Here is a 230,686-nt window from a genome sequence, read left to right on the forward strand (position 1 = left end):
CGCGAGCTGACTAAGATTCATGAAGAGTATCAGCGAGGGCTGATTTCAGACTTGTTGGCTTATACGGCTGAACATTCGCCCAAAGGAGAGTGTCTCTTGATTGTAGCTGGGGCGGCAGTAGATGCTCCTCACGACATATCTCAAGAGCAGATCCTAGCTGAGATTGATCTTTTAGTTGAAGCCGGCAGCAAAAAAAATCAAGCCATTAAGGAAGTTGCTAAGAAATACGGCAGGAACAAGAGCGAGCTCTATGCGGTTTATCATGAACTAAGAGAAAGTTGAAATCTTATTTCAACTTTTCTTTTTAGCGGCTTCTTTGTATTTTATAACAAAAAAGCAAATTCTTTGTTTGGTATGTGTTATAATAATTTCATTACACTTAAAAGGAATAGTCATGTCTTTAGACACTAATGTAAAATTAAAATATCATAATCTCCAGCCGTTTACTAAATGGACTGGGGGAAAGCGCCAACTTTTAGGAGAGTTAAGGAGCTATATGCCGGAGACTTATGGTCGCTATTTTGAGCCATTTGTTGGCGGCGGAGCTTTATTTTTTGATTTGGCTCCAGAAAAAGCGGTCATTAATGATTTTAACGAGGAACTGATAAATGCTTATCGCCAGATAAAAAATAATCCAGCTGAATTGATTAATTTACTGATAAAGCATAAAGAGAATAATAACAAAGATTATTATTTAGCATTGCGTTCGGCAGATCGCGACGGCCGAATTAGTAGGATGACTGGGGTAGAGAGAGCGGCGCGAATTCTCTACATGCTTCGGGTTGATTTCAATGGATTGTATCGAGTTAATTCTAAAAATCAGTTTAATGTTCCTTACGGTCGCTACAAAAATCCCAAAATAGTGGATGTAGATTTACTTTATCAAATCAGTGAATATCTAAATGAGAATGATGTAGAAATTTTGCAAACAGATTTTGCGGAGGCAGTTAAGGATGCTCAAACAGGCGATTTTGTATATTTTGATCCGCCCTATATTCCGTTAAACGAAACTAGCTCATTTACCTCTTATACCCACGAGGGCTTTTCTTATGAGGAACAGGTTCGGTTACGCGATACTTTTAAGGAATTGACGGAGCGAGGAGTCTATGCTATGCTGTCAAATTCCTCGAGTCCTTTGGTAGAAGAATTATACAAGGATTTTAATATTTATTTTGTGGAAGCTCAGCGAACTAATGGTGCTAAGAGCTCAAGTCGTGGAAAAATTTCAGAAATTATAGTAACAAATTATGACTAATTACGAATATAAGTATGGGGGTGTTTTAATGACAAAACCATACTATAATAAGGAAAGGGCTATTCTGGTTCATGCAGATACCTTTGAATTCTTATCAAAAATGAAGCCAGAAAGTATGGATATGATCTTTGCTGATCCACCATACTTTTTGAGTAACGGGGGTTTTTCAAATTCTGGCGGTAACATTGTCTCTGTTGATAAAGGTGATTGGGATAAGGTTTCTGGCCTTGAGGAGAAACATGACTTTAATCGACGGTGGTTACGATTAGTCAGACCTATTTTAAAGCCTAATGGTACTATCTGGATTTCAGGCAGCTTACATAATATTTACTCTGTGGGTGTGGCCTTGGAACAAGAAGGTTTTAAAATTTTAAATAATATTACTTGGCAAAAGAGCAACCCAGCTCCGAATCTATCTTGCCGCTATTTTACTCATTCCACGGAAACGATTTTGTGGGCTCGTAAAGATGATAAAAAGGCTAAGCATTACTATAATTATGATTTAATGAAAGATATTAATGGCGGTAAACAGATGAAGGATGTGTGGATAGGACCATTAACTAAAAAGGCAGAGAAGTGGGCAGGAAAACATCCAACACAAAAGCCAGAATATTTATTAGAACGGATCATTTTGGCTAGCACAAAAGAAAATGATTATATACTTGATCCCTTTGTTGGAAGTGGAACAACAGGAGTTGTAGCTAAGCGGTTAGGTCGTAAATTCATTGGTATTGATGCGGAGAAAGATTATTTAGAAATAGCCAAAAGAAGATTGGAGGAAGAGAGATGAAAAAAGGTGGCGTAGGTGGTGCAAATACGAAAACAGGGCTAGCTTTTGAATTGAAAACAGACTTGCCAAATTTTATTTCAAAACAAAGTGGATATGAAGTTGTGGAAAATGATTTTGATATTAAACTTGTGAAACGAACAGGCGAGGTAAGAAAAATAAAAAGGAGCTCCACAGCGCGGTGGATAGTAAATTTTGAAGGGGAAAAAGTAGCAGAAATTTTTCAAAAACATGGTTTATATCGTTATTTTGATGAAGTAAGCCTGAACTATAAAGCGATTATTTCCAAAAAATTGTTACCAGATGATTCCATTTTTGTAATGGATAATAATACAGTTTTTATCATTGAAAAGAAAACGCAAAAAACTCAAGGAAGTGTTGATGAAAAATTACAAACATGTGATTTTAAGTTGAAACAATATAAAAAGTTATTTTCACCTTTAAATAAAGAAGTTAAATATTATTATTTACTTGATGAATGGTTTTTAAATTCAAATTATAAAGATGTCTTAGATTATATTATAAGTGTAGGATGTTACTATCGCTTTAATTATATTCCTTTAAAGGAGTTTGGTTTACCTATACCAAAGGAGGAAATATGAACTTAGAGAATTATATTCAACTATCATCAGACGAAAGATTACAATATTTCCTCTCGACTCTTTCAGTTACCAACCGTACACCAGGGTACTATGTAAATTGGAATAAGGTTAGACGGGAGACAAAGGAGTTTGAACTTGAATTAAATACTCTCAACTATTTAATTGGTAAAGATAATATTTATGAAGAGGCCTTTAATTTATTTTCAAAACAGCCTGATTTACTGAGGGCTGTTCCTAGCTTGATTGCCAGCCGTGATAAAGTTTTAGATATTCTTTCCTTGGATGAAGATGATAATATGAGCTTTCATCAATTAGATTTTAAGAAGATTGACAAAAGTGATATAAAAGTTTATGTAGATTTTATTGAGCAAGCCGGTTTGTTGTACTTTTTACAAAAGGAAGCTAGCCGATCACTTGTTGATTATGTGTATGGTGTAGAAGCGGGATTAGATAGTAATGCTCGTAAAAATCGAAGTGGAACGACTATGGAAGGCATCCTTGAACGAAGTGTTGCTAAAGTTTGTCAGCAGCATGATTTAGAGTTTAAATCCCAAGCCACGCCATCTTTCATAAAAGAAATGTGGAATATAGAAGTACCAGTTGATAAATCACAACGCCGTTTTGATGTAGCTGTTTATTCAAAGGAAAAACATAAAATTTGGTTGATTGAAACAAACTACTATGGTGGAGGCGGCAGCAAACTGAAAGCTGTTGCTGGAGAGTTTACTGAATTGAGCCAGTTCGTCGTCAATTCACCAGATGATGTAGAGTTTGTGTGGGTGACAGATGGGGTGGGCTGGAAAACGGCTCGTTTGCCATTAGCAGAGGCATTTGCTCATATTCCGTATGTGTTTAATTTGGATATGCTTAAACATGGTTATTTGTATGATTTATTGATGCCAAAAAAATTGATTAGAAACTAAACATTTATCAGCAATAGTTTTGTATTGATATAGTTGTTCTATTAAAATTAGGTCTAAAATAATTAGAAGCTTTCACAGCTTCTTTTGTTATTTCTTCATTTTGTTCGTGTTTTCCTAAAAAAACTCCCTTCTTTTTAAGAAAAAATAGATATTTTCTAAACTTTGTGATATGATATACAAAATAAATTTTGGAGGTAGGATATGACGATTTACAATTTTTCTGCTGGACCGGCAGTATTGCCCAAGGAAGTCTTGAAAAAAGCTCAGGCTGAGTTTTTAGACTATGCCCAAAGTGGCATGAGTGTGATGGAGCTGTCCCACCGATCCAAGGAATTTGACGATATTATCAAAGAAGCTGAGAGCTTGCTGCGTGAGCTCATGGATATTCCGGACAATTACCGCGTCCTCTTTCTGCAGGGGGGAGCTTCTACCCAGTTTAGTATGATTCCCCTTAATCTAGCCCAAGGCGGCAAGGCCTACTACCTAGTGGCTGGATCTTGGGGAAAGAAAGCTTACACTGAAGCAGTCAAGCTGTCTAAGTTCATTCCATTTGAGCCTATTCTTTTGGCTTCGTCAGAGGATTTAAATTACACGGAAATTCCTTCTTTTGATGAAAAGGATATTGATCCGCAGGCGGCTTATGTGCATCTGACAACCAATAATACCATCGAAGGAACGGCTATTTATGACCTTCCTGCGACTAATGGCGTGCCGATTGTGGCGGACATGTCTTCTAATATCCTGGCTGCTCAATACCGAGTAGAGGATTTCGGTTTGATTTATGCTGGGGCTCAGAAGAATATCGGACCTGCTGGCGTGACAGTTGTCATCATCCGAGAAGACTTGCTGGATGACGAACCAGTTCTATCTAGCATGTTGGATTACCGCATTCAGGCGGACAATGGCTCTCTTTACAATACACCACCGACTTTTGCCATCTATATGGCCAAACTGGTCTTTGAGTGGGTTAAGGAGCTAGGTGGCGTAGCAGAAATGGAAAAGCGTAATCGTGAAAAATCTGGCCTTTTGTACGACTTCATTGAGCAGTCAGACTTTTACCGCAGTCCAGTCCGTTATAAGGAGCAGCGCTCAGTCGCCAATATTCCCTTTGTGTCTCCTAGCCAAGAGCTGGACGCCAAATTTAACAAAGAGGCTGCAGCAGCGGGATTCAAGAATATCAAGGGGCACCGCAGCGTAGGCGGCATGAGAGCTAGTCTCTACAATGCTTTTCCGCTCCAAGGTGTCAAGGACTTGATTGCCTTTATGCAGAAATTTGAAGAAGAAAATTCTTAAGAGAGGGAAACTATGGTCTTTAGTGTCAAAACCTTTAATAATATCAATCAAATCGGACTTAAGGAGCTGGGCAATACTTTTCAGATTGACGGAGATAAGTCTGACAATCCGGATGCTTATATCCTGCGCAGTCAAAACCTGCATGGACAGGAATTTCCAAGCAAGCTCAAAGCTATTGCGCGGGCAGGCGCAGGAACCAATAATATTCCTGTCGACCAGGCAACGGCTCAGGGAATTGTGGTCTTCAACACGCCAGGAGCTAATGCCAATGCGGTGAAAGAAGCAGTCTTGGCTTCCATTCTCCTGTCTGCGCGTGACTATATCGCAGCTAACAGTTGGGCTAACGGCCTTTCTGGAGATGATGTTCCCAAGCAAGTGGAAGCTGGTAAGAAGCAGTTTGCTGGGACAGAGATTGCAGAGAAGACTTTGGGAGTCATTGGGTTAGGAGCTATCGGCGGCCGTATTGCTAACGATGCCTATCGCCTGGGGATGAACGTCTTAGGCTATGATCCTTATGTATCCATTGAAACGGCTTGGAATATCTCTAGCCATGTCAAGCGGGTAGCAGACATTAAGGAAATCTTTGAGAAGAGTGATTATATCACTATTCATGTGCCCCTGACTGAGGATACACGAGCTACTTTTGATCAGGCTGCTTTTGGTCTCATGCAAAAAGGAACGACTCTTATCAACTTTGCCCGCGGCGAGCTGGTGGACAACGCTGCCCTCTTTGAAGCCTTGGAAGCAGGTGTTATCAAGCGCTATATCACAGACTTTGGTGTAGATGAGCTGCTCCGTCATCCGCAGATTACAGTCTTTCCGCATCTGGGCGGATCGACCGAAGAAGCTGAGTTCAACTGTGCCATTATGGCTGGGAAAACCATTCGACGCTTCATGGAAACAGGCGAGATTATCAACTCAGTGAATTTCCCTAATGTCCGTCAGGCTCTCTCAGCGCCTTATCGGATTACCCTGATTAACAAAAATGTACCGAATATTGTGGCTCGGATTTCAACAGCTGTTAGTGACTTGAATATCAATATCGACAATATCATTAATCGTTCCAAGGGTGATTATGCCTATACTTTGCTGGATCTGGATGAGTCGGATGAAAGCAAGATTCAGGAGCTGGTTGATAAATTTGAGAATAGCGATAATATTGTGCGCGTGCGTTTGATTAAGAAATAATCGAAAAATAGACGTGTTTCTTTATGGAATGCGTCTATGCCTGCCGATGAGCCTTTCGCTTGTCGGCTTTTTCTAATGAGTCTCGGCTTGACAAGAAAGAGCTATCTGGGCTATCATAGGGACGGAGGAAAAACAATGTTACAATTTATCGAATACCCAAAATGCTCTACCTGCCGCAAGGCCAAGGCTGAGCTCAATCAATTAGGAGTGGACTTTGAAGCGGTGGATATTGTCCAAAATACACCTAGCCGGGACCAACTCCTAGACTGGATCCAGAATTCTGATTTTGAGCTCAAGGCTTTTTTCAATACCAGCGGTCTCAAATACCGTGAGCTAGGTCTCAAAGAAAAAGTTCCGCATTTGACATCCCAGGAAGCTGCTGATTTATTATCGACAGACGGCATGCTGATTAAACGACCGCTCTTGGTTCGAGATAACCAAATCTTGCAGATTGGCTACCGAAAGGCGTATGAAGAGTTAGGTTTGTGAAATATTAAGACCAGCTGCTTTCTCAATCATGTTTTTTGGATGCTTCTTCCTTTCATGATATAATAAATCTATCTCAATCTTAGAAAGAAGAATCATGGTTTTATCAAAAAAACGGGCTCGTCATGTGATTGAAGAGATTATTGCTCTTTTCCCTGACGCCAAGCCCAGTCTGGATTTTCGCAATCACTTTGAGCTTTTGGTAGCGGTCATGCTGTCGGCTCAGACGACGGATGCTGCTGTCAATAAGGCAACGCCGGCTTTATTTGAAGCCTATCCAAGCCCACAGGATATGGCTAAGGCTGGTGAAGCAGACATTGCCAAATACATCTCCCGCCTAGGACTCTATCGCAACAAGGCCAAGTTTTTGAAGAAATGCGCCCAGCAACTTTTGGATGACTTTGACGGTCAAGTACCACAAACGCGGGCGGAATTGGAAAGTCTAGCTGGTGTTGGTCGTAAGACGGCCAATGTGGTCATGAGTGTGGGCTTTGGTATTCCAGCCTTTGCTGTTGATACCCATGTGGAGCGCATCTGCAAGCACCATGATATCGTAAAAAAATCGGCAACGCCACTTGAGGTAGAAAAGCGAGTTATGGATGTCCTTCCACCGGAACGTTGGCTGCCAGCCCATCAGGCAATGATTTACTTTGGACGTGCCATCTGCCATCCTAAAAATCCCGAGTGCGATCACTATCCGCAACTTTATAACTTTAAAGATAGTTAAAAAGCGAGGTCTGATGACTTCGCTTTCTTATTCACTAAATCTTAAAAAATAACCATCTGGATCCAAAATCGCAAATTCATGGGGATATATAAAGCTATCTCCTACTCGAAATTCTCTTTTTGTCAGGGGACGATGGATAGGATAGTCAGCTTCCAGCAGTTTTTGGTGGAGCTGAGGAACATCCGCAATGCCAAAGGAAATATTGATACCGCGCCCGAAAGGATAGGTCAGTTGGGCTAATTCTTCTGCGCTGCCTTCTTCTAGCATAAGTTGGCAGTCTTCAAGCGAGAGGAAGAGAAATTTCTCCTCTGGACGCTCGTATTCGACAGAGAATCCTAGCAGGTCGCAGTAGAAGTGGCGTGATTTTTCGATGTCAGATACTACAAATTCAGGAATGACAGCTTGATAGTCCATTCGTTTTCTCCTTAGAGTTCAATCTCCATGACAATGGGTGTGTGGTCTTGGCGCGCACCGGAGTCAATCATATCAGACTTGGTTACCTTGTCAGCCACGCGGTTGCTTGTCAGCCAGTAGTCGATTCTCCAGCCTGTATTGTTGATTTTAGAAGTCTTGCTGCGCTGCGCCCACCAGGTGTATTGGTTAGGAATATCGCCGTGTAGGTGGCGGAAGGTGTCGGTGAAGCCTTTAGCCAGCAAGTTGGTGAAGCCAGCACGTTCTTCGTCGGTAAAGCCTGGTGAACGGCGGTTGCTGGCTGGATTGGCCAAGTCAATTTCCTTGTGGGCCACATTGTAGTCGCCAGTAGCGAGGACTGGTTTTTGTCCATCTAGTGTTGCCAAGTATTCAGCATATTTGGTATCCCAGACTTGACGGTCATCCAAGCGTTTGAGGCCATCACCAGCATTAGGCGTATAGACCTGTGTGACAAAGAAACCGTCAAATTCCAGCGTAATGATGCGGCCTTCAACATCCATAGTTGATGGAGCGCCGATTTCTGGGAAGGTTATGGTTGGCGTCAGTTCTTTTTTGTAGAGGAACATGGTTCCTGCATAGCCCTTGCGGGCCGGCTCTTGGGAGGAGCGCCAAGTGTTTTCATAGTCTGGGAAAAGATTTGTCAAAATCTCCAAGTGCTTTTTAGTCGGGCCTGTTGCAGACAGTTTTGTTTCCTGAATGGCGATAATATCTGCGTTTTCAGCTTGCAAGGTTTGAAGGACAGCTTGAGAAAGCTGAGCGCGGGCAGAATCACTGGTCAATGCAGCGTTGAGAGAGTCAATGTTCCAAGAGATGAGTTTCATAAAATTTCCTTTTCTAGTAAAATTTACTGAGTTTATTATAACAAAATTTAGGACTGATTTATAGCAAAGTGATTGTAAGGAAGCTTGAAAAATAATGAAAATTTTTCTATAATTATCCTAGAAAAATAGAGGAGAAGCCATGAAATTCTATTCTTATGATTATGTTTTGAGTCAGATTAGCCAGCAAAACTGGGTGACAGTTGCGCTTTCTGTCTTGCTGTTACTTGTGACAGGATTTTTTGCTTTTAAGGCCTACCGAAATAAGCGTGATTCAAAATTCCGGGAATTAGCCATCATTTCTGTTTTGGCCTTGGTGGCTATGGTCTTGATTGGCATTAGCAATTTTCAGACTGACCAAGACTCTAATAACCAGTTTCAAACCTCTCTGCATTTTATTGAGGTCATTTCAGAAGACTTGGGCGTGGATAAGTCGGAGGTCTATGTCAATACTTCAGCCGCGACGGATGGAGCGATTTTGAAGGTCGGAAAGAACTTTTATCGGGCTATGAGCGGCAGTGAGCCGGATAAATATCTGCTTGAAAAAATTGACTTGCATAAGACGACAGATATCGAAATAGTGGAGGTTGAAAAATGACATTGAATTTTCTTGAAATCCTAATTAAACTAGCGCTGGGGCTTTTCTCACTAGTTTTTGTCATCAACGTGACGGGAAAAGGCAATCTGGCGCCCAATTCAGCAATCGATCAGATTCAAAACTATGTCCTTGGTGGTATTATCGGTGGGGTGATTTATAATAGCTCCATTAACATTCTTCAGTATGCAGTCATTCTCATCATGTGGACCATCTTGGTCTTGACCCTAAAGTGGCTCAATAACAATGTCCGTGCGGTTAAGCATTTGATTGATGGCAAGCCGACAACGTTGATTCAGCATGGGAAATTAATTCCCGAAGCCTGCCGTTCTGTTGGTCTTTCGGCAGCTGATGTAGCTTTGAAGCTGCGCAGCCAAGGCATTTTCCAGCTCAAGCAGGTCAAACGGGCGGTTATAGAACAAAACGGCCAGCTGATTATTGTACAGGCTGGTGAAGAGAATCCTAAATATCCCCTTATCACTGACGGTGTTGTCCAAATTGATATTCTGGAGTCTATTGATAAAACAGAAGACTGGCTGGTGGAGAGACTGGCTAAAGACGGATACACCGATATTTCGAATATCTTCATCGCTGAGTATGAAAGTGGCAATTTGAATGTTGTGACCTATTGAGAAAATCTTGCAAAGAGAAAGCCATTCCAGAAGCGGAATGGCTTTTGCTTTATTCAAATGGACTTTGCTCGTTTTCAGGTGATGCAAAGTTTTGTTGAGGATTAGGCTGATTTTGATAGGGGTTCTGATCAAATTGCTGCCCTTGATAATTTTGCTGATTTTGATAAGGATTCTGACCAAATTGATTTTCTTGATAATTCTGATTGTTATAGAAGTTATTAACTGCAGGTTCATATTTTGTAGGCTGGCAATAAAACACCAACAGAATTAAACGACCCACTAATGGGACTAAGTACAATAAGATAAGAGCCCAATGATAGCCACCATCCCGCAAGCGACGGACTTGAATAGCGAGAGAGGGAAGTATAGTCGCAATAAAATAGACCACCATTAGACCTGCTAAGGTGTTAGATAAGGCTCCTCCAGTCTCAGAGTTCAAAACTGTTTCAATCACAAGAGCAATGCAAAGTATTAGAATCATTACTAAAAAATGGCAGAGAATAGGCCACCAAAAATCTGGGCGATTTGAGCGACCGGTGAAGTCTACATAGCCCTTCCAAAACTTTTTATATGCATCAATCATATTAAAAATCCTTTTATTATTTTTTTATTTAGTGTACTATATTTGGCTTATATTTGCAAGTTTTCAGAAAATACAGGGTGTTTTAGTGAAATAGTGTAACATAAAAACCAACCTGTTTGCACTACCCCCCAAAAGTTAGACACAAAAAATCTAACTTTTGGGGGCAGTACAGTTTGGGTTGGTCTGATTATCAGAAAGTGATTAATGTTAATTTTTTAGTATTCTGAAGGTTGACAGTGGAGGAAGAGTAGAATGAAATTACCAATAACTGGAATAAAAGATACGAAGATAAAAGCCCAATGGTAACCCGCATCTCTCAGACGGCGTATGGACAGAGATAGATTTGGAATGATAGTAAAGAAACCATAAATCTGAATTAGCGATAGAAGAGGGGCTGCTTCCTCTCCAACCATAAGTAAGAAAATTAAAGATAAGACAGCTATCAACATATTGGCAAATACAGCCCACCAATAATCTGGGCGATCTGACCGCCCAGCGAAGTCAAAAGCTCTCCGCCAAAAATCAAGATATGCATAAATCATAATAATCTCCTAAATAATTTTATTTATCTTATTATATTATAAATCACTAAATATTGCAATTTAATTTTTGTTTTTAGAAGTACATCCATTTTCACCGTTGCTTAACAGATACATCCAGGTTAGCAATCCATTGTTTTATTTTTCAAATGGTGATAAAATAAAGTGTTGAAGTTTGCGGTTTATCTGCTTGATAAATGGCAATTTCCGAATAAAAAGAGGTCTCATTTGCCTCCTAAGGAGAAATCATGTCTGAAAAGAACTTTTATATTACAACCCCTATCTACTATCCGAGCGGTAAGCTCCATATCGGTTCTGCCTACACAACTATCGCATGTGATGTCTTAGCACGTTACAAACGCCTTATGGGCTACGATGTCTTTTATCTGACTGGTCTTGATGAGCATGGCCAAAAGATTCAACAAAAAGCAGAAGAAGCTGGTATTACACCACAAGCCTATGTTGATGGCATGGTAGTTGGAGTTAAAGAACTCTGGCAATTACTGGATATCTCATATGATAAATTTATCCGTACCACAGACGATTACCATGAAAAAGTAGTGGCTCAAGTCTTTGAACGTTTGCTTGCTCAAGATGACATCTACTTGGGTGAATATTCAGGCTGGTATTCGGTTTCTGACGAGGAATTCTTTACTGAAAGCCAGCTGGCAGAAGTCTTCCGTGATGAAAATGGAAAGGTAACCGGCGGAATTGCGCCATCTGGACATGAAGTGGAGTGGGTATCAGAAGAGTCTTATTTCCTCCGTCTCAGCAAGTACCAAGACCGCTTGGTAGAATTTTTTAAATCTCATCCAGACTTTATCACACCAGACGGACGTCTCAATGAAATGCTGAAAAACTTCATTGAGCCTGGCCTGGAAGACTTGGCCGTATCTCGGACGACCTTTACTTGGGGCGTGCCGGTGCCATCCAATCCTAAACACGTTGTCTACGTTTGGATTGATGCTCTGCTCAACTATGCGACAGCTCTTGGCTACGGTCAGGAAGACCATGCTAACTACGATAAATTCTGGAACGGAACAGTCTTCCACATGGTGGGCAAGGACATTCTGCGCTTCCACTCTATCTACTGGCCAATCCTGCTCATGATGCTGGATATTAAGCTGCCCGACCGCTTGATTGCTCACGGTTGGTTTGTCATGAAGGATGGTAAGATGTCCAAGTCTAAGGGTAATGTGGTCTATCCGGAAATGCTGGTAGAGCGTTATGGTTTGGATGCTCTGCGTTATTACCTCATGCGCAGTCTTCCGGTGGGATCTGATGGAACATTCACACCTGAGGACTATGTGGGTCGTATCAACTATGAGTTAGCTAATGACCTAGGCAACTTGCTCAACCGTACGGTTTCTATGATTAACAAGTACTTTGACGGTCAGGTGCCAGCCTATGAAGAAAATGTGACAGACTTTGACGGAGCTCTGGCTCAGGTGGCATCTGAATCCATCGCTGACTACTACAAACACATGGATGCAGTTGACTACCCACGTGCTCTGGAAGCAGTCTGGACTCTCATCTCCCGCACCAATAAATACATCGATGAAACAGCTCCTTGGGTTCTGGCAAAAGATGAAGCTAAGGTAAAAGAGTTGGCAGCAGTTATGAGCCACTTGACAGCGAGCCTTCGTGTTGTGGCACACATGATTGAGCCTTTCACGATGGAAACGAGTAAGGCTGTCCTCAGTCAACTAGGCTTGCCTCAAGCTGCGTCTCTGGAAAATCTAGCAATTGATCAGCTCCCATCAGGTCTGAAAGTTGTAGAAAAAGGAACACCAATCTTCCCGCGTCTCGATATGGAAGAAGAAATTGCCTATATCAAAGAACAAATGGAAGGCAACAAACCTGAGGTTGAAAAAGAATGGAATCCAGAAGAAGTCGAGCTCAAACTTAACCGCAAAGAAATCAAGTTTGACGACTTCGATAAGGTGGAAATCCGTGTCGCAGAAGTCAAAGAGGTGTCTAAAGTTGAAGGCTCGGATAAGCTTCTTCAGTTCCGCTTGGATGCAGGAGACGGTGAGGACCGCCAAATCCTCTCTGGTATTGCTAAATACTATCCAAACGAGCAAGAACTGGTCGGTAAGAAAGTCCAAATCGTAGCTAATCTCAAACCACGTAAGATGATGAAAAAATATGTTAGCCAAGGGATGATTCTATCAGCCGAGCACGGCGACCAACTGACTCTCCTTACTGTGGACGAAAATGTCCCAAATGGAAGTTTGATTGGATAACAATTTTTGATCTAATGACGATCCCCCAGCAGGAGGCTGCTGGGGGATTTTTGTATTTGGAAATTAAAAAGGTATGGTGTGTGATTGAGAAAAGAATTATTAGTCAAAAACATTTAAATAACTGTCAGTACATTGACAAAGTTGACAAGTTGTAGGATAATTGGCTTGTAGATTTACTTTTATCTATTAAATTATTTTAGGAGAATTATTTATGGCTTTTTGGGATGATGTTGTTAAAGGAGCTGGTGACTTAGCCAATGGGACTGTTAAAGCAGTAGGAAATGGTTTTAATGCTACTACTAAAGCTGTCGGAGATGTTGCAGGGAGCGCTAGTAAAGAGATTGATAAGGTGGTTAATGGAGCTAAGGGTAAATTTGATGCGAAGCCAGAAGAAGTGGCCATGCAAGTCTTAGAGCAAGTATCCAAGCTTCCAGTAGTTAAAGTTGATAGAAATCAATTTTTAATGGATAAATTTGGCAAAGGTTTAAGTCAAGATGAAGTAGGGAAATTATTAGCTGATGGTCCTGTAAATATTGTTTCCAAGGATAAATTGGACAAAGCTGCAAAGGCTTGTATTATGGATAATGTCCTATTATCAAGTGGAGCTTCTGTTCTTGCTGGTTTACCAGGAGGAATTGCTATGGCTGTGACCATACCAGCAGATGTTGCTCAATATTATGCCATGGCTTTAAAATTAGCTCAAGAACTAGGTTATATCTACGGCTTCCAATATCTGTGGTCTGAAAAGGATAAATTAACAGAAGAAGCCCAAAATACGTTGCTATTGTATCTGGGTGTTATGTTAGGTGTCTCTGGAACAGGTGCGTTACTGAGAGCTGGAGGCGTGGCGATTGGAAAACAGGCACTCAAGTCAATTCCACAAAAAGCTTTAACAAAAACCTTGTATTATCCAATTTTGAAAAAAGTATTAAAGGTTTTCGGTATCAGTCTTACAAAGGGAACATTTGCTAAAGGAGTTTCCAAAGTTCTTCCAGTTGTTTCAGGGGTTATTTCAGGAGGTATCACTTTTGCTACTATGAAACCAATGGGGGAAAACTTGCAAAAAGAACTTTCTAAAATGATTGATTATAATGAAGAACAATATGAAAAAGATGTTAAATCAATCCGTAAAGAAGCTGAAGTAATTGAAGATGAGGAATAATTCAATTGTTAAAATTTATTATGAAAGTCTTTGGTTTCCAAGTATGGGCTAAAGGTATGAACAAAATATCTAAAGATTTGAATAAACCTAAGGAAATGTCTGTTGGAAAGGCTCTGTTCTATTCATTTACCTTTCCAAAAATGATTGGAATGTTTAATTGGATATTAAAGATGAATGACAAGGATAAGTAAAATTTAATCAAGTCTTCTCACTTGCTTTCAATTTTAATTGGCTGCTTAGGCAATATAAACTTTCTTTCCAAAATCAGCCTTAGTAATCTACATAGTGATTATTCAGAATAGAAATAAGCCTCAAGATAATCATCTTGAGGTTTTTCTAATGTCTTATATTATGTCGCAAACCCTCAATTTTGTTTAAAACAAACAAAAAATATGGAAAAAAACAGAAAAATGAGTTATAATAAACAAAACTAGAGTGTAGAGAGGGAATAGTATGGGTAAAAATCAGAGACAGGATGAAGTAGTAAAACTGGTTGATCGAGCTGGGACAGTGACGGTTGCTGAGATTGTAGAGAGTATGAAGGTCTCCGACATGACGGTTCGACGGGACTTGATTGAGTTGGAAAGTAAAGGGCTGCTGACTCGTGTTCACGGTGGGGCTAAAAGTAATCAGCACCTCAAGTATAGAGAAATCCCTCATGAAGAGAAGCTTTATCAGAATATCGAGGCCAAGCGGACTGTGGCCAAGAAGGCTGTGGAGCTGATTGAAGATGGCGATACTATTTTTCTTGGGCCGGGGACTTCTGTGGAAGTGCTGGCTGAGGAAATCACCAATCAACATCTGCGCGTGATTACCAATTGTCTGCCGATTTTTCGCGATCTTTTGAAGAAGAAGTCGGATACCTTCAAAGTTTTTCTCCTGGGTGGGGAGATGCGGGAAGCGACTCAAGCCTTTGTCGGCGAGATGACCAATGCCATCATGGATAAGATGTACTTTACTAAGATGTTTTTCAGTGGCAATGGTATCAAAAACGGGCAGATTATGACCTCTTCTTTTGAAGAGGCCTATACTCAGAAGCTAGCTTTGGAGCGCTCGACAGAGACATATCTACTGATTGATTCTTCTAAGATTGGCAAGGAAGATTTTACCTCTATCTGTCCTTTGTCGGAGATTACAGCTGTTATCACAGACCAGATGTCTGAAAATGCTCAAGAAGAACTGGAGGTTTATACCAAGATTATTTCCTAGTTTATTTTAAATGGATGAAAAAATTATCAAAAAGCTCTTTTTAGGGCTTTTTTGTTTATTTTAATCATCTTTAAAAATATTTTGATTAAAATAAACAAAAATTTGTTGACAAATAACTTTTAAAGGAGTATAGTATGCTTATAGGAAACAGAAAGTGTTTTTTATAAACAATATTCTGTGCAAAAAATCAAACAAAGGAGAATGCTCATGGCAATTATTATTGGAGCAGATACTGCTGGAAGTAAGCTGAAAGATGTGGTCAAGGATTTTCTCGTCGGAGAAAACTTTGAAGTGGTCGATGTGACGAAAGAAGGTCAGGATTTTGTTGATGTGACCCTTGCAGTTGCGGCTGAGGTGAATAAACAAGAGGAAAATCTTGGTATTGTCATTGATGCTTATGGTGCTGGTCCATTTATGGTAGCGACCAAAATCAAAGGCATGGTAGCGGCGGAAGTCTCAGATGAACGCTCTGCCTACATGACTCGCGGCCATAACAACTCTCGCATGATTACGATGGGAGCTGAAATCGTTGGTGAAGGGCTGGCTAAGAACATTGCCAAAGGCTTTGTCAATGGTAAATACGACGGCGGCCGTCACCAAATCCGGGTCGACATGCTCAACAAAATGTGCTAAGAAAAGGAGAAATCAAATGAAAATTGCAATTGGATGTGACCATATCGTTACCAATGAAAAAATGGCAGTCTCAGATTTTCTAAAATCAAAAGGCTATGAAGTTCTTGATTTTGGAACTTATGACCATACACGTACTCACTACCCAATCTTTGGTAAAAAAGTAGGGGAGGCAGTCGTTAGTGGACAAGCTGATCTTGGTGTTTGTATCTGTGGTACAGGTGTCGGTATCAACAACGCTGTAAATAAAGTTCCTGGTGTTCGTTCAGCTTTGGTACGTGACATGACTTCAGCTCTCTATGCTAAGGAAGAACTCAACGCAAATGTTATTGGTTTTGGTGGAAAAATTACTGGTGAGCTCCTCATGTGTGATATCATTGAAGCTTTCATCCATGCGGAGTACAAGCCGACTGAAGAAAATAAAAAATTGATCGCAAAAATTGAGCACGTTGAGACTCACAATGCTCATCAAACAGATGCCAACTTCTTTACAGAATTTCTTGAAAAATGGGATCGTGGAGAGTACCACGACTAGTGAGGTAGCCAGATGATTCTTACAGTGACCATGAATCCTTCTATCGATATTTCCTATCCCTTAGGAGAATTGAAAATAGATACTGTTAATCGTGTTGCAGAAGTCAGTAAAACAGCAGGCGGAAAGGGTCTCAACGTAACCAGGGTCTTGGCAGAAATTGGAGACAATGTTGCTGCGACGGGCCTGATTGGTGGGACTAATGGAGAGTTCTTATTACAAAACCTTCATCCTAATGTTAGACAATGCTTTTATAACATTTCGGGAGATACGAGAAACTGTATTGCTATCTTACACGAAGGCAAGCAAACAGAAATCCTGGAAGCCGGTCCGACTATTACAGCAGATGAGGCGAGGGATTTCAAAGAGCGCTTCCGGTCTTTGATGGCTGAGGCGGATGTTGTCAGTATCTCGGGCAGTCTGCCAGCGGGCTTGCCAACAGAATACTATGTCCAGCTGATTGAAATGGCTAATCAAGCTGGCAATAAGGTGGTGCTGGATTGCTCTGGGGCAGCTCTGGAAGCTGTGCTCAAATCAGATGTCAAACCAACTGTTATCAAGCCTAATAATGAGGAACTTTCTCAGTTATTGGGGCACGAAGTTTCCAAAGATTTGGATGAGTTAAAACCTGTCCTTTCAGAACCGTTCTTTGATGGAATCGAGTGGATCATCGTATCTCTTGGTGCAGACGGAGCTTTTGCCAAACACTGGGACACTTTCTATAAAGTAGATATTCCTAAAATCCAAGTGGTCAATCCAGTTGGCTCTGGCGACTCAACTGTTGCAGGGATCTCTTCAGCCTTGAGTCATCAAGAAGATGATGTCTCTCTGCTCAAAAAAGCTAACGTTCTCGGCATGCTCAATGCCCAAGAAAAAATGACTGGACATGTCAATGTCTACAATTATGATAATTTATATAATCAAATCACAGTAAAAGAGGTATAAAGAATGGTATTAACAGAACAAAAACGCAAGTACATGGAAAAACTTTCTGACGAGAATGGCATCATTTCTGCCTTGGCATTTGACCAACGTGGTGCTTTGAAACGCCTTATGGCTCAACACCAGGAAGTAGAACCAACAGTAGCTCAAATGGAAGAACTGAAAGTTTTGGTTGCAGAAGAGCTAACTCCTTATGCTTCATCTATGCTTCTGGATCCTGAGTATGGACTGCCTGCTACTAAGGCTTTGGACAAGAATGCTGGCTTGCTATTGGCCTATGAAAAGACAGGCTATGATACTTCAAGCACCAAGCGCCTGCCAGACTGTCTGGATGTTTGGTCTGTAAAACGCATCAAAGAACAAGGTGCGGATGCGGTGAAATTCCTTCTTTACTATGATGTAGACAGCTCTGAAGAACTCAACCAGCAAAAGCAGGCTTATATCGAGCGTGTGGGGTCAGAGTGTGTGGCAGAAGATATTCCTTTCTTCCTTGAAATCTTGGCTTACGATGAAAAGATTGCGGATGCTTCCAGCGCTGAGTATGCTAAAGTCAAGCCTCACAAGGTTATCGGTGCCATGAAGGTCTTCTCTGATTCACGTTTCAACATTGATGTCTTGAAAGTGGAAGTTCCAGTCAACGTTAAATACGTTGAAGGCTTTGGCGATGGTGAAGTAGTGCATACTAAAGAACAAGCTGCTGCCTTCTTCAAGGAACAAGATGAGGCGACCAACCTGCCATACATCTACTTGAGTGCTGGTGTATCAGCGAAACTCTTCCAAGAAACACTTGTATTCGCTCATGAGTCAGGTGCTAACTTCAACGGCGTTCTTTGCGGACGTGCGACTTGGGCTGGCAGTGTCAAAGACTACATTGAGCAAGGTGAAGAAGCAGCTCGCAAGTGGCTTCGTACAACAGGATTTGAAAATATTGATGAGCTCAACAAGGTTCTTCAAAAAACAGCTACCTCTTGGAAAGAAAGAGCCTAAAATTTGTTAAAAAATAAATAAAGTAAGGGTTTACATTCTGCGACTGATATGCTATAATGAAATCAGAAATTGAATAGGGTGAGCGTTACTAAGTTGGATTAGGCGTGACCGCAAATAAATTGAGGGAAGATATAGCCTCGGTTTGTTTGTGGTCTTTTTGTTTTGCCAGAACCCTAGAAAATGAAGAGGAGGAGATATGTATCGAATCATACATCCTATGAACAACAATGTCGCTCTAGCCAAACATGCAAATGGTGAAGAGGTTGTTCTGATTGGCAGTGGCATAGCTTTTAATAAAAAGAAGGGTGATATCGTTCTGGAAAGTAAGATTGAGAAAATCTTTCGCCTAAGAACGGAAGAGTCTAAAGAAAACTTTGTGGCCTTGCTCAAAGATGTTCCACTGGACTTTATCACAGTGACTTATGATGTGATTGACACCCTTTCTAAGAAGTATGATTACCCTGTCCAGGAGTATATCTATGTCACGCTGACGGATCACATCTACTGTTCATATCAGGCTCTGCAGCAGGGGCGATACAAGGAAAGTGATCTGCCGGATGCTTCGGACAAATACCCTGTCCCTTATCAGATTGCCCAGGAAGCAGTAGCCATATACCGTGAGCGGTTGTTGGATCATTTCCCTAGCGACGAGGTCAATCGCATTGCCTATCACTTTATCAATGCTGAAGGGGAAACGGATCCTGAAAGTCAGAGTCACTTGGGCAGGCGAAAAGATATTTTGGCTGCTGTTGAGGCAGAGCTGAAGAAAAATGGTATTAAAAGAAGTGCAGAAAACAGCAACTTTTATGACCGTTTTATGATTCACCTGAACTATTTTTTAGACTATCTGGACCGAAGTCGTGATGACAATGTTTCCCTGCTGGAAATGGAAAGTCAGATCCAGATGACCTATCCTCAAGCCTATCAGGTCGGAAGTGATATTTACCACATCATTGCCCAGAAGACGGGAATTGATCTCTACCGCAGCGAACGGGTCTACCTGGTGCTGCATATTCAACGCCTTTTATAATAGCAAATAATAATAAAATTTTACATAAGAATACAAGGAGGATCTCTCATGAATAGAGAAGAAGTAACATTGCTCGGTTTTGAAATTGTGGCCTACGCTGGTGACGCTCGCTCCAAGCTCTTAGAAGCTTTGAAAGCAGCAGAAGCTGGGGATTTTGCTAAGGCAGATGCCTTGGTGGAAGAAGCCAATAGCTGCATCGCTGAAGCTCATCATGCTCAGACAAGTCTCTTGACAAAAGAAGCGGCTGGCGAGGACTTGGCTTACAGTGTGACCATGATGCACGGCCAGGATCACTTAATGACTACTATCTTGCTAAAAGACATGATGCACCATTTGATTGAACTATACAAAAGAGGAGTAAAATAATGAACAAACTCATCGGACTAATTGAGAAAGGGAAGCCTTTCTTTGAGAAGATTTCTCGGAATATTTATCTTCGTGCTATTCGGGATGGCTTTATCGCTGGTATGCCAGTTATCCTTTTCTCATCTATCTTTATCTTGATTGCCTATGTGCCAAATGCTTGGGGCTTCCACTGGTCTAAGGATATTGAAACTTTCCTTATGACTCCTTATAGCTATTCGATGGGAATTCTGGCTTTCTTTGTGGGTGGGACCACTGCAAAGGCTTTAACAGATTCTGTCAACCGCGACCTGCCTGCGACAAATCAGATTAACTTCTTGTCTACTATGCTGGCTTCTATGGTCGGCTTCCTCCTCATGGCGGCTGAGCCTGCCAAGGAAGGTGGCTTCCTGACAGCCTTCATGGGAACCAAAGGTCTTTTGACAGCTTTCATCGCAGCCTTTGTTACGGTTAATGTCTACAAGGTTTGTGTGAAAAATAATGTCACCATCCGCATGCCAGAAGAAGTTCCACCAAATATTTCCCAAGTATTTAAAGACTTGATTCCATTTACTGTCTCAGTCGTTCTGCTCTACGGTTTGGAACTGCTTGTTAAAGCAAGTCTAGGAGTAACCGTTGCGGAATCCATTGGAACGCTTCTTGCTCCACTCTTTTCAGCGGCAGATGGCTATCTAGGAATCACGCTTATCTTTGGTGCTTATGCTTTCTTCTGGTTCGTGGGAATTCACGGTCCGTCTATCGTTGAGCCTGCCATTGCTGCCATTACTTATGCTAATATCGATGCTAACTTGGCTCTGGTTCAAGCTGGTCAGCATGCGGATAAGGTTATCACTTCTGGTACGCAAATGTTCATCGTTACCATGGGTGGAACTGGTGCGACCTTGATTGTTCCATTCCTCTTCATGTGGATCTGTAAGTCCGAGCGTAACCGTGCAATTGGACGGGCATCTGTTGTCCCAACTTTCTTTGGTGTTAATGAGCCCATTCTCTTTGGTGCTCCAATCGTACTGAATCCGATTTTCTTCATTCCATTTATCTTTGCACCTATCGCAAACGTATGGATTTTCAAATTCTTTGTTGATACTTTGAACATGAACTCCTTCTCAGCCAACCTTCCTTGGGTGACACCTGGACCTCTGGGAATTGTGCTGGGTACGAACTTCCAGCTTCTGTCCTTTGTACTAGCAGCCCTCCTTGTCGTAGTAGATGTGATTATTTACTATCCATTCGTCAAGGTTTATGACGAACAAATCCTAGAAGAAGAACGTTCTGGCAAAGCTAACGATGCTCTTAAAGAAAAAGTAGCAGCTAACTTTAATACTGCTAAAGCAGACGCTATCCTTGAAAAAGCAGGAGTGGACGAAGAAGCTCCAACTCAAAACAATATTAGCGAAGAAACCAATGTTCTGGTGCTCTGTGCAGGTGGTGGTACTAGCGGATTGCTGGCCAACGCTTTGAATAAAGCAGCAGCTGAATACAATGTTCCTGTCAAAGCAGCAGCTGGCGGCTACGGTGCTCACCGTGAAATGCTGCCTGAGTTTGACCTGGTTATCCTGGCTCCTCAAGTTGCCTCCAACTTTGAAGACATGAAGGCTGAAACAGATAAATTAGGTATCAAACTGGCTAAGACTGAAGGCGGCCAATACATCAAACTCACCCGTGATGGCAAAGGAGCGCTAGCCTTCGTTCAGGAGCAATTTAACAACTAAATTGTTAGTCCATTTGAGGTGAAGCAAAGTTCAATTCCCCTGTTACCTATCTATTTACTTACTTGTTTCACCTCAAAGGCTATTGAAAGGAAAATAAGATGACAAAAAGCTTACCTAAAGATTTTATTTTCGGCGGCGCAACAGCAGCCTATCAAGCTGAGGGAGCAACCCACACAGATGGAAAAGGACCTGTTGCCTGGGATAAATACCTAGAGGATAACTACTGGTACACGGCGGAGCCTGCCAGTGACTTTTACCACAAATACCCAGTGGATCTGAAATTGGCTGAAGAATATGGTGTCAATGGGATTCGGATTTCCATCGCTTGGTCACGGATTTTTCCGACAGGCTATGGCGAGGTCAATCCAAAAGGTGTGGAATTTTACCATAATCTTTTCGCAGAATGCCACAAGCGTCATGTAGAACCTTTTGTGACCCTTCACCACTTTGATACACCAGAGGCCCTTCATTCAAATGGCGATTTCCTCAATCGGGAAAATATTGAGCACTTTGTGGACTATGCGGCTTTCTGTTTTGAAGAATTTCCAGAAGTTAGCTATTGGACAACTTTCAACGAAATTGGTCCTATTGGTGATGGTCAGTACTTAGTTGGAAAATTCCCGCCGGGGATTCAGTATGACTTGGCCAAGGTTTTTCAATCCCATCACAACATGATGGTCTCCCATGCCCGTGCCGTTAAGCTCTATAAGGACAAGGGATACAAGGGTGAAATCGGTGTCGTTCATGCACTTCCGACAAAATATCCTTACGATCCAGAAAATCCAGCAGATGTCAGAGCGGCAGAGTTGGAAGATATTATTCATAACAAGTTTATCCTAGATGCGACTTATCTGGGGCACTATTCAGATGTAACTCTGGCAGGAGTGAATCATATCCTTAAGGTCAATGGTGGTCAGCTGGATCTGCGAGATGAAGACTTTGCAGCTCTAGAAGCGGCTAAAGACCTCAATGACTTCCTTGGCATCAACTACTATATGAGTGATTGGATGCGCGACTTTGACGGTGAAACAGAAATTATCCATAACGGAAAAGGCGAAAAGGGAAGCTCCAAGTACCAGATTAAGGGAGTAGGGCGCAGAGAATCTCCAACCCATATTCCGAAAACTGATTGGGATTGGATTATCTATCCGCAAGGTCTCTATGACCAAATCATGCGGATTAAGAAAGATTATCCCAACTACAAGAAGATTTATATCACAGAAAATGGTCTGGGTTATAAGGATGAATTTGTGGACAATACGGTTTACGACGATGCTCGGATCGACTACGTCAAGCAGCATCTGGAAGTCTTATCCGATGCGATTGCGGACGGGGCTAATGTCAAGGGCTACTTTATCTGGTCTCTGATGGATGTCTTTTCTTGGTCTAACGGTTATGAAAAGCGTTACGGCTTATTCTACGTAGACTTCGAAACGCAGGAACGCTATCCGAAGAAATCCGCTCACTGGTATAAGAAACTAGCCGAAACACAAATGATTGAATAGGCAAATAAAAACTCCCCTCCTAGCTGAATGGAATCGGCTAAGACGGGAGTTGTTTTATTCTTCATCATCTGTAAATTCTAGGATGTCTCCAGGCTGGCAATCAAGGGCCTGACAGATAGCATTGAGGGTGCTAAAGCGGATAGCCTTAGCCTTGCCCGTTTTGAGAATGGAAAGATTGGCGTTGGTGATACCGATGATATCGGCCAGTTCTCCCAGTTTCATCTTTTTCTTGGCCAGCTGGACATCAAGATTAACGATAATCATGATAGCAGCCTCCTAGATGGTAAATTCATTCTCTTCAGCTATATCAATCCCCTTTTCCAGAATTTTCATCATCAGCCAAATAATCAGAGCACCCAAGAGAGGTGTAAAGCTCACACTGGCGTTAAAAGAGAAGGGGAGGGTGATGGGATTGCCTGATGCTGCAACCTTAACGGAAAGAAAGGTCAGAGCCAAAAAGACTTTCCATGCCTTATCAGCTAGTTGCGTGTTTGATGAATCAAAAATCTTTCCACCAATCAAATTTTTGATGAAATTACGAGCAAGATAGATGAGATAAATAGTCAAAGAAGCTGTGAGAAGATTTATAACAAAGGCTAGAATACTCCACAAATTTGAAAAATCAACTGAGGGCAGAAATTGAACATTGAGCTTTATTCCCAACCTGTCGGAAAGACCGGTGTAAGAAATCACACTTAGGATAGTAAGAAACACTAGAATAGCAGCATAACCCACTATGATAAGATTCAGTAGAGTAACGATATCTTTGAGCAAAGAGTTATTTTTTAATTCAATCTTTTTCATGATGCTTACCTCTATCGAAAATCAGCCGGCAGTAGATTTTCTTTTCCTTTTATTCTTATTATAATCTATTTTTTATTGTATTTCAAGAAAAATATATCGAAAAACGATAAAATATATACCCTTTTATCATAAAAGCCATTACTTGTTTCTTGTGCCATAAAGTTTTCAAATTAATTTAAGGAGGAAAAAATGGGAATTTTTGATTTCTTTAAAAAATAGTCGGATTTTTGACAGCACTTTATTTTTATTCTATAATAAATTTACTTTTTATTTAAGGAGACAAAAATGAAAAAAATTTTTTCAGCCAGCGTGGCTCTTTTAGCAGCAGTTACCTTAGCAGCATGTTCAAATAATCATTCATCCGTTACTTCTAAATCTTCATAAAGCAAGGCTACTTCTAGCTCAGTTAAAAAGTCTTCAAAATCAAGTAGTAAAGAAAGTAACTCAAGCAGCTCAAGTACTTCTTCAAGTGCCAATTTAGAAACACCTGACTTTGTCTTGGTTACAGACGAAGAAATCGCTAACGCAACAACAATTGGTGACTTGAAAACCGTCTATAATAAGCTTGCGGATAATTACATCAAATATAGTGGAGAAATTAGAGAAAAACTCCCTGAGTCTGAAAGAGCAGATTTTGACAAAGAAGCGGAAGCAGGTTTGAAAGCTTTTGAGGAATCAAAACAGACTCTTAGTGATCAATTATCTCAGTATGGTTCAGATGATTTAGAAGTTCCAGCAGAAGTACGGGATCCGTTCCTGCAAAACTTAAAAGAGAAACGTGATAAACTGGTAAATGTTTTGAAAATGTCTTATCTGTTTGTTTCAAATATGCCTAAAAATCAGTAAGATTGATGATTGAAATTAGTCCTTATTCTCTGGAGAAGATTTTTACGAATCAGGCAGACCTCCCAATCTGTATCTTGATTCAGCTCCATCCATTACTAGACAATAAAATATCAGGAGCAACCTTATTGTTGTTCCTGATATTTTATACTCTTTATTTAAATTTAAAACCTTCATAGACCAGATCTGCTTTAGGATTGGTCTTTTTAAATTCGTTGGCTAGTTTATCCATCATCTTGACAGGTCCGCACATGAAGACGGTGGTTTGGTTGTCCAGAGGATAATTCTTGAAGTCCAAATAGCCGGAGACCTTGCTATCGACCAAATGAAGGTCAAACTGCGGATTCTTGGCAGCGTAGTCTTTGAGTAGGTCTAGGTAAACAGCATTTTCAGCTCCAGTGTAAGCATAGTAGAAGCTGACTGGACGATTCAGATTAGGATTTTCTCGGATATAGGAAATGAAGGGGGTAATACCAATCCCACCAGCAATCCAGATTTGTTTTTCCTGCCCTTGGTCAAGAATCATGTGTCCATAAGCTCGGTCAATGGTGACCTTGGTTCCCTCTTGGATCTTGTCATACAGTTTCTTAGTGTGATCGCCAGAGTTCTTAATAGTAAAGTAGACGATATTGTCATGACCACCAGAGATAGAGAAGGGATGCGGCGCTTTTTCAAATCCTTCTTGGAAAATCTTGACGAAGGCAAACTGACCGTACTGGTAGTCTAGCTTTTGACTGAGCTGAATCTTCAGCTCCACGGTATCGTGGTTCAGTCGTTTGACCTGCAGGATTTTCCCCAGATGGCGAAAGGCCAAACTTTGATAGAGGAAGATGATGTAAAAGCCAGAAGCTAAACCTATGATAGCGTAGAATCCGACTACGAAGCCTAGTAAGGTCGGTGTTAGGAGTCGACCGCCCATCAGCATATAGGCGTGGAAGAGACCAAAGATATAGGCCAAATAGACAAAGCGGTGAATCCAGCGCCAAGCCTCATATTTGATGTGCTTGCCAAGATAGGCCACCAGAACAATGCTGACAAATAGATAGATGCCGACGTTCCCAAGCTGAGCTGCCAGATGAGAGCCCCAGAGACTGCCACCCATAGCAACATTGTGGAGAGCAAGCAGGACGACGGAAAAGATAGCTGTAAACTTATGATAAGCATACATCTTTTCGATGCCATGGAACCATTTTTCCAAAAGTGCGTTCCGAGTCGCAAGTAAAAAGGTCAGCGAAAGGGTTGTTAAGGCCAAACCGGGTACAATAAAGTTGGTCATTCCAGCTGAAGCCCAAGCATAGATGGTCAGGATTATGCTAACAGCAATAAGGGCGATTCCTTTGATAGATTTCATGATGGTTTCCTTTCTGATTTTTATCACTACTTAGTTGTAAATTAATTTGTTACATTCTAACAAAGAAAAAACAAGCTGTCAAGATAAGCGCTTGTTTTGTTTTTTGTATGGATAGGTCAAGTCTTCCGTTAGCCAAGCCATAGAAGAGATTTGTGATTTTACTCTTGAACCTCTGCGGCAGTGTCTTCCTTTTTGTCAGTCTCAGACTGGCCGAAAGGCAACTGCTTACTCCAGCGTGATAGGTTTTCTCGTATATCCTTGCCAATAGAAGAAGGGTTAGGCAAGCTAATGGAGTCTTTCCAGCTTTGGACACGCATATCCAGCAAGAGCTTGGACAAGCGCAGCAGCATGTCACGTTCTTGGTCTGTTAGAGACTTAGCATTTTTCAAGATATCGAGGACTTTGTTAAAGTTTTCAACATTGGAAAGTTCGTCGACAGACTGGATACCAGCATCCAAAATCAGTCCGAAAAAGAGGTCGAAAAAGTCTTTAAGTTCTTCATCTGAAACGGTGCTCACCCAATTTTTAAACGTTTTGTCTATCTGCAGGCTCTCTGCATCTAGTGTATCCAGCAATAGGAAAGAGTCTCCCTTGGTTTTCCACGAAAAGGTATCGTGCTGGGCAAAGCCGCCGATGGCACTGCTTTTGACAATCCTAGCTTCCTTAGGTGTTTCCAGCATCATGCCGACGATGGAGTTCTGAGGCAGGTAGCGTTTCATCCTTTCAACCAAAGCCTGATAGCCATCGCTTTCGATGACAGAGTGATTGAGACCGGGAGAGTCATAGCTGTAGATGGCTTTAATACGGTCTTGAAGCGATGCTTCCATCTGACTGGCTGCATAAGAAGCCAGGTTTCCTCCTTTGGAATGGCCGGTTAGGATAAAGTTACCGGGCAGATTTTCTAAGGCCTTCTGCAGGTAGCGGGCGGCCATTTTCTGAGCAGGGATCTGATCCATATAGGTCATGTGGAAGTCTTCCTTCCAGCCGACAATGGAGTCGTCCGTACCGCGAAAGACCAGAACATAGGTATCAGGCTTGATTTTGAAAATCAAGGCAGCGAATTGCTTCTGGATATCTTGGTCAACGTCATTGACATAGCCCATCAGTTTTAGATTTTTAAAGCGGGTAGAGGCTGCGGCCAAATCTAGCAGTTTCAGCCGATTCTTGCTGACCATCATGGAGAGGTCGCGCGGTACTTGATTGGCCAAATCCAGCAGCCGGCAGTCACAGTAAGGGGACATATCTTCATGTACCAACTGGTCAAAAGGCAAGTAGGTTAGCTCTGTCAGAATTAGCAGATCCAGTTCATTGAAAGGTTTATCATAAATGCTGTCATGCTGGACTTCTTCAAGGTAAGTAAAAATATTGCTCATATTATATCTCCAATTTCTACTAGTTAGTATAGCATATTTTTCTGATAGAATTTCTCTTTTCCAGAAAAATCCTACCTTAGACTGAGGATGATAAACAAGCAAGCGCATTTTTTGGTATAATGTTACTAGCAAGAAATCGGGAGGGAAAGATGCATAAGATTTTACTAGTAGAAGATGATCCAGTCATTCGTCAGATGGTTAAGAAAATGCTGGAACAATGGGGCTTTCAGGTAGTTGCAGTTGAGGACTTTATGGATGTGCTGACTGTCTTTGTCCGAGAGGAGCCGCATTTGGTACTGATGGATATCGGCCTGCCCTTGTTTAACGGCTATCATTGGTGTCAGGAAATCCGTAAGATTTCAACGGTGCCTATCATGTTTCTGTCTTCCCGTGATCAGTCCATGGACATTGTCATGGCTATCAATATGGGGGCAGATGACTATGTGACCAAGCCTTTTGACAATAATGTCTTTCTGGCTAAAGTTCAGGGCTTGCTGCGCCGTTCCTATGAGTTCGGAAACGATCAGAGTCTCTTGGAGCACCAAGGTGTCATTCTCAATCTCAAGTCGACAGATCTGGTCTTTGATGGGCAAGTTGTGACCTTGACTAAGAATGAATTTCAGATTTTACGGGTTCTCTTCGAGCACGCTGATGGTATCGTGGCGCGTGATGATCTGATGAAGGAACTCTGGAACAGTGACTTTTTCATCGACGATAATACCCTATCGGTCAATGTTGCTCGCCTGCGTAAAAAGCTTGAAGAGCACGGACTGAAGAATTTCATCGAAACCAAAAAAGGAATAGGATACGGTCTCATCAATGGACACACAGGATAAATTTTTCTTTCTTAGATTTTACCTTTATTCACGGCGATTTTTTCTAGCTCTGCTGATTTTGCTGCTAGGCTTTATTCTGCTCTTTGCCTTTGTCTTTGATGCTTACCGCAGTCTGCTGGAATACGTTGCGCTCTTGCTGGCTTTTCTGTCTTTCTTGTTTATCGGAGCAGATGCTTGGACGGCCTATAAGGGTTATCGCAGCCAGAAGCTGCAAGCCTCTGCTCAGGCGCAGACTCCTCTAGAAAAGCTTTTGCAGGAAAGAGTGGAAGAGTTGGAGTATGAACAGAAGAATCAGCTCTTGGTTGAGCAGGAAAAATACAATGATTTGCTGGACTACTATACTCTTTGGGTTCATCAAGTCAAGACACCCATTGCAGCCAGTTCACTCTTGATTGGAGACTTGAAAGATAAGGAAGCCAAGTCTCAGCTGGAGCAGGAGCTCTTCAAGATCGAATCCTACGTTCATCTGGTGCTCCAGTACCTCCGTCTGGAAAGCTTCCATGACGATCTAGTTCTGAAGCAGGAAAATCTTGCTGATTTGGTCAGAGAAGTTGTCAAGAAATACGCTCTTTTCTTTATTCAGCAAGGACTCAGTCTTAATCTTCATGATCTAGACTACACGGTTGTCACTGATAAAAAGTGGTTTCTAGTGATTTTGGAGCAGGTCCTGTCCAATAGTCTTAAATACACCAAAGAAGGCAGTATAGAGATTTATTTTCACGAGGGCAGCCTCTACATTAAGGACACGGGTCTGGGGATTCAAAATGCTGATTTGCTGCGGGTTTTTGAGCGTGGTTTCTCAGGCTACAACGGTCGTCTGACCCAGCAATCGTCAGGCTTAGGTCTTTATCTGTCCAAGAAAATTGCTGACCAGCTGGGACACAAGATTGCTATAGACTCTCAAGTGGGTCAGGGAACGACGGTTTCCATCGCCTTTCCTGAGAAGAAATTGATTTTTGAATAGGAGGAAGAAAGTTGCTAGTAGTGGTTTATGATAGCCTGACTGGTTTGGGCAAGAAGTTTGCTAATAGTCTGGAACTGCCTAGCCAGTCAGTCTGGAAAAAGCTGGAGGAACCCTGTATTTTAGTCAGCAGAAATAGCGGAGCAGGGCAGATTCCGTGGACGACCAAGCGCTTCATCAGAAAGTACAGACATCTAATCAAAGGCTTTGTCATCAATGGCAATCAGAAGCGTTATCCGCGGACCTTTTGCGGGGCAACGGATAAGATAGTGGAGCAGTATGGTCTCCGCCATATTCGTAACATAGAGGGTTCTGGAACGGAAGCAGACAGACAAGCAGTCAAAGCCTTTTTAGAACAGTTGCGGACGGAAGAAAGTTTTCATAAAAGCCACTAGGTTTTGTGCTATTTAGGTAGATGCTTTGCAAGATTTTTAAAAGTGACAAAATTGTAAGAATAAAACTAGCAAATGAAAGGTTAGGTTATGGTACCAGCCTTTCTTTTTTATTATCATATAGGTAAGAAATAAGAAGGAGACAGAAAAATGAAATCAAAAGGTTTGAATGCTTTTCAGTTGAAGCTCTTTATGGCATTTCTTATGGTTTTTGACCATATCAGCCAGATACCGGGGCTGGTGCCGGATGGCTGGGATGGCGTCTTGCATGCCCTAACCCGCTGTGTCGGAGTAGCATTTGCCTTCATGGCAGTGGAAGGCTTTCTCCACACTCGCAACCGCCTGGCTTACAATATGCGGCTCTTCTTTTGGGCAGCCCTGATGCAAACAGGAAACTGTATCCTGACGCTTCTCTTTCAGGAGAAGGGCATTTACCTCACTCACAACATCTTCCTGACCTTGGCCTGCGGGGTCCTCATGCTGAGTCTTTTCTTTGGCTTTTCTGAAAATGGCGGAGCTGCTAAGGATAGGAAGCGTGGCTTGCGGATAGCAGCAGGAGTATTAGTTTTGCTGGCTGGGCTTCTCTTTAGCGAAGGTGGCATGGCTCTGCTTCCTTTCATGCTCTTGACCTACCTTTTTAGAAACCAAGTCTTTTTCAGAAACTTGTCCTATGTAGTTTGGGCGGGAGTTCTCTTTGCCATGAGTATTCAAATTTATCCAACCTTGCAGGACACGCTATCGATGTTGCTCTATAATTCAGACTGGCTCTTTATCAGTGTTCTTCCTCTCTTGCACTTCTACAATGGTGAGCGAGGATCCAGCAGCAAGTGGAGCAAATATTTCTTCTATATTTTCTATCCAGCCCACCTTTGGCTAATTGCTTTGATTGCCTTTTGGGTAAAATAAAGCCCATCTCATCTTACAAAAGTGTAAGATTGCACTTTAAAATGTAAGCTTAGGTTATGGCAGGGCGGTTGGTATTGAGATAAAATAGACTTATCAATTAGGAGGCAGTTCATAAATACTGCTAAAAGCAGGGCTTTGATAGGTGCCTGCTAGACAGAAAGGAAACAAGATGACATTATTAGACGTACAGCACGTGAAAAAAATTTATAAAACCCGCTTTCAGGGTAGTCAAGTAGAGGCACTGAAGGACATTCACTTTACGGTAGAAAAAGGTGAATATGTCGCCATCATGGGGGAGTCAGGCTCCGGGAAATCCACCCTGCTCAACATCCTGGCCATGCTGGACAAGCCAACTGAGGGCCGCGTCTTTCTTAATGGAACTGACACAGCAACCATCAAAAACAGTCAGGCTTCCAGCTTCCGCCGGGAGAAATTAGGCTTTGTCTTTCAGGATTTCAATCTGTTGGATACCCTGTCGGTCAAGGATAATATTCTACTGCCTCTGGTCCTCTCTCGTCGTCCCATTACCGAGATGATGCAAAAGCTGGTTACGACCTGCAACGAGCTGGGGATTAACAAGCTGCAAGAGAAGTTTCCTTATGAGATTTCCGGTGGCCAGAAGCAACGGGTTGCAGTAGCTCGGGCAATTATCACAGACCCTGAGATTCTGCTGGCGGACGAGCCGACGGGAGCCTTGGATTCCAAATCTTCGGCAGCCCTGTTAGATGTCTTTGACGACATTAATGCCCGCGGTCAAACCATTCTCATGGTGACCCACTCAACTGCAGCGGCTAGCCGGGCCAAGCGGGTGCTCTTTATCAAGGATGGGATTCTCTACAACCAAATCTTCCGTGGTGACAAGACCGAGCGGCAGATGTTCCAAGAGATTTCCGATACTCTGACTGTTATGGCAAGTGAGGTGGGCAATTATGTTCAAACTAACGAGTAAACTGGCTTTGTCAAATCTAGTTAAAAATCGCAGTTTGTATTATCCATTTGCTTTGGCGACGGTACTGGCAACAGCGATTTTGTATAGTTTTGTCTCACTAGCTTATAGCCCCAATATGGAGACCTCTTATGGCGGTGCAGCTGCTCGCATGACCTTGCAGTTTGGCATCCATGTCATTCAGATTGCCGTCCTTATCCTCATTACCTATGCTAATAGCTTCGTCATGAAAAACCGCTCCCGAGAGTTGGGAGTCTATAGTCTGCTGGGCATGGAGAAAAAGCATCTGCTAGTCATGACCTTCTTTGAACTCTGTGTCTTTTATCTGGTTACAGTCGGTCTGGGTATCTTGTCTGGCCTAGCTTTAGATAAGATGCTCTACGCAGTCCTTTTGAAATTGATGGGAATGCCGGCAGTTCTTGCCTCGACCTTCCAATGGCAGAATGTTTTGATGACTCTAGCCAGTCTGGGTATTGCTTTTGCGGTGATTTTGTTGCTCAACTCTACGCGTCTTCTACGCTATAGCTCTCTTAATCTAATGAAAGAAAAGAAAGCAGGCGAGAAGAAGGGACGCTTCCTTTTTCTGCAAACCTTGCTGGGGCTCCTGCTCATGGGTGTGGCTTATTATATGGCTTTGACCGTTACCAAGCCTGTCGCTGCTATCGGCAATTTCTTTATAGCTGTGGTTATGGTTATCATCGCAACCTATCTGCTTTTTAATGCAGGTTCGATTACGCTATTGCAATTTCTCAAAAAGCGCAAAGGCTACTACTACAAAACGCAGAATTTCATTTCTGTTTCCAATCTCATCTCGCGGATGCGTAAAAATGCAGCAGGATTGGCAACTATCTCCATTCTATCTACCATGCTCTTAGTGACTCTGGTTGGTACAATAAATATCTATGTTGGGGGTCAGGATTATATTACTACCTTGCATCCAAAGGATTATAATGTCAGTATCGTCTTGCCGAAATCGACCGATCAGAAGGAGGCTCTGTTGGACAAGGTCCAGCAAGTAGCTCAGGACTCAGGTCTGAAGAAGCCAAGCTATACTACCTATCTCTACCAATCAGCCTTCATTACGAAACTGACTGGTAATGATGTGACAGTTCCAATGCAAAGAGAGCTGGAGTCGGATACAAGTATCTTGACAAAGTCTGCTGGCACGATTACAGTCATCAATCGCCAGGATTATGAAAAAATGACAGGGGAAAAGATAGACTTAGCAGATGATGAAACCTTAGTTTACGGGAAAAATATTTCCTTAAATAAGGACAAGCCTCTCCGAGTGAATGGTAAGGACTGGAAGATTAAGCAGCTTTTATCGTCGAATTTCACGCATGGGGAAATCCCTAATCCAAACGATGTGACCATGGAACAGGGACTCTATATGGTGGTCAATGATAGCAAAGATGTTAATCTCGATGTGGAACATTACTACTACATTGGAGTTGCTTCAGAGACTAAGGGCAGTAAAAAGTTTGTCGAGCAAGTCCAATTGGGGTTGAGGGACACTTTGGATCAGGAACAAGCTCAAGATGGTAGCTTTGCAATGGCTAGTGACCGTTATAGTGCAGAAAAGAGCTATCAAGAACTTACTGGAACCTTGCTCTTCATAGGTGTCTTCCTCTCCGTTATCTTCCTTCTAGGAGCCGTTCTCGTGATTTACTATAAGCAAATCTCTGAAGGCTATGAAGACCGAGATGGCTTTATCATCTTGCAAAAAGTTGGTTTAGATGAAAAGCAGACTAGAAGTACCATTCGTAAGCAGATTTTGACTGTTTTCTTCCTACCTCTCATCTTTGCTTTTCTACATGTAGCAGCGGTCTTTCATATGTTGCGCTTGATAGTTGCCCTACTAGGTGTGACTAATCTTCCTCTTTTGATTCAGACAACACTTGCAACTTGCGGAGTCTTCCTCCTGACCTATATTCTGGTCTTTCTTCTGACTTCACGCAGCTACCGCAAGATTGTCGCCCGCTAAGAGCAAATCCCTGACCAGAGGTCGGGGATTTTTTGATGTCTGGATTTTCACCTCTCATCTCCCTCATTTTACCGCTTGTCCAAAAAGCTGAGATTTTTCAAAAAAGACTTGCTATTATAGTCTCAGAAGTAAAGAAAAGGAGAAAAGATCATGTTAGTAGAAACGAAAAATCTTAGCAAGGTTTATGGCGATAAGGTGGCAGTTAATGATCTGAATATTCAGATTGAGAGAGGCAGTTTTACAGCTATTCTAGGCCCTAATGGTGCAGGAAAATCGACAACTATTCAGATGCTGATAGGTCTCTTGAAGCCAACGTCTGGGCAGATTTGCTATGCTGAAAAGCTTAGACTGGGTATGGTTTTCCAAAACAGTGTCTTGGACGCTCGGCTGACAGTTTTGGAAAATCTGACCATCAGAGCCAAGCAGTATAAGGAGATGCCGGCAGGTAGAATCGAGCGCTTGGTCTCTCAGCTAGGTTTATCAGCCTTTGCCAAGCAGCCTTATGGGACACTTTCTGGCGGCCAAAAGCGTCGGGTGGACATTGCTCGAGCCCTGCTCAACAGTCCCGACCTGCTTTTTCTAGATGAGCCTACGACAGGCCTGGACATTCAGACTCGGGAGAGTATCTGGAGCCTACTCAAACAAATTCAGAAAGAAGAGCAGATGACCATTGTCTTGACAACCCACTATCTCAATGAAGCTGATGATGCGGATAAGATCTATATCGTAGATCATGGTCAGGTCATTGCCCAAGGCTCCGCAGACCAGATTAAGGGAAACTATGCCCGTAATGTCTTACGGATTTTGAGTCAAGACTCAGTAGGTTTAGAGAAAAGTTTGCCCAGAGGCTGCGCTTGGGAGCAAGTCAAGGAAGGGGAATTTATCCTCCACCCTAAAACGACTCAAGAAGCTCTGACCTTATTGGCTCAGGCTGGTCCCTATATTGAACAATTTGAATTCCAACTCGGAACCATGGACGATGCTTTTATGGCACTGACAGGAAGAGAGGTACGCTAATATGCTCGCTTTGATTAAACGCAATTTTTTACTTTATTTTCGCAACCGCAGTGGGGTAATTTTGTCCCTCTTCGGAGCCATTATTCCCTTTGTGCTTTATATCGTTTTTTTGAAAAGTAATTCTGGAGGCTATTCCAGCCAGCTGATGGACTTGTGGTTGATTGGTGGCGTGTTGGCAGTTACAGCATTAACAACCACATTGGCAGCTTTCTCTCGGCAGGTCGAAGACCGGGAGCGGAAGGTGACAGATGACCTCTTTATCACAGACTTGGGACCATGGGGCTTGCAGCTTAGTTATCTTATCAGCTCTGTTATTATCGGATTTTTGATGCAGGTCATTATGTTTGCCTTTATGCTCAGCTATTTTATGCAGGCGGATAAAATTTCCTTTGAATGGGGAAATCTTTCTTACCTGGTTCTTCTGATGCTCTTAAATAGCCTCTTGGCCACACTGATAAATGCTCTGATTGTTCAACGCTTCAAATCAGTGGATAGTCTGGGGAAATTAGCGACAGTAGTCGGAGCGACCTCTGGTTTTCTAGTGGGAACCTATATCCCTATTGGAAACTTGCCGAACATGGCACAAAACCTGATGAAGCTTACCCCTTCTAACTACATGGCATCTCTTTTCAGACAGCTTCTCATGAAGGAAAGTCTAGCAGATACTTTTGCCAATAACAGCCAGTCACGAGCAGCTTTTGAAAAAACAATGGGAATTCGCATTGAATGGCAGGAGCTCTTGACAAGGACAGAAACTTTCTATATAGTTGGAATAGTTTTAGTTGCAATAGCGCTTATTTGGATAGTGCAAAATCTGATTGTCATCCGCCGGCTGAAACTACAATAGAATGTGAATAGGGAGCTTCCTCTTGCAAGCAAAATTTGAAACAGATCCGACCATTTCTTCCAAGGATCCGCTGGTTGTGGTCAAGGCAGACCAGTTAGCGGCAGAAGCCAAGTCCATCTTAGATTATTTAGAGCAGTACAAGGCTGGGCCAAGTGGTGTCCTGCCTATCAAGTCGGACGATAAGCTTATCTTGCTGAAGACTGAAGATATTATCCTAGCAGACATCAACCAGACAACTTTGATGATTTACAGCAGAGAAGGCATTTACCAGACGACAGAGACCTTGACTCGCTTTCAGCAGCGGATTAGCAGCTCGAACTTTATCCAGGTTTCCCGGCATGCTGTCATCAATATTGACCATCTGGAGTCTTTGTCTGACAGTTTTTCTGGCAATATGACGGCCAAGCTGACCAATCAAATCAAGACCGAAGTCAGCCGTCGTTATGTCAAACTCTTGATGGAATATCTGGGAATCTAGGAGGTAAGTGATGAGTATAAAAAAATGTCTACACGCTATATTAATGGGCATCCAGACAGGGAGTGCAGTCTATCTGATTGCCCTTGCTTTCTCTATTCAAAAACATCCGCCCACAACTAGTAATATCATCAGTGTCATGGTGATGAGCGGTTTGATTGGGATTGTCAGTTCAATTTTAAAAACTCTTGAAGACCGATTCTCTTTTTTAGTCTCGATGTTACTGCGCTTTGCTGCGGTCGCAGTCCTAGTATGCTGTTTCATGGTCTATAATAACTGGGGATTTTTAATTGCCAGCTGGCATTTTTGGCTAGATTTTATTCTGATTTATCTCTTTGTATGGCTCTTTCTTTACTTGGATACAAATCTTAAGACTAAGAAGATTAACAGTGCCTTGGCCAAGCGCAGAAGGGAAAAAGAAGGCAAGTAATCTACCGAAAAACGTTCTGACAAGCATATCATAAAAAAATGGAGCTGGGATTGTATCCTGCTCCTGTTTTTATATAAAAAACTCAAGCTGGAAAATCTAGCTTGAGTTTTATGTGCTATTACACTCCCAATCTGATATGAGGGAAGTGGTTGTAGAGATAGTCAAAGGTTGACTGGAGTTTGGTATCTGTTGTTTTACCAATGTTCTTAATAGGCATTTGGTATTTCTTTTGATTGTTTCGAACAGCAACTAAGGTTGAGTTTCTGTTTGAAGCAACGAAGCCGCGATGCATGGTGAGAATATGGTGGTAAAGATGGACGACCTGTTTGAGATCAATTGCTTTGAAACCTCGATAGTAGGTAATGAGATGGTCTTTATAAACAACAATTTTCAGCACATCATCGTGGAAAGACGCTTGCTCAAGCAGGATATTGAGATTGTCCTTGGCCTCTGGATAGGCTGCATAGATTTCTTCGTAGGCAGCAATATTTTTCTTGCGGCCGATAATTCCCATAGTGACAAAGAAAACACAGAGTCCAATCAAAAACAGAATGTAGAACATGAATGCAAGATTGTCAGATTCAAATTCAGTGATAGAGATATAGGAGCTGCTTGACATTACTGTGATGACTTCGGGATTGTCTGCTAGGAGACCGCGAACGAGGCTGCCATAATTAGAGATATATCCCTGATTTTTTTTAGGGGAGTTAGCATTAACGTAGGAGCCAACGATTCGGACAGGATTTTTTTCCAGCTCGCCCTTTTTCTCTTTTTCCAAGAGCTGGGCAATCTGCTTGTCTCCTTTTTTAGCCTGCAGACCAACATATCCGTCTTGGTAGGCAACCAGCCAAACTTGAGTATTATCTTCTACTTCAATCAGGGCCTCTGGGAAAATATATGACACTTCAGCATAGACTGCTGAATCTGATCCAGACTCGCTATTTCGGTCATAGGCAGTCTTGGTGTTGACTTTTTGGTATTGGATAAAGCCCATCACTGCAGCAACAACTAGAAAAATAAGAGAAATTACCAGTAGGGCGATGGTACCCTGGTTTCGTCTTTCCTTGAGCATAGCTCAACCTCCAAAATATAATCTAAAAAATAATTTGATTAGCAAACTATCTTTTTTGTATAGTATAACATAAATGCTTGACAAGTGGCAAGATTGTGTTAAAATATGAATGAACATAAAAATAAATTCATTCACAAAAGAGGCGTGGAAATGGATAAAAAAAATGAGCTCCTGGCTGCGGCTAGAGAAGTCTTTGCAGAAAAAGGCTATAAGGCAGCTGGAATTTCTGATATTGCTAAGAGAAGCCAGATGGCTGTCGGATCCTTTTACAAGTATTATGAGTCCAAGGAAGCCATCTTCTTGGAGGTTTATATAGCTGAAAATAGCCGTATACGTGAGGAAACCATGCGACGTGTGGACTGGCAGGACGAGCCCGAGGCAATCGTTGAACAACTTTTTGCAGTCACTTTTGAGTTGATTTCGCCCAATAAAATTCTAGCTGAGTGGAACAAGCCGGGCATTTCTCAGATTCTGCACGATTACTATAATCAGGATTCCGGCCGAGCATCCAATGCCTTTCATCAGTTTCTGATTCAGACCTTCAGCCAGCGCTTGCAGGAAGAGGGTTTTTCGAAGGAGAAAATAGCTGAAATTATGAAGGTTTATGACTTGATTTACTACATAGACATGCATGTCACAGAACAGGAATTTTCAGGCTATTTCGATAGTCTTGAGACTTTAGTGAAATATTTTGTTAAGGGAATTTTTTCCAAATAGAGGAAATTCCTTTACTTAGAAGCTGAAATGAATGAATGTTAAAAAGCATTCATTCATCAACAAAGGAGGTGATGTCTTATGTAGTGCGAATAGGAATTGGAAGGTATTCAAGAAACGTGATTGGATAAGTATAAAGTGAATTATTTTTTAGAAGGTTTTGAATGAATGTTAGAAACTGTTCATTCAAAAACGGAAAGTGAGGAAAAGAATGAATAAGCAAGGAGGATTTGCCATGAGCGGATTGGCTATTTTAGGTATCTGTCTGGTGCTGATTGGTCTTTTGACCATTGGTTACGGCGGTGCGACAGTTGGTTTTAGTTTAAGTGTAGATTTTCAGTCATTTTTAGTCGGAGGTCTCATTGTTGTCCTAATCGGAGCAGCTTTGATTCCGGGCTTGCCGGCAGTTGCTAAGCTGACGGCACTGGCTTTGACAACTTTGGCATTGCTGATGTACATTCACATGATGCCAGATTTGGAGTTCATGCTTATGCTCATCTCAGATGTCGTGGTTTTAGGCTTTGCGGCTTGGTTTGCTATCCTTTTTTTAAGAAAATAGGTGATGAAGATGATTGTAGTTTATGATTCAAATACTGGTATTGGAAAACGATTTGCAGAATCACTGGGTTATCCGACCCAGACCATCAAGGAAAAACTGGAAGAGCCCTGTATTCTCATTACTCGAAATGCTGGTGCTGGGAAAATTCCTTGGTCTACCAAACGCTTTATCAAGAAACATCCTGGGCTTATTAAAGGTTTTGTTAACAATGGTGACTCTGTTAAACACGGCCGGACCTTCTGCGGGGCGACTGCCTTGATTATTGAAAAATATGGGCTCCAGCATATCTGCGATATTGACCAAGGCGGAACTCCAGAAGATGTTAAGACTGTGCAGGCATTTTTGGCGAAGTGCTAGTCTCATCAAGTTTCGCATAAATGGAGGACTCGTATGTCTAGGTTCAAGAACATTGGGAGCTTGTTTCTGGCTCTGACTTCTGTCTTTATCCTAACGGCCTGCGGACATACGCAGAAAGAGCCTGACACCTCAGATAAGACGGAAAGAAATTCTTCCAAACAAGAAGAAACAGATCAGAATCAGGTAGACGCAACTTCCAGTGCGTCACATAAAGATTGACCTTTTTGTCAAAATAGAAGAGCTTAATTTTTTCAATGATTTTTAGGTCATCTTTTGGCCCGTTTTCGTATCAATAGGAGAGAGAAGGCTTAGCTTCTTCTTTCTCCTTTTTATGATAAAACCCTGTGAGCATTCCTATAGTTTTTTAATAGTCAATATGGTACAATGAATTAGTATTGTCTTTCCAGTGTTTGTCAAAAAGGCAGAAAAACATGAAAAGAGCGTGTTCGACTGGCTTGCCAATACGCTGTGCTTTTAAACAAATTTTACTTGTGAGAAAGGAAGATTGCATGAATAAAAAACTGAGAGTATGGTTTCAGCTCATCATTCTCTGTCTAGGCGTGTTCCTGCCTTTCCTAGCTGGAACCCTTAAGGCTCAGGCGGCGGAACTCAATGATGTCATCACTGAGATGCACCTCACCACTAACTCTGGTGAGCAGCTGACCAATGGTGTAGATATCTGGCAGACCTTCCGAGTCTATGCTAAGTTTGCCCTGCCGGACAACCAAGCCCATGCGGGTGATACAACGGTGATTCATTTACCGAATGAATTTACCTTTGGGAATTCGTCAGCTATTGAGCTTAAGGATGAAAACGGAGCTCTGGTGGCTAATGGAGTTCTGGATAGCAATGCTAAGACCATCACGTTGACATACACAGACTATGTAGAGCAGAAGTCCAGTGTCAGAGGCGAGTTTTTCTTCTATTCGCGGATTGACCACGAAGTTGTCACAGAGGAAAGGGATATTCCAGCTACTTTCACGGTAGGCAATAATAGGATTCCAGCTGGCAGCATTCACTATAATGGACCGCCGAAAAAGTATGAGTCTCTGCTAGAAAAGAGTGCTTTTCAGTGGGATGCCGATGCTAAGAATGAAATCCGCTACAATGTGGCTATTAACCGTAACATGGGGAACTACAAAAAAGTCTCTGTGACGGACAAGCTGGGTAATACAAACGCTAAGATTGTTCAAGACTCTGTACGAGTTTATAAGGTTTCTTGGCGCTGGAATAATGGTGATTGGGCGCGTGATTCGACTGAAGACGTAACAGCAGACTTCCAGTCTAAAATGACCTTTGGCGCTGAAGGTGATAGCTTGACAATCAACTTCGGAGATGTAGAAGGTTTCGGCTACCTAGTTGAGTACAAGACGCTGGCCGACTATGATTTGGCTGATGGAGAGGTTGTAGGAAATAAGGCAACTATGAACTACAACAATACCGAGACTGTGTCTGTCACCAACGAGTACTCTTATCAAATTGCTGGCGGAAAGTCCGAAGGCTATAACTTCAAGGTTAAGGTTCACAAGACAGATGAGTCTAATGCCTCTCTGAGCGGTGCAGTCTTTGAAGTGGTGCGGAAAGCGACCAATAAGGTGGTTGGCACAATCACGACAGATGCGGATGGGAATGCGGAAGTTGGTAATCTTCTGCGCGACACTTATATCCTACGTGAAACGACTGCTCCAGCTGGTTACGATCGCCTGACAGAGGATATTACCATCAGTCCGACGGATTTTGGTAAGACTTTGAACGTAGGCAGTCCTGCCTCTGGAGATTCTGGAGATAGCAGATTGGTCGCAGTAAATGTCGTTAACAAGCAAACGCAAATTCCTGGAGACAAAAAGGTAACCTTCAGCAAGGTCAATCTAGCTGGTGAGGAAATTGCTGGTGCGCAGATTCAGATTTTCAAGGGACGGGAAAGCAAGGGCAGCCCTGTCGCATCTTGGACTTCAGAAGCTGACCAATCCAAGGAAATTAACCTAGAGCCGGGTATTTACACCTTCCATGAAGAAGCGGCTCCGACAGGTTATCTGGCTGTGACAGATATTATCTTCCAAGTTAATGATGATGGCACTGTAACAGTTCTAGACTCTAATAGCAATGCAGTAGAGTATACAGACGGTAAGTTGTTCATCACTGACCAAGCGGCACCTACTGAACCAAGCACACCGGATAAGTCGGTTCAAGGTGGCACCAAGCCAAATCAATCATCTGATTCAAATCCATCATTTGATTCTGATAAAGCAGCAGATGGTCAAGGAAAATCTAAAAAGGTGCTTCCTGCGACTGGCTCTGCTGAAAGTCTTGGACTAGTTCTTGCTGGTCTGGTAGTCCTGGCTCTTTTAGGACTTTACCGTAAGACTCGACTGAGCAAATAAATAAAGAGAAGATAGGGCAGAATGCTTTATCTTCTTTTGTTTGCACATTTTTTGTCTAGTTTTTTTGCAGCTTACTTAGCAATTTCTTCCAGTTACTCATGCAGGGCAGCCACTTAGGGAAAAACTCTTGTTTTTGTCTCAGAATCCTCTATAATAAATGGCAAATAGAAAAAGGAGACAGAAGATATGACAGATACAAAAATTCAAGAGAAGCTGAAGCCAGGTTTGAAGTTAGAGGATTTTCAAAAAGATGGGGACATCTATCTGGCGCTGAATCCGGATTATGTCTCAGGGGACAATGCCAAGTATATGACCATGTACAATCGCTTTGCTCGCTGGTATGATTTGAGTGAGAAATGGCTGGGCGGTCTTCTCTATGGCAAGACAGTTGACAAGCTAAGAAGGGATCTGATGGCAGAAATAGAATGGAAGGACAATTTGTCAGTTCTTTATGTCTCTATCGGAACAGGTCACGACCTACGCTACATTCCTGAGAATATTGACCTGAAAAGCCTAGACTTTGTCGGGGCAGATATTTCCATAGGCATGCTGAAAAAATGCCAGAAATCCTGCGCCAAGAAAACAAATCTGCAGCTCTTTCATGCTTGTGCAGAAGACCTGCCCTTTGAGGATAATAGCTTTGACATCGTCTATCATATCGGCGGGATTAATTTCTTTAGCGATAAGGCCAAGGCCATGCAGGAAATGCTGCGGGTAGCTAAGCCAGGGACTAAAATTATGATTTCAGACGAGACGGCAGACTATGTGGACCAGCAATATAAGAAGAATCACTTCAGCAAGAACTATTTTAAGGACGCTACTGTTGATTTAGGAGAAATTGAGGCCGCTATACCGGCAGGGGTTAAGGAGAAGGAGTTGAAACTCCTCTGGGACGGGAAATTTTATGCCCTAATGTTTAGGAAATAAATCAGAAGAACCGGACTTTGTCTCCGGTTTTTCTGCGTTATTGAGGACATTGATTGTCAGACGCAATTGACCCTAGCAATAGTGGTCTGATTTGCAAATGAATCATGTAAATCGTCCACCTTTTCTAAATGACAAAAAGGTAAACAAATGTTAAAAAAATCTCCTTTTGTGTATAGCCATTTTCCTTATAGTATGATAAAATGTAGATGTAATGTATCTATAAATGTTCGCTTTTTAGAAAGTGGGCACTGACAAGATGGGGAAGCTCAGTTAGTATACAATTACATTGTACATTTAAAACTGAATATTGTGAGAAAGGAAAATTGCATGAACAAAAGGATTAGAGCATTGCTCCACCTTATTATTCTTTGTTTAGGAGTCATTTTGCCATCAGTTGCTCCTCTTACTCAGGTGCAAGCAGCTGAGTTTGGTGATGTTATCACGGAGATGAGCCTGAAGAATTCTTCAGGTGGTGATTTGACGCAGGGAATTGATATTTGGGAAACTTTTCGAGTTTACGCAAAGTTTGTCTTGCCGGATAACCAAGTACATCAAGGAGATACGACAAAAATCATCTTGCCTTCTGAGTATGCTTTTGGGAACTCTTCAGCTATTGAGCTTAAGGACGGCTCGGATAACGTAGTGGCAAATGGATTTTTGGATTCAACCAACAAGACCATTACTTTGACCTATACAAATTATGTTGAGCAAAAGTCTGGTGTCCAAGGAGAATTCTTCTTCTATGCACGAGTTGACCATGATGTTGTGAGACAAGAAGGTGACTTGAATGGTGGATTTACCGTAGGAGGTCGGATGTTGTATCCGGGAATCGTCCATTATAATGGACCACCCAAAAGATATGACTCAAAAATTGAGAAGAGCTCTTATCAGGCAGCAGAAGACGGTAAGAACGAAGTTCATTACAATATTGCGATTAACCGCAATATGGAGCATTATACCGATGTAACGATTACTGACAAGATTACCTCGCCTAATTTTAAAATCATGAGGGACTCAATTCGGGTCTATAAAATTGCTTGGCGCTGGAATAATGGAGATTGGGTGCGGGATTCAACAGAAGACGTGACAGCTAATTTCCAATCAAAAATCACGGAAAATGCTGCTGGTGATGGATTCACGATCGACCTTGGCGACATGGATGGTTTCGGGTATTTGCTGGACTATAAGACAAAAGCAGATTACGATCTTGTTGATGGTGAGCGTGTTTCCAATAGTGCTACCATGACCTATAATGGTGGTCAAACAACGACATCAGCTGAAAATCGCTCTTATCAGATTGCCGGCGGTGTTGGAGAAGGCTATGTTTTCACTATTAAGCTCCATAAGGTCAATGAAAATGGTGAGAACCTGCAAGGTGCTGAATTTGAAGTTGTTCGTGATCGGAGCGGTGCAGTTGTCGGAAAATTAACCACAGATTCTAACGGGAATGCCAACTTGGGTGACTTGTTGCGTGATGATTATACCATCCGTGAAGTGACTCCTCCTACAGGATATGATAAATTAACTGAGGAAATTAAGATTGGTGCCCAGGATTTTGGATCAGACAAATCTGTATCGCGCGAGATCGTCAATAAGAAGACGGTAACCGAGCAGGATGTAACTTTCAAAAAAGTAGATCCAAACGGGAAAGAAATTCCTGGTGCGCAACTGAAAATCTATAAAGGTGATCATGTTGATCAGGAAGAAGCTCCTGTTGCAGACTGGACTTCAGAAGAAAATACTTCTAAAGTGATAAAATTGTCTCCAGGAACCTATACACTGACTGAAGCGAATGCTCCTGCTGGTTATCAATATGTAGAAGACATCACATTTACAGTAGGTGCTAATGGCACTGTTGCTCTTGTGAAAAAAGGAGCAGAAGATACTGTTCAAGCAGCAGGCTCAATTCTGACGATTACCGACAAGGAGGACAATAGTCCTAAAGCCATTACCTTCAGTAAGGTCAACCTAGGTGGTACTGAGATTGCTGGTGCTCAAATTAAGATTTTCAAAGGCAACAAAGCTCAGGGTCAAGCTCTTGAAAGCTGGACATCCGAAGCTAATCAGTCTAAGGACATCAACTTAGCACCCGGTACTTACACCTTCCATGAGGAAGCCGCTCCAACGGGTTATCTCAAAGTAACTGACATCACTTTCCAAGTCAAACATGACGGTACGGTGGAAGTGACCAATGTCGGAGAAAAAGACTCCAAAGGTGAAAACAATAAAGTTGTGACTGACGGAGCAACCTTGAAGGTAACAGACAAGGATGACGACTCAGAACGTGATGTGACGATCAAGAAAGTAGATCCAAACGGGAAGGAAATCCCTGGTGCGAAATTGAAACTCTACAAAGGCAGTCAGATTCGTCCTGAAGCTAGACCTGTTGCAGAGTGGACTTCCGAAGCCAACGCATCTAAGGTGGTTAAGTTAGCTCCAGGGACCTATTCTCTGAAAGAAAGCCTTGCTCCTGCTGGATTTGTAGCTGTAGAAGATATTAAGTTCACAGTTCATTCTGATGGTACCATTACAGTTGATGCTAAAGGAGCAACAGATTCTGTTGAAGCAAATGGCTTGGTTCTTACTGTAACCGATAAAGAGGACAATAGTCTTAAAGCCATTACTTTCAGTAAGGTCAACCTCGGTGGTACAGAAATCGCTGGTGCTGAGATTAAGATCTACAAGGGCGATAAAGCCGAAGGAGATGCAGTTGAAAGCTGGACATCCGAAGCAGGTAAGTCTAAGGACATCAACTTGGCACCAGGTACTTATACCTTCCATGAGGAAGCCGCACCAACCGGCTATCTCAAAGTAACGGACATCACCTTCCAAGTCAAACATGACGGAACAGTGGAAGTGACCAATGTTGGTGAGAAGGACGCTAAGGGTGAATCTAACACCGTTGCGACCAATGGAGCAACACTGACTGTAACCGATAAGGACGATGATCTTCCACGTAAGGTAACCTTCGGTAAGGTCAACCTCGGCGGTACTGAGATTGCAGGTGCTGAAATCAAGATCTACAAGGGCGAGAAAGCCGAAGGCCAAGCAGTCGAAAGCTGGACATCTGAAGCTGGTAAGTCTAAGGACATCAACTTGGCACCTGGCACTTACACTTTCCATGAGGAAGCAGCTCCAACCGGATACCTCAAAGTAACGGACATCACCTTCCAAGTCAAACATGACGGAACAGTGGAAGTGACCAATGTCGGTGAGAAAGACTCTAAAGGTGAAGACAACAAGGTCGTAACCAACAGCTCAACTGTTACAGTGACCGATAAGGACGACGATCTTCCACGTAAGGTGACCTTCAGTAAGGTCAACCTAGGCGGTACAGAAATTGCCGGTGCAGAGATCAAGATCTACAAGGGCGACAAGGCAGAAGGCCAAGCATTTGAAAGCTGGACATCCGAAGCTGGCAAGTCTAAGGATATCAACTTGACTCCAGGCACCTACACCTTCCATGAGGAAGCAGCTCCAACAGGCTACCTCAAAGTGACAGACATCACTTTCCAAGTCAACCATGACGGTACAGTGGAAGTGACTAGCGTAGGAGAAAAAGACTCTAAGGGTGAAGAGAACAAGGTCGTAACCAACGGCTCAACTGTTACAGTAACCGATAAGGATGATGATCTTCCACGTAAGATTACCTTCAGCAAGGTCAACCTCGGCGGTACAGAAATCGCTGGTGCTGAAATCAAGATTTACAAGGGCGATAAAGCTGAAGGTACAGCAGTAGAAAGCTGGACTTCCGAAGCTGGTAAGTCTAAAGATATCAACTTAGCACCTGGTACTTACACTTTCCATGAGGAAGCAGCTCCAACCGGTTACCTCAAAGTAACGGACATCACATTCCAAGTCAAGCATGACGGTACAGTGGAAGTGACAAACGTTGGTGAGAAAGACGCTAAGGGTGAATCTAACACCGTTGCGACCAATGGTGGAACTCTGGCTATTACTGATAAGGATGACGATCTTCCACGTAAGATTACCTTCAGTAAAGTCAACCTAGGTGGAACTGAAATCGCAGGTGCAGAGATCAAGATCTACAAGGGCGATAAAGCAGAAGGTCAAGCAGTCGAAAGCTGGACATCCGAAGCTGGCAAGTCTAAGGACATCAACTTGACACCTGGTACTTACACTTTCCATGAGGAAGCGGCTCCAACGGGTTACCTTAAAGTGACCGACATCACTTTCAAAGTTAAACATGACGGCACGGTGGAAGTGACAAACGTTGGCGAGAAGGACGCTAAGGGCGAAGACAACAAGGTCGTAACTAACGGCTCAACTGTTACAGTAACGGATAAAGACGATGATCTACCACGTAAGATTACCTTCAGTAAGGTTAGCCTTGGTGGTACAGAAATCGCAGGTGCAGAGATTAAGATCTACAAGGGCGACAAGGCAGAAGGAACAGCCGTAGAAAGCTGGACATCTGAAGCTGGTAAGTCTAAAGATCTCAACTTGGCCCCAGGCACTTACACCTTCCATGAGGAAGCCGCTCCAACAGGTTATCTCAAAGTAACCGACATCACTTTCCAAGTTAACTATGATGGAACAGTTAAAGTAACCAATGTTGGCGAAAAAGACTCTAAAGGTGAAGAGAACAAGGTCGTAACCGATGGTTCTAAAGTTACTGTAACGGATAAAGACGATGACAGTCCCAAGACTATTACTTTCAGTAAAGTTAATCTCGGCGGTACAGAAATCGCTGGTGCGGAAATCAAGATCTTCAAGGGCGATAAAGCAGAAGGTCAAGCTGTCGAAAGCTGGACATCCGAAGCTAACAAGTCTAAGGATATCAACTTGACTCCAGGCACTTATACCTTCCATGAGGAAGCCGCACCAACCGGTTACCTCAAAGTAACGGACATCACATTCCAAGTCAAGCATGACGGTACAGTGGAAGTGACCAATGTCGGTGAGAAAGACGCTAAGGGTGAAACTAACACCGTTGCGACTAATGGTTCAGCTGTTACAGTAACCGATAAGGATGATGATCTGCCACGTAAGGTGACCTTCAGTAAGGTCAACCTTGGTGGCACTGAGATTGCTGGTGCAGAGATTCAAATTTTCCAAGGCAAAGAGGCAACTGGCAATCCTGTAGCGAAATGGACTTCAGAAGCAAATATATCGCATGAGCTTGAACTAGCTCCTGGAGTATATACTTTCCATGAAGCTGCAGCCCCAACTGGTTACCTAGCTGTTACTGACATTGTGTTCCAAGTGAATCTCGATGGCACAGTAACAGTTGTAAATGCCAATGGAAATACAGTTGAATACAAGGATGGGAAGTTAGTCGTAACTGACCAAACAAAACCGACTGGTCCAGAAAAAGATCCGTCTAAAGAAACAGATAATCCAGATCCGAAAAAATCAAATCAAGATAAACCAACAGATAAAGACCAAGATAAACCTAAAGATAAGGGGAACTCGAAGAAAGTTCTGCCTTTCACAGGTACAGAAATCAGCTTTACGCTACTTGCTATAGGCTTGATTATCATAGTTGGTTGTGGGGTTTATTTCGGGATCCGTTTCAAAAAATAAAACAGAAAACAAGTGTCAATGAAAATTGACGCTTGTTTTTTTATGCGCTTGACGAAAGAAGCCAATATACATCGTTGAATTTAAGGATATTGACGTAGTTTAAGGGCAATCAAAAACTATTTTTTCTAAGTGACAAAAATGTAAGTTTAAAGGCTAAAATGAAAGGTTATCTTATGGCAGCTAGTCAGGGAATTCGGTATCCTATAAGTGTAAAGAAAAAGAAGATAAGAATCTTCCAAACTAATAATCAGACTTCAAGAAGGAGGCCCGCTATGAAAATCAATCTTTTTAACCATCGCCAAAGTAAACCTAAAGCTCAAAAGATTTCCAAGGAAGAAATTGAGAAGACTCGCCTAGGCTGCGCTTCCAGTCAATATTATTTCTGGCTGCAGTACAGTCACTGAGAGATTCCAGTATTTAAGGATAAGAGAAAGGTCAGTTGACTTTTCTCTTTATCCGACTTGGAGCACAAGATGACAAAAATGTAAGATTGGCAGGCAAAATGAAAGATTAGGTTATGGAAACTTGTCTGTCTTTCCGGTATGATAGTAGTATCAATTTAAATAAAGAAGAGGTTCAGTATGACATTATTAGACGTACAACATGTGAAAAAAATTTATAAAACCCGCTTTCAGGGCAGCCAAGTAGAGGCACTGAAAGACATTCACTTTACGGTAGAAAAAGGCGAATATGTCGCCATCATGGGGGAGTCAGGCTCCGGGAAATCCACTCTGCTCAACATCCTTGCCATGTTGGACAAGCCGACTGAGGGCCGCGTCTTTCTCAATGGAACTGACACGGCAACCATCAAAAACAGCCAGGCTTCCAGCTTCCGCCGAGAGAAATTAGGCTTTGTCTTTCAGGATTTCAACCTTTTGGACACCCTATCGGTCAAGGATAATATTCTCCTGCCTCTGGTCCTCTCTCGCCGTCCCATTACCGAGATGATGCAAAAGCTGGTCACAACCTGCAATGAGCTGGGAATTAACAAGCTGCAAGAGAAGTTTCCTTATGAGATTTCTGGAGGCCAGAAACAGCGGGTTGCAGTAGCTCGGGCCATCATCACAGACCCCGAGATTCTGCTGGCGGACGAGCCGACGGGAGCCTTGGATTCCAAGTCTTCGGCAGCCCTTCTGGATGTCTTTGATGACATCAATGCCCGCGGTCAGACCATTCTCATGGTGACCCACTCGACGGCAGCAGCTAGCCGGGCCAAGCGGGTGCTCTTTATTAAGGACGGGATTCTCTACAATCAAATCTTCCGCGGTGACAAGACCGAGCGGCAGATGTTCCAAGAGATTTCTGATACTCTGACAGTTATGGCAAGTGAGGTGAAGGACTAGTGTTTCGATTAGCAGCAAAATTGGCGGTATCCAATCTGATTAAGAACCGCCGTCTCTATTATCCTTTTGCACTGGCTACTTGTGTGGCTGTAGCCATTTCTTATATTTTCAACTCCTTGGCTTTTAATCCCAATCTATCCAAAATGACAGGTGCCAGCTCAGTTATCCTCGTTTTGGTCCTAGGGGTTGTTATTGTGAACATCACAGCTGGAATTATTGTCTTTTATGCCAATCAATTTGTTATGAAGAATCGCTCCAAGGAGCTGGGGCTTTATGGTATGCTAGGTCTTAATAAGCGTCATCTCTTTGTTATGACCTTTATTGAGCTTCTGATTTTCGGGCTAGTGGCTGTAAGTTTGGGACTGACTATTGGTGTTCTCTTTGACCAGCTGATTTATGCCTTTTTGCTCAAGCTCATGGGGACCAAGGTGGTTCTGGTTTCAACCTTTCAGCTACCGGTCTTGATTCTTGTTTTGGTTATTTATGGCTTTATTTTTGCAGGCTTGGTCTTTGTTAATGGCTGGCGAATTCTGCGTTTTGATTCCCTGAAGATGTCTAAGGAAAAGGCCAGCGGAGAGAAGAAGAGCCGGTTTTTACTGCCACAGACCTTTATTGGCCTGGCAGCTCTGCTCTACGGCTACTATTTGGCTCAGACTGTGCGTAATCCTATGGAAGCAATCTTCGTCTTTTTTGGAGCAGTCCTCTTAGTCATTTTAGGAACCTACCTGCTCTTTAACGCTGGTATTACAGTCTTTCTGCAGCTTCTGCAAAAGAACAAAAAGTATTACTACCAGCCCAATAATATGATTTCCGTCTCAAATCTTATTTACCGGATGAAGAAAAATGCAGTGGGGCTGGCTACTATTTCCATCCTATCGACAATGGTTCTAGTGACCTTTTCTGCCGGTATGAACATCTATTCTGGCGCGGAATATATGCAAAAACTTATGTTTCCGCATGATTTCTCTATCAATGGCGGTGTGAATGCAAAAAAAGAACAGCTGGATCAGGTCTTGACAGAGTTTGTAGCAGAGAATCAGCTGAAGGTCAAGCAACAGGAGACCTATCAGTTTTATTCAATGGGTGTCAAGAAAAAAGAGGGTAACAGCCTAGATATTTATCCTAAGGGACAATGGGCTGTGTCACCCAATACCTATATCTTGATGTTTTCCAGCGAGGATTACGAAAAGTTGACAGGAAAGGATCTGTCTTTGCAGGAAAATGAGATTGCTGTCTTTAACAAGGGAGTGGATCTGGATTATAAGCAGCCTCTGCAGCTGGCTGGCCAAAACTTGACGATCAAGAAAGTCCTGTCTGAAGATTTTATCTTTCACAAGATTCCAGATGAGTATAATATTATCATTCCTAAAGGGCTGTATCTAGTAGCCAAGGATCCTAGTCAACTCTTAGCTCCGCAGATGGAGCAGCAGGCTATTAATCCTGTACTCTATGGTAGTCTGGATATTGAAGCTTCAGAAGATGAAAAGGCTAAGCTGGATACAATCTATCAAAAGAAAATGGCGGATTATAACCAGTCCCTGCCAGAAGGTGCCGGTGGTGTCCACGGTCAAACTGGTGTGATTGGCATAATTGAGATTAAGGGTATGCTGGGTGGTGTCTTCTTTATAGGGATTTTCCTCTCTATTGTCTTCATGATGGGAACAGTGCTGGTTATCTACTACAAGCAAATTTCCGAAGGTTACGAAGACCGTGATCGCTTCATCATCCTGCAGAAAGTCGGCTTAGATGAGCAACAGACTAGAAAGACCATTCGTAAACAGGTACAGACTGTCTTCTTCCTGCCCCTAATCTTTGCCTTCCTTCATTTGGCTTTTGCCTATCACATGCTCAGTCTCATTTTACAGATGTTGGGCGTGCTCAATGCAAGTCTTATGTTAGTGGTGACTCTCAGTGTCTGCGCTCTATTTATTGCAGTATATGTCGGTGTCTTTCTCATTACTTCTCGCAGCTATCGCAAAATTGTGGCAATGTGATAGTAGAGACAGGATTCATATAGCTTTCATTAATTTTACAGACCTAGGCTGAGATTTCTCTCAGCCTTTCTTTTCTCGGAAAATTTCTGAGAAAGATTCCTAAAAGCGTGGAAATATGATAAAATAGGACGTTAATGCAATTAGGAGAATAAAAATAGATGAATATATTTAGAAAAAAAGATGCTAGTAAGGACAGAACGGGCATGCGCCGTCATTTGAAAATTCCTGATTTGATTTTGCTTGGTATTGGAGCCATGGTAGGAACTGGGATTTTCACCATCACAGGGACCGGGGCAGCCAAATATGCTGGGCCAGCTCTGACCGTTTCGATTGTCATTTCAGCGCTTTGTGTGAGTATTTCGGCACTTTTTTACGCTGAGTTTGCCTCAAGGATTCCGGCCAATGGTGGAGCCTACAGTTATATTTATGCGGTTCTAGGAGAATTTCCTGCTTGGCTGGCTGGCTGGCTGACCATCATGGAGTTCATGACCGCTATCTCAGGTGTTGCCTCTGGCTGGGGATCTTATCTGAAGGGATTGCTGAGCGGCTTTGGTATCCAGCTACCGGCAGCCCTGAATGGCACCTTCAATCCAAAAGCAGGTACTTATGTGGACTTGCTGCCTATTCTGGTCTTGGCCTTTGTTACGGGAGTTGTCCTTTTGAACTCCAAGGCAGCCCTGCGCTTCAACTCAGCCTTGGTAGTCTTGAAATTCTCAGCCTTGGCACTCTTTATCATTGCAGGATTTTTCTTCATCAAGCCAGAAAATTGGTCTAACTTTGCACCTTTTGGTTTTGGAGAAATTTATGGCGGCAAGGTCGGCATCATGGCTGGGGCTTCACTCATGTTCTTTGCTTTTCTAGGCTTTGAGTCCATTTCCATGGCGGTAGATGAAATCAAAGAGCCCCAAAAGAACGTTCCGCGTGGGATCGTCTTATCCTTGAGCATCGTGACCATTCTCTATATTTTGGTGACCTTGGTCTTGACTGGGGTTGTCCACTATAGCAAGCTGGATGTCTCAGATGCGGTGGCCTTTGCCTTGCGCAGTGTCGGACTTGGCTGGGCGGCTAACTATATCTCTGTCGTCGCTATTTTGACTCTGATTACTGTCTGCATTTCCATGACCTACGCCCTGTCGCGGATGATTTACAGTATTGCGCGTGATGGTCTCTTGCCTCGCTCTTTCAAAAAATTGACAGAGACCAGTCGGGTGCCAAAGAATGCAACGATTTTAGTAGGGATTGCCTCAGCTGTTTGTGCTGGTATCTTCCCCTTGGCTAGCATCGCCTCTTTCCTCAATATCTGCACCTTGGCCTATCTGATTTTATTGGCACTGGCTGTTTTGAAATTACGCAAAGACAAAGGGATGCCGAAAGTTGGAGAATTCAAAACGCCTTTAGTCCCTCTGACACCGATTTTATCCATTATTATCTGCCTGTCCTTCATGACTCAGTACACCAAGGAAACCTGGCAGGCCTTTGGCATTGCCCTAGCGCTGGGAAGTCTTATCTATGCCTTCTATGGCTATCGAAACTCTGAAATCGCTGTAAAAGAGGAGTAGGGATAGAGTATTGCTATTAAAAAGAAAGTAAAAGTAGAAAAGAATGAAGAACCTTAACCTAAGCCAAAAGAAGAAAATCTGGCTCTTTGCCCTTGCTTTGCTTGCCCTGATCTTACTAGCGATTGTGATCAATATCCAACTGAACCAGCCTGAAGATATGCATGCTGAGTATGTTCGACTTTGGAAGACAACTTGGCATGAGAAAAATAAAGACTGGCTCTATCCACTGAAAAATATCTGTCTTGTTATTCTGGCAGTTCTGGCTGGGTCTGGTTTGATGATTGCATTCTCCAAGAGTGAGAGATGGAAATAAGCATTTGTAGATTAAAATAAAATAATCTTACAAGAATGTAAGATTGACGATGATAAATGTAAGGTAGAGACATGGAAAACGTGTCTCTATTTTGCTATAATTAGCTCAGAAATCCTCAAAAGAAAGGTTGTGCAATTATGAAAAAAGTCCTTTTAGGTTGCTTGGGGACAGTACTGGTTTTGCTTGCTCTTTTAATAGGTTTTCTGGCCTACTTTGGTCCAGACTATGGAATTTTTCTTTTTCCACCTAGTCCGCAGGACTACGCCCGCTCGGTTGTGAAAAAGCTTGATTTCGGTCTTTATACGGATAAAGATTGGGAAAATGAGAAGAAGAAAGCCTTAGAGAAGCTTGAATCAGCCAAGACTTATCAAGACACCTATCCTGTCTTGGAAAAATTAACCAAAGAGGCTGGCGGAAAGCATTCTTATTTTTTAAGTCCACAGGATAATCCCGAAAATAGTCCAGAAAGCAAAAACCAGCCTGAAGTGCAGAATCGGGAAGGTATTCTCTATTTAAAAGTTCCTGCTTTCACTGGTGATGCACAGGCAGCGAAGGCTTATGCTGAGAAACTTTCAGCGGCTCTTAAAAAGGATGATTACCAGGCGGTTGTAGTGGATTTGAGAGATAATACCGGCGGGAATATGTATCCAATGATTGCTGGACTGTCCTCTCTTTTGCCTGATGAAGACCTCTTCCAATTCGTTGAAAAAAATGGAAGCAAGAGCGCGGTTTCTCGATTAGATATTCTGAAGCAGATTGGTCTGGAGCAGACTGATGAGAAAGCAAAAAAAGTGCCAATAGCCGTCCTTACCAATGAACGTACAGGAAGTTCAGGAGAAATGACTGTTTTAGCTTTTAAGGGACTGGAAAACGTTAAAATATTTGGTCAGCCAACGGCAAGCTATACTACGGGAAATAATTATTATCAACTGTATGATGGAGCGGTTTTGCTCTTGACTACCTCGAGTATCCTAGATCGCACGGGCAAGCTTTATGAGAATGAGGCAATTCAGCCCGATGTCCTAACAGACCAGCCTTTAGAAGAGGCGGAGTCTTGGTTGAAGGGACAGATAGGAGAATAGTTCATTGAAAGCAGTCAAAGAGACTGCTTTTCTGCTATAATAAAGAGAAGAACGAGGTGACAAATGATTCGTAAAGTAAAACTAAGTGACGCCGCAGCTATTCAGCGACTTAATGCTGAGTGTCTGGGCTATGACTTTGATAGGGAAGCGACGGAGGCTCAACTGAAGAGGCTGCTAGAGAATGACCAGCATTTGATTTTGGTTGCTGAAGAAGGCGGACAGGTCATAGGCTACGCTCATGCGGCTAGCTACGACTGTCTCTATTTCCCGTCCATGCTCAATCTCTTGGCTTTGGCCGTCGCTCAGGATTCTCAAGGGCAGGGACATGGCAGAGCGCTGATGCAAGCTTTGCGTGAAGAGGCAAAAGCCGCAGGCTACACAGGGGTTCGGATTAATTCAGGTATTTCACGTTCATCAGCCCATGAATTTTATCGCAGTCTTGGCTGCAGCGAAAAAGCAGACCAAAAACGCTTTTATTGGGAATTTTAGAGAAAGGAGGAGTAGATGATGATTGAACCACTAAACCAGCAACATGCTTTGGAAATTGCTAATGCTTGGCATTATGAGGCGCCTTATGACTTTTATGACATGAAAAATGACTTGGAGGATTATGAAGAAATGGTTTCCCCTGAAGCGCGTGGGGACCGTTATTATCAAGTACTGAGTGAAGGGGAACTCTATGGATTTTTCTGCTTGGAGCAGAAAGGAGAGCGAAGTTTAGAGCTTGGTTTAGGGATGAAGCCGGAGCATTGCGGAAAAGGTCAGGGTGCTACATTCTTGCAGGAAATTCTGGACTTTATCATGGAAATTTTTGCACCACAAACCCTAAAGCTATCCGTTGCTGACTTCAATCACCGAGCCCAGCAGCTTTATCTCAACATGGGCTTTGAAGTGGTGAGGCGCATTCCGCAGGAAAGCAATGGCGATATTCATCTCTTTGTGGAGATGGAGAAGAAGGTCTAATTTTAGACTTTGTTGCAAAGTAGCAGATAAACCTGTTGACAGTCAAGCAAAAGTCGTCCAATATACTTATGACTGCTGAAGGCTAGTAGGGAATTTATAAATGAATATCAATAAACAAAAGGAGAAAACCATGACATTTGAAGAAATTTTACCAGGCCTTAAGGCCAAGAAAAAATATGTGCGCACAGGCTGGGGCGGAGCGGAAAACTACGTCCAGCTCTTTGATACGATTGAGCAGAATGGGGTGGCTCTTGAAGTGACACCTTATTTCCTGATCAATGTTTCAGGCGAAGGAGAGGGCTTCTCCATGTGGAGTCCGACTCCTTGTGATGTCCTCGCGACAGATTGGGTGGAAGTAGATGACTAAGACGGTACTGGTGACGGGAGCTAGCTCTGGCATCGGCCGAGCTCAGGCTCTGACCTTTTTGGAAAATGGGTACCGCGTCTACGGGGTGGACAAGGATGAAAATCCTGGCTTTCTCAATGAGCTTCGTTTTGTCAAGATGGATTTGACAGGGGATTTGACACCGCTCTTTACTAGCTTACCTGAGGTGGATATTCTCTGCAATACAGCAGGTATCTTGGACGATTATCGTCCCCTGCACGAGACCAGCGACGAGGACTGGGACCATATTTTTGCGCTCAATCTGACCGCTACCATGAAAATCACCCGCTTTTACCTACAGAAAATGTTGGAGAAAAAGTCTGGTATCATCATTAACATGTGCTCGATTGCTAGCTTTCTGGCTGGCGGCGGCGGTGCTGCCTATACAGCCTCTAAGCATGCTCTGGCTGGCCTGACCAAGCAGATAGCCTTAGACTATGCGGATAAAAATATCCAAGTGTTTGGCCTAGCGCCAGGCGCTGTCAAGACAGCTATGAATGCCACAGATTTTGAGCCAGGCGGACTGGCAGACTGGGTTGCTGAGGAAACGCCGATCAAGCGCTGGTTAGATCCTCAGGAAGTGGCAGACATCAGCCTCTTTCTAGCCAGTGGTAAGGCAGCTGCTATGCAGGGCGAGATTATCAAAATCGACGGCGGCTGGAGTTTGAAGTAAGTGAATGAAGAATGCGAACAATGAGAAAGCTAAGAACCTTTTCCAAACCTGGACCAAAAACATGATTCACTATAGCTTATCTGCTGGTCTAGAGCAGTTCTTTATGAACGCTCCCGAGATATCCCGCTTTTACCAACTAGGAAATTTTATCTTTCCTCTCTGGGATGCGCACAATGAAGCCTCCAAGAAGGTCGCAGAAAGCTTGGGCTATCAGTGCCTAGGAGCTTATCCGGCTTATGAATGGAAAGGGACTTTTGACCAATGAAGAAAAAACCAAACCTATTTCTTAAAATATATCATTGAGGCTGTGAAATCAGAAGAGCTAGATGATGATTTCTATTTGTACGCTAAGGAAAATGGAGAACTGAATTTTCAAGATAGCTACTTGCTTCCTTGTTGGTAAAGTTTTTGTCCTTTAGGGCAAAAATCATGGCTATTGTTATCATTAAAGCAAACCAAAAGGCGGGAATGAGAATAGGAGAAAGCATTTCGCGAAGGGCTGGTGCAATAGCGCTGAGTAGCCGACTAAGGAGAATTCCTGTTAAGGGAGTTGTTAGGGCAAACCAGCGCGGGTAAGCCGTTTTCTTACTCAAAACGAGGATAACAATAAATAGGAGAAGTACAGCCATAAGTACGAAATAAATAAGCAGAAAGTTATTTTTCACTATTGAAAAGCTTTCTAGTAATTTTGCAATATCGGCAGAGGGATTATGGGCATACAGCCGCGAAGTGGCGGCAAAATAGAAATAGCTGGTGTGGAGGAAAACACAGACAGTCATGAGAATCCAAGCTCCTACTATTCCTAGCCATTTTTGTCTCAGCCCGATAGAGAGGATATAGACGCCCATTCCTAAAAGCGGGAAAAGAAGTAAGGCATAGCCTGCAAAATCAACTTTCCAAGCTGCTAAATCAGGCATGTGCTGCCAAAATCCCTTTCCAAAACCGTCAGAGATAGCAATCAATATATCTGCAACATAAATCAGCCAGCTTCCTAAAATAGACCAGGGAGCCCAGCGACGGATCGTTTTTTGAGTCATAAGCGCCTCCTTTAGACTTGTGTTGCTAACATTTTACCAAAGGTTTGTTACGGAAGCAAGTCTCGAAATGCCTAGAGGCTATAAAATGGTGTCTGCTTTCTATGTAAGGGGATGAAATGATTTCAGAAAGTGTGGGAAATGTTTGATTTTTGGGCTCTTTGTCAACTGTAGTGGGTTGATGAGAAGTTATAATCTGGAGAGGAGTAAATCAGTCCTCTCCTTTTTGATGTTCAAAGCGATGAGGATTCTAGTTTTAAAATTGTCAAAGTTCCGAAATCCGAAAGCGTTTCGCTTGATGACTTTGATGAGGTTGTTAGTAGCTTCTAGTTTTGTGTTTGAGTAGGGCAGTTCCAGTGCGTTCAGGATCTTATCCTTGTTTTTCAAGAAGGTCTTAAAAACAGTTTGAAAAATAGGATTTACATAAGAAATGGTATCTTCAATGAGTCCAAAGACAAGTAAGGGAGCAGGAGCTGGAGTTGATTTATTACGGTGAAGATTTTGCGGATGTTCTCTTGTCAGTTATGGAGCAGAAAGCAGAAGCAACTGACCAAGAGTGTTTACAGGCTCTGCTTTACTATTATGATCATGATGACTTTATGGATTTTGATAAAGATACAGTTTTGTAGGAAGATGTTTATAAACAATAATTATCATTTTAGAAAGACAGGAGAAATGATGACCCCAAAAGAAATGTGGCAAGCATACAAGAAAATCAATCCGGCGATTGGTGACGAGATTGATGCCTGGGCCTTCGGTGTCCAAGCAGACCAACTGGCTGATTTGGTGCTTCGTGGTGAAAAGACAGCGACGGCTTCGGTCTATGAGCTCTATAAGTTTGAAAATGAGCCTCTACCTCAAGTAGGAACTTTCGATATCATACTAGACAGCCGGAATAGAGCCGTCTGTATCATCGAAATCACCAAAGTCTCTGTGCTGCCTTTTAATGAGGTTTCAGCCGAACACGCCTTTAAGGAAGGAGAAGGAGACAAATCCTTGGCCTACTGGCAACAAGTCCATCAGGAATTTTTCACGGAGTGTCTGGCGGAAGCCGGTTTGGAATTTTCCCAAGAAACGGGTGTCGTCCTAGAAGAATTTCGCAAGGTCTATCCGCTGGATCAAGCTTAAGTCTATTTTTGAATAGGCTTTTTGTTTGCCCTTGATAAATCGAAACAAAAGTGTTACTGTTAGGTATATAAAAATCGTGATTTGGAGGAGAAATGGATAAATTAATTTTAGGCTTACTCATGATAAAGCATTTTACAGTTTATGAAATTCGTCAGGTGATGCGGCAAAATTTCAGCTCTATGTGCAGCGATAGTCTGGGAAGTATCCAAGCAGCCTTAAAAAAACTGTCCCAGCAAGGAGCAGTGACTTATTCGGAGTACGTAGAAAAAGGAAAAATGAAAAAGGAATATGCCATTACTGCTTCTGGACGAATCTTGTTTTTGGAGTGGCTTAAAACGCCTATCGACATGAGCAAGAACAAGAACATGGACTTGGGGAAATTCCTCTTTATGGGTTATCTACCTAAGAAAGAGCAGCTTCAGATGCTGGATTTGACCATTGAGGGACTGGAAGTTGAAGTCCAAGAGTTTGAAGCTGTCAAAGACGCGATTCGTTTTACGGAGGAGCAGGAAAAAGTAAAGGCCTATCTAGAGCAGAACAGCCATCTGGCTACAGAGCTGATAGAGACCAGTCAGGCGGCTGATTTAGCTGAAAGTATTTCCCAGATTGGCTATTTTGAAATAAAGACGCTCGAATTTGGGCTGGATTCTGCCCGCTTTCAGTTAGACTGGTTTACCAAGCTTCGCCAGCAGTTGGCTGAAAATGAGAAAGAGGGCTGAGATACTAAGTATTCGAAAAGTAGTGGATACTTGCCTTGTTGATACATTTGGCAATGACTTTGAGAGTTTGAAAAACCAATTAGCATTTTTTCCGCTACAGGATATATCGACTATGTACTTGTAAATGCGGTTTATCGGGACCAAGGGATTGTCAGTCAACTTCTGACAAAGGATTTAAAGAACTAATCTGGATGGAACAATTGGCCGATAAAGAAGAAAATCTTAATGGAAAGACAGAAAGTGATTAAAGCCTGTAATCTATATAAATCCATAAGGCCAAAGAAACTAATTTTTTACGAGTCTTCAAAGACCGTTTCTGAAAAAAGATTGAAAATAGCTCGAAAAAAGCTTATAATATAAGCTATAAAACGACAGTAAGCTTCTAGGAGGATTGATTTTGAAGAAGGTCCATTTTTTTATCATTTACGGCTGTGTCTGCTTTGTACTGATTGGCGGAACCTTTCTTTATACTTACTTTAAGCCTGGAGGAATCGCAGAAGCTCTTGAATCCCGCTTTAAGCTGTCTGCTGTAGTGGATGCATCCTTGAAAAAATTCGATCATGATAGTTTCTACATGGATCGGCTGTCTGAGTCGACCTATCTAGAAGGCTACAAAAAAAGAAAAGCTGAGACCGTTAAACAGCTGACTGTTTCAGATTCACCTTATTTAGCCAAGCTTTACGAAACCTATGATGATCAAGAACTGACCCATTATTTCAGCGAAGATCGGATGTACTTGGAAGAGAAAGACGGCTTTGAGACGATTGATGACACCGACTCACGGAAACATATCAATGGTTATTCGGGCATGTCCTCCTTTAAGGCTTTGCTGCAGGTCATGGTAGATAATGAGTCAGAACTAACTAAGAAAAAAGTGGAAGGCGGCTATGAGTTTTCGGTGACAGCAGAAGGTGATTTGGCCTATGACCTTATCGATGCCTTCTACTATGCTTATAATGATGAACATTATGATACAACCATCGATATTGAGAAGTGTCAGGTTGCCTTTGTGGTTGACACTAAGACTCGGACTATCCGCTCTATTGATATGACTATGGATTTGGACGAAGATACAGCTTTAGATGGAGAATTGATTTACTTCAAGCAGCGGGCTGTCTTCAAGGACTATGGCAAGGCAAAAGTCCATCTTCCAAAGAAAATCAAAGAAAAAGAAGCAAAATCAGCTGTTTAAAGGCTGATTTTTTTGTGCAAAAGTTTTTTTGTTGCAGATTTTTATGGGGTTGGCTTGATTTTAAATTTTTAAAAATTACCTTTTAGTGATATAATAAAGGTGATATCCTACAGAAAAGAGATAATTGATGACAAATTACGCGATTATTTTGGCTGCGGGTAAAGGTACTCGCATGAAGTCAGATTTACCCAAGGTACTGCATAAGGTTGCAGGGATTTCCATGCTGGAACATGTATTCCGCAGTGTCAATGCCATTAATCCAGAAAAGACCGTGACGGTTGTTGGGCACAAGGCAGAGCTAGTCGAGAAAGTCTTAGCAGGTCAGACAGACTTTGTCCGTCAGACTGAGCAGCTAGGAACGGGTCATGCCGTTATGATGGCAGAGCCTGTTTTGGAAAATCTGACAGGTCAGACGCTGGTTATTGCTGGAGATACTCCCCTGATTACAGGAGAAAGCCTGAAAAACTTGATTGACTTCCATATCAACCACAAGAATGTTGCAACTATCCTGACAGCAGAAGCAGATAATCCTTTCGGCTACGGCCGTATCGTACGCAATCAGCACGACGAAGTCTTGAAGATTGTTGAGCAAAAGGATGCTTCAGACTTTGAGCAGCAAATCAAGGAAATCAATACAGGGACTTACGTCTTTGACAATGCCCGTCTCTTTGAAGCCCTCAAAAACATCAATACCAACAATGCTCAAGGCGAATACTATATCACAGATGTGATTGGCATTTTCCGCGAAAATGGTGAAAAAGTCGGCGCTTATACGCTGAAAGACTTTGATGAAAGTCTGGGGGTTAATGACCGTGTAGCTTTGGCTACAGCTGAGAGTGTTATGCGCCGCCGGATTAACCAGCAGCATATGGTCAACGGTGTCAGCTTTGTCAATCCTCATGCGACCTATATTGATGTCGATGTAGAAATTGCGCCAGAGGTTCAAGTTGAAGCGAATGTGACTCTGAAAGGTCACACTAAGATTGGGGCAGAGACGATTCTGACCAATGGTACCTACATCGTGGACTCTGTCATTGGAGAACGGACCGTTATCACCAACTCCATGATTGAGGAGTCAAGCGTTGCAGATGGAGTAACGGTTGGGCCTTACGCTCACATTCGTCCAGGTTCTAGTCTGGCTAAGGATGTCCATGTCGGCAACTTTGTTGAAGTTAAAGGATCGTCAATTGGAGAAAATACCAAGGCTGGTCATTTGACCTATATTGGAAACTCTGAAGTCGGCGCTAATGTCAACTTTGGTGCGGGTACGATTACGGTTAATTATGATGGTCAGAAGAAGTACAAGACTATCATTGGCGACAATGTCTTTGTTGGTTCCAACTCGACCATTATTGCCCCAGTTGAGCTGGGTGACAATTCACTGGTCGGTGCGGGTTCTACTATTACCAAGGACGTACCAGCAGATGCCATCGCTCTGGGACGTGGCCGTCAGATTAACAAGGAAGATTATGCTAAGCGACTTCCTCATCACCCTCAAAATAAGTAGGTTTAATCATGGAATTTGAAGAAAAAACCGTCCAACGGACGGAGATTTATCAGGGACCGATTTTTAAAGTGGTTCAGGACCAGGTGGAGCTGCCAGAAGGCAAAGGTCAAGCCCAACGGGATTTGATTTTTCATAATGGGGCGGTGGCTGTGATTGCTATCACTTCGGAAAATAAGATGATTTTAGTCAAGCAGTACCGCAAGGCCATTGAAGCGACTTCTTACGAGATTCCAGCTGGCAAGCTTGAGCTAGGAGAGAATGCAGATCCCCAAGCGGCTGCCCTCCGAGAATTAGAAGAAGAGACCGGCTACACAGGACAGCTGGAGTTGGTCTATGATTTCTACTCTGCCATCGGTTTTTGTAATGAAAAAATCAAGCTCTACAGCGCCAGCCATTTAACAAAGGTCGAAAACCCTCGTCCCCAAGACGAGGATGAAACATTGGAACTTTTTGAAGTCAGTCTGGAGGAGGCACATCAGTTGTTGCAAAATGGTGACATCTGTGACGCCAAAACCATTATGGCCCTTCAGTACTGGGAACAAAAAATCTGAATAAATAGGAACGTAGATCAATGGGAAAAGCTTTATTAACAGATGAAATCATTGAGCGGGCCAACCGCGGTGAGGATATTTCGGGGCCACCTCTCATGGATGACGAGGAAACCAAGATTCTTTCAACTGGCAGAAGCTCCTTTAACTCGCAGCAGTCTAGCCGACAGGATACTCAGTTTGGCTATCAAAGCCCTCAAAACCGCTTTGGTTATGAAGAAGCTCGGTCTCAGCAGAATCAGAGTCGTTTTGGCTATCAGACTGCTCAAAACCAAGAGGAGTTTACGGATGAGACTCTGCACATTGAGGTAGATCCGACCGTGACTAAGAGCCGTCGGATTGAAAATCAGAAGCGGAGCCTCTTTCAAGCCAAACTCAATAAGATTCTCCTTTGGGTAGTTATCCTACTGATTGGTTTGATTGCTGCTATTATTTGGTGGCCTTAAAAACCTGCTCTATTGCACTTAAAAGGAAGCCTAGCCTGTCTAAGCTTCTTTTTCATCAGATGATTTGAGGTATTATATGAAAATTGGAATTATCGCAGCCATGCCTGAGGAGTTGAAGATTCTGCTGGAGCATTTAGAAAATCCGCAGAAGCACTTGCGTTTGGGCCATGTCTATCATACGGGCTCCATCGGCTATCATGAAGTGGTGTTGGTCGAAAGCGGGATTGGCAAGGTCATGTCCGCTATGAGTGTAGCTGTTTTGGTCAATGACTTCAAGGTAACAGCCGTGATTAACACAGGCTCAGCTGGAGCAGTGGCAGAAGGTCTGGCTATCGGCGATGTGGTGGTCGCAGATCGTCTGGTCTACCATGATGTGGATGTAACTGCCTTTGGCTATGACTACGGTCAGATGGCACGGCAGCCGCTTTATTTTGAAGCGAGCCGCTATCTGGTTGCTGAAATGAAGAAAATTTTGGAAAAAACCCATCAAAAGGCCAGAGTAGGTTTGATTGCGACAGGTGACAGTTTTGTTGCTGGTCAAGACAAGATTGACCGCATTAAGGAGCATTTTCCAGATGTTTTGGCTGTTGAGATGGAGGGCGCAGCTATTGCTCAAGCCACACATTCGATTGGCCTGCCTTTTATGGTTATTCGCGCTATGAGCGACACAGCTAGTCATGATGCTAATGTCACTTTTGATGAATTCATTCTTGAAGCTGGTAAACGCTCGGCAGAAACCCTGATTCAATTTCTGAAAGAGTTGGTTTAAAGGGAGAGAAAGTATGTACAAAGAGTCTTATTTTGATGGTGGTCTCTTTTCTTACATCGGTCATGTGATTTTGGCTACCTTGATTACCGTTTTTACACTGGGAATTTGTGCACCTTGGGGCATGTGTGTTTTGTATAATTGGAAGATAAAACATACAGTTATTGACGGGCACCGTCTTTACTTTGATGGTACTGCCATGCAGCTGTTTGGAAATTGGATTAAGTGGTGGCTCCTGACCATTGTTACCTTTGGTATTTATGGCTTTTGGCTGAATATCAAACTGACCCAGTGGATTACCAAGCATACACATCATACGAATTGAGAACAAGCAAGCGAGACTTAAGTGGCTCGCTTTTCCTTTTCTTCTGTCTTGCCAAAAAATCCCTTTTGATGGTATAATCAAGGAACTGCAATCAATGATAGAGGAGAAAAAATGAGTATCTTAGAAGTAAAAAATCTCAGCCACGGTTTCGGAGACCGGGCTATTTTTGAGGATGTATCCTTCCGACTGCTCAAGGGTGAGCATATCGGCCTAGTCGGTGCCAATGGCGAGGGAAAGTCAACCTTTATGAGTATTGTGACGGGTAAAATGCTGCCGGATGAAGGCAAGGTCGAGTGGTCCAAGTATGTGACAGCTGGCTATCTGGACCAGCATGCTGTTTTGGAGCAAGGCCAATCTGTCCGTGATGTTTTGCGCACAGCCTTTGACGAGCTTTTCAAGACCGAGGCTCGTATCAATGAAATCTATATGAGCATGGCTGAGGATGGAGCGGACGTTAATGCCCTGATGGAAGAAGTGGGCGAGCTGCAGGACCGCTTGGAGAGCCGAGATTTCTATACTCTGGATGCCAAGATTGACGAAGTTGCACGGGCACTAGGTGTCATGGACTACGGTATGGAAAGCGATGTGACGGAGCTATCTGGTGGGCAGCGGACCAAGGTTCTCTTGGCTAAGCTGCTTCTGGAAAAACCAGATATCCTGCTCTTGGACGAGCCAACCAACTATCTGGATGCTGAGCACATTGACTGGCTCAAGCGTTACCTACAGAACTATGAAAATGCCTTTGTTCTAATCTCGCATGATATTCCTTTCTTAAATGACGTGATTAATATCGTCTACCATGTGGAAAATCAGCACTTGACTCGTTATTCTGGCGACTACTATCAGTTCCAGGAAGTCTATGAGATGAAAAAATCTCAGCTGGAAGCAGCTTATGAGCGCCAGCAGAAAGAAATTGCGGACCTTAAGGACTTTGTGGCTCGCAATAAAGCCCGTGTGGCGACTCGTAATATGGCCATGTCCCGCCAGAAAAAGCTGGATAAGATGGATATTATTGAGCTACAAAGTGAGAAGCCAAAGCCTACCTTTGACTTCAAGCCTGCCCGCACACCTGGTCGCTTTATCTTCCAAGCCAAGGATTTGCAGATTGGTTACGACCGTCCGCTAACCCAGCCCCTTAACCTGACCTTTGAGCGCAATCAGAAGGTGGCTATCATCGGGGCAAATGGGATTGGGAAAACGACCTTGCTCAAGAGTTTGCTAGGGATTATCCCGCCTATCGAAGGTCAAGTCGAGCGCGGGGACTATCTGGAGCTGGGTTATTTCGAGCAGGAAGTCGAAGGCGGCAATCGTCAGACACCGCTGGAAGCAGTCTGGAACGCCTTTCCGGCTCTTAACCAAGCAGAAGTCCGAGCAGCTCTGGCCAGATGTGGCCTGACTTCCAAGCATATCGAGAGCCAGATTCAAGTCCTTTCAGGTGGAGAGCAGGCCAAGGTCCGCCTTTGCCTCCTCATGAACCGAGAAAATAATGTTCTGGTGCTGGACGAGCCGACCAACCACCTGGATGTCGATGCCAAGGAGGAACTCAAACGGGCGCTGAAAGAATACAAGGGTAGCATTCTCATGGTCTGCCATGAGCCTGATTTCTATGAAGGCTGGATGGATCAGATTTGGGATTTTAACCAGTTGACTTAAGAGCATTGATTTTAATTAAATTGAAAGTTGACAATCAAGAGAAATTTCAAGTCTAAAAGGTGATCAATTTTATTTAGACACCTTGACAAATATGTAAAGAACTGCTAGTATATCCATAAGCAGTTTTTTTGAAGACTAAACGGAAATTATTATGAAATACCTTATGAAAAAATATGTTAAGTCATTTCTATTTGGGTTGACTTTTATTTTTGTGCTCTCTTCTTCAGCAGTATATGCTGTTACGGAGCTTACTGAAAACACGAATCTATCAACGCTTGATATTTATCAGTTTACCTTGACTCAGGATAATATGGAGGTCCTAAGTCAAGGCGCCTCGGTCGAAAGGGATTTTATCCCAGCTAATGGAAACTGGAAAGAAAGTACGGTCTTCTCGTTAAGAGTAGATAAAAACCAAACTCAGCAAACCTTTAATAGCCCCATTCAATTGCGGTTTAACAATGCAGGTATTGTTAATGGCAAGGCTGTTGATGTTTATGTGACCTTCCACAGTATAGACACTTATCTGGTTCAGAGAAATGCAGATTACCAGAATCCAAACAAGACGCTTGTTCCCTTTCTGACAGTGGATGAAAACTGGGGAAGCAAATCCATCCAGATTATGGACTATATTTGGCCACCGCATCCGACTCTTACTCATGATATGCATGGAAGCTTTGCTCTGGATACGGATGTTACTGCAGAATTGAGATATCAGGACGGAACGCCCACAGATCTAAAAATGGTCATGTTGCCCTCCGATATTGATGTGGTCTACAATGCACTCGGTCGAGAAGAAAACTTTTCAATCTATGATAAAGATACGGCACTAAATAAAATCGTAAAAAACACTTCCTATGCCCTTAATGAAACTCTAGCGGGCAATAAAACGACATGGCACCCTACAAGGAGTACGCAGGGAGGCAGTGACGAACACAATGTTTCAGGATTTGCGGTTCGTTCTGAAACCAATGCCATTCGATTTGATTTTACAACAACGGCAGTCAGCGGCGGTTTGTTTGGCTTTTATACAGAGACGCCAAAGGCACCAGAGAAGCAGGCTTCAAAGGATAAGCTTCCTGCCCTTGTCGGAGAATCTCTAAATTATACGGCCAAATTTACTATATCGACCCCTGGTAAGGACATCATTGGCTCTCTATCTTCAATGCAGATGGTTGAGACTTTGGACGATCGTTTGGATTTTCAGAGTTTGACTCTTCAATTGGACGGTCGGACATTAACCCAAGGTGCTGACTATACAATGGCCAGAGATGGACAAAAGGTATCGGTGGCAATCAATGCCAAGCACCTGATCAGTAGCAATGCTGGAAAAGAATTTACTATTATATACAAGACAAAAACAAACGATAACATTTTACAAAATAGGGCACCTATTGAAAATAAGGTCATACAAGAAATTGATAATATTCCTGTTTCATCAGAAATCGTTACAACTAATGTGCTCTACAAGAAAAGTTACCAATTTGAAAGTGGAACGCGAGATAAATCTCTTCCTCAAGAAGTTTTGAATCTGCTACCGCAAGATCAACATGACCTAGAAAATGGTTCGATGGTTACACCGGATTCTCCAAAAGGGAATAAAAGACTAGTCAGTACTTCAGAAGGAAATTGGGTTTTCAAAAACTATAATAAAGAATCTGACACTATTCAAAATCAAGATGTACTTTTCACTGGAATATGGAATTTTCAAGAATACGAAAAGCCAAGAAAAGAAGTCTTCAATAAAAATAATGAAAATATTGATAACCAAGAAGTCAAGGCCAATGACGTTCTAACCTATAAAATTATCTACAAGAATACCAGCGATAGGGAGTTGGATGTCACCATTACAGATGAACTACCTGAACATACGGACTATGTCAATGGTTCAACTGTATATGATGACTTTGCTAATAGGAGATTAACTTGGAGAAGAAGGCTGGAACCAGAGGAGACAGTAGAAGTGTCCTTTAAAGTCCGAGTGGATCAGGATGTAGATGGGCACATTCTTCAAAGCTCAGCTAGGGTATCAACTGACCTCTTCTCTTTAGAAACAAATTGGACCAGTAATCCAACGGCATTAAAAAAGTATGTCCTTCCAGAAACAGGCGGGAATGGAACTCTCTTATACCTCTCGGGGGGCTCTATCGTCACAGTGGGGTCAGCGCTTTGGCTGTTTGTCCGAAATAAACGATATAAGAAATTTCAATAAAGAAAAAGATAGGAAATCACGAAAGCTTTGAAGAGGAATGGGATACCTCGAAGACCAAGCTTGAGTGAAGATAAAATTAGGAGATTATGATGAAAAAGATAAAACAGCTGGTCATGACGGTCTTGGTCTTTGTCCTGACTTTTTCCGGCCTACCGGTCGTATCAGCAGACACGACTTATACCATTCAGCTGACTGGGACATCAACGGGCCATACTTACGAAGCTCACCCGATTTTTCTGGGAGACCTCGATCCAGCCACCAATACTCTTACCAATATCAGATGGGCTCCGGGGATTTGGGATTCTGGTAAAAGTAGATTTGGAGATGCGGCCGACAAAGCAGCCTCTTTAAGTGGCAAAGGGGATGATTCGCAAGAAGCAAGAGAGTTTGCTCAGGAAATTTCCAAGTACCTATCCGGCGGTGGACGAAAAACAGTATCGGGACAAAATGGAACAACGACTATTTCTGGCTTGGCTCCAGGCTACTATTTGATTAAGGAAATAAATAATACCCTATACAAAAAAAATGAAGCATACACTCGCTTTATGCTACAGGTGGCAAGAGATACGACAGTAGCAATTAAGTCTGATGTTCCTAGTCTTACCAAGGTTACCAAGTCAAGTACAACGGGAGAGGAAACGACTATAACGGATTACTCTATCGGTGATACAGTTCCATTCCAACTGACGGCGACACTACCAAGAAACTTGGATGATTATTCTGAGTATGAGCTATCTTTTAATGATAGTTTAATGCCAGGTTTGACTTATAATAACGATGCGCAAGTTTATCTAAAACGTGGTGATGAAGAAAGCTTGATAACCGACCATTTTAATATTTCTATAGAATCGTCCCGTAATCTAACCATAGCTGCTAGTAATTTGAGGCAGGTACCAAATATAGATGCTTCTAGTAAGATTGTGGTTCGTTACACTGCTCAACTGAATCAATATGCAACAACACATGCCAGTGCCAATACTAATATGAATGTGGCTAGTCTAAGCTTTTCTAATAACCCTAATACGGCTTTGGCAAAATCAATCGGGACAACACCCCAAAGCAAAGTTCAGATCCATACCTACCAACTTAATGTCTATAAGGTGGATGAAAGAGGAGGAGCTCTTCCAGGAGCAGAGTTTACTCTTTATAAAAAAGTAAACGATCAGTATGTAAAGGTTGGATCTACACAAGAATACAAAAGAAGTAATTTCTCGGGATTTAAAGGACTGGGATCAGGAGATTATAAACTAGTAGAAACGATCACTCCAAAAGGCTACAACGCCATGAAGGATATTGAGTTTAGGCTACGAGCAACCTACGATCCGACATTGCCAATTACCCGAACCGCTATTCAAGCAACTTCAGATAGAGCAACTTTTACTTATGAATTGACAAATGGAATTTTTACTACGAAAATTGTCAATAAAAAAGGAGCTCTTCTGCCAAACACTGGTGGAATCGGAATGACTATCCTTTACCTGAGCGGTACAGGGCTTGTGCTAGGTGCAGGAATCTTATGGATGTTAAAGAAAAGAGTGAATAAAAAATAGGATAAAATCAGAAGAACTGAACGGGAAATCAGTCTCTTCCTCAATTAGGAGATTATGATGAAAAAAATAAAACAACTAGTCATGGCGGTCTTAGCCTTTGTCTTGACTTTTTCCGGCCTACCGGTCGTATCGGCTGATACAACGACCTACACCATCCAACTGACTGGAACGACAGCTGGTCACACTTACGATATTTATCAGATTTTTTCAGGGACTTTAGATGCTAGCAAGACCTTAACCAATATCGAGTGGGGCTCGGCAGTTAATCAGGCGAATATTGAATTCTACATGGGGACAGCAAGTGCGAAAGCTGCCAGCCTCAGTGGTAAAGCTAATGACTCTGAAGAAGCAAAGACTTTTTCAAAAGACATCATCCAATACTTAACGTACGGACCTACTAAGGTAGTTTCTAGTCAAGACGGAACAACAACTATTTCTGGCTTAGAGCCGGGTTACTACTTGATTAGAGATAGATATAATTCATTGGCAGGTAAAGAAGGAGAAAGCTATACTCGTTTTATGTTACTAGTTTCAAAGGATACTAATGTAGTCATAAAATCAAGTTCTCCAACCATTACTAAAAAGGTGAAGGCAAGTGACTCCAATACATACTCTTCAGCGACTGACTATGCCATTGGCGACAAGGTTTACTTTGAGCTAACAGCAACTCTGCCGAGCAACTATGCTGACTATTCTTCCTATCAATTGGTCGTCGATGATATCATGGCGCCAGGGTTGACTTATAATTACGATGCTCAGATTATTCTAAAAAACGGCAATGAAGAGACAGATGTTACAAGTAAGTTTCAATCTGGTCTCAATTATGAAGGTGATGGCACTAAACTGACTATTGCTCATTACTATCTAGATCGATTAAGCGATGTGACAATAACAGCTTCTAGTAAGTTTATCATTCGTTACAGTGTGACGCTGGGAGATAAGGCTATCACTGGGGTAGCTGGTAATGAAAACAAAGTGAATTTGACTTATTTAAACGAGCCAAACGAAAAAAATTCTAATTCTACAGCAAAAACACCTGATAGTAAAGCCAAGGTTTACACCTACCAGCTGAAAGTGAATAAGGTAAAGGAAAATCAACAAGCTTTAGCTGGCGCAGGATTTACTCTTTATAAGAAGGTCAATAACCAATACACTGAAATCAAGAAGTTTGAAGCTAGCTCTGAGACCACTTTTGATTTTAAGGGGCTTGATTCTGGTGACTACAAGCTGGTTGAAAGTACAGTTCCTGCAGGATACAATGCTATGAAAGATATCGAGTTTACTATTTCAGGAACAATCGACTCCACAGGAGCCTTGACAAACCTGACAGCAACTTCAGCAAACGCGACATTTGAGACCGATGTCAATACGGGTATTATTACCCTGAAAGTGGTCAATAAGCAAGGTGCTCTTCTGCCAAACACAGGTGGCATCGGAACAACCATTCTTTACCTAGTCGGCACAAGTCTGGTTCTCGGAGCTGGAGTGCTCTTTGTAGTCAAAAAACGTGTTTAAACAAAATAAAAGGAGAACTAGAGGAAGTGATGAATGTTTCATTCATCTCCTTCCTCAAAGGAGATTATAATGAAAAAAGTAAAACAACTATTGATGACCGTCTTGGTCTTTATCCTGACTTTTGCAGGGCTACCGGTCGTATCGGCTGATACAACGACCTACACCATCCAACTGACCGGAACAACAACTGGTCACACTTACGAAGTCTATCATATTTTTTCAGGAACTTTAGATGCTAGCAACACCTTGACCAATATCGAGTGGGGTCCTGGGGTTACTGGAGCAGGTAGAACTCATTTTGGAGATGCTTCTGATAAAGCGGCTTCTTTGAGTGGTAAGCAAAATGACTCTGCAGAGGTCAAAGCCTTTGCCCAAGAATTGGACCAATATTTATCAGGTGCAGGTGTAAAAAATGTTAAATCCCAGCAAGGTACGACAACCATTTCAGGACTAAAACCTGGTTACTATCTTATTAAGGACAGTCGGGGATCATTGGATAGTAGAAGTGGTCAAGCCTATACTAGATTTATGCTACAAGTGGCCAAGGATACAACTGTAGCCGTGAAAGCAGATGTTCCAACTCTTACAAAACAAGTTCAAGCTAATGGCTCTCAAAATTATACTGCAGCGACTGAATATAGAATCGGACAAAACATTCCTTTCCAAATTACCGCAACTCTTCCAAGCAACTATGCTGAATTTTCGCAATATGTATTTACAATCAAGGATACGATTCCTGCTGGAATGACCTATAATAATGATGCTCGAGTTTATCTAAAAGAAGGTGGAACGGAAAAAGACATTTCAACATTTTTCCCAATTTCCTATACAGGCAATGTCATTACGATAACTGCTGGTGATCTTAAAGGTAATCAAGAAGTAACAGCATCTAGTAAGATTGTAGTTCGCTACACTGCAAGTTTAAACAATTATCCTATAATGGGTGGGGTAGGAAATCCTAATATAGCTAGCCTGACCTATTCAAATGATCCAAATGGAAATAATTCTTCAACTGCTGAAACTCCTGAAACCAAGGCTAATGTCTATACCTACCAGCTAGAAGTGAATAAGGTCAAAGAAAACCAAGCAGCTCTTGCTGGTGCAGGTTTTACTCTCTATAAGAAGATCAATAACCAATACACTGAGATTAAAAAGTTTGAAGCTGGATCAAACAGCAGATTTGATTTTATGGGGCTGGATTCGGGTGACTACAAGCTTGTGGAAAGTACAGTTCCAGTGGGCTACAATGCTATGAAAGATGTCGAGTTTACCATTTCAGGTACAATCGACTCCACAGGAGCTTTGACAAATCTGACAGCAACTTCAGCAACCGCGACATTTGATTCTAATGTCAATACTGGTGTAATCACCCTGAAAGTGGTCAATAAGCGAGGTTCTCTTCTGCCAAATACAGGGGGAATTGGAACGACCATTCTTTACCTAGTCGGAACTAGCCTTGTACTTGGTGCTGGAGTTCTATTTATTATCAAGAAACGCGCAGACTCCAAGTAATCTTAGGGAGAAAGGAAGAGGTAGATGAAGTATACTATCTCTTTTCCTTTCTTGTGCGACTGAATAAATGTTATGAAAAAACACCTTATTAATTTTTTACTAATTTTATTTTTAGTCAGTGGGATAGGATTGTTGATTTACCCTACTGTAAGTGAACTTTGGAACTCTTATCATCAGTCGCAAGCTATTTCAAACTATGAGAATAAAGTAGAAAAGCTTGACACGAGTAAAGCAGATGAGATGAGAGCGGCTGCAGAGTTCTATAACCAAACCCTTGAAAAAGGAGTTGTCCCTAACTATCGTCTTTCAGAGGAAGAAAAAAAGACTTACAATAGCCTATTAGATGTTACAGGGACTGGCATTATGGCTTATGTGGAAATTCCCACGCTAGGAACCAACCTTCCCATTTACCATGGGACGGATGATGCTATTTTGCAAGTAGCAATTGGACATATTCCAGGAAGTTCACTGCCGGTTGGTGGCCAAGGGACCCACTCAGTCATATCAGGCCACCGAGGTTTGCCTTCAGCTAAGCTGTTTACTGACATTGACAAATTAAAAAACGGCGATCGATTTATGATCCATCTCTTGGGAAAGACTATCACCTATCAAGTGGATCAGACCTTGACAGTTGAGCCTGATGATATTTCTTCTTTGAGCGTTGACCCAGAACAGGATTATTGCACACTAGTTACCTGTACCCCTTACGGGATAAATAGTCACCGCTTGTTGGTTAGAGGTCACCGAGTTCCGAATGAGAAGAAGATTTCCAAATCAAGCAAGAAGAAGACGAACGTGATTCCTTGGATTTATATATCTATCATCCTTCTTGTGCTGATCTTTATTTTGATTCTCCTTTACGTCAGAAGAAAGAAAAAAAGAGCAGAGCTACGTCTTAAAACAGGTTTGCGCTCAGCCGTTTATCGCAAACAGAACAAGAAGGGGTATCATGCTAAATGATTTATGGAAATAGGAACAGTTATGTGAGAGTTAATGAAGAAGACAATTCCTTTTTTATCAAGGCAACAGTGCTTTATTCTTAAAAATCCTCACAAGATAAGATAACTAGTCTTCATATTTTACTCCTACAAAAAACGACTGATACAAGATTTGTCTCAGTCGCTTTTTATTAATAATTCAAAAACTGCTCGATTTCCTGCTTTTCAATCTGCTTGCCGTGCTGGCAGACTGGGCAGGTGAGGTAATGTTTTCTACCGTAAGGAAAGGTTGGAATCCAATAGAGTGTAAACTTTCGACCGGTTTCAATAATGTCCCAAGGTGCAACATTGTGGCAGTTGGCACACTCGATATTGCTTTGGGTCTGTCCTAAGTTTTTCTGATAACCTTTATATCCCCAGATAATCATATTGATTTCCCTCCTTAATTGGTTGGGCGGTCAGCTTATTTGCTGAAGTCATAGTCCTTGATAATCTCGATTTTTTCAATCTTGATATCTTTTTTAGGCTTGTCGTTGTCGTCTGTTTCTGCGGCAGCGATTTTGTCCACCACATCCATCCCTTCCAGCACTTGGCCGAATACGGTATAAGCTCCGCCATCTAAAGTAGGATTTCCACCGTTTTTATAGGCTTCGATGATCTTAGCTGGGAAAGAATCCGTAGACATTTGGCTAGACAAGTCTTTCTTGCTTTGATTGATGAAGAACTGACTGCCATTGGTACCAGGGCCTGCATTAGCCATGGATAGGGCACCACGAATATTATAGAGATATGGAGAATACTCATTTTTAAAGCCGTTTCCAGAGTCTTTAGACTTGTCTTTGCCCTTCCAGATAGACTCGCCTCCAGTGCCGTTGCCTTTAGGATCTCCGGTCTGAATCATAAATTCATTGATAACGCGGTGGAATAAAACGCCGTCATAGTAGCCTTCCTTAGCATGGGTCAGGAAGTTTTCAACGGCTAGTGGGGCTTGTTTTGGAAAGAGCTTGATGCGGATATCGCCTTCAGTCGTTACCAACTTGACTTCCGCTTCATCTTCAGCAACTTCTGTAGATAGCTGCGGAAAATTGGCATTTTCGTTGGTCATGGCATCCTTGAATTGCTCACGGAGTTTGCTGGTTTCCTCTGGGTCAGAGCTAGAGCTCACTAGCAAAGAACTGCTGGATGAGTTGGAGGAGCTAGTAGTCTCCTCTTTCTTACCTTTACCAGAGCAGCCAGCCAAGACAAGTCCTGATAAGAGGCTAATAAGAAGAATTTTTTTCATATAAGACCTTTCTCATATTAGATTGTAAACTACTGATATTTTACTACAATTAAGCTAGTTTTTCAAACCCTCCTGTGTCAGACAATCCAGAAGCATATTTTTAAGTCCTGCTGGCCGTAAGTTTAGGTTGCGAATTGCTTCTATATCTAGCCATTCAGGCTGATAGAGATTCTGGGCATGACTGCGAAGGGCTTCCTCGCCCTGAATCACTGGGGCTGATGTATGGCTGATAGCGGCATGAAAATAGATTTCTAAGCGTTGGCCATTTCTGAAAGTAAAGGCTGGCTGCAGCTGCTTTTCAGACAAGCTCCAACCCAGCTCTTCCTGAATTTCTCGCTGAGCTGCTTTGACTGCAGTCTCACCTGACTCGGCTCCGCCGCCCGGTATCACAAAATACTCTTCTCCATTTTTCCAGCGGTGGATGAGTAGTATTTGCTTGGTTTCGGGATTGAAAAGAATGACTCCGGCTCGCATTATTTTCCTTCTGAAATATTTTTACTGTTAATTAGAATTTCTCTATATTCTAACATAAGAACAAGAGTTTTGCTTGGACTTGTTAAAAGTATGGTAGAGTGAACAAATCATCTTGATGTAATTAAATTTTATCTAAAGAGAGAGCTTAATAGCAGGCGAACTTGTGCATTGAGAGATGTTATGGTAAAATAAACAAAGTAAAAATAATAAGGAGTGTTTTCCATGGAGAAAAGACTGACAAGAGATGTCAAAAACAAGAAAATCGCTGGTGTATGTGCTGGTATCGCAAACTACTTTGATTTAGATCCAACCTTGGTCCGTATTCTTTGTATTGTTTTTTGCTGTGCAGCAGGTACAGGTGTCTTGGCTTACTTGATTGCCTGGGCGGTTATGCCAGAGGCTTAATAAGAATTTTGTGATAGTGAAATGAGAACTGGTTAGTCCAGTTCTTTTTGCGTGGATAAATAAGTTTTTTGTTTCTGATCTAGATAAAAGATTTCTCATCTATGGCTCAAATATGGTATAATAAGGGTTATGGCAACTAAGAAAAACACGAAAAAAGGCCGGACAACTCGCCGGCCGACAAAAGCAGAATTAGAAAGACAAAAAGCAATAAAGAGAATGATTGCCACCTTTGTGCTGGCTCTTATTCTTTTGTTTGCAGCTATAAAGCTGGGCGCCTTTGGGGTTACCATTTATAATATGATTCGCCTCTTGGTGGGAAGCTTGGCTTATCTGGCTATTCTGGCCAGCTTTGGCTATCTCTTTTTTTTCAAGTGGCTGCACAAGCACGAGGGGACGGTTTCAGGATTTATCAGCCTCTTTTTAGGGTTGGAGTTGATCTTCCAAGCTTATTTTGTCAGTGTGTTGAAGCTAGAAGGGGCAGCTGTCTTATCCACAACTCTAGGCAGGGTCTTGACTGATTTGACAGCTTTTAAGGTCAGCTCCTTCGCGGGTGGCGGCCTGCTGGGCTCTCTCCTGTACGCACCTATCTCTTTCCTTTTTTCAAATATTGGCTCCTATTTCTTCGGCTTGCTCCTCATTCTTTTGGGCGGTCTGCTCATGAGCCCTTGGTCTATCTATGACATTTCAGAAAAGGCTATGGCAGCCTTTCAAAATTGGAGAGAGAAGCAGGAAGAAAAGCGGCAGCTCCGTTTCTTGGAGCAGGAAGAGAAAGCTGCACAGGCAGCGATGCAAGCCATTGAAGTAGAGCAAGAAGAAGCTGAAGTCGATCCTGAAACAGGAGAGATTTTAGATGACGAGGACTTGTCAGATACAGCTGTGGACTTTGACGAGGCAGACTATGAGGAAGTGGGGGAGTATGACCCCCATGAGCCTCTGGACTTTGGTCGTGAAGAAGAGACGGAGGAGGCAGATGCGGATGTAGAGGTAGAAGTGGACTTTACCGCCAAGGAAAGTCTGGACTATAAGCTGCCGACCATCAACCTCTTTGCGCCCGACAAGCCTAAAAACCAGTCCAAGGAAAAACGCATTGTCCGAGACAATATTAAGATTTTGGAAGAGACCTTTGCTAGTTTTGGGATCAAGGCTGCTGTTGAGCGGGCTGAAATCGGACCTTCCGTCACTAAGTACGAGGTCAAGCCAGCTGTTGGTGTTCGGGTCAATCGGATTTCCAATCTGGCTGATGACTTGGCTCTTGCCCTAGCTGCCAAGGATGTACGGATTGAGGCACCGATTCCTGGGAAATCCCTAGTAGGGATTGAAGTGCCCAACTCTGAAGTTGCGACCGTGACTTTCCGAGAACTTTGGGAACAGTCGAAGACGGATGCCAGCAAGCTCCTAGAAATCCCACTTGGGAAGGCTGTCAACGGCTCTGTCCGCTCCTTTGACTTGGCTAAGATGCCCCATCTCTTGGTAGCGGGCTCTACTGGTTCTGGAAAATCTGTGGCCGTCAACGGTATTATTGCCAGCATTCTCATGAAAGCCAGACCTGATGAAGTCAAGTTTATGATGGTGGATCCTAAGATGGTGGAGCTGTCCGTTTATAATGACATTCCCCACTTGCTTATCCCAGTCGTGACCAATCCTCGCAAGGCTAGCCGTGCACTCCAGAAGGTTGTAGATGAGATGGAAAACCGCTATGAACTCTTCTCCAAGGTCGGTGCCCGTAACATTGCTGGCTACAATGCTAAAGTAGCCGAGTACAATGCTCAGTCAGAATACAAGCAGGTTCCCCTGCCTCTAATCGTCGTCATCGTGGACGAGCTGGCTGACCTTATGATGGTGGCCAGCAAGGAAGTGGAAGACGCCATTATCCGTTTAGGGCAGAAAGCGCGTGCGGCTGGGATTCACATGATTCTGGCTACCCAGCGGCCATCTGTAGATGTTATCTCCGGTCTGATTAAGGCTAATGTGCCTTCTCGGATTGCCTTTGCAGTCTCCAGCGGGACAGACAGTCGGACCATTCTGGATGAAAATGGGGCAGAAAAGCTCTTGGGTCGAGGGGATATGCTCTTTAAGCCAATTGATGAAAACCATCCGGTTCGTCTGCAGGGCTCCTTTATCTCAGATGAAGATGTAGAGCGAATCGTAGCCTTCGTCAAGAATCAAGCTGAAGCTGACTATGATGATAGCTTTGATCCTGGTGAAGTATCTGAAAGTGATTTGGATACTGGCGGGGGCGACGATGAAGGCGATCCTCTCTTTGAAGAAGCCAAGGCCTTGGTCATCGAGACTCAGAAAGCTAGCGCTTCAATGATCCAGCGGAGACTCTCGGTCGGCTTTAATCGAGCCACTCGTCTTATGGAAGAACTTGAAGCGGCAGGCGTTATCGGACCAGCAGAAGGAACCAAGCCGAGAAAAGTTTTGCAGACTAATTAATTCTAATTTCACTAGTCTGCCAGCAAGATAATCATTTGATAAAAATAAATCTGCCAGCAGTCAGCCGGCAGATTTTCTCTACTTACACATTGCCAAGGAAAGGAAAAGAAGGTATGAAACTAGACACTATTCACCATATAGCCATCATTGGCCATGATTATGCCAAGACTAGGGAGTTTTATGTGGACAAGCTGGGCTTTGAGCAGCTGGATGAGCACCATCGGCCAGACAAGCAGGACATTCTCTTTAACGTTCGCAAGGGAAATCTAATTCTGGAAATTTTTATCAAGGAAGAAGCTCCCAAGCGGCCAGCCTTGCCTGCTCCAGAGCATACGGGTCTGCGGCATCTGGCCTTCCGAGTGACAAATGTCGAAGAAACGCTAGAGGAATTTGACCGTTTGGAGATTCCTCATACCGAGCTGCGCTATGACGACTTTGACGGCCGTAAGATGGCTTTCTTCTTTGATCCGGATGGCCTGCCTCTGGAGATTCATGAATAAGACTAGGAGCATCGTAAGGTTCTTCTTTCACGGCAAAAGAAGGACTTGTAAATCTCACATATGAAAAACCCATCAGCTATCTCATAACCGATGGGTTTTGTTTTACATTATTACAAAAAGAGTCCGATGACCATGGCTAGGTACATGAAGAAGGTCAGAAGAAAACCGGCCCGCCAGAAGAACTTAAAGAACTTAGGGTAGTAGAAGCTCCGTTTTTTCTTGAGAAAATAGATGGTGATGGCGATAGCAAGAACTGAGAGAGCCAGAGTCAGCTGGGGCAGCAAGCTATGATAGTAGGCCTTGTCTGAAATAATATAAAATTCCACAACAAAAAGCGGAAAAGCCAAGTCCGCAAAGTTTAAACCGTATTTTCTTAATTGAAAAACTCGCACTGTAATAGTGGTTAAAATCAATGTTAAAAAGATAAATAAAATCGAAGCAATCTTTAATAGTGTCATAAGATTATTTTACCACAAAAAATTCAAAAAAGAAGATAAAATTCCTTGCATTTAACAAAGTTTAGTGTATAATAGAAAGGTATGCAAAAAGCATACTTGTGGGAGGTAAAAATCTTTATTTACCGCCAAAACCACAAAGGAGGATTTAAAAATGGCTAAAAAAGTCGAAAAACTTGTAAAATTGCAAATCCCTGCTGGTAAAGCTACTCCAGCTCCACCAGTTGGTCCTGCGCTTGGTCAAGCCGGTATCAACATCATGGGATTCACTAAGGAGTTCAACGCTCGTACAGCTGATCAAGCTGGTATGATTATTCCAGTTGTTATCTCAGTATACGAAGACAAATCATTCACTTTCGTGACTAAGACTCCGCCAGCTGCTGTTCTTCTGAAGAAAGCTGCAGGTGTTGAAAAAGGTTCTGGTGAGCCAAACAAAACGAAAGTTGCAACAGTTACTCGTGCGCAAGTACAAGAAATTGCTGAAACTAAGATGCCAGATTTGAACGCTGCAAACATCGAGTCTGCAATGCGTATGATTGAAGGTACTGCTCGTTCTATGGGATTCACTGTTGTTGACTAATCAATAACGCTCGTCCCATTTGCCCGCACTACACTTGATCAGATTGATGAGTGACGTGGGAGATGAAAATCGATTGAACCACTTACAAGGAGAAAGATAAAATGGCTAAAAAAAGCAAACAACTTCGTGCTGCTCTTGAAAAAATCGACAGCACAAAAGCATACAGCGTAGAAGAAGCTGTAGCACTTGCAAAAGAAACTAACTTTGCAAAATTCGATGCAACTGTAGAAGTTGCTTACAACTTGAACATCGACGTTAAAAAAGCTGACCAACAAATCCGTGGCGCAATGGTATTGCCAAACGGAACTGGTAAAACTTCACGCGTTCTTGTTTTCGCACGTGGTGCTAAAGCAGAAGAAGCGAAAGCTGCTGGTGCAGACTTCGTTGGTGAAGATGACCTCGTTGCAAAAATCAACGACGGTTGGTTGGACTTTGATGTAGTAATCGCTACACCTGATATGATGGCACTTGTAGGTCGCCTTGGACGTGTCCTTGGACCTCGTAACTTGATGCCAAACCCTAAGACTGGTACTGTAACAATGGACGTTGCAAAAGCAGTTGAAGAGTCTAAAGGTGGTAAGATTACTTACCGTGCAGACCGTGCAGGTAACGTACAAGCTATCATTGGTAAAGTTTCATTTGAAGCTGACAAGTTGGTTGAAAACTTCAAAGCTTTCAACGACACAATCCAAAAAGCGAAACCAGCTACTGCTAAAGGTACTTACGTAACCAACCTGACTATCACTACTACACAAGGTGTTGGTATCAAGGTTGACGTAAACTCACTTTAAGAATTTATATTGAACTGCCTTTAGGTAGTTCTTTTTTTGAAATAAAAATGCTGATAGCGATTAAAAACTCATAGAAACATGTTATAATAATATCGAATCAATTTATTTTATAACAAAAGGAGACGGTGTCATGAAAAAAGATCAGAACCAGCTAACTTGGCTGATGGTATCTCTGATTGCTTTTAATATGGTCTGGGGTCTGGGAAATGTAGTTAATAACTACTCCCAGCAGGGCATTTCGGTAATTGTTTCTTGGATTCTTATCCTGGCTATTTACTTTATTCCCTATGCCCTCATCGTGGGACAGTTAGGCTCTACTTTTAAGGAGAGCGGAGGCGGTGTCAGCGACTGGGTGGAGAAAACCTCTACCAAGCGGCTGGCTTATTTTGCGGCCTGGACTTACTGGGTGGTGCACATTCCCTATCTGGCTCAGAAGCCGCAGGGAGTTTTGATTCCGCTGGGCTGGGCTATTCAGGGGAATGGCGACTTTTTGAGTAGCCTTGATATTCATTGGATTGTTATTCTTGGCTTGCTGATTTTTGGTGCCTTTCTCTACTTGTCAACCAAGGGGCTGTCTACACTCAAGGTGATTGGGGGCTTGGCAGGAAGTGCTATGCTGATTATGTCTTTCCTCTTCGTCCTCTTAGCGGTCGGGGCTCCTTTTATCAAACCTGATATGCAGTTTGCGACGGCCAATATGGATAAGCTCAGCACTTACATTCCCAATTTTGATTTTTCTTATTTCACGACTATCTCCCTCTTGGTCTTTGCGGTCGGCGGGGCTGAGAAAATCTCGCCTTACGTTAACCAAACACGCAATCCAGCCAAGGAATTTCCAAAGGGGATGATTGTCATGGCTGTCATGGTTGGTGCATCTGCTATCCTAGGCTCTCTGGCTATGGGCATGCTTTTTGATGGCAGTAATATTCCTGAAGACCTGATGCGAAATGGAGCTTACCAAGCCTTCCAAAAGCTGGGCAACTACTGGGGAGTGGGCAATGTACTAGTAGTCATTTATGCCCTGACCAACATGGTTGGACAGATTGCTGCACTGGCTTTCTCTATTGACGCACCTCTGCAAATCATGCTCAATAATGCCGATGAAGAGTTTGTCCCAAGCTGGCTGCGCAAGCGAACATCAAAAGGTGTCCTCATTAACGGTTACATTCTGACAGGGATTTTGGTTAGCTTCTTGATTATTCTGCCAATCTTTGGAATCAAGGAAATTGACGGCCTAGTCAAATGGATGACCAACCTCAACTCCATCGTTATGCCCATGCGGTATCTCTGGGTATTCCTGGCCTACATGATGTTGAACAAGGCTTGGAAGAAGTACAAGGATGCCGAGTACAAGTTTACTAAAAATCCAAAAGTTGGCTTTGCCATCGGAGCTTGGTGCTTCCTCTTTACAGCCTTTGCCTGCATCTTAGGGATGGTTCCCAAAGTAGACTATGCAACAGATCCAGCTGGCTGGCAATTCTCTCTCTTGACTAATATTTTGACCCCAATCGTCTTAATCAGTCTGGGTGTCATCCTGCCGCTCTTAGCTAAGCGGGAAAGGAAACAGTCGCTCAAGTAGTGAGTGAATTATGTGAAAAATGATTGAAGTTTTTACTTCCCAGCCCTATCTTATGATGGGGCTGGTTTTTTGTGAAATGAGCTTGTCTGCTCTGCTATTTTACAAAAAGGAAAAAAGAAAAAATTCAGTGATTTAACTATATAAAAATCACAAAATGTGGTAAAATAGTACAGATAAAATAAGGAGTAAAAAAATGTTAGAACCTAAGTATAAGCGTATTTTGATTAAGTTGTCGGGTGAAGCTCTTGCCGGTGAAAAAGGTGTTGGTATTGATATTCAAACCGTTCAGAAGATGGCGGAAGAAATTAAAGAAGTTCACGATTTGGGAGTTCAGATTGCTCTGGTTATCGGAGGCGGAAACCTTTGGCGGGGTGAGCCGGCAGCAGAAGCGGGCATGGACCGCGTGCAGGCCGACTATACTGGTATGTTGGGCACTGTCATGAATGCGCTGGTAATGGCGGATTCGCTGCAGCAAGTCGGTGTAGATACGCGCGTGCAGACTGCGATTGCTATGCAGCAGGTAGCTGAACCTTATATCCGAGGTCGGGCTCTTCGTCATCTGGAAAAAGGCCGTATCGTCATTTTCGGTGCAGGTATTGGTTCTCCTTATTTTTCAACTGATACAACCGCTGCCTTACGTTCAGCAGAGATTGAAGCAGATGCGATTCTTATGGCTAAAAATGGTGTGGATGGTGTTTACAATGCCGATCCTAAGAAGGATAAGACCGCTGTTAAGTTTGATGAACTGACCCACCGAGATGTCATCAGCAAGGGACTGCGGATTATGGACTCAACGGCTTCGACCTTGTCTATGGACAATGATATTGACTTGGTTGTCTTTAACATGAACGAGCCAGGCAATATCAAACGCGTTGTTATCGGTGAGCAAATCGGAACAACAGTATCAAATAATTTATAAGAACGGAGATTAGAAACTCATGGCAAATGCAATTGTAGAAAAAGCAAAAGAAAGAATGACCCACTCGCACCAAAGTCTGGCTCGTGAATTTGGCAGCATCCGTGCAGGCCGTGCCAATGCCAGCCTTTTGGACCGCATCCATGTGGAATACTACGGAGTAGAAACTCCGCTCAACCAAATCGCTTCAATTACGATTCCGGAAGCGCGTGTTCTCTTGGTAACACCTTTTGACAAGTCTTCTATCAAGGACATTGAGCGTGCGCTTAATGCTTCTGACCTCGGGATTACGCCAGCCAGCGATGGCTCTGTGATTCGTCTGGTCATTCCAGCTCTGACAGAGGAAACTCGTCGTGATTTGGCCAAGGAAGTGAAAAAGGTCGGTGAAAATGCTAAAGTTGCCATCCGTAACATCCGCCGCGATGCTATGGATGAAGCTAAGAAGCAGGAAAAAGCTAAAGAAATCACTGAAGATGAATTGAAGACCTTGGAAAAGGATATTCAAAAAGTAACGGACGATGCTGTCAAACATATCGACGAGATGACAGCAAATAAAGAAAAAGAACTTTTAGAAGTTTAACATTTTTATCAGAATCAAAACTCAGTTGGCTTTGGCTGACTGAGTTGTTTTAACATCAAAAATCCTTGCCCGGTTTGAAGAAGCAAGGTAGAAAATAGGTCTATATGAATACAAATCTTGCCAGCTTCATCGTGGGTATCATCACGGATGAAAATGATCGCTTTTACTTTGTTCAAAAGGACGGTCAGGTTTACGCTCTTTCTAAGGAAGAGGGCGCGCATGAGCTGGGGCAGTCTGTCAAAGGCTTTGCCTACAGCGATATGAAGCAGAAGCTTCGTCTGACAACTCTTGAAGTTACAGCTACTCAAGACCAGTTTGGCTGGGGAACAGTAACGGAGGTCCGCAAGGATTTAGGCGTCTTTGTCGATACTGGTCTGCCGGACAAGCAAATCGTTGTGTCACTTGACATCTTGCCAGAAATCAAGGAACTCTGGCCAAAAAAGGGTGACCGCCTTTATATCCGTCTGGAAGTAGATAAGAAAGACCGTATCTGGGGCCAACTGGCTTATCAGGAGGATTTCCAGCGTCTGGCCCGTCCTGCCTACAATAACATGCAAAATCAAAACTGGCCAGCCATCGTTTATCGGCTCAAGCTTTCTGGCACCTTTGTCTACCTGCCTGAGAATAATATGCTGGGCTTCATTCATCCGAGTGAGCGTTATGCAGAGCCACGTCTCGGGCAGGTCTTGGATGCTCGGGTGATTGGCTTCCGTGAAGTAGACCGCACCCTTAATCTCTCGCTTAAGCCTCGCTCCTTTGAAATGCTGGAAAACGATGCCCAGATGATTCTGACCTACCTGGAGAGCAATGGCGGCTTTATGACCTTAAACGATAAGTCTTCACCAGACGACATCAAGGCCACCTTTGGTATTTCCAAAGGCCAGTTTAAAAAAGCTCTAGGTGGGCTGATGAAAGCTGGTAAAATCAAGCAGGATCCGACTGGAACGGAGTTGGTGTGAGGATAGAGAGTCTCGTATCTAGAGTTTATGCCTGGAAGGATACGATCTTAAAGAAATGAAAGGAACCTATGAGAAAATCTTTTTACAGCTGGCTGATGACAGAGCGCAATCCTAAGAGCAAGGAGCCCAAGGCTATTTTGGCGGACTTAGCTTTTCAGGATACGGCCTTTCCCAAGCATACGTATGATTTTGATGAGGTCAGTCGTTTTCTGGAGGAGCATGCAAATTTTTCCTTTAACTTGGGCGAGTTTGATGCTATTTGGGAAGAGTATCAGGCCCATTAAGTGGATAGTGGCTAGGGATAGTCATTTTCTGCTTCCTTTGATATAATAAAGATAATTCATTCAAAAAAATAAAATAGAGAGGTTCTTTGTTTGCAGGAACATTCAGTAGAATTAAAACTGGGCCATCCAGATGATGCTTTTCATCTCTTTGGTTCTAATGAACGCCATCTGCGCTTGATGGAGCAGGAATTGCAGGTAACTATCCATGCCCGAACTGAGATTGTGCAGATTTTAGGTACGGAGGCTGCCTGCGAGGAGACTCGACAGGTCATTCAGGCTCTGTTAGTCTTGGTCAATCGTGGCATGACCATCGGTACTCCCGATGTTGTGACAGCCATTACCATGGTCAAAAATGATGAAATTGATAAGTTTGTAGCACTCTACGAAGAAGAGATTATCAAGGACAGCTATGGTAAGCCGATTCGGGTCAAGACACTTGGTCAGAAAATCTATGTAGACAGCGTTAAAAATCATGATATCGTCTTTGGGATCGGGCCGGCTGGAACAGGGAAGACCTTTCTGGCGGTGACCTTGGCGGTGACAGCTCTCAAGCGTGGGCAGGTCAAGCGAATTATCTTGACGCGGCCGGCAGTGGAAGCTGGTGAGAGTCTGGGCTTTCTGCCTGGTGACCTTAAGGAAAAGGTGGATCCTTATCTGCGTCCGGTCTATGATGCCTTGTATCAGATTTTGGGCAAGGATCAGACGACGCGCCTCATGGAGCGAGAAATCATTGAGATTGCACCCTTAGCCTATATGCGGGGGCGGACGCTGGATGATGCCTTTGTGATTCTGGATGAGGCTCAAAATACCACCATCATGCAGATGAAGATGTTTCTGACACGGCTGGGCTTCCAGTCCAAGATGATTGTCAATGGAGACATCAGTCAGGTTGACCTGCCTCACAATGTTAAGTCCGGCCTCATTGACGCTCAGGAGAAATTAAAGAACATCTCCCAGATCGACTTTGTGCATTTCTCAGCTAAGGATGTCGTTCGTCATCCAGTGGTAGCGGAAATTATTAGAGCTTACGAACCAGCTCCTGTTAAAGCTAGTGAATTAGATGTAGAAGAAACAGAATAGCATACGAAAAGAGCAGATTTATTTCTGCTCTTTTTTGTGGGATTGGTTTTAAAGTTGAAATAATCAACTAAACGAGTTCGTCAATAGATGTGTAGTCCTTGTTGAGGCCTTCTGCAACTGGCTGACTAGTGATGTGACCTTGGTAAGTCGTGACACCTTGGCGCAGGCCTTCGTCATTCGCAATGGCTTGTTTGAATCCTTTTCCTGCCAAAGCCTCTACATAAGGAAGGGTAACATTGGTCAGGGCGATAGTAGAAGTGCGGGCTACGGCACCAGGGATATTCGCAACTGCATAGTGGAGGACACCATGTTTTTCATAGACAGGCTCGGTGTGAGTCGTTACACGGTCGGCTGTTTCAATGACACCGCCTTGGTCAACGGCTACGTCTACAATGACAGAGCCTGGACGCATTTGCTTAACCATATCGTCTGTCACCAGTTTCGGAGCTTTAGCACCTGGAATGAGGACAGCGCCAATCACGACATCTGCCTCTCGAACACTAGCTTCGATATTGAAAGGATTGGACATGAGGGTCTGGATTTGATGGCCAAAGACATCTTCTAAGACAGACAGACGCTTAGCGCTGATATCCAGAATAGTCACTTGAGCGCCCAGTCCTAGAGCGATACGAGCGGCATGGGTCCCTACAACTCCGCCACCGATGATGGTAACTTTCCCTTTCGGAACGCCCGGTACACCACCGAGAAGTACGCCAGATCCGCCTTCACGCTTAGTTAGGAAGTGGGCTCCGATTTGGACGGCCATACGTCCAGCTACCTCACTCATAGGTACCAAGAGTGGCAATTGTCCATCTTGATCGCGGACGGTTTCATAGGCCAGACCAGTCGTCTTGGCACTGGTCATAGCATCTGCTAGCTCAGGAGCGGCAGCCATGTGCAGGTAGGTAAAGAGCAAGAGGTCATCACGGAGGAAGCCATATTCAGCTGCCAGAGGTTCTTTGACCTTGACTACTAGCTCAGCTGCCCACGCTTCTGCAGCAGTAGGGACGATTTTTGCACCTTGCTTTTCATAGTCTGCATCGGCAAAGCCAGATCCCAGACCAGCATCTGTCTCAATCAGAACTTCATGGCCTTTGCCAACGAGACTATGAACACCAGCTGGTGTCAGAGCGACGCGATTTTCATTGTTTTTGATTTCTTTTGGAATACCGATTAACATAAAAATATGCTCCTTTTTTAAGATGTTTTTATTGTATAGGAAAACGTTTCAAAAATCAAGAAAAAATCGGAGCGGTTTGCTTTCATCAGTGAATTGTGCTATTCTGTTAAGAAAAACTAGGAGGTCCTGATGGAAAATATCTATGTCAAATTGGCTCGTCATACCAGACTGGAAACTGAGCGGTTGATTCTGCGTCCCGTGACCTTGGAAGATGCCCCAGCGATGTTTGAGTACGCTTCGGATGAGGAAAATACTCGCTATACCTTTGAGACTAACAAAAGCCTGGAAGAAACACGCAATAATATCGCTCTCTTTTATCTGGCCAATCCTCTGGGGCGCTGGGGAATAGAAGTGAAGGAAAGCTGCAAATTCATTGGGACTATTGACCTGCATAAGATTAGGCTGGACTTGAAAACGGCGGCTATCGGCTATGTAATCAATAAAAAATACTGGAATCAGGGTTATACGACAGAGGCCAATCGCGCAGTCATCAAGCTTGCTTTGAGGAAATCGGGATGAACAAACTTGTGGCGCTGCACGATGTGGATAATCCAGCGTCTGGCCGGGTTATGGTCAAGTCTGGTATGAAATATTCCCACGAGGAGCCTTACGCATCACTAGACAAACATGAGAAAGGCCGTATTGTGACGCTGGCCCATTACTATCTGACTAGGGAAGATTATTTTGCAAAAAAATGAGAAAGGATATTGACAAGCACCTATCTACATGATATATTAGATAGGTACGCTGATTTAGCTCAGTTGGCAGAGCGCATCCATGGTAAGGATGAGGTCGCCGGTTCGATCCCGGCAATTAGCATCTTGTAGGACAAGGTTGGGTTTTCCCAGCCTTTTCTTTTTGTCAATGATAGCAAATAGTGAAAAGCAAAGTTTTGAGAAGAGACAAAATAAAAAAGAACGGCTTTTGTCTTTGCGGTGAGAGATTTACGAATCTGCTCTGCTATTTTCCAAAATCCTGCCCTCGGCTCCCTAAAGTGAGCCAAAATATGATATAATAAGGTAATACTAGCAAAGCGGGTAAGGTATGTATATCGAAATGGTAGACGAAACGGGTCAGGTTTCGGAAGAGATTCTTAAACAGACCCAGGAAATTTTGGAGTTTGCGGCCCAGAAAACGGGCAAGGAAAATAAGGAAATGGCTGTGACTTTTGTCAGTAATGAGCGCAGTCATGAACTCAACTTGGAATATAGAGATACGGATCGGCCGACGGATGTGATTAGCTTGGAGTATAAGCCTGAGCTGGACATCGCTGTTGACGAGGAGGATTTGCTGGACCACCCTGAGCTAGCTGAGATGCTGGAAGATTTTGACGCCTATATCGGCGAGCTGTTCATTTCAGTGGACAAGGCGCGTGAGCAGGCTGAAGAATACGGCCACAGCTTTGAGCGGGAGATGGGCTTTTTGGCAGTGCATGGTTTTCTGCATATCAACGGCTATGATCACTATACGCCGGAAGAAGAAGCAGAAATGTTTGGTTTACAGGAAGAAATTTTAACTGCTTATGGACTCACAAGGAAATAACAAACGCAAATGGAAAAACCGAGATGTGGTCTCGAGTCTGGAATTTGCTTTAACCGGTATTTTTACAGCCTTTAAAGAGGAGCGCAATCTGCGCAAGCATGTCCTTTCGGCTTTAGCAGTGATAGTTGCGGGACTGATTTTTGACTTGTCCGCGATAGAATGGCTCTTTCTCTTTTTGAGCATTTTTCTGGTCATTGCCTTTGAGATTGTCAATTCTGCTATTGAAAATGTCGTGGATCTGGCCAGCGATTACCACTTTTCTATGCGGGCAAAGAATGCCAAGGATATGGCAGCCGGAGCTGTTCTGGTCGTGTCTGGCTTTGCCGTTTTGACAGGACTGATTATTTTTGTTCCCAAGATTTGGGATTGGATTTTTTAAAGATTTGAAAATCGGGGGAAACTGCCGATTTTCTGCTGTTTTAATGGAAATAATAGAGGTAAAATAATGACTTTTAAATCAGGTTTTGTAGCTATTTTAGGACGTCCTAATGTTGGGAAATCAACCTTTTTGAATCATGTTATGGGGCAAAAGATTGCCATCATGAGTGATAAGGCTCAGACCACACGCAATAAAATTATGGGGATTTATACGACGGATAAGGAGCAGATTGTCTTTATCGACACACCGGGAATCCATAAGCCCAAGACGGCTCTAGGTGATTTTATGGTGGAAGCAGCTTACAGCACCTTGCGTGAGGTGGATACTGTCCTCTTCATGGTGCCGGCTGATGAGCCGCGTGGCAAGGGCGATGACATGATTATCGAGCGCCTGAAAGCGGCTAAGGTGCCAGTTATTTTGGTGGTTAATAAGATTGATAAAGTCCATCCCGATCAGCTTTTAGCGCAAATTGATGATTTCCGTCAGCAGATGGATTTCAAAGAAATCGTGCCGATTTCAGCCCTGCAGGGTAATAATGTTTCACGTCTGGTTGATATCCTCAGTGAGAATTTGGAGGAGGGCTTCCAGTATTTCCCAGAAGACCAGATTACTGACCATCCGGAGCGCTTTCTGGTGTCTGAGATGATTCGGGAGAAGGTTTTGATGCTGACACGAGAAGAAATTCCCCACTCAGTCGCAGTGGTTGTTGACAGTATGAAGCGAGACGAGGAGACGGACAAGGTCCATATCCGAGCGACCATCATGGTGGAGCGTGACAGCCAAAAAGGCATTATCATAGGCAAAGGCGGATCCATGCTTAAGAAAATCGGTTCTATGGCTAGGCGCGATATTGAGCTTATGCTGGGGGATAAGGTCTTCCTAGAAACTTGGGTCAAGGTCAAGAAAAACTGGCGGGACAAGAAGTTGGACTTGGCGGACTTTGGCTATAATAAGAAGGAGTATTGAGGTTTTCTAAGCCAGTAAGTGAGGTGATGGAGATGCCGTCATTATTCATTGATGAAAGAGGGGAGCAAAATCCAAAAAGTATTATCTTTTTGCATGCTTCAGGCTCTAGCAGTCAGATGTGGCGACACCATGTTGCTGTGCTTGAGCAAGATTTTCATTGCGTTCTTGTGGATTTACCTGGTCACGGAGCCAGTCATAATATTGAGTGGACAAACTTTGATGATGTCGTAGAAATGATTGTGGCTGTCATTAAAAGCAAAGCACATGGCAAGCCGCACTTGGTTGGTCTTTCATTAGGTGGTTCCCTCATTCTTAAGTTGTTGGAAAAACATTCTAGTCTTATAGATAGAGTCATTGTGGATGGGGCAAGCCCTCGGCCAATTAAGGGCTATCGCAAGATCATTGCCATTGTATATCTGATGTCTTTCTTGAAAAATACTAAATTTGTAGCCAATCTCCTGACAAAGATGATGCAAGAGGACGGAGCACCTGTCCAAGACGTTCAGCGCTTTGTTGCAGATTTCCAAAGAGCTGAACGGCGTTCATTTCGACGTGCGATGTCACAGGCAAATCTCTTGAGACTTAACTTGCAGTTTGATAATCCTGCTTTCTTTGTCTCAGGTGGGAAAGAAGCCGAAACTATTCATGACTGGCACCGCATGTTGGCGCAGAAAAATGCTAGGTCTGAATGGGTCTATTATCATGACAAAGGGCATGCTTGGCTTTTTAGTGATGTGGATACGCATATTCAGCTACTAGGCTATTTCTTTCAAAACGCTGCCTTTCCAGAGAAATTGAAAGGATTTTGATATGGACTATATTTCCTATATTCGCTCCAAGGTGGGGCATGATAAGGTTATCTTGAATTTTGCTGGTGGGATTCTGGCAGACGAGGAAGGTCGTGTGCTTCTGCAGTTGCGAGGTGATAAGAAAACATGGGCGATTCCTGGTGGAGCTATGGAGCTCGGGGAGACTTCTCTGCAAGCAGCCGTGCGTGAATTTTACGAAGAGACTGGTATTGCTGTTGAAGCCAAGCGCTTGATGAATGTTTACACTAATTTTGATGAATCTTATCCTAATGGGGACAAAGTGCAGACGGTTGTCTTTCTGTATGAATTGCAGGCACTGGAGAATTTTGATATTTCCAATTTTCATAATGAGGAAACACTGCGGTTAGGCTTTTTTTCTAAAGAAGAAATAGCAGAGTTGGAAAATGTATCGGATAAACACCGCCTGATGCTGGATGAGTATTTTTCGGACAGCTTTGCTATGGGGCTTTGATAGCTTACTATGAGCATGTCATTTATTTAGAACAACATGCTGCATAGTTTAATTGAATTATTGTTTTACAATATTTCTTGACCTAGTTAAATTATTGTTTTATAATAATTGTAAGGATAAATTATCGTAAAACAATAAGGAGGTAAGCTATGAAGATGCGAATTTTGAAACAAGTAATAACCATAATTACTTGTTTGGTACAAATATTTTGTGCTTTCTGGTTTTTAGCTAGAGGTTTTGTAGCCATTGTCTTGATGATTTATAACTGGCAATCAACTGCTACCCCACTTTCAGAGTTATTAAGGTTCTCTTATGAAATACTTTGGTTGGGTTTGCTTCCTATTTTGCTTTTTGGACTGATTCGCCGATTTTTACACAGTATGATAAACCATCAACTTTTTACAGATGAAAGTTATAAGATTAGCAGACATCTATTGATTTTAGTCACTTGCTTACCTATTGGTAGTGTTATATGGGATGTTTTTATCGGTCAAAAGTCCATACAGACTTGGCTAGAGCTTGTAGATGATATATTTCTACCCTATATGGATAGTCTTGCTCTGGTAATTGTCTTGGGGGTCTTGCATCTTGTCATAAAAAACGGGAAGACAATTCAAGAAGATGTAGATGGTTTTGTGTGATGGGAAAAATCAAGGTTAATTTAGATAAAGTGTTGGAAGAAAAAGGCCTGACCTCGAAAGAATTGGCGACAATTATTGGCATTACACAAGCAAATTTGTCTATTCTAAAAACAGGTAAGGCTAAAGGTATTCGCTTTGCGACCTTACTGGCTATCTGTGAAACGCTGGATTGTCAGCCTGCTGATATTTTAGAGTATATTTCTGGCTAATAAATAAAAGATAGAAAGGAGCTTTATGCCTGAATTACCTGAAGTGGAAACGGTTCGGCGCGGTTTGGAGCGTCTGGTTGTTGGCAAGACGATTGGGCAGGTGCAGGTCCGCTACGCCAAGATGATTGGCACGGGAGTGGATAGCTTTGTCCACGACTTGCCAGGTCAGACCATTGAAAGGATTGGCCGTCGGGGCAAGTATTTGCTCTTTTACCTGACGGGCGGAGTGCTGGTTTCCCATCTGCGAATGGAAGGCAAGTATCTTTTTTATCCTGATGCGGTGCCTGAGCGCAAGCATGCCCATGTCTTTTTCGAGATGACAGATGGTGGAACGCTTGTTTATGAGGATGTTCGCAAGTTTGGGACCATGGAGCTGTTGAGAAAGGATCAGCTGGAGGCTTATTTTGCTGACAGAAAGCTTGGTCCAGAGCCGACAGAGGCGGACTTTCTTTTACCGCCTTTTGCTGCAGCTTTGAGTCGTTCCAAGAAGCCCATCAAACCCTATTTGCTGGAGCAAACCCTGGTCGTTGGGCTAGGAAATATCTATGTAGATGAGGTCCTTTGGCGGGCGAGGATTCATCCGGCAAGGCCAGCAGCTAGTCTAAAGCCTGCTGAAGTGAAGCGACTGCGTGAGCAGATTATAGAAGTTTTGCAGCAGGGGATTGAAAAGAGAGGATCGACCATTCGGACCTACCGCAATGCTTTGGGTGAGGATGGCACTATGCAGGATTTTCTGCAGGTCTATGGAAAGACTGGTCAACCTTGTACTAGATGCGGCAGCCCGATTGAGAAAATTAATCTGGGCGGACGCGGTACACATCTCTGTCCTCATTGCCAGAAAGCGAGGTAGCTGTCATGGTAAGAATTATCGGTATTACTGGTGGTATTGCCTCGGGTAAGTCAACAGTGACAGAGTTTTTGAGGCAGCAGGGCTACCAAGTCATTGATGCGGATCAAGTAGTGCATGAGCTGCAGGAGCCGGGGGGACGGCTTTATCAAGCTCTTTTATCTGCTTTTGGCCCAGCTATCTTACAGGAAGATGGGCGCTTGGACCGGCCTAAGCTGGGAGCTATGATTTTTGGGAATCCCGAACTCTTGGCCCAGTCCAGTCAAATACAAAATCAGATTATCCGCGAGGAACTGGCTGGTCGGCGAGATTTGCTGGCAGAGACGGAAGACATCTTTTTTATGGATCTTCCCTTGCTGTTTGAGCTACAATATGAAGATTGGTTTGACCAGATCTGGCTGGTGGATGTGACGGTGGAAACTCAGCTCAGTCGTCTTATGACTCGAAATGCTCTCAGTCAGGTAGAGGCAGAAAAGCGAATAGCAGCTCAGCTATCTTTACAAGAAAAACGAAAGAGGGCGGATGTGCTGATTGATAATAATGGCTCGCTTGAGGAAACTCGACAGCAGATTCGCGAGGCTTTGCAAAAACTAGAAAGAAGATGATTTATTACGACACAAGTAAATTGGAAACATAACCTGAAAGTCGCTTGGTTTGGGAACTTCCTGACAGGTGCCAGCATTTCTCTGGTGACGCCTTTTATGCCACTTTTCGTGGAGCAGCTAGGTGCCAGAGGTCATGAGGTGGAGTATTACTCTGGGCTAGGGATTTCACTCTCTGCAATCTCAGCGGCGCTGCTCTCTCCTGTTTGGGGAAGTCTGGCGGACCGATATGGCCGCAAGCCTATGATGATACGTGCGGCTACCGCTATGGTTTTCACGATGGGCGGTATTGCCTTTGTCCCCAACATTTTCTGGCTCTTGCTCCTACGCTTTCTAAACGGTGTTTTTGCTGGTTATGTTCCCAATAGTACAGCTCTGATTGCTAGTCAGGCTCCTAAGGAAAAAACGGGTTATGCTCTGGGAACTCTCTCGACTGGTGTCGTTGCGGGTAATCTTATGGGGCCATTTATTGGCGGTCTGATTGCGGAGATGTTCGGTATCCGTAATGTCTTTCTTCTGATTGGCGGCTTCTTTCTAGTGGCAGCTTTGATGACCTTTTATTTGATTCGGGAGGATTTTGTGCCGGTGACCCGACAAGAAGGGGTAGGCTTTAGGGAATTGCTGCGCCAACTCAGGTATCCTAAGATGCTGATGAATCTCTTTCTGACCAGCTTTGTTATCCAGTTTGCAGCTCAATCTATCAGCCCTATTCTTGCCCTCTATGTCAGAGAACTGGGGCAAAAGGACAATCTGATTTTTGTTTCGGGTCTCATCGTTTCTAGCATGGGACTTTCCAGCATGATGAGCTCCAGTATTCTGGGGCGGTTAGGAGACCGTATCGGCAATCACCGGCTTCTGGTGTTGGCTCAGTTCTATTCAATCCTGATTTATCTGCTCTGTGCCAATGCTGGCTCCCCTATGCAGCTGGGCTTTTATCGCTTTTTATTTGGCCTAGGAACAGGGGCGCTGATACCAGGTGTCAATGCTTTGCTAAGTAAGATAACACCCAAGTTTGGAATCTCTAGAATTTTCAGTTATAATCAGATTTTCTTTTATCTGGGCGGGGTGGTCGGCCCTATGTCTGGATCGGTCATTGCGGCAGCCTATGGCTATCATTCAGTCTTTTATGCAACAGCAGGGCTGGTTGCCGTTAGTATGCTGGCCAATCTCTTTAGTTTTCGAAATTTATTTAAAAAGAAGGATATCTAGTGCGCGTTAAAATAAATTTAAAATGTTCCAGCTGCGGCAGTCAGAACTATCTGACCAGCAAAAATACTAAAACGCATCCGGAAAAAATTGAGGTCTTAAAGTATTGTCCCAAGGAAAGAAAAGTTACTTTACATCTTGAATCCAAGTAGATTTTATGATAAAATAGATAGGATTTTAAGGAGTTTTTATTTATGTACAACCTATTATTAACCATTTTAGTCATTTTATCAGCTATTATTGTCATTGCAATTTTTATGCAACCAACCAAAAATCAGTCCAGTAACGTCTTTGATGCCAGTGCCAACGACTTGTTTGAACGTCCTAAGGCTCGCGGTTTTGAAGCTGTGATGCAGCGGATGACGGGAATCATGATTTTCTTCTGGCTACTGATTGCATTGGTATTAGCAGTATTATCTAGTAAATAAAATGGGCTCTGACTTCGTCTTGGCCTATTTTTTAAGTTTTAAAGAGATTTAGAAGAGATGAAGAAAGAACTCATCAAGAGAAGAGGAATATGAAATCAGAAATTATTGAATATTTAAAAGACAGGCAGCAAGCCAGCGTAGATGAGCTGGCGGCTGCTTTGGGGAAAGAGTCTTCCAAGGCCTTTAGTAGCTTGGTCAAGACCATCTCCCAGATGGAAAGAAAGCATCAGATTCGCTTTGATGACAAGGGGCGGATTGAGCTTTATGAGAAGAGAAAGCAGGAGCGTCTGACGCTCAAGGGTGTTTTTCATGCCCACAAGAATGGCTTTGGCTTTGTCACCCTGAATGAAGAAGAGGATGACCTCTTTGTCGGACGTAATGATGTCAATCATGCCATTGATGGCGATACGGTGGAAGTAGTCATTACCAAGGTAGCAGACCGGATCAAGGGAACATCAGCTGAGGCTAAGATTATCGATATTTTGGAGCACAGCCTGACGTCAGCAGTTGGTCAGCTGGTTCTGGATGAGGAAAAGCCCAAGTACGCGGGCTACATCCGCTCGAAAAATCAGAAAATCCGTCAGCCTATTTATGTCAAAAAGCCAGCCATGGTTTTAGATGGTACAGAGGTGCTCAAGGTCGCTATTGACAAATATCCGACTAAGAAACACGATTTCTTCGTGGCAAGTCTGGTCGATGTGGTCGGTCATGTCAATGATCCAGGTATTGATGTACTGGAAGTGCTGGAGTCCATGGACATTGTCTCTGAGTTTCCAGAAAAGGTCTTGGAAGAAGCCGAGCAAGTTCCAGATGCACCGACAGAGAGTGATTTGGCAAGGCGTTTGGACCTGCGTGAAGAGATTATCTTCACCATTGATGGAGCGGATGCCAAAGACTTGGACGATGCTGTTCATATCAAGCGCCTGAAAAATGGCAACTTTGAGCTAGGCGTCCATATCGCAGATGTGTCCTACTATGTCAAAGAAGGCTCTGAGCTGGACAAGGAAGCCCTCAATCGGGCGACTTCAGTCTATGTGACTGACCGCGTGGTGCCTATGCTGCCAGAGCGCCTATCAAACGGAATCTGCTCGCTCAATCCCAATGTGGACCGGCTGACCCAGTCGGCGATCATGGAGATAGATTCCAAGGGGCGCGTGGTCAAGCATACCATCACCCAGACTGTTATCAAGACGACCTTCCGCATGACCTACAGTGATGTCAACGACATCATCGCAGGTAATCAGGAAAAAGCTGAGCAGTTCAAGGCCATTGTGCCTAGCATTGACAGCATGGTCCAGCTGCATGAGATTCTGGAAAGCATGCGCTTTAAACGCGGAGCGCTTAACTTTGACACCAATGAAGCCAAAATCATGGTCAACAAAGAAGGTCGGCCAGTGGATATTGTCCTGCGTCAGCGGGGAATTGCTGAACGTATGATTGAGTCCTTTATGCTGGTGGCCAATGAAACAGTGGCAGAGCATTTTGCTAAGCTAAATCTGCCCTTCATCTATCGGATTCATGAGGAGCCTAAGGCGGAGAAGGTGCAGAAGTTTATCGACTACGCCTCTAGCTTTGGGATTCGGATATACGGGACGGCTAGCTCTATGAGCCAGCAGGCTCTGCAGGATATTATGGAGGCGGTCAAAGACCAGCCTTATGAGGATGTGCTGTCTATGATGCTTCTGCGCTCCATGCAGCAGGCTCGCTACTCTGAGCACAATCACGGCCACTATGGTCTGGCAGCGGAGTTTTATACGCATTTCACCAGTCCGATTCGCCGCTATCCAGACCTTCTGGTTCACCGGATGGTGCGGGATTATGGCAAGTCTAAAGAAATAGCAGCGCATTTTGAGCAAGTAATTCCAGAGATTGCCAGTCAGTCTTCCAGCCGAGAGCGTCGAGCTATCGAGGCCGAGCGTGAAGTCGAAGCCATGAAGAAGGCTGAGTACATGGAAGAATTCGTTGGAGAAGAGTTTGACGGTGTGGTTTCAAGCGTGGTCAAGTTTGGACTCTTTGTTGAGTTGCCCAATACGGTTGAAGGCTTGATTCATGTCACCAATCTGCCAGAGTTTTACAGCTACAATGAGCGGACGATGACCCTGCAAGGAGAAAAGTCTGGCGTAGTCTTCAAGGTCGGTCAGCAGATTCGCATCAAGCTGGTTCGAGCGGATAAGGCTACGGGCGAGATTGACTTTGAATACCTGCCTAGTGAATTTGACCTGATAGAAAAGACTAGCAAGAGTGGCAGAGGCAAGTCAGGCAGAAAGAGACGCCGTGAAGATGACAAGCGCAGCCATTCTTCCAAAGAAAAAGGCTACAGAGATAAGAAAGATAAGAAGTCCAAGAAAGGCAAGAGCCAGAAGGCATTTTACAAGGAACTAGTCAAGAAAGGAGCCAAGCATGGCAAAGGGAGAAGGAAAGGTCGTCGCGCAAAATAAAAAGGCCAGACACGACTACACCATCGTGGATACCATCGAGGCCGGCATGGTGCTGACAGGGACGGAAATCAAGAGCGTCCGTGCCGCCCGCATCAATCTCAAAGACGGCTTTGCTCAGATCAAGAACGGTGAGGCCTGGCTCAGCAATGTCCATATCGCGCCTTATGAAGAGGGAAATATCTGGAACCAAGAGCCTGAACGTCGCAGAAAGCTGCTGCTGCATAAGAAGCAGATCCAAAAGCTGGAGCAGGAGACCAAGGGAACTGGTATGACGCTGGTGCCGCTCAAGGTCTATCTCAAGGATGGCTATGCCAAGCTCCTCCTGGGCTTAGCCAAAGGGAAGCACGACTACGACAAGCGCGAGTCCATCAAACGCCGCGAGCAAAACCGCGACATCGCAAGACAAATGAAGAACTTTAATACAAGATGAAAGACTGGGTGACCGGTCTTTTTTTATTTTAGGGAGCAAGTTTTCCAGTTATTCGATTGTCTTCGATGACTTTTCTAATTTAAAAAAAGAAGTGAGCATAATAGTTGATAAGTAACCATCCAGGTGATATACTTGTTCTTGTATCAGATACAAGTTTATGGAAAAGGAGTTTCTATGGATACAAAATTCTCAGTGGCTTTGCATATCTTGACAATGATTAGTGAGAGTAGGGAGACTTTGAGTTCCCAAAACTTAGCGACGAGTGTAGGAACTAATTCTAGCTATATCCGAAAAGTCATTACCTTGTTGAAAAATGCAGGTTTAATTATTTCTCATCAAGGTAAATCGGGCTACCAACTCGGTAAAACTCCTAAGAAGATGAGTTTACTTGAGATTTATTATGCTACCCAAGAAGTTAAGCACATTAGTTTGTTTCAAATGCATCAGAACGCTAATCAAGAATGTCCTGTCGGACAAAATATTCAAGAAGCGGTCTCGCCGATTTTCGCTAGCACAGAAGCTCAACTAGAAAAAGCACTAAGTCATCAAACATTAGATGATGTCATCAATAATTTATATAAAACAGCTAATCAAGTTCGAAACTGACTTGTAAAATCTTAGTTTTAAAAACAAAAATACAGTCTTGCACTTGATGCAAAGAAGATAAAGGATAGAAAAGAGATTATAATGAAAGCAGCACTACATACAAAATATGACAAAAAGAACATCAACCTTACGATAACAGAAATAGCAAAGCCTATCATTACAGATAATCAAGTTTTGGTTAAGGTCACTGCAGCGGGAGTCAATCCTTTGGACAATATGATTTCCCGAGGAGAAGTTAAGATGATTGTCCCTTACAAATTGCCGCAAACAGCTGGAAATGAAGTTGTTGGAGTTGTTGAAGAACTTGGAAGCCGTGTCAGCAACTTCAAGCTTGGCGACCGTGTTTTTGCTCGCCTTCCACTTGATCATATCGGAGCTTTTGCAGAATATGTTGGCGTAGATAGTGAAGCCTTGGCAAAAGTCCCAGAATATTTGACAGACATTGAAGCCGCTGCGATGCCTTTGACAGCTTTGACTATTATGCAAGCTCTTGAGCTTATGGGAGCTCAAGCTGGTAAAACAATCTTCATCTCTGGAGGGACAGGTGGTGTTGGTGGCATGGCGATTCCTATTGCTAAAGCAAAAGGCTTGAAGGTTATCACGAATGGTGCTGCCGTTAACGCTGAGCGTATCTTGAACCTAGGGGCAGATCGCTTTATTGATTACAAGACGGAGGATTATACAAAAACTGTCAGCAATGTGGACTATGTTTTGGATACACTTGGTGGTGCTGAAACAGAGAAGCAAATGTCTATCATGAAAAAAGGCGGACACTTAGTTTCTCTTCGAGCGATGCCAAATGGTGCTTTTGCTAAACGTATGAACTTGCCAAAATGGAAACAAATCTTGCTAGGACTTGCTGGTCGTAAGTTTGATAAGATGGCTGAGAAGTATGGTGTTCATTATCATTTTATCTTTGTTGAAAGTAATGGTGCTCAATTACAAGAAGTAGCAGATATTTTCAGTAAACTTGAAATCAAACCATCTATTGATACAGTTTACACGTTTGATGAGGTGAATGCTGCTCTCGATAAGGTTGCGAATGGACGTTCACGTGGGAAAACAGTTCTCAGCTTTGAATAATTAGAAAGAAGTTTATGTCTTACATCACAACAAAAAATCAATACATCTCTGTTGCTGGCAATCAAATTGCCTATCGTGAACTTAGCAAGGGTAAGTCTGACTTTCCGCTTGTTATGTTAGTTCACTTGGCTGCGACCTTGGACAATTGGGATCCAAAACTTTTAGATTTGATTGCGAAAGAGCATCATGTCCTTGTCTTAGACCTACCAGGTGTTGGGGCAAGTCAGGGAAAAGTTGCAACGACTATCCAAGGCATGGCAGAGCAAACCATCGCCATTATAAGTGATTTAGGTTACAATCGTATCAATCTTCTAGGACTGTCTATGGGAGGTATGATTGCTCAAGAAATAGTTCGTATGGATTCTGATTTGGTTAATTGTCTTATTTTGGCAGGAACTGGTCCTCGAGGTGGATTTGAAATGGATAAGGTTACCGGAAAAACATTCAAATATATGTTTAAAGCTGCCCTTGAGCGTATTGACCCAAAACGCTATATTTTTTACAATCATGATGAGCAAGGTAAAGTAGAGGCTTTGAAGGTTTTAGATCGTATGGGCGCGCGGACTGAGGAATTTAAGGACAAAGACATGAAAATTGCTGGTTTCTTAGCGCAGCTCAAGGCAATCAAGGCTTGGGGACAAGCTCCACAAGACGATCTGAAATATATCACTCAACCAACCTTAATTGTGAATGGTGATAAGGATATGCAAGTCCCAACAGAAAATTCTTATGCTATGCATGAAAAGGTAGAAGGCAGCAAACTTCTTATCTATCCAAATGCTGGACATGGTTCCATTTTCCAATATGCGGATGAATTCTCAAAGGAATTGTTGAGTTTTTTGGCAGCATAAATAGTCAAAATGCTAGGGTTAAAAAAGGACATAGCAACTTTCATACAAGATAAAAGACTGGGTGACCGGTCTTTTTTAGTTTTATCTTAGTGATTCTCATCTACAGTAGCCATCTTAAATTGTTCGTTGTCGAAATTACCAAACAAAAAAGTTCTGTCCAATTTAACACTTGTCAAGTTTATCCTTTTCGAGTATGATAAAGACAGTTAGATTATTCGGAGCTTGGCTTTAAGAGAAAGGATTTTTTATGATAGAAGAATTGCTAGCCTATAAACGCATGCCGTTGTGGACGGCTGAGACCATGCCAGAAGCGGTAAAGAGAAAGCACAATACCAAAGAGGGAACTTGGGGCAAAATTACTGTTCTCAAGGGACGCCTTAAGTTTGTCGAGATGTCAGAGGAGGGTGAGGAGCTGGCTGAGCACATCTTTGAGGCTGGTCAGGACAATCCTTTTGCCCAACCCCAAGCTTGGCATCGGGTCGAAGCCTTGACGGATGACCTAGAGTGGTATTTGGAGTTTTACTGTCGGCCTGAGGATTATTTCTCAAAGAAATACGGCAGCAATCCAGTGCACTCAGAGGTTTTGGAAGCCATGCAGACAGTCCGACCAGGGCGGGCGCTTGATTTGGGCTGTGGTCAGGGTCGCAATGCTCTCTTTCTAGCCAAGCAGGGCTTTGAAGTGACGGCTGTAGATCAGAATGAGCTGGCACTGGAGATTTTACGCAGCATTGTGGAGCAGGAGGGTTTAGATCTGCCAGTGGGTAGCTACGACATTAACTCAGCTAGTCTGACCCAGACTTATGATTTGATCGTTTCCACCGTTGTACTTATGTTCCTGCAGGCGGATCGGATTCCGTATATTATCCGAAATATGCAAGAGCATACAGCGCTTGGTGGCTACAATCTCATCGTCTGTGCTATGGATACAGAAGACTTCCCATGCTCTATGCCTTTTCCTTTTACTTTTAAGGAAGGTGAGCTTGCCGAATATTACAAAGACTGGGAGCTGGTTAAGTACAATGAAAATCCTGGTCACCTCCATCGCCGGGATGAAAACGGCAATCGAATTCAGCTGCGATTTGCTACGATGCTGGCTAAAAAGGTTCAGTAGGAGACAGTAGGAAAGAACTAAATTTTTGAAAATTTAGCTTTACCAACTTATCTCAGCCTCAATATTTTTTGAACATAATAAAGCTAGACTGAGGCATTTTTGTCTCAGTCTTTTTTTATTTTAGTAAAAAACTTTAGAAATATTTTAGAATTTCTTTAGAAATATCTGAAGTTTGGTCGCTATACTAGAAAGTGCAAGGGGGAGAGAAAAGAGCTGGAAGCAACAGGACAGCTGGTAGAAAACTTTAGTTTTTCTTTAAGTGTGAGTCTAGAGCAGATCACTTTTAAAAGCAGACTGAACGACCTTATTCTCTCCTCTTGCGGCAATTTTTTCCAGACCTTCAGTTTTCTGTTGACGAGGAAAAAAGAATATGTTAAAGTAAATGAGTAAAATAAAAAAGTCAATTATATTTTACTTAATATACAAGGAGGAACTCATGAAGAAAAGAACGAAAATCATTCTAACTTCTACGTTGACTGTGACCGGCCTAATCTTGGCTGCCGGTGGCTACTGGGCTTATAAGACCTTTGTCCCTCAGGAGACACCGATTGATAAGAATGCCACAGTGAGGACCAATTACTATCAGGCCATCAATAAAAAATGGCTGGAAAAGGCAGAAATCCCTAGCGACCAGCCGTCTAATGGTGTGTTTTATGAACTGAACGAGCAGGTCAAGGATAAGATGAAGGCGGATGTCAAAAATCTAGTCTCTGGTAAAGAAGAGTCAACGATTGAAGGCATGCCTGAGTTTATCAAATACTACCAGCAAGCGACTGACTTTAAGCAGCGGGAAAAGGATGGCTTAGATCCTCTCAAGTCCTATCTCAAGGAAATTGAAGACTTGTCCGATCTAAAGGACCTAGCTGGCAAGGCTGTTGACTGGGAAAAACGCGGTTTGGCTCTGCCGTTTACCCTTGAAATTAGTTCTAACCTAGAAAATACTAATCAGAAACAAGTGAATCTGTCCAGTCCAAGTCTTATGCTGCCGGATAAGAGCTACTATGAAGATGAAGCTGCTAAGAAAAGGATGATGGATCCGCTGGAAAAAGCATTCAAAGAAGCCATGCAAAAGCTGGGCTACAGTGAAAAAGACAGCGAAAAGATTGTCAAAGAAGCCTTAGAATTTGATGGAGAACTGGCCAAGTATGCCCAAAGTAATGAAGAAACTTCGGAAATTAAAAATCTTCACCACCCTAAGACGGCAGAAGACATCAATGCCTACTCTGATACCTTTAAGTTTCACGATATTATCAATGACTATCTAGGTCAGGAAGCTGGTGATGTCAATGTTCCTAACCCTAAGTATTATGAAAATTTTGCCAAGGTAGTTAATGACAAGAATTTTGGCAAGCTCAAATCTTGGATGCTTGTGAAGCAGGCAGCATCAGCATCTAGTTTTCTAACCGATGACTATCGGCTGATTTTTGCAGAGTACCAAAAATCCTTGCAAGGTACTAAGGAAGCAACTTCAAAAGAAGATGCAGCATACAATCTGACAACAGGAACTTTTTCAGATGTGTTCAGTCTTTATTATGGTCGCAAATATTTCGGTGAGGAAGCCAAGCAAGAAGTGACCCAAATGGTCAAGGATATCAAGGAAGTTTATCGGGAACGCATGCTGAAAAACGAATGGCTATCAGAAGAAACCAAACAGAAGGCAGTCAAGAAGCTGGATACTATGAAACTCTATATCGGCTATCCTGAAAAAGTTCGCGAAGTGACTAAGGCCTTGAAAGTAGACGATAAAAAATCCTTCTTTGAAAATGCAATTGCTTTGAGTCAAGCAAAACATCAATATGATGTTGAACACTTCTCTGAGCCAGTAGACAAGGACGAGTGGGTCATGCCTTCCTATGATATCAACGCTTATTACTCACAGGAAAATAACAGTATCAACTTCCCAGCCGCAATCCTGCAGAATCCATTCTTTGATGTTAAGCAAGAAATGGAAAAGAACTATGGTGGTATCGGTATGGTTATCGGTCACGAGATTACTCACGCCTTCGACTCAAACGGTGCAAACTTTGATGAAGAGGGGAATTTGAATAATTGGTGGACAGAAGCAGATAAGAAAGCTTTTGACAAGAAAATTGAAGCAGTTACCAAGCAGTGGGATGGTATTGAAATCTACGGCGGCAAGGTCAACGGCAAGCTTACGGTAACAGAAAATGTAGCCGATTCGGGTGGACTTTCAGCCACTCTCGAAGTTGTTAAAAAGAAATATCCAGATGCAGACTTGAAGAATTACTTTGAAAACTATGCCAATATCTGGAGAAGTAAGGCCAGTTTGCAATTTAACCAACTTCTCCTGAAGGTAGATGTCCATGCTCCGTCCGAACTGCGGGTCAACCAGCAACTCAAAAATGTAGAGGCCTTCTATGAAACCTATCCAGAAATTAAAGAAGGTGATGCCATGTATCTGGCTCCAGATAAGCGGGTCAGCGTATGGTAAGATGGCTTGTCTAGAGAAGACGGTAAATATGAAGCACAACCAGTTTGGAAATAGGAGAGAAGTTTGTTCTTTTTCTCTTATCCATTCTTTCCTGCGACACCTGCGCGGCTGCGGGTTGTGCCTCTGCAGCCACGTGTCTTTAAAGTCAGATTTTATCTGGCTTTTTTCTATTTTGAAATGAATTATTTATCTAGTAAATCTTACACGTCAAAAAAAATGAAATCGCTTGCAAAACCTAGAGTAAAAGACTATACTGAATATAGTATTTAATTTTGTAATTTTTTACAAAAAAACAAAGGAGATATTTTTATGAAAAAAATATTGTTTCGTTCCTTGTTAGCTCTTTCGACCATTTTTCTCTTTCCTTTCCAAGTAGTCGAAGCCTGCACAGGATTTATCGTCGGGAAAGACCTGACTGCAGACGGCACGACGCTTTACGGTCGGACAGAGGACTTGGAGCCCAATCACAATAAGGTCTTTCTGGTTCATCCGAGAAAGACCAATGCGAGTGGTGCCAAGCTGGTCGATGAAACCAACGGCTTTGAATGGACCCTGCCAACAGAAAGCTACAAGTATACCTCTGTATCAGATGTGACCCCATCCCAAGGTATTTTTGACGAGGTTGGCTTCAATGAGTACGGTGTTTCCATTTCTGCGACTGTTTCTGCCAAGGCTAATGATGCCATCCAAAAAGTGGATCCTTATGTAGCAAATGGCTTGGCAGAGTCTATCCTGACAACTGTCGTTCTGCCCCACGTTCAGACAGCCCGTCAGGGTGTGGAGCTGATGGCGCAGATTGTCAGAGAGCAGGGAGCAGCAGAGGGGAATATTATTACCATTGCTGATAAGACTGGTGTCTGGTATATGGAAATCCTATCTGGCCACCAATATGTTGCTATTAAATTCCCAGATGACAAGTATGCTGTCTTTCCTAATACTTTCTTCTTGGGTAGTGTTGACTTTGATGATACAGAAAATGTCATTGCCTCAAAAGGTGTTCAGGATGTAGCCAAGCAAGCTAACTCTTATAAAGAAATTGACGGCAAATTCCACATTTCTCAGTCCTACAATCCACCGATGGCAGAGGCAGATCGTTCACGTGCCTGGGCAGGTATCACCAGTCTAGATCCAAATGCGGCCGTGTCTTATAACGACTCTTACTTTGACCTCATGCACTCCACAGACAGAAAGATCAGTGTAGCAGATATCATGGCTATGCAGCGCAATCGCTTTGAGGGTACTCAGTTCAAACCGCTGGACCAAATGGAGCTAGATGGTAAGGGGCTGCCACAACGTGGTACGACAGATCCTGTTTACAAATATCCGTTGGGCAACCCAAATGTCATGGAAGCTCATATCTTCCAGCTCAAAGACGGTGTTCCAGCCAATATGGGCGGAGGCACTATGTGGCTGGCGGTAGGCAGCCCGCGCTTCTCACCTTACCTGCCTTATAATGGTAATATCACTGATACTTATGATGCCTATAAGGTCAATACAACGAGCTACAGTCCAGACTCTTGGTACTGGGTAGCTTCTCATATCTATGATATGGCGGCCAAGCATCAGGACCTCTTTGGTACTTCTGTCCAAGACAAATGGAAGGCCTTGGAAGCCCGTTTTATTGAGGAGCAAAATGCTCTAGATGCAGCCAATGCAGCTCTGCCAGACTCTTCAGCCAAAGTTACAGAGGAAACACAGGCTCGAGCAGCGCAAGTCTTTAAGGAAATGAAAGAGCTAGAAGCAGAAATGGAAGCTAAAATCAAGGAAGCAGCAAAATCCACTCCTTCCAGCTCCAGCAAAGATTCTAGCAGCTCTTCGTCATCTCAAAGTTCGTCAGGTTCTTCCTCTTCAGAAACTTCTAGCAGTTCTGATACACGGACGGAAGTCAATGTAGAAGATGACAGCTTGGTGGATGTCGCAACTGGCATTCGCTTGAAAAATGCTGACTTGGTCAAGACCGGTCTTCAGTTGTCAGTGAAAAAATTGGAAAGCAAGAATCAGCCGACAGATACCTATGACATTCGCTTGACCAATCCAAATGGTCAGTCGGTGCATCAGGTCAGTCCAACCCTTGTGACGATCCCAGTCCGCAAAGATCTGCCAGTAGATGCCGTCTATGCTCTGGATGAAAATGGCAAACAAGTTGAGAAATTTGATGTAACAGTTAATCAAAACCAGACTATCAGCTTCACGACCAATCATTTCTCTGTTTACCAAGTGCAGTATCGAAATGAGCAGTCCGTCAAGGCCAAGAAAAAAGACCTGCCATCAACAGGAGAGCAAGTCACAATCATGGGCCTTGCAGGTTTGATTATCTTAGCAGGAGTCTTCTTCCTTTTGAAGAAAACAAGGAAAAACTAATCTAAAATAAAAAGAAGGCCGAGCAAAATGTTCGGCCTTTCATAGTGGAAAAAACGACTCTTGTCCAGGCTATCCTTCAAGCTAGAGCCCTTATCTCAAATAATCATAGTTATAAGTAGTCAAAATTATGTCAGTGAGTTCTTCAGGTTCTTCTTGAGCTCCGCCGGCTATCCAAAGAGAAATAATCCCCTCAACACTGGATAGGAAGATTTCCAAGGCGTATTTCTGAGGGATGTGAAAGTTCTCCTCTAAAAAACGCTGGGTAGCAGCCTTTTGCTTATCACTCAGAATGATACTGGTTATGTACTCCCGAATAGCCTCCCGAAAGTCAATATAATGGCTCTTGGTCAAGGCATTGATAAGACGTTCATTAGCGCGCAGTATATGAAATTTTGCTATCATTAACTTTTTGGGATATTCATTCTCCGCTTCAAACATGCTATAACTAGAAAGTTGGGAAATAATGTCTTTTTTGAGACTATCAACCATCTGATATTTATCTTGGTAGTGGAGGTAGAAGGTGCCGCGGTTAATCCCAGCCCGCTTGCAGAGCTTGCTGATGGAAATATTATCAAACCTTTCCTCTGATAGTAGCTGAATCAAGGCTTCTTTGATGTCTTCCTTAGTGCTAGTTTTTCGTTTCTGGACCATTTTTCTTCCTTTTTGCTTAAATCAACACTTTGTTGATTTTTGGTTATTGATTTTTGTCTAAGCTCATTATATAATATCTGTGATTTAGAATCAACACCTTGTTGATTTAAGGAAACGAGTTTTGAAAAGGAGAGATGATGACATGGCTTATATTGAAATGAAACATAGTTTTAAACGTTATCAGGTAGGTGACACGGAGATTGTCGCCAATCATGATATTTCTTTTGAGATTGAAAAGGGGGAACTGGTCATTATCCTGGGTGCTTCTGGTGCTGGTAAGTCTACGGTGCTCAATATCCTCGGAGGTATGGATACCAATGATGAGGGAGATATCCTGATAGACGGCCAGAATATTGCTGACTACAATTCCCACCAGCTGACAGACTATCGGCGCAATGATGTGGGCTTCGTCTTTCAGTTTTATAATTTGGTGCCTAACCTGACGGCAAAGGAAAATGTCGAATTAGCTTCTGAAATCGTCAAGGATGCCCAAGACCCAGTGGCTGCTTTGAGCGCGGTTGGTTTGGAAAAGCGCCTCAATAATTTTCCAGCCCAGCTATCAGGAGGGGAGCAGCAGCGGGTGTCTATCGCTCGGGCTGTGGCTAAGAATCCCAAGATTTTGCTCTGCGATGAGCCGACAGGAGCTTTGGACTACAATACCGGCAAGCAAGTGCTGCAAATCTTACAGGACATGTCCCGCAATCAAGGTGCGACGGTGATTATCGTGACCCACAATGCTGCCTTGGCTCCCATTGCTGACAGGGTTATCCGCATGCACGATGCGAGAGTCAAGAGTGTTACAGTCAATGAACAACCACAGGATATAAGTACATTGGAGTATTGATATGAAGAGAAAGATTTATTGGAAAGATATTCTGCGCTCCTTCACTAGCTCTAAAGGACGTTTCCTATCTATTTTAATCCTCATGATGCTGGGCTCTTTAGCTCTCGTGGGGCTTAAGGTCGCTCCACCCAATATGCGCAGAACAGCAACAGATTACTTGAAAGAGCAGCGAACCATGGACTTGGCTGTTATGGCGGATTATGGATTGGATCCGGCGGATCAGAAAGAGTTGGAAGCTATTAAGGGAGCTGATGTCGAGTTTGGCTATTTGACAGATGTCACCGTAGACGAGGAGGCTCTCCGAGTATTCTCAGATACCAAAGATATTTCAAACTTTCAAGTGATCTCCGGTCGTCTTCCCAAGGATGAGCAAGAAATTGCTCTGGCTAGCTTTTGGTCTAAGAAATACAAGCTTGGTCAGGAGATTGATCTGACCGAGAAAGCAGGCAGTCGGTCAGTTCTAAAAAACAAGACCTACAAGGTCGTGGGCTTTGTCAACTCGGCAGAGCTCTGGTCTGATAAAAATTTGGGCAATGCGACTAGTGGAAGCGGTGCTTTATCAGCTTATGCTGTAGTCAGCCCTAAGGCCTTTGATACAGATGTTTACAGTATTGCCCGCCTGCGCTATCATGATTTAGAAAAGCTGGCTCCCTTCTCTGCAAGTTATCAGGAACGTTTGGAGCATCACCAGACAGCTTTGGACAAGAGCCTAGCGGATAATGGAGCGGCCCGCTTTAAGCGATTAGAGGCGGATGCCAAAAGCACCATTCAGAAGGGCCAAGATAAGATTGGTCAGGCTGAGAGTGAGCTGACTCAAGGGAAAAGGCAGTTAGAGCAAGCTCAGAATCAGCTGGACCAGCAAAAAAGCCAGCTAGAAGCAGCCCAAGCCGCTTCTATACTCCCTCCTGCTCAGCTCAGCCAGAACCAGCAGCAGATTCAGGAAGCTGAGTCCCAGCTCAATCAGAAAAAAACTGAGCTGGCACAGGCAGAGGAAGACTTGTCTGCTAACAAGGACAAGCTAGCTGACGCTGAGGCAGATCTGAGTCGTTTGAAAGAGCCGGCCTATCATAGCTATGACCGCAAGTCCCTGCCAGGTGGTAATGGCTATTATATGTATAAAAACTCCATGAATAGTATTGCCTCGATTGGTAATATCTTCCCGGTGGTGCTCTATCTGGTGGCGGCTATGGTGACCTTTACCACCATGACACGCTTTGTCGATGAAGAGCGAACAAATGCAGGTGTCTTTAAGGCTCTAGGCTATCATAGTCGAGATATCATTCGCAAGTTTGCTCTTTACGGTTTGGTTGCAGGGAGTCTAGGTACCCTCATAGGAATTCTGTTGGGACATTATTTCTTGTCAGGTGTGATTTCTTCTATTATTACCAGAGGGATGGTGCTTTCTGCCCCTCATGCTTATTTTTATATTTCCTATAGTTTACTGGCCCTGGGGCTTTCCCTTCTATCCAGTGTTCTCCCTGCCTATTTGGTGGCAAGACGGGAGTTGACAGAAGAAGCAGCTCACTTGCTTTTGCCCAAGCCACCGGTCAAAGGCTCCAAGATCTTTTTGGAAAGACTGTCCTTTATCTGGCGGCGCCTTAGCTTTACTCAGAAGGTCACAGCTCGCAATATCTTTCGCTATAAGCAGCGGATGTTTATGACCATCTTTGGTGTGGCGGGGTCTGTTGCCTTACTCTTTGCCGGTCTAGGACTCCAATCTTCTATTGGTGGTATTCCTAAACGCCAGTTTGAGGAGATTCTTCGATACGACTTGATTGTCGCTGTCAATCCTGGGGAGAATCAAGCTGAGCAAGACAAGCTGAAAAAGATGTTGGCTGATGGCTCGATTGCTGATTATCAGGAGATCTATAGTGAAACCTTGACAGAGAAATACAAAGGAAAAAAAGAGACAGAGTCAGTCACTTTAATGGTTACGGACAAGGAAAATTTTGAACCGTTCATCTCGTTAGAAAGTCCCGACAAGCAGCAAGAGCTGACTCTCAAGGACGGTGCAGTGGTTTCGGATAAATTGGCCCGCATAGCTGGAGTTAGCCCCGGTGGCAGTATAGAGCTGGATGGCAAGTCTGTCAAGCTCGCAGCAGTCAATGAGAATCATTTTGGTCATTTTGCCTTTATGAAGGCGATGGACTACCAGAAAATTTACGGGAAAAAGCCCGAGAAAAATGCTTATCTAGTGCGGCTCAAGGACTCTTCTAGCAAAAATATTGTGGACAAGGCCAATGAATTTATGAGCCTCAAGTCTGTCAAGAGTGTTTCCCAAAATGCAAGCATGGTGAAGCAGTTCAATGTTTTAGCTGATTCTCTTAATAATACGATGCTGGTTTTGGTCCTGATTTCCATTCTTTTAGCAGTCGTCATTCTCTACAATCTGACCAATATCAATGTAGCTGAGCGGATTCGCGAACTGTCTACCATCAAGGTTCTGGGCTTCCACAATAAGGAAGTGACCCTCTATATCTATCGAGAGACCATTATTCTGTCAGTGATTGGGATGGCAGTTGGGCTTCTAGGCGGTTTCTTCCTTCATCGTTTTTTGATTGAGAAGGTTGCGCCTAGCATTATCAGCTTAAACCCTCAAGTAAGCTCCTCAGTCTATTCGTTTCCTCTAACTGCAGTGACTCTTATTCTGACCTTGCTTGGCTTCTTTGTCAACTACCGTCTCAGACGAGTAGATATGCTGGAAGCACTTAAGTCTGTCGATTGAAAAAAACACTTCAAAACTTTCACTCACTTGATGGGTGGAAGTCTTTTTGAACTTTGATATAATATTCTTTGTAAAGAAAGAGAAAGACATACGATGACACGAAAAATTGCCTTATTATCCGATGTGCATGGGAATAGCACAGCCATGGAAGCAGTACTGGCGGATGCGGAAAGCCAGCAGGTGACAGACTATTGGTTTTTGGGGGACTTGCTCCTGCCAGGAACTGGCCGCAGAAATATTTTAAATAGGATGGAGAAGCTGCAGAACAGCCTCCAGGTTAGAGGGAATTGGGAAGACAGTCTCGGGCATGCCCTGCATCAAAAGCTGGATTTGGATCGTCCCAGCCATCTCTATCTGACCCGGCTCTGCCATTTTGTTCTAGAGGAAATCTGTCCTGAAGAGATTGACCGCATGCAGGAACTTCCTCTACAGGTCTTGACAGAAGTAGAAGGCTTGAAGATTGCGGTTAGCCACCATCTACCAGATAAGAATTGGGGGCGGGAGTTGATTCATATTGGCGAGCAGAGTGATTTCGACCGACTTTTCGAGGGAAACGACTGCGCTGTTGCTGTTTATGGTCATATTCACCAGCAGTTTCTCCGCTACGGGACTCAGGGGCAGCTGATTATCAATCCCGGCTCTATTGGTCAGCCATTCTTTCTAGATTCGGCTTTGCGTCAGGACTTGCGAGCCCAGTATGCCATTTTAGAGATAGATGAGACGGGTCTGGCTGATGTCGACCTACGGCGCGTGGCCTACGATGTGGAGCAGGAGCTGAAATTGGCTCGGGAGCTCCACTTGCCTTACTATGAGATTTATCGGGAGAGTTTGGTCAATGGTATCCACCATACCCACAACCACGACCTGCTGCGGGAAATCAGTGAGCGGGAAGGCTATGCGGATGAGATTGCAGCTTTCTTAAAGTCCAGTCGTAACTCTTGAAGTTACACCATTTTTGAGATATAATAGTGAGAGAAAATGATGAGGGAGGAGAAAAAATGCAGATTTCTAGCCGTTTTACCATTGCCACTCATATGCTGATTGTCCTAGCTTTGGAGGGAAAAAAACAAAAACTGACAAGTGATATTCTTGCTAGTAGTGTCGGCGTCAATCCAGTTATTATTCGCAAGACCCTGTCCCAGCTCAAGAATGCAGGAATGATTACCGTTGCTCGTGGGACTGGAGGAGCGGAGATTGCCAAAGATTTGAAAGATATTAGTCTGTTGGACGTCTATAGTGCGGTTGAATGTCTGGGTAAGAGCGGCCAGCTCTTTAGTTTTCATGACAAGCCCAATCCAGACTGTCCTATCGGTAAGAACATTCACAATGTCTTAGACGACCGCTTGGCGGCTATCCAGGCAGCCATGGAAGCTGAATTGGCTCAGACCAGTCTTGACGAGGTCGTCGCAGCAACCGAAAAAGAAATTAAAGAACAATCTGTTACCTAGTGAGCAGATTTTTTTGTTAAGAATTTTCTGAGATGTAATTGTTGACATTACATTAAGATGTGCTATACTAATAGATGTAACATAAATAATTACAATTTAAAATAATCTTTCGAAGCAAATGGAAAGGCAGGCATCCGCATCAAGGAACCTATCTCTGTTTTGAGAAAATAAAAAGAAAGATTAGGCAGGAAACCTGCTGACATTTAAAATTAAAGAGAGGAGAAAAAACATGACTTTTGAATATGAAAGCAAGATTTATCTAGGAGAGGTGGCACTTTATGTGGCTGACCTAGCAAGACAAAGGGATTTTTATCAGCGTGTTTTAGGGCTGGAGCTTTTGGAAGAGCAGGGCGGACAGGTAGCTTTGGGCAGGGACGGACAAGTGCTGGTGAGACTCTTAGCGACCAGTGACCGGCAGTCAGTCAAGTCGGCTTACGGTCTTTATCATCTGGCACTCTTACTTCCAAGCCGTCAAGCTTTGGCGGATATCCTTAAGCATTTATCAGAAAATAAAGTTCCTATGGTTGGAGGGGCGGACCACGGTTATAGTGAAGCCATTTATCTGGAGGATCCAGAAGGCAACGGCATTGAGCTTTATCGGGACAAACCTCAGGATGATTGGGATATTCGAGAAGATGGTCGCATTATCGGAGTGACGGAAGCTCTAGCTGCTCAAGAAATCTATGAACTGGGTCAGGAAGTCCAGCCGTTTAGTATTGCTGAAGGCACTCGTATGGGCCATGTCCACCTGTCTGTGAAAAATAGCAGAGCAGCCAGTCATTTTTACCAAAAGCTTCTAGACTTGGAGGACAAATTTTCTGTACCTTCTGCTAGCTGGCTGGCATCAGGAAACTACCATCATCATTTAGCAGTTAATGAATGGGGAGGTTCTCACTTGAATCATCGCAAACCCAAGCAACTAGGACTAGTCTATTTTGAAGCCCAAGTTCAAGGAAAAGAAGACCTAGTAGCAATTTATGAAAATGCTCTGGATTTGCAGGCGCCAGTCCGATGGATTAGCTCCCAAGAGCTAGAAGTCACAGACCCAGATGGGATTGTGGCAAAAGTTAAGACAAAAGTGGTATAATAAGGCTTATCAATGATCTAGAAGAAAGAAAAAATATGTACAAGACTTATTATGCATCACCGATTGGCCGGATTCTTATCTTGACAGACGCAAATGCCTTGTTGGGGCTTTGGCTGGAGAATCAGAAATATTTTGGGGCAGGCTATGATTTGGAGCAAGCGCAGGAGGAGGAGACAGAAGTCAGCCGACGCGTCTCTGCTTGGCTCGACGCTTATTTTAAGGGAGAAAATCCCGCAACAAATGAAATTCCATTGGCACCCCAAGTGACTGAGTTTAGAAGCAAGGTTCTGACAGTGCTGCTGAAGATTCCCTATGGACAAACGGCTACCTATTCAGACATTCTACGAGAATTACAAGCTGAGTACGGTAAGATTGGCTCGGCTAGAGCAGTCGGTGGTGCCATCGGCCATAATCCTATTTCACTACTGATTCCCTGTCACCGGATTGTCGGAAGCGACGGCAAGCTGACCGGCTATGCCGGCGGTCTTGATAAAAAAGCCTTCTTGTTGAAACTAGAGGCGGGGGAGAAAACAGAATAAATCTTTCCACTCAAGACTTTTACCATTTTACTGGTGAGAGTCTTTTGCTTGCATTAATAAACAAAAAATCCCTTTGTCAGCTACTGTAAGTGACAAAGGGGTTTTTCGTTAGTCAATATGCCATTGTGTGGCCAGCCAGTCGGCAAAGGCAGCATAGCGCTCTTTGAGGGCTTCATGATGTCCATAAGGATCAAAGACGGAGCAGGTGGTAAGGACTTCTTTCTGAATCAAGCGATGAATTTCTTCAGCATAAAAAGGAGCCTTGGAAAGTCGATTTGAGTGATTCGCGCCTTCTGTCTTTCCATTCTGCAAATAAACCAGACAGTCCTTGTTTTTCAACTCCTGTGTCCGACAATAGTCGGTGAAACCTGAGTACCAAAAGGAACCGCAGATAGAAAAGACACAGGAGATCTTGCATTCGTTATAGAGACTGTAAACAGCAGCTAGTCCACCGAGAGAGTAGCCACCATAGGCAATTCTCTTATCATCCAGTAGGTAGTGCTGTCTGATTTCGGCTAATATACCGTTGAAGAGCTTTTGGTGGTAGCTATCTGCTCTGCCGCCAAAATCAGGATTGCCAGGCTTTAGAGCATTGGCTTTCCAGGGTGTATAATCGTCCAGCCTGTTGTTCGATATCAGTCCGATCAAGATTACCGATGAAGAAAGCCTGCTCAGGTAGTTTATCTGTCCATCATTTAGCAAGACAGCAGGATAAGGTCTCGATCCGTCATAATCTTGGGGCAGAGCAATGTTGACAGTGATCCCATCCCAGACAAAGGTCTTATTTATTGATAAAGTCATTGATTTTCTCGAGTGAGTCGATTACAGCAGGACCATAATCCATGAACTCATCATAGGAGATGGTCATGATTTTCTGATTTTTGACCGCTGGGACATCTTCCAGAACTGGATTGGCTTTCATTAGATCAACTGCTTGCTCATCCATGGCCTTGTTGCGGTCGCTGGTTACATAGATGATGACTTCTGGATCCATAGAGACCAGATTTTCCAAGGTTAGGTCAGAGGTTCCGGTCGCTACATTGGTATAGCCGAGCTGGTTAAGCAGGCTCTCCTGCAGGGCAGATTTATAAGCACCGAAAGTCTCATCGTTGTAGGCACACATGATGAGCGCTTTTTTCTTTTCGCCTTGGCTAGTCTTATTGGCCTTCTTGACACTGTCAATTCTTGTCTGCAGCTGGTCAGCATACTGATTGGCCTTGTCTTGAACGTTAAAGATGGTTCCTATATTCTTGACATCTTCAACGATATTTCCTAGGTCTTGCTTTGTATTAGACAGGGAAGCCTTCTGTGTGTAGACAGGGATTTTGTTTTCATTCCAGGCACTGACTGTCCCCAGAGACTTCTCAGAAAACATCATGTTTCGGCCAAGAAGAGCGTCTGGCTCATAAGATAGCACAGTTTCCTGTGATACGGTTTTCTTGTCGCCGACTTGCGGAATGGTGGCAATATCAGCCTTGTATTTATCTGTGACATCGTTGTCTGGATTGAGCATACCGGCGATTTTATCTTTCAATCCTAATTCAATCAAGATTTCAGTCGTCGAAAGGTTGTTGGTGATGACCTTTTCCGGTGCCTTTTCAAAGACCTGATCAATCTCCTTGCCTTCGGCATCGTAAGTTTTGATTGTCACTGGATATTTTGTCTCTGCTGTGCTCTTTTTCGCGCTTTCTGTTTTGGAGGAAGATTGCGAAGTTGAGCTTTCTTTCGTACTTTCCTTAGATGAAGAATTGCAGGCTGCCATTGTCAGTGCAGCAGTTGCGACGAGTAAGATACTGAGTGTTTTTTTCATATTGCCTTCCTTTCTTGGGCTTGGAGCTTGTATAGATAAAGCTGAGAGTAGACTCTTATAGATACTGAATCATGGCCTGTCGATCCTTGGTCCAGATCACTTTACTCTGAATACCGTAAACGGCTTGCAGTGAATCATGAGTGATGGCCTCCTTTGGAGCGCCTTGGTATGCAATCTCACCTCCCTTCATGAGGTACAAATAATCTGAATACTGACAAGCTAGTTGGATATCGTGTAAAACTGCTAAAACATTGATGTTCAGGTCTTTGACGATACGCAGCATATCCAGCTGGTATTTGATATCCAAATGATTGGTCGGCTCGTCTAGGAGCAGTAGGCTTGGCTGTTGAGCCAAAGCGCGTGCCAGCAGGACTCTTTGCTTCTCACCACCAGACAGGGATAAATAGGTTCGCTCTCCCTTGTCTAGCATATCTACCTGACTCAAGGCATGACGGACAAGGGCATAGTCTTTTTCGCTCTCTTTTTGAAAAAAGGATAGATGCGGCGTCCTGCCCAGCATGACGATTTCTTGGACAGTGCAGTCAAACTGAAGATGGTTAAACTGAGTTACAACGGCTATTTTCTGGGCTGCTTTTTTTATGCTGACCTGTTCAAGTGGCCTTCCGTTTAGATAAATGTCCCCGCTGTCAGGTTTGATTTGGCGGTAGATGGTTTTGAGCAGACTAGTTTTGCCGCTTCCGTTGGGTCCTAAAATGGTGTGAAACTGATTTCCCTCGACCGTGAGTGAAATCCCTCTTAAGATTTCTTTTTGGCCGACAGCATAGTGGATATTTTGGCAAGTTAGATCCATATCAGCTGCTTACCTCCTTTCGGCTTTTGGCTACAATGTAGATAAAGAAGGGTGCGCCAACCAAAGCGGTAAAGATCCCAATCGGCAGCTCGGCATTTTTGACCAAAATTCGAGCTAAAACATCTGCCCAGACAAGAAAGAGAGAGCCGAGCAGGGTAGCGATAGGAAAGAGCCTTTTGTAGTTGGTACCGACTAATCTTCGAGCAATGTGCGGAGTGATTAGTCCGACGAAGCCGATAATGCCACAGCAGGCAACCAGTACCGCTGTCATGACTGCGACAACTGTGATATAAAGGAACCAGTAAAAACGCAGAGGGACTCCCAGCGTCAGAGCTGCTTCGTCCCCCATCATCATAGTATTGAAAATACGATACTGGGAACAGAAAAACAAAAAGGAGAGACTAACAACAAGAGCTGGCAAGGCAAGATCTGACCAAGAAGTTCCGGCCAGTGAACCCATAGTCCAGAACTTGATTGTCATAAGGCTGTCAGCATTGGCACCGACGGAAATGATAAAGTTGGAAAAGGCGATAAAAAGGGCATTTACAACCGTTCCTGATAAAATCAGACTGCTTGTCGTCATTTTTCCCTGCATGGATGCGATAAAAAGGACCACTGCCGATGCCAGAATGGCTCCTATAAAGGCACCTGTGCCAGTAATGGATTTGAGCCCTAAGATAATGCTCAGTGTGGCTCCGAAGGTTGCACCCGCTGAAATTCCCAAGATATAAGGCTCTGCAATAGGATTATTGACAGTAGATTGCATGACGCTGCCACAGACAGAAAGGCCAGCACCAGCTAGGATTCCCAAAAGCACTCTTGGAACCCGCATGTTCCAAACAATAGCGATTGTAGACGGCGATAGTTTGCCTGTACCAAGGGAAAAGCCGAGCTTGCTGAAAATAATCTGGTAAGTATCCTGTATATCAATAGTGACCGATCCCAAAGATACAGCTAAAAAGAGGGAGAAAGCCAGAAAAATGATGAGAAGCAAGATTAGGCAGAGATAGCGAGAAAATCCGTGATTTTCTGACCTTTTGAAGAGCATCCAGACCTCCTTAACAGCAAAGATTAGAATTTTTAGATAATTTCATAAAAAATTATAACATTTTTAAATCAGAAGGGCAAGAAGGGATAAAAACCTCTGATATGATAAGCTTTAATGACGCTTTATCTTTTCAGTGATGAAATTATCTTGCTAGTGTAAGAACTAGATAGTGAGGAGCCATTGAGTTCTTCGGAATGTCTCGAGAGACGACTTCATTGGAAGAAAAGCTGGTGCCCCTTAATGACTTATTATAAATACCAGGAAACAAGAAAAAACGACAGAAACTTTTCTATCGTTTTTTGAAATTATAAACGCTTAAGGACTAAGACAGCTATAACAATGTTCAACAATGATAGCTCAAAGAACCAGAAGGTCTTTGCTAAGTCCAATAATCATTCAAAATATAATATAGACTTATAAAATTCTATTCAAAATACAGCAAGTCTTTGCTAGTCTCAGTGAAGAGTTCAAAACCATTCTTAGTGACATGGCCGCAGTCCTCGATGCGGACACCGACCTTGCCAGGGATGTAGATACCAGGCTCAACAGAGAAGCACATGCCTTCTTCGATGACCATGTCGTTGCCTTCCATAATGGATGGAAATTCGTGAACATCCATACCGATACCATGGCCGAGTCGGTGATTGAAATACTCACCGTAGCCAGCTTTTTCGATGACCTGCCGTGCTGCGCGGTCTACTTCATGAGCTGTGACGCCTGGCTTGATAAAGTCAAGAGCAGCTTGTTGGGCTTCTAATGTCAGATGGTAGATATCTTTTTTGAACTGGTCAGGCTGGCCAACAGCAACAGTCCGCGTCATATCGCTAGCATAGCCATTGACCATGCAGCCAAGGTCAAAGAGGAGGAGGGCGTTATTTTCGACCTTGTTGGCACCGGGAATGCCGTGCGGGTTAGCTGCATTATTTCCCGTCAGGACCATAGTTTCAAAGCTCATCTCATAGCCTTCGCGCTTGATGGCAAAGTCAATCTGAGCGATGATATCTGTTTCGGTATTTTCCAGTGAAATATTGTCAAAACCGATATTGACAGCCTTATCAGCATATTGCCCAGCTACCAGCATTTTCTGGATTTCATCGGCAGACTTAATCAGGCGCAAGCGGTTGACGTAAGGAGTCAGGTTGGCAAATTCTGCAGTTTCAAAGACAGTTTTCAATCCATGATATTTGGTCAAAATCAAGTTATCAAACTCAAGAGCGACAGTCTTAAAGGAGTGAGCCGGCAGGGCTGCTTTAATCTTCTGCCAAGGATTTTCCGAGTCCATATAGCCAAGGACTGAAAAGGAAACAGCTCCTGAAGCCCGCTCAACTTCTAAAGCTGGCACGAAGAGCAGGGGCTCATGGTCAGGATAGACAAACAAAAACATCTGCCGCTCATGCGGGTCGCTGTAGAAACCGGTCAGATAATTGATAGTGACTGGATCAGACAGGACAGCAGCATCTAGCTTCTCATTCTCGAGATAGTGGGTGATTTGTTGAATTTTTGTCATGGTCACAACCTTCTTTCTATGCCTCTATTTTGGCAAAAAATGTCAAAAAAAGCAAGACTTTTCAAAAACTTATCAAAATACTTGAAAGTGTTTACAAGAAGTGATAAAATGGTGAATGTAGGAAAGTGAAAACGATATTTTCAATAGAAGAAAGGAAACTATATGAACACAGACGACACAGTAACGATTTATGATGTCGCCCGTGAAGCGGGAGTTTCGATGGCGACAGTCAGTCGAGTGGTGAATGGAAATAAGAACGTCAAAGAAAACACACGTAAAAAAGTTTTAGAGGTCATTGACCGTCTTGACTATCGTCCAAATGCGGTAGCACGTGGACTAGCCAGTAAGAAGACTACAACCGTCGGCGTTGTCATTCCTAATATTACCAACAGCTATTTCTCTACTTTGGCAAAAGGGATTGACGATATTGCTGAAATGTATAAATACAATATTGTCTTGGCTAACAGTGATGAGGACGACGATAAGGAAGTATCCGTTGTCAATACACTCTTTTCTAAGCAGGTGGATGGCATTATTTTCATGGGCTATCATCTGACGGAGAAAATTCGTTCAGAATTTTCACGTTCACGCACACCGGTCGTTTTGGCGGGGACTGTTGATGTGGAGCATCAGCTTCCGAGCGTCAATATTGACTACAAACAAGCAACGGTTGATGCTGTAGAATTACTGGCTAAGCGCAATAAGAAAATTGCCTTTGTCAGCGGACCGCTTGTAGATGATATCAACGGGAAAATCCGTCTATCAGGCTATAAAGATGGCTTGAAGAACAAGAAACTTTCTTACAGCGAAGGCTTGGTTTTTGAATCTAAATATTCTTATGATGATGGCTACCATTTGGCAGAGCGTGTCATTGCTTCCAAAGCAACTGCAGCTTTTGTCACAGGAGATGAACTGGCAGCAGGCCTCTTAAATGGTCTGTCTGATCAAGGTATCAAAGTTCCAGAAGATTTTGAAATCATTACCAGTGATGATTCGCAAGTAGCTCGTTTCACTCGTCCTAACCTTTCCACAATCGGTCAGCCCCTCTATGACATCGGCGCTATCAGTATGCGCATGCTGACTAAGATTATGCATAAGGAAGAATTGGAAGAACGCGAAGTTCTCCTAGCTCACAGCATTAGCGAGCGTAAATCAACTCGGAAATAAGCGGTGTCTGTAAGTCTGATTAGGAACTTATCTGAGCTTGAAAAGCGAGCGAAGAGACTAAGTCAATGACTGCTTTAAGAGAGTTTCATGACTATGAAGCGAGGAGAGTGGGACAGAAATCGGTAATTCGTTAGAATTCGATTTCGTCGTCCCACCTCCGCACAGTTGAGTAGGGCTGTAAAAGCTGATGAAATCAGCGTAGTAGAGCCCACTCAACCACTGCGTCTTGCTCGACAATCCAAAGATAATTGAGAGGCTAGGACTTTTGTCCCAGCCTCTTTTTTGTGTTTCCGTTTAGCTAGGGGTACTTTTCTAAGCCTTATCAGGCTTTGGATGGATTTTTTACCTCATTTGCCCTTGTGGATTTCCTTTTTATTTTATTTTAGGTATAATAGGAAGTATGAAAGTATTACTGTATCTTGAAGGAAAGTCCGTTTTGGAGAAATCGGGAATTGGCCGAGCCCTCCAGCATCAGATGCATGCCTTGGATTTGGCTGGGATTCCTTATACGACGGACGTTTTAGGAGATTATGATGTGGTCCACATCAATACCTATGGTCCCCGTAGCTTGCTTCTCCTGCATGCTGCCAAGAGGGGCAATAAAAAAGTGATTATGCATGGGCATTCGACCAAGGAGGACTTTGAAAATTCCTTTATTGGATCTAATCTCTTTGCTCCGCTTTTTGGTAAATATCTGACGCATATGTATAAAAAGGCGGATTTCATTATCACGCCATCGGAGTATTCCAAGCAGCTGATCCAGTCTTATGGGGTCACAACACCTATGGTAGCTGTGTCAAACGGCATTGACCTGCCTAGGTATAAGAAAGATGCTCGCAAGGAAGAAGTTTTTAAAAAGTATTTTAAGATTGAAGAGGGGCAGAAGGTGGTCGTTTGTGCTGGCCTTTATTTCCGCCGCAAGGGGATTGAGGATTTTGTAGAGGTTGCCCGCAGGATGCCAGATGTGCGCTTTATCTGGCTGGGCTCTATAAATCTCTGGCTGATTCCGCGCAAGATTCGTCGTCTGGTTCTCTTTGACCACCCTGATAATGTCGAATTCCCTGGCTATTTTAAGGGAGCGGTATTTCAGGGAGCCATGTCTGGAGCGGATGCCTTCTTTTTCCCATCCTATGAGGAAACTGAAGGAATTGTTGTCCTGGAAGCCTTGGCCAGTGAGCAGAATGTTGTGTTGCGCGATATTCCAGTTTATCATGGCTGGGTGGATGAGCGTTCAGCCGAGCTCTGCAACAATGTAGATGAGTTTGTCCAGTCTCTGAGAAATATCCTAGATAAAAAGGTGGATAAGCGTGAAGCAGGCTATCAAGTGGCTAAAAGCCGGTCCATTGACGATGTCTCAGGTCAGTTAGTTGAGGCTTATCAAACAGTTTTGGAGATGTAAGATGCGTATTGGTCTTTTTACAGATACCTATTTTCCTCAGGTCTCTGGGGTTGCTACCAGTATTCGGACTTTGAAGACGGAGCTGGAAAAATTAGGTCACACGGTATTTATTTTTACGACGACGGACAAGGATGTCAATCGTTATGAGGATTGGCAGATTATTCGAATTCCCAGCGTACCTTTCTTTGCCTTTAAGGACCGAAGAGTGGCTTACCGAGGATTTTCTCATGCCTTAGAAATTGCCCGCCAATATCAGTTGGATATTATCCATACCCAGACAGAGTTTTCACTAGGGCTGCTGGGGATTTGGATTGCCAAAGAACTGCGAATTCCGGTAGTACATACCTATCATACCCAGTATGAGGATTATGTGCACTATATTGCCAAGGGAATGGTCATCCGTCCTAGTATGGTCAAGTACATCGTCCGCGGCTTCATGAGTGATTTGGATGGGGTTATCTGCCCTAGTGAGATTGTTTATGATCTCTTGGTTGACTATAAAATCGAAGCAGAAAAACGGGTAATTCCGACAGGGATTGAGCTGGCGAAGTTTGAGCGGCCGGAAATTTCGCGTGAGGATATCAAGAAGCTTCGTTTCAAGTTAGGTCTTGCTGAAGACGAGATTATGCTGCTCAGTCTGTCCCGTATTTCTTATGAAAAGAATATCCAGGCTATCGTTGAGGCGATGCCTGCCGTCCTTGAAGAAAATGACAAAGTCAAGCTAGTCATTGTCGGCGACGGTCCTTATGCAGAAGACTTGAAAGAATTGGTTGCCAAGCTTCAGATTGAAGAAGCTGTCATCTTTACGGGGATGATTGCTCCAAGTGATACGGCCCTTTACTATAAAGCTGCGGATTTCTTTATCTCTGCCTCAACCAGTGAGACTCAAGGTCTGACTTATCTGGAAAGCTTAGCCAGCGGCACACCGATTATTGCCCATGGAAATCCTTATCTGGATAATGTTATCAGTGACAAGATTTTTGGGACCCTTTATTACCAAGAGCGGGATTTATCAGGCGCTATTTTAGAGGCGATTATTGCGACGCCTGACATGGATGAGCAAAAGCTAGCAGACAAGCTTTACGAGATTTCAGCGGAGAATTTTGGTCGCAGAGTCTATGAGTTTTATCTAGATTTGACTATTTCCAAAGACTTCCATAACGAGCTCAGCCCAGAGGAAAGTGCTGCCAAGCGTCTGGCCAAGACAGTGGCCTATCTGCCTGGAAAAGTCATTTCTCTTCCAATCAATGGCTCCGTTCGTATCCTCAAAGCTTCGAGTAAGCAAGTGAAAAAAATCAGGAATATTACTAAATTATTAGAATAGAAATATGCCTTGCATCATTGTGGCAATAGCTATTTATGCAAGGTTTTGTTTAAAAATAGAGGAGAAATCTTATGAAAAAATATCTCAAACAGTTGCCGTGGTTGCTTTTGTTCTATGGCATTGTCGTTGGTTCGGGCTTGATTTGGGAACAAATTTGGCAATATTTTATAAATAATACAGAAAGTATGGAAAGCGATTTGAGCTGGCTTTCTAATCTTAATTTATTTTATTATGCTGTGCTGCTTCCTTTGATTGGCGCAGTGATTGTTTATATAAATACTCGGATGCAAGGTTTTTCACTGCCCTTTCTTCTTTTGATTCCAGGGGTTCAGTATTATTACTTATTCAAAAACTTTTTTGACGGACTTTTTTACTCAGGAGACAAGATTTATAATCCAATCACTTCCACGCTTTATAATGCTAGGGATATTCATGTCTTGTTATTCCTTTCTTTGGGAGGAATGCTGCTGGCAGAGCAATACCGTAAAAAACGTCAAGTTGCCACTTTGAGTCAAGAGGCTCTAAATCGTTTTTCTGGTTTTGATGGTCAATAGCTCTTGCAAATTTCTCCAATCGTGCTATAATGTTTTCTAGAGACAAATCACCTGCAGGAAATCTTTTAGAGAGCGCGTGGAGCTGGGAATCGCGTAGAGGATGCAGTTGGGACTACTCTATTAGCTTTTATGCAAACATAAAACGGTGGCTACGTTAGAGCCGATTCGAGGTGTGAGTCTTTCGACTTGCATAAATGAAGGTGGAACCACGTTGCGACGTCCTTTTTGGATGTCGTTTTTCTTTTGTCAGAAGGAGGGAGAATGGTGCTTTATATGATTGGCGGATCGCCTTGTAGTGGGAAGTCAACAATTGCTTCACTTCTTGCTAGACAGTATCAGCTGCTTCATATCAAACTGGATGATTTGGTAGACGAGATGATGAGTCAAGCAAGTGCAGACTCACAGCCGATTTGCCTTCTTAGACAGGACAGAAATCCGGAACAAATCTGGATGAGAAATCCAGAAGAGATGGCAGATGAAGAATGGCGCTTTTATGAAGAGATTTTTCCTTATGTAAAATCTTACTTGATAAAAAATCAAGATAGACCTCTCTTGGTGGAGGGGGCAGGACTTTTGCCTCACTTGGTAAAGGAGCTTGAATGCCCAGTGCCCTCTTATCTATGCTTGACTCCGACAGCTGATTTTCAGAAAAAGCATTATAGACAGAGAGAATGGGTTCCTTATGTCTTAGAGGGAACAACCAATCCTGAGCAAGCTTTTGAAAACTGGATGCAGCGAGACATTCTTTTTGCTCAAATGGTTCGGAAGGAAGCGGTGAGACTAGGCTATTCTAGCCTCATAACAGATGGTAGTCAATCAGAAAAGCAGACTGCGGAAGAGATTGCTCGAATCTTTAAATTGTCCAATATAAATAGAATAGATATTAAAGGAGAAAACTCATGATTAAGATTACTTTCCCAGATGGCGCTGTTCGTGAATTCGAATCTGGCGTTACAACTTTTGAAATTGCTCAATCTATCAGCAATTCCCTAGCTAAAAAAGCTTTGGCTGGTAAATTCAATGGCAAATTGATTGATACGACTCGTGCTATCACTGAAGATGGTGCTATTGAAATCGTGACACCTGACCACGAAGATGCTTTAGATATCTTGCGTCACTCTGCAGCCCACTTGTTTGCGCAAGCAGCTCGCCGTCTTTTCCCAGATATTCACTTGGGCGTTGGTCCTGCCATTCAGGATGGTTTCTACTACGATACAGATAATGAAGCAGGGCAAATTTCAAATGAAGACCTGCCTCGTATCGAAGAAGAAATGAAGAAAATCGTCAAAGAAAACTTCCCGTCCATCCGTGAGGAAGTGACCAAGGATGAGGCCCGTGAAATTTTCAAAAACGATCCTTACAAGTTGGAATTGATTGAAGAGCACTCAGAAGACGAGGGCGGTTTGACCATCTACCGTCAGGGTGAATATGTGGATCTCTGCCGTGGGCCTCATGTCCCATCAACTGGTCGTATCCAAATCTTCCACCTCTTGAATGTGGCTGGAGCATACTGGCGCGGGAACAGCGACAATGCTATGATGCAGCGGGTCTATGGTACTGCTTGGTTTGACAAGAAAGACCTGAAGAAATATCTGCAAATGCGGGAAGAAGCTAAAGAACGCGACCACCGTAAGTTAGGTAAAGAACTGGATCTCTTCATGATTTCACAAGAAGTGGGTCAAGGCTTGCCATTCTGGCTGCCAAACGGTGCGACGGTCCGTCGCGAGTTGGAGCGCTACATCGTTGACAAAGAGTTGGCTTCAGGCTACCAACACGTCTACACTCCGCCTTTGGCCTCTGTGGAGCTTTATAAGACTTCTGGTCACTGGGAGCACTACCAGGAGGATATGTTCCCAACCATGGATATGGGTGATGGAGAAGAGTTTGTTCTTCGTCCTATGAACTGTCCTCACCACATCCAAGTCTACAAACACCACGTTCATTCTTACCGTGAGCTTCCAATCCGTATTGCTGAGATTGGCATGATGCACCGCTACGAAAAATCTGGTGCCCTGACTGGTCTTCAACGTGTACGTGAAATGTCCTTGAACGATGGTCACCTCTTTGTTACTCCTGAACAAATCCAAGAAGAATTCCAGCGTGCGCTGCAGTTGATTATCGACGTTTATGCCGACTTCAACTTGACAGAATATCGTTTCCGTCTGTCTCTTCGTGACCCTCAAGATACTCACAAGTACTTTGACAACGATGAGATGTGGGAAAATGCCCAAACCATGCTGCGAGCAGCCTTGGACGAAATGGGTGTGGACTACTTTGAGGCAGAAGGAGAAGCAGCTTTCTACGGTCCGAAACTCGATATCCAGGTTAAAACAGCCCTTGGAAATGAGGAAACTCTGTCAACTATCCAGCTGGACTTTCTCTTGCCAGAGCGTTTTGACCTCAAGTATGTTGGAGCTGATGGTGAAGAGCATCGCCCAGTTATGATTCACCGTGGGGTTATCTCAACGATGGAGCGCTTCACAGCTATCTTGATTGAAAATTACAAGGGTGCCTTCCCGACTTGGCTGGCTCCGCATCAAGTGACTTTGATTCCTGTTTCTAACGAAGCCCATATTGACTATGCTTGGCAAGTAGCTAAGAAGCTGCGCGACAAGGGTGTTCGTGCTGATGTGGATGAGCGTAATGAAAAAATGCAGTACAAGATTCGTGCCTCACAAACTAGCAAGATTCCTTATCAGCTCATCGTTGGTGATAAGGAAGTAGAAGACGGGACTGTCAATGTCCGCCGCTACGGTCAAAAAGAAACACATACAATACCAGTAGACGAATTTGTAGAGCAAATCTTAGCAGACATTGCTAGCAAATCACGCCTTGAAAAGTAGAACTCATTGGATAGCGATTAAACCCGAGCAATTAGCTCGGGTTTTATTGTTTTCTATCTGTAGGTAGAAACTTCTTTAACTAATTATGTTAGCAAGTTTAATCTTAATTCAAGTATTTATCCACATAATCATCAAAATCAGGATACTCATTTCGGTTCATGGCATAGAGCATTTCCCCATAGAGAGGGTCACTAGACGGGTCATCAGGTTCTAGAAGAGTAGCTATTTTCATATCATCATCTGGGAAAAGGATGGTGTAGTGATAGGTGTCGCTGACAGTGATACTGTAATATTTGGTATTATCTTGGTAGCCTGACTTATCTATCTTATAGTGAAATTCTTTATCGCCTAGCTTGCCTGTTTTGTCATTGAAGACAATGTCAATGTCCTCTCCGTTTGCTTTCTGAGCCTTCCATTTTCCCTGAAAGCTAGCGTACTGACTGCAGGCACTGAGAAAGATTAGTGTTAAGAAAGTGGTGAAAAGCAATGTCAGTTTTTTCATATCGTTCTCCTTGTCTATCCTTTGATATTATTCTACCACAAATATTAAAAATAAAAAAGCTGAGTTGGCAAAACTCAACTTTTAGAAAGTAGTTCTGTATTTGAGCTACTTATTCTGCAGCTTGAGCCCAGTGTTGGGATAGCTTGCGCGAGAAGCTGGAAATAGCGAAGTTAATCAGGAAATAGATGGCTGCTACTAGTAGGTAGAGCGCGAAGACTTGTTCAGCTTCAAAATAGCGTCCCATCAGAATTTGAGCAGAACCAAAAAGTTCTTGGAGCGCAATAACAGAATAGAGAAGGCTAGTATCTTTAATCACTGTGACAAACTGAGAAATGATGGCTGGCAGCATTTTCCGAATAGCCTGAGGTAGGATGATATAACGCAGAATCTGAAACTGAGTAAATCCTTGAGATAGGCCAGCTTCAGTCTGACCTGGGTCAATGGCATTAAGGCCGCCCCGGATAATTTCTGCCAAAGCAGCAGAAGTAAAGACAGTGAAGCTGATGATACCGGCTGGCGTTGACTTAATCTGAAAGACTAAAAAGATGGTGAAAATCCAGAGCAGATTGGGTACATTACGGACAAATTCGATGTAAATGCTGGCAATCAGCTTGAGCAGTTTATTTTTTCCATTTCGCATGACGGCTAGAATAGTTCCAAAAATCATCGATAGGACAATGGAAATGAAAGAAATTTGCAGTGTCAGCCAGAGCCCCTTAAGGATAAAGAGGAGGTTGTTTGCGGTTAAGACTTTTAAAATATTTTCCATAGAGACCTCCTTAGATGCTGTAAGCTTGTTTATTGGCTTCCTCTACCCTACGTCCCCAGCTGGCGATTGGGAAGCAAAGGAGGAAGTAGAGCAGAGCTGCTCCGGCAAAGGCTGGGATGTAGTTGGAGTTCAGAGCAGACCAAGACTTGGTTACGAACATCAGATCCATACCAGAGATAATAGCGACGGTAGAAGTGTTTTTTATCAGATTGACGACCTGATTGATTAGCGGTGGCAGGATAATCCGAAAAGCTTGGGGCAGGATGATGTATCGCATGGTTTCGACATAGGTAAAGCCCTGAGATAGTGCAGCTTCAGTCTGTCCGCGAGGAATGGACTGGATACCTGAGCGGATAACTTCAGCGATATAAGCACCGTGGTACAGTCCTACACAGAGAACCGCAGTCCAATAGATTGAAGGCATGATGGTGTAATTACTAACTAGCGGAAGACCGTAAAAGACAATCACAAATTGCACTAAGAGCGGTGTATTCTGATAAAACTCAACAAAAACACGAGCTAGGCCACGTAGAACTTTATGCTTACCTGTGCTGATAGCTCCAAAGAAAATCCCTAGTAAAAGAGCCAAGATCAGGGCACCGATAGAAATGGCTAAGGTAAAGAGGAATCCTTGGAAAAACTTGCCAAAGTCCGTAAAGTAGGCCTGCCAAGAAGAAATACTAAAACTCATGGGGTCTCCTTTCTAATCATCTGTTGAAGCAGATGGTTTTAAATCATATTTGTCATAAAGTTTCTGCAGACTGCCGTTTTCCTTCCATTTAGAGATTAGGCCATCTACATAGTCATTCAATTGAGTATTGGATTTTTTTGTTACCACACCGTAATCGGCTTTTTTGAAGCTGTAATCCAGAATGTTTGACTTGGAACTTACATAACCAGTCAGGATGGACTTATCAACAGAAATAGCATCAATACGGTGAGCTCGCAAGGAAACAGCAAGTTCCGGGTAGGAGCCTAACTCCACATATTTGAAGTTGAGTTTTTTCTCTTGGGCGATTTCTTCTAGCAAGGTTTGGGTGATAGAGCCTTGGACGACGCCGATAGTCTTGTTATTCAAGTCCTTGACGTCTGTAATTTTGCTGGATTTATTAACTAAAAAACCAGAAGCATCAGTGTAGTAAGGGGTTGTAAAATTATAGATTTCCTTACGCTCTTCTGTGATAGTAAAGGTCGCAATGACCATGTCAATTTGTCCGTTATCCAGAAGTGGTCCGCGTGTTTGTGCGGTAACTGGAACGTAGTTGATTTTGACGCCTAGTTCTTTAGCAATCTTCTTTGCAATATCGATTTCTAAGCCGCTGTATGTATTGCTATCAGGATTGAGGTAACCAAAGTTAGGTACATCCTGCTTGACACCGACATTGAGGACACCGCGTTTTTGGATGGCCTTGACCTGTTGGCTGGTACTGGAATCAGCTTGTGCAGGAACAGCATTAATAAAGCCTAGAGTCAGAAGGAGTAAGAGTAGGCTGATGAGTATTTTTTTAAGTTTCATAGGTCTTCTCCTTTTTAAGAAAGCACGTTATCACTCTCATGGTTGATAATTTTACTGAGAAACTGCTTAGCGCGAGGTTCGGTAGGATTGTCAAAGAAAGCATCAACATCAGTAGTATCCACCAGCACTTCGCCGTCTGCCATGAAGATAATGCGGTCAGCTACCTCACGGGCAAAGCCCATTTCGTGTGTAACCACAATCATGTTCATGCCGTCTTTGGCTAATTTTTGCATAACAGCCAGAACATCACCGATTGTTTCAGGGTCTAGGGCAGAAGTCGGTTCATCAAAGAGCAGGAGCTCAGGGTGCATAGCTAAACCGCGGGCAATGGCAATCCTTTGCTTTTGTCCACCGGACAGCATGCCTGGGTAAGAGTCTTTCTTGTCCCACATGTTGACAAATTCTAGATATTTTTGAGCGATTTTTTTAGCCTCTTGTTTATCCATTCCTAGAACTTTAATAGGAGCCAAGGTAACATTTTCTAACACCGTTTTGTGGGGGTAAAGATTAAAGTGTTGAAAGACCATTCCAACTTCTTTGCGTAAGTTAACCAGATCTTTGGCAGCAGTGTTTGCGACCTCGTGGCCATTGACGATCAAGCTTCCCTGATCAATACCTTCTAAAGCGTTGATTGTACGGATAAGAGTAGATTTTCCTGAGCCAGATGGTCCCAGCAGTACAACTACTTGCCCTTTTTCAAAACTGAGATTGATATTGCGCAGAGCATGGTAGTCTCCGTAATACTTTTCGACATTTTTAAATTCAACTAAAGCCATATCTTTCTCCTTTGTGTTAGATAATATGACATAGATTTTACCATAGAATAAATAAACTGTCAAACTGAATAAAAATGACTATTTTTATTCAGAGAGAAATTTTTTTGATGAGAATCGTCCATTTTCTACAAATGTGGAATAAAAATGGCTTGAATTAGTGTTTTTTAAGAAAACTTTGGTATAATAAGACTAGATAAATAAATAAAATTGGATTGGGAGTCTAGCTAGGCAAACTAGATTGCCTTTTGCACGTTTTGATGCAGGACGACTTAGCTGACTATGTCACAACTTTTCTATCATGGAGTTGATTCAATCCCAATCTTATGTTAAGGTGAACATATGAAGAAAATATTAGTTGTAGATGATGAGAAACCAATCTCAGATATTATTAAGTTTAATATGGCCAAAGAAGGCTATGAGGTTTTGACTGCCTTTGATGGTAAGGAAGCCTTGGAAATGTTTGAGGCAGAACAGCCAGACATCTTGATTCTGGACTTGATGCTGCCAGAAGTGGACGGACTGGAAGTTGCTAGGACTATTCGTAAGACTAGTAATGTGCCGATTATTGTATTGTCTGCTAAGGACAGTGAGTTTGACAAGGTTATCGGCCTTGAAATCGGTGCAGATGACTATGTGACAAAACCTTTCTCAAATCGTGAGCTGCAGGCGCGTGTCAAGGCACTTCTTCGTCGGGCAGACCTTGTTGTGGAAAACCAAGTAGAAGAAAGTGGCCCGAACGAGCTGACCATTGGGGAACTACAGATTTTGCCAGATGCTTTTGTTGCTAAGAAGCATGGCAAGGAGCTGGAGCTGACCCACCGTGAGTTTGAGTTGCTTCACCATTTGGCGACACATATTGGCCAGGTAATGACACGTGAGCATTTACTGGAAACGGTATGGGGCTATGACTATTTTGGTGATGTCCGTACAGTAGATGTGACGATCCGCCGCCTGCGTGAAAAGATCGAAGATACGCCAAGCCGGCCTGAGTATATCTTGACTCGCCGCGGAGTTGGCTATTATATGAGAAATAATGATTGAAGCAATTAAACAATTTGTGATTTCGGCGGATTTTGTCTTTGCTATCATTATTATTGGCTTCATTGTAGTTGTGGCTCTGCTTTTACTGGAAAATCGCCGTGATAACCAAAAGCTGGTACAGCTTAATCAAAAGGTTAAAGATTTGATTGCAGGTGACTATTCTGAAGTGCTGGACATGCAAGGGAGTCCAGAAATCACAGATATGACCAACAGTATCAATGATCTATCAGAGGTCATTCGACTGACACATGAAAACCTTGAGCAAGAAACTAAACGCCTTTCCAGTATCCTGTCCTATATGACAGATGGCGTGCTTGCGACCAACCGCCGGGGGCAGATTATCACTATCAACGATATGGCAACCAAGCAGTTGGGAGTTAAGAGAGATGAGGTCCAAAATATGAGTATTTTGGATCTGCTTTCGATTTCAGACGAGTATGATTTGCGGGATCTGATTACCAATGTTCCTGAACTGACGATAGATTCTCAGGATGAAAATGGTGAGTACTTGAGCTTGCGGGTTCGCTTTGCCTTGGTAAGGCGGGAGTCGGGCTTCATTTCTGGTTTGGTAGCTGTCTTGCATGATACGACAGAGCAGGACAAGGAAGAGCGGGAGCGTCGCCTCTTTGTCTCCAACGTCAGCCATGAGTTACGGACTCCGCTGACCAGTGTTAAGTCCTATCTGGAAGCCTTGGATGAGGGAGCCTTGTCTGAGCCAGTCGCACCGGACTTTGTCAAGGTATCGCTCAATGAAACCAACCGCATGATGCGGATGGTGACGGACTTGCTTAGTCTGTCCCGTATCGACAATGAGACCAGTCATCTGGAAGTGGAGCTGACGAATTTCACAGCCTTTATCACCTTTATCCTCAATCGCTTTGACAAGATAAAAAATCAAGACGAAACCAAGAAATACGAGATTATCCGTGATTATCCGATAACACCGATTTGGGTGGAGATTGATACAGATAAGCTGACTCAGGTGATTGATAATATCATGAACAATGCCATCAAGTATTCGCCAGATGGTGGAACCATTACTGTTTCCATCAAGACAACTGATGAGCAGTTGATTCTTTCGATTGCAGATGAGGGACTGGGGATTCCCAAGCAGGATCTGCCTAAGATTTTTGATCGCTTTTATCGAGTGGACAAGGCACGCAGTCGCGCACAGGGTGGAACAGGTCTGGGGCTGGCTATTGCCAAAGAAATTATCAAGCAGCATCAGGGCTTTATCTGGGCTAAGAGTGAGTATGGTGTGGGCTCGACCTTTACCATTGTCTTGCCTTATGAGAATGATGGCGTCCGGGATGACGACTGGGATAATGAAGATATATAGAAAGTAAACATGACTAAAGGATTTCAATACAGTATTCTGGCGTCAGGATCAAGCGGTAACTGTTTCTATCTGGAAACAGACAAAAAGCGGATTCTGGTTGACGCTGGCTTATCAGGCAAGAAAATTACGAGCTTGTTGGGCGAAATTGGCCGCAAGCCTGAGGATTTGGATGCCATTTTAGTGACTCATGAGCACAAGGACCACATTCATGGCGTTGGAGTGTTGGCCCGCAAGTATCATCTGGATATTTATGCTAATGAGGCCACTTGGAAGGCTATGGAAAAGGACTTGGGCAAGCTGGATGCTAGTCAAAAGCATATCTTTGAATTGGGCAAGACCAAGACCTTTGGAGACTTGGATGTGGAGAGCTTTGGTGTCAGTCATGACGCAGCTTGTCCACAATTTTACCGCTTCATGAAGGATGACAAAAGCTTTGTCATGCTGACGGATACGGGCTATGTCAGTGACCGGATGGCTGGGATTATCGAAAATGCCGATGGTTACCTGATTGAGAGCAACCATGATATTGAAATACTCCGCAGCGGTGCCTATCCTTGGAGTCTCAAGCAGCGGATTTTGTCGGATATGGGCCACCTGTCCAATGAAGATGGAGCAGAGACTATGATTCGGACGCTTGGCAATCGCACCAAACGAATCTATCTGGGCCATCTCAGTAAGGAAAACAATATCAAGGAATTGGCCCACATGACTATGGTCAATCAACTGGCTCAAGCCGATATGGCAGTCGGCCACGACTTCCAGGTCTATGATACCTCGCCTGATACGGCGACGCCTTTGACGAGTATTTAAACACCAGACCGAAAGGTTTGGTTTTCTTGCTCTAGTGTGGTATCCATTAAATATTTAAAAAGCAACGGTTTTATTTTGTAAAGGAGCTTGTATGCGGCCAATTTACTTTGTGGTAGGTCTATTATCTTTAGGGGTGGGAGTTTTGGGGATTTTTCTGCCTCTCCTGCCGACGACGCCATTTCTTCTCTTGTCCATTGCCTGCTTTTCGCGCAGTTCCAAGCGCTTTGAGAAGTGGCTTTATCATACAAAGATGTACCAGACCTATGTGGCGGATTTTCGAGAGACGGGAACGATTGCCAAGGAGCGAAAGAAAAAGATTATCGTTTCCATCTATATCTTGATGGGGATTTCCATTTTTCTAGCGCCTATTATTTGGGTTAAGATTGGACTGTTGGGTCTGACCGTTTTTATCACCTATTATTTGTTTAAAGTAATTCCGGATAAGGAATAGAAATCACTGTCAGCAGGTGCGTTTGCGCCTGTTTTTTGTTATAATAGAGACTGTATATCTTTGGAAAGGAAAAGGTATCATGCTGCTTATCTGACTGAAGTCAGCATGATATAAAATAGTAATGGAAAATTTGAAAAAAGCATTGCTGGAGCAGTTTGACTTGGTTTTCTCTGATGAGACCTTGTTGGAAACGGCTTTTACTCATACGAGCTATGCCAATGAGCACCGCCTCTTAAAAATTTCACACAATGAACGCTTGGAATTTTTAGGAGACGCTGTTCTGCAACTGATTATTTCGGAGTATCTTTATACCAAGTATCCTAAGAGACCAGAAGGTGATCTATCTAAGTTGCGTTCCATGATTGTTCGGGAGGAGAGCCTGGCAGGCTTTGCCCGAGATTGTCAGTTTGATCAGTTTATCAAGCTGGGACGCGGTGAGGAGAAGTCTGGCGGCCGGAATCGTGATACGATTTTAGGAGATTTGTTTGAGGCCTTTTTAGGCGCTTTGCTCTTAGATAAGGGTGTGGAAGCAGTCAAAAGCTTTCTCTATCAAGTCATGATTCCCAAGGTGGAAGCGGGAGATTTTGAGCGGGTGACGGACTATAAGACCAAGCTGCAAGAGTTGCTGCAGATTAATGGTGATGTGGAAATCGCCTATCAGGTTGTCTCTGAAACAGGGCCGGCTCATGCCAAAAATTTCGAGGTGGCTGTTCTCATCAATGGCCGCAAGTCCGGTCAAGGCCAGGGGCGTTCTAAAAAGCTGGCCGAGCAGGAAGCTGCTAAAAACGCATTTGAAAAGGAAAGTTCTTCATGTTTTTAAAGGAAATTGAAATTCAGGGCTTCAAGTCATTTGCTGATAAGACTAAAGTTGTCTTTGATCAGGGAGTGACAGCGGTTGTTGGGCCAAACGGTTCCGGCAAGTCCAATATTACAGAGAGCCTGCGCTGGGCCTTGGGAGAGTCCAGTGTGAAAAGTCTGCGGGGCGGCAAGATGCCCGATGTGATTTTTGCGGGAACAGAAACCCGCAAGCCACTTAATTACGCATCCGTGGTAGTGGTTCTGGACAACAGTGACCAATTTATCAAGGATGCTGCCAATGAGATTCGAGTGGAGCGTCACATTTACCGCAGCGGTGACAGTGAGTATAAGATTGACGGCAAAAAAGTCCGTCTGCGCGATGTCCACGATCTCTTCATGGATACTGGGCTGGGACGAGATTCCTTCTCCATCATTTCCCAGGGGAAGGTCGAGGAAATCTTCAACAGCAAGCCAGAGGAACGTCGGGCAATCTTTGAAGAAGCTGCTGGAGTGCTTAAGTATAAGACACGTCGTAAAGAAACGGAAAGCAAGCTTAGTCAAACTCAGGATAATCTGGATCGACTGGAAGACATTATCTACGAGCTGGAGAGCCAGGTCAAGCCCTTGGAGAAGCAGGCTGAAACTGCTAAGCGCTTCTTGAGTCTGGATGGCCAGCGCCGAGAGCTTTACTTGGATGTTTTGGTCGCTCAGCTGACAGCTAACAAGGAAAGACTGACTCAGGCTGAAGAAGATTTAAGGAATATCCAGCAGGAGCTGGCAGCCTACTATAGCAAGCGCGATGAACTGGAAGTTGAAAACCAAACCTTGAAGGCCAAGCGCCATGAGCTCAATCAAACTTTGTCTGATGATCAAGCTAGTTTGCTGGAATTGACCCGCTTAATCAGTGATTTGGAGCGTCAGATTGACCTTTCTAAGTTGGAGTCCAGTCAGGCAGCGACGAGCCGTCGGGAAAATGAAGAACGTGTGGCTGCTTTGTCAGAAAAACTGGCTCAGATAGAAAGCAACATAGAGGACAAGCAGGCTGAATTGAGCCAAATAGCTGCCAAACTGACTGACAATGAGGAGTCTATCGCTGCTTTGGAAGCAGAATTAGCAGACTTTTCAGATGATCCAGACCAGCTGATTGAACATCTGCGTGAGCAGTATGTCAAGCTCATGCAGGAAGAGGCAAATCTTTCTAATGACTTGACCTCTCTGGAGAGTCAGCTGGCTAGCGAGCTTAAACTAGCTGAGAGCAAGAAGGCAGACTATGCTAAATTGCAAGGAGATTTGGAAGCTAGTCAGACTCAGGAGCAGGCTGGTTTGGAGGAGTTGGAAATTGCTCGCCAAGCCCTCAAGAATCTACTAGCAGACTACCAAAGTCAGGTTCAGTTGGTAGAGAAGCTAGAGGCTGATTATAAGCATCAGCGGACTAAGATGTTTGAGCTTTTGGACGACCTCAAAAACAAGCAAGCACGTTCCAATAGTTTGGAGGCCATTCTTAAAAATCACAGTAATTTCTATGCTGGTGTTAAGAGTGTGCTGCAGGAAACTGACCGTCTGGGTGGCATTGTTGGAGCAGTTAGCGAAAAACTCAGCTTTGACCCCCACTATCAGACTGCGCTGGAAATTGCCTTGGGAGCCAGCAGTCAGAATATCATCGTGGAAGATGAGGCGGCTGCGACTCGGGCTATCGAATTTCTGAAGAAAAATCGGGCTGGCCGGGCAACCTTCCTGCCTTTAACAACCATCAAGCCGCGTCAGCTGCCTGACCATAACCGTGCTACGATTGAAAAAAGTGCTGGTTTTCTGGGACTGGCTTCTTCCTTGGTCAGCTATGAATCTTCATTAGACAGTATTTTTCAAAATCTGCTGGGGACGACCGCTATTTTTGATACAGTGGAGCATGCCCGATCAGCAGCTCGCCAAGTGCGCTATCAGGTTCGCATGGTGACTTTGGATGGGACGGAGCTTCGGACTGGCGGTTCTTATGCCGGTGGTGCCAACCGCAATAACAATACTATCTTTATCAAGCCGGAGCTAGATGCTCTGCTTGAAGAGATTAAGCAGAAAAATGTCAGCTTGAAAGAGCAGGAAGAAGCAGTGCAAATTCTGCAAAACCAGCTAAGTCAGGCTAAGCAGGTATTGGAACAAATCAAGACAGACGGTGAGCAGGCTCGCTTGGCTGAACAAAAGGCTAATCTAGCCTACGAACAGTTAGCCAAGCGCGTAGAAGAACTCACAAGTCTGAAAAATCTACAGGAACAGGAGTTGGCTGGTCAGTCTGGTTTGGATATTTCAGAAGAGAAAGACCGACTGCAGACCCGCTTGACTGAGATTGAGCAAGAAAAAGCAGACATCACTGCAGAAATAGAGCAGGTTAAGTCGAACAAAGATGCAGTTCAGGCTCGTTTTGACAAGCTTTCCTCTCGTCTAGCTGAACTCAAGCTCCAGCGAACAGAGTTGACCTCCAACCAACGCTTTGAAAAGAATGACTTGGAGCGTCTGTCCGAGGAAAAAGCCAGCCTTGCAAAAGAGCAGGCGACCTTGGAGCTCTTGATGGAGCAAAAGGAGCAGTCCAGCCTGCAAAAGGTGGATATTACAATCCTGGAAGAGCAATTAGAGACCGCCAAGCAAGAAAAGACTGAGCTGGATCAAAGACTGATTCGTCTGAAATTTGAGATTGAAGATTTAGAAGGTCAGTCTGACGATATTGCCAGTCGTTTGGAGCAAGCCCGCCATCAAAATGAAGAATTGATTCGTCGGCAAGCCAAGGCAGAGGCAGAAAAGGATAAGCTCATGGATGTCATGCGCCGTCTGGCAAGCAATCTGACAGATGACTATCAGATGAGTTTCGAAGAAGCAAGCAGCCAGGCTCGTCCGTTAGAAAGTTTGCCAGCTGCTGAAAGCCAGGTGAAGGATTTGGAAAAAGCCATTCGAGCTTTAGGTCCGGTCAATCTGGAAGCAGTTGAGCAGTTTGAAGAAGTCAGCAACCGTTTGAACTTCCTCAACGAGCAACGAGACGATGTCCTATCAGCCAAAAATCTGCTCTTAGAGACGATTGAAGAGATGAATGACGAAGTCAAGGAACGCTTTAAATCAACCTTTGAAGCCATTCGTGAAAGCTTTAAGGTGACTTTCCGTCAGATGTTTGGCGGTGGTTCTGCAGACCTGATATTGACGGAGGGAGACTTGCTGACGGCAGGTGTAGAAATCTCCGTGCAGCCACCCGGCAAGAAAATCCAGTCGCTTAATCTGATGAGCGGTGGCGAGAAGGCCTTGTCAGCTTTGGCTCTGCTCTTCTCTATCATCCGCGTTAAGACCATTCCTTTTGTCATCTTGGACGAGGTCGAAGCAGCGCTGGACGAGGCCAATGTTAAACGCTTTGGGGATTACCTCAATCGATTTGACAAGGACAGTCAATTCATCGTGGTTACTCACCGTAAGGGAACCATGTCAGCTGCAGACTCTATTTACGGAGTTACTATGCAGGAGTCTGGTGTTTCCAAGATTGTCTCGGTCAAGTTAAAAGATTTAGAAAGAATGTAACATGAGTATAAAATTAGTAGCAACGGATATGGACGGCACCTTTTTAGACAGTAAAGGTCAGTTTGATATGGACCGTCTCAAGCAAGTTTTGACTCGCTTCAAAGAAAAAGATATGTACTTTGCCGTAGCCAGCGGACGGGGCCTCTTGTCGCTGGAAAAGCTGTTTGAGGAAGTGCGCAATGAGATTATTTTTATTGCTGAAAACGGCAGTTTAGTTGAGTTTCACGGCGAGGATCTCTATGAAGCAACCATGCCTCGGGACTTTTATCTCAAGGTTTTTGATAAGCTGCAGGAATCTCCCTATGTCAATGTCAATGAGCTGCTTTTGACAGGCAAACGTGCCTGCTATGTCTTGGAGACTGTGGATCCGACCTATCTTTCCTTCAGTGCTCATTATAATGAAAACATTCAAAGAGTAGCTAGCCTGGCTGATATCGACGATGATATTTTCAAGTTTACGACCAATTTTGCTGAGGACCAAGTCGCAGCTGGTGAAGCTTGGGTCAATGAGAATATCGATGGAGTCAAGGCCATGACAACTGGCTACAAGTCCATTGACATCGTTCTGGACCATGTGGATAAGGGGGTTGCCATTGTCGAGCTGGCCAAGAAGCTAGACATAGATCTTTCTCAGGTTATGGTTTTTGGTGATAATCTCAACGATTTGCACATGATGCAGGTGGCTGGCTATCCGATTGCGACTGAAAATGCTCGCCCTGAGATTTTAGAAGTCGCCAAGGAAGTCATCGGTCACCATGATGCTCAGTCGGTTATCACTTACATGGAGGGATTATAATGGCAGATATAAAACTGATTGCTCTGGACTTGGATGGAACTCTCCTGACTTCAGACAAGAAGATTTCTGAGCGAAATTTAGCAACTCTAAAAGCAGCTCAGGCCAAGGGAGTTAAGGTAGTTCTGACGACTGGTCGTCCCCTTAAGGCCATGGACTTTTTCCTGCATGAGCTTGGGACAGACGGTCGAGAGGATGAGTTCACCATTACTTTTAATGGTGGTCTTGTTCAGCGCAATACTGGAGAAATCCTTGATAAAACAGTCTTTTCTTATGATGATGTAGCCCGGATTTACGAGGAAACAGACAAGCTCCATATCCCTCTTGATGCTATCTGTGAAGGATTTGTCTATCAGATCCAGTCAGACCAAGACTCGCTTTATGCTCAGTTCAATCCTGCTCTAACTTTTGAATCTATTGATTTCAGTGATTTGTCCAGCCAGCAGACTTACAATAAATGTGTCACTGCTTATGCTCAAGAACCACTGGATGCGGCTATTGAGCAAATTTCACCGGAATTATTTGAGCGCTATGAGATTTTCAAATCTAGAGAAATGCTGCTGGAGTGGTCCCCTAAAAATGTCCATAAGGCCAATGGTTTGGAGAAACTGATTGCCCATTTAGGCATTGAGAGAAGTCAGGTCATGGCTTGTGGCGATGAAGCCAACGATCTGTCTATGATTGAGTGGGCTGGTCTGGGAGTGGCCATGCAGAATGCAGTAGCTGTCGTTAAAGAAGCAGCCAATGTGGTGACACCTATGACCAATGATGAGGATGCAGTGGCTTGGGCTATTGAAGAATATGTACTAAAGGAGGATTAGCTGATGGGATTATTTGACCGCCTTTTTGGCCGAAAAAAACAAGAACCGCCGATTGAAGAAGTTGTCAAGGAAGCATTGGAAAACATTGACGAGCTTGAAGAAGAAACAGCGCCTGCTCCAGAAGCAGGAGAAAATCTTGAAGCGGAAGCTATTCAGTCCTACCAGGGCGAGCAGCAACTTGATGATCAAATTTCGGATACAAAAGATAGTTTTGCTGATGTTGAAGAGCCAGCATATCAAGCTATCCAAGAAGAAAGCAAGGAGCCAGAGCATGAAAGAGAAATTATTACAGAAAATCAAGAAGTGGCTCAAGGAGCAACTCAGACTGAAGAAACTCTAGAAGAGCACCAGTCTGAAAGTGTTGACGAAATAGTAGAAAATTTTGTTGAACAAGCGGATCTTTCGGATGAAGCATCATCTCATACCGAGCATGAAGCAGCTTCTTATGACGAGGTAGCAACTGATTCAAATAATGAGTTCGAGCCAGAAACAGAAGCTGAGTCACTAACAGAATCAGAACAGGTCGACCAAGTAGCTGATGTAGCTGAAGAATCAGAAGCAGCCGCTACAGAAGACCATGCTGAACTTCCTCAAGAGGAATCCACTCAGGAAAAATATGACCGCAGCCTAAAGAAAACTCGGACAGGATTTGGAGCACGGCTTAATGCCTTCTTTGCTAATTTCCGCTCGGTAGATGAAGGGTTCTTCGAAGACTTGGAAGAGCTGCTCATCACTAGTGATGTAGGGGTTCAAGTGGCTTCCAGTCTGACTGAGGAACTACGCTATGAAGCTCGTCTGGAAAATGCTAAAAAACCAGCTGCTCTGCGCCAGCTGATTATTGAAAAATTGGTGGACATTTATGAGAAAGATGGCCGCTTTAATGAAAAAATCAATTTCCAAAACGGTTTGACTGTCATGCTCTTTGTTGGGGTCAACGGAGTCGGTAAGACCACCTCTATCGGTAAACTAGCCTATAAGTATAAACAACAAGGCAAGAAAGTCATGTTGGTAGCAGCAGATACATTCCGAGCTGGAGCGGTGGCTCAGTTGGCTGAATGGGGCCGGCGCGTGGATGTTCCAGTAGTGACGGGACCTGAGAAGAGCGATCCTGCCAGCGTCGTATATGACGGTATGGAGCGCGCTCAGGCAGAGCAGGTTGATGTTCTTATGATTGACACGGCTGGCCGCCTGCAAAATAAGGACAACCTCATGGCAGAGCTAGAGAAAATTGGCCGTATTATTAAGCGAGTGGATCCAGAAGCACCACATGAAACTTTCCTAGCTCTCGATGCTTCAACTGGTCAGAATGCTCTGGTTCAGGCCAAGGAATTTTCTAAAATAACTCCAGTCACAGGAATTGTACTGACGAAGATCGATGGGACTGCTCGAGGTGGAGTTGTACTAGCCATTCGTCAGGAATTGGATATTCCAGTGAAGCTGATTGGCTTTGGAGAAAAGATTGATGATATCGGTGAGTTTAATTCAGAGAACTTTATGAAAGGCCTGCTTGAAGGCTTGGTATAAGACAAAAAACCAGTACGAGTACTGGTTTTTTTATGAACAATTTTTAAATTTTATTTGTTTGGAGACCACTGCCAGTCAGCTCCAAATTCTCTAAGGAGTTCAAAGGAAGCATTTGGTCCCATAGATCCGACAGGATACTCATGAAGAGGCACTTCGTTGCTATGCCAGAGCTCTTCAATCTGATCAATCAGCTCCCAGCTGGAGCGGACTTCATCCCAGTGGCTGAAGTTAGTTGAGTCATTGTTAAGGACGTCAAAAATTAATTTTTCGTAAGGATCAGGGGAAGCACCGCTAGCTGTTGCGTCTGTTCGATAGTCCAGAGAGAGAGGAGCTAAGCTGAAGCGCTCACCCACCTCTTTGCCATTCATGCTAAGAGAGAAGCCCTCAGTCGGCTGGATATGAATGGTCAGAACATTTGGTGCTAATTCCTCACCAAAGATGGACTCCATCTGCTTGAAGACAATATTGACAAGAGTGCCTTTTTCGGTGAGGCGTTTACCAGTCCGGAAGAAGAAGGGAACATCACGGAAACGCTCGCTATTTACAAAGAAAGCTCCTGAAGCAAAGGTTTCGGTCATTGAGTCAGGATTAACATTAGGTTCGCTCCGGTAGGAGATGTATTTCTTGCCTTTGACTGTGCCAGACTTATACTGGCCGCGGATAAAGAAGCGTTTCAAGTCTTCTTTATTTGGCTGTACCAAGCGCTCAAAAACTTTGACTTTCTCTGCCCGAATGTCCTCTTTGCTGAAGCTTTTTGGCTTGTCCATAGCTAAGAGTGACAGGAGCTGTAAGGTATGATTCTGCACCATATCCCGCAGAGCACCAGACTGGTCATAGTAACCGCCGCGTTCTTCGACGCCTAGCTTTTCAGCAAAGGTAATCTGGACATTGTCAATGTAGTCACGATTCCAGATGTTTTCAAAGATAAGATTGGCAAAGCGGATAGCGAAGATGCTCTGAATCATTTCCTTGCCTAGATAATGGTCAATACGGAAAATCTGCTCTTCATTAAAGGCAGCCAAGAGTTCTTCGTTAAGTTGGCTGGCAGTTGCCAAGTCTGTTCCGAAAGGTTTTTCGACAATCAAACGTTCAAAGCCTTTGCCGTCTACGATGTTTTCAGACTTGAGGTGTTTGGCAATGGTACCGAAAAATTGCGGAGCCATGGACAGAAAGAAGAGTTTGTTGTGCTCGGCTTGGTATTGCTCATTGAGTCGGTTTTGAAGCTTGCGCAGCTCAATGTAGTGCTCGGTATCCTGCACATCATGACTTTGATAGTAGAAGTGGCTGGCAAACTCTTGGGCTTGCTCTGGGCTGTCAGCTAAATCAGCGATTGCCTCGACGACGACAGACTCAAAATACTCCTTGCTCCAAGGCCGGCGGGCTGTTCCAATAACTGCAAAATGCTTGGAAAGATTGCCAGACTTATAGAGCCTGAAGAGGGATGGATAGAGTTTTCTTTTGGCCAAGTCACCGCTGGCTCCGAAAATTGTTACAATAACTTTTGAAGACATCCTGATACCTATTTTCTAAATGATGTCTCTATTTTATCACAATTTTTCTAAAGATTGTATTCAGAAATTCGGTTTCTGAAAAGGGAGATAAATAGAAAGAATTTGACCGCTGTTTGAAAAATATTCAAAGGTAAAAAATGAGGCTAAGACACGATTGTGCCAGCCTCATTTTCTTTATTCAAATACCCGATAAACGTAAGGATTGTCCGGTTTTTCTACCTTATCAAAGCTTTCAACTTCTAGAGTTGGCAGGCTTTGCCTCAAACTTTTATGGTAGTGCATGGTAATTTTTCCCTTGGCATGAATCCAGGTATTATTCTCGAAATGCTGGGTATTTCCAGTCGTCAAGAGGCCATAGACACCTGAGTCGGCGATACAATGGATAATACCAAAGCGAAAGAGAAATTGACTTTTCTGGTCGCTGGGGTCATTGTAGACAAAGCCGGTGAACTCCAGCGTTTTGCCTACAAACTCGTCGGGATAATCATAGATGACCTCCATGACCTCCATATAGTTCTCAGTCGTGACCTGAATGGTATCTTGCTTGACATATTTCTTAGCTGCTGCCCGCATTTCTTTTTCGTAAGCCCCTTTGGTAAAGTAGGTGCTGGTGTCCGGCTTCAGGTATTGGCTGGTTGTGCCTTCGTCCTGCTGAATAGCAGTTGAAGTTCCCTCAGCCAGCGGGAAATGAAATCCTTTAGCCGAAACTGTTGTCGAATCCAAGGTTACAGTTGGAAAGAAAATTCCTACAAAAAGCGGAATGACGAGGAGCAGCACGCTACCTAACTTGGCCCAGCGAGTGCTTAAATGACTATGAACCTCCATCTTCTTCATCCAGATAATGAGCTGCACGACAGCCAAGACAAAGGACAGAATCATAGACAAGTATGCCAGATAGGAATAGTGGAGATTGATATATTGATTAAGCTTGCCCGTCAGCTGCAGATACATGGTAATCTCAAAGTAGCCGACTAAGATTAGAAATCGAATCATAGCACTACCCCCACAAGCCAAGAGTAAAGAAAGACGACGACGGTAACCAGGCTGATAAATTGCCAGATAAAGCGTGTCTTAAAGTAGTTTTTCATCATCAGCAGATTCTTGACATCTAGCATAGGCCCAATGACCAAGAAAGCTAAGACTGGCGATACGCCGAAGCTAGCAATCAAGGAGCTCCCAATGAAAGCATCAGCTTCGCTGCAAAGTGAGAGCAGGAAGGACAGCAGCATGAGCAGGAGAATAGCAACAGCTGGTGTCGAGCTGATGGAGGTCAGGATTCTGGTTGGCACATAGACTTGGACCAGGCTGGCAAAGAGACAGCCAAAGACCAGATAGCGGCCTGTGTCGAAAAATTCATCAATAGCCTGCACAAAGACCTGAAATAGCTTTTGTCCTTTGCTGAGATGTGAAAAGTCATGCTCATGAACCGCTTTGCGATTTTCTTTCTGAATATTGCTGTCTGCAAAGAAGCCCAGGAAAATCCCTAAAAGAACAGCCACGACCATAGAACCTAAAGCACGAAGCAGAGCCATTCGGAAGGAATTTCCAAAGGCTGAGTAGGTCGCAAAGAGCACGATGGGGTTGATGACTGGAGCCGTTACCAGAAAAGGCACAGCCGTGTAGCTGGGAACTTTCTTTTCTAGAAATCGATTTATAATGGGAACGATTCCGCACTCGCAAGAGGGGAAGACAAAACCAATCAAGCTCCCAAAGAAAATCCGAGCCCATTTGTTCTTGGGCAGGAAACGATAAACCTTGTCTGGCGTGACATACACTTCGATAAAGCCAGAAATGATACTTCCAATCAAGACAAAAGGCAGGGCTTCAATGATAATGGATAGAAAGATGGCACCGGCTTGCAGGACACTGGCCGGCATCTGAGAGAAGAAGCTCATTCTTTCTTATCCTTCTCAATTTTAGATTTTTTCTTGTCTTCCTCAGGGAACTCTACCTTTTCAATCTTGGGCAGGGTCGCAAACTCCTCGAACATCTTGTCCAAATCATCTGATCTAGTAAATTTAACAGCCATAGAGGCACCTCATTTCTAAAATAATAATTCTATTATACTACCAATTATCAAAAAATGAAATTTTGAAACATAGGAGACTCTTTGTCGCTGATTAACCCTAAATTTTTTTGTACAAATAGTACTAAATAGTTCTAAAACTGCCTATCTTTCAAAGCACTTGTGATATAATAGGATTGTTATGGAAAATATAAATATTGAAAAAATTGCCCAGAAATTGGGTCTTAAAGAAAACCAAGTATCACAGGTCCTAGATTTGACCGCTGAAGGAAATACGATTCCTTTTATTGCTCGTTACCGTAAGGAAATGACAGGAAATCTGGATGAGGTCGAGATTAAGGCAATCATTGACTTAGATAAGAGCATGACTGTCTTGGCAGAGCGTAAAGCGACGGTCTTAGCTAAGATTGAGGAGCAGGGCAAACTAACGGATGCTCTTCGCTCTGAGATTGAGGCTGCTGAGAAGCTGGCTGATGTGGAAGAACTTTATCTGCCTTATAAGGAGAAGCGTCGTACCAAGGCTACTATTGCCCGTGAAGCAGGTCTCTTTCCTTTGGCCCGCCTAATCTTACAAGATTCGTCTAATCTACAGGAAGAAGCAGAGAAACTTACTAGTGAAGCCTTTCCAACAGCAGAAGCTGCTCTAGCTGGAGCAGTGGATATTCTGACTGAAGCAATTTCCGAAGATACTAAGCTGCGGGCTTGGACCTACCATGAGATGCAGACCAATTCTTTTATCGTATCCAGTCTCAAAGACGGTGATTTGGATGAAAAGCAGGTCTTCCAGATTTATTATGAGTTTTCCGAAAAAGTAGCGACTATGCAAGGCTACCGTACCCTGGCTCTTAACCGTGGTGAGAAGCTAGGTATTCTCAAGGTTGGTTTTGAGCACAATCTCGAGAAAATCCTGCGCTTCTTTGAAGTACGTTTCAAGGTGAAAAATGCCTATATTATTGAAGCAGTTCAGCAAGCAGTTAAAAAGAAAATCATTCCAGCTATGGAGCGACGTATTCGGACTGAGCTGACTGAGGCTGCTGAGGATGGAGCGATTCAGCTCTTCTCAGATAACCTCCGTCATCTTCTCCTGATTGCCCCTCTCAAAGGTCGCGTAGTACTGGGCTTTGACCCAGCCTTTCGGACAGGAGCTAAGCTGGCTGTTGTGGATGCGACAGGTAAGATGCTGACGACTCATGTCATCTATCCCGTGACACCAGCAAAGCCAGCTCAGATTGAAGCTGCTAAGAAAGAGTTGTCAGAGCTGATTGAGCAGTTTAGCGTGGAAATCATTGCCATTGGAAACGGAACGGCCAGCCGAGAAAGCGAAGCCTTTGTAGCAGAAGTTTTGAAATCTCATCCGAATGTCAGCTATGTTATCGTCAATGAGAGCGGAGCATCTGTCTACTCTGCTAGTGAACTGGCTCGTCATGAGTTTCCAGATTTGACTGTTGAAAAGCGTTCAGCTATTTCCATTGCCCGCCGATTGCAGGATCCTTTGGCAGAGCTTGTTAAGATTGATCCTAAGTCTATCGGGGTTGGTCAGTACCAGCATGATGTTAGCCAGAAAAAACTATCCGAAAGTCTGGACTTTGTCGTTGATACAGTGGTCAACCAAGTCGGAGTTAATATCAACACAGCCAGTCCTGCCCTGCTGGCCCATGTAGCTGGTCTTAATAAAACTATCTCAGAAAATATTGTCAAGTACCGGGAAACGGAAGGCTTGATTCGGTCTCGCGAGGCCATCAAGAAAGTGCCGCGTCTAGGCGCAAAGGCTTTTGAACAGGCAGCCGGCTTCCTGCGTATTCCCGAAAGTGATAACTTGCTGGATAATACAGGCGTTCACCCAGAGTCTTATAAGGCGGTGGAGGAGCTCTTTAAGCGTCTTGAAATTAGCAGTTTGGATGAAGCAGCACAAGCCAAATTAAAAGCAGTGCAGACTGCTAGTTTGGCTGCAGAGCTAGGCTTGGGAGAAGAAACCCTAAAAGATATTATTGCTGATTTGCTCAAGCCTGGCAGAGATTTGCGAGATTCCTTTGACGCGCCAGTTTTGCGGCAGGATGTCTTAGATATCAAGGACTTGCGCATCGGTCAAAAGCTGGAAGGGGTCGTCCGGAATGTCGTCGATTTCGGAGCCTTTGTGGATATCGGTATCCACGAAGATGGTCTTATCCATATCTCCAAGCTGAGCACAGACTATATTAAGCATCCTAGTCAAGTCCTATCTGTTGGTGACTTGGTCACTGTTTGGGTGGATAAATTGGATGTGGAACGGGAGAAGGTTAACCTCTCTCTGATAGCACCAAATGAATCTAACTAACTATGTCAAGCGGGTCTCAGCTGAAGATTTTGACTGGGAATTCCGCCACCAAGCCTATTGGAATAAGCATCTCCGCACTACAGGGGGACGCTTCTTTCCTAAAGATGGTCATCTGGATTTCAACCCAAAAATCTATGAAACTTTTGGGCTGGAGACTTTTCGAAAAATTGTCCGCCATGAGTTAGCTCACTATCACCTCTATTATCAAGGTAAAGGTTATCGCCATGGGGATAGAGATTTTAAAGACCTGCTCAAGCGAGTTGATGGTCTGCGCTACGCTCCATCCTTGTCCGACTCGCAAACCTTTCTCATCTATGAATGCCTGAGCTGCAGAGCACTTATCCGTCGCAGACGTAGAGTCAATCTTCAAAAATACCGGTGCGGACGCTGTATGGGCAAGCTCCGTTTGTCGGAGAATGTTTGATAAATCAGCAAGAGAGTTCACTGAAGAACTCTCTTTTTTTAAAAGAATGAACTTTCTAAGGTATAATCAGCCTTTGGCCCGATTGTTTTCTCATAAAATATGGTAGAATAAAGTAAATATGATCATTGAGGTCTCTATCATGAACGTGAAATTCTATAAGTTGAAAAAGAATCGACTGATTTCCGGTGTCTTGTCCGGTCTGTCTGATAAATTTGATTTTGATCTGAGCCTGGTGCGCTTCCTCTTTATTATCTTTACTGTGGTCAATTTCGGCTTGGGAATTCTTATCTATATCCTGCTGGCCATGGTTATGCCTTATAAAGAAGACATAGAAGAAGAAATGTACGGAACTGGCCCACGCAAACGAAAAGAAGCTGAAGCTATCAAAGATGATAAAGACGGTTGGTTTTGGTAATTCTTAATAAAATAGAAAATTTCGGGATGCACTCCCGATTTTTTACTAGATGAAGAGGAGAGAATGATTTTATGAAAAAATTTTCAATCATATGGTATGCACTCAAGTTCTTGCTTTATATTATTCTGTCATTTATTGTTAGTTTTGGAGGGCTTGGTCTTCTGGCTTTTCTCCTTAAGTCTAATTACGGCACTAGTCTGACAATGTCTTTTCTAGGGATGATGATTTTTGGCTATGGCTTTTTGAATTTTTTCTTCTTTCTGTTTACACCTTCAACTAGTCAATCACTTAAAAAAAGTGTTTTGCTACTATCTGTTTTCATGCATCCGCTTTTTATTGCAGTTTCTGTTTTCTTTTTGGATAGTTGTTATGAAGATGGTCTAAGTAATTGGTTCAATAGCCTTAAGAGCATGATTCCAATATTCTTCATTATTCTTCTGGTTAATACGTTTCTTTATTTCTTAGCCTATTCTATCAAAAAGGCACGTGAGCAGCTACATATGGCTAAACAAATGGAAAAGTCTGAGTCACTTTATTTATCAGTTCATTTTGAAGATTAGAAAGGCAGCGTTATGAAACAATTTTCTTTACCGGTGTATTTGTGGAAATTTTTCCTGTATTTGATTATTAGTTTAATTCTACATCTAGTTCTTATTTTTGTAGCGGGCATGGTAGCAGGAGGATATGCTGGCTTGTTTGTTTTCTTTATAGGTATCCTAGCTTTTCCATTTGGCTTGTGGAATTTATTCTTTTTCTTGAAAGTATTATCCCTGGAGCAAAACTCAAAGCGTTTAGTAGGACTTGTATCTATCTTATTTCTGCCAGTTCTAACTCTCATAATTTATGGTTTTGTTGGAGGTTTCCAAATAATTATAAACTCCCTTCCTAACAGCCTATTTTATATTTTTGGTATGCTAGTTTCAAATACAATCGTGTACTCTATAGCTCATTCAATCAATTTTTCTAACTATAAAAAGCGAGCTATTTATCAAACTGAAATAGACTAAACCTGGAAAATTCCACGAAAACCTAAGCACTTATCCAAGGAGGAAATATGACAGAAGTTTGGAATGCTTATGACTTAAATCGAAATCAACTCCCTCATCTCCTGGTTCGAGGAGAAAAAATTCCTGAAGGACAGTTTCATCTCTGTGTCAATGTCTTGGTTCGCCATCAGGATGGTGATATTCTCTTTATGAGGCGGTCATCAAATAAAAGTCTCTATCCTGGCTACTATGAGTTCGGAGCAGGAGGCAGTGTGCTGGCAGGAGAGGATAGTCAGACAGCCGCCCTGCGTGAATTAGAAGAAGAAACAGGCCTGGTTCCTGACAGCATCAGGCTTTTGGAGCAGGTGTGCTCTATCAAAGACCAGTGCCATTTCGACTATTATGAAGTGGTCGTGTCTGGGGATAAGAGTCAAGTCCGCTATCAGACGGGTGAAACAGATGCTCATCTCTGGTTGCCTCTGAAAGAGGTCCCGGCCTTTGTAGAAAACTATCCTTGTTTTAAGAACCAAAAGAAAATTCTCAGCAGCCTGATTGATTGATGTCGCGGCTGTTTTTCTATTTTCACTAAAAAGTTGATTTAAATCAAAATATTTTTTCGACCTAAAATCAATCTTAAAGATTCTTTTGAGGTAAAAATTTGCTATAATAGAAGCAGACAAATTTGAAGGGAGAAGACAATGTCAGTAAAGGTCAAAGACCTCTTAAAAATGTCTCGTCTGTCTCAGGAGTACGGTGATAAAGTATTACTGGAAAAAGAAATTAAAACTTCAGATATTTCTCGGCCTGGGCTTGAAATGACTGGATATTTTGATTTTTATACACCCGAGCGGATACAACTGATTGGGATGAAAGAGTGGTCTTATCTGATGAAGATGAGCTCTCATAATCGCCATCAAGTACTGCTGAAAATGTTCCAGCCTGAGACGCCGGTGGTTATCATTGCTCGAAATTTAGAGATTCCTAAAGAAATGATTGAGGCGGCTGATGAGAAGCAGGTTGCTATTCTTAGAAGCAAAACCTCCACCAGTCGCTTGTCTGGAGAAATTTCCAGTTATCTTGATTCCCGGCTAGCTGAGAGAACCAGTGTCCATGGGGTCCTGATGGATATCTATGGCATGGGAGTTCTCATCCAAGGGGACAGCGGAATTGGTAAAAGTGAGACAGGACTTGAATTGGTTAAGCGTGGCCATCGTTTGGTTGCGGACGATCGAGTGGATATCTATGCCAAGGATGAAGTGACCCTTTGGGGAGAGCCGGCTGAAATCCTGCGCCACCTATTGGAAATTCGTGGTGTTGGTATCATCGATGTCATGAGCTTATACGGAGCCAGTGCAGTAAAAGATTCTTCTCAAGTTCAGATAGCTGTCTATTTGGAGAATTACGATACTCAAAAAACTTTTGACCGTCTAGGTAATGATACAGAGGAGCTGGAGGTTGCCGGTGTCAGAATTCCACGTATTCGGATTCCTGTAAAGACTGGCCGCAATATCTCAGTCGTAATTGAGGCTGCAGCGATGAACTATCGAGCTAAGCAAATGGGCTATGATGCTACAAAGATATTTGAAGAGCGCCTCACCGATTTAATTAGCCGAAATGAGGTGAAACATGATTGATCCAGTAGCTATCCAACTAGGGCCTATCAGTATTCGCTGGTATGCCATCTGTATTGTCACAGGCTTAGTTTTAGCCGTTTATCTTGCCATGAAGGAGGCTCCACGTCGGAAGATTATTCCTGATGATATTTTGGATTTTATCCTAGTAGCTTTTCCCGTAGCCATCGTGGGGGCCCGGCTTTATTACGTGGCCTTCGAATGGGATTATTACGGTAAGAATCTGATAAAAATCATCGATTTTTGGAATGGCGGAATAGCAGGTATTGCTATTTACGGCGGGTTAATAGCTGGTGCTATCGTTCTCTACTTTTTCTGTCGGAGAAGGCTGATTCATCCGGTTGATTTTCTAGATATCGCAGCACCAAGTGTGATGATTGCTCAAAGTATTGGGCGCTGGGGAAATTTTGCCAACCATGAGGCCTACGGTGCGGCAGTTAAGAGTTTGAACTATCTGCCTAGTTTTATTCGTGAGAATATGTATATCGAAGGCAGTTACAGACAGCCAACTTTCCTCTATGAATCTGTATGGAACCTAATTGGTTTTATCTTGATTATTGTTCTCCGCCGTCGGCCTAAGTTTCTGAGACAGGGAGAAATCGCCGCCTTCTATCTGATTTGGTATGGATTTGGTCGGATGATCATTGAGGGTATGCGGACGGACAGTCTTATGTTTGCTGGTCTGCGCGTTTCCCAATGGCTGTCGCTGATTCTTATTTTTGTCGGAATCGGCATCATCATTTACCAAAGAAAAAAGAAAGCCCCTTATTATCAAGAATAAGAAATGCTTAGAGCCGCTGACTCTTGTAAGAGATGTCTGCAAAGAAAGGAGAGAAATATGATAATTGAAATTGCTTATGCTTTACTGGCGGTTGCCCTTATTATCTTCGTGATTTATTTGACGATTACTGTCAAAAATCTGGGCGAGAAAGCTGGTAAGATGCTTGATGAAACAGAAAATACCATCAAGGTTTTGACTTCTGATGTCAACGTGACCCTTCACCAAACCAATGATTTACTGGCCAAGGTCAATGTCTTAACTGACGACATCAATCAAAAAGTTGCAACCATTGATCCTTTGTTTACAGCTGTGGCGGACCTGTCTGAGTCCGTTTCAGATTTAAACGTTCAGGCGCGTACGCTGAGTAAAAAAGCGGTGTCTGCTGGTAAAGGAACCGTCAAAACTACAGCTGGTTTATCTGCTTTGCGTTTTGCTTCAAAATTGTTTAAAAAATAAGAAAGAAGGTCTATTATGGGAAAATTTTCATCACTGTTATTGGGCGCTGTTACTGGTGCAGCTGCTGCCTATTTTCTGACCAGTAAGAAAGGAAAGGAAACGACAGATAAGGTTCGGGACTTTGTAAAGGAATATCAAGAAAATCCTGATGATATACACGAAGCTGTCGTTCAGTCCGCTAAAGACTTTTCAAATCAAGCTGTCAGTGCAATTCAACAAACCAAAGAAAAGGTTGAGAAAGGCGAGATTACAACTGAAACAGTCATCGAATCTGTCAAAGAAACGACAAAATCTGTCGTTGACTACTCACAAGATAAGTTTAACGAAATCAAAGAAAAATTTGATAAAGAAGAAAGCAGCTTAGCTGAGGAAGAACCTGTGTTCTTCGAAGAGGAAGAAGAACCTTCAGAAGAAATCATCATTGACTTCGGAGCAGAAGCGACAGAAGGACAAGAAGAAAAGGCTCTTGAAACAGACAGTCAAGAAGAAAAATAAAACAAAGAAGACTAGCAATTTTGCTAGTCTTCTTTGTTTACAAGAACGAAAAAAAGAACCGAGGACTTAAAGCGTCGTCGGTTTTTCTTATATTTTAAAATCGTAGAATCACAAGGTTGGTTTATTGCTAGTTTGGCGTTTCTTTGCGAACAGGCGATAAGATTGAATGCTAATCAGGCTGGAAGCAATGGCCAAAGTGAAGGACATAAATGTATTCATTTTTAAACTCAAAAATACAAAGCTAAACAAAACTGTCAAGACACAGAAAACAGCAATATTTAAGAAGAAAAAGAGTTCACTTAATCTTGGTGATGTTTCTGCTTCAGGTAAGTACTCTTGATAGAGTGGTGTTTGTTCAGATTCAATTTCTTGATAGTAGTAGTCAGTTGGGTCATCATATTGTTGGTATTTTCTTACGTGCATAATTCTCTCTCCTTACAGTACCCTCTAATTCTACCATTTTTTTGCAGTTTTAAATATTACAAAAGAGTTACAAAACGAATAAATTCGAATGAAAAACCACTCCTTTATATTTTTTTGCTATAATGGTTTTATGAAAAAGATAATTATTACAGCAACAGCTGAAAGTATAGAACAAGTTGAGGAACTTTTGAAGGCGAATGTCGATCGAATTTATGTCGGAGAGAAAAATTATGGTCTTCGTTCACCTCATAATTTTAGTTTAGACGAATTAACTCGAATTTCTGACTTGGTTCACCAAGCAGGAAAAGAGTTGACCGTTGCGGTGAACGCGCTCATGCATCAAGAAATGATGGATAAGATCAAGCCCTATCTTGATTTTCTGCAGGAGATTGGGGCAGATTATATTACCGTTGGTGATGCTGGTGTTTTCTATGTGCTGCAGCGCGATGGTTATAAATTAAAGACCATTTACGATGCCTCGACAATGGTTACCAGCAGCCGTCAGATTAACTTTTGGGCTAAGAACGCAGGAGTTTCAGAAGCTGTCCTAGCGCGTGAGATTCCTTCTGCTGAGCTTTTTAAGATGCCAGAAATTCTGGAAATTCCTGCTGAAGTCTTGGTATACGGAGCTAGTGTCATCCATCACTCCAAGCGTCCTCTTTTGCAGAATTACTATAATTTTACTCATATCGATGATGAAAAGACGCGGGAGCGAGACCTCTTTCTGGCGGAACCTAGTGACCCGCAGAGCCATTACTCGATTTTTGAGGACAATCATGGTACTCATATTTTTGCCAATAATGACTTGGATTTGATGACCAAGTTGATAGAATTGGTTGACCATGGATTTTGCCACTGGAAGCTAGAAGGTCTCTACACACCTGGTCACAACTTTGTTGAGATTGCTAGGATTTTTGTAGAGGCAAGGGATTTGATTGAAGCAGACAAGTTTAGCTCAGACCAAGCCTTTGTGCTGGATGAGGCGATTCATAAACTGCATCCGAAAAATCGTTTTCTCGATACAGGATTTTATGACTATGATCCCGATATGGTAAAATAAATTTAGAAACGAGAACTCTTTTTAGGAGTTCTTTTTTGAAAATAAAAAACATTTAAAAATTAGGATAAAAAATAGATATTTTAAACTATTTTTTGAATTAATTCGAATAATCTAAAAATTAGAATTGTGAAAATAATTCAAAGAACCTTGCTTTTAGGTGTAAATTACTATAAAATAATAAGGATTAGACATCAACACTTTTATATTGCAAATAGGAGAAAATGATGGCAAGAAAGTTGAAACGACCAGAGGTATTGTCACCTGCTGGTACTTTGGAAAAGCTAAAAGTAGCTGTTCGATATGGAGCAGATGCTGTTTTTATTGGTGGACAAGCCTATGGTCTGCGCAGCCGGGCTGGGAACTTTACCTTTGAACAGATGGAAGAAGGGGTTCAGTTTGCGGCTAGTTATGGTGCCAAGGTCTATGTCGCGGCCAATATGGTCATGCACGAGGGAAATGAAGAGGGAGCTGGTGAGTGGTTCCGCCGTTTGCGGGATATCGGGATTGCGGCTGTCATTGTTTCAGATCCGGCTTTGATTGCTATCGCAGCATCAGAAGCACCTGGTCTGGAAATCCACTTGTCTACTCAGGCCAGTGCGACCAACTATGAAACGCTGGAATTCTGGAAAAATCTAGGACTGACTCGTGTTGTCCTAGCTCGCGAAGTTTCTATGGCTGAGCTGGCTGAAATTCGCCGACGGACTGACGTTGAAATTGAAGCCTTTGTTCATGGAGCCATGTGTATCTCCTACTCAGGCCGCTGTACACTGTCCAACCACATGAGTATGCGCGATGCCAATCGTGGTGGCTGCTCCCAATCCTGCCGTTGGAAATACGACCTCTATGATATGCCTTTTGGACAAGAACGTAAGAGCTTGAAGGGGGAAGTTCCAGAAGAATTTTCTATGTCCGCAGTTGATATGTCCATGATTGACCGCATACCAGACATGATTGAAAACGGAGTGGATAGCTTGAAGATTGAGGGACGGATGAAGTCTATTCATTACGTTTCCACGGTGACTAACTGCTATAAAGCGGCTGTAAATGCTTATCTAGAAAGTCCTGAAAAGTTTGAAGCTATCAAGCAGGACTTGGTCGATGAGATGTGGAAGGTTGCTCAACGTGAATTGGCCACAGGATTCTACTATCATACTCCAACTGAGAATGAGCAGCTGTTCGGAGCGAGGCGTAAGATTCCAGAATACAAATTTGTAGCTGAAGTAGTAGCTTATGACGCAGACAGTCAGACAGCGACTATTCGTCAGCGAAATGTTATCCATGAAGGCGATCAGGTTGAGTTTTATGGACCGGGCTTTCGTCATTTTGAAACCTTTGTCACAGACCTTCGTGATGCTGATGGTAACAAAATTGATCGAGCTCCTAATCCGATGGAGCTTCTGACCATTCACTTGGAGCAGCCTGTAGAGGCTGGCGATATGGTGCGGGCTCGAAAGGAAGGCTTGATTAATCTATACAAGGAAGATGGCACTAGCGTGACCGTCCGAGCTTAATCTTATATTCATAGGTGGCTTTTTAATCTAAAAGCCATCTTTATGAATTGAGGTTATCAGAGAGGAAATAGCATGATTCAGGTTTACGGAGATACTCTTGATGAGGAGACTCGCTGCCAGCATTATCATAGTGAGAGAGATGTCATAGCTCTTAAGTGCTTTGCTTGTCAGAAATACTATCCTTGTTTTCTCTGTCATGACCGCTACGAAGACCATGCTTTTCTAGCCTATCCTGTGAGTCGCTCAGAAGATCGAGTAGTTCTTTGTGGTCATTGCAGGACCGAGTTGACTATTTCACAGTATCTTGGCTGTGAGGATGCTTGTCCTATCTGTACTCATCCTTTTAATCCAGGATGCAAGAAGCATCGATCAATTTATTTTCAGACAAACAAATAACTCTTCCATCCAGCTGGATAGAAGAGTTATCTTTTGAAACGACGGTTGGTGATGCGAATGTCTTTCTTTTGGGCTTCACGGATATTATTGGGTACGAGACTGATTCGCTTGATGTCTTGCACGCGGATAATAGTGGTCATACTTTTCTTGAAATTTTTAATAATCAGCTGCTGGCGCTCGCGATCGTATTTGACAATGTCACCAGTGAAGCTTTTATCCAGAAAGATAACGTGGACACCAGATTGTTTACGCAGAGCTAGCTCGATGGTACGCAGGATGCGGCCACTGTCCTCTGGTCCTTGTTCATTCTTTTTGCCACTGATAAATTCGTTGGCTCTTTGTAAAATCATTTCGAGATATTTTTTCATAGCTAAAATCTCCATAACTTGTTACAATATATTATATAACAAAATTCCCTAAATTGTAAATTCTTTTACGAATTATTAGTTGGAAAATAAAACAAGAGGTGAAATATGGCAGAATTTACATTCGAAATCGAAGAAAAACTTCTGGTCCTATCTGAAAATGACAAGGGCTGGACTAAGGAGCTTAATCGCGTTAGCTTTAATGGAGCACCAGCTAAGTATGATATTCGGACTTGGAGTCCAGACCACAGCAAAATGGGCAAGGGAATTACACTTTCTAATGAAGAATTCCAAGTTCTCGTGGATGCATTTAAAAACTGATAGAGAAAGCTCTATCAGTTTTTTCTATTTCTCTGAAAAGTAGGGATGAAATTTCAGACTCTTAAAAATAGGAATGCTGATGATGGTGATGACAACCATTTTTAGCAAGTCTGGCAGGATAAAAGGAGTAAGGCCAACCGCGACTGACTTAGAGAAATCAAATCCTCCTAAGAAATGGAGGCCTAGGATACCACCGACAAAGACGAGAGCATCACCCAATACATTGGCTATAAAAACCATATAGAAAGGACTGTCCTTATGGGTCAGACTGGATGTCACAAAGGCAAAGAGTAAGTAGAACCAGAGATAGCCGGCGCTAGGGCCAAAGAGAGCCTGGAAACCACCGCTTCCTCCAGCAAAGACTGGTAGGCCAATAGCTCCCAGCAGCAGATAAATAAAGACCGACAGAACCGCTTCGCGTGGTTTAAAAATCGTTGCAATCAAACCGACAGCAAAAGTCTGCAGCGTGATGGGAACGGGACCAATGGAAATAGTTAATTGGGATAGGACAGCTAGGAAGGCAGCTCCGATAGCTGGGAGGGCAAGAAGAAAAGCTTTGTTCTTGTTCATAAATAGTAAACCTCTTTTTGATTTTATGGTAACTATTTTAAAAGCTAAATAAAAAAAAGTCAAGTCCTTCTTAATCGGACGAGACAATTATACAGACAGATTCTTATTTCTCTGAAAAGTAGGGATGAAATTTCAGACTCTTAAAAATAGGGATGCTGATAATGGTGATGGCAATAATTTTTATCAATCCAGGCAGGATAAAAGGAGTTAGGCCAACCTCTACTGACTTAGAGAAATCAAGTCCTCCAAAAAACTGCAGCCCTAAGATACCACCGACAAAGACGAGAGCGGCACCCAATACATTGGCTATAAAAATCATATAGAAAGTACTGTCCTTATGAGTCAGACTGGATGTCACAAACGAAAAGGGTAAGAAGAACCAGAGATAGCCGGCGCTAGGGCCAAAGAGAGCCTGAAAACCACCGCTTCCTCCAGCAAAGACCGGCAGACCAATAGCTCCCAGCAATAGATAAATAATGACTGACAAAACCGCTTCGCGAGGTTTGAAAATCGTCGCAATTAAGCCGATAACAAAAGTCTGTAGCGTGATGGGAATGGGGCCGATGGAAATAGTAAATTGGGACAGGACTGCTAGGAAAGCAGCTCCGATAGCTGGGAGGGCAAGAAGAAAAGCTTTGTTCTTGTTCATAAATAGTAAACCTCTTTTTGATTTTATGGTAACTATTTTAAAGACTAAATAAAAAAAGTCAAGTCCTTCTTAATCGGACGAGACAATTATACAGACAGATTCTTATTTTCGTTTCTTGCTTCTGATGAGCAAGACGAAGAAGGCGATAAGACCAAAAATATTAAAGAAAAGGATGCCCAAGGCCGCAAGAAGTTTTTTTGTTTTACTCATCAGTTTTCCTCGTTTCTGGATTGCTTTGTACTATCATATCAAAATTTTCAATGTTTGAATAGGCTTGATTAGAAAAATTAGCTATAGCTTCAAACTATATTCTTATCAATAAAAAAGGATTATCTAAAAGGGCTGTAAAGAATTGCAGCAGCTCACTTTGATTGATATAATAATGCAAAAGTAAATAAGAGTTTTTGCTAGAGGTGTGGGTGCGTAATCAACATCTTCCCAAGCAAGACTGACTAGATTGGAGAAGGCTATGACAGATTTATTAAAAATTTATCAGAAACTACAGGAGAAAAAATGGGTCAACTTGTCCCATCAGATTAAGGAAGACAGTCCGCATTTTCCAGCTCTGCCTGCCTTGGAGAAAAAGGATATTTTCACTTTGAAAGACGGTTTTCATGTTCAGCAGTTTTCTGTAGTTGGCCAGTACGGGACTCATATTGATGCTCCGGTTCACTTTGTGGAGGGTGGTCGCTGGTTGGAAGAGATTGAGCTAAAAGATCTTTTCCTGCCTTTGGTGGTTATTGATAAGTCTAAGGAAGTAGCAGAGAATCCAGACTTTATTCTGGGCAAGCAGGATATTTTAGATTTTGAAGCGGAGCACGGGCAGATTGAGCCAGGAACGTTTGTTGCCTTTCGCTCAGACTGGTCCAAGCGTTGGCCAAGTCAATCTGCCATGCGCAATTTGGATGATCAGGAGGTTCAGCACACTCCTGGGTGGGGACAGGATGCTCTAGAATTTCTTATCCATGAGCGTGGTGTCAAGGCGATAGGCCACGAAACTTTTGATACAGATGCGGGTATTCCTACAGCGGAGCATGGACTGCTCAATGAATATTATCTTTTGGAGCAGGACATTTATCAGCTAGAAGTTATGACCAATCTGGATCAATTGCCGGCTAAAGGTGCTCTCATTTCGATTAGCTTTCCCAACTGGCATCAAGCCAGCGGTTCACCAGTCCGGGCTGTAGCTATTTTACCATAAAGAAAAAGGAGTCTGAGGTTTCATTTCAGGCTCCTTGTCTCATATAATAACTAATAAATAGATTGCTTTTTATAATCTTTGGAATTTCTTGATGGATATTTGTTAATTACCTTTTTAAATAGTGATTTAGTAGTCAATGGTCTGAAAAAACTCTGAATTTCTTCCATTAAACTGATATTTGAAAGGAATGTCAAATGAACCTGAAATAGCTTAAATCGCAATCTTACAAAAATGTAAGATTCGTCTGTAAAATGTAAGATTAGGTTATGGAACGGTCAACATCTTTATTATAAAATGGTAGCAGAAGTCAAAAAGAGGCTGGAATACCAAACCTCTTTTGATTTTGAATTTTTTATCGCATGGTCACGAATTCTTCGGAACCGGTCGGGTGAATAGCAACTGTAGCATCAAAGTCAGCCTTGGTAGCGCCCATCTTGATAGCAACAGCGAAACCTTGAATCATCTCGTCTACTCCGTAGCCAATGCCGTGCAGGCCAACGACCTTTTCATCCTCACCGGCAGTGATGAGCTTGAACTTGGCCAGTTGGCGGTGCTGGGTAACAGCTGAATACATGGATGTGAAGCTAGATGTGTAAACGTGAATATTTTCTGCTCCGTAAGTCTTGATAGCCTCTACCTCAGTTAGGCCGACTGTCCCAATAGCAGGATGGGAGAAGACGACAGTTGGAATAGTTGAGTAGTCCATCTTAGCATCTGTTTTGCCATTGAAAAGACGCTCAGATAGAGTTCGTCCAGCCTTGATAGCAACAGGAGTTAATTCTTTTTCACCTGTTACATCGCCTAGAGCATAGATGCCAGGAACCACAGTGTTTTGGTACTCATCTACAGCGATGAAGCCACGTTCATTGAGAGTGACGCCAGCTGCTTCCAGATTGAGGTCTTGGACGTTTGGTTTACGACCGATGGCCCAAATAACATGCTGGGCTGTGTGGCTGCTGCCATCTTCAAAATAGAGCTTGAGCTGGCCATCAGGAAGTTTTTCCAGCTTTTGTGGAATCTTATGGGGATGAAGCTGGAGTCCAGAGTTCTCCATTTCTTGGAGCAGACCGTCAATCAGATAGCTGTCAAAGTTGCGCAGTGGTCGATCCTTACGGACAAAAAGATCTGTTTCCACTCCCAGAGCATGGAGCACTCCGGCTAGTTCGACTGCTATATAGCCTGCTCCGACAATGGCAACAGATTCAGGTAACTCTTCCCAAGCGAAGACATCGTCGGAAGTTTCCCCGTAACCTGCACCAGGGATATTTGGAATAGCAGCATGGGCACCCGTCGCGATAACGATATGCTTGGCGCGAATAAGCTTACCGTTGACTTGGACAGTGTTTGCATCTACAAAGCGGGCACGGCCTTCGATCAGCTCAACACCATTCCGCTTGAAGCTACCATCGTAAGATGAACGTGCTCGGTCAATATAAGCTTCGCGATTTTTCCGAAGAGTAGCAAAATCAAAAGCCTGATTATCAGAGGTAAAGCCGTAGTCTGGTCCATAATGCTGGATAGCTTCAGCTATTTGAGCTCCGTACCACATAATCTTCTTTGGGACACAGCCGACATTGACACAGGTGCCACCCAGTTTCTTTTCTTCAATAACGGCTACCTTGGCACCGTATTCGCCGGCCCGATTCATGGTAGCAATTCCCCCGCTGCCACCGCCAATAGCAATCATATCAAATTCTTTCATCTTGTTAGAATCTCCTTCTATTATATGAGGTAATTGTACCTTTTTTAGCAGGTGAATGCAAAAATCTGCTACGGATTTTAGCGGAGTGACTATCTGAGATAAAATAGCAACCATTTGTGAAAAACTGTAAATTTTTTTAGAAGAATTATGATAGCCTTGTGATATAATATAACAAAAGAAAATCGTTTTCATCAAGAGGAGGAAAAAAGATGAAAAAGTTAAAGAAATGGCAATTATTTAGCATTATTGGAGCTACGATTGCAGTTGTTGCAGGAGCAATTCTCTTCATGTTTCTAAATGGAGGGAATCCTTCTGAGGCACCGGTTGATACGACTCCGCTGGTTCAGAAGGCCAAGGAAGGCTCAGTGGCTTCTTCAGTCTTACTGACAGGAAATGTCACAGCCAGCAACGAGCAGTACATCTACTATGACAGCACCAAAGGTGACTTGGAAAATGTACTGGTCAATGTTGGTGACCAAGTGACTGCTGGTCAAGCGTTGGTAACTTATAAAAGTGCAGAGGCTCAGGCAGCTTATGATGCGGCTGCTCGGGCGGTTAGCAAAGCTGATCGTCAATTGCATGACTTGCAAACCAATGGTGTGACTGTAAATACAACCGGCGACGAAGAAGCAGATGGTGCGTCTGAAGCTCAGGCTCAGCGTTCTGTGGAGTCTCAGGCAGCTGATCTGCGCGATGCTCGAGCTGATGCAGTTGATAATATGAATAAAGCGCAAGCTACTCTCAATGCCTTGACAGTGACCAGCACAGCAGATGGTACGGTCGTAGAAGTCAACCGCGATGTTTCAAAATCAACAACAGGTGCCACTCAAACCTTGGTTCACATCGTCAGCAATGGAAATCTGCAGATTAAGGGTGAATTATCCGAATACAACCTGGCTAACTTGTCTGTCGGTCAAGAAGTGACCATTACATCAAAGGTTTACCCAGATAAGAAATGGACTGGTAAAATCAGCTACATTTCCAACTATCCGAAAGACGGCCAGCAGGCAGCAGCTCAACCGTCTGAAACAGGTGGTAGCGGAACAGCTTCAGGTTCTAAATATCCATTTACAATTGACATTACCAGCGAGATTGGTGAGCTCAAGCAAGGCTTCTCTGTCAATATCGAAGTTAAAAACAATACTCAGGGACTCATTGTGCCAGTCAGCAGTGTGGTAATGGACGGAGACAAGAACTATGTTTGGGTCCTGAAAAAAGGAGTTGCCAAGAAGACAGAAGTAACGCTCGGAAATGCTGATGCTGAAAATCAAGAAATCTCATCTGGTTTGACAAAGGATAGTAAAGTTATCATCAATCCGACAGATAGCTTGAAAGACGGTCAAGAGGTGAAATCTTATGAAGAAGCTAATTGAGTTAAAAAATATTAATAAGAGCTATCGCAATGGAGACCAGGAACTGCAGGTATTAAAAGATATCAGTCTGGAGGTTGAAGAGGGCGAGTTTGTTGCCATCATGGGACCGTCTGGATCTGGTAAGTCTACTCTGATGAATATCATTGGGATGCTGGATCGTCCGACCACTGGTGAATACCATCTAGGAAGCGAAGAAGTCGCTAAGCTAGGTGATAAGAAGCTGGCTAAGGTTCGAAATAAGCAAATCGGCTTTGTCTTTCAGCAGTTCTTTCTCTTGTCTAAGCTTAATGCCTTGCAAAATGTGGAACTGCCCTTGATCTATGCAGGTGTTGGTCAGTCTAAACGCAAGTCCTTGGCCGAGCAGTTTCTGACTAAGGTGGAGCTGGACACGCGGATGCATCATCTGCCTTCAGAGCTTTCTGGAGGACAGAAGCAGCGAGTAGCCATTGCGCGTGCTTTGGTCAATAATCCTTCGCTGATTCTGGCTGACGAACCGACGGGGGCCCTAGATACCAAGACTGGCGAGCAGATTATGGAGCTCTTGACTGAGCTCAATCGAGAAGGGAAAACCATTATCATGGTAACCCACGAGCCTGAGATTGCGGCCTATGCCAAACGGCAAATTGTCATTCGTGACGGTGTCATCTCATCTGATAGCGCTAAGGAAGGAGGACTAGTCTAATGCAAAACTGGAAATTTGCCATTAGCTCCATTCTTGGACACAAGATGCGGTCTTTCCTGACCATGATTGGGATTATTATCGGAGTGGCTTCGGTTGTGGTTATAATGGCCTTAGGAGATTCCATTACCCGACGGGTCAATGAGAGTTTTACCAAAAGTCAGAAAAACATGCGTCTCGTCTTTTCTCCTAAAAAGAGCAAGGATGGCTCCTATACACAAACGGCTGATCTCTATTCTGTAAATGTGGAAGATGAAAGCGAAGAAGTGGTGGAACCACCCAAGGCTCAGGAAGCATGGGTTAAGGAATTGACCCATATCAAGGGAGTGGACGGCTACTATGTGACCAACTCAGCTATGGAAACCTTTAGCTACGAAAATAAGAAGGCTGAGCGCGTCAACTTTGTCGGTGCAAACATGACCTATATTCAGGTGAAAAAATACAAAATAATTGCTGGTCGTGCTCTGAGACAGCAAGACTATCAAGGCTTTGCCAGTGTTGTGCTGCTAGACGAAGGTCTGGCTGCGACCCTTTTTTCTTCCGCTGAAGAGGCAATCAATAAAATTGTGACAGTGGGTGCCAGTAACTATCGGGTGATTGGGGTTTATAGAGATCCTGAAACTGCTGCTGCATCTGGCTCTATGCAGGTCTATGGAGGTAATGCTATTACAACCAATACACTCATAGCCGCAAACTTTGGAGTCGATGAAATTTCAGAGATTGTTCTTCGAGTGAATGATACTAGCTTAGTTCCAGAACTTGGTCCTAAGGTTGCCAAGAAATTAACAGAAATTGCTGGTCTCCAACAGGGCGAATATCAAGTGACGGATGATAGTGCCCTCTATCAGGAAGTGCAAAAAATTTATGGTGCCATGACAGGCGTTATCGGTGCTATTGCCGGAATCTCCCTCTTTGTCGGAGGTATCGGTGTTATGAATATCATGTTGGTATCGGTCACTGAGCGGACTCGTGAAATAGGTCTACGGAAGGCTCTGGGAGCAACGCGTGGCAACATACTGATGCAATTTTTGATTGAGTCTATGATTTTGACACTGATTGGTGGGTTGATTGGACTGGTTCTAGCTGCAGGACTTGCGTCTGTGCTAGGCTCAGCCATGAGTCAAATGCTGGAAGGAACTCCAGTGACGGTATCACTCACGGTCAGCATCGTCAGCCTTCTCTTCTCAGCAACTATCGGTGTTCTCTTCGGAATCTTGCCGGCCAACAAGGCCTCCAAACTGGATCCAATTGAAGCACTAAGATATGAATAATATAATTAAAAGTCTGGGGAACCAGACTTTTTTGTGATGAAAAAATCCTGCTGGAATTCCAGCAGGATTTGCATTCTTAATATCGTATAAAATACAGATTATTTCATCGTTGGGAAGAGCAGGACATCGCGAATGGTAGTCACGTCTGTTAGCAACATAACCAGACGGTCGATACCGATTCCTAGGCCTCCAGTTGGAGGCATACCGTATTCCAGTGCTTCAACAAAGTCATAATCAATGCCAGTTGCTTCGTCATCACCCAGTTCTTTGGCTTTTGCCTGTGCTTCAAAACGAGATAGTTGATCAATTGGATCGTTCAACTCGGTGAAGGCATTGGCATATTCTTTGGTCATGATGAAGAGCTCGAAACGGTCCGTGAAGCGTGGGTCTTCTGGATTTTTCTTAGCCAGAGGTGACACTGCTACTGGGTGACCGTAGACAAAGGTTGGCTGAATCAAGGTTTCTTCCACAAATTCTTCAAAGAAAGCATTGATAACATGGCCAACTTCGGTGAAGTGCTTTTCAAGCGGAACTTTCTTTTCCTGAGCCAAGGCAGCAGCTTCTTCAAAACTCATATCTTGCCAGAAATCAACACCAGTAATTTCCTTGATGGCGTCAACCATGTGAACGCGTTTAAATGGTTCATTAATCTTGATTTCAGTTCCTTGGTAGTTGACCGGTCCATCTCCATTTACAGAGACGGCTGCATGTTGGATAATGCCTTCAGTCAAGTCCATGATATCTTGGAAGTCCGCATAGGCTTGGTAAACCTCGATGGAAGTGAACTCTGGATTGTGAGTAGCATCCATTCCTTCGTTACGGAAGATACGGCCAATCTCATAAACTCGCTCCATACCACCGACGATGAGACGTTTAAGATGAAGCTCAGTTGCAATCCGCAGTACCATGTCAATGTTTTGGGCATTGTGGTGGGTGATAAATGGACGGGCAGCAGCACCGCCTGCCTCATTGTGGAGAACAGGAGTTTCAACTTCAAGGAAGCCTTGGCCATCCAAGTAACGACGGATTTCAGAGATAATTTTTGAACGAGTAACAAAGCGCTCAAAGCTCTCGCGGTTGGAAATCAGATCCAAATAACGCTTGCGGTAGATGGTTTCAACATCTGTCAGGCCGTGGAATTTTTCAGGCAGGGGACGCAGAGCCTTAGACAAATGAGTGAGGCGGGTAGCCTTAATAGAAAGCTCACCCATATCCGTCCGCATAATCTCACCTTCGATACCGAGGAAATCTCCTAAGTCAGCCTTTTTGAAGATTTCATAGTTTTCTTCACCAACAGCATCCTTACGCACATAAATCTGGATTTGGCCTTCACGGTCTTGGATGTGAGCAAAGCCAACCTTTCCTTTGCCGCGCTTGGTCATGAGACGGCCAGCGATAATAGCTGTTTCATTGAGTTCGTTTAATTCTTCTTTATCTTTATCGTTGTATTTTTCTTTCAGTTGAGCAGAGTTAGCAGTCCGCTCAAAGCGTTTGCCAAAAGGGTCAATTCCCTGCTCAGCCAGCGCAGCCATTTTTTCACGGCGGATAATCTGCTGGTCGTTTAATTCCTCGATATGTTCAGTAGTCATGTTTTTCCTCCAAAAGTTTTCCTACCTATTTTAACACAAAAGATAGGGAAATTCATCTATATTTGGCTATAAAGTAAGAAAAAAAGCTAGAAATCCAGCCTTAATTTTCTGCCTTTTCAAGTAGGTAATCCATATTATTCCAAGTGATCAGCTCAAAATTCTCAAAGTCTTCTGTTTCAAGGATGGTGATACTGGCATTGGTCAGACCGCCATTCTTGCGTAGGAGAGGTGTGTCATAGCCTAGCATGGTTCGAATGCTGGCGGTTAAGTTAGCACCGTGCCCGACAATGAGGACCTGTTCATAGTCCTTGTCCTTTAAGGTCTTGATAAAGGAAATGGTTCGGTGGGTCGTATGATAGACCGACTCAGCGTCAAAAAAAGTATGATTAAATTGCGAAAGGTTGTGGCGGAAGGCAGTCATCTGGTGCGGATAGATGGCTTCTATGGTAGAGATTTTTGCGCCTTCTAGTTTTCCCAACTGCCATTCTCGCAGTTCAGGCACTGATAAGATTTCAGTCGAAAACTGGCTTTCTTCTTGGATAATCTCAGCAGAGCGAACGGCACGAGGGAGGTCGCTGCTGTAAATCTTGCCAAATTGTGTCTGAGCCAGATGTTTTCCTAGGGTATGCAGTTCTTCAACGGCGGCTGGCAGCAGTGGCGAATCACCGCTGGCTCCCTGAAAGCGGCCTTCCTGATTCCATTCCGTTCTTCCGTGTCGGACAAAGTATAATTTCATAGTGGTTGATTGTTTCTTTCTTATTAGAGTTTATTGAGAATATTAGGTGCAGTATTGAAAAATTATGAGCTAGGATTTTCCTTGAGATCTGCAAAGTCAGCTTGAACAAAATCTGCTAAATCTTGAGCCTTGATTTCGATACTGCGGCCGACTTCGCCAGCTGACACGATGATGCTATCTCGCTCTAGAGCCGACTGGTCAATATAGATTGGAAAGTTGTGCTTTTGCCGGATACCGACAGGATTATTGGCTCCGTGGATATAGCCCGTTGTCTTTTCCAAGTCTTTCTGAGGAATCATACTAACTTTTTTATTGCCGGAAATCTTGGCCATTTTCTTTTCGGACAGATGCTCTGTGATAGGTAGGATACCGATTAGTGTGCCAGTCTTGTCTCCTGTCAAGGCCAAGGTTTTATAAATCTGCGAACGGTCCAAGCCTTCGGCTGGCTGTTCATCTAAGGCATTTAGCTGCAGGTCTCTATGTTCAATCTTAGCCTTGCTTAAAATTTGCTCGACCAGTGTTTTTTTGATTTTTGTTTTTTTAGCCATTAGTATATCTCTCTTCTAATTGTGACATCCAGAGTCCCAGCCAGGTTCCCAGACCGAAGAAAAAGGCTGCAAGGACAAGTGTCAATATAGAAACTCCAGCATAGCTGATGCTTTCACTGTTTCCTGCTTGTGGCACTACAATGAGAAGTGTACTGGATAAGACGATGCCTATGATAAAGTGATAGACACGGGAGTAGTAGTTTTTCAAAATATGATCCATGAGCTTAGAGAAGAGAATCAGTGCTAAGGCGCCTCCGATTCCGATAGGAAGAAAGGTACCCAAGAGATCCAGTTTGCGAAAGCCATTCAGCATAGGAGCGTAGAGCCCTAAAATCAATAGAAGGTTGGACGGACTGAGTCCGGGAATCAAAATGCCCAGTGCAATCAGGGCTCCTGCTAAAATGAAAGAGAGAAAGTTGGCTGGCAAGGTGCCGACCATCCCATTTAGGGAATAAAGAAAAATTCCTGAGACGATGAGGCTGACCCAGAAAACGAGAATATCAATCCGATCACGCTCACTTTTAGCGACAGACTCTTTAATAAGGCTAGGAACAGTCCCGATGATAGCTCCGGCAAATCCCCAAAGGACAATCACTTTGTAGTTGTCCAGCAGCAGATTGACAGGATAGGAGAAGGCGGCAATTCCTAAAACCATTCCGATTCCAACTGGTATGAAATAGAGAACATTTTCGACGAAGTTTTCTTTTAAATGTGCTAAAAAATGAATCAGGCGTTCGTAAATACCTAAGATAGCTGCTAAAACACCGCCTGAAACTCCTGGCAAAATAAAGCCAAGTGCAATGACCATTCCTTTGAAAATTCTATTCAACCAAGAAATCATTGTATTTTCCTTTTCTAATTTCATTTATCAAATCATTATATCATAAAATATAGGCTTTATTAAGAGGAAACGGCTGGAAATTTCCTATTTTTTGACAATAAAAAACGACAGCAGTCTTTGAGACTTAAGCTGTCGCTCTGAGCTATTGGTTTTCTTTAGGAACTGTAAATAGCTTTTGATAAGTAGCAGTCTGGTCTTTCAAGGTTGACAGCTGGTTCAAATCAAGATAATGAGAGAAACCAGTCAGCTGACCTTGTGATGTGTACTGATGCAAGTCGTAATCTTGCTCAGTATTTGGTGCGGCATTGTAGTAGCCGTCGTCATTACCATAAGTCGGAATCCAAATTGCTGTGAACTTATCAGTAGAGATGCTATGCTCCTCCATAAAATAAGTTCCAATATAGATACCAATATTTTTAACACCAAGTGACTCTAGCTTGGCACGGAAAGCTTCAACTCCCGCATTCATGTCAGACATGGTCTTTTCTTCGACGTCTAGCCAATAATAGGTTGGATGGTACTTGGCAGAAGCCTTGTAGAAACTTTCGGCTTCTTTTTCCATTTCCTTTTTGCTATTGGCGGCCACATAGGCATAGACAGCGACAGGGATGTTGCGCTTTTGAAATTCTTTGATATGTCTTTCATAAGACTTGTCCAGACCATTCAGATGAGTTGCTGCGTTTTCTTTTTTTGCCTGCGCTCCACTATGAACACGGACAATTACTCCCGAAACATTCTGTGCGAGTAAGTCGTAATTAATCTCACTTGGCAGCTGCCAGCCAGAAATGTCAATGATTGGTCTGGAAATAAACTCTTCATCCAAGGACGAATCGTCAGTTGTTTCCTCTTTTTTTGAGGAACTTGGAGTTTGTTTAGTTTGTGAAATTTTTGCCTGTGCTTGCTTTTCCTGAGAGTCAGTAATTTGCTTGCTTATCAAAATAAAAGCGATAAAAGAAGCAAAGAAAATTAGGATTGCAAGCGGTTTAATCCTCTTCCTCATACTGGTTTATTTTAACTTAAAACAAATAAAAAAGCAAAAAATATCCCCAGAATTGCTGGAAAATGAATAAAATGTAATATAATTGAAATATTATAAAGCAAAAACAAGACGTTTTGAAAGTTCAAAATGCCTTGTTTTTTAAAGAGATTAGGCAGGCTGTGGAAGATAAGTTGCCGTTGGCTAAATCGTTTTGCTTTTTCTTACCTTTATAATAGCTTTTGAATGAGCTCTCCTATCTTTTGGGGAGAGGTTTGTGGAGAGAAGCGTTTGATGACTGTTCCTTCTCGGCTAACCAGAAACTTTGTGAAATTCCACTTGATCTTCTCACCCAGAAGACCGCTTTTTTCTTTTTTGAGCCAGTCAAAGAGAGGAGCGGTATGAGGACCGTTGACATCGATCTTAGCAAATCGAGGAAAGGTCGTTCCGTAGTTAAAACTGCAAAAGCTGTTGATTTCTGCAGCGTCTCCAGGAGCCTGCTGGCCAAACTGATTGCAAGGGAAATCCAGGATTTCAAATCCATCTTTCTGATAGCGCTCATAGAGTTCCTGCAGTTCTTGATACTGAGGAGTGAAGTCGCAGTCGGTCGCTGTATTGACAATCAGCAGAATCTTTCATTTATAATCACTCATTTTTTGCGAACTTCCGTCTTGTTTTTGGATTTCGATATCATAAATGTCTGTCATGTTCTCCCCCTTTGTTTGCTTCCTATCTTATCACAATTTGATGTAAAAGAGAGAAAGCAAGGTCATATTGTTCCAGTCTCTGCACTAATGCTTTTTTTTCAATCCAAAAGGTGATATAATGAGAATTGAATTTTTAGAAGTTTAATGGTGAAATATGAAAATTGACAAGAAACACTTGTTGAATTATTCCATCTTGATTCCCTATTTGATTTTATCTGTTTTGGGATTGATTGTGGTCTATTCAACGACGAGTCCTACCTCGATTCAGGCCGGAGGAAATGGTTTTGGAATGGTCATGAATCAGGGGATTTTTTGGATAATAAGTCTCTTTATAATTGCGCTCCTATATAGAATCCGCTTGGGTTTCTTAAAAAAAGGAAGTATCCTGACTATAGTTATCTTTGCTGAGATTATCCTCTTACTCTTATCTCGTTTTATAACGGGGACTATAAACGGAGCTCATGGTTGGCTGAAGCTTGGAGCTTTCAGTATTCAGCCTGCTGAGTATTTGAAGATTATTCTGGTCTGGTATCTAGCTTTTCGCTTCACAAAGAGGCAGGAGGAGATAAAGGTCTATGACTATCAAGCCCTGACTCACAACCATTGGTTTCCTAAAGCCTTTAACGACTGGCGGACTATGGTGGCTATTCTGATTGGGATTGTAGCTATTATGCCAGACCTTGGAAATGCAACTATTCTATTTTTGACTGTCGTGATAATGATAGCTGTCAGCGGGATTGGCTACCGATGGTTTTCTACGATGCTGGGAGCCATTGTTAGTGTTTCCGGTTTAGTTCTGGCGAGCATTTGGTTGATTGGGGTTGAGCGCGTGGCCAAGATTCCAGTCTTTGGATATGTGGCCAAGCGTTTTAGTGCTTTCTTCAATCCCTTCAAGGATCTGTCTGGCTCAGGCCACCAATTGGCTAATTCCTACTATGCTATGAGTAATGGCGGCTGGTTTGGTCTGGGCTTGGGTAACTCTATTGAAAAGCGCGGATATCTGCCGGAAGCTCATACGGACTTTGTATTTTCTATTGTGATAGAAGAGTTTGGTTTCTTTGGTGCCAGTTTGATTTTAGCCTTACTCTTTTTCCTGATTTTGAGAATTATCTTGGTAGGGATTCGGGCAAAGAATCCATTTAACTCCATGATGGCTTTGGGAATTGGCGGTATGATACTCATGCAGACCTTCATCAATATCGGTGGTATCTCAGGTCTCATTCCTTCTACAGGAGTAACTTTCCCCTTCCTATCGCAAGGAGGGAACAGTCTTCTGGTCTTGTCAGTAGCCATCGCCTTGGTACTCAATATTGATGCCAACGAGCGCCGTGATGCCCTGTATGAGCAGATGGAAGCGGAGGCGCAAGGCCGGTCTGAGGAAGCTTAATCGCAGTTCGTGTGAACAGTTGTTGCAAAAATGAAAGGTGCAGATTATGTCATTTAACAAATTAGAAAGCTACAGCAATAAAGAAGTGATTCGAGAAGAAGTCGCCATTTTGACAGACTTACTTGCCGATATTACTCGGAATCTTCTCGGCCCTGAGACCTTTGAAAAAATCTCCCTCATGGAGGAGTTGGCTGTTAATTCCAAATATCATGAGCTAAAAGCGATTGTAGAAGAACTGTCGACAGATGAAATGGTGTATATTTCCCGTTATTTCTCTATTTTGCCGCTTTTGATTAATATCTCAGAAGACGTGGACCTAGCTTATGAAATCAACCATCAAAACAATATCAATCAGGATTATCTTGGAAAGCTGTCAACAACCATTGACCTGATTTCAACGCGGGAAAATGCTCAGGAAATTCTGGAAAACCTGAATGTTGTTCCAGTACTGACAGCTCACCCAACTCAGGTTCAGCGTAAGACCGTTCTGGACTTAACCAATCATATTCATAGTTTGCTGCGTCAGCATCGTGATGTTAAAGCAGGCCTGGTAAATGAGAAGAAGTGGCTAGGAAATCTCCGCCGCTATATTGAGCTTATGATGCAGACAGATATGATCCGTGAGAAGAAGCTGAAAGTGACCAATGAGATTACCAATGTCATGGAGTACTATAACAGCTCTTTCCTGCAAGCGATCACCAACTTTATGGTCGAATACAGACGCTTGGCAGAAGAGCGGGGCATCAAGCTGGATAATCCTAAGCCTATTACCATGGGAATGTGGATCGGCGGCGACCGGGATGGCAATCCTTTTGTAACAGCAGAAACCCTTAAACTATCAGCCACCCTCCAGAGTGAAGTCATCCTCAACTATTACATTGACAAGGTTTATACACTCTATCGCACCTTCTCACTCTCGACCAACCTCTCAGCAACCAGTCAGGCAGTAGCAGAAATGGCAGCTCTGTCTACAGACAAGTCTGTTTATCGGGAAAATGAGCCTTACCGCCGTGCTTTCCACTATATCCAGTCCAAGCTGATTCAAACCTTGCTTTACCTTAAAGAAGGTAATTTCTCAAATGACGGTCAGCGATTGACTGACCGAGCTGAGGGAAAATTGTCTGCGAAAGCCAACCTTTCTGTCAGCAATAAAGGAAGAGAAATCATCCCTAATTATATCCAGTCTCGTATCAGCGAGACCTTGACTGAGCTGAAGAAAGAGGAGACACCTTCTTACAAAACAGCTCAGGAATTTAAAAAAGACTTGCAGGTCATTTATGATTCTCTTATCGAACATCATGGAGAAGCCTTGGTAAGTGGCGACTTGACTGAGCTTCTCCAAGCGGTTGATGTTTTTGGCTTCTTCTTGGCCAGTATTGATATGCGGCAGGATTCCAGTGTTCATGAAGCCTGTGTGGCTGAGCTCTTGGCTTCGGCTAATATTGTTCAGGATTATAGTAGCCTGTCGGAAGAAGAAAAATGCCAGGTCCTCCTTAAACAGCTGCTTGAAGATCCTCGTATCCTGTCAGCTACTCATGAGTCTAAATCCGAACTCCTGCAAAAAGAACTGGAGATTTTCAAAACAGCCCGTCAGCTAAAAGATGCCATCGGTGAGGAAGTCATTAAGCAGAATATTATCTCTCACTCGACCAGTGTATCAGATCTACTTGAGTTAGCTATTATGCTTAAAGAAGTGGGGCTGATTGATGAAAATGGTGCTCGTGTCCAAATTGTTCCGCTCTTTGAAACCATTGAGGATTTGGACAATTCCTGTGATACCATGGAGAAATACCTGTCTCTGCCAATTGCTCAGAAGTGGATTGCCTCTAAGGATAATTATCAGGAAATCATGCTGGGCTATTCAGACAGTAATAAGGACGGTGGCTACCTGTCTTCTTGTTGGACTCTCTACAAGGCTCAGCAGCAGCTGACAGCCATCGGTGATAAGTTTGGCGTGAAAATCACCTTCTTCCATGGCCGGGGAGGTACAGTAGGACGTGGTGGTGGTCCAACTTATGAAGCCATCACTTCTCAGCCACTCCGCAGTATCAATGACCGAATTCGTCTGACTGAGCAAGGGGAAGTCATTGGTAATAAATATGGAAACAAAGACGCAGCCTACTATAACTTGGAAATGCTAGTGTCTGCTGCCATTAACCGCATGGTAACTCATAAGAAGAGCGATAGCCATACTTCTGATAAATATGAGCGGATCATGGACCAAGTAGTCAATCGCAGTTATCAGATTTACCGTGATTTGGTCTTTGGCGACGAGCGTTTTTACGATTACTTCTTCGAATCCAGTCCGATCAAGGCTATCTCTAGCTTTAATATCGGTTCTCGTCCTGCTGCCCGTAAAACCATCACTGAAATCGGCGGTCTCAGAGCTATTCCATGGGTCTTTTCATGGTCTCAAAGTCGAGTTATGTTCCCAGGCTGGTATGGTGTCGGATCAAGTTTCAAGGAATTCATTGATGAAGACCCAGAAAACAATCTAGCCTTCCTGCAATTTATGTATAAGAGATGGCCGTTCTTCAAGTCGCTCTTATCAAATGTAGACATGGTTCTGTCTAAGTCAAATATGAATATCGCTTTTGAGTACGCGCAGCTTTGTGAAGATCAGAATGTGCGAGATATTTTCAATATTATCTTGGATGAGTGGCAGCTGACTAAGGATGTCATTCTAGAGATTGAAGGGCACGATGAGCTCCTTGCAGAAAATACCTATCTGAGGGATAGCTTGCACTATCGTATGCCTTACTTTAATGTTTTGAACTATATCCAGCTAGAACTAATCAAGCGTCAGCGCAACGGTCAGCTTACACCAGATCAAGAAAAGCTGATTCACATCACCATCAACGGAATTGCTACAGGACTTCGGAATTCTGGCTGATACAAAGAGAAAATCGGAATTGTTCCGGTTTTTTCTATTTTTGTAACCAAAAGGCTTCTTAATTCGTTATATTATTGAGGAGGGGGGGTGAGCTTATTAGACTGGATGAATATGAAACAATCTTGATAGGTTTTGCTCGTGAGATTATCTCCTATCTGCAGAAATCAGGCGCGTCTAAAGTAGAAGCAGAAGACGTGGTTCAAGATGTTTTTGTTAAGATGTTGGAAACAGAAATTATTATCCCGGCAGAGAAGATGCGAGCTTGGATGTATCGGGTCTCTATCCGGCGCTACATAGACAGATATAGGAGAGATAAGCGATATTTGCAGATTTTAAAAAAGGAATTTTTTAAAAATCACTCAGTTATTCCCTTTGAAAATAAAGATTATGAGCTGCTACGAAGTGCAATAGAGGAACTTCCGTCTAAGGAAGTTACACTTTTAGAACTCTATTATTTTCAGGGTTTTACAGTCAAGGAGATTGCCCGAATCATGTCTTACTCAGTAAGTAAGGTCAAGATTCAGTTGATGCGCTGTCGTGCTAAACTCCGAAAGAAACTGGAAAAGAAAGGATACCTAAATGGAAACATTTGAAATTCTTGCAAAGAAAAGCAGAAGAAAAAGACTCTGGAAGACAGTAGCTATTAGCACCTTTGTTTCTTTAGTGATTTTAGGTCTCTTAGGAAAGGGACTAATAGAATTAGCCTCCAAGAATGGACAAAACTTGCAGAAACAGTACGAAATTATGTCCGAAATCGCCTACCCTAATGTTGACTATGATAGTCTTTATTACACACAAACTTCTTATTTCTCAGGAACCTTACGTTCCGATCGTTTTAAAGACTTGAATGGAGTGAGAGTGGTTTATCCAGCTTATGAGGGTAACTATTCACTAACAGGCTCTTATAAAAATCCGACTTCGGAAGGGACTTATTACACTAAATCAGGGACCTATACGCGAGAACTTCGCCAGAAATATCCGGTTTTTTACAATGTTAATGCCAAAGTAACAAAGGATAGTAATTCCATACCTAAGGAGTTGGCTTCTGTCAAAGAAATGCCTGATCAATTGGTTGAAGTAGCCGTGACCTTTGATAGACCCTATACCTATAAGGAAATCCAGCAGATGATACCGAATAATCTCAAGATTAATTGGTATTGGATTGGTAGTCAATCGAAGGACGGTGAAAATGGCATGGTACTGAGTTCTGATCCTAAGACGACCTATGGAGCTGGTGCTGAATTATTAGCTATGGATCCAACAACTAGCAGTAAAGAGGGACAGAAGACCTTCTTGGACTATCTAAAAGAAGTTGATAAAACCTTTTTCCCAACTGTTAACAATTACAATATGTACAATGACATTGAAACCTATCTCAAGAAATTCAGCCAGCTAGATATTCGCGAGGAAAAGAATCGAGATCAATTGACTTTTTCAGGTGTCATTCTTACCGGAAAATCTGAAAATTTTGCTCAACTAGAGGGGAAAGAATGGAATTATGCTTCCAGTATTGGAGCCTCAATTCAAAATCAACCTTACTACAAATTAGACAAGGATTAATTCACAAAAAAATGCTAAAAGACTTGCATTTTCATTTAAATTTGATAAAATAGTAAGGAAAGTTAGACTGTATTGCCTACTGTCTATCTATAAAATATATTTTATTGGAGGCTTTTACTCAAATGGCAAAAGAAAAATACGATCGTAGTAAACCACACGTTAACATTGGTACCATTGGACACGTTGACCACGGTAAAACTACTTTGACTGCAGCTATCACAACTGTATTGGCACGTCGCTTGCCTTCAGCAGTTAACCAACCTAAAGACTATGCGTCTATCGATGCTGCTCCAGAAGAACGCGAACGCGGAATCACCATCAACACTGCGCACGTTGAGTATGAAACTGCTAAGCGTCACTACGCTCACATCGACGCTCCAGGACACGCGGACTACGTTAAAAACATGATCACTGGTGCCGCTCAAATGGACGGAGCTATCCTTGTAGTAGCTTCAACTGACGGACCAATGCCACAAACTCGTGAGCACATCTTGCTTTCACGTCAGGTTGGTGTTAAGCACTTGATCGTCTTCATGAACAAAGTTGACTTGGTTGATGATGAAGAATTGCTTGAATTGGTTGAAATGGAAATCCGTGACCTCTTGTCAGAATACGACTTCCCAGGTGACGATCTTCCAGTTATCCAAGGTTCAGCTCTTAAAGCTCTTGAAGGTGACTCTAAATTTGAAGACATCATCATGGAATTGATGGACACTGTTGATGAGTACATTCCAGAACCAGAACGCGATACTGACAAGCCATTGCTTCTTCCAGTTGAAGATGTATTCTCAATCACTGGTCGTGGTACAGTTGCTTCAGGACGTATTGACCGTGGTATCGTTAAAGTCAATGACGAAATCGAAATCGTTGGTATCAAAGAAGAAATCCAAAAAGCAGTTGTTACTGGTGTTGAAATGTTCCGTAAACAGCTTGACGAAGGTCTTGCAGGGGACAACGTAGGTGTGCTTCTCCGTGGTATTCAACGTGATGAAATCGAACGTGGACAAGTTATCGCTAAACCAGGTTCAATCAACCCACACACTAAATTCAAGGGTGAAGTTTATATCCTTACTAAAGAAGAAGGCGGACGTCACACTCCATTCTTCAACAACTACCGTCCACAGTTCTACTTCCGTACAACTGACGTTACAGGTTCAATCGAACTTCCAGCAGGTACTGAAATGGTAATGCCTGGTGATAACGTAACAATCGACGTTGAGTTGATCCACCCAATCGCCGTTGAACAAGGTACTACTTTCTCTATCCGTGAAGGTGGACGTACCGTTGGTTCAGGTATGGTTACAGAAATCGAAGCTTAATTCGATTCCGTTCCCAGATAACAATTATAGTCAGACACTAAACCCCGTGAGAACGGGGTTTTTTAGTATTGTAATTGTTTTTTTTAAAAAAAGAAGAATAGAAAGTAGTCGGTAATCTCCAGAGTAGATAGCTCGATTTTACAGAAGTAACTTGAAGATGATTTAGCAGACGGGAAGGGAAGAAGTGTATATATAAGCTTGATAGAAGTTTTGTCCTTTTGGTTAGGTTGGGGAAGAAAGTATCATTTAAAACAGAGATTCTTTCAGGAAGGATTTTCACTTTTCACTGAAAGTATAGTATAATAAGAAATAGAATACATTTGGAGAAGAAAAATGCCCTTAAAATCAGGATCATCACCTTATGCTAAAAATAATGACGGTAATAAAGAAATAGAAAAAATAATCTCAAAAGAAGGACTGAAAAATAACTACATATGGAACATGCTGGGGACAGTCTCATCCTCATTGATATCAGTCGTCTTGCTTCTACTAGCTTCTAGATTTCTAGATTCAAGAGATTCTGATATTTTTAGTATTGCTTACGCTCTTGGTCAGCAGTTCTTTGTTTTAGGTTATTTTCAGGTTAGAAATTTGCAATCTACGGATGTAAAAGAAAGATACCAATTTGCTTCTTATCATAACACGAGACTTTTTACTGTCTTTTTGATGATTTTAACATCGTTTATCTATACTCTCTGGCAAGGGTATGATGTTTACAAATCTAGTATTATTTTATTGCTTGTTCTTTATCGGGCTATAGATGCGTATTCAGATGTTTTTCAAGGATTATTTCAGCAAAAAAATAGATCAGACTTAGCCGGAAAGGTGCAATTCTATAGGAGCTGGATTTGCATGTTAATATTTGCAATAGTCCTGTTGCTTACAAAATCATTGATGGCAGCTAGTATTGTTATTTGCTGTGCGAATTTCATTCTGACCTTCCCCCTAGATTTCAGAAACTGTAGATTACATTTTTCTCAGGAAAAGTTTTTGCCTAAACTCCATGATGACAGAAAAAATGTGTATTCTATTTTGAAAAATAGTTTTCCCTTGTTTTTAAATGGATTTTTGATAACGTATATCTATAACGAACCAAAAATTGATATTGATTACCTTTTGACAAATGGCTATTTTTCATCTGGGGTTCAAAGAGACTTTAATGTTCTATTCATGCCTGTCTTTGTCTTATCCCTTTTATTCTTCGTCCTGAGACCGTTGACTACACAGCTTTCTATTTATTGGACTGAAAAGAAATTTACACTATTTTTCAAACAGGTCAATACTCTAAATCTAGTAATGACTGTTTTAGGACTCGTTATTGTTATTTTGGGTTATCTGATTGGTACAGAAGTTCTTAGTGCTGTCTATGGTATCCAATTACAGGAGTATAAACTTCCTTTCACAATATTACTTATAGGTGGTATTTTGAATGTTTTTGCTCTAGTGGTTGATATCATTATGACCATCTTTAGAAAACAGCATTATCTGATGATAGCCTATTTATTGACATTTGCTGTTTCAAAATTTATTACTTTACCATTTATTCGCGATCAAAAATTGCTGGGAGCTGCTAATTCCTTTTTAATCTCCATGTGCGTCTTTTATGCAACAAGTCTGATTATTTATGGCATTGCTAAAAATCAGGAAAAAAGAAAGAAGTAAAATTTTATGAATATCTTATTTACATTAAATGATGCGTTCGTACCTCAAGTTGCAACCTGTATGTGTTCTATATTTGAGAATAATAAATCTGCAGAGAATATTACAGTATATTTAATTGGCGAGAGGATAAACCAAGAGAATCAAGACAAATTAAAAAGATTCGCTAAAAGTTACGATAGAAAAGTTTGTATTATTTCTATAAATAATATCGCAGACTATATTGATTTTGATTTTGATACAAACGGTTGGTCTTCAATTATTTTGGCACGTCTTTTTTTAGATAAACTTCTTCCACAAGAAGTTGATAGGATTTTATATCTCGACGGAGATACACTAGTTCTAGAAGATATAGGTTCTCTTTTTTATAGCGACTTAGGAGATAAGGTAATAGGTATGTGTCCCGAACCAACTGTGGATAAGTCAAGAAAGGAATTTCTAGCTTTGAAAGAGTACCCCTATCATAATTCGGGTGTCCTATTGATCGATCTAAAAAAATGGCGTAGGGAAGAGATTGGTAAAAAGGTCATAGAATTTTATCAGTTTCACGAAGGAAAGCTATTCGCACCAGACCAAGATGCCTTAAATGGAGCATTGAAAGAGCAAATTTTTACCTTGCCAATTTCCTTTAATTATTTTAATATTTATGATGTCTATCCTTATAAAACGTTGAGTGAATTAAGTAAGCCAACTAAGTTTATATCATTGGAAGATTTTAATCATTTTCGGAAAGCACCTACAATTATTCACTATCTTGGTGAAGAGAGACCTTGGCGGAAGGGGAATACACATAGGTTTAAAAAGGAGTACCTCTATTATCTCCACAAAACCCCATGGAAGGATACACCAATGGAAGAAGGTTGGCAGCTGTATTTTGTTTGTTTTAGAATCTTTAATATTGTTATGAAGCCTTTTCCAATGCTAAGATATAAGATTATCAATTCCCTAATCCCGAGCTTTATGAGATATAGGAAAAAACAGTTGCAGAAAAACAAAAAATAATGTGATGACATGTTATAGAAAGAATAGATTAAATTAATGAAAGTTTTAATGATAATTCCTGCTTATAATGAGGAAGAAAGTATTTTAAATACGGTTATGAGCATTGTAGAATATCGGAAGAAAGTTGATTTTGACTTAGACTACGTAGTTATCAATGATGGGTCAGTTGACAGAACTAAGGAGATTTTGGACAGCCATCATCTGAATGCTATTCATTTGGTTATGAATTTAGGGATTGGTGGAGCTGTTCAGACGGGCTATAAATATGCTCTTGAGAAGAATTATGATGTGGCCGTACAGTTTGATGGAGACGGTCAGCATGATATTGAGTCGCTGGATGCTTTGCTGGAGCCTATTCGTCGTCAGCAGGCTGATTTGGTTGTTGGTTCTCGTTTTATCGGTGACAAGTCTTCGGAATTTCAGACGACTTTTATGCGGCGTTTTGGCATTACCATTATTTCAGCTTTTATTAAATTAACAACAGGCAAAAGGATTCTGGATACCACATCAGGTTATCGTTTGGCCAATCGAGACATTATTAGACAATTCGCTGCACGCTATCCTATCAAGTATCCTGAGCCAGAATCAATCGTCCATATCTTGAAGCGGAAATATAAAGTGGTGGAAGCACCAGCCAATATGTTTGAACGTGCAGGAGGAGTCTCTTCGATTACTCCTATTAAGTCCATTCGCTATATGATTGAAGTTTGCTCTTCGATCTTTATTGCTGCTTTTATGAAAGAGAGTGAATAATGTCCATTTTGTCTATTGTTATGCTAGTGGCTTCAGTTCTATTCCTGTATTTTGTCTTTCGGAATATCAATCAAAATAATATTTTATTTGAGCAAGCCTTTATGTGGATTATTATTGGCTTTGTACTGATTGTTATCTCTATTTTTGATTGGATTCCAGTTTCGATTGCCAAATTGTTAGGCTTTGAGTTGACCTCAAACTTTGTCATGTCCTTGGCCATTTTTTTCCTACTGGTTATTGTTTTTTTACATACTATTTCTATTTCCAAGCAAAAGGAGCAAATCAAGCAGTTGGTGCAAGAACTGTCCATCATGAAGCAAAGAATGTCCAAGTTAGAGAGTGAAAAAGATGAAAAATAACCATACCTGGGTGATTTGCGCCTATGGCGAAAGTGAATTTTTAGAAGCTTGTATCCTGTCTTTGCAAGCTCAAACCTTGCCTTCAAAAATTATCTGCTATAGCTCAACACCGTTGGATTCAATCAAGCAGTTGTGCCAGAAATACGGTATTCCTTTTTATACGAAAGAAGGCGGTGGTATCGGCAAGGACTGGAACAATGCCCTTTCTTTTGTTGAGACGGCTTATGCTACCATTGCCCACCAGGATGACTATTATGAGCCTGCTTATCTGGAGGCTGTGATACAGAAAATAGAGCAGTCGAAGGATATTCTAATTGCCTATACAGACTATTTTGAAGAGAAAAATGGAGTCAAAATTCCGGCTAATACCAATCTGAAAATAAAGACTCTCATGCTTAAAACCTTGAATCTGATGCCATCCAGTCGTTTTTGGAGAAATCGGGTTCTAGCTTTTGGCAATCCCATTTCCTGTCCGGCAGTAACTTACAACATAGAGGCATTAAGGGATTTTCGATTTGATGAGGAAATGCGCGTGAGTTTAGATTGGTATGCTTGGTACAAGATTAGCGCCTATAAGGGTCGCTTTGCTTATATTTCTGAGAAGCTTATGTGCCACCGGATTCATGGAGAGTCGGAAACAACCAAGACTATTTCAGATAATACTCGAACCAAAGAAGACTTGTTCATGTATCAGCTTTTCTGGCCTAAGTGGGTTGCTAATCTAATAAATAAAGCATATATGAAGAGTCAAGATGCTAACTCAAACTAATAGAGTTATTTACAAGGAAAGTATATGAAAGATTTAATATCTGTTGTTGTAACTTGTTACAACCATCAAGATTACATTGAACAGTGTTTGCGCAGTATTTTTGCTCAGACCTATCGAAATATTGAGTTACTGGTATTGGATGATGGCTCCTCTGATCATTCAGCTGAAATCATAGAGGCTGTCTTGGTGGATTCCCCTTTTCCAACGCGGTTTGAAAGCCATGAAAATATGGGGGTTGTCAAGACAAGAAACAAGGCTTTGCAGCAAATTCAAGGCACTTATTTTATTTTTGTGGATAGTGACGATTTTCTGGATTCGGACTATATTGAGAGTTTCTACACAAGCATGGTGCAAGAAGAGGCAGATATTGTCTATGGTGATTTGTATGACCCTGATAAAAAGGAAGTTTACCTTAAATCACGACCATTTGACAAGCTAGCTTTCTTAACGGAGAATTATATTTCCAACTGTTCCCTCATTCGTCGTTCGGTTGCTGATGGTATTTATTATGATGAAGCGCTGAATCGTGAAAAACTGGAAGACTATGATTTTCTTTTAAATTTAATTATCAATCAAGGTGCGAAACCAGTTTATGATGCAAAAACGAAGCTGAATTACCGGGTCTTTGATAAGGAATCAATCTCTAAACGGGATTCTACGAGATATCATTACGAAATGTATCTGAAAATTCTGCGTAAGTATGTAAAACAGATACCAGATGAAATATATCAAGCTCTGGGAAAGAACATATTTACACTGGAAGGTCGTTTGGATGAGTTGATTCAGCATATGGATAAAGTGAACGACTATGTTCTTGAACTGCAGGAGGAGCAGAGGCAGTTACATAAAAATCTAGACTCCTTGAAATCCAGACTGAGAACGATAAAAGAACAGCGTGATGAGGCTATTCAGGAGCAGTTTCGTATTCGCCGATCTATTTCCTATCGATTGGGGAATGGCATGATTACGCCATTGAAACGTCTGGCTCAGATAATCAAGAATCCTCGCAGTATCAAAGCTGTTTTAAGTCGGATTAAGCAACAGCTGGTTCGTTTTAAACGCCAAGTTAAGTCTCCTAAGGTTTATTATTATCAATGGCTGCGGAACTCTCAAAGGGAAAAAGCTTTAGCTTCAGTTTCAAGCGGAGAAAAAGTCTTAGTCTATGTCATTTTTGAATCCGAGCCACGCTTGCAGCAGTATAAGGTTATCTTTTTAGAAAAGTTAGCAGCTTTGGCTGATAAGACTCTCATCGTCGTTAACGGCGGACTGGTTGAAGAGGACATAGAAACTTTAGAGCAGTATGGGCAAGTCTTGGTGCGGGATAATAGTGGCTATGATACGGCAGCTTTTCGTGAAGGCATTCTTTCTTTAGGAAAGGAAACGTTGCAGCATTGCTCTCAGCTGATGCTCGTCAATGATACCAATATCGGCCCTATGAGTGATTTGGCGGCTGTCTTTCAAACTATGGCTGGCAGAAATCTTGATTTTTGGGGAATTTCCTATGGTGAGACCCAGGAAGATATCACTGGTTTTAACCGCTATGGCTACATTCCCAATCACCTACAGTCTTATTTTTTGGTGATTGAGCCTTTGCTGCTTCAGTCCGAAGAATTCTACGACTATTGGCAAGTGCTGACTGACACGGATTCAAGGGAAGAAGCGATTGGAAAGCATGAAACGACTTTTACCAAGTACTTTGCTGACTTGGGCTATCGCTACGATGCCTTGGTTCACGAAAATCGGGATTCGGCTATGTATATTCATCCATTAAGGATGTTAAAGGCGGGCAGTCCTCTGATTAAGTATACTTCTTTGAAGAATTATGATGATCAGCAGTTTTTATGGCAGGTTCTGGAAAGAGAGTCAGAGGTTCCTGATGTATTGGACTATGTTCGGGAGAAGACAGATTATCCAGTAGAAATTCTTGAGAACATCGTTCAAAAATTCAAAGATGTGCCTCGTGATCAATATATCCTCATCATTGACGGTGTAGAGAATATCATTCCGCAGTGTACACGCTACCGTGTGCTCAATAAGGCAGAGCAGCTTAGAAAGAATGGCTTTGCTGTGAAAGTGGTTAATGCGTCTGAATTTAGTCTGGCTCAGGCCCAGTATGCCAGCCACATCATTATCTACCGCGCTCCTTGGTCCGTCCAGCTCCAGCTTTTGTGTGATTTGGCTCGGGAGGAGCATAAGCCAGTCTATTTTGATATTGATGATTTGGTCTTTGATCCCCTTTATACGGACCAGCTAAGCTATACCCAAGGCTTGTCTGAGAAGGAAAAGGGCAATTACGATGCTGGGGTGAAAAATTACGGGAAAATGCTGGCGGCTTGTGATGGGGCGATTACCTCTACGAATCAGCTAAAAGAGGAATTGCTCAAATACAAGGGCTTAGTCCTGCTGAATCGTAATCTGGCGTCCAGCGAATTGATTACGGTTAGCTCGCAGTTTTTGAAGGAAGACTTTAGTGCAGACGACAGAATCAAAATCGGCTATTTCTCTGGATCTATTAGCCACAATGAAAATTTTGAGCTCATCAAACCGGCTATCAAAGAAGTGCTGGACAACTACCCATCCGTGGAGCTTCATATTGTAGGACACTTGGATATCCCGCAGGATATGAAACAATATACGCAGCGTATTGTCGTCCATGAGTATGTGGACTGGAAAGCCTTACCTCAGCTGATTAGTCAGGTTGATATTAATCTGGCTCCTCTGGTTGACTCAGTCTTTAATCGGGCCAAGTCAGAAATCAAGTGGATAGAAGCTGCTCTAGTCAAAGTGCCAACGATTGCCAGTCATATCGGATCCTTTGAGGACATGATGATTGACGGTCAGACGGGACTTTTGGCTAAAGATAGTGAATGGAAAGAAAAGCTGGAAAGCCTGATTCTTTCTGCGGATTTACGCAGAGAACTAGCAGAGAATGCCTACGATTTTGTATTAGAAAATTGCAGTTTAGATAAAAAAGATGAAATGGTGACTTATTTTGAAAAGAAATAAAGAAGTAAAAGTTGAGAATATTTTCTTGCTGCTAGCAACTGTCTTTGTCTTGACTTTTATGATTGCACAGCCGATTAATCGGGTGCCTGATGAGACCAATCACGCTCGTATGACATGGGAAATCTTCCATAAACCGACCAGTCGGACATATAAATGGATGGACAAAATCCCATCCACTCCGAATGTTTCGCTGGCAGAGTACAAGCAGCTGTTCACAGAGAAGATAGATCTGGCGCAAGAAGAGTTTACCTTTGGCTTTAATCTCAAGGCCATCTCTTTCCTGCCTCAGCTGCTAGGTATGACCTTGGGAAGCATGCTTTATCCGTCGGTAGGCTTCATCGTGATGATGGGGCGGCTCTTCAATGCCTTGGCGTATATCATAGGGGTTTATCTGCTGATTAAATACTTCAAATATGGCAAAAAAGCTCTGCTTTTCCTATCTCTTTTGCCTATTATGGTCCAGCAGGCAGCTTCTCTCTCTTACGATGTGATGAGCTATCTGGAGATTATGCTGGCGGTTGGCTTTTTGACCAATATTGCCTACCATAAGAAATTTACCAACAGAAATGTACTTGAGCTTTTGGTGATTTCTATAGGCCTCTTTGTCACCAAACCGAATAATGTTCTTTTGTTAGGCTTGCTGCCTTTTGTTGACTTTGAGTTTGAAGGATTCCTTGCGGTTCTGAACAAGCCTTTTATTGCAACCAAAGCTTTTATAGATCGCTATCGCCCTATCTTCTATGTACTTGGCTTTTCCGCTTTCTTTCTTGCCCTGCATCTGGCCTTTCGCAATCAGGGTGGGCTCTTGCACTATGGCCAAGTCTTATTGAATACGCTCTTTAAGCAAAGTGTTAATGGCGACTTGAATACGATTTTGACAATCGGTATGTTTGGCTTTTTGGGGAATTTTACTATCCAGCTGCCGCTTTGGCTGATTTTTATTGATGTGGCAGTCTTGGCGATTATCTTTTTGCAGTCGCAGAAAGATTTTATGACCAAGGGTTACACAGTCATGTCGCGTTATCTGTTTCTGGTTCAAGTGATTGCTGTTGTGTCGATTATGTATCTGCAGTGGACGCCAATCGTCCTAGGTAAAGGTGCCATGATATCTGTTGGTGCTCAGGGACGTTATTTTACACCCTTCCTGATCTTACTGCTACCAACTGTTGCTAATCTAGGAACCTTGGACATTAAAGACAGGGTGGTGAATCGAATGATGGTTGGGACTCTGTTAGCTAACTTCTTGGTCTCCCTTTACTTGATGGTGCCCTTTTATTGGAATGTATTAGGATAAGCTATGAAAAAAAAGATATTATTCATTTCGCCAACTGGAACGCTGGATAATGGAGCTGAAATCTCTATTGTCAATTTGATGGAATACTTGGTCCAGACAGGCCACCAGGTTATCAATGCGATTCCAGATTATCATGTAGCCGTTCAGCAGGACTATATATCCAGCTTGGCAGCCTTGGGTATTGAGACTATAGCCTTGCCGTCAGTTAAATGGTGGTGGGAGGACGCGCCTGGTGGCCTGCCAGGTAGTCCTGAGTCTAGAGCTCGGTCTTATCAAGAAAATACCTCGGCGCTTAGAAAGACACTAACGGAGCGAAAGATTGATTTGGTTATTACCAATACGGTCAATATGTTTCAAGGAGCAGTGGCAGCGGCCTGCGAGGATGTTCCGCATTTCTGGCTGATTCATGAATTTCCTGACGGAGAGTTTGGCTACTATAAGGAAAATCTAGATTTTATCAGTGATTATTCGCAGGAAATATTTGCAGTTAGAGGTGCCTTGCAGAGACAGTTACAGGAGCTGCTGCCAGACAGAAAAGTCTTGTCTTTTGCCCCTTTTACGAAAATTCATCCTACTGATACAGGAGAAAAAGACTGGGCCGAAAGGCGTATCGTGTCAGTCGGACGCTTGACAGAGCGAAAAAATCAATTAGAATTGATAAAAGCCTATGACCAGCTATCTCAGCCAAAACCGGCCTTGGTTTTTATCGGTGCCTGGGATGAGGAGTACAAGAAAAGATGCGAGACCTATATCTCCGAACATCAGGTCAAAAATATTAGCTTCTTGGGACACAAGGACAATCCTTGGGCAGAGGTGACGGAAGCAGATCTTGCGGTATTTCCGTCTGCGATGGAAACCTTTGGCTTAGTCTATATTGAAGCGATTATGAATGCCCTTCCGACCATTTTGTCGGACAATCCTGGTCATCTATCCGCCTATGAAATCTTTGAAGAAGGTCAGCTGTATTCATCTGGCAATATTGAGGAGTTGGCTGATAAGATAAACATTGCCTTGGCAAATTTTGAGGGATTAAAAGACCAGTCGGTGGCTAATCTTGGCAAGATTCAAGAGCGCTACACAGTTCAGAGTGTTTACCAAACCTTATTGGATAAGATTGAAAACACTGAAATGTACCAGGCTAACTCCTTGCGCCATGTCAAATGCTTATTGGATACAAATTTACCTTCTCAACCAGCTAGCTCTTTCTTACGCAAAGTGAAAAATAAGCTGCTTTCTGGTAGAAGAGGTTAAAGAAAGAAAAGGACAAGTGTGGCCGCGGCTCTACCTGTCCTTTTTGTATTATACAAACACACTAGAAAGTGGTATAATAGAATGGATTGTAAAATCTTGAATTGAGGGAAATCATGAAACATGTCTTCATCATTGGGAGTCGGGGACTTCCTGCCAAATATGGAGGATTTGAAACCTTTGTCGAAAAATTGACAGAGCATCAAATCTCTTCTCAAATCCAGTATCATGTGGCTTGCTTATCAGATGATGAAGCTTTTCATCATTTTGACTACAAGGGGGTAGACTGTTTTACAGTCAAGCCACCCAAGCTTGGTCCGGCCCGCGTAATTGCCTATGACATGATGGCTGTCTCCTATGCCCTCAAGTTTGCTAAGAAAGAGCAGATTGAGCAGCCAATTTTTTACATTCTTGGAAATACGATTGGTGCTTTTATCCTTCCCTTTGCTCGTCGTATCCATCAGGCAGGTGGTAAATTCTTTATCAATCCTGACGGGTTGGAGTGGAAGCGGGCCAAGTGGTCTAAGCCAGTTCAAGCCTATCTCAAGTATTCTGAGAAGGTCATGACCAAGCATGCAGACTTGGTTATAGCGGACAATCAAGGCATCGAAAGCTATATTCAAAAAGCTTATCCTTGGTCTAAAACGACCTGTATCGCTTATGGAACAGACGTTTATCTGTCTAATCTGACGGAAAACGAAGGCAAGGTCAGGGTCTTCTTTGAAAAGTGGGCCAGTAAGGAAAAAGACTATTACCTCATTGTCGGACGCTTCGTTCCGGAAAACAACTATGAAACCATCATTCAAGAATTCATGAAATCCAAAACCCAACGTGACTTGCTGATTATCTGCAATCATGAGGGCAATCCCTATTTTGAAGAGCTCAAGCAGAAAACAGGCTTTGACCGTGATTCTCGCATTAAGTTTGTCGGGACGGTTTATGACCAGAATCTGCTCAAATATATCCGTAATCATGCTTTTGCATACATACATGGCCATGAGGTTGGCGGGACTAATCCGGGACTCTTGGAAGCACTGGCTCAGACAGATGCCAATCTGGTGCTGGATGTGGACTTTAACCGTAAGGTAGCAAAAGAAACGGCTCTGTACTGGCAAAAAGAACCTGGCCAGCTGGGCCAGCTGATTGACCGAGTAGATACTCAAACAGATTTTACGGAGCTAGGTCAAGCCGCTAAAGAAAATATGAAAGAAAACTACACCTGGGAAAAAATTGTGGGTGAATACGAGGATTTATTTTTATCATGAAAGTGACCATTCTTCTGTCCACCTATAATGGGGAGCAGTTTCTGGCCGAGCAGATTAAGAGTATTCAAGAGCAGACATATAGGGACTGGCAGCTGCTGATTCGTGATGATGGCTCTACGGATGGGACGCGGGCTGTCATCGAAGACTTTTGCTGCAAGGATGACCGCATTGCCTTTATCAATCGGGAAAATCCACAAAATCTAGGTGTCATTCAGAGTTTTCATAGCCTGCTTCAATACCAAGATTCGGATTTCTATCTCTTTAGCGACCAAGATGATGTTTGGCTACCAGACAAGATTGCCATGCAATTGGCTGAGGCAGACAAGTATGATAGCAGTCAGCCCTTGCTGGTGTATACTGACTTGAAGGTCGTGGATCAAGAGCTACAGGTTGTTCATGAAAGTATGATTCGCACTCAGTCAGATCACGCTAATACAGAACTAGTCCAAGAGTTGACGGAGAATACGGTGACGGGTGGCGTTTCTATGATTAATCGCGCCTTGGCCCAACTTTGGACTGGGAAAGAAGAACATGAACTGCTCATGCACGACTGGTATTTGGGCTTGCTGGCTGCGGCTTTTGGCAATCTAGTCTATATTGACAAGCCGGGTGAGCTCTATCGTCAGCATTCGAATAATGTGCTGGGAGCTCGAACGCTCAGAAAACGAGTAAAAAACTGGGTGCGTCCCCATGTTCTTTTTACCAAATATTGGAAATTGATAAAAGACAGTCAGACCCAGGCTAGAAATTTGCTGGTCCTGCCGCTGACTGCTGAAAATAGAGAGTTAATTGAGAACTTTGTGACCATTATGGAGGTTTCTACCAAGGAGCGCTGGCGCAGGATTCGCCAGTATGGCTACCGTAAAAACCGCACTTTCCATACCCTTGTTTTTACAAGCCTCATTCTCACAAAGTTTGCTTATAAGGAGTAATATTCATGGATTTTTTTAGTAAAAAAAATCGAATTCTTTTGAAAGAATTAATCAAGACGGATTTTAAGTTGCGTTATCAAGGATCTTTGGTCGGCTATCTCTGGTCGATTTTGAAGCCATTGATGATGTTTACTATCATGTATCTGGTGTTTGTCCGCTTTTTGCGCTTTGATGACGGGACACCCCACTATACAGTAGGGCTTTTGCTGGGGATGGTTTTCTGGTCTTTCTTTACTGAAGCCACCAATATGGGCATGCTTTCCATCGTTTCTCGGGGAGATTTGCTTCGTAAATTGAACTTTCCAAAACATACCATCGTCTTTTCATCGGTTCTTGGAGCAGCTATCAATTTTCTGATTAATCTAGTCGTTGTTTTCCTTTTCGCCTTGATCAATCAGGTGGAATTCGGCTTGCATACGCTAGTAATTATTCCTCTTTTTCTGGAAGTATTGGTCTTGGCAATGGGCTGTGCCCTCATGCTTTCTTCCTTGTTTGTGAAGTATCGGGATATTGGACCGATTTGGGAAGTGGCTCTTCAAGCAGGAATGTACGCCAGCCCGATTATCTACTCTCTGAACTTCCTTTTGGATGGTAAAAAACTTTTTGTAGCTAAAATTATGATGCTCAATCCGATTGCCCAGATGCTGCAGGATATGCGCCATTTCATTGTTGCTCCTGTTAATGTCAGAGGCTGGGATATTGTGAATAACAAACTAATCGCCCTCATCCCTTACTTGATTCCTTTTGTGATATTGGCTCTAGGTTTGTTCTTCTTTAATAAAAATGCTAAGAGATTTGCGGAGATTTTATAATGTCAAATAATATTGCAGTAAAAGTCGACCATGTAAGTAAATTCTTTCGATTGCCTACTGAGGCTACTCAGAGTTTGAGAACCAGTCTGGTCAATCGTTTTAAGGGGATCAAAGGCTACAAAGAACAGCATGTTTTGAAAGATATTTCCTTTGAGGTCGAAAAGGGTGACTTCTACGGTATTGTCGGCCGCAATGGCTCTGGTAAGTCTACCCTCCTGAAAATTATCTCTGAGATTTATATTCCGGAGAAGGGCAAGGTAACTATTGATGGTAAGTTGGTTTCCTTTATTGAGCTGGGTGTAGGTTTCAATCCAGAACTAACTGGCCGCGAAAATGTCTATATGAACGGTGCCATGCTGGGATTCTCAACAGAAGAAGTAGACGCCATGTACGATGATATCGTGGAGTTTGCTGAGCTAGGAGAGTTTATGAACCAAAAGCTTAAGAACTACTCCAGCGGTATGCAGGTGCGTCTGGCTTTTTCTGTGGCCATCAAGGCTCAGGGTGATATTCTGATTTTGGACGAGGTCTTGGCTGTTGGAGACGAAGCCTTTCAGCGTAAGTGTAATGATTACTTCAAAGATCGCAAGGAGTCAGGCAAGACGACCATTCTGGTGACCCATGACATGGGAGCTGTTAAAAAGTATTGTAATAAGGCCGTCTTGATTGAAAATGGCTTGGTCAAGGCTATCGGCAATCCAGATGATGTGGCAAACCAGTACAGTCTGGACAATGCGACTGAAACAAAAGCCATGAACGAGGGATTCCAGGTTGAGAATGCGGCAGTTTCTGATTTGAAGGTTAAGCTCTTGCATTCGCCTCAGATTTCACCTGAACAAGAAATTGAATTTGAAATTTCTTATCAGGTAAATCAAGACCTTCCGACCTATGTTTCCTTTTCTCTGACAGATATCGATCGAACTATCTGGCTTTACAATGATAATTCCATGGATCAGCCGACAGAAGGACCTGGACAGAAGCGCTTGACTTACAAGTGTCATGTGTCACAGATAAATAACGCTAAGTTAAAACTGCAGGTTTCGGTGCGGGATCAGGAAGAACAGATTTTAGCCTTTGCAGACTCTCAGAACAACCCAGTTATCTTGGTCAATCGCCAGGATATTAAGGATGACGATGTCTCTGCTAAGGATTCTGCCACTGGCTTAATCCAGCGTAATGGCAGTTGGAAGATTTCTCAATCATAAAGAATAAGGTATTTTCATGGAACGAATATTACTCTATGTTCATTTCAATAAATGCAATCATATAAGCGGTCATGTCTTCTATCAATTGGAGCAGCTAAAGCCGCTTTTTTCTAAGATCATATTTATTTCAAATAGTCCTTTGACCGATGAGGACAAATGCCGGCTGAGAGAAGACTTGGGAATTGCTGACTTGCTTGAGCGGGATAACCGAGGCTTTGATTTTGCAGCCTGGCGTGACGGTATGAACCGACTGGTTTTTGACACTTTGCAGAACTCAGACTCTCTGACTCTCATGAACGACACTTGCTTTGGTCCACTATGGGATTTGGCGCCCATTTATCAGCGCTTTGAGGAGGATTCGCAAGTCGATTTTTGGGGAATGACTAATTTTCGCAAGACCAGGTACTTTGAAGAACACCTGCAGAGCTACTTTGTCACCTTTAAGCAGTCAGTTCTTAAAGACAAGTCTTTCCGTGAATTTTGGTCTCAGGTAGAAGATTTTACTGACGTTCAAGATGTGATAGAACATTACGAGACCCAGTTTACCAAACGTTTTGTAGAGGCAGGATTCAAATATCAAGCTCTCCTTGATACCCGTCAGGAAGAAGCAGGAGAATTGGTTCATCCAGATTTTTCATACTATAAGCCTCTTAGGATTCTGGAAGCAAAGATTCCTTTTCTAAAGGTGAAGGCTCTCACGGGTAATCCTTTTTTAGCTAGGTATTTGCTGGAAGATCTTGAAACCAACTCATCCTATCCAGCTTCGCTTATTAGGGAACACCTGTTCTATCATTTTGGTCCAGACCTTCCTTGTTTGCTGCAGGACAAGTATTTGTCTCAGGCAACTTCGAACTATCGGACAGATCAGCCTGTCCTCCTGCATATTCATGTAACGGATCTTCCTATTTTTCAGCAGTATCAGGACAAGCTATTTTCTCTGTCGCCTCAGTACCAGTATTTGGTGACAACAAATCAGCCAGAAGTGTTGAAACAGCTGCAGACAGCGCTGGCTCATCTGGACGATAAAGTTCAGCTTGTACTAAGCCAGAAATCTCATGCCTGGCTTGCCATGCTGGAGCAGAAGGAAATTCTGCAAGACTATGCTTATATCGGCCATCTATCTACTCATAGAATAATGGAAAATCAGGCTGTTTTTGACCAAGCTATGCGCTCTGATTTGATAAATATGATGGTTTATTATGCAGATACAAGCATAGAAGCGCTAGAGCAGGAGTCTGCTGTAGGGCTGGTTATTCCAGATTTGCCGCGCCTAGTCAGAGATGGCTTGTTTGAGTCAGAACCGCCGCGTCCAAGGCTGGCTGCTATCTGGCAGGAAGCTGGTTTGCATAAGTCTTTTGACTTTATGACTCCCCCTTCTCTAACGAGAGTCTATGGTGGCTTTGTATGGTTTAAATACTCTGCTTTGGCTAGTTTGTTCCAGATGAAGAGTTTAGAAAGCTTGCCATCCTCTGAGCAGGAGCTGTCTGATGTTTTAGAGCATTTATTGGTTTATCTAGCTTGGGACAGTCATTATGATTTCAAGATTATGCCCTTATCTTCCCTCCCCTCTTTACTGGACTGGCAGAGGAAAAGGGAAGAATTGACCGAGCAAAAAGAAAAATTAAGTCAGAAAAATTTATCTCAAAAGATTAGAAATCGTTTGTCAAATCTTTTAAAGAAAAAGTGAGATTCTTAATTCACAAAAAATCTCGCTAGAGAATTTAACTATTTACCAGAAAGAAAAATGAAATTTTTATTCAACCACTATAAGCAGTTCTCATACCTGCTGATTAGTTTTTTACTTTTAGATATAGTCGCTGTCACGACAGTTTTACTATTGGAGGAAGGCGAAGATTTGCGGAGCTATCCAGCCTTGTGGCTGGCCTTTCTGATGTTGCTTCCTCTTTTGTTTGGCTTGGGCAAGCTTTTGTCTCAGCTCTTCAGCAAAAGATTTTTCCTATGGTCAGCTATTATTTACGCTCTTTATACAGGATTTTCTTACTTACTGACAGTAACGCAGCATGTCAATGATTTTGAGTTCAAAGCAGAACGGGTTTTCAGCAATCATTTTTGGCAGTTTAACTCCCTGCCTGGCTTGCTTTTGATTTTCTTATTTGCGTATATTTTTATCCATTTTCCAAAGCTTAAAAAACGCTTTCCAGGTAAGTTCTTGCAGGTTAATAAGAAAAATAGAGAGGTACTGGAAAATCTTTTTCTCTCCCAATTCTTTCTATTTCTTGCTTTGATGGACGATAAGATGCCGGAATTGCTGCATCACCAAAGCTATTTAGTGAATTTCCTTGAGGAAGGCAAGTTGGATATAACGCAGAACTTTGTGCTAACTTTCCTCTGCCTTATCGCACTAATCTTTATCCTGCTTTCTCTCCCCAGCTTGCTAGCTGTTAAGGGATTGCGTGATCTCGCTCAGAATAAAGCCAGTGTTTCTGTTGCTTTTGTGTTGAGTGCAGTGTTTGCCCTTGTCTTTAACTATACAATCCAAAATAGTATCCGAGGAGATGTGATTGTTTTGGATCAGTATCTTTTCACTGGAGCCAGTCTCTTTCAAATCATCGTTTTTTTCATGATTTTTATGGCTCTTTACCTGATTTTCAATCATTTTCTCCTGCCAACTATCCTGATAACAGCGCTAGTAGTGGTTGCTACCATAGCCAGCAGTCTGAAATTTCAGTATCGCCAAGAGCCAATATTGCCTAGTGATATGGTCTGGCTGAGAAATCCCAAGACCCTCTTTGACTTTCTCGGAGGCAATTATGGATTTTATGCTATCTTGGGACTAGCTGCTCTAGGCGCTCTTTATTGGTATTTGCGTAAGAAAATCTTGCCAGGAAAGCTCATTACCGTTCTTAAATACCAGCTCCTCTTGCTAGTCCTGCCCCTGGTCTTTTTCTTGGGAGTCATGGATATATTTGCTACTAAAAAGAATGGCAAAATAGTAGAGAATATCCCAGTTATTTCGATCTTAAATAATTTCCATGACCTGACTTGGATGGGAAATACTGTCAATTCACAGCTGCGCTCCCTTTCTTTTGTCTGGTTTTCACAGATGTCGGATACAACCATGATTGAGCCGCGTGGCTATTCTAAGGAAAAGATTCAAGAGATAGAAAAAAAGTATAAGAATCTTGCGGAAGCTATTAACAAAGAACGCCAGAATAAAATCGAAGATCAAACGGTAATTTATCTCCTGAGTGAAAGTTTTTCTGACCCTGCTCGGGTTGACGGTGTTACTATGTCTGAGAATCCAATTCCTTATATTCAGGAAGTTAAAACTCGCACCACCAGTGGACTTATGAAGTCAGACGGCTATGGTGGGGGAACGGCCAACATGGAATTTCAAACTCTGACTGGTTTGCCTTTTTATAATCTGTCTCCATCTATTTCGGTTCTCTATACTGAAATTGTCCCGAGGATGAATAGATTCCCTTCCGTTAGCGATGCTTATTCATCTAAGAATCGGACAGTAATCCATCTGGCCTCCCCTAGCAATTATGCCAGAAATGTCATTTACCAGGATTTGGGATTTGATACCTTTATTCACTATGGTACCAAAGGCCTGAAGGGGGATAATATAGGTGGTAATTACAGCGATAAAACGACTTATAATCAAGTCTTGGAGCATTTGAATGGCAAGCAGGGACAGTTTTTCTCTGTCATGACCATGCAGAACCACATGCCTTGGAGTGAGCCCAATCCTGTCTACATGTCTGCCAGCTATCCTGATTTTAGCAAGGAAGGGAACGAATCTCTTTCCAGCTATGTTAGAATGCTTTACCATACAGATCAGGCGACCAAGGAGTTTTTGGAGAAGCTTTCAAAGGTAGATAAAAAAGTAACAGTCGTCTTTTACGGCGATCATCTGCCAGGTCTCTATCCTCAGTCAGCCTTTAAAGAAGATCCAGAAAGCCAATATCTGACGGATTATTTCGTTTGGAGCAATTATGAAACTCCTAAACTCGATTATCCAAGAGTCAATTCTAGCGATTTCTCCGCTCTCTTACTGGAGCAGACAAATTCCAAAGTATCACCTTACTATGCTTTATTAACAGAAGTATTGCATAAAGCCAGTGTAGATAAAAAGGAATTGGACGAAGAAGCTCAAGAAATAGCAGATGATTTGAAACTGATTGAGTATGATATGGTCAGAGGCAAGGGCTACTTGTCTGATAGCTTCTTTAAGACAGCAAAATCATAAATAAAAAAATAGAATAGGCAAGTCTACCTGTTCTATTTTTTCTTAATTTATGCTAAACTAGTAGTATGGGGGTGTGAGCATGATAAAGATTTTCGGTAAGGTTCGCTATCACTGGCAGCCAGATGTAGCTATCCTGATAATATATTGGTCTTTATCGGTCATTCCGATTTTTGTTGGCCTGGCTTTGATGTATGAAAGCTCACGAGTGCCGACTCTTGTTCTGTTTTCTTTCTTCTTGTTCATGGTTTTGTTGGGAATGGGAGTTCATCGTTATTTTACCATTTATGACGATGGAACCTTGAGAATTATCACAGCCAATCCCTTTACTCCGATAAAGGTCAAGATTTCAGATATTGAAAAAGTCGAAGTGACTAAGACGTCAATTACCTTATATTTTAAAGGGCAGAACCGCAGCCGGAGTTTTTGTATGCGCAAGTGGCCTAAGAAATATTTTGTCAATGCCCTGGCCCTTAATGAGCATTTTAAGGGTGAGGTAGAATTAGTAGATAATTTTACCCATATTGACTATTTTGAAGCATACTATGGCAGTCAGTCCAAAAAATCCTAGTCTTTCAAAAGAGCTCGGGTTGGGCAGTTTTTGATGGCTTCCACGACATCGGGATCCTCAGCGATTTCCTTTTCTAGGAGCTGATCGTCCTGGTAAAATTTGACGATGCCATTGTCATGATAGTCAAAAAGATCTGAGTAGGTTTGACAGAGCCCGCAGGCAATGCACCGTTCGGGAATGAGTGTTACTTTCATACCCATATTGTAATAAGATTTTAAGAAAAACTCAAGGAGGAAGTCATGGAAAAAGAACCATGGGAAGAAGATGTATACGATAACGGAGAAGATAAGTTGAAACGAACTAAGAAGTTCAGCGCATTGAATGCTGATCGTTTGTTGACCATATTAACCATTATTTTCTGTATTTTAGTGGTTGCGGTGGTGTGCTTCTTGACCTATCTGTCTACTGGGGGAAGTAATAGACAGACCCAAATGGAAGGTTTCTACGGCACTTCAGCAGCAAGTTCCAGCAGTGAAGCGTCTTCTACTGCAGAGCAGACAGCGGCAAATACCACAGAATCCTCTGAAGGAACTCTGACTGTCCAGCCTGGTGAAGGTGAAGCGGCTATTGCGGCGCGTGCAGGTATTTCTATTGCCAAGCTGGAACAGCTTAACCCTTCTCATATGTCCACTGGTTCTTGGTATGCCAATCCAGGTGACGTTGTGAAGATTGAGTAGGAGCTAGCCATGAAACAGATTCAAATTGCGATTGACGGTCCTGCTTCCAGTGGAAAATCGACTGTTGCCAAGATTATTGCTAAGGATTTTGGCTATACTTATTTAGATACAGGAGCCATGTACCGGGCTGCAACCTATCTGGCTTTGCGTCATCATCTGACGGAAGCGGATGCCACTGAAATTGTAGACTTGCTCAATAATCATTCGGTCAGTTTTGGCCGAGCGGAAGATGGCGAGCAGCTAGTCTTTGTCGGCGATGTGGATGTGACTCACCCGATTCGGGAAAATGAAGTTACCAATAATGTTTCCTGGGTATCAGCCATTCCTCAAGTACGTGAGAAACTGGTGGCCTTGCAGCAGCAAATTGCAGCTCAGGGAGGGATTGTCATGGATGGCCGTGATATTGGAACGGTTGTCTTGCCTCAGGCTGAGCTCAAGATTTATCTGGTTGCTTCCGTTGACGAAAGAGCGGAACGCCGTTATAAGGAAAATCTATCAAAAGGCATTCCAGCTGATTTGGAGAAATTGAAAGAAGAAATTGCAGAGCGGGATTATAAGGACAGTCACCGCGAGGTTTCACCATTGAGACCGGCAGAAGATGCCCTTCATTTTGATACTACGGGTGTTGGTATTTCTGAAGTTGTTGCATTTATCGAAGAAAAAGCGAAAAAAATCATTGACAAATAAAACGAAACTTGGTATGATAGTAGAGTTGAGAAAAGCAGAAGTGAGAGCTTCTCGCCTTGCGACTAACGTTGTCTGGCTCTACAGGATTCAGTTTCAGTAATGAAATACTATCATGTAGTGCGGGTTTGCGTTAGCAGGTCCGCACTTGTTTTTCTCTAAAAATAAAAAAAGAGGTGAAAACCATAGCAAAACAAGACTTATTCATCAATGATGAAATTCGTGTGCGTGAAGTTCGCTTGATCGGTCTTGACGGCGAACAATTAGGTATTAAACCGCTGAGCGAAGCGCAGTCTCTTGCGGATGAAGCAAATGTCGATTTGGTCCTGATTCAGCCACAAGCTAAACCACCTGTTGCAAAAATTATGGACTACGGTAAGTTCAAATTTGAGTACCAGAAAAAACAAAAAGAACAACGCAAGAAACAAAGTGTTGTTACTGTGAAAGAAGTTCGTCTGAGTCCAACTATCGATAAGGGAGACTTTGATACTAAACTTCGCAACGCACGCAAGTTCCTTGAAAAAGGAAATAAAATAAAGGTATCTATCCGCTTCAAAGGCCGGATGATTACCCACAAAGAAATCGGGGCTAAAGTTTTAGCAGATTTTGCTGAAGCGACTCAAGATGTTGCTATCATTGAGCAAAAGCCTAAGATGGATGGACGTCAGATGTTCATGCAGATGGCGCCAATTCCTGACAAAAAATAGATTGTCAGAAAGACAGAAAAAGGAGAAAACATTATGCCAAAACAAAAAACACACCGCGCATCAGCTAAACGTTTCAAACGTACAGGTTCTGGTGGCTTGAAACGTTTCCGTGCTTACACTTCTCACCGTTTCCACGGAAAGACTAAGAAACAACGCCGTCATCTTCGCAAAGCAGGAATGGTGCATGCAGGAGATTTCAAGCGTATCAAAGCAATGCTTACAGGTCTGAAATAAGAGCTACTGAAACGATTATCTAGGAAATATTGGAGGAAATATAAATGGCACGTGTTAAAGGTGGCGTTGTATCACGCAAACGCCGTAAACGTATTTTAAAATTAGCTAAAGGTTACTATGGAGCAAAACATATCTTGTTCCGTACTGCAAAAGAGCAAGTAATGAACTCTTACTACTATGCATACCGTGACCGTCGTCAGAAAAAACGTGATTTCCGCAAACTTTGGATCACTCGTATCAATGCGGCAGCTCGTTTGAACGGACTTTCATACTCACAATTGATGCATGGTTTGAAGTTGGCTGAAATCGAAGTGAACCGTAAAATGTTGGCTGACTTGGCTGTTAACGATGCAGCAGCTTTCACAGCTCTTGCAGATGCAGCCAAAGCTAAGCTTGGTAAATAATTAAAATAAGAACTGAGGATTTCCTTGGTTCTTTTTCGATAACTCTTAATGAAAAGTATAAAGAGAGAAATAGCCTGCCATGCCACTTATAGTATAGATAAAGGCTTGTTACTGATAAGACAGCTTTCATGGTAAAGCTAGTTAAAAATAGGGAATTGCGATATAATAGAAAAAACAGACATTTATGTAAATAAAAAATCAGTAGAATGGAGAAATTATGTCAGAGAATCGTTTGGCTTGGGATCAGTATTTTGCGGCTCAGGCTCTCTTAATCGCTAATCGCTCAACCTGTAAGCGAGCCAAGGTTGGCGCTGTATTGGTCAAGGATAATAAGGTTATTTCAACTGGTTACAATGGCTCAGTTTCAGGGACTGAGCACTGTATTGACCATGAGTGTTTGGTTATTGACGGTCACTGCGTTCGGACCTTGCACGCTGAGGTCAATGCCATCTTGCAGGGAGCCGAGCGGGGGGTTCCCAAGGGATTTACGGCTTATGTGACCCATTTTCCCTGTCTCAACTGTACCAAGCAACTGCTTCAGGTCGGCTGCAAACGGGTGGTCTACATTAACCAATATCGCATAGATGACTATGCTCAGCATCTCTATAAGGAAAAAGATGTGGAATTAGTTCATCTGCCGCTGGATGATGTCAAGAAGGCTATCGCTCAGACGGATTTGGTTTAGTGGGAGAAGTTCTGGAGGTAAAAGGAGAAGACAGATGAATGATAAATTGGCAGTCGCTTGGCAGCATTTCTTTGAAGGACAGTTAAATAAGGCCGAAGAACTAGAGCAGCATCTGGGAAAAGATTCCTTTAGCCGCTGGAATTTACGAGCTTATCTAGCTGTAGAAAGGCAAGATTATCAGAATGCTTTTGCAAATTTGGAGCTTTATCTGATTCAGGCTCAGAATGATAGTGATATTGAAAATGAGCATATCGCTTATCATCAGCTAGGCTATGTTGCTAGAGCTGCGGGAGATTTTTATCAAGCTTTAGAGTGGATAGAAAAAGAAGCTGCTTTCCTAGCGATGTATTTCCCAGATGACCATTATCGTCAATCAGTTAATCTCTATGAGCTAGGCTACCTAAATCTTAAATTAGGCCGATTGACTCAAGCTCAGGAGTTTATGCGAAAGGCGCATATCTATGCTAAGGAGTCAGATGATGTAGTAAACCATGCATGTATTTGCCGAGGATTGGGTGAAATTGCTCAAGCTTTGGGAAATCTCAAAGAAGCAAGAACCAACTTTGTGGCTGCTATCAGACTTTTTGATCAAGCTGGTGATGCTATCGGTAAGGCGGAAGTTGAACAGTTGTTAGCAAGCTGCCTTTAGTTTATCATTGCAATAAAGCTATAGTTTTCGGCTATAGCTTTTTCTATTTAAAAAATTCTGAATTTTTTAGTGAAAAGTGGTATAATGAGAAAGTTATATAGTCCCGATAAGGTGGTAGGAAACTTCTATCAGTACTTTGTAACTCGCAAACAATGACGCCTCCAAAGTCGCACGTCATTCTACGGTTGCCGCTATTCTGCGGTCAACCTATGCGTCTTACTAGCTTCAGAAATAAAAAGGTATTGTTTTTATTTCTTTCGCGTCGTAACTCGCAGGTGACATGTTTTTAAAGAGTTTTTGAGTTTGTTTACTTGTTTAATATTTTTTAAGGGGGGACATTTCTATGTCAGAACGTAAACTTTTCACGTCTGAGTCTGTATCGGAGGGGCATCCTGATAAGATTGCAGACCAAATTTCCGATGCTATTTTGGATGCTGTTTTGAGTCAGGATCCAGACGCCCATGTGGCTGCTGAAACAGCTGTTTATACGGGCTCGGTTCATGTTTTTGGTGAGATTTCGACCACAGCTTATGTGGATATCAATCGTGTGGTTCGTGATACCATTGCAGAAATTGGCTACACCAATACAGAGTATGGCTTTTCAGCAGAGACGGTCGGTGTTCATCCATCTTTGGTGGAGCAGTCGCCAGATATTGCTCAGGGTGTCAATGAAGCTCTGGAAGTTCGTGGGAATGCGGATCAAGATCCATTGGACTTGATTGGTGCTGGAGACCAGGGGCTTATGTTTGGCTTTGCAGTGGATGAAACGCCAGAGCTCATGCCGCTGCCTATCTCGCTCAGCCATAAGCTTGTTCGTCGATTGGCAGAGTTGCGCAAATCGGGAGAGATTGCCTATCTGCGTCCAGATGCTAAGTCTCAGGTGACCGTTGAGTATGATGAAAATGACCAGCCTGTGCGTGTGGATACAGTGGTTATTTCGACCCAGCATGACCCAGAAGTGACCAATGAAGAGATTCATCGTGATGTGATTGAAAAGGTGATTAAATCAGTCATCCCAGCCCAGTATCTGGATGATAAGACAAAGTTCTTCATCAATCCAACCGGTCGCTTTGTAATTGGCGGCCCGCAAGGTGACTCTGGCTTGACTGGACGTAAGATTATTGTGGATACTTACGGCGGTTATGCTCGTCATGGTGGCGGTGCCTTCTCTGGTAAGGATGCAACCAAGGTCGACCGCTCAGCTTCATACGCAGCTCGTTACATTGCTAAAAACATAGTGGCGGCGGGACTGGCCAAGAAAGCAGAAGTGCAGTTAGCCTATGCCATTGGTGTGGCTCAGCCGGTTTCTGTACGTATTGATACTTTTGGCACTGGTGCTGTTGCAGAAAGCAAGCTTCAGGAAGCTGTTCGTCAGATTTTTGATCTGCGTCCGGCCGGTATCATTCAAATGCTGGATCTGAAACGCCCAATCTACCGTCAGACAGCAGCTTATGGCCACATGGGTAGGACGGACATTGACCTGCCTTGGGAAAAGTTGGATAAGGTAGAGGCTTTGAAGGCAGCAGTGCAGTAAGATGACAGTTCTCAATCATCATGATTGGGAACTTTTCTATTTTCTAAAGAAAAAGTCATTTCTATACAGGCAACTTTTAAAAGCCAAGCAGTCTAGACTTGCGATTCTCTCATTTTTTGCAATACTGTTTTTTCTGAAAAATTATTGAAAAAGCCATTTTCCCCTGTTTCATTTTAATTTCAATTGTCTTATTTATCTAAAAGTATAGGAAATTTCCCGAATCTGTGGTATAATAAATGGCAATACCTTGAAAGAGCTTTAATTTAAACATGAAAAAAATTGTAATACATGGTGGTCGCCCCTTAAAAGGAGAGGTGACTATTAATGGTGCTAAAAACAGTGTCGTTGCCTTGATTCCGGCTGTGATTCTGGCAGATGATATTGTAACGTTGGATGGCGTTCCGGATATTTCGGACGTGGATAGCCTGATTGATATTATGATTGCCATGGGAGCTAGTGTTACTCGCTCTGAGGACAGTTTGACGATTGATCCGCGTGGTATCCAAAACGTCCCTATGCCTTATGGAAAGATCAACAGTCTAAGAGCTTCCTATTATTTCTATGGCAGCTTGCTCGGCCGCTATGGTGAAGCAACGGTAGGTCTGCCTGGTGGTTGTGACTTGGGGCCGCGTCCTATTGACTTGCATCTCAAGGCTTTTGAAGCTATGGGGGCTAAGATGACCATGGACGGCAACTACATGAACCTATCCACAGGAGGTCTGCAGCTGAAAGGCGCTAGCATTTATATGGATACGGTCAGCGTGGGTGCTACCATCAACACGATGTTGGCTGCTGTCAAGGCCAAAGGTCGGACTATTATTGAAAATGCAGCGCGGGAGCCTGAAATCATCGACGTAGCAACTCTCTTGAACAATATGGGTGCGCATATCCGCGGAGCAGGAACTGATATTATTACGATTGAGGGGGTTCCACATCTCCATGGAACTCGTCATCAAGTGATTCCAGACCGTATCGAGGCAGGGACTTATATCGCCCTTGCTGCAGCTATTGGTCAGGGAATTCAGATTAATAATGTCCTTTATGAGCATTTGGAGAGTTTTATTGCCAAGCTTGAGGAAATGGGTGTTCGGATGACGGTTTCTGAAGACAGCATTTTTGTCGAAGAGCAGCAAACTCTGAGAGCTATAAACATTAAGACTTCTCCTTATCCAGGCTTTGCAACTGACCTACAACAGCCCATCACTCCGCTCTTGCTGACAGCTAATGGCCACGGAAAGATTACGGATACCATTTATGAGAAGCGGGTTAACCATGTGGCGGAGCTGGCTAAGATGGCAGGCAAAATTTCGACCAGTAGTGATCAGATTGTCTATGAGGGACCAAATCAACTGCAGGGAGCTCAGGTCAAGGCGACCGATTTACGAGCAGGAGCTGCCTTGGTTATTGCAGGTTTGATGGCTCAAGGAAAGACAGAAATTACTAATATCGAGTTTATTCTGCGTGGCTATTCTAATATTATTGAAAAATTAACAAGTCTGGGTGCAGATATCCAGTTGATAGAAGAATAAGCGTTTTTCGCTTATTTTTTATAGAGGTAGCAGATGAATTTGTGGACACATTTGGCAGCCTGCTCATTTATTGAGACGGAGCATGCTTTTTTGCGGCCCATTGTCTTTGAAGATGCGGGGGCCCTATATAAGATTGCGTCCAATCCGGAAAATACTCAGTTCATCTTTCCGACAGAGGCAAGCCTAGAGGAAAGTGAATATGTCATTGCCAATTTCTTTATGAAAAATCCTCTGGGGATTTGGGCTATTTGTAATAAGGAAACGCAGGAAATGATTGGCTCTGTCAAGTTTGAAAAGATGGATGAGATCAAGAAAGAAGCTGAGTTAGGCTATTTTCTGCGGCAAGACTACTGGGGACAAGGGCTGATGACAGAAGTTGTCCGAGAGATTGCTTTTCTATCTTTTACCCGCTTTGACTTCAAACGACTTAGTATTATCACTCATGCAGAGAACCTAGCTAGTCAAAAGGTGGCTCAAAAATCTGGCTTCAGCCTCTACCGGCAGTTTAAAGGAAGTGACCGGTACACGAGGAAGATGAGAGATTATCTGGAGTATCGTTATGAGAGAGGAGATTTTAATGAGTAAGCATCAGGAAATTTTAACCTATCTTGAAAATCTTCCAATTGGCAAGAGGGTCAGTGTCCGCAGTATTTCAAACTATCTGGGAGTTAGTGATGGGACGGCCTATCGAGCGATCAAGGAAGCAGAGAACCGCGGTATTGTTGAGACCAGGCCTCGGAGTGGTACGGTTCGGGTTAAGTCCAAGAAAGTTGTTTTGGAGCATCTGACCTACAAGGAAATCGTTGATATTACAGGCTCAGAAGTATTGGCTGGAGAAGATGGTCTAGAAAAAGAGTTTAATAAGTTCTCCATCGGAGCCATGACGGAGCAGAATATCCTGCACTATCTGACAGAGGGTGGTCTCTTGATTGTTGGAGACCGGACGAAAATTCAGCTCTTGGCTCTGGAAAATGAGAATGCGGTGCTGGTAACCGGAGGCTTTGAAGTCAGCTCAGAAGTTCTGAAGATGGCTAATCTGCTTAATATACCAGTGCTCAGGACCAAGCACGATACCTACACCGTTGCAACCATGATTAATCGTGCCCTTTCCAATATGCAAATCAAGACTGATATTTTAACAGTGGAGCAGGTCTATCGCTCCAGCCACGAGTACGGCTTCTTGCATGATACTGATACTGTTCGTGACTATCTAGACTTAGTTCGTCGCAATCGCGCCAGCCGGTTTCCGGTTATCAACCAGCAGCAGATGCTGGTAGGAGTAGTAACCATGCGAGACGCGGGGGATAAGTCTCCTCTGACAACCTTGGACAAGGTCATGACGAAAAATGTCTTTATGACAGGCCTATCTGCCAATATTGCCAATATCAGTCAGCGTATGATTGCAGAAGATTTTGAAATGATACCAGTAGTGCGCAGCAATCAGACCTTGCTGGGTGTGATTACACGGCGGGACATTATGGAAAAAATGAGCCGTTCTCAGATTTCCAGCCTGCCGACTTTCAGTGAGCAGGTGGGACAGAAGATTAGTCGTCAGGATGATTTGTTTTCCTTTACCGTTGAGCCTTTTATGCTGGAGCAAAATGGTGTTCTAGCCAACGGTGTGCTGACAGAAATTTTGACTCGGATTACACAGCAGCTCATGGTCAACAGCGGCCGCAGCTTGATTATCGACCAGCTGATGCTTTATTTCTTTCAGGCGGTTCAGATTGATGACCTGCTGCATATCCAGCCGCGTATTATCCGTCAGACTAGGCGGACAGCCATTATTGACTTTGAGATGTATCTGGAAGCGATGCTGGTTGCCAAAGCCACAATTACAGTGAAAATTAATTAAGAAGAGGAAATTAGAGAAAGAATGATTACTTTAAAATCACAGCGTGAAATTGACTTAATGGACAAGAGTGGAGATTTTCTGGCTTCTGTCCATATTGGTTTGAGAGACTTGATTAAGCCAGGTATTGACATGTGGGACATTGAAGAGTATGTTCGCAAGCGTTGTAAAGAAGACAATGCGCTGCCCCTGCAGATTGGTGTTGAAGGTTCTATCATGGACTATCCTTATGCGACTTGCTGCTCTCTTAATGACGAAGTGGCTCATGCTTTTCCTCGTCATCAGAAGCTGGTAGAAGGTGATGTCATCAGCGTTGATATGGTGGTTGGCTTGGTCGATAAGGCAGAGCTGGATGTGTCAAAGCTAGATTTTGATAATGTAGCGCAGATGAAGCAGCACACAGAGAGCTTCCGGGGCGGTGTGGCAGACTCTTGCTGGACCTATGCAGTAGGGAAGATTAGCCCAGAGGCTCAGCAGCTGATGGATGTGACCAAGGAATGTCTCTATCGTGGAATTGCGGCTGCCAAGGTTGGCAATCGTATTGGCGACATTGGTGCAGCTATTCAGGAATTTGCTGAAAGTCATGGCTATGGCGTTGTGCGGGATCTGGTCGGTCACGGTGTTGGCCCAACCATGCATGAGGAGCCTATGGTGCCGCATTATGGTCGAGCAGGACGTGGCTTGCGCTTGCGTGAAGGAATGGTTCTGACTATCGAGCCCATGATCAATACAGGTACCTGGGAAATTGATACGGACTTTGAGACCGGCTGGGCACATAAAACACTGGATGGCGGCCTGTCCTGTCAGTATGAGCATCAGTTTGTCATTACAAAAGATGGTCCTGTCATTCTGACCAGCCAGGGAGAAGAAGGGACTTATTAGAAATCAAAGGCTGGGCATTGTCTCAGCTTTTTTTGAAGGAGAAGAGAGTGAAGAAATTTTTTGCCAAGATTCGCAGAAATCAGTTTTTAAGAGAATTTTTCCGTTTTTATAAAGAGTCAGATAGTGAGCTGAGCAGCGTTGCAGTTGCTTATTATTGGCTGATTTCCGTTTTTCCTTTGCTCTTGATTGTCGTCAATATTCTGCCTTATTTCCATATTCCAATTGCGGATTTTTTGACAGCCATCAAGGACATGCTTCCAGAGACTTTATATGATGTTGTAGCAAAAGTCATGCGTGAAGTGCTGACCCAGCCTTCCACTGGCCTGCTGAGCTTCTCAGTCTTGTCGGCTCTTTGGACTTTTTCCAAGTCTATGAATTTCCTGCAAATTGCCTTTAATAAAGCCTATGGAGTAGCCAAGAGCCGGGGGCTGATTTCTCATCGCGTCATGAGTCTCTTTGTGAGTCTAGGTCTGCAGATTCTCTTTGCCTTGGCTCTCTTTCTGACCATGTTCGGCCATATGTCGCTAGATTTCCTCCGTACTTACTTGAAGCTTGACAGTCAGATCTATCAGCACTTACAGAATTTTACCGAGCCTCTGATTTACGCCTTACTCTTTGCGGTTTTGGTTATGTTCTATTATTTCCTGCCTAACGTGAAAATCAACAAAAAACGCTATGTTCTGCCGGGCAGCACCTTTGTGCTCCTGACCATTCTGGCTTTGATGAATATCTTTTCCGTCTACATGGATAATTATTTAAATCATCTGGTTGATGTTCGCTTTTTTAGCTCCATTATTATGGTTGTGATGATGTTTTGGTTTATCATGATTGCTAAAATTTTGATTGTTGGCGCAGTGCTCAATGCTAGTATCCAGAGCTATTGTGAGTCAGGGTTTCAAGTTGAAAGCACAGGACGCTTTACTTTCAAGAAGAAATAGCAGGATGGGGAAGAGGAGTGACGTTGTTTTAGAGCGGAAAAGGATAAATAAGTATGAAAAGTAAAAAAATAACTAAATGGAAGAGTATTGTAATCACTCTGCTCTTGCTTCTAGGAGCAGCGGTTTATTTCCTTTGGAGCAAGGAAGAGGCAAAGAAGTTCCAAGAAAAATACGGACAGTTTACGTATTATTCTCCTGAATATGAACCTGTTTATAGGTTTCTTGAAAACGGTAAGGCTATTGCTTATAATTGGAAAGTTGTAAATTCTGAAGAACAGGAAAATATGAAAAAAGCAAAATCATATATAGATCCTGAGTATAATGTCATATGAGAGTTTGACTCCGGATATTTCGTCAATAGTTACATGAAGCTCAAAGCTAATCCCAATCTATTGAATAAAGATGAATTTAATCGAAATATTCCTCAAAAAGGGGAATATTGGAAGTTGGCAGTCTACAAATTCCAGAATAAAAAATTAAAAAAGAGAGAATTTGATGTTTTTGAAATGGTTCGTAACTACGACCCTGATTTGATTCCGATAAAAATACGTTCACATATTATAGCGGACTCAAACGCTCAAAAGTATTATGCAGTAATCTATTTAAGAAAGAAGTCAACTGCTAAAGAAAAGGCATATTGTATTGATCTAGATGAAGGGAGAATTGTTTCAGATAAGGGAATTAATCCATATAGAGATCTTCCTAATAATTTTACGACCTCCACTAATTTTGCTGAACGTATGGAAAAAAGAGGTGTCGCGCTTCATTTAACATGGATGTCTATGGAAAGTTCTTATTCAGAAAAACAATTTGAGAATTCACTTCTATCAAGTAAATATCCCAAAATATACAAAATTATGCAAGGTGAGGATGCTCGTATTACTTTCTTAAATAAAGAAACCGATGTTGAATTAGTAAAAAACGTAACTGAACTCTTCTTTCCGCCAGGGACTAATGTATTTGAGAACGTGACTATCCCAGCTAAATATTCAGTAGATGGGCAGGAACATGTCATTAATTCAGCGGAAGAATTACAAAAATACTATAAGGAATGAGAAAACTAGAAAAAGATATTTTTGCCAATTTTAAAGAGGATTTTCCTCTTTTTTCTTTTTATTTAATTTTATTGCATTTGCAATAAAATGTGATATAATATGTTTAAATAAAATTTTAAAGGAGGGGATATGTCAGTATTGCGGGAAATTGGGATTATCGCCCGAGCTTTGGATTCCATTGCTAATATTGAGTTCCGTGACATAGAGCTGGCACGGGGGCAATATCTTTATCTGGTTCGAATCGCGGAGAATCCAGGGATCATTCAAGAGGTGCTGTCGGAGCTTCTCAAGGTGGATCGCTCAACGGTTGCCCGTTCTGTTAAGAAGCTAGAGGCCAAGGGCTTGGTGCAGCAGAAGGCAGCCAAGGACAACAAGAAGAACAAGGAATGGTTTGTGACGGAAAAAGGAGAAAAACTTTATCCTTTTATCCTAGCTGAAAATGACTATTCTGAAGAGACGTCCTTGCAGGGCTTTTCTCAGGCGGAAGTTCAAGCCTTGGAGGAAATGCTGGTCCGAGTGCGTGAAAACATCACAGGTAACTGGGAAGCCGTCAAAAAAGGACAAAAAAGAAACTATTAAGATTGAAGAGGTAGAATATGAAAGTTACAGTTGAACATGAGTTTTGGCAAGTATTTCCGGAAGCTCAGATTAGTATTTTAGTGGTCAAAGGGCTGGATAATAGTGTGGATGAAAGTAAGGACCCATATTTCAAATCCCTGCTGGATAAGGGATCAAAGCAAGCTGGGGACTTTATCCCAGACGAGAACTTCACTCAAAATGAAGTCATTCAGGAGTGGCGGCAGGCTTTCAGCAAATTCAAGACCAAGAAAGGAGCACGATCCTCTATCGAAGCCCTGCTCAAGCGGGTTAGTCAGGGGCGGGAATTTCATCCAATCAATCCTTTGGTCGATATCTACAACAGTGTCTCGCTGTCTTATGCGGTTCCATGTGGCGGTGAGGATTTGGATAAAATTGTCGGAGGTCTTCATCTAGGAAAAGCCAAGGGTGGCGAAGCCTTTTTCCCGCTGGGAGCTGAGAGTGACGCGCCGGCTCTGCCAGAAGAAATCATCTACTATGATGAAGAGGGGGCTGTCTGCCGTTGCCTTAACTGGCGAGAAGCCCAGCGGACTATGTTAACAGAGGAGACCAAGGATGCCATCTTGGTCATTGAGGCCATCAATGAAGAGCAAGCAGCGCGTGCCCAAGCAGCTATGACAGAACTCCATACTCTGATTGAGGAGTATTTTGGTGTCAAAGGTGAAATCACTCATCTGACGCTTGACAATCCAAGCTTGGAAATCTGAGACTAAAAAAATCTGGATCAGATAATTCTGGTCCAGATTTGATATTTTTAAGGTTGAAGTGTCATAGTCAATTAGTTTTTCTTGTTTTCAAAGATGAAGAGTTTACTGAAAACATAGTTGAGAACAATAATAAGTACTTGAGAAAAAAGTGACTCGATAGAGTTGATAAGATTGCGGTTATTGTTGACAAATTGCCCGATAATATTAGGATAAGTATCCACTAATAATTTTGCAAGAACGATGTCTAGCAAAAGAGTGCCAGAACGCGCCAGAGCAAATTTAAAAAGTCGCTTTTGCCAACCTTTGCGCTGCTGTTTAAAGACAATGGTATCATTTGTGATAAAGGCAAAAAGAACTGCTGTGACATTAGCAGTAATAGTGGCAAATAATGTCTGTCCCGCAAGAGCGAAGATAAGAAGACGAGTGGTCATATAAACAAGGGTAGCTGCCACACCAAAGAAGAGATAGGACAGAACCTCATTGTCAAAGAATTTTTTGATTAAAGTTTTCATAAAGATAGTCTATCATATTTCTAGGATTTATGCTATACTAGTTGGGTTGCCAAATCTGTGGGGGAATCAACTAATGATGCTCCTCTCATGTGACGCAACCCTTGGCGCTTAGCTTCTTTCGCCAAGCATATTACACGCGGTAAAGCCGCTAAAGGAGAAAACATGAAACAAGAAAAACTGACAGTTCGTGATTTGGCTCAGATTGCCATTGTCGCTGCCATTTATGTAGCTCTTACGATTACTCCGCCTTTAAATGCCATTAGCTATGGTGCTTACCAGTTCAGAATTTCTGAAATGATGAACTTTATGGCTTTTTATAATCGGAAATATATCATGGGAGTGACTATTGGCTGTATGATTGCCAATCTCTATAGTTTTGGAATCGTCGATGTCTTTGTTGGCGGCGGATCCACCTTAGTCTTCCTGTCACTGGGTGTCTACCTTTTCAGTCGCTATAAGAATCAATATCTGATTAAAGGCTTGATTCGTTTGGATCATTTCTATTTTGCAGTTTTATTCTCTATTTCGATGGTGACCATTGCTGCAGAGTTACACTTCTTGCAAGGTCTGCCATTCTTCCTGACTTGGTTTACAACAGCCATTGGAGAGTTTGCTTCCTTGACTGCTGGAGCTATCATTATTAATCAGATTGCGAAAAGGATTGATTTGACAAAATAAGACAGCAGAGAGCGGAATTTCCGCTCTTTTCATATCCTCTTGTTTTTTAGGAAGAATTCGGAACAAATAGAGGAAGATTTTGTGTATTTGTGATAAAATAGAAGTATGAAAGAAAGAATGTCAGAATTAGTAGAATTGCTCAACCGATATGCCCATGAATATTATACGGCAGACAGGCCAAGTGTATCGGACAGCGAGTATGACAGACTCTATCGTGAGTTAGCGGAGTTAGAAGAAAAGTACCCAACCGATATCCTACCTGATAGCCCAACGCATCGGGTGGGTGGGAAGATTTTAGAAGGATTTGAAAAATATCCACATCAGTATCCTCTCTTTAGTTTGCAGGATGCTTTTTCACGTGAAGAATTACTAGCCTTTGACCAGCGAGTTCGTAAGGAGTTTCCTCAGGTCTCTTATCTTTGTGAGCTCAAGATTGACGGGCTCTCTATTTCCCTGACCTATGAAAAGGGAATTTTGGTAGCAGGAGCGACTCGGGGGGACGGCTCTGTTGGTGAAAACATCACTGAAAATCTCAAGCGGGTCAAGGATATTCCTCTGACCTTGAAAGAGCCGCTGGACATTACCGTTCGAGGAGAGTGCTACATGCCTAAGGCTTCCTTTGATGCGGTCAATCAGCTGCGGCAGGAGAACGGTGAGCCTGAGTTTGCCAATCCCCGCAATGCGGCAGCGGGAACCTTGCGCCAGCTGGACACAGCAGTTGTGGCCAAGCGCAATCTAGCAACCTTCCTCTACCAAGAAGCTAGTCCGACTCAGGTTGGCAGCCAAGAAGAAGTCTTAAACAAGCTGGCAGATTTGGACTTCTCAGTCAATCCTACTCATATTCTGGCGGACTCTATTGAATCAGTTTGGGAGTTTATCGAAAAGATCGCTGAGGAGCGGGATAGCCTGCCTTATGAAATTGACGGTATTGTCATCAAGGTTAATGACTTGGCGGTGCAAGAGGAGCTTGGCTTTACTGTCAAGGCACCTAAGTGGGCCATCGCCTATAAATTTCCGGCTGAGGAAAAGGAAGCTCAGCTTCTGTCTGTGGACTGGACAGTGGGGCGGACGGGAGTTGTGACTCCGACAGCTAATCTGACGCCAGTGCAGCTAGCGGGAACGACTGTCAGCCGAGCAACTTTGCACAATGTGGACTATATTGCGGAGAAGGATATTCGTCAGAAAGACACAGTTATAGTCTATAAGGCGGGAGATATTATTCCTGCTGTCTTGCGAGTGGTTGAGTCCAAGCGTGTCTCAGAGGAGACTCTGGAAATACCAAGTCACTGTCCGAGCTGTGAGAGTGAGCTAGTGCACTTTGAAGATGAAGTCGCTCTGCGCTGCATCAACCCTCTCTGTCCGGCCCAGATCAAGGAGGGCTTGATTCACTTTGCCAGCCGGGATGCCATGAACATTACTGGCCTTGGTCCAGCAGTGGTAGAGAAGCTCTTTGCTCAAAATCTAGTCAAGGATGTGGCTGGAATCTATCGGCTGACGGTAGAAAATTTACTAGAACTAGAAAACTTTAAGGAAAAATCAGCAAATAAATTGTATACTGCTATTCAAGCTTCCAAGGAAAACTCGGCTGAACGTCTCTTGTTCGGCTTGGGGATTCGCCATGTGGGAAGTAAGGCCAGTCGGATTTTGCTGGAGAAATTCCATGATATTCCTAAGCTGTCTCAGGCCAGCCAAGAAGAGATTGCGGCTATTGACAGTCTTGGAACTGTGATTGCCCAAAGCCTGCATACCTATTTTGAGCAGGAAGGCTCTCAGATTCTTTTGGCGGAGCTGCAGGAAGCAGGTGTGAATCTAGACTATCTGGGGCAAAAGGCAGCGGCTGATGCAGCCCTATCAGGTATGACGGTTGTTTTGACTGGTAAATTACAAAAATTGACACGCAATCAAGCTAAAGAAAAATTGCAGAGTCTGGGTGCTAATGTTTCTGGATCTGTTTCTAAAAAAACGGATTTGGTAGTGGCTGGCCAAGATGCCGGCAGCAAGCTGGACAAGGCTCAGGAGTTAGGAATTGAAATTCGGGATGAAGATTGGCTTGATAGCTTATGAGGCTGAAGTATGAAGGATAAGATTAAACGAGCACGATTGATTTATAACCCGACTTCGGGACAGGAAATTATTAAGAAAAATATTGCGGAAGTTTTGGATGTCTTGGAGGATGTGGGCTATGAAACCAGCGCCTACCAAACTACTCCAGCGCCTCTTTCTGCTCAAAAAGAAGCTGAAAGAGCAGCAAAAGCAGGATTTGATTTGATTATTGCGGCAGGCGGCGACGGTACCATCAATGAGGTAGTTAATGGCGTGGCGAATCTGGATGAACGGCCTAAATTGGCCTTTATCCCAACTGGCACAACCAACGATTATGCGCGTGCTCTGAAGATTCCCATGGGAGACCCAGTAGCGGCAGCCCGCATTATTGAAAAGAACCAGACCATTAAAATGGATATTGGCCGGGCCTATGGTAACAAGTATTTTATAAATATTGCGGCAGCTGGAACCTTGACAGAGCTAACTTACAGCGTACCTAGCGAGGTCAAATCCCGCCTAGGCTACTTTGCCTATGTCGCAGAAGGAGCAAAAAAGCTCCCTCGCTCTAAGTTCCGCAAGGTTCGTATTAAGCACGACCACGGTGTCTTTGAAGGGAAGATTTCGCTGATGTTTGCGGCTCTGACCAACTCTATCGGTGGTTTTGAAAAGCTAGCGCCAGACACTAAATTAGACGACGGGAATTTTACCTTGATTTTGGTCAAGACAGCTAATCTCTTTGACATGCTGAGTCTGATGATGCAGGCTATCAATGGCGGTCAGCACGTTGGCGATATCAATGTAGAATACCTCAAAACAAGCAAGCTGCAGCTGGAAGTTTTAGATAAAAAAGGTCCATTTATGCTGAATTTGGATGGAGAATACGGCGGTGATACGCCTGTTGAACTGGAAGTGCTGCACGGACATTTGGAATTTTTTGCCAATATTGACGAAATCAGTCAGACAGCCCTTTCAATAGAATAATTTTAGATAAGAGATGAAAGAACATGCTAGACTATAAAGTCTTAGTCCATTACCACAATCCTACTGGAGATTATTTCTCCTATGATATGTGGCAGTGGCAAATAAACCAATGGGGAAAGGAAGCAGCCTTTTCCAAACTTGATTATTTTGGTATTCAGGGGGAATTATCATTTGAGACATGGGAGCCCTTAAATCACGCTCATGTGATTATCAAACGCTCAGACTGGTCTAGCCAGTCCTGTGACTATCATATTGATCTGTTGCCTCCTCATCTGGTGACGGAAATTTGGCTGATTGAGGGGGATGCGCAGGTTTATTATTCCTTGCAGGCTGCAACGACGAGTCACCAGTATTCACGCCGGCGTCCTCATAACTTTGATATGGCCCTGAGAACAGACTATTTCGATGAGTGCTGGGGCTATCAAGGCTGGTTGGGACACCGTCAGACGGACGGCGCACATACTTTCAAGGTTTGGGCACCGACAGCTAGGAAGGTAGAGCTGGTAGTCTATGAATCGGCTGACAATCAAGCTCCTGTTTATAAAATCTTCCCAATGCAAAAAGGAGACCGATATTCTCACGACCATAAGGAAAATACCATCGGTGTCTGGTCAACTGAAATAGCAGAAGACTTGACCGGCAAAACTTATCAATACCATGTTAGCTTTGAATACCGCAATTTCTATACTCGCGATCCCTATACTGTTGCGACCAGTCCAGATGGCAAGCGATCAGCGATTCTTGGAGCAGATGAGACAGAAGTAGCTGGTTTTCAAGTTCGGCAAGGCAAAGAAGCTGTCTGGCGTTTGGACAATCCCAATCAGGCGGTGATTTATGAGATGCACATTCGGGATTTGACCAAGTCGGAGACTTCAGGCGTGGATAGTCAGCTGCGCGGGACCTTCTTGGGAGCCTGTCAAACAGGCTCTACCAATCATCGTGGGCAAAAGACAGGCTTTGACTATATCTGCGATTTAGGCGTTAATGTTGTCCAACTTCAGCCCGTGTCTGATCGTCACAAGGACTATGATGAAAATGGAGAGCTGATCTACAACTGGGGCTATGACCCGCAGAATTATCATGCTCCGGAGACCAGCTTTTCCAGCAATCCTGCTGATCCTGCGCAGGCCATTCGTGATTTGAAAACGATGATTCAGGCCTACCATGATGCGGGGATTTCTGTGACATTGGATGTTGTCTACAATCACATCTACTCGACCTATGATTCTGCTTTCCAAGCTACGGTACCGGACTATTACTATCGGATGAATCCTAACGGCTCTTTCCAAAATGGAACTGGAGTGGGGAGTGAGACGGCCAGCGAGCACGAAATGTTTCGCAAGTTTATGATTGACTCTCTGCTTTACTGGGTGAAGGAGTTCAATGTAGACGGCTTCCGCTTCGACCTGATGGGAATTCATGATGTGGAAACGATGAATGCCATCCGTCAAGCTATGGATGAGGTGGATCCGAGAATCCTGCTCTATGGAGAAGGCTGGGATATGGGAACGGGCTTGAGGCCAGAAGACAAGGCCAAAAAGGACAATGCTTATCAGTTGCCGCGGATTGGATTTTTCAATGATACAGAGCGAGATGCGGTCAAAGGTGCAGAAGTTTATGGTGGCATCAAGGCTGGTTTTGTTAGTGGTCAGGCGACGGAGGATATCGTCGCTAAGTCTATCCTTGGCAGCAGTGAGCTAGGCAGCTATCTCAGTCCTGATCAAGTTCTTAACTACGTTGAGGCACACGATAATTTCAATCTGCATGATTTGCTTGCGGAGCTGCATCCTGATGATGATGTTCTGACTCGCACCAAGCGGATTGAGCTGGCAACTGCCATGAACCTGCTCATGCAGGGTATGGCTTTCATGGAAGTGGGACAGGAATTTTCCCGCACCAAGCTTGTAGCTACGGAGGAAGACGGCCAAGTTCTTCACAGTGATCGCGAAAGGGCTATGAACAGCTACAATGCGCCAGATGCAGTCAATCAGGTGAATTGGGATATTTTGCAGGACCATCAAGAGAGTATTGATTTTATCAAGGACACCATTCGCCTCAAGACAAGCTGCAAGGCCTTTTCTTATCAGACCTATGAAGACATTTATAAGCATGTCTTTGTCCAATCAGCAGAGCAGGGCAGTGGCTTGATTATCTTCGAAATCAAGGACGACAAGCATTATCAAGTCATTTTTAATGCCAGCGGCCTGCCTTACTATCTGCCTAATGCAGATAAGCTGCGCCTTGTAGTTGGCAATAGCCGTCATAAGAAGCCTTTCTATGTTGAAAATCTGACGGTTTCTGTTTTTGAAGTTATTCAATAAGTTATTAGCTACATGAAAAGCGGCTCTTTGTCAACTGTAGTGGGTTGATGAAAAGTTATAATCTGGAGAGGACTAAATCAGTCCTCTTCTTTTTGATATTCAAAGCGATGAGGATTCTAGTTTTAAAGTTGTCAAAGTTCCGAAAGCCGAAAGCGTTTCGCTTGATGACCTTGATGAGGTTGTTAGTAGCTTCTAGTTTTGCGTTTGAGTAGGGCAGTTCCAGCGCGTTCAAGATCTTGTCCTTATCTTTCATAAAGGTCTTAAAAACAGTTTGAAAGATAGGCTTCACACACGAAATGTTATCTTCAATGAGTCCAAAGAAATGTTCAGCTTGTTTCTTTTGAAAATGAAAAAGTAAGAGTTGGTAGAGTTTATAGTGTTCTCTGAGTTCTTGAGAGTACGAGAGAATCTTTTCAAGAATCTCTTTATTAGTTAAGTGCATGCGAAAAGTTGGACGATAAAAACGTTTATGGCTTAGTTTTCGACTATCCTGTTGAATGAGTTTCCAGTAGCGTTTGATGGCCTTATATTTGTACGATTTTCTATCCAACTGATTCATGATTTGGATGCGAAGACGGTTCATAGACCGGCTGAGATGTTGTACAATATGAAATCAATCGAGGACGATTTTAGCTGAAGGAAATAGTTTTCTGGCAATATCGTAGTAGGGGCTAAACATGTCAATGGTTATGACTTTTACTAGGCTTCTCACCTGTTTAGAATAACGAAGGAAATGATTGCGAATCGTTGCTTTTCATTATAGGTCTTATGGGACTTTTTTCTACAACAAATAGACTCCATCATTCCTACAGCGGTTTTACCCACTACAGAAATTATAGAGCCTGAAAAGCCTTAAGTCCATTGGACTTAAGGCTTTTGCTACCTATGGATTGGCTGTGGAACTAGAGCTGGAAGAGCTTGAGTCTTCTTGACTGCTGTCTTCGTCGCTGCTGCTAGTTTGGAACTGCTCTGGATGCAGTGCCCGGTAGCTTGGCGAATTAAATAAGTCCACAGTGGAGACATTGCCTCGCTTGGAGTAAAGACTGGTTGATTGGTCGCCTTTTTCTTTTTCAATAGCTAACAAGGCTTTCATTGAATTAAGATAAGAGTAATCTTTAGGGTTGACCTTGCTCAAGTCATTTCCCTTGTAGAAGCGAATCAAGTCACCGGTTTGAATAGCATCACTCATCTTCAGCTGAGTATTGGCGGCATTACGAATCTCATCCAGCTCTTTCTTGATGGTTTCGTCTGGATTGGTAATTTCCTCACCGGTCTGGGTGTAGTAGGTCCGTCCGTTGAAGCTAGTGTATTTTGGAGTGACAAAGTTATTGCTGGATCGGAAAGCTGTGATTTGCTGATGCTGAGATGACAGTAGGTCTTGTCCAACTTGAAGGTAGTTCTTAGAGTCAATGCCCAGCAAATGCTCCAATGTTGGCAGCATATCCACTTGACCGCCGTAAGTATCAATTATCTTTCCTTTGTCCATGCCAGGCACCACTACCATGTATGGTACGCGCTGCATCATGGCATTGTCGTAGTTGGACCAAGTCTCAGAAGTCTTGCCTACAAGAGGGGCTAAGTTAGGATTACGGGTTTGGGAAATTCCAAAATGGTCTCCATAGAGAACGATAATAGAGTTGTCATAGAGACCGGATTCTTTGAGATAGTCAAACAAGGCCTTGACAGAAGAATCTAGATAGTTGGCAGTGGCAAAGTAGCCGTTGATGGTTTCATCCTTGGTCTTGGCCAGCGGGAAGCCAATCTCGTCACCAATCAAGCTAGTCGTGTAAGGATAGTGATTGGAAACCGTGATATATTTAGCATAGAAAGGCTGCTGCAGGTGTTCCAGATATTTGATGGAATCTTTCAGCATAATCTTATCGTTCAAGCCGTACTGGAAGGAGTTGGTGTCGTCCTGCTTGGTAAAGTAAGACGCATCGAAGAAATAGTTATAACCCCATTGCTTATAAGCTGTATTGCGGTTCCAGAAGCTTCCTGTATTTCCATGGAAAACAGCAGAAGTATAGCCGCCATTTTTGGAAAGAATAAAAGGTGCAGCTTGCTGGGTATTGGTACCACCGTAGTTGACCATGAAGGATCCTTGATTGAGACCGAAGAGCCCAGTTTCAATCATGGTTTCAGCATCAGAAGTCTTACCAGCCTTGACCTGGTTGAAGACATTAGAGAAAGCCAGAGTCGAATTGGAGTGGTAGAGGGAATTGAGGAAAGGTGTCACCTCGTACTCTTTCCCATCTGCCTGCAGCTTATAGTCAATCAGGAACTGCTGGAAGCTTTCCAGATGGACGTAGATGACATTGCGACCCTTGGCAATCCCGTAATATTCTGGATTTGGTTCCGCATAGTGGGATTGGATATATTCTGTTACTGGTTCCAAGTCTTTTTCAGAAGCTTTGGAGCGCTCACGATTGGCGGTATATGTCTGGTTAGCACTGTAACCTAGAAAGGCTGGCAAGCCCAGAGCACGAACAACATAATAGTTGGAAAATCCACGTGACAAGAGCTCAGGCCGGTCAATTTCAGCCAAGAAAAGGTTGGCTGAGAATAGCATGGCAGACAGGGATGTCACAGCAAAGCTGGCGCGTTTATTGAAAGGCCTGTCATCCATGCGGATGTATTTCTTAAAGAATAAGAAGGCCAAAATCGGGAAATCAATCAGATAAAGAATATCCCAAGGGCGGAAGAGCTCAAGTGCTGCTTCCCCAAGTCCAGCTGAAACGCTGCTAGAAGCCAGCATGGTATTGACTGTAACAAAGTCGCTGAACTCGCGATAGTAAATGGAGTTAGATACCAGCCAAGCAAAGAGAAGCAGATAGATTCCGAAGGCTAGGCTGTAGAATAATTTGGTTCGTTTTACATAAAGTGCCAGTCCCAGCAGCAAGAGGCTGATAGGGAAAGGGTTTATAATAGCTAAAAATACTTGATAGGCACCTTGAATATCAAGGTTAAAATCAATCGTGTAGGCCCACATGGTTTTTATCCAATAGAGGACCAGTAAAATCAAGACAAAACCTAGTCTCGTACTCATGAAATTGAGTAAATTCTTGGTTATTTTTTTCACAAAAAGTTACTTCCTTGTCTTATTTCCTAAAAATTTTCTCCTCTAAGTATAACATAATTTCTCCAGTTAAGGAAAATTTGAGCCGCATTTGAGATATTTTAAATCGGCGAAATTGTAATATTTCTATAAAAGCCTTATCCTCTCTATAGAGAGGTTTATAGTCGTTTTGCACTTGTTTGTGAAATCTTTTATTAACTCAAATGTAAAATATGTTTTGAGAATTTTCACAATCTTTGGTATAATATAATTTATGAATAAACTTACTGTTAGTCAAGAGGCAGAAGAAAAACTGAGAAAGGGCATTCTTTTATTAGATAAAAAGGATTTTGGCGCTCTTTCGCTTCAGAATCAATGTGTGGAGCTGCAAAACCGTCAGGGAAAGTTCTTAGGCACAGCTTATCTCTCTCCGCAGAATAAGGGAGTAGGCTGGCTGGTTTCCCAGAAGAAGGTAGAGCTGAACTCGGATTTTTTTCAAGGCCTCTTTGAGCAGGCTAAGAGCAGACGTTCTACTTATTTTCATTCGGCTGACATGACAGCCTTTCGACTCTTTAATCAAGAGGGGGATGGCTTTGGTGGCTTCACGGTGGATTTCTACAATGACTTTGCGCTTTTTTCTTGGTACAATGACTTTGTCTTTGCTATCAAGGAGCAGATTCTGACAGCCTTCGCTAAGGTTTTCCCAGAGATTCAGGGAGTTTATGAAAAGATTCGTTTCAAGGGTTTGGACTATGAATCGGCTCATCTCTATGGAGCGGAAGCACCGGAAACCTTCACAGTCTTGGAGAATGGTGTTCGCTATCAGGTTTTTCTGAATGACGGTCTTATGACCGGTATCTTTCTGGATCAGCACGATGTGCGTGCAAGTCTGGTAGATGGTCTGGCTGCTGGTAAAAGTTTACTCAATATGTTTTCCTACACAGCAGCTTTTTCAGTAGCAGCAGCTATGGGCGGCGCCAGTCAGACAGTATCAGTTGATTTGGCCAAGCGCAGCCGTGAGCTGTCTGAAGCTCATTTTATGGCCAATGGTCTGACACTGGATCAGCATCGCTTTCAGGTGATGGATGTCTTTGATTATTTCAAATACGCTAAGCGTCATGATCTAAGCTTTGATGTCATTGTCATAGATCCGCCCAGCTTTGCTAGAAATAAAAAGCGAACATTCTCAGTTGTTAAAGATTATCATCGTTTTGTTGCACAAGCTTTGGAAATTCTGAATCCTCAGGGAATCATGATTTTAAGTACCAATGCAGCCAATCTTTCCAAAAGTAAGTTTAAACAAGAAATTGAAAAAGGTCTTGCCGGCAGAAAGCACCGCTATCTTGCGGAGTATGGCTTGCCAGCAGACTTTGTCTATAATAAAAAAGACGGGAGCAGTAATTACCTCAAGGTATTTACAATAAAGGTGGACCAATGAAATTAGTCGTTTCTGTAATGCCCAAGAGTTTAGAAGAAGCTCAAGAAATTGATGTATCACGCTACGAAGATGCGGATATTATTGAATGGCGGGCAGATTTTCTGGCCAAGGATGACATTTTAAATGTTGCGCCAGCTATTTTTGAAAAATTTGCCGGACGTGAATTGATTTTCACCTTGCGGACTCGTCAGGAAGGTGGAGAAATCGAACTATCCGATGATGAATACGTAGCTCTCATCAAGGAAGTAGCCGGTTTTTACCAGCCTGACTATATTGACTTTGAATACTTCTCTCACAAGGGGAAATTTGAAGAAATGCTTGAGTTTCCTAATCTGGTGCTGAGCTACCATAACTTTGAGGAGACGCCTGAAAATATGATGGAAATCCTGTCTGAGCTGACTTCTCTGACCCCTAAGGTGGTCAAGGTTTCTGTCATGGCTCACAATGAGCAGGATGTGCTGGACTTGATGAACTATACTCGCGGTTTCAAGACTTTGAATCCTGAGCAGGATTTTGTCACCATTTCCATGGGAAAAGTCGGCAAGATTTCACGCATTGCGGCTGATTTGACAGGTTCCAGCTGGTCATTTGCCAGTCAGGATATGGCGTCAGCACCTGGTCAGATTTCCCTGAGCAATATGAAGAAAATCCAGGAGATTTTGAATGAGAATTAATGGGCACACCCGCATGGCTGCTGTGGTTGCTAAGCCAATTAAGCACAGTATTTCTCCTCTTATTCACAATATGGCTTTTGAAAAGACTGGTGTCAATGGTGTCTATCTAGCTTGGGAAGTAGAAGCGAAGGATCTGCAGGCCAGTATAGAAAATATCCGCAGATACGATATGTTTGGTGTCAATCTTTCCATGCCCTACAAGCAGGAAGTGATACCTTATCTAGATGAGCTGGATGTCAGCGCCCGCCTTATCGGGGCGGTCAATACGGTTGTGAATAAAAATGGAATTTTAGTTGGTTATAACACAGATGGCAAGGGATTTTTTAAGAGCTTGCCTTCTTTTGCTATTCGGGGCAAAAAAATGACGATTTTGGGAGCAGGTGGAGCTGCGACAGCTATTATTGCTCAAGCAGCTTTGGACCAAGCAGAGGAAATTTTCGTCTTTACTCGGCAAGCCTCCTATGAGAAGACTGTCAGAAAGATAGCAGCTATCAGCCACCAAACCAAGAGTCGGATCCAGGTACTAACCTTGGAAGATGTGGATAGCTTGCAGGATAAAATCAACCAATCAGACCTTCTGGTAAATGGGACTAGTTTAGGAATGGATGGTATCAGCATGCCCCTGCCTGAACAGCTTGAGCTGCCTTGCCAGATTTTAGTTGCGGATGTTATCTACCAACCTTTTGAAACGCCCTTTCTCAAATGGGCCAGAAATCAAAATGTCACAGCGGTCAACGGACTTGGTATGCTGCTCTATCAGGGAGCAGAAGCCTTTGAGCTTTGGACTGGTAAAACCATGCCTAGTCAGGAAATTTTGCAGTGTTTAGAAGAATTGTATAAATAAGGAGGCGCTTATGAAACTAAATGTGAATCTCACGCATCATCCCTATGATATTCTCATCGAAAAAGGGTCTTTATCTCAGGCTGGAAGTTGGCTGAGTCAGCTTTGGCAGCCTCAAAAGGTAGTCATCGTAACGGACAATCGAGTGGCTCGACTCTATGCGGAAAAGGTCAAGCTGAGCTTGGAAGCGGCTGGGTTTGAGGCCTTGGTCTTTGACTTTTTGGAGGGTGAAGCCAGCAAGAACTTAAAGACGGTCAACAAGGTCTATGAGTTTTTGGTCAAGGTTGGTCTGACCCGCAGCGACGGGATCGTTGCCTTGGGTGGCGGCGTTGTTGGTGATTTGGCAGGATTTGTTGCATCGACCTACATGCGGGGCGTTCATTTCGTGCAGATTCCGACTAGTCTGACAGCTCAAGTGGACTCCTCTATCGGTGGTAAGACAGGTGTCAATACGCCTTGGGCCAAGAATATGGTCGGGACTTTTACCCAGCCTGACGGAGTTCTGATTGACCCAGAAGTCTTGGATACCTTGGGCCAGCGGGAACTGATTGAAGGTATGGGCGAGGTAGTCAAGTACGGCTTGATTGAGGATAAGAAACTCTGGGATGAGCTGTCAAAAATGGATGGCAGTCCAGAGTCGATTTTGGAGCATGCAGAGAGCATCATCTACCATTCCTGCGATGTCAAGCGTAAGATTGTGGTCGAGGACGAGCTGGATAATGGCGTTCGCCTCTATCTGAATTTCGGCCATACTATTGGGCACGCTATTGAAGCAACAGCAGGCTACGGAAAAGTCATGCACGGTGAAGCTGTGGCGATTGGCATGGTACAGGTTTCTCGAGTCGCTGAAAAGAAATGCCTCATGCCAGCCGGGATTACAGAAGATATCATCCGTATGTGTCAGAAGTTTGGCTTGCCGGTGGATTACCAGCCTTGGAATGAGAATGCTCTCTATCAGGCTCTGATCCACGATAAGAAAGCACGAGGCAACTCTATCAAACTAGTACTGGTGCCCGAGCTAGGGTCGGCTAGTATTCACCAGATTCCGCTGGAAGAGATGAAAGAATTTCTGAAGAAATAAGTGCCAGATGGAGTTTAAGACGATTGGACAGTTTGGATAAAAATAGACAAGTTGTCCATATCTTTCCATCCCAGAAATAGGAGAAAATGTATGAGATACTTAACAGCAGGAGAATCCCACGGACCACGCCTGACAGCTATTATTGAGGGAGTGCCGGCTGGTCTTCCTCTGACAGCTGACTATATCAATGCTGAGCTCAAGCGCCGTCAGGGTGGGTACGGTCGCGGTGCTCGCATGAAGATTGAGAGCGACCAAGTCGAGATTACGTCTGGGGTTCGCCATGGCTTGACCATGGGCGGCCCGCTTACCCTCAATGTCACGAACCTGGATCATCAGAAGTGGCTGGAGATTATGAGCGAGGCAGATGTGGATGAAAAGAAAAAAGGGCTGCGCAAGATTACCAAACCACGCCCTGGCCATGCGGACTTGGTTGGTGGTATGAAATACCGCTTTGACGATTTGCGAAATTCTCTGGAGCGTTCTTCTGCCCGCGAAACGACCATGCGTGTAGCAGTCGGAGCGGTAGCCAAGCGCTTGCTGGAAGAAATCGGTGTAGAGGTAGCCAGCCATATCGTAACCTTCGGAGGCATTGATATTGATGTTCCAGATCAGCTCACTGTATCAGAAATCAAGGAAAGAGCTGCCCAGTCAGAGGTTTCCATTGTCAATCCCGAGCGCGAAGAAGAGATCAAGGCCTACATTGATCAGATTAAGAAAGACGGGGATACCATCGGTGGTGTCATTGAGACTGTCGTTGGTGGTGTGCCGGTCGGTCTGGGCTCCTATGTCCAATGGGACAAGAAGCTGGATGCCAAAATTGCTCAGGGAGTCTTGTCCATAAATGCTTTCAAGGGAGTTGAGTTTGGCGTGGGCTTTGAAGCCGGCCGTCTCAAGGGCAGTCAAGTCATGGATGAAATCCTCTGGTCTGAGGAAGAAGGCTTCACTCGCAGAACCAATAATCTAGGCGGCTTTGAGGGCGGTATGACCAATGGTCAGCCAATCGTAGTGCGAGGTGTCATGAAGCCCATTCCAACCCTTTACAAGCCACTGATGAGCGTTGATATTGAGACCCACGAGCCCTATAAGGCGACAGTGGAACGGAGCGATCCTACGGCTCTGCCAGCGGCAGGTGTTGTCATGGAAAGCGTGGTGGCAACAGTTTTAGCCACCGAAGTTCTGGAGAAGTTTTCTTCGGACAATCTGGAAGAACTAAAGGATGCGGTAGCCCGCCATCGGGAATTTGTCAAGAACTTTTAGAAGTAAGGAGAAGGGCATGGAGAGAAAAACAGTCTATATCGCAGGTCTGGGACTGATTGGAGCTTCCTTGGCTCTGGGCATCAGGCGAGCTCATCCTGAGATAGAGATTCTTGGCTATAATCGCAGTGAGGAATCACGCAGGGTTGCCTTAGAACGTGGAATGGTAGCCCGGGTAACGGATGATTTTGCCGCCTTTGCTCCTTTGGCTGATGTGATTATTCTGGCTGTGCCTATCAAACAGACCATAGCATTTATCAAGGAACTAGCGGAGCTGGACCTGAAGGAAAATGTTATCATCTCAGATGCAGGCTCAACTAAATCGGAAATTGTGGCGGCCGCAGAAAGATATCTGCAAAATAAAGCTGTCCGCTTTGTTGGTGCTCATCCCATGGCTGGAAGTCACAAGACCGGAGCCAAGGCTGCTCATGTCACTCTCTTTGAAAATGCCTATTATATCTTCACGCCCTCTAGTCTGACCAAGCCAGGTACACTTGAGGAAATGAAAGACTTACTGAGTGGTCTTCATGCCCGCTTTATCCAAGTGGACGCAGCCGAGCACGACCGAGTGACCAGTCAAATCAGCCATTTTCCGCATATCTTAGCCTCCAGCCTTATGGAGCAAGCGGCAGCTTATAGCCAAGAGCATGAGCTGACCCAGTCTTTTGCAGCTGGTGGTTTTCGCGATATGACGCGGATTGCGGAGAGTGAGCCGGGTATGTGGACCTCTATCCTCTTGACAAATCCTCAAGCTATCTTGGAGCGGCTGGAAGATTTTAAAAACCAGTTAGACAAGGTTGCCGCAGCGATTGAGGCTAAGGACGAGACAGCTATCTGGAAATTTTTTGACCGAGGACGGCAGAGTCGCAAGCAGATGGAAATTCATAAACGAGCTGGTGTGGATAGCTTTTATGACCTCTTTATTGAAGTGCCTGACGAAGAAGATGCGATTTTGGGTATTTTGGAACTCCTGCGAGGAATTTCTGTCGTCAATATTCGGATTAACGAGGAAAACCGAGAAGATATCAACGGTATTCTGCAAATCACCTTTAAAAATCACCAAGATTTGGAAAAATCTGCTACAATAGTAAGAGAAAATACGGATTACCTAGTGTCCGAAGACTAATATAGATTGGAGAACTCTATGTCAAATATTTATGATTTAGCCAATGAACTGAGCAGAAATCTGCGTGATTTGCCTGAGTACCAAGCAGTCGCAGAAAGCAAGAAAGCAGTAGATGCTGATAGCGAAGCGAAGGCTATTTTTACAGATTATCTGGCTTTCCAGCAAGAGTTGCAACAGCTGGCTCAGACTGGTCAGGTACCTACTCAGGAGGTGCAGGACAAGATGACTTCCTTTGGCGAGAAGATTCAGGGCAATGCTGTTCTTTCTGAATTTTTCAATAAGCAGCAGCAACTGTCCATCTATCTAGCGGACATTGAGCGTATCATCTTTGATCCAGTGCAGGATTTGCTTAAGTAGGCTATTAAAAAGAAGAATCTGGGATGAATACTCGGATTCTTTTTGCTTTAGCTAGGATTCCAGAAATTTTAAGAATTTCTGGTCTTTTTATGATAAAATAAGAAGCAACAAAGGAAAGTACGAGGTCACCTATGAAATTATCAATCAATGTAAGAGGCCTGAAGGGCCGTATCCGCGTACCTGGAGATAAATCTATCAGCCACCGTTCCATTATTTTTGGCAGTTTGGCCAAGGGGGTCACTACTGTTCGCGACATTTTGCGAGGAGAAGATGTGCTGTCTACCATGCAGGTTTTTCGTGACTTAGGCGTGCAGATTGAGGACGATGGAAATTTAGTCAAGATTCATGGCGTAGGATTTGAAGGCCTGCAAGCACCGAAAAATAAGCTGGATATGGGCAATTCTGGAACGTCTATCCGTTTGATTTCTGGTGTTTTGGCCGGTCAGGATTTCAAAGCGGAGATGTTTGGTGACGACAGTCTATCCAAGCGCCCTATGGATCGGGTGACCATTCCTCTGCGGCAGATGGGAGTCGAGATTGCTGGTCGGACTGAGCGTGATTTACCACCGCTCAAGATGAAGGGCAGTAGGGAACTGAAGTCTATTCATTATCAGCTGCCAGTGGCTTCTGCTCAGGTTAAGTCGGCCTTGATTTTTGCTGCTCTGCAGGCTCAGGGAGAGTCGGTTATTATAGAAAAGGAAATCACCCGTAATCATACAGAAGATATGATTGCCCAGTTTGGTGGGCAGATTGAGGTCAAGGGCAAGGAAATTCGCATTCAGGGTGGTCAGGAATTCACTGCTCAGGAAGTGACGGTTCCAGGTGACATTTCCAGTGCGGCTTTCTGGCTGGTGGCTGGATTGATTGTACCGGACTCTAAGATTGTTTTAGAAAATGTCGGCATCAATGAAACTCGTACAGGGATTCTAGAAGTGATAGAGGCTATGGGCGGACGGATGACGCTGTCAGATGTCGATCAAGTAGCCAAGTCTGCAACCATCACCGTTGAGACGTCTGAGCTTAAGGGCACTGAGATTGGCGGCGAGATTATCCCACGCTTGATTGATGAGTTGCCGATTATTGCGCTTCTGGCGACTCAAGCTCATGGACGGACTGTCATTCGTGATGCTGAGGAGCTCAAGGTCAAGGAGACTGACCGGATCCAGGTAGTGGCAGACGCGCTCAATAGCATGGGCGCAGCTATTACCCCGACGGAAGATGGCATGATTATCGAAGGAAAAACACCTCTTCATGGTGCACAGGTCAACACCTTGGGTGACCATCGCATCGGGATGATGACGGCAATTGCTGCTTTGTTGGCTCAAAGCGGTCAGGTAGAACTTGAGCGGTCTGAAGCTATTAAGACCAGCTATCCAAGTTTCTTCAGCGACTTGGAGGGCTTGATGCATGGCTAAGATATTGCTGGGCTTTATGGGAGCCGGAAAATCCACAGTAGCCAGAGGCTTAGCCCAAGATTTTGTCGATATGGATGAACTGCTTTGCCAGCGGCTGGGCATGTCTATCAAGGACTATTTTGACCAGCACGGTGAAGCGGCCTTTCGGGCTGCTGAAGCCCAACTCTTGGCTGAGTTGATCGATACGGACTTGGTCGTCTCAACTGGCGGCGGTGTAGTCGTCAGCCCAGAAAACCGCAGATTACTGGCTCAGAATGCTGACAATATCTATCTGAAAGCAGATTTTGAAACACTCTATCAGAGAATCCAGCAGGATGCTGAGCAGGAACGGCCCTTGTTCTTAAACCAGAGCAAGTCAGACTTGCAGAAGATTTTTGATCAGCGTCAGGCCTGGTATGAGGAAGTAGCGACCCAGATTGTCGATACGAGGCTCAAAAGCCCGCAGGAAATTATTGAGGAAATTCAATGAAAATAGCATTTTTAGGTCCTAGAGGCTCCTTTTCTCACCATGTAGCCCAAGCTGCCTTTCCCATTGAGGACTTGGTACCCTATCAGAATATCACCGAGGTCATGAAGGCTTATGAGGCTAGGGAAGTGGATTACTCGGTTGTTCCGGTGGAAAATTCCATTGAGGGCAGTGTCCATGAAACCTTGGACTATCTCTTTCATCAAGCAGACATTCAGGCGGTGGCTGAAATCGTCCAGCCCATTAAGCAGCAGCTTTTAGTGACTGATTTGGAGAAGCCAATTGAGAAGATATTTTCTCACCCGCAGGCTATTGCTCAAGGAAAGAAATACATCCGCCAGCATTATCCGCAGGCTGCCATTGAGGTCACGGCTAGTACAGCTTATGCAGCTCGTTTTGTGGCAGAGCATCCTGAAAAGAATTTTGCGGCTATTGCCCCGCGCACGGCTGCAGCAGAATACGGGCTCAAAGTAGCGGCCAGCGACATTCAGGAAATGGAAGAAAATTATACCCGCTTCTGGATTCTGGGTCATGAGGTGCCTGAGCTTCAACTGACCAAGACAGGAGACAAGCAGACACTGGCTTTGACCTTGCCGGACAATCTGCCTGGTGCCCTCTATAAGGCTTTGTCGACCTTTGCTTGGCGTGGGATTGACCTGACCAAGATTGAGAGCCGGCCTCTAAAAACGGCTCTGGGAGAATATTTCTTCATTATAGACATTGACAACGAACAGAAAAAATTGGCGGATTTTGCCTATCAAGAGTTGACAAGTCTTGGAATTACTTATAAAATTTTTGGTAGCTACAGTGTGTTTCTGATTCAGGACAAGTAGCAGTAGATTGGAGAAGAGATGAAGAAACCAGAAAATCTTAGCCATCATGAACAGCTCCGCTTAGATTATCTCTACAAAAATTATTATTATCTAAACGATAAAGAAAAGAAAGAATTTGACTATCTGCGTCAGAAGTCCAAGGGGATTGGCGGTTCAGTCAGTGTGCCTGACCATGAAGAGCAGCCGCATACAGCTAGTGACACCTATGAGCAAGAGCCAGTGGAAATGGATTCTTCTGGTCTTTTGCCCAAGTACCCTGAGCGTTCTTCTCGCAGCAGAAAGCAAAAGAAGGAGCCTGAAGCTCTGGCAGGAGCTGGTCTGGGACAAGACAAGCATAAAAAAACCCGCAAAAAAATCCGCTTGAAACGAATTCTGCTTTGGGCAGGGATTTTCCTGCTGATGGTCTTGGGGGGCATGATTTTCATGTTTGTCAAAGGCTTGACGACAGCTCATACTGGCAATTCTAAACCAGCAGAAACGGAATTTTTTGACGGCAAGGATACTAAGGACGGAGTGAATATCCTCATTCTCGGAACGGACGGCCGGGTTGGTGACGACTCGACTGAGACGCGGACCGACTCTATTATGGTCTTGAATGTTGGTAATAAGGATCACAAGGTGAAATTGGTCAGCTTTATGCGTGATACCCTCATTCACATTGACGGCGTCAGCAATGAGTACACCGATCCGTCGCAGGCAGATTACTATGACCAAAAGCTCAATTCTGCCTATACGATTGGGGAGCAAAACCACAACCGTGGTGCAGACTATGTCCGCCAGATGCTCAAAGATAATTTCGATTTGGACATCAAATATTATGCACTGGTGGATTTCCAGACCTTTGCTACAGCTATTGACACCCTTTTCCCAAATGGCGTCAGTATGAATGCCCAGTTCTCAACGATTGATGGGGAGAAAGTGACAGAAGTTGAAGTGCCAGATGACCTGAATATGAAAGACGGTGTGGTGCCTAATCAAACAATCAAGGTCGGTCAGCAGCAGATGGACGGTCGGACCTTGCTCAACTATGCTCGCTTCCGTAAGGATGACGAGGGCGACTTTGGCCGGACCCGCCGCCAGCAGGAAGTATTGACAGCTGTTTTCCAGCAGGTCAAGGATCCGACTAAGCTTTTTACTGGATCAGAGGCTCTGGGTAAGGTCTTTGCCTTGACTTCGACCAATGTGCCTTACAGCTTCTTATTGACTAATGGTCTCTCTATGGCCGGAGATTCCCGCAATGGAGTTGAGCGCCTGACGATTCCTGAAAATGGCGACTGGGTTGATACCTATGATATGTACGGTGGCCAAGGACTCTTGATTGACTTTGAAGCCTATAAAGAAAGACTGCAGCAAATGGGTCTCAGATAAGATATATGATATAATGAAAGGTAGGACGATGTCCTGCCTTTTCTTTTAGGAAATGGCAGAGCGATAAAGCAGAAAGAGAAAAATATGTTAAAAAAGAATGATGTGATTGAAGTTGAAATCGTGGATCTGAGCCACGAGGGAGCAGGGGTGGCCAAGGCAGAAGGCCTGGTTTTCTTTGTGGAAAATGCCCTGCCGGGTGAGCTCATCCGCATGCGTGTACTCAAGGTCAACAAAAAAATCGGCTTTGGCAAGGTAGAGGAATTTCTCCGTACTTCAAACCAGCGCAATGAAAATCTTGATATGGCTTATCTGCGTACGGGGATTGCCGACTTGGGGCATCTGAACTACCCAGCCCAGCTGGACTTCAAACGCAAGCAGGTCAAGGATAGTCTTTATAAGATTGCTGGTTTGTCTGATGTTGAGGTGCCGCCTACACTTGGTATGGAGCAGCCGCTGGGCTACCGTAATAAGGCTCAAGTGCCTGTCCGCCGTGTCAATGGCCAGCTGGAAACAGGATTTTTCCGGAAAAATTCCCATGACCTCCTGCCGATTGAAGATTTCTATATTCAGGACCCAGTCATTGACCAAGTTATCCTCTTTACACGCGACCTGCTGCGTCGCTTTGACCTCAAACCTTATGATGAGCAGGAAAAGACGGGACTCATTCGCAATCTAGTTGTTCGCCGTGGCCATTATTCAGGGGAAATCATGGTAATCTTGGTCACAACTCGGCCTAAAATCTTCCGAGTGGAGCAGATGATAGAGCGTTTAACAGAAGCTTTCCCAGCTATCAAGTCCATCATGCAGAATATCAACGACCAGCCGGGTAATGCGATTTTCGGAAAAGACTGGCGAACGCTTTATGGCCAAGACTACATTACCGACCAGATGCTGGGAAATGACTTCCAGATTGCTGCGCCCGCCTTTTACCAAGTCAATACCGAAATGGCAGAAAAGCTCTATCAGACAGCCATTGACTTTGCTGAGCTGACTGCAGATGATGTGGTTATCGATGCCTACTCGGGTATCGGAACGATTGGGCTCTCTGTCGCGAAGCATGTCAAGGAAATCTATGGTGTGGAAGTGATTCCAGAAGCGGTCGAAAATAGCCGAAAGAATGCGGCAATCAACGGTATTACCAATGCTAGCTATGTCTGCGCCCCTGCTGAAGAAGCCATCCAAAACTGGCTCAAAGAGGGTATCCAAGCGGATGTCATCCTAGTTGATCCACCAAGAAAAGGCCTGACAGAGAGCTTCATCAAAGCCAGCGTCAGCATGGAGCCCAAGAAAATCACTTATATCTCCTGCAATGTCGCAACCATGGCGCGTGATATCAAACTCTATCAAGAATTAGGATATGAGTTGAAGAAAGTCCAGCCGGTGGATTTATTTCCGCAAACGCATCACGTTGAGGCGGTATCACTGCTGGTTCGAGCTGAGGTATCAGCGAAGTAGAAGTAGATGCTCCGCCCATGGGATAGGACTCGTAGAATGAGGAGGGAAACCGACGAAATGATACGGTAAGTCCGAACCGCTGAGTGTGTAGGTCTGCTGGTGAAAAACTAGGAATATTTTAGCGAAAGTAATTCAAAAGTCCTTGTTTTTAAATTTTTGACAGTTCAAAGTATTAGTAATCGAAAGAGGTTAATGCAGGCATGAATGAAATTATTGTACGCAATCTAAAGAAAAATTTTCGTGGTAAAGTTGTATTGGACATTCCTAGCTTTGAATCGCATTCAGGAGAGATTGTTTCTATAGTGGGCACCAATGGTGCAGGTAAATCAACTTTCATAAAAATTATCTCTGGCTTAATGTTACAAGATGCAGGTGATGTATTTGTTTTTGGCAGTAAGAATACTTCGAAAGATATTCATAACAATGTCAAGCTTGTATTAGAAAGCGGTAGAGGCTACTATGAATATCTGACGGCAAATCAAAATATTGATTACTTTTTACATTTGAATAAAAGTTCGCGTAGTCAGGTTAAGGAAGAATTAGAGGATTTATTTAATAGACTAGCTTTCCATCCATATGTTGATGTCTTGGTGTCCGAATTGTCACAAGGAACGAGACAAAAATTGTCTTTGATTATTGCATTACTTTGTAAGCCAAAAGTATTGTGTTTAGATGAGCCAACCAATGGTCTGGATGTCATTGCCAAAAAGCAGTTTGCGAAATTATTACTAACTCTCAGTCAAGAAAAAGGAACCATTGTCCTCATGACGACTCATGATATCTATTTTGCAAAAGAAATATCAACAAGAATTTGTATCATGC

Annotated in this window: 229 protein-coding genes, 1 tRNA gene, 8 pseudogenes, 1 riboswitch and 1 other annotated feature (2 of these 240 only partly in view); of the genes and pseudogenes, 192 read left to right on the forward strand and 46 right to left on the reverse strand. The window is 43.1% G+C overall.

Translation table 11 applies throughout. The features are described 5' to 3' along the window. From rsmI to nth, 9 genes are all read left to right on the forward strand, one after another. Nucleotides 1–282 carry the 3' end of a 16S rRNA (cytidine(1402)-2'-O)-methyltransferase gene (gene rsmI, locus O3621_RS00285; protein ID WP_371513233.1) on the forward strand. Its footprint begins 588 nt before the window's first position, so only the last 282 of its 870 coding nucleotides appear in the window; the start codon falls outside the window, past its left edge; the stop codon is at nt 280–282. Nucleotides 283–394: 112 nt separating this feature from the next. After that, nucleotides 395–1,255 carry a DNA adenine methylase gene (locus O3621_RS00290; RefSeq protein WP_371513235.1) on the forward strand — a complete coding sequence of 287 codons (861 nt, stop codon included), beginning with the start codon at nt 395–397 and terminating at the stop codon, nt 1,253–1,255. Continuing rightward, on the forward strand, nt 1,248–2,045 hold the full coding sequence (locus tag O3621_RS00295; RefSeq protein ID WP_371513237.1) for a site-specific DNA-methyltransferase: 798 nt from the start codon (nt 1,248–1,250) through the stop codon (nt 2,043–2,045). The genes O3621_RS00290 and O3621_RS00295 overlap by 8 nt, the downstream gene beginning before the upstream one ends. Beyond that, nucleotides 2,042–2,644 carry a PD-(D/E)XK nuclease superfamily protein gene (locus O3621_RS00300; RefSeq protein ID WP_002913086.1) on the forward strand — a complete coding sequence of 201 codons (603 nt, stop codon included), beginning with the start codon at nt 2,042–2,044 and terminating at the stop codon, nt 2,642–2,644. The genes O3621_RS00295 and O3621_RS00300 overlap by 4 nt, the downstream gene beginning before the upstream one ends. Then, nucleotides 2,641–3,567 carry a type II restriction endonuclease gene (locus O3621_RS00305; RefSeq protein ID WP_002914616.1) on the forward strand — a complete coding sequence of 309 codons (927 nt, stop codon included), beginning with the start codon at nt 2,641–2,643 and terminating at the stop codon, nt 3,565–3,567. The genes O3621_RS00300 and O3621_RS00305 overlap by 4 nt, the downstream gene beginning before the upstream one ends. 201 nt (nt 3,568–3,768) lie before the next feature. Continuing rightward, nucleotides 3,769–4,860 carry a 3-phosphoserine/phosphohydroxythreonine transaminase gene (serC, locus tag O3621_RS00310; protein WP_060976688.1) on the forward strand — a complete coding sequence of 364 codons (1,092 nt, stop codon included), beginning with the start codon at nt 3,769–3,771 and terminating at the stop codon, nt 4,858–4,860. A 12-nt stretch (nt 4,861–4,872) separates the two neighbouring features. Then, nucleotides 4,873–6,048, forward strand: coding sequence for a 3-phosphoglycerate dehydrogenase family protein (locus O3621_RS00315; RefSeq protein ID WP_314449342.1), 1,176 nt, complete (start codon nt 4,873–4,875; stop codon nt 6,046–6,048). A gap of 135 nt (nt 6,049–6,183) precedes the next feature. Beyond that, nucleotides 6,184–6,537: an arsenate reductase family protein gene (locus tag O3621_RS00320; protein ID WP_314449344.1), complete on the forward strand. Its 354-nt coding sequence runs from the start codon at nt 6,184–6,186 to the stop codon at nt 6,535–6,537. A gap of 94 nt (nt 6,538–6,631) precedes the next feature. Continuing rightward, complete coding sequence (gene nth, locus O3621_RS00325) at nt 6,632–7,261, forward strand: endonuclease III (RefSeq protein WP_314449346.1); 630 nt, start codon at nt 6,632–6,634, stop codon at nt 7,259–7,261. 27 nt (nt 7,262–7,288) lie between these two features. Here nth and O3621_RS00330 read toward each other — a convergent pair whose 3' ends face one another. Next, on the reverse strand, nt 7,289–7,675 hold the full coding sequence (locus O3621_RS00330; RefSeq protein ID WP_371513241.1) for a bleomycin resistance protein: 387 nt from the start codon (nt 7,673–7,675) through the stop codon (nt 7,289–7,291). A gap of 11 nt (nt 7,676–7,686) precedes the next feature. Further along, a complete protein-coding gene (locus tag O3621_RS00335; protein WP_314449352.1) occupies nt 7,687–8,514 on the reverse strand; it encodes an exodeoxyribonuclease III in 828 nt (275 codons plus the stop codon). Nucleotides 8,515–8,653: 139 nt separating this feature from the next. On the opposite strand from O3621_RS00335, the gene O3621_RS00340 reads away from it, so the two are divergent. After that, a complete protein-coding gene (locus tag O3621_RS00340; RefSeq protein ID WP_002897090.1) occupies nt 8,654–9,109 on the forward strand; it encodes a DUF3290 family protein in 456 nt (151 codons plus the stop codon). After that, the gene (locus tag O3621_RS00345) at nt 9,106–9,738 is read left to right on the forward strand and encodes a DUF421 domain-containing protein (RefSeq protein WP_002905947.1); all 633 of its coding nucleotides are present in this window, start codon (nt 9,106–9,108) and stop codon (nt 9,736–9,738) included. The genes O3621_RS00340 and O3621_RS00345 overlap by 4 nt, the downstream gene beginning before the upstream one ends. Before the next feature lie 49 nt (nt 9,739–9,787). On the opposite strand, the gene O3621_RS00350 is transcribed toward O3621_RS00345, so the two are convergent. After that, nucleotides 9,788–10,321 carry a DUF805 domain-containing protein gene (locus tag O3621_RS00350; protein WP_314449358.1) on the reverse strand — a complete coding sequence of 178 codons (534 nt, stop codon included), beginning with the start codon at nt 10,319–10,321 and terminating at the stop codon, nt 9,788–9,790. 215 nt (nt 10,322–10,536) lie between these two features. After that, nucleotides 10,537–10,863 (reverse strand): DUF805 domain-containing protein, encoded by a 327-nt coding sequence (locus O3621_RS00355; RefSeq protein WP_002909172.1) that lies wholly within the window; start codon nt 10,861–10,863, stop codon nt 10,537–10,539. Between the two features lie 245 nt (nt 10,864–11,108). Between O3621_RS00355 and metG the strand changes: the two genes are divergently transcribed. The 12 genes from metG (at nt 11,109) to lacG (ending at nt 23,175) form a co-directional block, all read left to right on the forward strand. Further along, the gene (metG, locus tag O3621_RS00360; protein WP_125353277.1) at nt 11,109–13,106 is read left to right on the forward strand and encodes a methionine--tRNA ligase; all 1,998 of its coding nucleotides are present in this window, start codon (nt 11,109–11,111) and stop codon (nt 13,104–13,106) included. A gap of 400 nt (nt 13,107–13,506) precedes the next feature. Further along, nucleotides 13,507–14,268: a hypothetical protein gene (locus O3621_RS00365; RefSeq protein WP_185760217.1), complete on the forward strand. Its 762-nt coding sequence runs from the start codon at nt 13,507–13,509 to the stop codon at nt 14,266–14,268. A 5-nt stretch (nt 14,269–14,273) separates the two neighbouring features. Further along, nucleotides 14,274–14,459 carry a hypothetical protein gene (locus O3621_RS00370; protein ID WP_125353272.1) on the forward strand — a complete coding sequence of 62 codons (186 nt, stop codon included), beginning with the start codon at nt 14,274–14,276 and terminating at the stop codon, nt 14,457–14,459. 262 nt (nt 14,460–14,721) lie between these two features. Then, nucleotides 14,722–15,477 (forward strand): DeoR/GlpR family DNA-binding transcription regulator, encoded by a 756-nt coding sequence (locus O3621_RS00375; RefSeq protein ID WP_314449365.1) that lies wholly within the window; start codon nt 14,722–14,724, stop codon nt 15,475–15,477. Nucleotides 15,478–15,684: 207 nt separating this feature from the next. After that, nucleotides 15,685–16,110, forward strand: a complete 426-nt coding sequence (gene lacA, locus O3621_RS00380; protein ID WP_032908103.1) for a galactose-6-phosphate isomerase subunit LacA — start codon at nt 15,685–15,687, stop codon at nt 16,108–16,110. A 16-nt stretch (nt 16,111–16,126) separates the two neighbouring features. Next, nucleotides 16,127–16,642 carry a galactose-6-phosphate isomerase subunit LacB gene (gene lacB / locus O3621_RS00385; RefSeq protein ID WP_002894723.1) on the forward strand — a complete coding sequence of 172 codons (516 nt, stop codon included), beginning with the start codon at nt 16,127–16,129 and terminating at the stop codon, nt 16,640–16,642. 12 nt (nt 16,643–16,654) lie between these two features. After that, nucleotides 16,655–17,584 carry a tagatose-6-phosphate kinase gene (locus O3621_RS00390; protein WP_125341005.1) on the forward strand — a complete coding sequence of 310 codons (930 nt, stop codon included), beginning with the start codon at nt 16,655–16,657 and terminating at the stop codon, nt 17,582–17,584. A gap of 3 nt (nt 17,585–17,587) precedes the next feature. Next, nucleotides 17,588–18,568, forward strand: a complete 981-nt coding sequence (gene lacD / locus O3621_RS00395) for a tagatose-bisphosphate aldolase (protein ID WP_125341004.1) — start codon at nt 17,588–17,590, stop codon at nt 18,566–18,568. A gap of 196 nt (nt 18,569–18,764) precedes the next feature. Beyond that, nucleotides 18,765–19,598, forward strand: coding sequence for a PRD domain-containing protein (locus O3621_RS00400; protein WP_314449373.1), 834 nt, complete (start codon nt 18,765–18,767; stop codon nt 19,596–19,598). A 48-nt stretch (nt 19,599–19,646) separates the two neighbouring features. Then, a complete protein-coding gene (locus O3621_RS00405; RefSeq protein WP_009754858.1) occupies nt 19,647–19,964 on the forward strand; it encodes a PTS lactose/cellobiose transporter subunit IIA in 318 nt (105 codons plus the stop codon). Continuing rightward, nucleotides 19,964–21,670: a lactose-specific PTS transporter subunit EIIC gene (locus tag O3621_RS00410; RefSeq protein WP_268689068.1), complete on the forward strand. Its 1,707-nt coding sequence runs from the start codon at nt 19,964–19,966 to the stop codon at nt 21,668–21,670. Before O3621_RS00405 ends, O3621_RS00410 begins: the two co-directional genes overlap by 1 nt. Before the next feature lie 98 nt (nt 21,671–21,768). Continuing rightward, a complete protein-coding gene (lacG, locus tag O3621_RS00415) occupies nt 21,769–23,175 on the forward strand; it encodes a 6-phospho-beta-galactosidase (protein WP_314449381.1) in 1,407 nt (468 codons plus the stop codon). A 54-nt stretch (nt 23,176–23,229) separates the two neighbouring features. Here the strand turns inward: lacG and O3621_RS00420 are convergent, their stop codons facing one another. Next, nucleotides 23,230–23,439 carry a helix-turn-helix transcriptional regulator gene (locus O3621_RS00420; RefSeq protein WP_002894739.1) on the reverse strand — a complete coding sequence of 70 codons (210 nt, stop codon included), beginning with the start codon at nt 23,437–23,439 and terminating at the stop codon, nt 23,230–23,232. Between the two features lie 12 nt (nt 23,440–23,451). Further along, nucleotides 23,452–23,979: a DUF2975 domain-containing protein gene (locus O3621_RS00425; RefSeq protein WP_314449383.1), complete on the reverse strand. Its 528-nt coding sequence runs from the start codon at nt 23,977–23,979 to the stop codon at nt 23,452–23,454. A gap of 285 nt (nt 23,980–24,264) precedes the next feature. On the opposite strand from O3621_RS00425, the pseudogene O3621_RS00430 reads away from it, so the two are divergent. Next, nucleotides 24,265–24,825: pseudogene (locus tag O3621_RS00430) on the forward strand (hypothetical protein). 151 nt (nt 24,826–24,976) lie between these two features. Here O3621_RS00430 and O3621_RS00435 read toward each other — a convergent pair. Both O3621_RS00435 and O3621_RS00440 read right to left on the reverse strand, forming a co-directional pair. Further along, nucleotides 24,977–26,173, reverse strand: coding sequence for a ferric reductase-like transmembrane domain-containing protein (locus tag O3621_RS00435; RefSeq protein WP_314449384.1), 1,197 nt, complete (start codon nt 26,171–26,173; stop codon nt 24,977–24,979). Between the two features lie 158 nt (nt 26,174–26,331). Next, nucleotides 26,332–27,654, reverse strand: coding sequence for a DUF2974 domain-containing protein (locus O3621_RS00440; protein WP_314449386.1), 1,323 nt, complete (start codon nt 27,652–27,654; stop codon nt 26,332–26,334). Nucleotides 27,655–27,695: 41 nt separating this feature from the next. On the opposite strand from O3621_RS00440, the gene O3621_RS00445 reads away from it, so the two are divergent. The 10 genes from O3621_RS00445 to O3621_RS00490 all read left to right on the forward strand — a co-directional run bounded on the left by O3621_RS00445 (nt 27,696) and on the right by O3621_RS00490 (nt 36,340). Continuing rightward, complete coding sequence (locus tag O3621_RS00445) at nt 27,696–28,382, forward strand: response regulator transcription factor (RefSeq protein ID WP_314449388.1); 687 nt, start codon at nt 27,696–27,698, stop codon at nt 28,380–28,382. Then, entirely contained in the window at nt 28,366–29,346 is a 981-nt protein-coding gene (locus O3621_RS00450) for a sensor histidine kinase (RefSeq protein WP_314449390.1), read from the forward strand. Before O3621_RS00445 ends, O3621_RS00450 begins: the two co-directional genes overlap by 17 nt. 11 nt (nt 29,347–29,357) lie before the next feature. Next, on the forward strand, nt 29,358–29,738 hold the full coding sequence (locus tag O3621_RS00455; protein WP_314449393.1) for a class Ib ribonucleoside-diphosphate reductase assembly flavoprotein NrdI: 381 nt from the start codon (nt 29,358–29,360) through the stop codon (nt 29,736–29,738). 147 nt (nt 29,739–29,885) lie between these two features. Continuing rightward, complete coding sequence (locus tag O3621_RS00460; RefSeq protein WP_314449395.1) at nt 29,886–30,641, forward strand: TraX family protein; 756 nt, start codon at nt 29,886–29,888, stop codon at nt 30,639–30,641. Nucleotides 30,642–30,810: 169 nt separating this feature from the next. After that, entirely contained in the window at nt 30,811–31,590 is a 780-nt protein-coding gene (locus tag O3621_RS00465; protein ID WP_002899832.1) for an ABC transporter ATP-binding protein, read from the forward strand. After that, nucleotides 31,571–33,571 carry an ABC transporter permease gene (locus tag O3621_RS00470; protein WP_311154522.1) on the forward strand — a complete coding sequence of 667 codons (2,001 nt, stop codon included), beginning with the start codon at nt 31,571–31,573 and terminating at the stop codon, nt 33,569–33,571. Before O3621_RS00465 ends, O3621_RS00470 begins: the two co-directional genes overlap by 20 nt. A 150-nt stretch (nt 33,572–33,721) precedes the next feature. After that, nucleotides 33,722–34,588 carry an ABC transporter ATP-binding protein gene (locus tag O3621_RS00475; RefSeq protein ID WP_314450295.1) on the forward strand — a complete coding sequence of 289 codons (867 nt, stop codon included), beginning with the start codon at nt 33,722–33,724 and terminating at the stop codon, nt 34,586–34,588. A 1-nt stretch (nt 34,589) separates the two neighbouring features. Further along, nucleotides 34,590–35,435, forward strand: coding sequence for an ABC transporter permease (locus tag O3621_RS00480; protein ID WP_004185916.1), 846 nt, complete (start codon nt 34,590–34,592; stop codon nt 35,433–35,435). Nucleotides 35,436–35,457: 22 nt separating this feature from the next. Then, nucleotides 35,458–35,913 carry a LytTR family DNA-binding domain-containing protein gene (locus O3621_RS00485; protein ID WP_004185919.1) on the forward strand — a complete coding sequence of 152 codons (456 nt, stop codon included), beginning with the start codon at nt 35,458–35,460 and terminating at the stop codon, nt 35,911–35,913. Between the two features lie 10 nt (nt 35,914–35,923). Next, nucleotides 35,924–36,340 (forward strand): DUF3021 domain-containing protein, encoded by a 417-nt coding sequence (locus O3621_RS00490; RefSeq protein ID WP_004185921.1) that lies wholly within the window; start codon nt 35,924–35,926, stop codon nt 36,338–36,340. Between the two features lie 118 nt (nt 36,341–36,458). Here the strand turns inward: O3621_RS00490 and O3621_RS00495 are convergent, their stop codons facing one another. Continuing rightward, nucleotides 36,459–37,412, reverse strand: coding sequence for a hypothetical protein (locus tag O3621_RS00495; protein ID WP_004185924.1), 954 nt, complete (start codon nt 37,410–37,412; stop codon nt 36,459–36,461). Nucleotides 37,413–37,517: 105 nt separating this feature from the next. On the opposite strand from O3621_RS00495, the gene O3621_RS00500 reads away from it, so the two are divergent. From O3621_RS00500 to O3621_RS00585, 18 genes and pseudogenes are all read left to right on the forward strand, one after another. After that, complete coding sequence (locus tag O3621_RS00500; RefSeq protein WP_004185925.1) at nt 37,518–38,129, forward strand: TetR/AcrR family transcriptional regulator; 612 nt, start codon at nt 37,518–37,520, stop codon at nt 38,127–38,129. Between the two features lie 208 nt (nt 38,130–38,337). Continuing rightward, nucleotides 38,338–38,685: a hypothetical protein gene (locus tag O3621_RS00505; RefSeq protein WP_004185927.1), complete on the forward strand. Its 348-nt coding sequence runs from the start codon at nt 38,338–38,340 to the stop codon at nt 38,683–38,685. After that, nucleotides 38,686–39,042, forward strand: coding sequence for a class Ib ribonucleoside-diphosphate reductase assembly flavoprotein NrdI (locus O3621_RS00510; RefSeq protein ID WP_002899844.1), 357 nt, complete (start codon nt 38,686–38,688; stop codon nt 39,040–39,042). It abuts the gene before it with no gap. A gap of 33 nt (nt 39,043–39,075) precedes the next feature. Continuing rightward, complete coding sequence (locus tag O3621_RS00515) at nt 39,076–39,261, forward strand: hypothetical protein (protein ID WP_002918572.1); 186 nt, start codon at nt 39,076–39,078, stop codon at nt 39,259–39,261. A 290-nt stretch (nt 39,262–39,551) separates the two neighbouring features. After that, nucleotides 39,552–41,423: a SpaA isopeptide-forming pilin-related protein gene (locus tag O3621_RS00520; RefSeq protein ID WP_314450284.1), complete on the forward strand. Its 1,872-nt coding sequence runs from the start codon at nt 39,552–39,554 to the stop codon at nt 41,421–41,423. A 186-nt stretch (nt 41,424–41,609) separates the two neighbouring features. After that, nucleotides 41,610–42,350 carry a class I SAM-dependent methyltransferase gene (locus O3621_RS00525; protein ID WP_061592032.1) on the forward strand — a complete coding sequence of 247 codons (741 nt, stop codon included), beginning with the start codon at nt 41,610–41,612 and terminating at the stop codon, nt 42,348–42,350. 327 nt (nt 42,351–42,677) lie between these two features. Then, the gene (locus O3621_RS00530) at nt 42,678–47,897 is read left to right on the forward strand and encodes a SpaA isopeptide-forming pilin-related protein (protein ID WP_371513256.1); all 5,220 of its coding nucleotides are present in this window, start codon (nt 42,678–42,680) and stop codon (nt 47,895–47,897) included. A 272-nt stretch (nt 47,898–48,169) separates the two neighbouring features. Next, nucleotides 48,170–48,301 (forward strand): hypothetical protein, encoded by a 132-nt coding sequence (locus O3621_RS00535; protein WP_009659231.1) that lies wholly within the window; start codon nt 48,170–48,172, stop codon nt 48,299–48,301. Between the two features lie 177 nt (nt 48,302–48,478). Further along, nucleotides 48,479–49,240 carry an ABC transporter ATP-binding protein gene (locus O3621_RS00540; RefSeq protein WP_002894797.1) on the forward strand — a complete coding sequence of 254 codons (762 nt, stop codon included), beginning with the start codon at nt 48,479–48,481 and terminating at the stop codon, nt 49,238–49,240. After that, on the forward strand, nt 49,240–51,234 hold the full coding sequence (locus O3621_RS00545) for an ABC transporter permease (protein ID WP_314450222.1): 1,995 nt from the start codon (nt 49,240–49,242) through the stop codon (nt 51,232–51,234). The genes O3621_RS00540 and O3621_RS00545 overlap by 1 nt, the downstream gene beginning before the upstream one ends. A 158-nt stretch (nt 51,235–51,392) precedes the next feature. After that, a complete protein-coding gene (locus O3621_RS00550) occupies nt 51,393–52,793 on the forward strand; it encodes an amino acid permease (protein ID WP_371513259.1) in 1,401 nt (466 codons plus the stop codon). Nucleotides 52,794–52,836: 43 nt separating this feature from the next. Then, entirely contained in the window at nt 52,837–53,106 is a 270-nt protein-coding gene (locus O3621_RS00555; RefSeq protein ID WP_125336716.1) for a hypothetical protein, read from the forward strand. Between the two features lie 137 nt (nt 53,107–53,243). Then, nucleotides 53,244–54,188: a S41 family peptidase gene (locus tag O3621_RS00560; RefSeq protein WP_371513261.1), complete on the forward strand. Its 945-nt coding sequence runs from the start codon at nt 53,244–53,246 to the stop codon at nt 54,186–54,188. 63 nt (nt 54,189–54,251) lie between these two features. After that, nucleotides 54,252–54,677, forward strand: coding sequence for a GNAT family N-acetyltransferase (locus tag O3621_RS00565; RefSeq protein ID WP_314450217.1), 426 nt, complete (start codon nt 54,252–54,254; stop codon nt 54,675–54,677). Nucleotides 54,678–54,692: 15 nt separating this feature from the next. After that, the gene (locus O3621_RS00570) at nt 54,693–55,151 is read left to right on the forward strand and encodes a GNAT family N-acetyltransferase (protein WP_314450216.1); all 459 of its coding nucleotides are present in this window, start codon (nt 54,693–54,695) and stop codon (nt 55,149–55,151) included. Between the two features lie 130 nt (nt 55,152–55,281). Beyond that, complete coding sequence (locus O3621_RS00575) at nt 55,282–55,518, forward strand: DUF2829 domain-containing protein (RefSeq protein ID WP_002899859.1); 237 nt, start codon at nt 55,282–55,284, stop codon at nt 55,516–55,518. Beyond that, a complete protein-coding gene (locus O3621_RS00580; RefSeq protein ID WP_314450215.1) occupies nt 55,511–56,209 on the forward strand; it encodes a 3-oxoacyl-ACP reductase in 699 nt (232 codons plus the stop codon). Before O3621_RS00575 ends, O3621_RS00580 begins: the two co-directional genes overlap by 8 nt. Nucleotides 56,210–56,357: 148 nt before the next feature. Then, nucleotides 56,358–56,474, forward strand: a pseudogene (locus O3621_RS00585) (GNAT family N-acetyltransferase); the annotation flags it as partial. Nucleotides 56,475–56,664: 190 nt separating this feature from the next. On the opposite strand, the pseudogene O3621_RS00590 reads toward O3621_RS00585, so the two are convergent. Then, nucleotides 56,665–57,246: pseudogene (locus O3621_RS00590) on the reverse strand (DUF6796 family protein); the annotation flags it as partial. A gap of 186 nt (nt 57,247–57,432) precedes the next feature. After that, nucleotides 57,433–57,696, reverse strand: a pseudogene (locus tag O3621_RS00595) (transposase); the annotation flags it as partial. A gap of 26 nt (nt 57,697–57,722) precedes the next feature. Here O3621_RS00595 and O3621_RS00600 point away from each other — a divergent pair. From O3621_RS00600 to O3621_RS00670, 15 genes are all read left to right on the forward strand, one after another. Further along, nucleotides 57,723–57,872, forward strand: coding sequence for a hypothetical protein (locus tag O3621_RS00600; protein ID WP_173361594.1), 150 nt, complete (start codon nt 57,723–57,725; stop codon nt 57,870–57,872). A 49-nt stretch (nt 57,873–57,921) separates the two neighbouring features. Continuing rightward, complete coding sequence (locus O3621_RS00605) at nt 57,922–58,371, forward strand: ASCH domain-containing protein (protein WP_314450209.1); 450 nt, start codon at nt 57,922–57,924, stop codon at nt 58,369–58,371. A 92-nt stretch (nt 58,372–58,463) separates the two neighbouring features. Next, nucleotides 58,464–59,090 (forward strand): PadR family transcriptional regulator, encoded by a 627-nt coding sequence (locus O3621_RS00610; protein WP_314450207.1) that lies wholly within the window; start codon nt 58,464–58,466, stop codon nt 59,088–59,090. Between the two features lie 397 nt (nt 59,091–59,487). After that, nucleotides 59,488–60,282: a hypothetical protein gene (locus O3621_RS00615; RefSeq protein WP_125336726.1), complete on the forward strand. Its 795-nt coding sequence runs from the start codon at nt 59,488–59,490 to the stop codon at nt 60,280–60,282. Nucleotides 60,283–60,409: 127 nt separating this feature from the next. Beyond that, on the forward strand, nt 60,410–61,789 hold the full coding sequence (gene glmU, locus O3621_RS00620) for a bifunctional UDP-N-acetylglucosamine diphosphorylase/glucosamine-1-phosphate N-acetyltransferase GlmU (RefSeq protein ID WP_314450204.1): 1,380 nt from the start codon (nt 60,410–60,412) through the stop codon (nt 61,787–61,789). A gap of 8 nt (nt 61,790–61,797) precedes the next feature. Then, nucleotides 61,798–62,340, forward strand: a complete 543-nt coding sequence (locus tag O3621_RS00625; RefSeq protein WP_314450202.1) for an NUDIX hydrolase — start codon at nt 61,798–61,800, stop codon at nt 62,338–62,340. A 20-nt stretch (nt 62,341–62,360) separates the two neighbouring features. Continuing rightward, the gene (gene macP, locus O3621_RS00630; protein ID WP_002894824.1) at nt 62,361–62,783 is read left to right on the forward strand and encodes a cell wall synthase accessory phosphoprotein MacP; all 423 of its coding nucleotides are present in this window, start codon (nt 62,361–62,363) and stop codon (nt 62,781–62,783) included. A gap of 76 nt (nt 62,784–62,859) precedes the next feature. Next, nucleotides 62,860–63,552: a 5'-methylthioadenosine/adenosylhomocysteine nucleosidase gene (locus tag O3621_RS00635; protein WP_002914682.1), complete on the forward strand. Its 693-nt coding sequence runs from the start codon at nt 62,860–62,862 to the stop codon at nt 63,550–63,552. A gap of 13 nt (nt 63,553–63,565) precedes the next feature. Further along, nucleotides 63,566–63,874, forward strand: a complete 309-nt coding sequence (locus O3621_RS00640) for a DUF898 family protein (RefSeq protein WP_314450199.1) — start codon at nt 63,566–63,568, stop codon at nt 63,872–63,874. 111 nt (nt 63,875–63,985) lie between these two features. After that, complete coding sequence (locus tag O3621_RS00645) at nt 63,986–65,527, forward strand: ABC-F family ATP-binding cassette domain-containing protein (protein WP_371513267.1); 1,542 nt, start codon at nt 63,986–63,988, stop codon at nt 65,525–65,527. A 163-nt stretch (nt 65,528–65,690) separates the two neighbouring features. Then, a complete protein-coding gene (locus O3621_RS00650; protein WP_314450365.1) occupies nt 65,691–67,736 on the forward strand; it encodes an Sgo0707 family adhesin in 2,046 nt (681 codons plus the stop codon). Between the two features lie 89 nt (nt 67,737–67,825). Next, nucleotides 67,826–69,286: an isopeptide-forming domain-containing fimbrial protein gene (locus tag O3621_RS00655; RefSeq protein WP_314450364.1), complete on the forward strand. Its 1,461-nt coding sequence runs from the start codon at nt 67,826–67,828 to the stop codon at nt 69,284–69,286. Between the two features lie 57 nt (nt 69,287–69,343). Next, the gene (locus O3621_RS00660) at nt 69,344–70,801 is read left to right on the forward strand and encodes an isopeptide-forming domain-containing fimbrial protein (protein ID WP_314450363.1); all 1,458 of its coding nucleotides are present in this window, start codon (nt 69,344–69,346) and stop codon (nt 70,799–70,801) included. 69 nt (nt 70,802–70,870) lie between these two features. After that, nucleotides 70,871–72,313, forward strand: a complete 1,443-nt coding sequence (locus tag O3621_RS00665; RefSeq protein WP_314450361.1) for an isopeptide-forming domain-containing fimbrial protein — start codon at nt 70,871–70,873, stop codon at nt 72,311–72,313. 72 nt (nt 72,314–72,385) lie between these two features. Next, nucleotides 72,386–73,273 (forward strand): class C sortase, encoded by an 888-nt coding sequence (locus O3621_RS00670; protein WP_314450360.1) that lies wholly within the window; start codon nt 72,386–72,388, stop codon nt 73,271–73,273. A gap of 169 nt (nt 73,274–73,442) precedes the next feature. Here the strand turns inward: O3621_RS00670 and O3621_RS00675 are convergent, their stop codons facing one another. The 3 genes from O3621_RS00675 to O3621_RS00685 are packed head-to-tail and all read right to left on the reverse strand — an operon-like array spanning nt 73,443 to nt 75,007. Next, nucleotides 73,443–73,679 (reverse strand): zinc-ribbon domain-containing protein, encoded by a 237-nt coding sequence (locus O3621_RS00675; protein ID WP_004192963.1) that lies wholly within the window; start codon nt 73,677–73,679, stop codon nt 73,443–73,445. A gap of 35 nt (nt 73,680–73,714) precedes the next feature. Further along, entirely contained in the window at nt 73,715–74,533 is an 819-nt protein-coding gene (locus tag O3621_RS00680; protein ID WP_314450357.1) for a peptidylprolyl isomerase, read from the reverse strand. Between the two features lie 54 nt (nt 74,534–74,587). Beyond that, entirely contained in the window at nt 74,588–75,007 is a 420-nt protein-coding gene (locus tag O3621_RS00685; RefSeq protein WP_314450355.1) for an NUDIX domain-containing protein, read from the reverse strand. 222 nt (nt 75,008–75,229) lie between these two features. Here O3621_RS00685 and O3621_RS00690 point away from each other — a divergent pair, with 222 nt between their 5' ends. The 3 genes from O3621_RS00690 (at nt 75,230) to O3621_RS00700 (ending at nt 78,348) form a co-directional block, all read left to right on the forward strand. Continuing rightward, nucleotides 75,230–75,412, forward strand: coding sequence for a PspC domain-containing protein (locus O3621_RS00690; RefSeq protein WP_111675528.1), 183 nt, complete (start codon nt 75,230–75,232; stop codon nt 75,410–75,412). Nucleotides 75,413–75,541: 129 nt separating this feature from the next. Then, complete coding sequence (locus O3621_RS00695; RefSeq protein ID WP_111675529.1) at nt 75,542–77,848, forward strand: DNA translocase FtsK; 2,307 nt, start codon at nt 75,542–75,544, stop codon at nt 77,846–77,848. Nucleotides 77,849–77,961: 113 nt separating this feature from the next. Then, on the forward strand, nt 77,962–78,348 hold the full coding sequence (locus O3621_RS00700) for a VOC family protein (RefSeq protein WP_111675530.1): 387 nt from the start codon (nt 77,962–77,964) through the stop codon (nt 78,346–78,348). Between the two features lie 110 nt (nt 78,349–78,458). Here O3621_RS00700 and O3621_RS00705 read toward each other — a convergent pair whose 3' ends face one another. Continuing rightward, a complete protein-coding gene (locus O3621_RS00705; RefSeq protein WP_002897148.1) occupies nt 78,459–78,806 on the reverse strand; it encodes a DUF3397 domain-containing protein in 348 nt (115 codons plus the stop codon). Nucleotides 78,807–78,957: 151 nt separating this feature from the next. Here O3621_RS00705 and rplK point away from each other — a divergent pair, with 151 nt between their 5' ends. The 8 genes from rplK to O3621_RS00745 all read left to right on the forward strand — a co-directional run bounded on the left by rplK (nt 78,958) and on the right by O3621_RS00745 (nt 85,572). Further along, the gene (gene rplK, locus O3621_RS00710; RefSeq protein ID WP_002894851.1) at nt 78,958–79,383 is read left to right on the forward strand and encodes a 50S ribosomal protein L11; all 426 of its coding nucleotides are present in this window, start codon (nt 78,958–78,960) and stop codon (nt 79,381–79,383) included. Between the two features lie 101 nt (nt 79,384–79,484). Next, on the forward strand, nt 79,485–80,174 hold the full coding sequence (gene rplA, locus O3621_RS00715) for a 50S ribosomal protein L1 (RefSeq protein ID WP_002894855.1): 690 nt from the start codon (nt 79,485–79,487) through the stop codon (nt 80,172–80,174). 130 nt (nt 80,175–80,304) lie between these two features. Beyond that, nucleotides 80,305–81,753, forward strand: coding sequence for an APC family permease (locus tag O3621_RS00720; protein WP_371513273.1), 1,449 nt, complete (start codon nt 80,305–80,307; stop codon nt 81,751–81,753). Between the two features lie 193 nt (nt 81,754–81,946). Further along, nucleotides 81,947–82,672 carry a UMP kinase gene (gene pyrH, locus O3621_RS00725; protein ID WP_002897150.1) on the forward strand — a complete coding sequence of 242 codons (726 nt, stop codon included), beginning with the start codon at nt 81,947–81,949 and terminating at the stop codon, nt 82,670–82,672. Nucleotides 82,673–82,691: 19 nt separating this feature from the next. After that, the gene (frr, locus tag O3621_RS00730) at nt 82,692–83,249 is read left to right on the forward strand and encodes a ribosome recycling factor (RefSeq protein ID WP_002894858.1); all 558 of its coding nucleotides are present in this window, start codon (nt 82,692–82,694) and stop codon (nt 83,247–83,249) included. A 104-nt stretch (nt 83,250–83,353) separates the two neighbouring features. Continuing rightward, the gene (gene cvfB, locus O3621_RS00735) at nt 83,354–84,208 is read left to right on the forward strand and encodes an RNA-binding virulence regulatory protein CvfB (RefSeq protein WP_002897151.1); all 855 of its coding nucleotides are present in this window, start codon (nt 83,354–83,356) and stop codon (nt 84,206–84,208) included. Nucleotides 84,209–84,276: 68 nt separating this feature from the next. Further along, entirely contained in the window at nt 84,277–84,492 is a 216-nt protein-coding gene (locus O3621_RS00740) for a YozE family protein (RefSeq protein ID WP_371513276.1), read from the forward strand. Between the two features lie 90 nt (nt 84,493–84,582). Further along, nucleotides 84,583–85,572 carry a PhoH family protein gene (locus O3621_RS00745; RefSeq protein ID WP_314450410.1) on the forward strand — a complete coding sequence of 330 codons (990 nt, stop codon included), beginning with the start codon at nt 84,583–84,585 and terminating at the stop codon, nt 85,570–85,572. 67 nt (nt 85,573–85,639) lie between these two features. Here O3621_RS00745 and ald read toward each other — a convergent pair whose 3' ends face one another. After that, a complete protein-coding gene (ald, locus tag O3621_RS00750; RefSeq protein ID WP_314450412.1) occupies nt 85,640–86,752 on the reverse strand; it encodes an alanine dehydrogenase in 1,113 nt (370 codons plus the stop codon). Nucleotides 86,753–86,881: 129 nt separating this feature from the next. Here ald and O3621_RS00755 point away from each other — a divergent pair. The 22 genes and pseudogenes from O3621_RS00755 (at nt 86,882) to O3621_RS00860 (ending at nt 106,185) form a co-directional block, all read left to right on the forward strand. Next, a pseudogene (locus O3621_RS00755) lies at nt 86,882–87,450 on the forward strand (GNAT family N-acetyltransferase). 48 nt (nt 87,451–87,498) lie between these two features. Continuing rightward, a tRNA-Thr gene (locus tag O3621_RS00760) sits at nt 87,499–87,571 on the forward strand. 225 nt (nt 87,572–87,796) lie between these two features. Continuing rightward, a complete protein-coding gene (gene ybeY / locus O3621_RS00765) occupies nt 87,797–88,294 on the forward strand; it encodes an rRNA maturation RNase YbeY (protein WP_011837247.1) in 498 nt (165 codons plus the stop codon). Then, a complete protein-coding gene (locus O3621_RS00770; RefSeq protein ID WP_314450416.1) occupies nt 88,275–88,673 on the forward strand; it encodes a diacylglycerol kinase in 399 nt (132 codons plus the stop codon). The genes ybeY and O3621_RS00770 overlap by 20 nt, the downstream gene beginning before the upstream one ends. A 66-nt stretch (nt 88,674–88,739) precedes the next feature. Further along, on the forward strand, nt 88,740–89,639 hold the full coding sequence (gene era / locus O3621_RS00775; RefSeq protein ID WP_002931140.1) for a GTPase Era: 900 nt from the start codon (nt 88,740–88,742) through the stop codon (nt 89,637–89,639). Nucleotides 89,640–89,665: 26 nt separating this feature from the next. Further along, nucleotides 89,666–90,448 (forward strand): alpha/beta fold hydrolase, encoded by a 783-nt coding sequence (locus O3621_RS00780; protein WP_314450418.1) that lies wholly within the window; start codon nt 89,666–89,668, stop codon nt 90,446–90,448. Nucleotide 90,449: 1 nt separating this feature from the next. Next, nucleotides 90,450–90,920, forward strand: a complete 471-nt coding sequence (locus O3621_RS00785) for an NUDIX hydrolase (protein ID WP_371513280.1) — start codon at nt 90,450–90,452, stop codon at nt 90,918–90,920. A 149-nt stretch (nt 90,921–91,069) separates the two neighbouring features. Further along, nucleotides 91,070–91,561: a hypothetical protein gene (locus O3621_RS00790; protein ID WP_314450061.1), complete on the forward strand. Its 492-nt coding sequence runs from the start codon at nt 91,070–91,072 to the stop codon at nt 91,559–91,561. After that, a complete protein-coding gene (locus tag O3621_RS00795; protein ID WP_314450059.1) occupies nt 91,561–91,770 on the forward strand; it encodes a helix-turn-helix transcriptional regulator in 210 nt (69 codons plus the stop codon). Before O3621_RS00790 ends, O3621_RS00795 begins: the two co-directional genes overlap by 1 nt. Nucleotides 91,771–91,795: 25 nt before the next feature. Next, nucleotides 91,796–92,620 carry a DNA-formamidopyrimidine glycosylase gene (gene mutM, locus O3621_RS00800; RefSeq protein WP_314450057.1) on the forward strand — a complete coding sequence of 275 codons (825 nt, stop codon included), beginning with the start codon at nt 91,796–91,798 and terminating at the stop codon, nt 92,618–92,620. A 5-nt stretch (nt 92,621–92,625) separates the two neighbouring features. Further along, nucleotides 92,626–93,222, forward strand: coding sequence for a dephospho-CoA kinase (gene coaE, locus O3621_RS00805; RefSeq protein ID WP_314450055.1), 597 nt, complete (start codon nt 92,626–92,628; stop codon nt 93,220–93,222). A gap of 3 nt (nt 93,223–93,225) precedes the next feature. Next, nucleotides 93,226–94,428 carry a multidrug efflux MFS transporter gene (locus O3621_RS00810; protein WP_314450065.1) on the forward strand — a complete coding sequence of 401 codons (1,203 nt, stop codon included), beginning with the start codon at nt 93,226–93,228 and terminating at the stop codon, nt 94,426–94,428. Next, complete coding sequence (rpmG, locus tag O3621_RS00815; protein ID WP_072074309.1) at nt 94,428–94,577, forward strand: 50S ribosomal protein L33; 150 nt, start codon at nt 94,428–94,430, stop codon at nt 94,575–94,577. Before O3621_RS00810 ends, rpmG begins: the two co-directional genes overlap by 1 nt. Before the next feature lie 42 nt (nt 94,578–94,619). Then, on the forward strand, nt 94,620–94,853 hold the full coding sequence (gene secG, locus O3621_RS00820; RefSeq protein WP_002894878.1) for a preprotein translocase subunit SecG: 234 nt from the start codon (nt 94,620–94,622) through the stop codon (nt 94,851–94,853). An 89-nt stretch (nt 94,854–94,942) separates the two neighbouring features. Next, nucleotides 94,943–97,291, forward strand: coding sequence for a ribonuclease R (gene rnr, locus O3621_RS00825; RefSeq protein ID WP_314450052.1), 2,349 nt, complete (start codon nt 94,943–94,945; stop codon nt 97,289–97,291). Continuing rightward, entirely contained in the window at nt 97,254–97,721 is a 468-nt protein-coding gene (gene smpB, locus O3621_RS00830) for an SsrA-binding protein SmpB (protein WP_002894882.1), read from the forward strand. The genes rnr and smpB overlap by 38 nt, the downstream gene beginning before the upstream one ends. Nucleotides 97,722–97,895: 174 nt before the next feature. Continuing rightward, nucleotides 97,896–98,327 (forward strand): Rrf2 family transcriptional regulator, encoded by a 432-nt coding sequence (locus O3621_RS00835; RefSeq protein ID WP_125340965.1) that lies wholly within the window; start codon nt 97,896–97,898, stop codon nt 98,325–98,327. An 81-nt stretch (nt 98,328–98,408) separates the two neighbouring features. Beyond that, nucleotides 98,409–99,410: an NADP-dependent oxidoreductase gene (locus O3621_RS00840; RefSeq protein ID WP_125340964.1), complete on the forward strand. Its 1,002-nt coding sequence runs from the start codon at nt 98,409–98,411 to the stop codon at nt 99,408–99,410. A 14-nt stretch (nt 99,411–99,424) separates the two neighbouring features. Continuing rightward, the gene (locus O3621_RS00845; protein WP_125340963.1) at nt 99,425–100,261 is read left to right on the forward strand and encodes an alpha/beta fold hydrolase; all 837 of its coding nucleotides are present in this window, start codon (nt 99,425–99,427) and stop codon (nt 100,259–100,261) included. Nucleotides 100,262–100,511: 250 nt separating this feature from the next. Continuing rightward, on the forward strand, nt 100,512–101,372 hold the full coding sequence (tehB, locus tag O3621_RS00850) for an SAM-dependent methyltransferase TehB (protein ID WP_371513537.1): 861 nt from the start codon (nt 100,512–100,514) through the stop codon (nt 101,370–101,372). Between the two features lie 382 nt (nt 101,373–101,754). Beyond that, nucleotides 101,755–103,824 (forward strand): M13-type metalloendopeptidase, encoded by a 2,070-nt coding sequence (locus O3621_RS00855; RefSeq protein WP_371513286.1) that lies wholly within the window; start codon nt 101,755–101,757, stop codon nt 103,822–103,824. 309 nt (nt 103,825–104,133) lie between these two features. Then, nucleotides 104,134–106,185 carry a C69 family dipeptidase gene (locus O3621_RS00860; protein WP_371513288.1) on the forward strand — a complete coding sequence of 684 codons (2,052 nt, stop codon included), beginning with the start codon at nt 104,134–104,136 and terminating at the stop codon, nt 106,183–106,185. Nucleotides 106,186–106,275: 90 nt separating this feature from the next. Here the strand turns inward: O3621_RS00860 and O3621_RS00865 are convergent, their stop codons facing one another. Then, nucleotides 106,276–106,836 (reverse strand): TetR/AcrR family transcriptional regulator, encoded by a 561-nt coding sequence (locus O3621_RS00865; protein ID WP_371513290.1) that lies wholly within the window; start codon nt 106,834–106,836, stop codon nt 106,276–106,278. A gap of 142 nt (nt 106,837–106,978) precedes the next feature. Here O3621_RS00865 and O3621_RS00870 point away from each other — a divergent pair, with 142 nt between their 5' ends. From O3621_RS00870 to O3621_RS00895, 6 genes are all read left to right on the forward strand, one after another. Then, nucleotides 106,979–107,680, forward strand: a complete 702-nt coding sequence (locus O3621_RS00870) for an ABC transporter ATP-binding protein (protein WP_371513292.1) — start codon at nt 106,979–106,981, stop codon at nt 107,678–107,680. A gap of 1 nt (nt 107,681) precedes the next feature. Next, nucleotides 107,682–110,405, forward strand: a complete 2,724-nt coding sequence (locus tag O3621_RS00875; protein ID WP_371513294.1) for an FtsX-like permease family protein — start codon at nt 107,682–107,684, stop codon at nt 110,403–110,405. Between the two features lie 93 nt (nt 110,406–110,498). Then, on the forward strand, nt 110,499–111,347 hold the full coding sequence (locus O3621_RS00880) for a metallophosphoesterase (protein ID WP_125340956.1): 849 nt from the start codon (nt 110,499–110,501) through the stop codon (nt 111,345–111,347). 56 nt (nt 111,348–111,403) lie between these two features. Then, nucleotides 111,404–111,853 carry an Rrf2 family transcriptional regulator gene (locus tag O3621_RS00885; RefSeq protein WP_125340955.1) on the forward strand — a complete coding sequence of 150 codons (450 nt, stop codon included), beginning with the start codon at nt 111,404–111,406 and terminating at the stop codon, nt 111,851–111,853. Nucleotides 111,854–112,082: 229 nt separating this feature from the next. Beyond that, nucleotides 112,083–112,940, forward strand: a complete 858-nt coding sequence (locus tag O3621_RS00890) for a VOC family protein (protein ID WP_371513297.1) — start codon at nt 112,083–112,085, stop codon at nt 112,938–112,940. A 35-nt stretch (nt 112,941–112,975) separates the two neighbouring features. Further along, complete coding sequence (locus O3621_RS00895; protein WP_125405208.1) at nt 112,976–113,479, forward strand: methylated-DNA--[protein]-cysteine S-methyltransferase; 504 nt, start codon at nt 112,976–112,978, stop codon at nt 113,477–113,479. A gap of 108 nt (nt 113,480–113,587) precedes the next feature. Here the strand turns inward: O3621_RS00895 and O3621_RS00900 are convergent, their stop codons facing one another. The 5 genes from O3621_RS00900 to O3621_RS00920 all read right to left on the reverse strand — a co-directional run bounded on the left by O3621_RS00900 (nt 113,588) and on the right by O3621_RS00920 (nt 118,655). Continuing rightward, a complete protein-coding gene (locus O3621_RS00900) occupies nt 113,588–114,280 on the reverse strand; it encodes an alpha/beta hydrolase-fold protein (protein ID WP_125405205.1) in 693 nt (230 codons plus the stop codon). After that, nucleotides 114,261–115,289 (reverse strand): ABC transporter substrate-binding protein, encoded by a 1,029-nt coding sequence (locus tag O3621_RS00905; RefSeq protein ID WP_125405202.1) that lies wholly within the window; start codon nt 115,287–115,289, stop codon nt 114,261–114,263. The genes O3621_RS00900 and O3621_RS00905 overlap by 20 nt, the downstream gene beginning before the upstream one ends. 55 nt (nt 115,290–115,344) lie before the next feature. Beyond that, nucleotides 115,345–116,100 carry an ABC transporter ATP-binding protein gene (locus tag O3621_RS00910; RefSeq protein WP_125405199.1) on the reverse strand — a complete coding sequence of 252 codons (756 nt, stop codon included), beginning with the start codon at nt 116,098–116,100 and terminating at the stop codon, nt 115,345–115,347. A 1-nt stretch (nt 116,101) separates the two neighbouring features. Further along, the gene (locus tag O3621_RS00915) at nt 116,102–117,148 is read right to left on the reverse strand and encodes a FecCD family ABC transporter permease (protein ID WP_371513301.1); all 1,047 of its coding nucleotides are present in this window, start codon (nt 117,146–117,148) and stop codon (nt 116,102–116,104) included. A gap of 424 nt (nt 117,149–117,572) precedes the next feature. Next, nucleotides 117,573–118,655, reverse strand: a complete 1,083-nt coding sequence (locus tag O3621_RS00920) for a M24 family metallopeptidase (RefSeq protein WP_371513303.1) — start codon at nt 118,653–118,655, stop codon at nt 117,573–117,575. Nucleotides 118,656–118,817: 162 nt separating this feature from the next. Here O3621_RS00920 and ccpA point away from each other — a divergent pair, with 162 nt between their 5' ends. The 6 genes from ccpA to thrS all read left to right on the forward strand — a co-directional run bounded on the left by ccpA (nt 118,818) and on the right by thrS (nt 125,942). Beyond that, the gene (gene ccpA / locus O3621_RS00925) at nt 118,818–119,822 is read left to right on the forward strand and encodes a catabolite control protein A (protein WP_002894913.1); all 1,005 of its coding nucleotides are present in this window, start codon (nt 118,818–118,820) and stop codon (nt 119,820–119,822) included. Nucleotides 119,823–120,222: 400 nt separating this feature from the next. After that, on the forward strand, nt 120,223–121,221 hold the full coding sequence (locus tag O3621_RS00930) for a glycosyltransferase family 4 protein (RefSeq protein ID WP_125434393.1): 999 nt from the start codon (nt 120,223–120,225) through the stop codon (nt 121,219–121,221). 1 nt (nt 121,222) lies between these two features. After that, the gene (locus O3621_RS00935) at nt 121,223–122,545 is read left to right on the forward strand and encodes a glycosyltransferase family 4 protein (RefSeq protein ID WP_002894916.1); all 1,323 of its coding nucleotides are present in this window, start codon (nt 121,223–121,225) and stop codon (nt 122,543–122,545) included. A gap of 71 nt (nt 122,546–122,616) precedes the next feature. Next, nucleotides 122,617–123,099 (forward strand): hypothetical protein, encoded by a 483-nt coding sequence (locus O3621_RS00940; RefSeq protein WP_125340946.1) that lies wholly within the window; start codon nt 122,617–122,619, stop codon nt 123,097–123,099. 261 nt (nt 123,100–123,360) lie between these two features. Then, on the forward strand, nt 123,361–124,002 hold the full coding sequence (locus O3621_RS00945; RefSeq protein WP_175859824.1) for an AAA family ATPase: 642 nt from the start codon (nt 123,361–123,363) through the stop codon (nt 124,000–124,002). Next, the gene (gene thrS, locus O3621_RS00950) at nt 123,999–125,942 is read left to right on the forward strand and encodes a threonine--tRNA ligase (RefSeq protein ID WP_125340945.1); all 1,944 of its coding nucleotides are present in this window, start codon (nt 123,999–124,001) and stop codon (nt 125,940–125,942) included. The genes O3621_RS00945 and thrS overlap by 4 nt, the downstream gene beginning before the upstream one ends. Before the next feature lie 103 nt (nt 125,943–126,045). Here thrS and O3621_RS00955 read toward each other — a convergent pair whose 3' ends face one another. The 5 genes from O3621_RS00955 to O3621_RS00975 form a co-directional block, all read right to left on the reverse strand. After that, nucleotides 126,046–126,444 carry a hypothetical protein gene (locus O3621_RS00955; protein ID WP_009659277.1) on the reverse strand — a complete coding sequence of 133 codons (399 nt, stop codon included), beginning with the start codon at nt 126,442–126,444 and terminating at the stop codon, nt 126,046–126,048. 109 nt (nt 126,445–126,553) lie between these two features. Further along, the gene (locus O3621_RS00960; RefSeq protein WP_371513306.1) at nt 126,554–127,213 is read right to left on the reverse strand and encodes an amino acid ABC transporter permease; all 660 of its coding nucleotides are present in this window, start codon (nt 127,211–127,213) and stop codon (nt 126,554–126,556) included. A 10-nt stretch (nt 127,214–127,223) separates the two neighbouring features. After that, complete coding sequence (locus tag O3621_RS00965) at nt 127,224–127,904, reverse strand: amino acid ABC transporter permease (protein ID WP_175859767.1); 681 nt, start codon at nt 127,902–127,904, stop codon at nt 127,224–127,226. A gap of 12 nt (nt 127,905–127,916) precedes the next feature. Continuing rightward, the gene (locus O3621_RS00970) at nt 127,917–128,729 is read right to left on the reverse strand and encodes a transporter substrate-binding domain-containing protein (protein WP_314450098.1); all 813 of its coding nucleotides are present in this window, start codon (nt 128,727–128,729) and stop codon (nt 127,917–127,919) included. Between the two features lie 14 nt (nt 128,730–128,743). After that, the gene (locus tag O3621_RS00975; RefSeq protein ID WP_002913381.1) at nt 128,744–129,505 is read right to left on the reverse strand and encodes an amino acid ABC transporter ATP-binding protein; all 762 of its coding nucleotides are present in this window, start codon (nt 129,503–129,505) and stop codon (nt 128,744–128,746) included. Nucleotides 129,506–129,844: 339 nt separating this feature from the next. Between O3621_RS00975 and yycF the strand changes: the two genes are divergently transcribed. The 9 genes from yycF (at nt 129,845) to ftsY (ending at nt 140,631) form a co-directional block, all read left to right on the forward strand. Beyond that, entirely contained in the window at nt 129,845–130,546 is a 702-nt protein-coding gene (yycF, locus tag O3621_RS00980; RefSeq protein WP_002894937.1) for a response regulator YycF, read from the forward strand. Next, nucleotides 130,539–131,885: a cell wall metabolism sensor histidine kinase VicK gene (vicK, locus tag O3621_RS00985; protein WP_002894938.1), complete on the forward strand. Its 1,347-nt coding sequence runs from the start codon at nt 130,539–130,541 to the stop codon at nt 131,883–131,885. Before yycF ends, vicK begins: the two co-directional genes overlap by 8 nt. Nucleotides 131,886–131,894: 9 nt before the next feature. Further along, a complete protein-coding gene (locus tag O3621_RS00990) occupies nt 131,895–132,695 on the forward strand; it encodes an MBL fold metallo-hydrolase (protein ID WP_295505051.1) in 801 nt (266 codons plus the stop codon). 91 nt (nt 132,696–132,786) lie between these two features. Beyond that, nucleotides 132,787–133,146 carry a YbaN family protein gene (locus tag O3621_RS00995; RefSeq protein WP_314450094.1) on the forward strand — a complete coding sequence of 120 codons (360 nt, stop codon included), beginning with the start codon at nt 132,787–132,789 and terminating at the stop codon, nt 133,144–133,146. 121 nt (nt 133,147–133,267) lie between these two features. Further along, on the forward strand, nt 133,268–133,966 hold the full coding sequence (rnc, locus tag O3621_RS01000) for a ribonuclease III (protein WP_002903151.1): 699 nt from the start codon (nt 133,268–133,270) through the stop codon (nt 133,964–133,966). Beyond that, a complete protein-coding gene (gene smc, locus O3621_RS01005; protein WP_371513310.1) occupies nt 133,957–137,493 on the forward strand; it encodes a chromosome segregation protein SMC in 3,537 nt (1,178 codons plus the stop codon). Before rnc ends, smc begins: the two co-directional genes overlap by 10 nt. A gap of 1 nt (nt 137,494) precedes the next feature. After that, on the forward strand, nt 137,495–138,289 hold the full coding sequence (locus O3621_RS01010) for an HAD family hydrolase (protein WP_314449856.1): 795 nt from the start codon (nt 137,495–137,497) through the stop codon (nt 138,287–138,289). After that, nucleotides 138,289–139,107, forward strand: a complete 819-nt coding sequence (locus O3621_RS01015) for a Cof-type HAD-IIB family hydrolase (RefSeq protein WP_314449857.1) — start codon at nt 138,289–138,291, stop codon at nt 139,105–139,107. The genes O3621_RS01010 and O3621_RS01015 overlap by 1 nt, the downstream gene beginning before the upstream one ends. A gap of 3 nt (nt 139,108–139,110) precedes the next feature. Further along, entirely contained in the window at nt 139,111–140,631 is a 1,521-nt protein-coding gene (ftsY, locus tag O3621_RS01020; protein WP_314449858.1) for a signal recognition particle-docking protein FtsY, read from the forward strand. A 50-nt stretch (nt 140,632–140,681) separates the two neighbouring features. Here the strand turns inward: ftsY and zwf are convergent, their stop codons facing one another. The 4 genes from zwf to O3621_RS01040 all read right to left on the reverse strand — a co-directional run bounded on the left by zwf (nt 140,682) and on the right by O3621_RS01040 (nt 144,171). Continuing rightward, nucleotides 140,682–142,142, reverse strand: coding sequence for a glucose-6-phosphate dehydrogenase (gene zwf / locus O3621_RS01025; RefSeq protein ID WP_314449859.1), 1,461 nt, complete (start codon nt 142,140–142,142; stop codon nt 140,682–140,684). Nucleotides 142,143–142,316: 174 nt separating this feature from the next. Then, complete coding sequence (locus O3621_RS01030) at nt 142,317–143,135, reverse strand: TIGR03943 family protein (protein WP_314449860.1); 819 nt, start codon at nt 143,133–143,135, stop codon at nt 142,317–142,319. After that, nucleotides 143,132–144,037 (reverse strand): permease, encoded by a 906-nt coding sequence (locus O3621_RS01035; protein ID WP_314449861.1) that lies wholly within the window; start codon nt 144,035–144,037, stop codon nt 143,132–143,134. Before O3621_RS01035 ends, O3621_RS01030 begins: the two co-directional genes overlap by 4 nt. Further along, entirely contained in the window at nt 144,034–144,171 is a 138-nt protein-coding gene (locus tag O3621_RS01040; protein WP_314449862.1) for an SPJ_0845 family protein, read from the reverse strand. Before O3621_RS01040 ends, O3621_RS01035 begins: the two co-directional genes overlap by 4 nt. 178 nt (nt 144,172–144,349) lie before the next feature. On the opposite strand from O3621_RS01040, the gene O3621_RS01045 reads away from it, so the two are divergent. The 10 genes from O3621_RS01045 to O3621_RS01090 all read left to right on the forward strand — a co-directional run bounded on the left by O3621_RS01045 (nt 144,350) and on the right by O3621_RS01090 (nt 151,670). Further along, nucleotides 144,350–146,482: a Tex family protein gene (locus O3621_RS01045; RefSeq protein WP_314449863.1), complete on the forward strand. Its 2,133-nt coding sequence runs from the start codon at nt 144,350–144,352 to the stop codon at nt 146,480–146,482. Next, entirely contained in the window at nt 146,469–146,906 is a 438-nt protein-coding gene (locus O3621_RS01050; RefSeq protein ID WP_314449864.1) for a SprT family protein, read from the forward strand. The genes O3621_RS01045 and O3621_RS01050 overlap by 14 nt, the downstream gene beginning before the upstream one ends. Before the next feature lie 139 nt (nt 146,907–147,045). After that, complete coding sequence (locus O3621_RS01055) at nt 147,046–147,321, forward strand: PspC domain-containing protein (RefSeq protein WP_032906743.1); 276 nt, start codon at nt 147,046–147,048, stop codon at nt 147,319–147,321. 71 nt (nt 147,322–147,392) lie between these two features. Then, nucleotides 147,393–147,881, forward strand: a complete 489-nt coding sequence (locus O3621_RS01060) for a histidine kinase (protein ID WP_314449865.1) — start codon at nt 147,393–147,395, stop codon at nt 147,879–147,881. Between the two features lie 12 nt (nt 147,882–147,893). Next, entirely contained in the window at nt 147,894–148,328 is a 435-nt protein-coding gene (locus tag O3621_RS01065; RefSeq protein WP_314449866.1) for a preprotein translocase, read from the forward strand. Between the two features lie 47 nt (nt 148,329–148,375). Beyond that, nucleotides 148,376–148,867, forward strand: coding sequence for an NUDIX domain-containing protein (locus O3621_RS01070; protein WP_371513315.1), 492 nt, complete (start codon nt 148,376–148,378; stop codon nt 148,865–148,867). Between the two features lie 138 nt (nt 148,868–149,005). After that, nucleotides 149,006–149,941 carry an HPr(Ser) kinase/phosphatase gene (gene hprK, locus O3621_RS01075; protein ID WP_009659315.1) on the forward strand — a complete coding sequence of 312 codons (936 nt, stop codon included), beginning with the start codon at nt 149,006–149,008 and terminating at the stop codon, nt 149,939–149,941. Beyond that, entirely contained in the window at nt 149,934–150,719 is a 786-nt protein-coding gene (gene lgt, locus O3621_RS01080; protein ID WP_371513318.1) for a prolipoprotein diacylglyceryl transferase, read from the forward strand. The genes hprK and lgt overlap by 8 nt, the downstream gene beginning before the upstream one ends. Before the next feature lie 57 nt (nt 150,720–150,776). Then, on the forward strand, nt 150,777–151,175 hold the full coding sequence (locus tag O3621_RS01085) for a DUF948 domain-containing protein (RefSeq protein WP_002897219.1): 399 nt from the start codon (nt 150,777–150,779) through the stop codon (nt 151,173–151,175). 15 nt (nt 151,176–151,190) lie between these two features. Continuing rightward, complete coding sequence (locus O3621_RS01090) at nt 151,191–151,670, forward strand: YtxH domain-containing protein (protein WP_268697894.1); 480 nt, start codon at nt 151,191–151,193, stop codon at nt 151,668–151,670. Between the two features lie 108 nt (nt 151,671–151,778). On the opposite strand, the gene O3621_RS01095 is transcribed toward O3621_RS01090, so the two are convergent. Beyond that, the gene (locus O3621_RS01095) at nt 151,779–152,093 is read right to left on the reverse strand and encodes a DUF3270 domain-containing protein (protein ID WP_268697895.1); all 315 of its coding nucleotides are present in this window, start codon (nt 152,091–152,093) and stop codon (nt 151,779–151,781) included. 130 nt (nt 152,094–152,223) lie between these two features. Here O3621_RS01095 and O3621_RS01100 point away from each other — a divergent pair, with 130 nt between their 5' ends. The 3 genes from O3621_RS01100 (at nt 152,224) to O3621_RS01110 (ending at nt 155,060) form a co-directional block, all read left to right on the forward strand. Then, nucleotides 152,224–153,153, forward strand: coding sequence for a peptidase U32 family protein (locus O3621_RS01100; protein WP_371513321.1), 930 nt, complete (start codon nt 152,224–152,226; stop codon nt 153,151–153,153). Nucleotides 153,154–153,377: 224 nt separating this feature from the next. After that, nucleotides 153,378–154,664: a U32 family peptidase gene (locus O3621_RS01105; RefSeq protein ID WP_032908118.1), complete on the forward strand. Its 1,287-nt coding sequence runs from the start codon at nt 153,378–153,380 to the stop codon at nt 154,662–154,664. A gap of 72 nt (nt 154,665–154,736) precedes the next feature. Beyond that, nucleotides 154,737–155,060, forward strand: a complete 324-nt coding sequence (locus O3621_RS01110; protein ID WP_002923994.1) for a CHY zinc finger protein — start codon at nt 154,737–154,739, stop codon at nt 155,058–155,060. Between the two features lie 26 nt (nt 155,061–155,086). Here the strand turns inward: O3621_RS01110 and O3621_RS01115 are convergent, their stop codons facing one another. After that, on the reverse strand, nt 155,087–155,443 hold the full coding sequence (locus tag O3621_RS01115; protein ID WP_002897226.1) for a hypothetical protein: 357 nt from the start codon (nt 155,441–155,443) through the stop codon (nt 155,087–155,089). Nucleotides 155,444–155,533: 90 nt separating this feature from the next. On the opposite strand from O3621_RS01115, the gene O3621_RS01120 reads away from it, so the two are divergent. Further along, nucleotides 155,534–155,746 (forward strand): YdbC family protein, encoded by a 213-nt coding sequence (locus O3621_RS01120; RefSeq protein ID WP_002897227.1) that lies wholly within the window; start codon nt 155,534–155,536, stop codon nt 155,744–155,746. A 24-nt stretch (nt 155,747–155,770) separates the two neighbouring features. On the opposite strand, the gene O3621_RS01125 is transcribed toward O3621_RS01120, so the two are convergent. Further along, nucleotides 155,771–156,316 carry a biotin transporter BioY gene (locus tag O3621_RS01125; protein ID WP_049547906.1) on the reverse strand — a complete coding sequence of 182 codons (546 nt, stop codon included), beginning with the start codon at nt 156,314–156,316 and terminating at the stop codon, nt 155,771–155,773. A gap of 103 nt (nt 156,317–156,419) precedes the next feature. Continuing rightward, nucleotides 156,420–156,965 carry a biotin transporter BioY gene (locus tag O3621_RS01130; protein WP_125340925.1) on the reverse strand — a complete coding sequence of 182 codons (546 nt, stop codon included), beginning with the start codon at nt 156,963–156,965 and terminating at the stop codon, nt 156,420–156,422. Nucleotides 156,966–157,434: 469 nt separating this feature from the next. On the opposite strand from O3621_RS01130, the gene O3621_RS01135 reads away from it, so the two are divergent. Continuing rightward, the gene (locus tag O3621_RS01135) at nt 157,435–158,166 is read left to right on the forward strand and encodes a cyclase family protein (protein WP_125340924.1); all 732 of its coding nucleotides are present in this window, start codon (nt 157,435–157,437) and stop codon (nt 158,164–158,166) included. Between the two features lie 352 nt (nt 158,167–158,518). On the opposite strand, the gene gorA is transcribed toward O3621_RS01135, so the two are convergent. Then, nucleotides 158,519–159,868: a glutathione-disulfide reductase gene (gene gorA, locus O3621_RS01140; RefSeq protein ID WP_314449872.1), complete on the reverse strand. Its 1,350-nt coding sequence runs from the start codon at nt 159,866–159,868 to the stop codon at nt 158,519–158,521. Nucleotides 159,869–160,077: 209 nt separating this feature from the next. Between gorA and O3621_RS01145 the strand changes: the two genes are divergently transcribed. From O3621_RS01145 to O3621_RS01155, 3 genes are read left to right on the forward strand one after another with little or no spacing between them, the layout of a single operon-like run. Then, nucleotides 160,078–161,241: an efflux RND transporter periplasmic adaptor subunit gene (locus O3621_RS01145; protein WP_125340922.1), complete on the forward strand. Its 1,164-nt coding sequence runs from the start codon at nt 160,078–160,080 to the stop codon at nt 161,239–161,241. Then, on the forward strand, nt 161,225–161,923 hold the full coding sequence (locus O3621_RS01150) for an ABC transporter ATP-binding protein (protein ID WP_002906126.1): 699 nt from the start codon (nt 161,225–161,227) through the stop codon (nt 161,921–161,923). Before O3621_RS01145 ends, O3621_RS01150 begins: the two co-directional genes overlap by 17 nt. After that, entirely contained in the window at nt 161,923–163,191 is a 1,269-nt protein-coding gene (locus O3621_RS01155; RefSeq protein ID WP_125340921.1) for an ABC transporter permease, read from the forward strand. Before O3621_RS01150 ends, O3621_RS01155 begins: the two co-directional genes overlap by 1 nt. 98 nt (nt 163,192–163,289) lie before the next feature. On the opposite strand, the gene lysS is transcribed toward O3621_RS01155, so the two are convergent. From lysS to O3621_RS01185, 6 genes and pseudogenes are all read right to left on the reverse strand, one after another. Further along, nucleotides 163,290–164,780, reverse strand: coding sequence for a lysine--tRNA ligase (lysS, locus tag O3621_RS01160; RefSeq protein ID WP_371513326.1), 1,491 nt, complete (start codon nt 164,778–164,780; stop codon nt 163,290–163,292). 100 nt (nt 164,781–164,880) lie between these two features. Further along, complete coding sequence (locus O3621_RS01165) at nt 164,881–165,516, reverse strand: histidine phosphatase family protein (RefSeq protein WP_314450398.1); 636 nt, start codon at nt 165,514–165,516, stop codon at nt 164,881–164,883. Nucleotides 165,517–165,578: 62 nt separating this feature from the next. Continuing rightward, nucleotides 165,579–166,064: an aminoacyl-tRNA deacylase gene (locus O3621_RS01170; protein ID WP_125444788.1), complete on the reverse strand. Its 486-nt coding sequence runs from the start codon at nt 166,062–166,064 to the stop codon at nt 165,579–165,581. Beyond that, nucleotides 166,057–166,905, reverse strand: coding sequence for a DUF368 domain-containing protein (locus O3621_RS01175; protein ID WP_185776869.1), 849 nt, complete (start codon nt 166,903–166,905; stop codon nt 166,057–166,059). Before O3621_RS01175 ends, O3621_RS01170 begins: the two co-directional genes overlap by 8 nt. A 142-nt stretch (nt 166,906–167,047) precedes the next feature. Beyond that, on the reverse strand, nt 167,048–167,905 hold the full coding sequence (locus tag O3621_RS01180; RefSeq protein WP_371513328.1) for a glycoside hydrolase family 25 protein: 858 nt from the start codon (nt 167,903–167,905) through the stop codon (nt 167,048–167,050). Nucleotides 167,906–168,111: 206 nt separating this feature from the next. Continuing rightward, nucleotides 168,112–168,588, reverse strand: a pseudogene (locus O3621_RS01185) (glutathione peroxidase). Nucleotides 168,589–168,742: 154 nt separating this feature from the next. Between O3621_RS01185 and ftsW the strand changes: the two are divergent. From ftsW to O3621_RS01285, 20 genes are all read left to right on the forward strand, one after another. Then, nucleotides 168,743–169,975 carry a cell division peptidoglycan polymerase FtsW gene (ftsW, locus tag O3621_RS01190; RefSeq protein WP_002930988.1) on the forward strand — a complete coding sequence of 411 codons (1,233 nt, stop codon included), beginning with the start codon at nt 168,743–168,745 and terminating at the stop codon, nt 169,973–169,975. Nucleotides 169,976–170,021: 46 nt separating this feature from the next. Further along, on the forward strand, nt 170,022–172,868 hold the full coding sequence (gene ppc / locus O3621_RS01195; RefSeq protein WP_371513330.1) for a phosphoenolpyruvate carboxylase: 2,847 nt from the start codon (nt 170,022–170,024) through the stop codon (nt 172,866–172,868). Nucleotides 172,869–172,990: 122 nt separating this feature from the next. Then, nucleotides 172,991–173,461: an RNA polymerase sigma factor gene (locus O3621_RS01200; protein ID WP_125434364.1), complete on the forward strand. Its 471-nt coding sequence runs from the start codon at nt 172,991–172,993 to the stop codon at nt 173,459–173,461. After that, complete coding sequence (locus O3621_RS01205; RefSeq protein ID WP_371513333.1) at nt 173,448–174,428, forward strand: anti sigma factor C-terminal domain-containing protein; 981 nt, start codon at nt 173,448–173,450, stop codon at nt 174,426–174,428. The genes O3621_RS01200 and O3621_RS01205 overlap by 14 nt, the downstream gene beginning before the upstream one ends. A 122-nt stretch (nt 174,429–174,550) precedes the next feature. Then, the gene (gene tuf, locus O3621_RS01210; RefSeq protein ID WP_002912857.1) at nt 174,551–175,747 is read left to right on the forward strand and encodes an elongation factor Tu; all 1,197 of its coding nucleotides are present in this window, start codon (nt 174,551–174,553) and stop codon (nt 175,745–175,747) included. Between the two features lie 333 nt (nt 175,748–176,080). Further along, nucleotides 176,081–177,409: a lipopolysaccharide biosynthesis protein gene (locus O3621_RS01215; protein ID WP_314450007.1), complete on the forward strand. Its 1,329-nt coding sequence runs from the start codon at nt 176,081–176,083 to the stop codon at nt 177,407–177,409. 6 nt (nt 177,410–177,415) lie between these two features. Next, complete coding sequence (locus O3621_RS01220) at nt 177,416–178,408, forward strand: glycosyltransferase family 8 protein (protein ID WP_061589137.1); 993 nt, start codon at nt 177,416–177,418, stop codon at nt 178,406–178,408. Between the two features lie 36 nt (nt 178,409–178,444). Beyond that, nucleotides 178,445–179,161 (forward strand): glycosyltransferase family 2 protein, encoded by a 717-nt coding sequence (locus O3621_RS01225; protein WP_371513336.1) that lies wholly within the window; start codon nt 178,445–178,447, stop codon nt 179,159–179,161. Next, the gene (locus O3621_RS01230; protein ID WP_002912850.1) at nt 179,161–179,520 is read left to right on the forward strand and encodes a DUF2304 domain-containing protein; all 360 of its coding nucleotides are present in this window, start codon (nt 179,161–179,163) and stop codon (nt 179,518–179,520) included. Before O3621_RS01225 ends, O3621_RS01230 begins: the two co-directional genes overlap by 1 nt. Further along, nucleotides 179,510–180,289 (forward strand): glycosyltransferase family 2 protein, encoded by a 780-nt coding sequence (locus tag O3621_RS01235; RefSeq protein WP_314450011.1) that lies wholly within the window; start codon nt 179,510–179,512, stop codon nt 180,287–180,289. The genes O3621_RS01230 and O3621_RS01235 overlap by 11 nt, the downstream gene beginning before the upstream one ends. 24 nt (nt 180,290–180,313) lie before the next feature. Continuing rightward, nucleotides 180,314–183,295, forward strand: a complete 2,982-nt coding sequence (locus tag O3621_RS01240; protein ID WP_371513339.1) for a rhamnan synthesis F family protein — start codon at nt 180,314–180,316, stop codon at nt 183,293–183,295. Beyond that, entirely contained in the window at nt 183,282–184,589 is a 1,308-nt protein-coding gene (locus tag O3621_RS01245) for a DUF2142 domain-containing protein (RefSeq protein ID WP_314450015.1), read from the forward strand. The genes O3621_RS01240 and O3621_RS01245 overlap by 14 nt, the downstream gene beginning before the upstream one ends. A 3-nt stretch (nt 184,590–184,592) precedes the next feature. Continuing rightward, nucleotides 184,593–185,840, forward strand: a complete 1,248-nt coding sequence (locus O3621_RS01250; RefSeq protein ID WP_314450017.1) for a glycosyltransferase family 4 protein — start codon at nt 184,593–184,595, stop codon at nt 185,838–185,840. 113 nt (nt 185,841–185,953) lie between these two features. Beyond that, nucleotides 185,954–187,102: a beta 1-4 rhamnosyltransferase Cps2T gene (cps2T, locus tag O3621_RS01255; RefSeq protein ID WP_314450020.1), complete on the forward strand. Its 1,149-nt coding sequence runs from the start codon at nt 185,954–185,956 to the stop codon at nt 187,100–187,102. Continuing rightward, nucleotides 187,099–188,034: a glycosyltransferase family 2 protein gene (locus O3621_RS01260; RefSeq protein ID WP_125347571.1), complete on the forward strand. Its 936-nt coding sequence runs from the start codon at nt 187,099–187,101 to the stop codon at nt 188,032–188,034. Before cps2T ends, O3621_RS01260 begins: the two co-directional genes overlap by 4 nt. A gap of 5 nt (nt 188,035–188,039) precedes the next feature. After that, nucleotides 188,040–188,846, forward strand: coding sequence for an ABC transporter permease (locus O3621_RS01265; protein WP_002897250.1), 807 nt, complete (start codon nt 188,040–188,042; stop codon nt 188,844–188,846). Next, nucleotides 188,846–190,051 carry an ABC transporter ATP-binding protein gene (locus O3621_RS01270; protein WP_004190912.1) on the forward strand — a complete coding sequence of 402 codons (1,206 nt, stop codon included), beginning with the start codon at nt 188,846–188,848 and terminating at the stop codon, nt 190,049–190,051. Before O3621_RS01265 ends, O3621_RS01270 begins: the two co-directional genes overlap by 1 nt. A 16-nt stretch (nt 190,052–190,067) precedes the next feature. Beyond that, entirely contained in the window at nt 190,068–191,738 is a 1,671-nt protein-coding gene (locus O3621_RS01275; protein WP_314450025.1) for a rhamnan synthesis F family protein, read from the forward strand. A gap of 57 nt (nt 191,739–191,795) precedes the next feature. After that, nucleotides 191,796–194,264 carry a sulfatase-like hydrolase/transferase gene (locus O3621_RS01280; RefSeq protein ID WP_314450026.1) on the forward strand — a complete coding sequence of 823 codons (2,469 nt, stop codon included), beginning with the start codon at nt 191,796–191,798 and terminating at the stop codon, nt 194,262–194,264. A 79-nt stretch (nt 194,265–194,343) separates the two neighbouring features. Then, nucleotides 194,344–194,832 carry an EbsA family protein gene (locus O3621_RS01285; RefSeq protein WP_002900006.1) on the forward strand — a complete coding sequence of 163 codons (489 nt, stop codon included), beginning with the start codon at nt 194,344–194,346 and terminating at the stop codon, nt 194,830–194,832. Here O3621_RS01285 and O3621_RS01290 read toward each other — a convergent pair. Beyond that, nucleotides 194,829–195,026, reverse strand: coding sequence for a ferredoxin (locus O3621_RS01290; RefSeq protein ID WP_295345912.1), 198 nt, complete (start codon nt 195,024–195,026; stop codon nt 194,829–194,831). The genes O3621_RS01285 and O3621_RS01290 overlap by 4 nt on opposite strands. A 45-nt stretch (nt 195,027–195,071) precedes the next feature. On the opposite strand from O3621_RS01290, the gene O3621_RS01295 reads away from it, so the two are divergent. The 16 genes and pseudogenes from O3621_RS01295 (at nt 195,072) to O3621_RS01370 (ending at nt 207,966) form a co-directional block, all read left to right on the forward strand. Beyond that, on the forward strand, nt 195,072–195,509 hold the full coding sequence (locus tag O3621_RS01295) for an SAG1386/EF1546 family surface-associated protein (RefSeq protein WP_002895035.1): 438 nt from the start codon (nt 195,072–195,074) through the stop codon (nt 195,507–195,509). A gap of 9 nt (nt 195,510–195,518) precedes the next feature. Further along, nucleotides 195,519–196,196 (forward strand): (d)CMP kinase, encoded by a 678-nt coding sequence (gene cmk / locus O3621_RS01300; RefSeq protein ID WP_101771548.1) that lies wholly within the window; start codon nt 195,519–195,521, stop codon nt 196,194–196,196. Between the two features lie 26 nt (nt 196,197–196,222). After that, nucleotides 196,223–196,353 (forward strand) — a sequence feature (ribosomal protein L20 leader region). 16 nt (nt 196,354–196,369) lie between these two features. Beyond that, nucleotides 196,370–196,900: a translation initiation factor IF-3 gene (gene infC, locus O3621_RS01305; RefSeq protein ID WP_002895037.1), complete on the forward strand. Its 531-nt coding sequence runs from the start codon at nt 196,370–196,372 to the stop codon at nt 196,898–196,900. A 33-nt stretch (nt 196,901–196,933) separates the two neighbouring features. Continuing rightward, the gene (gene rpmI, locus O3621_RS01310) at nt 196,934–197,134 is read left to right on the forward strand and encodes a 50S ribosomal protein L35 (RefSeq protein ID WP_002895038.1); all 201 of its coding nucleotides are present in this window, start codon (nt 196,934–196,936) and stop codon (nt 197,132–197,134) included. A gap of 44 nt (nt 197,135–197,178) precedes the next feature. Continuing rightward, nucleotides 197,179–197,538, forward strand: coding sequence for a 50S ribosomal protein L20 (gene rplT, locus O3621_RS01315; RefSeq protein WP_000124830.1), 360 nt, complete (start codon nt 197,179–197,181; stop codon nt 197,536–197,538). A 217-nt stretch (nt 197,539–197,755) separates the two neighbouring features. After that, a complete protein-coding gene (locus O3621_RS01320; protein WP_371513343.1) occupies nt 197,756–198,223 on the forward strand; it encodes a cytidine/deoxycytidylate deaminase family protein in 468 nt (155 codons plus the stop codon). A 34-nt stretch (nt 198,224–198,257) separates the two neighbouring features. Further along, nucleotides 198,258–198,872, forward strand: a complete 615-nt coding sequence (locus O3621_RS01325) for a tetratricopeptide repeat protein (protein ID WP_371513344.1) — start codon at nt 198,258–198,260, stop codon at nt 198,870–198,872. Between the two features lie 343 nt (nt 198,873–199,215). Beyond that, on the forward strand, nt 199,216–200,406 hold the full coding sequence (gene metK, locus O3621_RS01330; protein WP_371513346.1) for a methionine adenosyltransferase: 1,191 nt from the start codon (nt 199,216–199,218) through the stop codon (nt 200,404–200,406). Between the two features lie 269 nt (nt 200,407–200,675). Further along, nucleotides 200,676–201,935, forward strand: a complete 1,260-nt coding sequence (locus O3621_RS01335; RefSeq protein WP_004186256.1) for a UDP-N-acetylglucosamine 1-carboxyvinyltransferase — start codon at nt 200,676–200,678, stop codon at nt 201,933–201,935. 33 nt (nt 201,936–201,968) lie between these two features. Beyond that, nucleotides 201,969–202,520: a GNAT family N-acetyltransferase gene (locus O3621_RS01340; RefSeq protein ID WP_125342308.1), complete on the forward strand. Its 552-nt coding sequence runs from the start codon at nt 201,969–201,971 to the stop codon at nt 202,518–202,520. Then, the gene (spxR, locus tag O3621_RS01345) at nt 202,513–203,790 is read left to right on the forward strand and encodes a CBS-HotDog domain-containing transcription factor SpxR (protein ID WP_371513349.1); all 1,278 of its coding nucleotides are present in this window, start codon (nt 202,513–202,515) and stop codon (nt 203,788–203,790) included. The genes O3621_RS01340 and spxR overlap by 8 nt, the downstream gene beginning before the upstream one ends. A 21-nt stretch (nt 203,791–203,811) precedes the next feature. Beyond that, complete coding sequence (locus tag O3621_RS01350; protein WP_371513351.1) at nt 203,812–204,669, forward strand: methionyl aminopeptidase; 858 nt, start codon at nt 203,812–203,814, stop codon at nt 204,667–204,669. Nucleotides 204,670–204,701: 32 nt separating this feature from the next. Further along, complete coding sequence (locus tag O3621_RS01355) at nt 204,702–205,607, forward strand: YihY/virulence factor BrkB family protein (RefSeq protein WP_371513539.1); 906 nt, start codon at nt 204,702–204,704, stop codon at nt 205,605–205,607. A gap of 53 nt (nt 205,608–205,660) precedes the next feature. After that, nucleotides 205,661–206,662: pseudogene (locus O3621_RS01360) on the forward strand (hypothetical protein). A gap of 129 nt (nt 206,663–206,791) precedes the next feature. Then, nucleotides 206,792–207,241 carry a MarR family winged helix-turn-helix transcriptional regulator gene (locus O3621_RS01365; RefSeq protein ID WP_371513353.1) on the forward strand — a complete coding sequence of 150 codons (450 nt, stop codon included), beginning with the start codon at nt 206,792–206,794 and terminating at the stop codon, nt 207,239–207,241. Nucleotides 207,242–207,258: 17 nt separating this feature from the next. Next, complete coding sequence (locus tag O3621_RS01370) at nt 207,259–207,966, forward strand: B3/4 domain-containing protein (RefSeq protein WP_125342303.1); 708 nt, start codon at nt 207,259–207,261, stop codon at nt 207,964–207,966. A gap of 71 nt (nt 207,967–208,037) precedes the next feature. Here O3621_RS01370 and O3621_RS01375 read toward each other — a convergent pair whose 3' ends face one another. Continuing rightward, entirely contained in the window at nt 208,038–208,478 is a 441-nt protein-coding gene (locus tag O3621_RS01375; RefSeq protein WP_371513355.1) for a GtrA family protein, read from the reverse strand. A 28-nt stretch (nt 208,479–208,506) separates the two neighbouring features. After that, nucleotides 208,507–208,643, forward strand: a riboswitch (PreQ1 riboswitch). Here O3621_RS01375 and O3621_RS01380 point away from each other — a divergent pair. The 4 genes from O3621_RS01380 to pulA all read left to right on the forward strand — a co-directional run bounded on the left by O3621_RS01380 (nt 208,641) and on the right by pulA (nt 214,501). Continuing rightward, entirely contained in the window at nt 208,641–209,156 is a 516-nt protein-coding gene (locus tag O3621_RS01380) for a QueT transporter family protein (protein WP_371513357.1), read from the forward strand. Its footprint overlaps the riboswitch before it by 3 nt. 105 nt (nt 209,157–209,261) lie before the next feature. Continuing rightward, the gene (gene ligA / locus O3621_RS01385) at nt 209,262–211,220 is read left to right on the forward strand and encodes an NAD-dependent DNA ligase LigA (protein WP_371513359.1); all 1,959 of its coding nucleotides are present in this window, start codon (nt 209,262–209,264) and stop codon (nt 211,218–211,220) included. Between the two features lie 9 nt (nt 211,221–211,229). Continuing rightward, nucleotides 211,230–212,180, forward strand: a complete 951-nt coding sequence (locus O3621_RS01390; protein ID WP_002914839.1) for a diacylglycerol kinase family lipid kinase — start codon at nt 211,230–211,232, stop codon at nt 212,178–212,180. Nucleotides 212,181–212,203: 23 nt separating this feature from the next. After that, on the forward strand, nt 212,204–214,501 hold the full coding sequence (gene pulA / locus O3621_RS01395; RefSeq protein WP_371513361.1) for a type I pullulanase: 2,298 nt from the start codon (nt 212,204–212,206) through the stop codon (nt 214,499–214,501). Between the two features lie 55 nt (nt 214,502–214,556). On the opposite strand, the pseudogene O3621_RS01400 reads toward pulA, so the two are convergent. Then, nucleotides 214,557–215,255 (reverse strand): annotated as a pseudogene (locus O3621_RS01400) (ISL3 family transposase); the annotation flags it as partial. Between the two features lie 129 nt (nt 215,256–215,384). Continuing rightward, nucleotides 215,385–217,580, reverse strand: a complete 2,196-nt coding sequence (locus O3621_RS01405) for an LTA synthase family protein (RefSeq protein ID WP_371513363.1) — start codon at nt 217,578–217,580, stop codon at nt 215,385–215,387. Between the two features lie 250 nt (nt 217,581–217,830). On the opposite strand from O3621_RS01405, the gene O3621_RS01410 reads away from it, so the two are divergent. From O3621_RS01410 to O3621_RS01470, 13 genes are all read left to right on the forward strand, one after another. After that, nucleotides 217,831–218,994, forward strand: coding sequence for a class I SAM-dependent rRNA methyltransferase (locus O3621_RS01410; protein WP_371513365.1), 1,164 nt, complete (start codon nt 217,831–217,833; stop codon nt 218,992–218,994). Continuing rightward, on the forward strand, nt 218,991–219,668 hold the full coding sequence (gene aroD, locus O3621_RS01415; protein WP_002906180.1) for a type I 3-dehydroquinate dehydratase: 678 nt from the start codon (nt 218,991–218,993) through the stop codon (nt 219,666–219,668). The genes O3621_RS01410 and aroD overlap by 4 nt, the downstream gene beginning before the upstream one ends. Continuing rightward, complete coding sequence (locus O3621_RS01420; RefSeq protein WP_314449765.1) at nt 219,658–220,512, forward strand: shikimate dehydrogenase; 855 nt, start codon at nt 219,658–219,660, stop codon at nt 220,510–220,512. Before aroD ends, O3621_RS01420 begins: the two co-directional genes overlap by 11 nt. A gap of 10 nt (nt 220,513–220,522) precedes the next feature. After that, nucleotides 220,523–221,590 (forward strand): 3-dehydroquinate synthase, encoded by a 1,068-nt coding sequence (gene aroB / locus O3621_RS01425; protein ID WP_314449764.1) that lies wholly within the window; start codon nt 220,523–220,525, stop codon nt 221,588–221,590. Nucleotides 221,591–221,680: 90 nt separating this feature from the next. Further along, nucleotides 221,681–222,847, forward strand: a complete 1,167-nt coding sequence (gene aroC / locus O3621_RS01430) for a chorismate synthase (protein ID WP_314449763.1) — start codon at nt 221,681–221,683, stop codon at nt 222,845–222,847. A gap of 16 nt (nt 222,848–222,863) precedes the next feature. Beyond that, nucleotides 222,864–223,970, forward strand: coding sequence for a prephenate dehydrogenase (locus tag O3621_RS01435; RefSeq protein WP_371513369.1), 1,107 nt, complete (start codon nt 222,864–222,866; stop codon nt 223,968–223,970). An 18-nt stretch (nt 223,971–223,988) separates the two neighbouring features. Beyond that, nucleotides 223,989–224,327 (forward strand): YlbF/YmcA family competence regulator, encoded by a 339-nt coding sequence (locus O3621_RS01440; protein WP_125352541.1) that lies wholly within the window; start codon nt 223,989–223,991, stop codon nt 224,325–224,327. Between the two features lie 131 nt (nt 224,328–224,458). Continuing rightward, on the forward strand, nt 224,459–225,742 hold the full coding sequence (gene aroA, locus O3621_RS01445) for a 3-phosphoshikimate 1-carboxyvinyltransferase (protein ID WP_371513371.1): 1,284 nt from the start codon (nt 224,459–224,461) through the stop codon (nt 225,740–225,742). Further along, complete coding sequence (locus O3621_RS01450; protein WP_371513373.1) at nt 225,735–226,211, forward strand: shikimate kinase; 477 nt, start codon at nt 225,735–225,737, stop codon at nt 226,209–226,211. Before aroA ends, O3621_RS01450 begins: the two co-directional genes overlap by 8 nt. After that, nucleotides 226,208–227,041: a prephenate dehydratase gene (gene pheA, locus O3621_RS01455; RefSeq protein ID WP_371513375.1), complete on the forward strand. Its 834-nt coding sequence runs from the start codon at nt 226,208–226,210 to the stop codon at nt 227,039–227,041. Before O3621_RS01450 ends, pheA begins: the two co-directional genes overlap by 4 nt. An 18-nt stretch (nt 227,042–227,059) precedes the next feature. Further along, entirely contained in the window at nt 227,060–228,409 is a 1,350-nt protein-coding gene (locus O3621_RS01460) for an LCP family protein (protein WP_371513376.1), read from the forward strand. An 84-nt stretch (nt 228,410–228,493) separates the two neighbouring features. Continuing rightward, entirely contained in the window at nt 228,494–229,864 is a 1,371-nt protein-coding gene (gene rlmD, locus O3621_RS01465) for a 23S rRNA (uracil(1939)-C(5))-methyltransferase RlmD (protein ID WP_371513378.1), read from the forward strand. A gap of 200 nt (nt 229,865–230,064) precedes the next feature. Next, on the forward strand, nt 230,065–230,686 hold the 5' portion of the coding sequence (locus O3621_RS01470; RefSeq protein WP_371513380.1) for an ABC transporter ATP-binding protein. It continues 278 nt past the right edge of the window; the window shows 622 of its 900 coding nt (coding positions 1–622); the start codon lies at nt 230,065–230,067; the stop codon falls past the right edge of the window.

The sequence above is a fragment of the Streptococcus sp. 20925_1_22 genome (assembly GCF_041431685.1).
GTDB lineage: Bacteria > Bacillota > Bacilli > Lactobacillales > Streptococcaceae > Streptococcus.

Bases quoted from the DNA above. Each gene is read 5' to 3' on its own strand.
- spxR (WP_371513349.1), top strand. From the start codon at position 202,513: ATGAGTAAGCATCAGGAAATTTTAACCTATCTTGAAAATCTTCCAATT.
- serC (WP_060976688.1), top strand. From the start codon at position 3,769: ATGACGATTTACAATTTTTCTGCTGGACCGGCAGTATTGCCCAAGGAA.
- era (WP_002931140.1), top strand. From the start codon at position 88,740: ATGACTTTTAAATCAGGTTTTGTAGCTATTTTAGGACGTCCTAATGTT.
- O3621_RS00880 (WP_125340956.1), top strand. From the start codon at position 110,499: ATGACACGAAAAATTGCCTTATTATCCGATGTGCATGGGAATAGCACA.
- O3621_RS01225 (WP_371513336.1), top strand. From the start codon at position 178,445: ATGAAAGTTTTAATGATAATTCCTGCTTATAATGAGGAAGAAAGTATT.
- O3621_RS00975 (WP_002913381.1), bottom strand. From the start codon at position 129,505: ATGGCTTTAGTTGAATTTAAAAATGTCGAAAAGTATTACGGAGACTAC.
- tuf (WP_002912857.1), top strand. From the start codon at position 174,551: ATGGCAAAAGAAAAATACGATCGTAGTAAACCACACGTTAACATTGGT.
- O3621_RS00390 (WP_125341005.1), top strand. From the start codon at position 16,655: ATGATTCTTACAGTGACCATGAATCCTTCTATCGATATTTCCTATCCC.
- O3621_RS00560 (WP_371513261.1), top strand. From the start codon at position 53,244: ATGAAAAAAGTCCTTTTAGGTTGCTTGGGGACAGTACTGGTTTTGCTT.
- thrS (WP_125340945.1), top strand. From the start codon at position 123,999: ATGATTAAGATTACTTTCCCAGATGGCGCTGTTCGTGAATTCGAATCT.
- O3621_RS01040 (WP_314449862.1), bottom strand. From the start codon at position 144,171: ATGGCTGTTAAATTTACTAGATCAGATGATTTGGACAAGATGTTCGAG.
- aroB (WP_314449764.1), top strand. From the start codon at position 220,523: ATGAAACTAAATGTGAATCTCACGCATCATCCCTATGATATTCTCATC.
- O3621_RS00900 (WP_125405205.1), bottom strand. From the start codon at position 114,280: ATGACTTTATCAATAAATAAGACCTTTGTCTGGGATGGGATCACTGTC.
- lacD (WP_125341004.1), top strand. From the start codon at position 17,588: ATGGTATTAACAGAACAAAAACGCAAGTACATGGAAAAACTTTCTGAC.
- O3621_RS00550 (WP_371513259.1), top strand. From the start codon at position 51,393: ATGAATATATTTAGAAAAAAAGATGCTAGTAAGGACAGAACGGGCATG.
- O3621_RS00555 (WP_125336716.1), top strand. From the start codon at position 52,837: ATGAAGAACCTTAACCTAAGCCAAAAGAAGAAAATCTGGCTCTTTGCC.
- O3621_RS01135 (WP_125340924.1), top strand. From the start codon at position 157,435: ATGACAGATTTATTAAAAATTTATCAGAAACTACAGGAGAAAAAATGG.
- ybeY (WP_011837247.1), top strand. From the start codon at position 87,797: ATGTATATCGAAATGGTAGACGAAACGGGTCAGGTTTCGGAAGAGATT.
- O3621_RS00420 (WP_002894739.1), bottom strand. From the start codon at position 23,439: ATGATTATCGTTAATCTTGATGTCCAGCTGGCCAAGAAAAAGATGAAA.
- cvfB (WP_002897151.1), top strand. From the start codon at position 83,354: ATGAATACAAATCTTGCCAGCTTCATCGTGGGTATCATCACGGATGAA.
- O3621_RS00660 (WP_314450363.1), top strand. From the start codon at position 69,344: ATGAAAAAAATAAAACAACTAGTCATGGCGGTCTTAGCCTTTGTCTTG.
- O3621_RS01085 (WP_002897219.1), top strand. From the start codon at position 150,777: ATGATAATTGAAATTGCTTATGCTTTACTGGCGGTTGCCCTTATTATC.
- smc (WP_371513310.1), top strand. From the start codon at position 133,957: ATGTTTTTAAAGGAAATTGAAATTCAGGGCTTCAAGTCATTTGCTGAT.
- O3621_RS00425 (WP_314449383.1), bottom strand. From the start codon at position 23,979: ATGAAAAAGATTGAATTAAAAAATAACTCTTTGCTCAAAGATATCGTT.
- O3621_RS00500 (WP_004185925.1), top strand. From the start codon at position 37,518: ATGAATGAACATAAAAATAAATTCATTCACAAAAGAGGCGTGGAAATG.
- O3621_RS00435 (WP_314449384.1), bottom strand. From the start codon at position 26,173: ATGAAATCTATCAAAGGAATCGCCCTTATTGCTGTTAGCATAATCCTG.
- O3621_RS00475 (WP_314450295.1), top strand. From the start codon at position 33,722: ATGTTAGTAGAAACGAAAAATCTTAGCAAGGTTTATGGCGATAAGGTG.
- O3621_RS01275 (WP_314450025.1), top strand. From the start codon at position 190,068: ATGGAACGAATATTACTCTATGTTCATTTCAATAAATGCAATCATATA.
- O3621_RS00605 (WP_314450209.1), top strand. From the start codon at position 57,922: ATGACCCCAAAAGAAATGTGGCAAGCATACAAGAAAATCAATCCGGCG.
- O3621_RS01270 (WP_004190912.1), top strand. From the start codon at position 188,846: ATGTCAAATAATATTGCAGTAAAAGTCGACCATGTAAGTAAATTCTTT.
- rplK (WP_002894851.1), top strand. From the start codon at position 78,958: ATGGCTAAAAAAGTCGAAAAACTTGTAAAATTGCAAATCCCTGCTGGT.
- O3621_RS00410 (WP_268689068.1), top strand. From the start codon at position 19,964: ATGAACAAACTCATCGGACTAATTGAGAAAGGGAAGCCTTTCTTTGAG.
- O3621_RS00965 (WP_175859767.1), bottom strand. From the start codon at position 127,904: ATGAGTTTTAGTATTTCTTCTTGGCAGGCCTACTTTACGGACTTTGGC.
- pulA (WP_371513361.1), top strand. From the start codon at position 212,204: ATGCTAGACTATAAAGTCTTAGTCCATTACCACAATCCTACTGGAGAT.
- lacB (WP_002894723.1), top strand. From the start codon at position 16,127: ATGAAAATTGCAATTGGATGTGACCATATCGTTACCAATGAAAAAATG.
- mutM (WP_314450057.1), top strand. From the start codon at position 91,796: ATGCCTGAATTACCTGAAGTGGAAACGGTTCGGCGCGGTTTGGAGCGT.
- pyrH (WP_002897150.1), top strand. From the start codon at position 81,947: ATGTTAGAACCTAAGTATAAGCGTATTTTGATTAAGTTGTCGGGTGAA.
- lysS (WP_371513326.1), bottom strand. From the start codon at position 164,780: ATGACTACTGAACATATCGAGGAATTAAACGACCAGCAGATTATCCGC.
- O3621_RS01420 (WP_314449765.1), top strand. From the start codon at position 219,658: ATGAGAATTAATGGGCACACCCGCATGGCTGCTGTGGTTGCTAAGCCA.
- O3621_RS00305 (WP_002914616.1), top strand. From the start codon at position 2,641: ATGAACTTAGAGAATTATATTCAACTATCATCAGACGAAAGATTACAA.
- O3621_RS00540 (WP_002894797.1), top strand. From the start codon at position 48,479: ATGACATTATTAGACGTACAACATGTGAAAAAAATTTATAAAACCCGC.
- O3621_RS01175 (WP_185776869.1), bottom strand. From the start codon at position 166,905: ATGATTTCTTGGTTGAATAGAATTTTCAAAGGAATGGTCATTGCACTT.
- O3621_RS00575 (WP_002899859.1), top strand. From the start codon at position 55,282: ATGACATTTGAAGAAATTTTACCAGGCCTTAAGGCCAAGAAAAAATAT.
- O3621_RS00645 (WP_371513267.1), top strand. From the start codon at position 63,986: ATGAGTATCTTAGAAGTAAAAAATCTCAGCCACGGTTTCGGAGACCGG.
- O3621_RS00330 (WP_371513241.1), bottom strand. From the start codon at position 7,675: ATGGACTATCAAGCTGTCATTCCTGAATTTGTAGTATCTGACATCGAA.
- aroC (WP_314449763.1), top strand. From the start codon at position 221,681: ATGAGATACTTAACAGCAGGAGAATCCCACGGACCACGCCTGACAGCT.
- O3621_RS01125 (WP_049547906.1), bottom strand. From the start codon at position 156,316: ATGAACAAGAACAAAGCTTTTCTTCTTGCCCTCCCAGCTATCGGAGCT.
- O3621_RS00290 (WP_371513235.1), top strand. From the start codon at position 395: ATGTCTTTAGACACTAATGTAAAATTAAAATATCATAATCTCCAGCCG.
- O3621_RS00955 (WP_009659277.1), bottom strand. From the start codon at position 126,444: ATGAAAAAACTGACATTGCTTTTCACCACTTTCTTAACACTAATCTTT.
- O3621_RS01435 (WP_371513369.1), top strand. From the start codon at position 222,864: ATGGAGAGAAAAACAGTCTATATCGCAGGTCTGGGACTGATTGGAGCT.
- O3621_RS00340 (WP_002897090.1), top strand. From the start codon at position 8,654: ATGAAATTCTATTCTTATGATTATGTTTTGAGTCAGATTAGCCAGCAA.
- O3621_RS01060 (WP_314449865.1), top strand. From the start codon at position 147,393: ATGAAAAAATTTTCAATCATATGGTATGCACTCAAGTTCTTGCTTTAT.
- O3621_RS00530 (WP_371513256.1), top strand. From the start codon at position 42,678: ATGAACAAAAGGATTAGAGCATTGCTCCACCTTATTATTCTTTGTTTA.
- zwf (WP_314449859.1), bottom strand. From the start codon at position 142,142: ATGTCTTCAAAAGTTATTGTAACAATTTTCGGAGCCAGCGGTGACTTG.
- O3621_RS00625 (WP_314450202.1), top strand. From the start codon at position 61,798: ATGGAATTTGAAGAAAAAACCGTCCAACGGACGGAGATTTATCAGGGA.
- O3621_RS00580 (WP_314450215.1), top strand. From the start codon at position 55,511: ATGACTAAGACGGTACTGGTGACGGGAGCTAGCTCTGGCATCGGCCGA.
- O3621_RS00840 (WP_125340964.1), top strand. From the start codon at position 98,409: ATGAAAGCAGCACTACATACAAAATATGACAAAAAGAACATCAACCTT.
- O3621_RS00865 (WP_371513290.1), bottom strand. From the start codon at position 106,836: ATGGTCCAGAAACGAAAAACTAGCACTAAGGAAGACATCAAAGAAGCC.
- coaE (WP_314450055.1), top strand. From the start codon at position 92,626: ATGGTAAGAATTATCGGTATTACTGGTGGTATTGCCTCGGGTAAGTCA.
- O3621_RS00375 (WP_314449365.1), top strand. From the start codon at position 14,722: ATGGGTAAAAATCAGAGACAGGATGAAGTAGTAAAACTGGTTGATCGA.
- O3621_RS00345 (WP_002905947.1), top strand. From the start codon at position 9,106: ATGACATTGAATTTTCTTGAAATCCTAATTAAACTAGCGCTGGGGCTT.
- O3621_RS00935 (WP_002894916.1), top strand. From the start codon at position 121,223: ATGCGTATTGGTCTTTTTACAGATACCTATTTTCCTCAGGTCTCTGGG.
- O3621_RS00470 (WP_311154522.1), top strand. From the start codon at position 31,571: ATGTTCAAACTAACGAGTAAACTGGCTTTGTCAAATCTAGTTAAAAAT.
- O3621_RS00490 (WP_004185921.1), top strand. From the start codon at position 35,924: ATGAGTATAAAAAAATGTCTACACGCTATATTAATGGGCATCCAGACA.
- O3621_RS00365 (WP_185760217.1), top strand. From the start codon at position 13,507: ATGCAAGTCTTAGAGCAAGTATCCAAGCTTCCAGTAGTTAAAGTTGAT.
- O3621_RS00930 (WP_125434393.1), top strand. From the start codon at position 120,223: ATGAAAGTATTACTGTATCTTGAAGGAAAGTCCGTTTTGGAGAAATCG.
- ftsY (WP_314449858.1), top strand. From the start codon at position 139,111: ATGGGATTATTTGACCGCCTTTTTGGCCGAAAAAAACAAGAACCGCCG.
- O3621_RS00875 (WP_371513294.1), top strand. From the start codon at position 107,682: ATGAAGAGAAAGATTTATTGGAAAGATATTCTGCGCTCCTTCACTAGC.
- O3621_RS01030 (WP_314449860.1), bottom strand. From the start codon at position 143,135: ATGATTCGATTTCTAATCTTAGTCGGCTACTTTGAGATTACCATGTAT.
- O3621_RS00960 (WP_371513306.1), bottom strand. From the start codon at position 127,213: ATGGAAAATATTTTAAAAGTCTTAACCGCAAACAACCTCCTCTTTATC.
- hprK (WP_009659315.1), top strand. From the start codon at position 149,006: ATGTCAGTAAAGGTCAAAGACCTCTTAAAAATGTCTCGTCTGTCTCAG.
- O3621_RS00970 (WP_314450098.1), bottom strand. From the start codon at position 128,729: ATGAAACTTAAAAAAATACTCATCAGCCTACTCTTACTCCTTCTGACT.
- O3621_RS01170 (WP_125444788.1), bottom strand. From the start codon at position 166,064: ATGGCTAAAAAAACAAAAATCAAAAAAACACTGGTCGAGCAAATTTTA.
- ligA (WP_371513359.1), top strand. From the start codon at position 209,262: ATGAAAGAAAGAATGTCAGAATTAGTAGAATTGCTCAACCGATATGCC.
- O3621_RS01095 (WP_268697895.1), bottom strand. From the start codon at position 152,093: ATGCACGTAAGAAAATACCAACAATATGATGACCCAACTGACTACTAC.
- O3621_RS00440 (WP_314449386.1), bottom strand. From the start codon at position 27,654: ATGCGCTTGCTTGTTTATCATCCTCAGTCTAAGGTAGGATTTTTCTGG.
- O3621_RS00525 (WP_061592032.1), top strand. From the start codon at position 41,610: ATGACAGATACAAAAATTCAAGAGAAGCTGAAGCCAGGTTTGAAGTTA.
- O3621_RS00910 (WP_125405199.1), bottom strand. From the start codon at position 116,100: ATGGATCTAACTTGCCAAAATATCCACTATGCTGTCGGCCAAAAAGAA.
- O3621_RS01105 (WP_032908118.1), top strand. From the start codon at position 153,378: ATGGCAAGAAAGTTGAAACGACCAGAGGTATTGTCACCTGCTGGTACT.
- O3621_RS01325 (WP_371513344.1), top strand. From the start codon at position 198,258: ATGAATGATAAATTGGCAGTCGCTTGGCAGCATTTCTTTGAAGGACAG.
- O3621_RS01390 (WP_002914839.1), top strand. From the start codon at position 211,230: ATGAAGGATAAGATTAAACGAGCACGATTGATTTATAACCCGACTTCG.
- O3621_RS01100 (WP_371513321.1), top strand. From the start codon at position 152,224: ATGAAAAAGATAATTATTACAGCAACAGCTGAAAGTATAGAACAAGTT.
- O3621_RS00705 (WP_002897148.1), bottom strand. From the start codon at position 78,806: ATGACACTATTAAAGATTGCTTCGATTTTATTTATCTTTTTAACATTG.
- O3621_RS00785 (WP_371513280.1), top strand. From the start codon at position 90,450: ATGGACTATATTTCCTATATTCGCTCCAAGGTGGGGCATGATAAGGTT.
- O3621_RS01350 (WP_371513351.1), top strand. From the start codon at position 203,812: ATGATTACTTTAAAATCACAGCGTGAAATTGACTTAATGGACAAGAGT.
- O3621_RS00675 (WP_004192963.1), bottom strand. From the start codon at position 73,679: ATGATTATCTGGGGATATAAAGGTTATCAGAAAAACTTAGGACAGACC.
- O3621_RS00665 (WP_314450361.1), top strand. From the start codon at position 70,871: ATGAAAAAAGTAAAACAACTATTGATGACCGTCTTGGTCTTTATCCTG.
- O3621_RS00915 (WP_371513301.1), bottom strand. From the start codon at position 117,148: ATGCTCTTCAAAAGGTCAGAAAATCACGGATTTTCTCGCTATCTCTGC.
- O3621_RS00295 (WP_371513237.1), top strand. From the start codon at position 1,248: ATGACTAATTACGAATATAAGTATGGGGGTGTTTTAATGACAAAACCA.
- ppc (WP_371513330.1), top strand. From the start codon at position 170,022: ATGTCATTTAACAAATTAGAAAGCTACAGCAATAAAGAAGTGATTCGA.
- metK (WP_371513346.1), top strand. From the start codon at position 199,216: ATGTCAGAACGTAAACTTTTCACGTCTGAGTCTGTATCGGAGGGGCAT.
- ald (WP_314450412.1), bottom strand. From the start codon at position 86,752: ATGTTAATCGGTATTCCAAAAGAAATCAAAAACAATGAAAATCGCGTC.
- O3621_RS00640 (WP_314450199.1), top strand. From the start codon at position 63,566: ATGTACAAAGAGTCTTATTTTGATGGTGGTCTCTTTTCTTACATCGGT.
- O3621_RS00920 (WP_371513303.1), bottom strand. From the start codon at position 118,655: ATGACAAAAATTCAACAAATCACCCACTATCTCGAGAATGAGAAGCTA.
- O3621_RS01295 (WP_002895035.1), top strand. From the start codon at position 195,072: ATGGAAAAAGAACCATGGGAAGAAGATGTATACGATAACGGAGAAGAT.
- O3621_RS01260 (WP_125347571.1), top strand. From the start codon at position 187,099: ATGAAAGTGACCATTCTTCTGTCCACCTATAATGGGGAGCAGTTTCTG.
- metG (WP_125353277.1), top strand. From the start codon at position 11,109: ATGTCTGAAAAGAACTTTTATATTACAACCCCTATCTACTATCCGAGC.
- O3621_RS00790 (WP_314450061.1), top strand. From the start codon at position 91,070: ATGAAGATGCGAATTTTGAAACAAGTAATAACCATAATTACTTGTTTG.
- O3621_RS00635 (WP_002914682.1), top strand. From the start codon at position 62,860: ATGAAAATTGGAATTATCGCAGCCATGCCTGAGGAGTTGAAGATTCTG.
- nth (WP_314449346.1), top strand. From the start codon at position 6,632: ATGGTTTTATCAAAAAAACGGGCTCGTCATGTGATTGAAGAGATTATT.
- O3621_RS00885 (WP_125340955.1), top strand. From the start codon at position 111,404: ATGCAGATTTCTAGCCGTTTTACCATTGCCACTCATATGCTGATTGTC.
- O3621_RS00650 (WP_314450365.1), top strand. From the start codon at position 65,691: ATGAAAAAATATGTTAAGTCATTTCTATTTGGGTTGACTTTTATTTTT.
- O3621_RS01010 (WP_314449856.1), top strand. From the start codon at position 137,495: ATGAGTATAAAATTAGTAGCAACGGATATGGACGGCACCTTTTTAGAC.
- O3621_RS00465 (WP_002899832.1), top strand. From the start codon at position 30,811: ATGACATTATTAGACGTACAGCACGTGAAAAAAATTTATAAAACCCGC.
- O3621_RS00990 (WP_295505051.1), top strand. From the start codon at position 131,895: ATGACTAAAGGATTTCAATACAGTATTCTGGCGTCAGGATCAAGCGGT.
- O3621_RS01370 (WP_125342303.1), top strand. From the start codon at position 207,259: ATGAAAGTTACAGTTGAACATGAGTTTTGGCAAGTATTTCCGGAAGCT.
- O3621_RS00320 (WP_314449344.1), top strand. From the start codon at position 6,184: ATGTTACAATTTATCGAATACCCAAAATGCTCTACCTGCCGCAAGGCC.
- O3621_RS00315 (WP_314449342.1), top strand. From the start codon at position 4,873: ATGGTCTTTAGTGTCAAAACCTTTAATAATATCAATCAAATCGGACTT.
- O3621_RS01145 (WP_125340922.1), top strand. From the start codon at position 160,078: ATGAAAAAGTTAAAGAAATGGCAATTATTTAGCATTATTGGAGCTACG.
- O3621_RS01055 (WP_032906743.1), top strand. From the start codon at position 147,046: ATGAACGTGAAATTCTATAAGTTGAAAAAGAATCGACTGATTTCCGGT.
- lacA (WP_032908103.1), top strand. From the start codon at position 15,685: ATGGCAATTATTATTGGAGCAGATACTGCTGGAAGTAAGCTGAAAGAT.
- O3621_RS00570 (WP_314450216.1), top strand. From the start codon at position 54,693: ATGATGATTGAACCACTAAACCAGCAACATGCTTTGGAAATTGCTAAT.
- O3621_RS00450 (WP_314449390.1), top strand. From the start codon at position 28,366: ATGGACACACAGGATAAATTTTTCTTTCTTAGATTTTACCTTTATTCA.
- O3621_RS01335 (WP_004186256.1), top strand. From the start codon at position 200,676: ATGAAAAAAATTGTAATACATGGTGGTCGCCCCTTAAAAGGAGAGGTG.
- O3621_RS01050 (WP_314449864.1), top strand. From the start codon at position 146,469: ATGAATCTAACTAACTATGTCAAGCGGGTCTCAGCTGAAGATTTTGAC.
- O3621_RS01280 (WP_314450026.1), top strand. From the start codon at position 191,796: ATGAAATTTTTATTCAACCACTATAAGCAGTTCTCATACCTGCTGATT.
- O3621_RS01250 (WP_314450017.1), top strand. From the start codon at position 184,593: ATGAAAAAAAAGATATTATTCATTTCGCCAACTGGAACGCTGGATAAT.
- O3621_RS01045 (WP_314449863.1), top strand. From the start codon at position 144,350: ATGGAAAATATAAATATTGAAAAAATTGCCCAGAAATTGGGTCTTAAA.
- O3621_RS01065 (WP_314449866.1), top strand. From the start codon at position 147,894: ATGAAACAATTTTCTTTACCGGTGTATTTGTGGAAATTTTTCCTGTAT.
- O3621_RS00845 (WP_125340963.1), top strand. From the start codon at position 99,425: ATGTCTTACATCACAACAAAAAATCAATACATCTCTGTTGCTGGCAAT.
- gorA (WP_314449872.1), bottom strand. From the start codon at position 159,868: ATGAAAGAATTTGATATGATTGCTATTGGCGGTGGCAGCGGGGGAATT.
- rlmD (WP_371513378.1), top strand. From the start codon at position 228,494: ATGTTAAAAAAGAATGATGTGATTGAAGTTGAAATCGTGGATCTGAGC.
- rplT (WP_000124830.1), top strand. From the start codon at position 197,179: ATGGCACGTGTTAAAGGTGGCGTTGTATCACGCAAACGCCGTAAACGT.
- O3621_RS00945 (WP_175859824.1), top strand. From the start codon at position 123,361: ATGGTGCTTTATATGATTGGCGGATCGCCTTGTAGTGGGAAGTCAACA.
- lgt (WP_371513318.1), top strand. From the start codon at position 149,934: ATGATTGATCCAGTAGCTATCCAACTAGGGCCTATCAGTATTCGCTGG.
- O3621_RS00940 (WP_125340946.1), top strand. From the start codon at position 122,617: ATGAAAAAATATCTCAAACAGTTGCCGTGGTTGCTTTTGTTCTATGGC.
- O3621_RS01240 (WP_371513339.1), top strand. From the start codon at position 180,314: ATGAAAGATTTAATATCTGTTGTTGTAACTTGTTACAACCATCAAGAT.
- O3621_RS01205 (WP_371513333.1), top strand. From the start codon at position 173,448: ATGGAAACATTTGAAATTCTTGCAAAGAAAAGCAGAAGAAAAAGACTC.
- O3621_RS01285 (WP_002900006.1), top strand. From the start codon at position 194,344: ATGATAAAGATTTTCGGTAAGGTTCGCTATCACTGGCAGCCAGATGTA.
- O3621_RS00355 (WP_002909172.1), bottom strand. From the start codon at position 10,863: ATGATTTATGCATATCTTGATTTTTGGCGGAGAGCTTTTGACTTCGCT.
- O3621_RS00610 (WP_314450207.1), top strand. From the start codon at position 58,464: ATGGATAAATTAATTTTAGGCTTACTCATGATAAAGCATTTTACAGTT.
- O3621_RS00740 (WP_371513276.1), top strand. From the start codon at position 84,277: ATGAGAAAATCTTTTTACAGCTGGCTGATGACAGAGCGCAATCCTAAG.
- O3621_RS00350 (WP_314449358.1), bottom strand. From the start codon at position 10,321: ATGATTGATGCATATAAAAAGTTTTGGAAGGGCTATGTAGACTTCACC.
- rpmI (WP_002895038.1), top strand. From the start codon at position 196,934: ATGCCAAAACAAAAAACACACCGCGCATCAGCTAAACGTTTCAAACGT.
- O3621_RS00445 (WP_314449388.1), top strand. From the start codon at position 27,696: ATGCATAAGATTTTACTAGTAGAAGATGATCCAGTCATTCGTCAGATG.
- O3621_RS01380 (WP_371513357.1), top strand. From the start codon at position 208,641: ATGAAACAAGAAAAACTGACAGTTCGTGATTTGGCTCAGATTGCCATT.
- O3621_RS00720 (WP_371513273.1), top strand. From the start codon at position 80,305: ATGAAAAAAGATCAGAACCAGCTAACTTGGCTGATGGTATCTCTGATT.
- O3621_RS01090 (WP_268697894.1), top strand. From the start codon at position 151,191: ATGGGAAAATTTTCATCACTGTTATTGGGCGCTGTTACTGGTGCAGCT.
- pheA (WP_371513375.1), top strand. From the start codon at position 226,208: ATGAAAATAGCATTTTTAGGTCCTAGAGGCTCCTTTTCTCACCATGTA.
- cmk (WP_101771548.1), top strand. From the start codon at position 195,519: ATGAAACAGATTCAAATTGCGATTGACGGTCCTGCTTCCAGTGGAAAA.
- O3621_RS00855 (WP_371513286.1), top strand. From the start codon at position 101,755: ATGAGTAAAATAAAAAAGTCAATTATATTTTACTTAATATACAAGGAG.
- O3621_RS00795 (WP_314450059.1), top strand. From the start codon at position 91,561: ATGGGAAAAATCAAGGTTAATTTAGATAAAGTGTTGGAAGAAAAAGGC.
- cps2T (WP_314450020.1), top strand. From the start codon at position 185,954: ATGAAACATGTCTTCATCATTGGGAGTCGGGGACTTCCTGCCAAATAT.
- O3621_RS00495 (WP_004185924.1), bottom strand. From the start codon at position 37,412: ATGCTCAAGGAAAGACGAAACCAGGGTACCATCGCCCTACTGGTAATT.
- O3621_RS00780 (WP_314450418.1), top strand. From the start codon at position 89,666: ATGGAGATGCCGTCATTATTCATTGATGAAAGAGGGGAGCAAAATCCA.
- secG (WP_002894878.1), top strand. From the start codon at position 94,620: ATGTACAACCTATTATTAACCATTTTAGTCATTTTATCAGCTATTATT.
- aroA (WP_371513371.1), top strand. From the start codon at position 224,459: ATGAAATTATCAATCAATGTAAGAGGCCTGAAGGGCCGTATCCGCGTA.
- O3621_RS01290 (WP_295345912.1), bottom strand. From the start codon at position 195,026: ATGAAAGTAACACTCATTCCCGAACGGTGCATTGCCTGCGGGCTCTGT.
- rnc (WP_002903151.1), top strand. From the start codon at position 133,268: ATGGAAAATTTGAAAAAAGCATTGCTGGAGCAGTTTGACTTGGTTTTC.
- O3621_RS01120 (WP_002897227.1), top strand. From the start codon at position 155,534: ATGGCAGAATTTACATTCGAAATCGAAGAAAAACTTCTGGTCCTATCT.
- O3621_RS01035 (WP_314449861.1), bottom strand. From the start codon at position 144,037: ATGAGCTTCTTCTCTCAGATGCCGGCCAGTGTCCTGCAAGCCGGTGCC.
- frr (WP_002894858.1), top strand. From the start codon at position 82,692: ATGGCAAATGCAATTGTAGAAAAAGCAAAAGAAAGAATGACCCACTCG.
- O3621_RS00905 (WP_125405202.1), bottom strand. From the start codon at position 115,289: ATGAAAAAAACACTCAGTATCTTACTCGTCGCAACTGCTGCACTGACA.
- O3621_RS00895 (WP_125405208.1), top strand. From the start codon at position 112,976: ATGTACAAGACTTATTATGCATCACCGATTGGCCGGATTCTTATCTTG.
- rplA (WP_002894855.1), top strand. From the start codon at position 79,485: ATGGCTAAAAAAAGCAAACAACTTCGTGCTGCTCTTGAAAAAATCGAC.
- O3621_RS01155 (WP_125340921.1), top strand. From the start codon at position 161,923: ATGCAAAACTGGAAATTTGCCATTAGCTCCATTCTTGGACACAAGATG.
- O3621_RS00870 (WP_371513292.1), top strand. From the start codon at position 106,979: ATGGCTTATATTGAAATGAAACATAGTTTTAAACGTTATCAGGTAGGT.
- O3621_RS01015 (WP_314449857.1), top strand. From the start codon at position 138,289: ATGGCAGATATAAAACTGATTGCTCTGGACTTGGATGGAACTCTCCTG.
- aroD (WP_002906180.1), top strand. From the start codon at position 218,991: ATGAAATTAGTCGTTTCTGTAATGCCCAAGAGTTTAGAAGAAGCTCAA.
- O3621_RS00405 (WP_009754858.1), top strand. From the start codon at position 19,647: ATGAATAGAGAAGAAGTAACATTGCTCGGTTTTGAAATTGTGGCCTAC.
- O3621_RS01450 (WP_371513373.1), top strand. From the start codon at position 225,735: ATGGCTAAGATATTGCTGGGCTTTATGGGAGCCGGAAAATCCACAGTA.
- O3621_RS00400 (WP_314449373.1), top strand. From the start codon at position 18,765: ATGTATCGAATCATACATCCTATGAACAACAATGTCGCTCTAGCCAAA.
- O3621_RS00460 (WP_314449395.1), top strand. From the start codon at position 29,886: ATGAAATCAAAAGGTTTGAATGCTTTTCAGTTGAAGCTCTTTATGGCA.
- O3621_RS00335 (WP_314449352.1), bottom strand. From the start codon at position 8,514: ATGAAACTCATCTCTTGGAACATTGACTCTCTCAACGCTGCATTGACC.
- O3621_RS00670 (WP_314450360.1), top strand. From the start codon at position 72,386: ATGAAAAAACACCTTATTAATTTTTTACTAATTTTATTTTTAGTCAGT.
- O3621_RS01220 (WP_061589137.1), top strand. From the start codon at position 177,416: ATGAATATCTTATTTACATTAAATGATGCGTTCGTACCTCAAGTTGCA.
- smpB (WP_002894882.1), top strand. From the start codon at position 97,254: ATGGCAAAGGGAGAAGGAAAGGTCGTCGCGCAAAATAAAAAGGCCAGA.
- O3621_RS01410 (WP_371513365.1), top strand. From the start codon at position 217,831: ATGAATAAACTTACTGTTAGTCAAGAGGCAGAAGAAAAACTGAGAAAG.
- vicK (WP_002894938.1), top strand. From the start codon at position 130,539: ATGATTGAAGCAATTAAACAATTTGTGATTTCGGCGGATTTTGTCTTT.
- O3621_RS00700 (WP_111675530.1), top strand. From the start codon at position 77,962: ATGAAACTAGACACTATTCACCATATAGCCATCATTGGCCATGATTAT.
- O3621_RS00565 (WP_314450217.1), top strand. From the start codon at position 54,252: ATGATTCGTAAAGTAAAACTAAGTGACGCCGCAGCTATTCAGCGACTT.
- O3621_RS00515 (WP_002918572.1), top strand. From the start codon at position 39,076: ATGTCTAGGTTCAAGAACATTGGGAGCTTGTTTCTGGCTCTGACTTCT.
- O3621_RS00695 (WP_111675529.1), top strand. From the start codon at position 75,542: ATGGCAACTAAGAAAAACACGAAAAAAGGCCGGACAACTCGCCGGCCG.
- O3621_RS01115 (WP_002897226.1), bottom strand. From the start codon at position 155,443: ATGGAGATTTTAGCTATGAAAAAATATCTCGAAATGATTTTACAAAGA.
- O3621_RS01320 (WP_371513343.1), top strand. From the start codon at position 197,756: ATGTCAGAGAATCGTTTGGCTTGGGATCAGTATTTTGCGGCTCAGGCT.
- yycF (WP_002894937.1), top strand. From the start codon at position 129,845: ATGAAGAAAATATTAGTTGTAGATGATGAGAAACCAATCTCAGATATT.
- O3621_RS00690 (WP_111675528.1), top strand. From the start codon at position 75,230: ATGGAGAAAAGACTGACAAGAGATGTCAAAAACAAGAAAATCGCTGGT.
- O3621_RS00480 (WP_004185916.1), top strand. From the start codon at position 34,590: ATGCTCGCTTTGATTAAACGCAATTTTTTACTTTATTTTCGCAACCGC.
- O3621_RS00890 (WP_371513297.1), top strand. From the start codon at position 112,083: ATGACTTTTGAATATGAAAGCAAGATTTATCTAGGAGAGGTGGCACTT.
- O3621_RS00535 (WP_009659231.1), top strand. From the start codon at position 48,170: ATGAAAATCAATCTTTTTAACCATCGCCAAAGTAAACCTAAAGCTCAA.
- O3621_RS01340 (WP_125342308.1), top strand. From the start codon at position 201,969: ATGAATTTGTGGACACATTTGGCAGCCTGCTCATTTATTGAGACGGAG.
- O3621_RS01365 (WP_371513353.1), top strand. From the start codon at position 206,792: ATGTCAGTATTGCGGGAAATTGGGATTATCGCCCGAGCTTTGGATTCC.
- O3621_RS01070 (WP_371513315.1), top strand. From the start codon at position 148,376: ATGACAGAAGTTTGGAATGCTTATGACTTAAATCGAAATCAACTCCCT.
- O3621_RS00995 (WP_314450094.1), top strand. From the start codon at position 132,787: ATGCGGCCAATTTACTTTGTGGTAGGTCTATTATCTTTAGGGGTGGGA.
- O3621_RS00835 (WP_125340965.1), top strand. From the start codon at position 97,896: ATGGATACAAAATTCTCAGTGGCTTTGCATATCTTGACAATGATTAGT.
- O3621_RS00770 (WP_314450416.1), top strand. From the start codon at position 88,275: ATGGACTCACAAGGAAATAACAAACGCAAATGGAAAAACCGAGATGTG.
- ccpA (WP_002894913.1), top strand. From the start codon at position 118,818: ATGAACACAGACGACACAGTAACGATTTATGATGTCGCCCGTGAAGCG.
- O3621_RS01150 (WP_002906126.1), top strand. From the start codon at position 161,225: ATGAAGAAGCTAATTGAGTTAAAAAATATTAATAAGAGCTATCGCAAT.
- O3621_RS01230 (WP_002912850.1), top strand. From the start codon at position 179,161: ATGTCCATTTTGTCTATTGTTATGCTAGTGGCTTCAGTTCTATTCCTG.
- O3621_RS00860 (WP_371513288.1), top strand. From the start codon at position 104,134: ATGAAAAAAATATTGTTTCGTTCCTTGTTAGCTCTTTCGACCATTTTT.
- O3621_RS00655 (WP_314450364.1), top strand. From the start codon at position 67,826: ATGAAAAAGATAAAACAGCTGGTCATGACGGTCTTGGTCTTTGTCCTG.
- O3621_RS00505 (WP_004185927.1), top strand. From the start codon at position 38,338: ATGAATAAGCAAGGAGGATTTGCCATGAGCGGATTGGCTATTTTAGGT.
- O3621_RS01460 (WP_371513376.1), top strand. From the start codon at position 227,060: ATGAAGAAACCAGAAAATCTTAGCCATCATGAACAGCTCCGCTTAGAT.
- O3621_RS01165 (WP_314450398.1), bottom strand. From the start codon at position 165,516: ATGAAATTATACTTTGTCCGACACGGAAGAACGGAATGGAATCAGGAA.
- ftsW (WP_002930988.1), top strand. From the start codon at position 168,743: ATGAAAATTGACAAGAAACACTTGTTGAATTATTCCATCTTGATTCCC.
- O3621_RS01180 (WP_371513328.1), bottom strand. From the start codon at position 167,905: ATGAGGAAGAGGATTAAACCGCTTGCAATCCTAATTTTCTTTGCTTCT.
- O3621_RS01130 (WP_125340925.1), bottom strand. From the start codon at position 156,965: ATGAACAAGAACAAAGCTTTTCTTCTTGCCCTCCCAGCTATCGGAGCT.
- O3621_RS01375 (WP_371513355.1), bottom strand. From the start codon at position 208,478: ATGAAAACTTTAATCAAAAAATTCTTTGACAATGAGGTTCTGTCCTAT.
- O3621_RS00685 (WP_314450355.1), bottom strand. From the start codon at position 75,007: ATGCGAGCCGGAGTCATTCTTTTCAATCCCGAAACCAAGCAAATACTA.
- macP (WP_002894824.1), top strand. From the start codon at position 62,361: ATGGGAAAAGCTTTATTAACAGATGAAATCATTGAGCGGGCCAACCGC.
- O3621_RS00520 (WP_314450284.1), top strand. From the start codon at position 39,552: ATGAATAAAAAACTGAGAGTATGGTTTCAGCTCATCATTCTCTGTCTA.
- glmU (WP_314450204.1), top strand. From the start codon at position 60,410: ATGACAAATTACGCGATTATTTTGGCTGCGGGTAAAGGTACTCGCATG.
- O3621_RS00300 (WP_002913086.1), top strand. From the start codon at position 2,042: ATGAAAAAAGGTGGCGTAGGTGGTGCAAATACGAAAACAGGGCTAGCT.
- rnr (WP_314450052.1), top strand. From the start codon at position 94,943: ATGAAATCAGAAATTATTGAATATTTAAAAGACAGGCAGCAAGCCAGC.
- O3621_RS01235 (WP_314450011.1), top strand. From the start codon at position 179,510: ATGAAAAATAACCATACCTGGGTGATTTGCGCCTATGGCGAAAGTGAA.
- O3621_RS01110 (WP_002923994.1), top strand. From the start codon at position 154,737: ATGATTCAGGTTTACGGAGATACTCTTGATGAGGAGACTCGCTGCCAG.
- O3621_RS01215 (WP_314450007.1), top strand. From the start codon at position 176,081: ATGCCCTTAAAATCAGGATCATCACCTTATGCTAAAAATAATGACGGT.
- O3621_RS01440 (WP_125352541.1), top strand. From the start codon at position 223,989: ATGTCAAATATTTATGATTTAGCCAATGAACTGAGCAGAAATCTGCGT.
- lacG (WP_314449381.1), top strand. From the start codon at position 21,769: ATGACAAAAAGCTTACCTAAAGATTTTATTTTCGGCGGCGCAACAGCA.
- O3621_RS00680 (WP_314450357.1), bottom strand. From the start codon at position 74,533: ATGAAAAAAATTCTTCTTATTAGCCTCTTATCAGGACTTGTCTTGGCT.
- O3621_RS01265 (WP_002897250.1), top strand. From the start codon at position 188,040: ATGGATTTTTTTAGTAAAAAAAATCGAATTCTTTTGAAAGAATTAATC.